Annotated in this window: 211 protein-coding genes, 4 tRNA genes, 3 rRNA genes, 1 other RNA gene and 5 pseudogenes (2 of these 224 only partly in view); 135 read left to right on the top strand and 89 right to left on the bottom strand. The window is 52.4% G+C overall.

Annotated elements, in window-relative coordinates; genetic code table 11:
• The 3 genes from ldcC to tilS form a co-directional block, all read left to right on the top strand.
• Nucleotides 1-41 carry the end of a lysine decarboxylase LdcC gene (gene ldcC / locus IB196_RS18060; protein ID WP_005132090.1) on the top strand. 2,098 nt of this gene lie to the left of the window's left edge, so 41 of the gene's 2,139 nt are visible here — the last part of the coding sequence; its start codon lies off the left edge, out of view; the stop codon is at nt 39-41.
• A 64-nt stretch (nt 42-105) separates the two neighbouring features.
• Complete coding sequence (locus IB196_RS18055; protein ID WP_040230033.1) at nt 106-495, top strand: VOC family protein; 390 nt, start codon at nt 106-108, stop codon at nt 493-495.
• Between the two features lie 61 nt (nt 496-556).
• Nucleotides 557-1,849 (top strand): tRNA lysidine(34) synthetase TilS, encoded by a 1,293-nt coding sequence (tilS, locus tag IB196_RS18050; protein WP_040230034.1) that lies wholly within the window; start codon nt 557-559, stop codon nt 1,847-1,849.
• 64 nt (nt 1,850-1,913) lie between these two features.
• Here the strand turns inward: tilS and rof are convergent, their stop codons facing one another.
• Together rof and IB196_RS18040 are read right to left on the bottom strand one after the other, a co-directional pair.
• Nucleotides 1,914-2,174: a Rho-binding antiterminator gene (gene rof, locus IB196_RS18045; protein WP_040230035.1), complete on the bottom strand. Its 261-nt coding sequence runs from the start codon at nt 2,172-2,174 to the stop codon at nt 1,914-1,916.
• Nucleotides 2,161-2,361 (bottom strand): YaeP family protein, encoded by a 201-nt coding sequence (locus tag IB196_RS18040; protein WP_005132083.1) that lies wholly within the window; start codon nt 2,359-2,361, stop codon nt 2,161-2,163. The genes rof and IB196_RS18040 overlap by 14 nt, the downstream gene beginning before the upstream one ends.
• A 199-nt stretch (nt 2,362-2,560) precedes the next feature.
• Here IB196_RS18040 and IB196_RS18035 point away from each other — a divergent pair, with 199 nt between their 5' ends.
• From IB196_RS18035 to nlpE, 3 genes are read left to right on the top strand one after another with little or no spacing between them, the layout of a single operon-like run.
• Nucleotides 2,561-3,106 carry a YaeQ family protein gene (locus tag IB196_RS18035; protein ID WP_040230036.1) on the top strand — a complete coding sequence of 182 codons (546 nt, stop codon included), beginning with the start codon at nt 2,561-2,563 and terminating at the stop codon, nt 3,104-3,106.
• Nucleotides 3,103-3,525 (top strand): alternative ribosome rescue aminoacyl-tRNA hydrolase ArfB, encoded by a 423-nt coding sequence (gene arfB / locus IB196_RS18030; RefSeq protein WP_182290986.1) that lies wholly within the window; start codon nt 3,103-3,105, stop codon nt 3,523-3,525. The genes IB196_RS18035 and arfB overlap by 4 nt, the downstream gene beginning before the upstream one ends.
• A 30-nt stretch (nt 3,526-3,555) precedes the next feature.
• Entirely contained in the window at nt 3,556-4,254 is a 699-nt protein-coding gene (nlpE, locus tag IB196_RS18025) for an envelope stress response activation lipoprotein NlpE (RefSeq protein WP_137378478.1), read from the top strand.
• 43 nt (nt 4,255-4,297) lie between these two features.
• On the opposite strand, the gene proS is transcribed toward nlpE, so the two are convergent.
• The 6 genes from proS to metN all read right to left on the bottom strand — a co-directional run bounded on the left by proS (nt 4,298) and on the right by metN (nt 9,889).
• Complete coding sequence (gene proS / locus IB196_RS18020) at nt 4,298-6,016, bottom strand: proline--tRNA ligase (RefSeq protein WP_040230039.1); 1,719 nt, start codon at nt 6,014-6,016, stop codon at nt 4,298-4,300.
• A 110-nt stretch (nt 6,017-6,126) separates the two neighbouring features.
• Nucleotides 6,127-6,834: a tRNA (N6-threonylcarbamoyladenosine(37)-N6)-methyltransferase TrmO gene (gene tsaA, locus IB196_RS18015; RefSeq protein ID WP_005132077.1), complete on the bottom strand. Its 708-nt coding sequence runs from the start codon at nt 6,832-6,834 to the stop codon at nt 6,127-6,129.
• Nucleotides 6,831-7,235: an Rcs stress response system protein RcsF gene (gene rcsF, locus IB196_RS18010; RefSeq protein WP_040230040.1), complete on the bottom strand. Its 405-nt coding sequence runs from the start codon at nt 7,233-7,235 to the stop codon at nt 6,831-6,833. The genes tsaA and rcsF overlap by 4 nt, the downstream gene beginning before the upstream one ends.
• A gap of 116 nt (nt 7,236-7,351) precedes the next feature.
• A complete protein-coding gene (metQ, locus tag IB196_RS18005) occupies nt 7,352-8,167 on the bottom strand; it encodes a methionine ABC transporter substrate-binding lipoprotein MetQ (protein ID WP_003829145.1) in 816 nt (271 codons plus the stop codon).
• A gap of 44 nt (nt 8,168-8,211) precedes the next feature.
• Nucleotides 8,212-8,865 carry a methionine ABC transporter permease MetI gene (locus IB196_RS18000; protein WP_005132073.1) on the bottom strand — a complete coding sequence of 218 codons (654 nt, stop codon included), beginning with the start codon at nt 8,863-8,865 and terminating at the stop codon, nt 8,212-8,214.
• Nucleotides 8,858-9,889, bottom strand: coding sequence for a methionine ABC transporter ATP-binding protein MetN (metN, locus tag IB196_RS17995; protein ID WP_005132072.1), 1,032 nt, complete (start codon nt 9,887-9,889; stop codon nt 8,858-8,860). Before metN ends, IB196_RS18000 begins: the two co-directional genes overlap by 8 nt.
• Before the next feature lie 189 nt (nt 9,890-10,078).
• Here metN and gmhB point away from each other — a divergent pair, with 189 nt between their 5' ends.
• The 7 genes from gmhB to dkgB all read left to right on the top strand — a co-directional run bounded on the left by gmhB (nt 10,079) and on the right by dkgB (nt 17,141).
• Nucleotides 10,079-10,645 carry a D-glycero-beta-D-manno-heptose 1,7-bisphosphate 7-phosphatase gene (gene gmhB, locus IB196_RS17990; protein WP_005132069.1) on the top strand — a complete coding sequence of 189 codons (567 nt, stop codon included), beginning with the start codon at nt 10,079-10,081 and terminating at the stop codon, nt 10,643-10,645.
• 365 nt (nt 10,646-11,010) lie between these two features.
• Nucleotides 11,011-12,552 (top strand): 16S ribosomal RNA (locus tag IB196_RS17985).
• 85 nt (nt 12,553-12,637) lie between these two features.
• A tRNA-Glu gene (locus IB196_RS17980) sits at nt 12,638-12,713 on the top strand.
• A gap of 211 nt (nt 12,714-12,924) precedes the next feature.
• A 23S ribosomal RNA gene (locus tag IB196_RS17975) occupies nt 12,925-15,831 on the top strand.
• Between the two features lie 94 nt (nt 15,832-15,925).
• Nucleotides 15,926-16,041: ribosomal RNA gene (rrf, locus tag IB196_RS17970) — 5S ribosomal RNA — on the top strand.
• The 16S, 23S and 5S rRNA genes sit together here with 2 tRNA genes alongside, the layout of an rRNA operon.
• A 55-nt stretch (nt 16,042-16,096) precedes the next feature.
• A tRNA-Asp gene (locus IB196_RS17965) sits at nt 16,097-16,173 on the top strand.
• A 164-nt stretch (nt 16,174-16,337) separates the two neighbouring features.
• On the top strand, nt 16,338-17,141 hold the full coding sequence (gene dkgB, locus IB196_RS17960) for a 2,5-didehydrogluconate reductase DkgB (protein ID WP_005133621.1): 804 nt from the start codon (nt 16,338-16,340) through the stop codon (nt 17,139-17,141).
• A gap of 20 nt (nt 17,142-17,161) precedes the next feature.
• Here the strand turns inward: dkgB and yafC are convergent, their stop codons facing one another.
• Nucleotides 17,162-18,076 carry a DNA-binding transcriptional regulator YafC gene (gene yafC / locus IB196_RS17955; RefSeq protein ID WP_005133620.1) on the bottom strand — a complete coding sequence of 305 codons (915 nt, stop codon included), beginning with the start codon at nt 18,074-18,076 and terminating at the stop codon, nt 17,162-17,164.
• A gap of 104 nt (nt 18,077-18,180) precedes the next feature.
• Here yafC and IB196_RS17950 point away from each other — a divergent pair, with 104 nt between their 5' ends.
• From IB196_RS17950 to IB196_RS17940, 3 genes are all read left to right on the top strand, one after another.
• Nucleotides 18,181-19,356: an MFS transporter gene (locus tag IB196_RS17950; protein ID WP_005133619.1), complete on the top strand. Its 1,176-nt coding sequence runs from the start codon at nt 18,181-18,183 to the stop codon at nt 19,354-19,356.
• 131 nt (nt 19,357-19,487) lie between these two features.
• Nucleotides 19,488-20,288, top strand: a complete 801-nt coding sequence (locus IB196_RS17945; RefSeq protein WP_005133618.1) for an endonuclease/exonuclease/phosphatase family protein — start codon at nt 19,488-19,490, stop codon at nt 20,286-20,288.
• 76 nt (nt 20,289-20,364) lie between these two features.
• A complete protein-coding gene (locus IB196_RS17940) occupies nt 20,365-21,135 on the top strand; it encodes a class I SAM-dependent methyltransferase (protein WP_188232271.1) in 771 nt (256 codons plus the stop codon).
• A gap of 49 nt (nt 21,136-21,184) precedes the next feature.
• On the opposite strand, the gene mltD is transcribed toward IB196_RS17940, so the two are convergent.
• Nucleotides 21,185-22,543 (bottom strand): murein transglycosylase D, encoded by a 1,359-nt coding sequence (gene mltD, locus IB196_RS17935; RefSeq protein WP_040232876.1) that lies wholly within the window; start codon nt 22,541-22,543, stop codon nt 21,185-21,187.
• Nucleotides 22,544-22,614: 71 nt separating this feature from the next.
• Nucleotides 22,615-23,370: a hydroxyacylglutathione hydrolase gene (gene gloB / locus IB196_RS17930; RefSeq protein ID WP_040232875.1), complete on the bottom strand. Its 756-nt coding sequence runs from the start codon at nt 23,368-23,370 to the stop codon at nt 22,615-22,617.
• A gap of 33 nt (nt 23,371-23,403) precedes the next feature.
• Here gloB and IB196_RS17925 point away from each other — a divergent pair, with 33 nt between their 5' ends.
• A complete protein-coding gene (locus tag IB196_RS17925) occupies nt 23,404-24,126 on the top strand; it encodes a class I SAM-dependent methyltransferase (protein WP_182290980.1) in 723 nt (240 codons plus the stop codon).
• On the opposite strand, the pseudogene rnhA reads toward IB196_RS17925, so the two are convergent.
• Nucleotides 24,123-24,701 (bottom strand): annotated as a pseudogene (rnhA, locus tag IB196_RS17920) (ribonuclease HI). The gene IB196_RS17925 and the pseudogene rnhA overlap by 4 nt on opposite strands.
• Here rnhA and dnaQ point away from each other — a divergent pair.
• Nucleotides 24,646-25,383, top strand: a complete 738-nt coding sequence (dnaQ, locus tag IB196_RS17915) for a DNA polymerase III subunit epsilon (protein ID WP_182290976.1) — start codon at nt 24,646-24,648, stop codon at nt 25,381-25,383. The pseudogene rnhA and the gene dnaQ sit on opposite strands and share 56 nt — an antisense overlap.
• Nucleotides 25,384-25,517: 134 nt before the next feature.
• Nucleotides 25,518-25,594, top strand: a tRNA-Asp gene (locus IB196_RS17910).
• Nucleotides 25,595-25,693: 99 nt separating this feature from the next.
• Here IB196_RS17910 and IB196_RS17905 read toward each other — a convergent pair.
• The 3 genes from IB196_RS17905 to fadE form a co-directional block, all read right to left on the bottom strand.
• On the bottom strand, nt 25,694-26,104 hold the full coding sequence (locus tag IB196_RS17905; protein ID WP_040232868.1) for a Spy/CpxP family protein refolding chaperone: 411 nt from the start codon (nt 26,102-26,104) through the stop codon (nt 25,694-25,696).
• A 180-nt stretch (nt 26,105-26,284) separates the two neighbouring features.
• Nucleotides 26,285-27,052, bottom strand: a complete 768-nt coding sequence (locus tag IB196_RS17900; protein WP_040232866.1) for an amidohydrolase — start codon at nt 27,050-27,052, stop codon at nt 26,285-26,287.
• 110 nt (nt 27,053-27,162) lie between these two features.
• Nucleotides 27,163-29,607, bottom strand: coding sequence for an acyl-CoA dehydrogenase FadE (fadE, locus tag IB196_RS17895; RefSeq protein WP_149691242.1), 2,445 nt, complete (start codon nt 29,605-29,607; stop codon nt 27,163-27,165).
• A gap of 239 nt (nt 29,608-29,846) precedes the next feature.
• On the opposite strand from fadE, the gene lpcA reads away from it, so the two are divergent.
• Together lpcA and IB196_RS17885 are read left to right on the top strand one after the other, a co-directional pair.
• Nucleotides 29,847-30,428, top strand: a complete 582-nt coding sequence (gene lpcA, locus IB196_RS17890; protein WP_003031390.1) for a D-sedoheptulose 7-phosphate isomerase — start codon at nt 29,847-29,849, stop codon at nt 30,426-30,428.
• Between the two features lie 111 nt (nt 30,429-30,539).
• Complete coding sequence (locus IB196_RS17885) at nt 30,540-31,307, top strand: class II glutamine amidotransferase (protein WP_003031388.1); 768 nt, start codon at nt 30,540-30,542, stop codon at nt 31,305-31,307.
• On the opposite strand, the gene dpaA is transcribed toward IB196_RS17885, so the two are convergent.
• Entirely contained in the window at nt 31,278-32,018 is a 741-nt protein-coding gene (dpaA, locus tag IB196_RS17880) for a peptidoglycan meso-diaminopimelic acid protein amidase (RefSeq protein WP_003843847.1), read from the bottom strand. The genes IB196_RS17885 and dpaA overlap by 30 nt on opposite strands.
• 349 nt (nt 32,019-32,367) lie before the next feature.
• Between dpaA and IB196_RS17875 the strand changes: the two genes are divergently transcribed.
• A complete protein-coding gene (locus IB196_RS17875; RefSeq protein WP_052463773.1) occupies nt 32,368-33,129 on the top strand; it encodes a C40 family peptidase in 762 nt (253 codons plus the stop codon).
• Nucleotides 33,130-33,167: 38 nt separating this feature from the next.
• On the opposite strand, the pseudogene IB196_RS17870 reads toward IB196_RS17875, so the two are convergent.
• Nucleotides 33,168-34,871, bottom strand: a pseudogene (locus tag IB196_RS17870) (flagellar biosynthesis protein FlhA); the annotation flags it as partial.
• Here IB196_RS17870 and lafU point away from each other — a divergent pair.
• The 3 genes from lafU (at nt 34,798) to dinB (ending at nt 37,538) form a co-directional block, all read left to right on the top strand.
• Nucleotides 34,798-35,712, top strand: a complete 915-nt coding sequence (lafU, locus tag IB196_RS17865) for a putative lateral flagellar export/assembly protein LafU (protein ID WP_223236990.1) — start codon at nt 34,798-34,800, stop codon at nt 35,710-35,712. The pseudogene IB196_RS17870 and the gene lafU overlap by 74 nt on opposite strands.
• A 56-nt stretch (nt 35,713-35,768) precedes the next feature.
• Entirely contained in the window at nt 35,769-36,416 is a 648-nt protein-coding gene (locus IB196_RS17860) for a hypothetical protein (RefSeq protein WP_005133600.1), read from the top strand.
• 66 nt (nt 36,417-36,482) lie between these two features.
• A complete protein-coding gene (gene dinB, locus IB196_RS17855) occupies nt 36,483-37,538 on the top strand; it encodes a DNA polymerase IV (RefSeq protein ID WP_005133599.1) in 1,056 nt (351 codons plus the stop codon).
• Nucleotides 37,539-37,639: 101 nt separating this feature from the next.
• On the opposite strand, the gene pepD is transcribed toward dinB, so the two are convergent.
• Entirely contained in the window at nt 37,640-39,097 is a 1,458-nt protein-coding gene (gene pepD, locus IB196_RS17850; RefSeq protein ID WP_005133598.1) for a cytosol nonspecific dipeptidase, read from the bottom strand.
• Nucleotides 39,098-39,358: 261 nt separating this feature from the next.
• Between pepD and gpt the strand changes: the two genes are divergently transcribed.
• The 3 genes from gpt to crl all read left to right on the top strand — a co-directional run bounded on the left by gpt (nt 39,359) and on the right by crl (nt 41,619).
• Nucleotides 39,359-39,817, top strand: a complete 459-nt coding sequence (gpt, locus tag IB196_RS17845) for a xanthine phosphoribosyltransferase (protein WP_005133597.1) — start codon at nt 39,359-39,361, stop codon at nt 39,815-39,817.
• Nucleotides 39,818-39,915: 98 nt separating this feature from the next.
• Nucleotides 39,916-41,160, top strand: coding sequence for an esterase FrsA (frsA, locus tag IB196_RS17840; protein WP_005133596.1), 1,245 nt, complete (start codon nt 39,916-39,918; stop codon nt 41,158-41,160).
• 57 nt (nt 41,161-41,217) lie between these two features.
• A complete protein-coding gene (gene crl / locus IB196_RS17835; RefSeq protein ID WP_005133595.1) occupies nt 41,218-41,619 on the top strand; it encodes a sigma factor-binding protein Crl in 402 nt (133 codons plus the stop codon).
• A gap of 56 nt (nt 41,620-41,675) precedes the next feature.
• Here crl and phoE read toward each other — a convergent pair whose 3' ends face one another.
• On the bottom strand, nt 41,676-42,731 hold the full coding sequence (gene phoE, locus IB196_RS17830) for a phosphoporin PhoE (protein WP_040232850.1): 1,056 nt from the start codon (nt 42,729-42,731) through the stop codon (nt 41,676-41,678).
• 290 nt (nt 42,732-43,021) lie between these two features.
• Between phoE and proB the strand changes: the two genes are divergently transcribed.
• The 9 genes and pseudogenes from proB to IB196_RS17785 all read left to right on the top strand — a co-directional run.
• Nucleotides 43,022-44,125 (top strand): glutamate 5-kinase, encoded by a 1,104-nt coding sequence (gene proB, locus IB196_RS17825; protein WP_005133587.1) that lies wholly within the window; start codon nt 43,022-43,024, stop codon nt 44,123-44,125.
• Between the two features lie 11 nt (nt 44,126-44,136).
• A complete protein-coding gene (proA, locus tag IB196_RS17820) occupies nt 44,137-45,390 on the top strand; it encodes a glutamate-5-semialdehyde dehydrogenase (protein ID WP_005133586.1) in 1,254 nt (417 codons plus the stop codon).
• A gap of 114 nt (nt 45,391-45,504) precedes the next feature.
• A tRNA-Thr gene (locus tag IB196_RS17815) sits at nt 45,505-45,580 on the top strand.
• A 163-nt stretch (nt 45,581-45,743) separates the two neighbouring features.
• A complete protein-coding gene (locus tag IB196_RS17810) occupies nt 45,744-46,922 on the top strand; it encodes an integrase arm-type DNA-binding domain-containing protein (RefSeq protein WP_188232272.1) in 1,179 nt (392 codons plus the stop codon).
• Nucleotides 46,919-48,250 carry an ATP-binding protein gene (locus IB196_RS17805; protein WP_188232273.1) on the top strand — a complete coding sequence of 444 codons (1,332 nt, stop codon included), beginning with the start codon at nt 46,919-46,921 and terminating at the stop codon, nt 48,248-48,250. Before IB196_RS17810 ends, IB196_RS17805 begins: the two co-directional genes overlap by 4 nt.
• Nucleotides 48,243-48,890, top strand: a complete 648-nt coding sequence (locus IB196_RS17800; RefSeq protein WP_188232274.1) for an HNH endonuclease domain-containing protein — start codon at nt 48,243-48,245, stop codon at nt 48,888-48,890. The genes IB196_RS17805 and IB196_RS17800 overlap by 8 nt, the downstream gene beginning before the upstream one ends.
• 527 nt (nt 48,891-49,417) lie before the next feature.
• A complete protein-coding gene (locus tag IB196_RS17795; RefSeq protein WP_188232307.1) occupies nt 49,418-49,582 on the top strand; it encodes a hypothetical protein in 165 nt (54 codons plus the stop codon).
• Nucleotides 49,579-49,623 (top strand): annotated as a pseudogene (locus IB196_RS17790) (hypothetical protein); the annotation flags it as partial. The gene IB196_RS17795 and the pseudogene IB196_RS17790, both read left to right, overlap by 4 nt.
• Nucleotides 49,624-49,641: 18 nt before the next feature.
• Nucleotides 49,642-50,667, top strand: a pseudogene (locus tag IB196_RS17785) (primase-like DNA-binding domain-containing protein); the annotation flags it as partial.
• A gap of 171 nt (nt 50,668-50,838) precedes the next feature.
• Here IB196_RS17785 and IB196_RS17780 read toward each other — a convergent pair.
• From IB196_RS17780 to IB196_RS17750, 7 genes are all read right to left on the bottom strand, one after another.
• Complete coding sequence (locus IB196_RS17780; protein ID WP_188232276.1) at nt 50,839-51,300, bottom strand: hypothetical protein; 462 nt, start codon at nt 51,298-51,300, stop codon at nt 50,839-50,841.
• 629 nt (nt 51,301-51,929) lie between these two features.
• Complete coding sequence (locus IB196_RS17775; protein WP_005133552.1) at nt 51,930-53,000, bottom strand: ABC transporter ATP-binding protein; 1,071 nt, start codon at nt 52,998-53,000, stop codon at nt 51,930-51,932.
• Nucleotides 52,993-54,762 (bottom strand): iron ABC transporter permease, encoded by a 1,770-nt coding sequence (locus tag IB196_RS17770; RefSeq protein ID WP_040232845.1) that lies wholly within the window; start codon nt 54,760-54,762, stop codon nt 52,993-52,995. Before IB196_RS17770 ends, IB196_RS17775 begins: the two co-directional genes overlap by 8 nt.
• Nucleotides 54,763-54,837: 75 nt before the next feature.
• Complete coding sequence (locus IB196_RS17765) at nt 54,838-55,926, bottom strand: ABC transporter substrate-binding protein (protein ID WP_188232277.1); 1,089 nt, start codon at nt 55,924-55,926, stop codon at nt 54,838-54,840.
• Nucleotides 55,927-56,186: 260 nt separating this feature from the next.
• Entirely contained in the window at nt 56,187-56,882 is a 696-nt protein-coding gene (locus IB196_RS17760) for a response regulator (protein ID WP_005133548.1), read from the bottom strand.
• Nucleotides 56,875-58,527 (bottom strand): sensor histidine kinase, encoded by a 1,653-nt coding sequence (locus tag IB196_RS17755; protein ID WP_188232278.1) that lies wholly within the window; start codon nt 58,525-58,527, stop codon nt 56,875-56,877. Before IB196_RS17755 ends, IB196_RS17760 begins: the two co-directional genes overlap by 8 nt.
• A gap of 208 nt (nt 58,528-58,735) precedes the next feature.
• Nucleotides 58,736-59,272: a tetratricopeptide repeat protein gene (locus IB196_RS17750; protein ID WP_155021634.1), complete on the bottom strand. Its 537-nt coding sequence runs from the start codon at nt 59,270-59,272 to the stop codon at nt 58,736-58,738.
• 708 nt (nt 59,273-59,980) lie between these two features.
• On the opposite strand from IB196_RS17750, the gene IB196_RS17745 reads away from it, so the two are divergent.
• Nucleotides 59,981-60,550, top strand: coding sequence for a DJ-1/PfpI family protein (locus IB196_RS17745; RefSeq protein WP_276683062.1), 570 nt, complete (start codon nt 59,981-59,983; stop codon nt 60,548-60,550).
• Here the strand turns inward: IB196_RS17745 and IB196_RS17740 are convergent.
• Nucleotides 60,539-60,742: pseudogene (locus IB196_RS17740) on the bottom strand (YjhX family toxin); the annotation flags it as partial. The gene IB196_RS17745 and the pseudogene IB196_RS17740 sit on opposite strands and share 12 nt — an antisense overlap.
• A gap of 200 nt (nt 60,743-60,942) precedes the next feature.
• Nucleotides 60,943-61,569 (bottom strand): LysE family translocator, encoded by a 627-nt coding sequence (locus IB196_RS17735; RefSeq protein ID WP_188232279.1) that lies wholly within the window; start codon nt 61,567-61,569, stop codon nt 60,943-60,945.
• 109 nt (nt 61,570-61,678) lie between these two features.
• On the opposite strand from IB196_RS17735, the gene IB196_RS17730 reads away from it, so the two are divergent.
• From IB196_RS17730 to foxA, 3 genes are all read left to right on the top strand, one after another.
• Complete coding sequence (locus IB196_RS17730) at nt 61,679-62,584, top strand: LysR substrate-binding domain-containing protein (protein ID WP_149691364.1); 906 nt, start codon at nt 61,679-61,681, stop codon at nt 62,582-62,584.
• 115 nt (nt 62,585-62,699) lie between these two features.
• Nucleotides 62,700-63,683 carry an AraC family transcriptional regulator gene (locus IB196_RS17725; RefSeq protein WP_005127915.1) on the top strand — a complete coding sequence of 328 codons (984 nt, stop codon included), beginning with the start codon at nt 62,700-62,702 and terminating at the stop codon, nt 63,681-63,683.
• A gap of 121 nt (nt 63,684-63,804) precedes the next feature.
• On the top strand, nt 63,805-65,913 hold the full coding sequence (gene foxA, locus IB196_RS17720; RefSeq protein WP_188232280.1) for a ferrioxamine B receptor FoxA: 2,109 nt from the start codon (nt 63,805-63,807) through the stop codon (nt 65,911-65,913).
• Between the two features lie 99 nt (nt 65,914-66,012).
• On the opposite strand, the gene IB196_RS17715 is transcribed toward foxA, so the two are convergent.
• Nucleotides 66,013-66,522 (bottom strand): hypothetical protein, encoded by a 510-nt coding sequence (locus IB196_RS17715; protein ID WP_040232832.1) that lies wholly within the window; start codon nt 66,520-66,522, stop codon nt 66,013-66,015.
• 181 nt (nt 66,523-66,703) lie between these two features.
• Nucleotides 66,704-68,866, bottom strand: coding sequence for a TonB-dependent siderophore receptor (locus tag IB196_RS17710; RefSeq protein WP_188232281.1), 2,163 nt, complete (start codon nt 68,864-68,866; stop codon nt 66,704-66,706).
• Between the two features lie 446 nt (nt 68,867-69,312).
• On the opposite strand from IB196_RS17710, the gene IB196_RS17705 reads away from it, so the two are divergent.
• Genes IB196_RS17705 through IB196_RS17685 form a run of 5 tightly spaced genes read left to right on the top strand, consistent with a single transcriptional unit; the run spans nt 69,313 to nt 74,058 of the window.
• Nucleotides 69,313-70,140 carry an ABC transporter ATP-binding protein gene (locus IB196_RS17705; RefSeq protein ID WP_040232828.1) on the top strand — a complete coding sequence of 276 codons (828 nt, stop codon included), beginning with the start codon at nt 69,313-69,315 and terminating at the stop codon, nt 70,138-70,140.
• Complete coding sequence (locus tag IB196_RS17700; protein WP_155021627.1) at nt 70,137-71,150, top strand: iron ABC transporter permease; 1,014 nt, start codon at nt 70,137-70,139, stop codon at nt 71,148-71,150. The genes IB196_RS17705 and IB196_RS17700 overlap by 4 nt, the downstream gene beginning before the upstream one ends.
• Nucleotides 71,147-72,199, top strand: coding sequence for an iron ABC transporter permease (locus tag IB196_RS17695; protein WP_149691312.1), 1,053 nt, complete (start codon nt 71,147-71,149; stop codon nt 72,197-72,199). The genes IB196_RS17700 and IB196_RS17695 overlap by 4 nt, the downstream gene beginning before the upstream one ends.
• A gap of 15 nt (nt 72,200-72,214) precedes the next feature.
• On the top strand, nt 72,215-73,162 hold the full coding sequence (locus IB196_RS17690; RefSeq protein ID WP_005127924.1) for an iron-siderophore ABC transporter substrate-binding protein: 948 nt from the start codon (nt 72,215-72,217) through the stop codon (nt 73,160-73,162).
• A 2-nt stretch (nt 73,163-73,164) separates the two neighbouring features.
• Complete coding sequence (locus tag IB196_RS17685; RefSeq protein ID WP_005127925.1) at nt 73,165-74,058, top strand: MurR/RpiR family transcriptional regulator; 894 nt, start codon at nt 73,165-73,167, stop codon at nt 74,056-74,058.
• A gap of 73 nt (nt 74,059-74,131) precedes the next feature.
• Here IB196_RS17685 and IB196_RS17680 read toward each other — a convergent pair whose 3' ends face one another.
• From IB196_RS17680 to IB196_RS17670, 3 genes are all read right to left on the bottom strand, one after another.
• Nucleotides 74,132-75,238 carry a 4Fe-4S binding protein gene (locus tag IB196_RS17680; protein ID WP_188232282.1) on the bottom strand — a complete coding sequence of 369 codons (1,107 nt, stop codon included), beginning with the start codon at nt 75,236-75,238 and terminating at the stop codon, nt 74,132-74,134.
• Between the two features lie 219 nt (nt 75,239-75,457).
• The gene (locus IB196_RS17675) at nt 75,458-76,846 is read right to left on the bottom strand and encodes a diguanylate cyclase (RefSeq protein ID WP_005127928.1); all 1,389 of its coding nucleotides are present in this window, start codon (nt 76,844-76,846) and stop codon (nt 75,458-75,460) included.
• Between the two features lie 88 nt (nt 76,847-76,934).
• On the bottom strand, nt 76,935-77,567 hold the full coding sequence (locus IB196_RS17670; protein ID WP_040232821.1) for a LysE family transporter: 633 nt from the start codon (nt 77,565-77,567) through the stop codon (nt 76,935-76,937).
• A 273-nt stretch (nt 77,568-77,840) separates the two neighbouring features.
• Here IB196_RS17670 and yahO point away from each other — a divergent pair, with 273 nt between their 5' ends.
• Nucleotides 77,841-78,116, top strand: a complete 276-nt coding sequence (gene yahO / locus IB196_RS17665; protein WP_040232817.1) for a DUF1471 family periplasmic protein YahO — start codon at nt 77,841-77,843, stop codon at nt 78,114-78,116.
• A gap of 48 nt (nt 78,117-78,164) precedes the next feature.
• On the opposite strand, the gene prpR is transcribed toward yahO, so the two are convergent.
• Nucleotides 78,165-79,760, bottom strand: a complete 1,596-nt coding sequence (gene prpR / locus IB196_RS17660) for a propionate catabolism operon regulatory protein PrpR (RefSeq protein ID WP_188232283.1) — start codon at nt 79,758-79,760, stop codon at nt 78,165-78,167.
• Between the two features lie 252 nt (nt 79,761-80,012).
• Between prpR and prpB the strand changes: the two genes are divergently transcribed.
• From prpB to prpE, 4 genes are all read left to right on the top strand, one after another.
• Entirely contained in the window at nt 80,013-80,894 is an 882-nt protein-coding gene (prpB, locus tag IB196_RS17655; protein ID WP_005127932.1) for a methylisocitrate lyase, read from the top strand.
• A gap of 108 nt (nt 80,895-81,002) precedes the next feature.
• Nucleotides 81,003-82,172 (top strand): 2-methylcitrate synthase, encoded by a 1,170-nt coding sequence (gene prpC, locus IB196_RS17650; RefSeq protein ID WP_005127933.1) that lies wholly within the window; start codon nt 81,003-81,005, stop codon nt 82,170-82,172.
• A gap of 40 nt (nt 82,173-82,212) precedes the next feature.
• Nucleotides 82,213-83,664 carry a bifunctional 2-methylcitrate dehydratase/aconitate hydratase gene (locus tag IB196_RS17645; protein ID WP_005127934.1) on the top strand — a complete coding sequence of 484 codons (1,452 nt, stop codon included), beginning with the start codon at nt 82,213-82,215 and terminating at the stop codon, nt 83,662-83,664.
• 40 nt (nt 83,665-83,704) lie between these two features.
• Nucleotides 83,705-85,591: a propionate--CoA ligase gene (gene prpE, locus IB196_RS17640; RefSeq protein WP_188232284.1), complete on the top strand. Its 1,887-nt coding sequence runs from the start codon at nt 83,705-83,707 to the stop codon at nt 85,589-85,591.
• 100 nt (nt 85,592-85,691) lie between these two features.
• Here the strand turns inward: prpE and IB196_RS17635 are convergent, their stop codons facing one another.
• Nucleotides 85,692-88,769: a beta-galactosidase gene (locus IB196_RS17635; RefSeq protein ID WP_188232285.1), complete on the bottom strand. Its 3,078-nt coding sequence runs from the start codon at nt 88,767-88,769 to the stop codon at nt 85,692-85,694.
• A 106-nt stretch (nt 88,770-88,875) separates the two neighbouring features.
• Nucleotides 88,876-89,970, bottom strand: a complete 1,095-nt coding sequence (locus IB196_RS17630; protein ID WP_188232306.1) for a LacI family DNA-binding transcriptional regulator — start codon at nt 89,968-89,970, stop codon at nt 88,876-88,878.
• A gap of 154 nt (nt 89,971-90,124) precedes the next feature.
• On the opposite strand from IB196_RS17630, the gene IB196_RS17625 reads away from it, so the two are divergent.
• Nucleotides 90,125-90,733, top strand: a complete 609-nt coding sequence (locus IB196_RS17625; RefSeq protein WP_188232286.1) for a class I SAM-dependent methyltransferase — start codon at nt 90,125-90,127, stop codon at nt 90,731-90,733.
• Here the strand turns inward: IB196_RS17625 and IB196_RS17620 are convergent.
• Together IB196_RS17620 and IB196_RS17615 are read right to left on the bottom strand one after the other, a co-directional pair.
• Nucleotides 90,730-91,680 (bottom strand): helix-turn-helix domain-containing protein, encoded by a 951-nt coding sequence (locus tag IB196_RS17620; protein ID WP_188232287.1) that lies wholly within the window; start codon nt 91,678-91,680, stop codon nt 90,730-90,732. The genes IB196_RS17625 and IB196_RS17620 overlap by 4 nt on opposite strands.
• 18 nt (nt 91,681-91,698) lie before the next feature.
• Entirely contained in the window at nt 91,699-92,475 is a 777-nt protein-coding gene (locus IB196_RS17615) for an MBL fold metallo-hydrolase (protein ID WP_005127953.1), read from the bottom strand.
• 406 nt (nt 92,476-92,881) lie between these two features.
• Here IB196_RS17615 and IB196_RS17610 point away from each other — a divergent pair, with 406 nt between their 5' ends.
• The 4 genes from IB196_RS17610 (at nt 92,882) to IB196_RS17595 (ending at nt 95,528) form a co-directional block, all read left to right on the top strand.
• The gene (locus tag IB196_RS17610; protein ID WP_005127954.1) at nt 92,882-93,127 is read left to right on the top strand and encodes a YmjA family protein; all 246 of its coding nucleotides are present in this window, start codon (nt 92,882-92,884) and stop codon (nt 93,125-93,127) included.
• A gap of 86 nt (nt 93,128-93,213) precedes the next feature.
• Entirely contained in the window at nt 93,214-93,690 is a 477-nt protein-coding gene (locus tag IB196_RS17605; protein ID WP_005127955.1) for a cold shock domain-containing protein, read from the top strand.
• Between the two features lie 431 nt (nt 93,691-94,121).
• A complete protein-coding gene (locus tag IB196_RS17600) occupies nt 94,122-94,838 on the top strand; it encodes a YebC/PmpR family DNA-binding transcriptional regulator (protein WP_005127956.1) in 717 nt (238 codons plus the stop codon).
• A gap of 237 nt (nt 94,839-95,075) precedes the next feature.
• Nucleotides 95,076-95,528, top strand: coding sequence for an acyltransferase (locus tag IB196_RS17595; RefSeq protein WP_149691317.1), 453 nt, complete (start codon nt 95,076-95,078; stop codon nt 95,526-95,528).
• Between the two features lie 125 nt (nt 95,529-95,653).
• Here IB196_RS17595 and catA read toward each other — a convergent pair whose 3' ends face one another.
• The 3 genes from catA to IB196_RS17580 all read right to left on the bottom strand — a co-directional run bounded on the left by catA (nt 95,654) and on the right by IB196_RS17580 (nt 97,741).
• Nucleotides 95,654-96,331: a type A chloramphenicol O-acetyltransferase gene (gene catA, locus IB196_RS17590; RefSeq protein WP_040232806.1), complete on the bottom strand. Its 678-nt coding sequence runs from the start codon at nt 96,329-96,331 to the stop codon at nt 95,654-95,656.
• Nucleotides 96,332-96,481: 150 nt separating this feature from the next.
• Entirely contained in the window at nt 96,482-96,793 is a 312-nt protein-coding gene (locus IB196_RS17585) for a putative quinol monooxygenase (RefSeq protein WP_188232288.1), read from the bottom strand.
• A gap of 135 nt (nt 96,794-96,928) precedes the next feature.
• Nucleotides 96,929-97,741 carry a DNA-binding transcriptional regulator gene (locus IB196_RS17580; protein ID WP_040232802.1) on the bottom strand — a complete coding sequence of 271 codons (813 nt, stop codon included), beginning with the start codon at nt 97,739-97,741 and terminating at the stop codon, nt 96,929-96,931.
• 191 nt (nt 97,742-97,932) lie between these two features.
• Here IB196_RS17580 and IB196_RS17575 point away from each other — a divergent pair, with 191 nt between their 5' ends.
• From IB196_RS17575 to mmuM, 9 genes are all read left to right on the top strand, one after another.
• Nucleotides 97,933-99,597 carry a bifunctional 3-(3-hydroxy-phenyl)propionate/3-hydroxycinnamic acid hydroxylase gene (locus IB196_RS17575; protein ID WP_188232289.1) on the top strand — a complete coding sequence of 555 codons (1,665 nt, stop codon included), beginning with the start codon at nt 97,933-97,935 and terminating at the stop codon, nt 99,595-99,597.
• A 1-nt stretch (nt 99,598) separates the two neighbouring features.
• Nucleotides 99,599-100,543: a 2,3-dihydroxyphenylpropionate/2,3-dihydroxicinnamic acid 1,2-dioxygenase gene (gene mhpB / locus IB196_RS17570; RefSeq protein ID WP_155021621.1), complete on the top strand. Its 945-nt coding sequence runs from the start codon at nt 99,599-99,601 to the stop codon at nt 100,541-100,543.
• Nucleotides 100,544-100,571: 28 nt separating this feature from the next.
• The gene (gene mhpC, locus IB196_RS17565) at nt 100,572-101,438 is read left to right on the top strand and encodes a 2-hydroxy-6-oxonona-2,4-dienedioate hydrolase (protein WP_188232290.1); all 867 of its coding nucleotides are present in this window, start codon (nt 100,572-100,574) and stop codon (nt 101,436-101,438) included.
• A 9-nt stretch (nt 101,439-101,447) separates the two neighbouring features.
• Nucleotides 101,448-102,257, top strand: a complete 810-nt coding sequence (mhpD, locus tag IB196_RS17560) for a 2-keto-4-pentenoate hydratase (RefSeq protein ID WP_155021620.1) — start codon at nt 101,448-101,450, stop codon at nt 102,255-102,257.
• Entirely contained in the window at nt 102,254-103,204 is a 951-nt protein-coding gene (gene mhpF, locus IB196_RS17555; protein ID WP_188232291.1) for an acetaldehyde dehydrogenase, read from the top strand. Before mhpD ends, mhpF begins: the two co-directional genes overlap by 4 nt.
• Nucleotides 103,201-104,214 carry a 4-hydroxy-2-oxovalerate aldolase gene (gene mhpE / locus IB196_RS17550; protein ID WP_188232292.1) on the top strand — a complete coding sequence of 338 codons (1,014 nt, stop codon included), beginning with the start codon at nt 103,201-103,203 and terminating at the stop codon, nt 104,212-104,214. The genes mhpF and mhpE overlap by 4 nt, the downstream gene beginning before the upstream one ends.
• A gap of 68 nt (nt 104,215-104,282) precedes the next feature.
• The gene (gene mhpT, locus IB196_RS17545) at nt 104,283-105,497 is read left to right on the top strand and encodes a 3-(3-hydroxy-phenyl)propionate transporter MhpT (RefSeq protein ID WP_188232293.1); all 1,215 of its coding nucleotides are present in this window, start codon (nt 104,283-104,285) and stop codon (nt 105,495-105,497) included.
• Nucleotides 105,498-105,772: 275 nt separating this feature from the next.
• Entirely contained in the window at nt 105,773-107,176 is a 1,404-nt protein-coding gene (gene mmuP, locus IB196_RS17540; RefSeq protein WP_005125026.1) for an S-methylmethionine permease, read from the top strand.
• Nucleotides 107,163-108,095, top strand: coding sequence for a homocysteine S-methyltransferase (gene mmuM / locus IB196_RS17535; protein ID WP_188232294.1), 933 nt, complete (start codon nt 107,163-107,165; stop codon nt 108,093-108,095). Before mmuP ends, mmuM begins: the two co-directional genes overlap by 14 nt.
• Before the next feature lie 88 nt (nt 108,096-108,183).
• Here mmuM and fbpC read toward each other — a convergent pair whose 3' ends face one another.
• The 6 genes from fbpC to IB196_RS17505 all read right to left on the bottom strand — a co-directional run bounded on the left by fbpC (nt 108,184) and on the right by IB196_RS17505 (nt 115,967).
• The gene (fbpC, locus tag IB196_RS17530; protein ID WP_005125024.1) at nt 108,184-109,230 is read right to left on the bottom strand and encodes a ferric ABC transporter ATP-binding protein; all 1,047 of its coding nucleotides are present in this window, start codon (nt 109,228-109,230) and stop codon (nt 108,184-108,186) included.
• Nucleotides 109,231-109,241: 11 nt separating this feature from the next.
• Nucleotides 109,242-111,320, bottom strand: coding sequence for an iron ABC transporter permease (locus IB196_RS17525; protein WP_040232787.1), 2,079 nt, complete (start codon nt 111,318-111,320; stop codon nt 109,242-109,244).
• A gap of 70 nt (nt 111,321-111,390) precedes the next feature.
• Nucleotides 111,391-112,422, bottom strand: coding sequence for an ABC transporter substrate-binding protein (locus IB196_RS17520; protein WP_005125022.1), 1,032 nt, complete (start codon nt 112,420-112,422; stop codon nt 111,391-111,393).
• A complete protein-coding gene (uhpC, locus tag IB196_RS17515; protein WP_040232785.1) occupies nt 112,419-113,711 on the bottom strand; it encodes an MFS transporter family glucose-6-phosphate receptor UhpC in 1,293 nt (430 codons plus the stop codon). Before uhpC ends, IB196_RS17520 begins: the two co-directional genes overlap by 4 nt.
• A gap of 85 nt (nt 113,712-113,796) precedes the next feature.
• Nucleotides 113,797-115,338, bottom strand: coding sequence for an MASE1 domain-containing protein (locus tag IB196_RS17510; RefSeq protein WP_188232295.1), 1,542 nt, complete (start codon nt 115,336-115,338; stop codon nt 113,797-113,799).
• Nucleotides 115,338-115,967, bottom strand: a complete 630-nt coding sequence (locus tag IB196_RS17505; protein ID WP_005125019.1) for a response regulator transcription factor — start codon at nt 115,965-115,967, stop codon at nt 115,338-115,340. The genes IB196_RS17510 and IB196_RS17505 overlap by 1 nt, the downstream gene beginning before the upstream one ends.
• A 335-nt stretch (nt 115,968-116,302) precedes the next feature.
• On the opposite strand from IB196_RS17505, the gene tauA reads away from it, so the two are divergent.
• Genes tauA through tauD form a run of 4 tightly spaced genes read left to right on the top strand, consistent with a single transcriptional unit; the run spans nt 116,303 to nt 119,717 of the window.
• Nucleotides 116,303-117,265: a taurine ABC transporter substrate-binding protein gene (tauA, locus tag IB196_RS17500; RefSeq protein ID WP_188232296.1), complete on the top strand. Its 963-nt coding sequence runs from the start codon at nt 116,303-116,305 to the stop codon at nt 117,263-117,265.
• Nucleotides 117,266-117,277: 12 nt separating this feature from the next.
• A complete protein-coding gene (gene tauB, locus IB196_RS17495) occupies nt 117,278-118,045 on the top strand; it encodes a taurine ABC transporter ATP-binding subunit (RefSeq protein ID WP_188232297.1) in 768 nt (255 codons plus the stop codon).
• A complete protein-coding gene (gene tauC, locus IB196_RS17490) occupies nt 118,042-118,869 on the top strand; it encodes a taurine ABC transporter permease TauC (protein ID WP_005125015.1) in 828 nt (275 codons plus the stop codon). Before tauB ends, tauC begins: the two co-directional genes overlap by 4 nt.
• Nucleotides 118,866-119,717 carry a taurine dioxygenase gene (gene tauD, locus IB196_RS17485; RefSeq protein ID WP_149691330.1) on the top strand — a complete coding sequence of 284 codons (852 nt, stop codon included), beginning with the start codon at nt 118,866-118,868 and terminating at the stop codon, nt 119,715-119,717. The genes tauC and tauD overlap by 4 nt, the downstream gene beginning before the upstream one ends.
• Before the next feature lie 86 nt (nt 119,718-119,803).
• Here tauD and IB196_RS17480 read toward each other — a convergent pair whose 3' ends face one another.
• Together IB196_RS17480 and hemB are read right to left on the bottom strand one after the other, a co-directional pair.
• Nucleotides 119,804-121,510: a GNAT family N-acyltransferase gene (locus IB196_RS17480; RefSeq protein ID WP_149691331.1), complete on the bottom strand. Its 1,707-nt coding sequence runs from the start codon at nt 121,508-121,510 to the stop codon at nt 119,804-119,806.
• A 112-nt stretch (nt 121,511-121,622) separates the two neighbouring features.
• Complete coding sequence (gene hemB / locus IB196_RS17475; RefSeq protein WP_005125012.1) at nt 121,623-122,597, bottom strand: porphobilinogen synthase; 975 nt, start codon at nt 122,595-122,597, stop codon at nt 121,623-121,625.
• A gap of 505 nt (nt 122,598-123,102) precedes the next feature.
• Between hemB and ehaB the strand changes: the two genes are divergently transcribed.
• The gene (gene ehaB / locus IB196_RS17470; RefSeq protein WP_188232298.1) at nt 123,103-126,021 is read left to right on the top strand and encodes an autotransporter adhesin EhaB; all 2,919 of its coding nucleotides are present in this window, start codon (nt 123,103-123,105) and stop codon (nt 126,019-126,021) included.
• A gap of 86 nt (nt 126,022-126,107) precedes the next feature.
• On the top strand, nt 126,108-126,731 hold the full coding sequence (gene iprA / locus IB196_RS17465) for a hydrogen peroxide resistance inhibitor IprA (RefSeq protein WP_188232299.1): 624 nt from the start codon (nt 126,108-126,110) through the stop codon (nt 126,729-126,731).
• A gap of 1 nt (nt 126,732) precedes the next feature.
• Here the strand turns inward: iprA and ampH are convergent, their stop codons facing one another.
• Nucleotides 126,733-127,890 (bottom strand): D-alanyl-D-alanine-carboxypeptidase/endopeptidase AmpH, encoded by a 1,158-nt coding sequence (gene ampH / locus IB196_RS17460; protein ID WP_040232770.1) that lies wholly within the window; start codon nt 127,888-127,890, stop codon nt 126,733-126,735.
• Nucleotides 127,891-128,271: 381 nt separating this feature from the next.
• Here ampH and sbmA point away from each other — a divergent pair, with 381 nt between their 5' ends.
• A complete protein-coding gene (gene sbmA, locus IB196_RS17455) occupies nt 128,272-129,492 on the top strand; it encodes a peptide antibiotic transporter SbmA (RefSeq protein ID WP_005120954.1) in 1,221 nt (406 codons plus the stop codon).
• 15 nt (nt 129,493-129,507) lie between these two features.
• Nucleotides 129,508-130,611 carry a DUF1615 domain-containing protein gene (locus IB196_RS17450; protein WP_188232300.1) on the top strand — a complete coding sequence of 368 codons (1,104 nt, stop codon included), beginning with the start codon at nt 129,508-129,510 and terminating at the stop codon, nt 130,609-130,611.
• Here the strand turns inward: IB196_RS17450 and IB196_RS17445 are convergent.
• Nucleotides 130,596-130,919 carry a YaiY family protein gene (locus IB196_RS17445; protein ID WP_188232301.1) on the bottom strand — a complete coding sequence of 108 codons (324 nt, stop codon included), beginning with the start codon at nt 130,917-130,919 and terminating at the stop codon, nt 130,596-130,598. The genes IB196_RS17450 and IB196_RS17445 overlap by 16 nt on opposite strands.
• A 264-nt stretch (nt 130,920-131,183) precedes the next feature.
• On the opposite strand from IB196_RS17445, the gene IB196_RS17440 reads away from it, so the two are divergent.
• Nucleotides 131,184-131,405: a DUF2754 domain-containing protein gene (locus tag IB196_RS17440; protein WP_005120949.1), complete on the top strand. Its 222-nt coding sequence runs from the start codon at nt 131,184-131,186 to the stop codon at nt 131,403-131,405.
• A gap of 22 nt (nt 131,406-131,427) precedes the next feature.
• Here the strand turns inward: IB196_RS17440 and ddlA are convergent, their stop codons facing one another.
• On the bottom strand, nt 131,428-132,522 hold the full coding sequence (gene ddlA, locus IB196_RS17435) for a D-alanine--D-alanine ligase (RefSeq protein WP_005120948.1): 1,095 nt from the start codon (nt 132,520-132,522) through the stop codon (nt 131,428-131,430).
• Nucleotides 132,523-132,823: 301 nt separating this feature from the next.
• Between ddlA and IB196_RS17430 the strand changes: the two genes are divergently transcribed.
• The 5 genes from IB196_RS17430 to adrA all read left to right on the top strand — a co-directional run bounded on the left by IB196_RS17430 (nt 132,824) and on the right by adrA (nt 137,706).
• On the top strand, nt 132,824-134,020 hold the full coding sequence (locus IB196_RS17430) for a multidrug efflux MFS transporter (protein ID WP_040232763.1): 1,197 nt from the start codon (nt 132,824-132,826) through the stop codon (nt 134,018-134,020).
• 248 nt (nt 134,021-134,268) lie between these two features.
• Nucleotides 134,269-134,511 (top strand): sigma-S stabilization anti-adapter protein IraP, encoded by a 243-nt coding sequence (locus tag IB196_RS17425; protein ID WP_005120945.1) that lies wholly within the window; start codon nt 134,269-134,271, stop codon nt 134,509-134,511.
• A gap of 104 nt (nt 134,512-134,615) precedes the next feature.
• Entirely contained in the window at nt 134,616-136,031 is a 1,416-nt protein-coding gene (phoA, locus tag IB196_RS17420) for an alkaline phosphatase (RefSeq protein ID WP_040232762.1), read from the top strand.
• Nucleotides 136,032-136,178: 147 nt separating this feature from the next.
• Nucleotides 136,179-136,499 (top strand): phosphate starvation-inducible protein PsiF, encoded by a 321-nt coding sequence (gene psiF, locus IB196_RS17415; RefSeq protein WP_005120942.1) that lies wholly within the window; start codon nt 136,179-136,181, stop codon nt 136,497-136,499.
• Nucleotides 136,500-136,590: 91 nt separating this feature from the next.
• Nucleotides 136,591-137,706 (top strand): diguanylate cyclase AdrA, encoded by a 1,116-nt coding sequence (gene adrA, locus IB196_RS17410; RefSeq protein WP_137378455.1) that lies wholly within the window; start codon nt 136,591-136,593, stop codon nt 137,704-137,706.
• A 14-nt stretch (nt 137,707-137,720) separates the two neighbouring features.
• Here the strand turns inward: adrA and proC are convergent, their stop codons facing one another.
• Nucleotides 137,721-138,530 carry a pyrroline-5-carboxylate reductase gene (proC, locus tag IB196_RS17405; protein ID WP_005120940.1) on the bottom strand — a complete coding sequence of 270 codons (810 nt, stop codon included), beginning with the start codon at nt 138,528-138,530 and terminating at the stop codon, nt 137,721-137,723.
• A 189-nt stretch (nt 138,531-138,719) separates the two neighbouring features.
• Here proC and IB196_RS17400 point away from each other — a divergent pair, with 189 nt between their 5' ends.
• From IB196_RS17400 to ppnP, 4 genes are all read left to right on the top strand, one after another.
• Nucleotides 138,720-139,175 (top strand): YaiI/YqxD family protein, encoded by a 456-nt coding sequence (locus tag IB196_RS17400; RefSeq protein ID WP_005120939.1) that lies wholly within the window; start codon nt 138,720-138,722, stop codon nt 139,173-139,175.
• 184 nt (nt 139,176-139,359) lie between these two features.
• Nucleotides 139,360-139,905, top strand: coding sequence for a shikimate kinase AroL (aroL, locus tag IB196_RS17395; protein ID WP_040232759.1), 546 nt, complete (start codon nt 139,360-139,362; stop codon nt 139,903-139,905).
• A gap of 278 nt (nt 139,906-140,183) precedes the next feature.
• Entirely contained in the window at nt 140,184-140,861 is a 678-nt protein-coding gene (locus tag IB196_RS17390) for an AroM family protein (RefSeq protein ID WP_005120936.1), read from the top strand.
• A gap of 71 nt (nt 140,862-140,932) precedes the next feature.
• Nucleotides 140,933-141,217: a pyrimidine/purine nucleoside phosphorylase gene (gene ppnP / locus IB196_RS17385; protein ID WP_003021477.1), complete on the top strand. Its 285-nt coding sequence runs from the start codon at nt 140,933-140,935 to the stop codon at nt 141,215-141,217.
• Between the two features lie 93 nt (nt 141,218-141,310).
• Here the strand turns inward: ppnP and rdgC are convergent, their stop codons facing one another.
• Entirely contained in the window at nt 141,311-142,222 is a 912-nt protein-coding gene (gene rdgC, locus IB196_RS17380; RefSeq protein ID WP_005120935.1) for a recombination-associated protein RdgC, read from the bottom strand.
• A gap of 91 nt (nt 142,223-142,313) precedes the next feature.
• On the opposite strand from rdgC, the gene mak reads away from it, so the two are divergent.
• Nucleotides 142,314-143,222, top strand: a complete 909-nt coding sequence (gene mak / locus IB196_RS17375; RefSeq protein WP_005120934.1) for a fructokinase — start codon at nt 142,314-142,316, stop codon at nt 143,220-143,222.
• A gap of 4 nt (nt 143,223-143,226) precedes the next feature.
• Here the strand turns inward: mak and araJ are convergent, their stop codons facing one another.
• From araJ to sbcD, 3 genes are all read right to left on the bottom strand, one after another.
• Nucleotides 143,227-144,399 (bottom strand): MFS transporter AraJ, encoded by a 1,173-nt coding sequence (gene araJ, locus IB196_RS17370; protein ID WP_005120933.1) that lies wholly within the window; start codon nt 144,397-144,399, stop codon nt 143,227-143,229.
• A gap of 194 nt (nt 144,400-144,593) precedes the next feature.
• Nucleotides 144,594-147,737 carry an exonuclease subunit SbcC gene (gene sbcC / locus IB196_RS17365; RefSeq protein ID WP_188232302.1) on the bottom strand — a complete coding sequence of 1,048 codons (3,144 nt, stop codon included), beginning with the start codon at nt 147,735-147,737 and terminating at the stop codon, nt 144,594-144,596.
• Complete coding sequence (sbcD, locus tag IB196_RS17360; protein ID WP_188232303.1) at nt 147,734-148,936, bottom strand: exonuclease subunit SbcD; 1,203 nt, start codon at nt 148,934-148,936, stop codon at nt 147,734-147,736. The genes sbcC and sbcD overlap by 4 nt, the downstream gene beginning before the upstream one ends.
• 190 nt (nt 148,937-149,126) lie before the next feature.
• Between sbcD and phoB the strand changes: the two genes are divergently transcribed.
• The 6 genes from phoB (at nt 149,127) to malZ (ending at nt 157,858) form a co-directional block, all read left to right on the top strand.
• On the top strand, nt 149,127-149,816 hold the full coding sequence (phoB, locus tag IB196_RS17355) for a phosphate response regulator transcription factor PhoB (RefSeq protein ID WP_188232304.1): 690 nt from the start codon (nt 149,127-149,129) through the stop codon (nt 149,814-149,816).
• 50 nt (nt 149,817-149,866) lie between these two features.
• Nucleotides 149,867-151,162 (top strand): phosphate regulon sensor histidine kinase PhoR, encoded by a 1,296-nt coding sequence (gene phoR, locus IB196_RS17350; protein ID WP_005120930.1) that lies wholly within the window; start codon nt 149,867-149,869, stop codon nt 151,160-151,162.
• Between the two features lie 407 nt (nt 151,163-151,569).
• Nucleotides 151,570-152,889 (top strand): branched-chain amino acid transporter carrier protein BrnQ, encoded by a 1,320-nt coding sequence (brnQ, locus tag IB196_RS17345; protein WP_040232748.1) that lies wholly within the window; start codon nt 151,570-151,572, stop codon nt 152,887-152,889.
• An 81-nt stretch (nt 152,890-152,970) separates the two neighbouring features.
• Complete coding sequence (gene proY, locus IB196_RS17340; protein ID WP_040232747.1) at nt 152,971-154,344, top strand: proline-specific permease ProY; 1,374 nt, start codon at nt 152,971-152,973, stop codon at nt 154,342-154,344.
• A gap of 285 nt (nt 154,345-154,629) precedes the next feature.
• Nucleotides 154,630-155,889 carry a hypothetical protein gene (locus tag IB196_RS17335; protein WP_348936026.1) on the top strand — a complete coding sequence of 420 codons (1,260 nt, stop codon included), beginning with the start codon at nt 154,630-154,632 and terminating at the stop codon, nt 155,887-155,889.
• Nucleotides 155,890-156,040: 151 nt separating this feature from the next.
• Entirely contained in the window at nt 156,041-157,858 is a 1,818-nt protein-coding gene (gene malZ / locus IB196_RS17330; protein ID WP_188231718.1) for a maltodextrin glucosidase, read from the top strand.
• Here the strand turns inward: malZ and IB196_RS17325 are convergent.
• Nucleotides 157,852-158,754: a LysR family transcriptional regulator gene (locus IB196_RS17325; protein ID WP_040232741.1), complete on the bottom strand. Its 903-nt coding sequence runs from the start codon at nt 158,752-158,754 to the stop codon at nt 157,852-157,854. The genes malZ and IB196_RS17325 overlap by 7 nt on opposite strands.
• Before the next feature lie 273 nt (nt 158,755-159,027).
• Here IB196_RS17325 and IB196_RS17320 point away from each other — a divergent pair, with 273 nt between their 5' ends.
• The 3 genes from IB196_RS17320 (at nt 159,028) to IB196_RS17310 (ending at nt 162,277) form a co-directional block, all read left to right on the top strand.
• Complete coding sequence (locus IB196_RS17320; protein WP_003021513.1) at nt 159,028-159,669, top strand: hydrolase; 642 nt, start codon at nt 159,028-159,030, stop codon at nt 159,667-159,669.
• 172 nt (nt 159,670-159,841) lie between these two features.
• On the top strand, nt 159,842-160,387 hold the full coding sequence (locus IB196_RS17315) for an antibiotic biosynthesis monooxygenase (RefSeq protein ID WP_005125120.1): 546 nt from the start codon (nt 159,842-159,844) through the stop codon (nt 160,385-160,387).
• A 21-nt stretch (nt 160,388-160,408) separates the two neighbouring features.
• Nucleotides 160,409-162,277 (top strand): amidohydrolase, encoded by a 1,869-nt coding sequence (locus IB196_RS17310; RefSeq protein WP_188231719.1) that lies wholly within the window; start codon nt 160,409-160,411, stop codon nt 162,275-162,277.
• Between the two features lie 60 nt (nt 162,278-162,337).
• On the opposite strand, the gene IB196_RS17305 is transcribed toward IB196_RS17310, so the two are convergent.
• Together IB196_RS17305 and acpH are read right to left on the bottom strand one after the other, a co-directional pair.
• Nucleotides 162,338-162,940 (bottom strand): peroxiredoxin, encoded by a 603-nt coding sequence (locus IB196_RS17305; RefSeq protein WP_003021524.1) that lies wholly within the window; start codon nt 162,938-162,940, stop codon nt 162,338-162,340.
• A 169-nt stretch (nt 162,941-163,109) separates the two neighbouring features.
• Nucleotides 163,110-163,691, bottom strand: a complete 582-nt coding sequence (gene acpH / locus IB196_RS17300) for an ACP phosphodiesterase (RefSeq protein WP_005125122.1) — start codon at nt 163,689-163,691, stop codon at nt 163,110-163,112.
• A gap of 90 nt (nt 163,692-163,781) precedes the next feature.
• Here acpH and queA point away from each other — a divergent pair, with 90 nt between their 5' ends.
• From queA to IB196_RS17265, 7 genes are all read left to right on the top strand, one after another.
• Complete coding sequence (queA, locus tag IB196_RS17295; protein ID WP_005125124.1) at nt 163,782-164,846, top strand: tRNA preQ1(34) S-adenosylmethionine ribosyltransferase-isomerase QueA; 1,065 nt, start codon at nt 163,782-163,784, stop codon at nt 164,844-164,846.
• Between the two features lie 208 nt (nt 164,847-165,054).
• A complete protein-coding gene (gene tgt / locus IB196_RS17290) occupies nt 165,055-166,182 on the top strand; it encodes a tRNA guanosine(34) transglycosylase Tgt (protein ID WP_003021535.1) in 1,128 nt (375 codons plus the stop codon).
• Between the two features lie 22 nt (nt 166,183-166,204).
• Nucleotides 166,205-166,537: a preprotein translocase subunit YajC gene (gene yajC / locus IB196_RS17285; RefSeq protein WP_003021544.1), complete on the top strand. Its 333-nt coding sequence runs from the start codon at nt 166,205-166,207 to the stop codon at nt 166,535-166,537.
• Between the two features lie 27 nt (nt 166,538-166,564).
• A complete protein-coding gene (gene secD, locus IB196_RS17280) occupies nt 166,565-168,412 on the top strand; it encodes a protein translocase subunit SecD (protein WP_188231720.1) in 1,848 nt (615 codons plus the stop codon).
• A gap of 10 nt (nt 168,413-168,422) precedes the next feature.
• The gene (gene secF, locus IB196_RS17275) at nt 168,423-169,394 is read left to right on the top strand and encodes a protein translocase subunit SecF (RefSeq protein ID WP_005125128.1); all 972 of its coding nucleotides are present in this window, start codon (nt 168,423-168,425) and stop codon (nt 169,392-169,394) included.
• Between the two features lie 169 nt (nt 169,395-169,563).
• Entirely contained in the window at nt 169,564-169,929 is a 366-nt protein-coding gene (locus IB196_RS17270; protein ID WP_188231721.1) for a VOC family protein, read from the top strand.
• 23 nt (nt 169,930-169,952) lie between these two features.
• Nucleotides 169,953-170,645 carry a YafY family protein gene (locus tag IB196_RS17265; protein WP_040232732.1) on the top strand — a complete coding sequence of 231 codons (693 nt, stop codon included), beginning with the start codon at nt 169,953-169,955 and terminating at the stop codon, nt 170,643-170,645.
• A 45-nt stretch (nt 170,646-170,690) separates the two neighbouring features.
• Here IB196_RS17265 and IB196_RS17260 read toward each other — a convergent pair whose 3' ends face one another.
• A complete protein-coding gene (locus IB196_RS17260; protein WP_040232729.1) occupies nt 170,691-171,554 on the bottom strand; it encodes a nucleoside-specific channel-forming protein Tsx in 864 nt (287 codons plus the stop codon).
• Nucleotides 171,555-171,852: 298 nt separating this feature from the next.
• Nucleotides 171,853-172,392 (bottom strand): DUF3251 domain-containing protein, encoded by a 540-nt coding sequence (locus IB196_RS17255; RefSeq protein WP_040232728.1) that lies wholly within the window; start codon nt 172,390-172,392, stop codon nt 171,853-171,855.
• A gap of 154 nt (nt 172,393-172,546) precedes the next feature.
• Here IB196_RS17255 and nrdR point away from each other — a divergent pair, with 154 nt between their 5' ends.
• The 6 genes from nrdR to pgpA all read left to right on the top strand — a co-directional run bounded on the left by nrdR (nt 172,547) and on the right by pgpA (nt 176,653).
• Complete coding sequence (gene nrdR / locus IB196_RS17250; RefSeq protein WP_016152032.1) at nt 172,547-172,996, top strand: transcriptional regulator NrdR; 450 nt, start codon at nt 172,547-172,549, stop codon at nt 172,994-172,996.
• A gap of 3 nt (nt 172,997-172,999) precedes the next feature.
• On the top strand, nt 173,000-174,103 hold the full coding sequence (ribD, locus tag IB196_RS17245) for a bifunctional diaminohydroxyphosphoribosylaminopyrimidine deaminase/5-amino-6-(5-phosphoribosylamino)uracil reductase RibD (protein WP_005125135.1): 1,104 nt from the start codon (nt 173,000-173,002) through the stop codon (nt 174,101-174,103).
• Nucleotides 174,104-174,193: 90 nt separating this feature from the next.
• Nucleotides 174,194-174,664 (top strand): 6,7-dimethyl-8-ribityllumazine synthase, encoded by a 471-nt coding sequence (ribE, locus tag IB196_RS17240; protein WP_003021575.1) that lies wholly within the window; start codon nt 174,194-174,196, stop codon nt 174,662-174,664.
• 19 nt (nt 174,665-174,683) lie between these two features.
• Entirely contained in the window at nt 174,684-175,103 is a 420-nt protein-coding gene (nusB, locus tag IB196_RS17235) for a transcription antitermination factor NusB (protein WP_000801129.1), read from the top strand.
• Nucleotides 175,104-175,179: 76 nt separating this feature from the next.
• Complete coding sequence (gene thiL, locus IB196_RS17230; protein ID WP_005125140.1) at nt 175,180-176,157, top strand: thiamine-phosphate kinase; 978 nt, start codon at nt 175,180-175,182, stop codon at nt 176,155-176,157.
• Nucleotides 176,135-176,653, top strand: coding sequence for a phosphatidylglycerophosphatase A (gene pgpA, locus IB196_RS17225; RefSeq protein ID WP_003021578.1), 519 nt, complete (start codon nt 176,135-176,137; stop codon nt 176,651-176,653). Before thiL ends, pgpA begins: the two co-directional genes overlap by 23 nt.
• A 128-nt stretch (nt 176,654-176,781) precedes the next feature.
• Here pgpA and yajO read toward each other — a convergent pair whose 3' ends face one another.
• From yajO to xseB, 4 genes are all read right to left on the bottom strand, one after another.
• Nucleotides 176,782-177,756: a 1-deoxyxylulose-5-phosphate synthase YajO gene (yajO, locus tag IB196_RS17220; protein WP_188231722.1), complete on the bottom strand. Its 975-nt coding sequence runs from the start codon at nt 177,754-177,756 to the stop codon at nt 176,782-176,784.
• Nucleotides 177,757-177,817: 61 nt separating this feature from the next.
• Nucleotides 177,818-179,680, bottom strand: a complete 1,863-nt coding sequence (gene dxs / locus IB196_RS17215) for a 1-deoxy-D-xylulose-5-phosphate synthase (protein ID WP_005125143.1) — start codon at nt 179,678-179,680, stop codon at nt 177,818-177,820.
• 24 nt (nt 179,681-179,704) lie between these two features.
• Complete coding sequence (gene ispA / locus IB196_RS17210; RefSeq protein ID WP_188231723.1) at nt 179,705-180,604, bottom strand: (2E,6E)-farnesyl diphosphate synthase; 900 nt, start codon at nt 180,602-180,604, stop codon at nt 179,705-179,707.
• The gene (gene xseB, locus IB196_RS17205; protein WP_096759458.1) at nt 180,605-180,847 is read right to left on the bottom strand and encodes an exodeoxyribonuclease VII small subunit; all 243 of its coding nucleotides are present in this window, start codon (nt 180,845-180,847) and stop codon (nt 180,605-180,607) included.
• A gap of 208 nt (nt 180,848-181,055) precedes the next feature.
• Between xseB and thiI the strand changes: the two genes are divergently transcribed.
• A complete protein-coding gene (gene thiI, locus IB196_RS17200; protein ID WP_005125147.1) occupies nt 181,056-182,504 on the top strand; it encodes a tRNA uracil 4-sulfurtransferase ThiI in 1,449 nt (482 codons plus the stop codon).
• A gap of 36 nt (nt 182,505-182,540) precedes the next feature.
• Here the strand turns inward: thiI and IB196_RS17195 are convergent, their stop codons facing one another.
• Nucleotides 182,541-183,236: a helix-turn-helix domain-containing protein gene (locus IB196_RS17195; RefSeq protein WP_005125148.1), complete on the bottom strand. Its 696-nt coding sequence runs from the start codon at nt 183,234-183,236 to the stop codon at nt 182,541-182,543.
• Nucleotides 183,237-183,407: 171 nt separating this feature from the next.
• Between IB196_RS17195 and IB196_RS17190 the strand changes: the two genes are divergently transcribed.
• The 3 genes from IB196_RS17190 to IB196_RS17180 are packed head-to-tail and all read left to right on the top strand — an operon-like array spanning nt 183,408 to nt 187,091.
• Nucleotides 183,408-185,741, top strand: coding sequence for a molybdopterin-dependent oxidoreductase (locus IB196_RS17190; RefSeq protein ID WP_040232720.1), 2,334 nt, complete (start codon nt 183,408-183,410; stop codon nt 185,739-185,741).
• 2 nt (nt 185,742-185,743) lie between these two features.
• Nucleotides 185,744-186,292: a 4Fe-4S dicluster domain-containing protein gene (locus IB196_RS17185; RefSeq protein WP_005125151.1), complete on the top strand. Its 549-nt coding sequence runs from the start codon at nt 185,744-185,746 to the stop codon at nt 186,290-186,292.
• Nucleotides 186,293-186,302: 10 nt separating this feature from the next.
• Nucleotides 186,303-187,091 (top strand): DmsC/YnfH family molybdoenzyme membrane anchor subunit, encoded by a 789-nt coding sequence (locus tag IB196_RS17180; RefSeq protein ID WP_005125152.1) that lies wholly within the window; start codon nt 186,303-186,305, stop codon nt 187,089-187,091.
• A gap of 39 nt (nt 187,092-187,130) precedes the next feature.
• On the opposite strand, the gene yajL is transcribed toward IB196_RS17180, so the two are convergent.
• On the bottom strand, nt 187,131-187,721 hold the full coding sequence (gene yajL, locus IB196_RS17175) for a protein deglycase YajL (RefSeq protein ID WP_005125153.1): 591 nt from the start codon (nt 187,719-187,721) through the stop codon (nt 187,131-187,133).
• On the bottom strand, nt 187,684-188,595 hold the full coding sequence (panE, locus tag IB196_RS17170; RefSeq protein ID WP_005125154.1) for a 2-dehydropantoate 2-reductase: 912 nt from the start codon (nt 188,593-188,595) through the stop codon (nt 187,684-187,686). The genes yajL and panE overlap by 38 nt, the downstream gene beginning before the upstream one ends.
• Before the next feature lie 174 nt (nt 188,596-188,769).
• Here panE and IB196_RS17165 point away from each other — a divergent pair, with 174 nt between their 5' ends.
• Nucleotides 188,770-189,261 carry a YajQ family cyclic di-GMP-binding protein gene (locus tag IB196_RS17165; protein WP_003831002.1) on the top strand — a complete coding sequence of 164 codons (492 nt, stop codon included), beginning with the start codon at nt 188,770-188,772 and terminating at the stop codon, nt 189,259-189,261.
• 80 nt (nt 189,262-189,341) lie between these two features.
• Here the strand turns inward: IB196_RS17165 and IB196_RS17160 are convergent, their stop codons facing one another.
• A complete protein-coding gene (locus tag IB196_RS17160; protein ID WP_005125155.1) occupies nt 189,342-190,706 on the bottom strand; it encodes an MFS transporter in 1,365 nt (454 codons plus the stop codon).
• A gap of 235 nt (nt 190,707-190,941) precedes the next feature.
• Here IB196_RS17160 and IB196_RS17155 point away from each other — a divergent pair, with 235 nt between their 5' ends.
• Nucleotides 190,942-191,316: a DUF1493 family protein gene (locus IB196_RS17155; protein WP_149691352.1), complete on the top strand. Its 375-nt coding sequence runs from the start codon at nt 190,942-190,944 to the stop codon at nt 191,314-191,316.
• Between the two features lie 63 nt (nt 191,317-191,379).
• Here the strand turns inward: IB196_RS17155 and cyoE are convergent, their stop codons facing one another.
• The 7 genes from cyoE to IB196_RS17120 form a co-directional block, all read right to left on the bottom strand.
• Nucleotides 191,380-192,270, bottom strand: a complete 891-nt coding sequence (gene cyoE, locus IB196_RS17150) for a heme o synthase (protein ID WP_003835956.1) — start codon at nt 192,268-192,270, stop codon at nt 191,380-191,382.
• Nucleotides 192,271-192,281: 11 nt separating this feature from the next.
• The gene (locus tag IB196_RS17145) at nt 192,282-192,611 is read right to left on the bottom strand and encodes a cytochrome o ubiquinol oxidase subunit IV (RefSeq protein WP_003021607.1); all 330 of its coding nucleotides are present in this window, start codon (nt 192,609-192,611) and stop codon (nt 192,282-192,284) included.
• Nucleotides 192,611-193,225 (bottom strand): cytochrome o ubiquinol oxidase subunit III, encoded by a 615-nt coding sequence (locus tag IB196_RS17140; RefSeq protein WP_003021608.1) that lies wholly within the window; start codon nt 193,223-193,225, stop codon nt 192,611-192,613. Before IB196_RS17140 ends, IB196_RS17145 begins: the two co-directional genes overlap by 1 nt.
• Nucleotides 193,215-195,206: a cytochrome o ubiquinol oxidase subunit I gene (cyoB, locus tag IB196_RS17135; protein WP_188231724.1), complete on the bottom strand. Its 1,992-nt coding sequence runs from the start codon at nt 195,204-195,206 to the stop codon at nt 193,215-193,217. Before cyoB ends, IB196_RS17140 begins: the two co-directional genes overlap by 11 nt.
• Nucleotides 195,207-195,225: 19 nt before the next feature.
• The gene (gene cyoA, locus IB196_RS17130; protein ID WP_003021613.1) at nt 195,226-196,173 is read right to left on the bottom strand and encodes a cytochrome o ubiquinol oxidase subunit II; all 948 of its coding nucleotides are present in this window, start codon (nt 196,171-196,173) and stop codon (nt 195,226-195,228) included.
• Between the two features lie 459 nt (nt 196,174-196,632).
• Nucleotides 196,633-198,108 (bottom strand): muropeptide MFS transporter AmpG, encoded by a 1,476-nt coding sequence (ampG, locus tag IB196_RS17125; protein ID WP_040232709.1) that lies wholly within the window; start codon nt 198,106-198,108, stop codon nt 196,633-196,635.
• Between the two features lie 47 nt (nt 198,109-198,155).
• Nucleotides 198,156-198,734 (bottom strand): lipoprotein, encoded by a 579-nt coding sequence (locus tag IB196_RS17120; protein ID WP_005125164.1) that lies wholly within the window; start codon nt 198,732-198,734, stop codon nt 198,156-198,158.
• 306 nt (nt 198,735-199,040) lie between these two features.
• Here IB196_RS17120 and bolA point away from each other — a divergent pair, with 306 nt between their 5' ends.
• The 9 genes from bolA to IB196_RS17075 all read left to right on the top strand — a co-directional run bounded on the left by bolA (nt 199,041) and on the right by IB196_RS17075 (nt 209,461).
• Complete coding sequence (gene bolA, locus IB196_RS17115) at nt 199,041-199,358, top strand: transcriptional regulator BolA (protein WP_040232707.1); 318 nt, start codon at nt 199,041-199,043, stop codon at nt 199,356-199,358.
• 344 nt (nt 199,359-199,702) lie between these two features.
• Nucleotides 199,703-201,001, top strand: coding sequence for a trigger factor (tig, locus tag IB196_RS17110; RefSeq protein ID WP_003021622.1), 1,299 nt, complete (start codon nt 199,703-199,705; stop codon nt 200,999-201,001).
• Between the two features lie 247 nt (nt 201,002-201,248).
• Nucleotides 201,249-201,872, top strand: coding sequence for an ATP-dependent Clp endopeptidase proteolytic subunit ClpP (clpP, locus tag IB196_RS17105; RefSeq protein ID WP_003021624.1), 624 nt, complete (start codon nt 201,249-201,251; stop codon nt 201,870-201,872).
• A gap of 126 nt (nt 201,873-201,998) precedes the next feature.
• On the top strand, nt 201,999-203,273 hold the full coding sequence (clpX, locus tag IB196_RS17100) for an ATP-dependent protease ATP-binding subunit ClpX (protein ID WP_040232704.1): 1,275 nt from the start codon (nt 201,999-202,001) through the stop codon (nt 203,271-203,273).
• 184 nt (nt 203,274-203,457) lie between these two features.
• Entirely contained in the window at nt 203,458-205,812 is a 2,355-nt protein-coding gene (lon, locus tag IB196_RS17095) for an endopeptidase La (protein ID WP_188231725.1), read from the top strand.
• Nucleotides 205,813-206,020: 208 nt separating this feature from the next.
• The gene (gene hupB, locus IB196_RS17090) at nt 206,021-206,293 is read left to right on the top strand and encodes a nucleoid-associated protein HU-beta (protein ID WP_003021629.1); all 273 of its coding nucleotides are present in this window, start codon (nt 206,021-206,023) and stop codon (nt 206,291-206,293) included.
• Between the two features lie 267 nt (nt 206,294-206,560).
• Nucleotides 206,561-208,435 carry a peptidylprolyl isomerase gene (gene ppiD, locus IB196_RS17085; protein ID WP_005125168.1) on the top strand — a complete coding sequence of 625 codons (1,875 nt, stop codon included), beginning with the start codon at nt 206,561-206,563 and terminating at the stop codon, nt 208,433-208,435.
• A gap of 146 nt (nt 208,436-208,581) precedes the next feature.
• Nucleotides 208,582-208,956: a helix-hairpin-helix domain-containing protein gene (locus tag IB196_RS17080; RefSeq protein WP_005125169.1), complete on the top strand. Its 375-nt coding sequence runs from the start codon at nt 208,582-208,584 to the stop codon at nt 208,954-208,956.
• Nucleotides 208,957-209,062: 106 nt separating this feature from the next.
• Complete coding sequence (locus IB196_RS17075) at nt 209,063-209,461, top strand: YbgC/FadM family acyl-CoA thioesterase (protein ID WP_005125170.1); 399 nt, start codon at nt 209,063-209,065, stop codon at nt 209,459-209,461.
• A 117-nt stretch (nt 209,462-209,578) separates the two neighbouring features.
• On the opposite strand, the gene queC is transcribed toward IB196_RS17075, so the two are convergent.
• Together queC and IB196_RS17065 are read right to left on the bottom strand one after the other, a co-directional pair.
• Nucleotides 209,579-210,274, bottom strand: a complete 696-nt coding sequence (gene queC / locus IB196_RS17070) for a 7-cyano-7-deazaguanine synthase QueC (protein WP_005125171.1) — start codon at nt 210,272-210,274, stop codon at nt 209,579-209,581.
• Nucleotides 210,275-210,338: 64 nt separating this feature from the next.
• Entirely contained in the window at nt 210,339-212,039 is a 1,701-nt protein-coding gene (locus IB196_RS17065) for an SgrR family transcriptional regulator (RefSeq protein WP_188231726.1), read from the bottom strand.
• Between the two features lie 144 nt (nt 212,040-212,183).
• Here IB196_RS17065 and cof point away from each other — a divergent pair, with 144 nt between their 5' ends.
• The gene (gene cof, locus IB196_RS17060; protein WP_005125173.1) at nt 212,184-213,002 is read left to right on the top strand and encodes an HMP-PP phosphatase; all 819 of its coding nucleotides are present in this window, start codon (nt 212,184-212,186) and stop codon (nt 213,000-213,002) included.
• 50 nt (nt 213,003-213,052) lie between these two features.
• Here cof and IB196_RS17055 read toward each other — a convergent pair whose 3' ends face one another.
• A complete protein-coding gene (locus IB196_RS17055; protein ID WP_223236836.1) occupies nt 213,053-214,108 on the bottom strand; it encodes a PLP-dependent cysteine synthase family protein in 1,056 nt (351 codons plus the stop codon).
• 116 nt (nt 214,109-214,224) lie between these two features.
• On the opposite strand from IB196_RS17055, the gene decR reads away from it, so the two are divergent.
• The 5 genes from decR to amtB all read left to right on the top strand — a co-directional run bounded on the left by decR (nt 214,225) and on the right by amtB (nt 220,184).
• A complete protein-coding gene (decR, locus tag IB196_RS17050; protein ID WP_005125175.1) occupies nt 214,225-214,683 on the top strand; it encodes a DNA-binding transcriptional regulator DecR in 459 nt (152 codons plus the stop codon).
• Nucleotides 214,684-214,727: 44 nt separating this feature from the next.
• Complete coding sequence (locus IB196_RS17045) at nt 214,728-216,500, top strand: SmdA family multidrug ABC transporter permease/ATP-binding protein (RefSeq protein WP_005125176.1); 1,773 nt, start codon at nt 214,728-214,730, stop codon at nt 216,498-216,500.
• On the top strand, nt 216,493-218,271 hold the full coding sequence (locus tag IB196_RS17040) for a SmdB family multidrug efflux ABC transporter permease/ATP-binding protein (RefSeq protein WP_005125177.1): 1,779 nt from the start codon (nt 216,493-216,495) through the stop codon (nt 218,269-218,271). Before IB196_RS17045 ends, IB196_RS17040 begins: the two co-directional genes overlap by 8 nt.
• A gap of 256 nt (nt 218,272-218,527) precedes the next feature.
• Nucleotides 218,528-218,866 carry a P-II family nitrogen regulator gene (gene glnK, locus IB196_RS17035; protein ID WP_003021657.1) on the top strand — a complete coding sequence of 113 codons (339 nt, stop codon included), beginning with the start codon at nt 218,528-218,530 and terminating at the stop codon, nt 218,864-218,866.
• A gap of 31 nt (nt 218,867-218,897) precedes the next feature.
• On the top strand, nt 218,898-220,184 hold the full coding sequence (gene amtB, locus IB196_RS17030; protein WP_040232699.1) for an ammonium transporter AmtB: 1,287 nt from the start codon (nt 218,898-218,900) through the stop codon (nt 220,182-220,184).
• 73 nt (nt 220,185-220,257) lie between these two features.
• Here the strand turns inward: amtB and tesB are convergent, their stop codons facing one another.
• Nucleotides 220,258-221,118, bottom strand: a complete 861-nt coding sequence (tesB, locus tag IB196_RS17025; RefSeq protein WP_005125179.1) for an acyl-CoA thioesterase II — start codon at nt 221,116-221,118, stop codon at nt 220,258-220,260.
• Nucleotides 221,119-221,330: 212 nt separating this feature from the next.
• Between tesB and IB196_RS17020 the strand changes: the two genes are divergently transcribed.
• Complete coding sequence (locus tag IB196_RS17020; RefSeq protein ID WP_040232697.1) at nt 221,331-221,900, top strand: YbaY family lipoprotein; 570 nt, start codon at nt 221,331-221,333, stop codon at nt 221,898-221,900.
• A 31-nt stretch (nt 221,901-221,931) separates the two neighbouring features.
• Here the strand turns inward: IB196_RS17020 and IB196_RS17015 are convergent, their stop codons facing one another.
• Entirely contained in the window at nt 221,932-222,243 is a 312-nt protein-coding gene (locus IB196_RS17015; RefSeq protein WP_003831028.1) for an MGMT family protein, read from the bottom strand.
• Nucleotides 222,244-222,405: 162 nt separating this feature from the next.
• Here IB196_RS17015 and ffs point away from each other — a divergent pair.
• The 3 genes from ffs (at nt 222,406) to IB196_RS17000 (ending at nt 223,167) form a co-directional block, all read left to right on the top strand.
• Nucleotides 222,406-222,502, top strand: an RNA gene (ffs, locus tag IB196_RS17010) — signal recognition particle sRNA small type.
• A gap of 198 nt (nt 222,503-222,700) precedes the next feature.
• Nucleotides 222,701-222,952 (top strand): hypothetical protein, encoded by a 252-nt coding sequence (locus tag IB196_RS17005; protein ID WP_005125182.1) that lies wholly within the window; start codon nt 222,701-222,703, stop codon nt 222,950-222,952.
• Nucleotides 222,949-223,167, top strand: a complete 219-nt coding sequence (locus IB196_RS17000) for a hypothetical protein (protein WP_005125184.1) — start codon at nt 222,949-222,951, stop codon at nt 223,165-223,167. Before IB196_RS17005 ends, IB196_RS17000 begins: the two co-directional genes overlap by 4 nt.
• Before the next feature lie 59 nt (nt 223,168-223,226).
• Here the strand turns inward: IB196_RS17000 and IB196_RS16995 are convergent, their stop codons facing one another.
• Entirely contained in the window at nt 223,227-224,654 is a 1,428-nt protein-coding gene (locus tag IB196_RS16995; RefSeq protein ID WP_188231727.1) for a PLP-dependent aminotransferase family protein, read from the bottom strand.
• An 87-nt stretch (nt 224,655-224,741) separates the two neighbouring features.
• On the opposite strand from IB196_RS16995, the gene IB196_RS16990 reads away from it, so the two are divergent.
• Complete coding sequence (locus IB196_RS16990) at nt 224,742-225,371, top strand: hypothetical protein (RefSeq protein WP_188231728.1); 630 nt, start codon at nt 224,742-224,744, stop codon at nt 225,369-225,371.
• A gap of 64 nt (nt 225,372-225,435) precedes the next feature.
• The gene (locus tag IB196_RS16985; protein ID WP_005125187.1) at nt 225,436-225,789 is read left to right on the top strand and encodes a DUF1428 family protein; all 354 of its coding nucleotides are present in this window, start codon (nt 225,436-225,438) and stop codon (nt 225,787-225,789) included.
• Nucleotides 225,790-225,843: 54 nt separating this feature from the next.
• Here IB196_RS16985 and IB196_RS16980 read toward each other — a convergent pair whose 3' ends face one another.
• Nucleotides 225,844-227,397: an EAL domain-containing protein gene (locus IB196_RS16980; RefSeq protein ID WP_149691425.1), complete on the bottom strand. Its 1,554-nt coding sequence runs from the start codon at nt 227,395-227,397 to the stop codon at nt 225,844-225,846.
• A 188-nt stretch (nt 227,398-227,585) separates the two neighbouring features.
• Here IB196_RS16980 and IB196_RS16975 point away from each other — a divergent pair, with 188 nt between their 5' ends.
• Complete coding sequence (locus IB196_RS16975; protein WP_005125189.1) at nt 227,586-227,846, top strand: type B 50S ribosomal protein L31; 261 nt, start codon at nt 227,586-227,588, stop codon at nt 227,844-227,846.
• 1 nt (nt 227,847) lies between these two features.
• On the top strand, nt 227,848-227,988 hold the full coding sequence (gene ykgO, locus IB196_RS16970) for a type B 50S ribosomal protein L36 (protein ID WP_005125190.1): 141 nt from the start codon (nt 227,848-227,850) through the stop codon (nt 227,986-227,988).
• A 77-nt stretch (nt 227,989-228,065) separates the two neighbouring features.
• Here ykgO and IB196_RS16965 read toward each other — a convergent pair whose 3' ends face one another.
• The 5 genes from IB196_RS16965 to acrB form a co-directional block, all read right to left on the bottom strand.
• Nucleotides 228,066-228,536, bottom strand: a complete 471-nt coding sequence (locus tag IB196_RS16965) for a YlaC family protein (RefSeq protein ID WP_040232692.1) — start codon at nt 228,534-228,536, stop codon at nt 228,066-228,068.
• Nucleotides 228,537-228,652: 116 nt separating this feature from the next.
• On the bottom strand, nt 228,653-229,204 hold the full coding sequence (gene maa, locus IB196_RS16960; RefSeq protein ID WP_005125192.1) for a maltose O-acetyltransferase: 552 nt from the start codon (nt 229,202-229,204) through the stop codon (nt 228,653-228,655).
• Nucleotides 229,205-229,392: 188 nt separating this feature from the next.
• On the bottom strand, nt 229,393-229,611 hold the full coding sequence (locus tag IB196_RS16955; RefSeq protein ID WP_002892050.1) for an HHA domain-containing protein: 219 nt from the start codon (nt 229,609-229,611) through the stop codon (nt 229,393-229,395).
• A 27-nt stretch (nt 229,612-229,638) separates the two neighbouring features.
• Nucleotides 229,639-230,013: an Hha toxicity modulator TomB gene (gene tomB / locus IB196_RS16950; RefSeq protein WP_003021733.1), complete on the bottom strand. Its 375-nt coding sequence runs from the start codon at nt 230,011-230,013 to the stop codon at nt 229,639-229,641.
• A 487-nt stretch (nt 230,014-230,500) separates the two neighbouring features.
• Nucleotides 230,501-230,686: the end of an efflux RND transporter permease AcrB gene (gene acrB, locus IB196_RS16945; protein WP_048212411.1), read on the bottom strand. The gene runs 2,964 nt beyond the window's last position; 186 of the gene's 3,150 nt are visible here — the last part of the coding sequence; the start codon falls outside the window, past its right edge; the stop codon is at nt 230,501-230,503.

Genomic DNA, 230,686 nt, shown 5'->3' with positions numbered 1-230,686 from the left:
AGGACGGCGTGTATCGTGTGAGAGTCCTAAAAATGGCATAACGACTTGCCGGAACCCGTTGCGCACGAGTAACGTGCTGAGAGTAAAATTAAAGAGGCGAAGAACATGCTGGGGTTAAAACAGGTTCACCATATTGCCATTATTGCGACGGACTACAGGGCCAGTAAGGCATTTTACTGCGATGTATTAGGCTTCACGTTAATGAGTGAAGCCTACCGGGAAGAGCGTGATTCCTGGAAAGGCGACTTGGCATTGAACGGTCAGTATGTGATTGAGCTTTTTTCTTTTCCATTTCCGCCGTGCCGCCCGAGCCGACCGGAAGCCTGTGGTTTACGCCATCTGGCGTTCAGCGTCGAGGATGTGGAGAAGTCGATTGCTTATCTGGAGGCCCATCATGTGAAATGCGAGCCGGTACGCATCGATCCGTTTACCAGCAAACGTTTTACGTTTTTTAACGATCCAGACGGATTACCGCTTGAACTGTACGAGCTGTAAGGCTTGTCATTGTGGCGTTAGCCCGGTAACGTGCCGGGCAATGCCATTGTAAGCAACCATCATGACGACACTCACGCTGAACACTTCACTTCTGAACACTAACGCGATCCTCGTTGCCTTTAGCGGCGGCCTCGACTCTACCGTACTACTGCATCAGTTGGTGCTGTGGCGAGCGCAGCATCCTGATGTCACCCTACGCGCAATCCATATTCATCACGGATTAAGCCCGCACGCAGACAGTTGGGTACAGCACTGTGAGTCGGTATGTGCGCAGTGGCAGGTGCCGCTGGTGGTTGAACGGGTCCATCTTGAGGATGATGGCCTGGGCATCGAAGCGCAGGCGCGACGCGCGCGCTATCAGGCATTTGCGCAGATCTTACTCCCGGGCGAGGTGCTGATGACCGCCCAGCATCTCGATGACCAGTGTGAAACATTCCTGCTGGCGCTTAAGCGCGGCAGTGGTCCCGCCGGACTATCCGCCATGGGAGAAAGCTCACCGTTTGCCGGAACTCAATTGATTCGACCGTTGCTGGCGCAAACGCGAGAAGCGCTTGAAGCATGGGCGCGACAGCATGAATTATGCTGGATAGAAGATGAAAGCAATCAGGATGATACCTACGATCGCAATTTTCTCAGATTGCGCGTTACCCCATTACTCCAACAGCGCTGGCCGCACTTCGCACAAGCCACTGCTCGCAGCGCCGCGCTGTGCGCTGAGCAGGAGAGCTTACTGGATGAATTGCTGGCCAGCGATTTAGCCAGGTGCGTCACATCCCATGACACACTGTTGCTGGCGCCGTTAATGGTGATGAGCAACGTGCGGCGTGCCGCTCTGCTTCGCCGTTGGCTGGCGGGATTAAATGCGCCGATGCCTTCCCGTGATGCGTTAGAACGTATCTGGCAGGAAGTCGCGTTGGCACGTGAAGACGCATCGCCCTGTTTTCGCCTCGGTGAGTATGACGTCCGTCGTTATCAGTCACAGCTGTGGTGGGTGAAGTCGGTTGGCGGTCAAAGTGAAACCGTCATTCCGTGGCAATTCTGGAAAACGCCGTTGGCGCTGCCAGTTGGGTTAGGCTCGGTGCAGCTCATCCCTGCTGGTGAATTGCGTATGCCACAAGCGGATGAAGCCGTCAGCATTCGTTTTAAAGCGCCTGGGTTATTGCATATTGTCGGGCGCAACGGTGGGCGTAAGCTTAAAAAAATCTGGCAGGAGCAGGGGATTCCTCCCTGGCGGCGAGATACGACGCCATTACTGTTTTACGGTGACACGCTGATTGCGGCAGCAGGGGTTTTCGTGACACATGAAGGGCTGGCAAAAGGTGAAGAAGGGGTGAGTCTGGTGTGGCGTGCCTGATGGCGCGGCGCTTATCAGGCCTACGTATCGTATGGAAAGTAGGCCGGATAAGGTGCAAGAAAGGTTAAGATTCGCTGACCACCACGGTACCGATTTGTGGGTGACTGAAACTGGCAATTTTGTCGAGGCGAAGCTCACGGGTTTCACCCGAGACATCGGCGACCAGATATTCCACATTTTTGCGGGAAACCAGGTCATTTGCTTTTGCCTGTAGAACTTCGCCATCTTTGAGCGTCAGCGTCAGTAACAAATGGTGCTGGCAGGCGAGTTCAAGATTGTCGTAATCATCACAGTTGATGGGTTGATACGTTTCATTCATTGACATAATCGCTCACCAGTAAGTTCGCGGCAGCATAGGCCGCCTTTTCCCTGACCGACTCTGAAAGGGCGCTGTCTGCCGCCACTTCATTAAGTACCTTCAATACGCAACCCAGCGCATCCGGGACATACCCTAAGTCTCCGCTGGCGATTTCCGCGTACCGCTTGCGTATTAACTCACAATATTTTTCCACATGCCCTCCTGTCAGCACTCTGACTTAACCGTGGATGCAAGTCTAAGCCTACGAAGATAAACTCTGTTTAGCAAGGTGACTATACCATACTCATTCAAGCAATATCAGCGCCTTGATAGACGGTACACACGTTAGTCGTTAGCAGCCTTTTGCCGCCGTTTTCGCTACAATGTGCGCCTGATTCGAAAGGAGTTCTCTCATGGCGCTTAAAGCGACAATTTATAAAGCCGTTGTCAACGTCGCGGATCTTGACCGCAACCAGTTTCTTGACGCGGCCTTGACGCTGGCGCGTCACCCTTCAGAAACCCAGGAACGCATGATGCTGCGTCTGCTGGCCTGGATTAAATATGCCGATGAACGGCTGCAGTTCACGCGTGGTTTAAGCGCTGAAGACGAACCCGAAGCATGGTTGCGCAACGACCATCTGGGTATCGATCTTTGGATTGAACTGGGCCTACCGGATGAGCGCCGTATTAAGAAAGCCTGCACCCAGTCCGGTGAGGTAGCCCTGTTTGCTTACAACAGTCGAGCTGCCCAGATCTGGTGGCAGCAAAACCAGAGCAAGTGTGCGCAGTTTAAAAATCTTACCGTGTGGTATCTGGATGATGAACAACTGGCACAACTGAGTGACTTTGCCGGTCGTACAATGGCACTACAGGCGACTATTCAGGATGGCGCTATCTGGCTGTCCGATTCTCAGAATAATCTGGAAATTCACCTGACCGCGTGGCAGCCGCGTTCATGATCGTTATCTCCCGAAATGTCTCTATCCCAGATAACGAGCTGGAAATCACGGCGATTCGGGCACAGGGCGCGGGCGGTCAGCACGTTAATAAGACCTCGACGGCTATCCATTTGCGCTTTGACATTCGGGCCTCTGGGCTGCCAGAGTATTATAAGGAACGCCTGTTGGCTGCCAGTCATCATCTGATCAGCGGCGATGGTGTCATTATTATTAAGGCGCAGGAATACCGTAGCCAGGAGTTGAACCGGGAAGCGGCAATCTCCCGACTGGAGGCGGTGATAAAAGAATTAACCGCGGTGCAAAAAAGCCGGCAGGCAACTCGCCCTACGCGCGCCTCGAAAGAGCGCAGGTTGTCATCGAAGGCGCAAAAATCCACAGTGAAGGCACTGCGCGGGAAAGTTCGTCGAACGCAAGACTGACGAGCGGGAATAAAAATTTATAAGGAATTCATAGTGAAAACAGCAATATTGTCCGTAGTCGCTGCATGCACGCTCTTTTCCTTGATCGGCTGTAACAATCGCACTGAGGTCGACGCATTACAGCCAACGCGGGCGGCAGAATTAAAACCGATGCAGCAAAGTTGGCGTGGCATTTTGCCTTGCGCGGACTGCGAAGGGATTGAAACGTCGCTGTTCCTGGAAAAAGACGGCACATGGGTGATGAACGAACGCTACCAGGGCGTACGGGATGAGCCATCCTCCTTTGCGTCTTATGGGAAATGGGCGCGTACTGCCGACAAGCTGGTGCTGACGGATAGTAAAGGTGAAAAATCGTACTACCGGGCAAAAGGCGAGGCGCTGGAAATGCTCGATCGTGAAGGCAATCCGATTGAGTCGCAGTTCAACTACACCCTTCAGCCGGTTTCCGCCAGCTTACCGGTAACGCCAATGCCGATGCGGGGGATGTACTTCTATATGGCTGACGCGGCAATCTTTACCGACTGCGCAACCGGTCAACGGATGCCGGTAGCGAATAACGCTCAGCTTGAACGTGACTATTTAGCCGCGCGCACGGAAAACGGGCAATCTGTATTGCTGACGCTGGAAGCGCATTTCACAATGGAGGCGAACCCGGACACCGGCGAGAAAGTGAAAACGCTGATGGCGGATAAAGAGGCGAAATTTATCCCCGGTAAAGGATGTAATTAATTGATGTAAAAAAGGCCCTGATCGTCAGGGCCTTTTACCGGAATTAGCCTTTAATGGCTTTGACCAGATAGTCGACAATGTCGCCGGTTTTAATCAGCTGTTTCTCGCCGTTACGACGGTATTTGTATTCAATATCATCGTTATCGAGGTTACGGTCGCCGAGCACGATAGTGTGCGGAACACCGATCAGCTCCATATCGGCAAACATCACGCCTGGACGCTCTTTACGATCGTCCATCAGCACTTCGATACCCTGTGCACGCAGTTCTGCGTACAGCTTCTCAGCCAGTTCCTGCACACGGTAGGATTTGTGCATGTTCATTGGCAGAATAGCGACCTGGAACGGTGCGATGGCGTCTGGCCATACAATGCCGCGATCGTCAAAGTTCTGCTCAATAGCGGCAGCAACCACGCGAGTCACCCCGATGCCGTAGCAGCCCATGGTCAGAATCTGATTACGGCCATCTTCACCCTGAACAGCAGCTTTCATCGCTTCAGAATACTTGGTACCCAACTGGAAGATGTGGCCCACTTCGATACCACGTTTAATCAGCAGTGTGCCTTTGCCATCCGGACTTGGGTCGCCTGCGACCACGTTACGGATATCTGCCACTTCCGGAGTTGCAACATCACGATCCCAGTTAATACCGAAATAGTGTTTACCATCGATGTTGGCACCAGCAGCGAAATCGCTCATTACTGCAACGGTACGATCGATAACCACGGGAATCGGCATGTTCACCGGACCAAGAGAACCCGGACCTGCTTTCACGACGGCACGGATTTCTTCTTCAGTAGCAAAAGTCAGCGGGCTGGCAACCTGCGGCAGTTTTTCTGCTTTGACTTCGTTCAGTTCGTGATCGCCGCGAACCAGCAGAGCAACCAGCGGGTAGCTGCTGCCTTCAACCGCTTTCACCAGCAGGGTTTTAACGGTTTTTTCGATCGGCAGATTAAACTGTTCAACCAGTTCCGCGATAGTTTTCGCATTCGGTGTGTCAACCAGCGTCATTTCCTGAGTGGCGGCTGCGCGGGGTTCTTTCGGCGCAACGGCTTCAGCAAATTCGATGTTGGCAGCAAAATCGGAACTGTCGGAGAATACAACGTCATCTTCGCCGCTCTGTGCCAGTACCTGGAATTCATGAGAAGCGCTACCGCCGATAGAGCCGGTATCAGCCTGTACTGCACGGAAATCCAGACCCATACGGCTGAAGATTTTGCTGTATGCGGCATACATGGCGTCGTAGGTTTCCTGCAGAGATTCCTGAGAGGTGTGGAAAGAATAGGCATCTTTCATCAGGAATTCGCGGGAACGCATCACGCCGAAGCGTGGGCGAACTTCGTCACGGAATTTCGTCTGGATCTGATAGAAGTTCAGCGGCAGCTGTTTGTAAGAGCTTAACTCATTACGGATCAGGTCGGTGATGACTTCTTCATGCGTTGGGCCGAGTACGAATGAACGATCGCCACGGTCTGCGATACGCAGCAGTTCCGGGCCGTACTGTTCCCAACGACCGCTCTCTTCCCACAGTTCAGAAGGCTGAACGACCGGCATCAACACCTCGATCGCACCGGCGTTGTTCATTTCTTCACGCACGATGTTTTCGACTTTTTTCAGGACGCGCACGCCGGTCGGCAGCCAGGTGTATAACCCGGAGGCCAGCTTGCGGATCATCCCGGCGCGCAGCATCAGCTGGTGGCTGATGACTTCGGCGTCGGCAGGTGTCTCCTTCAGAGTGGAGAGCAGATATTGGCTAGTACGCATGTTGTTACGGTTCCAGTTGAACGATCGAACAGGCTGGATGCCAGCCTGACACAAAAAAAGTGGTTTAGTTTACCAGCGAGAAAGGGATGTCAAAAGAGAAGGGCACGAAATTAGCGGGGTTCAAGCGCAAAGACTTCAAAACCTTCTTCTGTTACGCGCCAGCGCACGTTGAAATCGTGTAGCCAGACGGCATACGTTTTGCCTGTCTCTTCACCCTTACGATACGCAGGACGTGGGTCCTGCGCCAGTACTTCGCCGATAAATGTTTTCAGCAATGGATAACGTTTTTCCAGCGTCAGAAGCTGTTGTTCAACCTCTGTAGTGAAACTTACCGCCATTTCAGCAACCGGCGCATGCTGCGCGTAGCTGGCAGTGGCGTCAGGCAGTGCTTCTGCAAATGGCAGATAAGGTTTGATGTCGACCACTGGCGTTCCGTCGACCAGGTCCAGGCTACCCAGTTTCAGAATGACGCTCTCTTTGTGGCAGACAATTTCTTTTAACGCAACCAGCGACATGCCGATAGGATTAGGACGGAAGGTCGAGCGCGTGGCAAAGACGCCCATTCTGGCGTTACCGCCAAGACGGGGAGGGCGCACGGTTGGACGCCATCCACCTTCCATTGTCTGGTGAAAAACAAAAATCACCCACAAATGGCTGAATGCTTCCAGGCCGCGAACAGCATCGGCCTGGTTATAGGGCGCGAGCAAATGCAGTTCGCCGTTGGCGCTTTTCACCAGACCCGGCTGGCGTGGCACAGCGAACTTTTCTTTATAAGGAGAGCGGATAACGCCTATTTGCTCGAACTGAAAATGACTCATTTAGACGAAATGTTCAGGGCAGAACCGATGCAAACTGCCTGACGATAGCAGCCCGGTGTCCCGCTGGTAACTTCGCAGCTGTGCAGCAATACCGCATTGGCTTTCATTTTGGATGCGTTTATCTGCATGCGTTTGCGTGCGGTTGGGATACTCGGAGGTGAATCCTGGTTTGATGCCTGGCAGGACTCTCCGCTCACTTCGCCAAGATCGCGGAATGGTTTACCGACCAGATCTTCTGCATTGGTGATAATTCTGACCGGCGTCGCGCGCGGTGCTTTTGGTTTTTCCGGCTCCGCTTTTGGCGGGGTAGCGGTGCTTTGAACGGGTTCAACAGGGGATCTGCTTAACATAGAACAGCCGCTCAGCATGAGTGCTACTAAACAGATCGGTAAAGCACGCATAATATTTCCTCAATGAATGATCTAAACGTCAGATATTGAATCAGGTGCTTGCATAAATGACAAGACGGGCAAGCGCCCGTCCTGATGATATTACAGATTGTGAAAACAGCCTAAAATTACCAGCCTTTAACAGCACCGCCGTTGAAGACTTTGTTTGCCGCTTCGTAAACTTCGTCTGACTGGTATGCTTCAACGAATTTCTTCACGTTCTCAGCGTCTTTATTGTCTTCACGCGTCACGATCAGGTTTACGTATGGGGAATCTTTATCTTCAACAAAGATACCGTCTTTTGCCGGAGTCAGGCCGATCTGGCTGGCATAGGTGGTGTTGATGACTGCCAGCGCGATTTGCGCGTCATCCAGTGAGCGTGGCAACTGCGGCGCTTCCAGTTCAACCAGCTTCAGGTTTTTCGGGTTTTCAATCACGTCCAGCGCGGTCGGCAGCAGGCCAACGCCATCTTTCAGTTTAATCAAACCGACTTTCTGCAGCAGCAGCAGGGAACGGCCGAGGTTAGTCGGGTCGTTTGGAATCGCGACCTGTGAACCGTCCTGCAGTTCATCCAGTGATTTGATTTTTTTGGAATAGCCCGCAATCGGGTAAACAAAGGTATTACCTACGGCAACCAGTTTGTAACCACGATCTTTGATCTGCTGATCCAGGTACGGTTTGTGCTGGAAGGCGTTAGCATCGATATCTCCTTTGCTCAGCGCTTCATTGGGCAGGACATAATCGTTGAACGTTACCAATTCAACATCCAGACCGTATTTTTCTTTAGCCACTTTCTGGGCGACCTCAGCAACCTGCTGCTCTGCGCCAACAATAACGCCCACTTTGATGTGGTTAGGATCTTTTTCATCCTGGCCACAACCCACAAGTGCCAGAGAACCGATCAGGGCTCCAACTGCCGCAAAGGTTTTGAATTTGAACGCCATGCTTATTTCCTTTTCTTAATGAGTTTTTAGTGTTGTGTGTAACGTTATTTGTGCGTGACTGCCCGGACGATGCGATCGCCGGATAACTGAATTAAATAAACCAGAACGACGAGCAATACCAGCACTGTATTCATTACGGTAGCGTTATACCCAATGTAACCATACTGATAGCCAATCTGGCCAAGACCACCGGCACCGACAGCACCGCCCATCGCCGAGTAACCAACCAGCGTGATGAGGGTGATGGTGGCCGCATTGACCAGTCCTGGCAGCGCTTCTGGCAGTAATACCTTACGAACAATCTGCAGCGGCGTAGCGCCCATTGCACGCGAGGCTTCAATCAGCCCGGTCGGGATTTCCAGCAGGGCGTTTTCCACCATACGAGCAATAAATGGCGCGGCGCCGACGGTCAGCGGGACGATAGCGGCCTGCAGCCCGATAGAGGTGCCAACAATCATGCGGGTGAATGGAATCATCCACACCAGCAAAATAATGAACGGGATGGAACGGAAAATGTTAACCAGCGCAGAAAGCGTGCGGTACAACTTTGCGTTCTCAATGATTTGTCCTGGACGCGTCACATACAGCAGTACGCCAACGGGCAGGCCAATCACAAAGCCAAAAAAGCCGGACACAAAGGTCATTGCCAGCGTTTCCCATACGCCGCGAACCAGCAGCCAAATCATCGGCTCAGACATAACCCAGTACCTCTACTTTTACGTGGTGTTCCTGCAACCAGCTAATGGCTGCTTGTGTATCTTCTTGTGTACCGTGCATTTCAGTCAGCATGATGCCGAACTTCACGCCGCCGGCGTAATCCATCTGTGCGCTGATAATGTTGTTATTCACGTTAAAGCGACGGGCCGTCTCAGAGAGTAGCGGTGCATCGACCGAATGACCGGTGAATTCCATACGCAACATCGGCACGCTGTCGGCTTGCGGCTCTGCTTTTAAACGTTCCTGATAATCTTCCGGAATATCCAGGTGCAGCGTGGACTGGATAAACTTCTGCGCCAGTGGGGTTTTGGGGTGTGAGAACACTTCGCTGACGGTGTCCTGCTCAATCAGTTCACCATTACTGATGACCGCCACGCAGTCACAAATGCGTTTTACAACGTCCATCTCATGGGTAATCAGCAGAATGGTGAGTCCCAGGCGACGGTTAATGTCTTTCAACAATTCCAGAATCGAGCGGGTTGTTGCTGGGTCAAGGGCGCTGGTGGCTTCATCGCACAGCAGTACTTTGGGATTGCTTGCCAGAGCACGGGCGATCGCCACACGCTGTTTTTGTCCACCGGAAAGGTTGGCCGGGTAGCTGTCGTGCTTGTCGCCAAGACCGACTAAATCCAGCAGCTCTGTTACACGGCGTTTAATCTCTTCTTTTGGTGTGTTATCCAGTTCCAGCGGCAGCGCAACGTTGCCAAACACGGTGCGGGAAGAGAGCAGGTTAAAGTGTTGGAAAATCATGCCGATTTGACGGCGAGCTTTGGTCAGCTCTGACTCGGAAAGCGTCGTGAGTTCCTGACCGCCGACCTGGACGCTGCCTTCGGTTGGGCGTTCAAGTAAGTTTACGCAGCGGATGAGCGTACTTTTACCTGCACCGGAGGCGCCAATGACGCCATAAATCTGCCCGGCAGGAACGTGCAGGCTGACATTATTAAGCGCCTGAATGGTGCGAGTCCCCTGCTGGAACACTTTGGTGATATTCGAAAGTTTAATCATTGGTTATTTATTATCGTAATTAAGTTAGCCGTGGCATTTTCGTCTGTCTGGGACGGTCGAAGTCGTCAACAAGATGGATGTTAAGGCATCCAGACGTCTAAATCAATCTAGCTTTGCACGATGAGCACTTTCTTGCCCGCCGAAACATGCGATACTAGAGCCACATGCCTTATTCAGGAGCTATAAAAGGTGGCAAAGACTGTACCCGCAATTTTTCTCGACCGTGACGGCACTATTAATGTGGACCACGGTTACGTCCATGAGATCGACGAGTTCGAATTTATCGACGGCGTCATTGATGCTATGCGTGAACTTAAAAAGATGGGTTATGCGCTGATTGTCGTGACGAACCAGTCTGGTATTGCCCGTGGCAAATTTACCGAGGCACAATTCGAAACGTTGACTGAATGGATGGATTGGTCATTGGCCGATCGCGATGTTGATCTGGATGGTATCTATTATTGTCCTCATCATCCGCAGGGCACAGTCGAAGAGTACCGCCAGGTCTGCGACTGCCGTAAACCGCATCCGGGCATGTTGATCTCCGCCCGAGACTTTCTGCACATCGATATGGCTGCTTCTTATATGGTGGGCGACAAAATAGAAGATATGCAGGCGGCGACAGCTGCAAATGTAGGAACGAAGGTATTAGTGCGCACAGGCAAGCCAGTCACTCCGGAAGCAGAAAATGCGGCAGATTTAGTGCTAAATAGTCTGGCGGACCTGCCAATGGCGATAAAAAAGAAGCAAAAGTAAGCGTTATGGATAAAAGGTGAGCGGTTGAAACAAAAATGCATTTTTCCGCTTGTCTTCCTGAGTCGACTCCCTATAATGCGCCTCCATCGACACGGCGGATGTGAATCACTTCACACAAACAGCCGGTCCGGTTGAAGAGAAAAATCCTGAAATTCAGGGTTGACTCTGAAAGAGGAAAGCGTAATATACGCCACCTCGCGACAGAGCGCTAAAGCGCGTCGCAACTGCTCTTTAACAATTTATCAGACAATCTGTGTGGGCACTCGAAGATACGGATTCTTAACGTCGCAAGACGAAAAATGAATACCAAGTCTCTGAGTGAACACGTAATTCATTACGAAGTTTAATTCACGAGCATCAAACTTAAATTGAAGAGTTTGATCATGGCTCAGATTGAACGCTGGCGGCAGGCCTAACACATGCAAGTCGAACGGTAGCACAGAGGAGCTTGCTCCTTGGGTGACGAGTGGCGGACGGGTGAGTAATGTCTGGGAAACTGCCCGATGGAGGGGGATAACTACTGGAAACGGTAGCTAATACCGCATAACGTCGCAAGACCAAAGAGGGGGACCTTCGGGCCTCTTGCCATCGGATGTGCCCAGATGGGATTAGCTAGTAGGTGGGGTAACGGCTCACCTAGGCGACGATCCCTAGCTGGTCTGAGAGGATGACCAGCCACACTGGAACTGAGACACGGTCCAGACTCCTACGGGAGGCAGCAGTGGGGAATATTGCACAATGGGCGCAAGCCTGATGCAGCCATGCCGCGTGTATGAAGAAGGCCTTCGGGTTGTAAAGTACTTTCAGCGAGGAGGAAGGCGTTGTGGTTAATAACCGCAACGATTGACGTTACTCGCAGAAGAAGCACCGGCTAACTCCGTGCCAGCAGCCGCGGTAATACGGAGGGTGCAAGCGTTAATCGGAATTACTGGGCGTAAAGCGCACGCAGGCGGTCTGTCAAGTCGGATGTGAAATCCCCGGGCTCAACCTGGGAACTGCATCCGAAACTGGCAGGCTAGAGTCTTGTAGAGGGGGGTAGAATTCCAGGTGTAGCGGTGAAATGCGTAGAGATCTGGAGGAATACCGGTGGCGAAGGCGGCCCCCTGGACAAAGACTGACGCTCAGGTGCGAAAGCGTGGGGAGCAAACAGGATTAGATACCCTGGTAGTCCACGCCGTAAACGATGTCGACTTGGAGGTTGTGCCCTTGAGGCGTGGCTTCCGGAGCTAACGCGTTAAGTCGACCGCCTGGGGAGTACGGCCGCAAGGTTAAAACTCAAATGAATTGACGGGGGCCCGCACAAGCGGTGGAGCATGTGGTTTAATTCGATGCAACGCGAAGAACCTTACCTACTCTTGACATCCACGGAATTTAGCAGAGATGCTTTAGTGCCTTCGGGAACCGTGAGACAGGTGCTGCATGGCTGTCGTCAGCTCGTGTTGTGAAATGTTGGGTTAAGTCCCGCAACGAGCGCAACCCTTATCCTTTGTTGCCAGCGGTTCGGCCGGGAACTCAAAGGAGACTGCCAGTGATAAACTGGAGGAAGGTGGGGATGACGTCAAGTCATCATGGCCCTTACGAGTAGGGCTACACACGTGCTACAATGGCATATACAAAGAGAAGCGACCTCGCGAGAGCAAGCGGACCTCATAAAGTATGTCGTAGTCCGGATTGGAGTCTGCAACTCGACTCCATGAAGTCGGAATCGCTAGTAATCGTGGATCAGAATGCCACGGTGAATACGTTCCCGGGCCTTGTACACACCGCCCGTCACACCATGGGAGTGGGTTGCAAAAGAAGTAGGTAGCTTAACCTTCGGGAGGGCGCTTACCACTTTGTGATTCATGACTGGGGTGAAGTCGTAACAAGGTAACCGTAGGGGAACCTGCGGTTGGATCACCTCCTTACCTTAAAGAAACGTTCTTTGTAGTGCTCACACAGATTGTCTGATGAAAAGTAAATAGCAAGGCGTCTTGCGATTGAGACTGACACGTCCCCTTCGTCTAGAGGCCCAGGACACCGCCCTTTCACGGCGGTAACAGGGGTTCGAATCCCCTAGGGGACGCCACTTGCTGGTTTGTGTGAGTGAAAGTCGCCGACCCCAATATCTCAAAACTTACCTTCGGGTGACGTTTGAGATATTTGCTCTTTAAAAATCTGGATCAAGCTGAAAATTGAAACGACACACTGTTTCATTTCTCCGTAATAAGAAATGAAAAGCGGTGTGTTCGAGTCTCTCAAATTTTCGCAATCAGAAGTGAAACATCTTCGGGTTGTGAGGTTAAGCGACTAAGCGTACACGGTGGATGCCCTGGCAGTCAGAGGCGATGAAGGACGTGCTAATCTGCGATAAGCGTCGGTAAGGTGATATGAACCGTTATAACCGGCGATTTCCGAATGGGGAAACCCAGTGTGATTCGTCACACTATCATTACGTGAATACATAGCGTAATGAAGCGAACCGGGGGAACTGAAACATCTAAGTACCCCGAGGAAAAGAAATCAACCGAGATTCCCCCAGTAGCGGCGAGCGAACGGGGAGCAGCCCAGAGTCTGAATCAGCTTGTGTGTTAGTGGAACGGTCTGGAAAGTCCGACGGTACAGGGTGATAGTCCCGTACACCAAAATGCACAGGTTGTGAACTCGAAGAGTAGGGCGGGACACGTGGTATCCTGTCTGAATATGGGGGGACCATCCTCCAAGGCTAAATACTCCTGACTGACCGATAGTGAACCAGTACCGTGAGGGAAAGGCGAAAAGAACCCCGGCGAGGGGAGTGAAAAAGAACCTGAAACCGTGTACGTACAAGCAGTGGGAGCCTCTTAATGGGGTGACTGCGTACCTTTTGTATAATGGGTCAGCGACTTATATTCTGTAGCAAGGTTAACCGCATAGGGGAGCCGAAGGGAAACCGAGTCTTAACTGGGCGTTAAGTTGCAGGGTATAGACCCGAAACCCGGTGATCTAGCCATGGGCAGGTTGAAGGTTGGGTAACACTAACTGGAGGACCGAACCGACTAATGTTGAAAAATTAGCGGATGACTTGTGGCTGGGGGTGAAAGGCCAATCAAACCGGGAGATAGCTGGTTCTCCCCGAAAGCTATTTAGGTAGCGCCTCGTGAATTCATCTTCGGGGGTAGAGCACTGTTTCGGCTAGGGGGTCATCCCGACTTACCAACCCGATGCAAACTGCGAATACCGAAGAATGTTATCACGGGAGACACACGGCGGGTGCTAACGTCCGTCGTGAAGAGGGAAACAACCCAGACCGCCAGCTAAGGTCCCAAAGTCACAGTTAAGTGGGAAACGATGTGGGAAGGCACAGACAGCCAGGATGTTGGCTTAGAAGCAGCCATCATTTAAAGAAAGCGTAATAGCTCACTGGTCGAGTCGGCCTGCGCGGAAGATGTAACGGGGCTAAACTGTGCACCGAAGCTGCGGCAGCGACACTATGTGTTGTTGGGTAGGGGAGCGTTCTGTAAGCCGTTGAAGGTGTGTCGTGAGGCATGCTGGAGGTATCAGAAGTGCGAATGCTGACATAAGTAACGATAATGCGGGTGAAAAACCCGCACGCCGGAAGACCAAGGGTTCCTGTCCAACGTTAATCGGGGCAGGGTGAGTCGACCCCTAAGGCGAGGCCGAAAGGCGTAGTCGATGGGAAACAGGTTAATATTCCTGTACTTGGTGTTACTGCGAAGGGGGGACGGAGAAGGCTATGTTAGCCGGGCGACGGTTGTCCCGGTTTAAGCATGTAGGCGGAGGTTCCAGGTAAATCCGGTACCTTTTTAACGCTGAGGTGTGATGACGAGGCACTACGGTGCTGAAGTAACAAATGCCCTGCTTCCAGGAAAAGCCTCTAAGCATCAGGTAACACGAAATCGTACCCCAAACCGACACAGGTGGTCAGGTAGAGAATACCAAGGCGCTTGAGAGAACTCGGGTGAAGGAACTAGGCAAAATGGTGCCGTAACTTCGGGAGAAGGCACGCTGATATGTAGGTGAAGTGATTTACTCATGGAGCTGAAATCAGTCGAAGATACCAGCTGGCTGCAACTGTTTATTAAAAACACAGCACTGTGCAAACACGAAAGTGGACGTATACGGTGTGACGCCTGCCCGGTGCCGGAAGGTTAATTGATGGGGTTATCCGTAAGGAGAAGCTCTTGATCGAAGCCCCGGTAAACGGCGGCCGTAACTATAACGGTCCTAAGGTAGCGAAATTCCTTGTCGGGTAAGTTCCGACCTGCACGAATGGCGTAATGATGGCCAGGCTGTCTCCACCCGAGACTCAGTGAAATTGAACTCGCTGTGAAGATGCAGTGTACCCGCGGCAAGACGGAAAGACCCCGTGAACCTTTACTATAGCTTGACACTGAACACTGGTCCTTGATGTGTAGGATAGGTGGGAGGCTTTGAAGTGTGGACGCCAGTCTGCATGGAGCCAACCTTGAAATACCACCCTTTAATGGCTGGTGTTCTAACGTGGGCCCGTAATCCGGGTTGCGGACAGTGTCTGGTGGGTAGTTTGACTGGGGCGGTCTCCTCCTAAAGAGTAACGGAGGAGCACGAAGGTTAGCTAATCCTGGTCGGACATCAGGAGGTTAGTGCAAAGGCATAAGCTAGCTTGACTGCGAGAGTGACGGCTCGAGCAGGTGCGAAAGCAGGTCTTAGTGATCCGGTGGTTCTGAATGGAAGGGCCATCGCTCAACGGATAAAAGGTACTCCGGGGATAACAGGCTGATACCGCCCAAGAGTTCATATCGACGGCGGTGTTTGGCACCTCGATGTCGGCTCATCACATCCTGGGGCTGAAGTAGGTCCCAAGGGTATGGCTGTTCGCCATTTAAAGTGGTACGCGAGCTGGGTTTAGAACGTCGTGAGACAGTTCGGTCCCTATCTGCCGTGGGCGCTGGAGAATTGAGGGGGGCTGCTCCTAGTACGAGAGGACCGGAGTGGACGCATCACTGGTGTTCGGGTTGTCATGCCAATGGCATTGCCCGGTAGCTAAATGCGGAAGAGATAAGTGCTGAAAGCATCTAAGCACGAAACTTGCCCCGAGATGAGTTCTCCCTGAGACTGTAAGTCTCCTGAAGGAACGTTGAAGACGACGACGTTGATAGGTCGGGTGTGTAAGCGTAGCGATACGTTGAGCTAACCGATACTAATGAACCGTGAGGCTTAACCTTACAACGCCGAAGATGTTTTGGCGGAATTGAGACGATTTTCAGCCTGATTACAGATGACATCGACATGCCAGGGCGTGTTGATAAACAGAATTTGCCTGGTGGCTGTAGCGCGGTGGTCCCACCTGACCCCATGCCGAACTCAGAAGTGAAACGCCGTAGCGCCGATGGTAGTGTGGGGTCTCCCCATGCGAGAGTAGGGAACTGCCAGGCATCAAATTGCAGTAAACCGGGATGAAGAATCCGGGTAGTAACAAAGAAATTCGGTGGAGCGGTAGTTCAGTTGGTTAGAATACCTGCCTGTCACGCAGGGGGTCGCGGGTTCGAGTCCCGTCCGTTCCGCCACTTATTAAGAGCCCTGAGCATTTGCTCAGGGCTTTTTCTTTGCCTGTAACTCTATTATTGCTAAATTCGCAAAAATCCTCTGCATTTTTCGCTCTTTTTCTATAAAGAGCAGAAGGTCATAATCCCCTCAATTAACAAACATAGTGATTAAAAAGAGGAATTCTATGGCTATCCCTGCATTCGGTTTGGGCACTTTCCGCCTGAAAGACGACGTGGTTATCGCTTCTGTTAAAACAGCTCTTGAGCTGGGTTACCGCGCAGTTGACACTGCTCAAATCTATGATAATGAAGCGGCTGTTGGCCTGGCGATTGCCGAAAGCGGCGTACCGCGTAATGAGTTGTACATCACCACCAAGATCTGGATTGAAAATCTTGGCAAAGACAAGCTGATCCCAAGCCTGAAAGATAGCCTGAAAAAACTGCGCACAGATTATGTTGATCTGACGCTGATCCACTGGCCATCACCAAATGATGCCGTCTCTGTTGAAGAGTTTATGCATGCATTGCTCGAAGCTAAAGAGCAAGGGCTGACTCGTGAAATTGGTATCTCTAATTTCACTATCCCATTGATGGAAAAAGCTATTGCTGCTGTGGGGGCAGAGAATATTGCGACTAACCAGATTGAGTTATCTCCGTATCTGCAAAGCCGTAAGGTTGTTGACTGGGCGAAAGAGCACGATATCCACATCACCTCATACATGACGCTGGCTTACGGTAAGGCGCTGAAAGATGAAGTGATTGCTCGCATTGCGACTAAACATAACGCGACGCCGGCCCAGGTGATTCTGGCATGGGCGATGGGGGAAGGTTACTCTGTGATCCCTTCTTCTACCAAACGTGAAAACCTGGCAAGCAACCTGCTGGCACTGGAACTGCACCTTGATGCGGAAGATAAAGCGGCAATCGCTGCTCTGGATTGCAACGACCGCCTGGTTAGCCCGGAAGGTCTGGCGCCTGAGTGGGATTAATCACCTGACCCTCTGTGCCTTTAACCCTCTTTTACAGCTCCTTCGGGAGCTGTTCTTATATATTCGCTTAAAAAATCGATGAATGCCCGAATACGGGTACTGACGGCACGATCGCTATAATACACCGCGCTGAAAGGCATCTCGACTGGCAGCCGTTTATCCGCCATCAATTCGACCAGCTTACCCTGAGCGATCTCCTTATCAATCATATAATCTGAAAGACAAGCAATACCGTTGCCGTTCAGGCAAAGCTGCTTCAGCGTTTCGCCACTGTTCGAAGACAGGCCGCACTCAACCTCATGTAATTGTCCGTCACTACAGGCAATGGGCCATGTATTGAGCGAAATGGGTTCAGAAAACCCCAGACACAGGTGCCGCTTTAACTCTTCAACAATCTCTGGCTTACCGAAGCGGGCAATATAGTCCGGTGAAGCAATAATCTTGCGGTAGCTGGTAAAGAGTGGACGTGCGCGCAGACTTGAGTCAGTCAAAGCACCGGCACGTATCGCAACATCCACTTTTCGTTCAATAAGATTGATAAATGTCTCTGAGGAAACCAGCGACAACGTCATCTCGGGATAGCGTTCACGGAAAGGTTTGATCAATGGCATCAGGAAATGCAACATCACCGGTGTTGCGGCATCGATACGCAGCAAACCGCGCGGCGTATTACGTGACTCCATGATTTCTGTTTCCGCTGCAGCCATATCCTGCAGTATCTGTTGTACACGCCTGAAGTAGCGTTCACCTTCTTCTGTCAGACTGAGCTGCCGGGTCGTGCGATTAAGCAGACTCACGCCCAGTTTCATCTCCAGCTTTTTTACTGCCCGACTGACTGCGGAATTGGCCTGTCCAAGCTGCTCTGCGGCCCGGCTAAAGCTACCGCTTTCCACGACCGCGACAAAAATTGCCAGTTCTTCGGAGGTTGCTTTCATTTTTGCACCTGAAGCAAAATTATATTGAGATTTTGAATATTTTTGTTATTAAAACATCCCGGCATACTGCCTGTCATCCGATTACTGATGATATGGAGCTATTTATGCCTCTCGCTTTATTTGCACTAACAATAAGTGCCTTCGCTATTGGCACGACTGAATTTGTGATTGTCGGCCTGGTGCCGACCATTGCTGAACAGCTGGCGATCTCTTTACCTTCTGCCGGGATGCTGGTTTCAATCTATGCGTTGGGTGTGGCGATTGGCGCACCGGTACTGACCGCTCTGACCGGACGCCTGCCACGTAAGCAACTATTGGTTGCGCTGATGGTGCTGTTTACGGCCGGTAACTTGCTGGCATGGCAGGCACCTGGTTATACGACATTAATTGTCGCCCGCCTGCTGACAGGCCTGGCACACGGTGTCTTCTTCTCAATTGGTTCTACGATTGCGACGAGCCTGGTGCCAAAAGAGAAAGCCGCTTCTGCCATCGCCATCATGTTTGGTGGTTTAACGGTTGCACTGGTAACAGGGGTGCCTCTGGGGACGTTTATCGGTCAGCACTTTGGCTGGCGCGAGACTTTCCTTGCTGTATCTCTGTTGGGTGTGATTGCGCTGATTAGTAGCCAACTGCTGATCCCGGCCAACATTCCCGGTCGAGCGGCCGCCAGCATTCGCGACCAGGTGAAAGTGCTGACTCATCCTCGTCTGTTGCTGATTTACGCGGTTACGGCATTGGGTTACGGCGGCGTGTTCACGGCATTTACCTTCCTGGCGCCGATGATGCAGGATCTGGCTGGCTTCTCGCCGGCAGCGGTAAGCTGGATCTTACTGGGCTATGGCGTATCGGTCGCTATCGGCAATATCTGGGGAGGTAAGCTGGCGGATAAATATGGTGCTGTCCCGGCGCTGAAATTTATCTTCGCGGCGCTGTTTGTCCTGCTGATGGTCTTTCAACTGACGGCCTCCACGCAATACGCTGCGTTAGTGACGATTCTGGTGATGGGGATCTTCGCCTTCGGCAACGTACCGGGGTTGCAGGTCTACGTGGTACAGAAAGCGGAACAATTTACCCCCAATGCGGTGGATGTGGCATCAGGTCTGAATATTGCTGCGTTTAATATTGGCATTGCGCTTGGTTCTGTAATTGGCGGACAAACGGTAGAGCATTATGGTTTAGCACAGACTCCGTGGATTGGCGCGCTGATTGTTCTGGTCGCTTTTTTACTGATGGGTATCAGCGGCCGCCTGGATAAGCCGGCGCAGGTAGTATTGGGATAAATCATTGATGTAAGTACCCACTTACAAAACAAACTGCAATTGTTCGTTGAAAGTGAGTGCTAAAGTCCCTATAACAGAAGAACCAGTCCGGCTGCGGGCTGGTTGACGTTATAGAGGTTTGAAAGTCTAAAGTGCGAAAAAACACCTATGCCATGCGCTATGTTGCCGGACAGCCCGTTGAGCGGATTTTACCGCCTGGGTCATTTGCGCATATCGGCCAGGCATTACCTGCAGGCGTGCCGTTAAGCAGTGAAGATCGCATTCGCGTGCTGGTATGGAATATTTTTAAACAGCAGCGAGCAGAATGGCAGTCGGTGCTGAAGAATTTTGGCAAAGACGCGCATCTGGTGTTATTGCAGGAAGCACAAACCACGCCTGAACTGGTGCAGTTTGCGACCGCTAACTATCTTGCCGCCGATCAGGTTCCCGCTTTTGTGCTGCCTCAGCATCCCTCTGGCGTCATGACGCTTTCTGCTGCGCATCCGGTCTACTGCTGTCCATTGCGCGAGCGTGAGCCGATTTTACGCCTGGCGAAATCGGCGCTGGTGACGGTGTACCCGTTGCCTGACACTCGGCTATTAATGGTGGTGAATATCCACGCGGTTAACTTTAGCCTTGGCGTTGATGTCTATAGTAAGCAGTTACTTCCTATCGGGGATCAAATCGCCCATCACAGCGGCCCGGTGATTATGGCTGGTGATTTCAATGCCTGGAGTCGTCGACGGATGAATGCGCTGTACCGCTTTGCGCGTGAAATGTCGCTGCGCCAGGTGCGCTTTACCGACGATCAACGCCGCCGCGCGTTTGGTCGTCCTCTCGATTTTGTGTTCTATCGTGGTCTGAACGTGAGTGAGGCCTCTGTGCTGGTCACTCGCGCCTCCGATCACAATCCACTACTCGTTGAATTCAGTCCCGGCAAGCCTGAGCAATAACGGTGTGTCAGGTCTGCCGTAGGGCAGGCCTGTGATGGTTGCCCTTCATATTTCACAACAACCGAAGGACAACACAATGACAACACGCTCCCACCATGACAACGTCGAAAAGCAGTTTGGCTCTCAGGCTAATGCCTATTTAACCAGCACCGTACATGCTACGGGTCGTGATTTACAACGACTGGCGGAAAGGCTGTCTGCTTTTCCACAGGCACGGGTATTGGATATGGGATGTGGAGCGGGGCACGCCAGCTTTGTGGCTGCGCAACACGTCAAGCAGGTGGTGGCCTATGATTTATCGTCACAGATGCTTGAAGTGGTCTCTAAAGCGGCAAAAGACAGAGGTCTGGAAAATATCGCCACACGGCAGGGTTATGCTGAGAGCCTGCCATTTGAAGATGACGTCTTTGATGTGGTGATTAGCCGCTATTCTGCGCACCACTGGCATGATGTCGGCCGTGCGCTGCGGGAAGTGAACCGCGTTCTGAAGCCCGGCGGCGTGCTGATTGTGATGGATGTGATGTCGCCAGGGCATCCGGTCCGTGATATCTGGTTGCAAACTGTCGAGGCATTACGTGATACCTCGCACGTTCGCAACTATTCCAGCGGAGAGTGGTTGTCGTTAATCAATGATGCCAATCTGATTGTCGATGCTTTATTAACCGATCGCCTGCCGCTGGAGTTCAGTTCGTGGGTGGCGAGGATGCGCACGCCTGCAGTGTTGAGCGACGCGATTCGTGTTTACCAACAAAGTGCTTCTGTTGAAGTGAAAACCTACTTTGCGTTGCAGGAAGATGGCTCGTTTACCAGCGACACGATCATGGTTGAGGCGCATAAAGCGGGATAAATAAAAAAGGCACTGGGGGGAAACCAGTGCCTTCATTTCTACAATGCTATCAGGAGTCCGGCATGCCGTTGTTTTTCACAAACAACGTTAGCTGATCGCCTGGCTGCAGATTGTCCGTATCGTTGTTCCAGCGCATCACATCCTTGATGTTAACCCCGTGACGCTTGGCAATGCTCGACAGAGAGTCACCTTTACGCACACGATAGGTGATGCTATCGCTGTTGTTAGCCAGTCGCTGTGCACTGGTGCCAGCACCCACCGTCAGGCTTTGGCCCACTTTCAGGGATGATCCACGCAGATTATTCCACTGCTGCAGATCCTTCGTGCTCACGCCAAGACGTGCAGCGACGCCAGAAAGCGTATCGCCAGAGCGAACTTTGTAGCTACGGCTGTTCAGCGGCGTATTATCCGCAACCAGCGTTGACTGTACGGCTGCAATTTCGCCTGAAGCCAGAGACTCACGCAGCTTCTCTGCATGCTTCTTTGGCACCATCACATATTGCGGGCCGCTGGCACCCAACGTGGAGCCTTTCACGCCTGCATTGAAGGTCTTCAGCTTGCTGACGGAAATACCCGCCATATCGGCAACCTGAGCCATTTCAACGGGACTGCTCAAGCGAACACGTGCCAACGCACGGCTTTCGTCTGTGGTTGGCAGACGCACGCCATAGCGTTTGCTGTTTTTGAGTATATCGCTCAATGCCAGCATTTTAGGCACATATAGCTTTGTTTCCTGAGGCAATGGTAACGACCAGAAGTCAGTGGGTTTACCACGGGCTTTGTTCGTTTTAATCGCCTTCATGACACGACCTTCACCGCTATTATAAGCAGCTACGGTCAGCAGCCAGTCGCCATCAAACATCTTGTTCAGACGCTGCATCATGTCCAGTGCGGCGGTGGTGGAAGCCACAACGTCGCGACGTGCATCATAATTGCGGGTCTGTTTTAAACCATAATTGCGCCCCGTGCTCGGAATGATCTGCCAAATACCTGCGGCATTGGCGCCAGACGTTGCGTGAGGATCAAAAGCGCTCTCCACTATGGGTAGTAGTACCAGTTCCATTGGCATGTTACGTTTCTTAACCTGCCCGGCTATCCAGTACATATACGGCTCTGCCCGTAAAGTTACATCGTGGAGATAGCTCTTATTACGTAAATACTTCTGTTTCTGTTCGCGAATCCGGTTGTTTTCCGGAATTCCCATCTTTAGCTCGTCACCAATGAAAGCCCACAAATCTTGATCAGCTGCGATAGATGTTCCATCGTCCATCCATCGCGCCTGACTTGTAAACTTTCCTGCTTCCCCTTGACCAGCTGCAGAAAGGCTCTGTGCGTGTTGTTGGACGTTACCAGTATTCTGGCACCCAACAAGCAGGACAGAGGCGAGTAATATCGCTTTTGCCTTCATGTGTGTGTCAATAGTTGCTTAAAAGACGACCGATCATAACGGCGAAGTTTTCAAAAGGCAACCCGGAATTGTCAGAACGTATCTTTCTTTGACCTTAACCAGGCAAAACGCTCTTCAGGTTGTTGCAATATTGTTTCTTTGTTTATTTCATTAATTAAATCAATATCTTCCGTTCTTAAAAAAAGATTATTTCGTCGTTCATTTTTCAGAATTACGGGTAGTGTTATTTGTTTTTTTGCCCGTAACTCATTAACTTTACGATAATATTCATTAATAAACGAATCGTGCGGCAGAATGCTTAAGGCAAACTTCATGTTTGCTAATGTGTACTCATGGGCGCAGCAGATCAATGTATCATCAGGAAGCGCACTTAATTTATTAAGTGATTGATACATCTGTGAAGCTGTACCTTCAAATAGTCTGCCACAGCCGCCTGAAAAGAGCGTATCGCCACAAAATAGATAAGGTTGGCTAAAGTAACAGAGATGTCCTAAAGTGTGACCCGGCGTAGCAATTACCTTAAATTCATGCCCTAAAACGAGTGCAATATCGCCATCTTTGACTATATGGGTCGTTCCCTTATCTTGCGTTTCAGCCGGTCCGTAAACCACTAATTGTGGGAAATGTTGCAAAAGTTCTTTCACACCGCCTACGTGATCCTGATGGTGATGAGTCAGGAGAATGGCCTCCGGCACCCAGTGATGTTCTGCAATGGCTTTCAAAACGGGAGCGGCTTCGCCCGGGTCCACAATCAGACAATGTTTGTCATTATTCGACAGGACCCAGATGTAATTGTCCTGAAATGCGGGAATACTGTTAAGATTCATAAATTACCTCTCAATGCGTAGCGGAAGGTTGTGATGAAACCGGCAAGGCTCCCTCAAACTGTCATAGCACCCGTTAGCTGGGATGATTTACCCTGGGGCGAATACTATCGTGAGGCGCTGGAACATCAGCTTAATCCGTGGTTCGCAAAAATGTACGGTTTTCATCTGCTTAAGATTGGTAATTTAAGCGCAGAAATCGATTCTGAAGCGTGCGCGGTTTCTCATCAGGTAAATGTTTCTTTGCAAGGTTCGCCCATGCAGGTCACAGCCGATCCTTTACACCTTCCTTTTGCCGATAAATCCGTGGATGTTTGCCTGTTAGCGCATACACTACCGTGGTGCGCCGATCCGCATCGCTTATTGCGTGAAGCCGACCGGGTACTGATTGATGATGGCTGGTTAATACTGAGCGGGTTTAACCCGGTTAGCCTGATGGGGTTGCGTAAACTGGTGCCCGTGTTGCGTAAAGCCTCGCCCTACAACAGCCGGATGTTTACGCTCATGCGGCAATTGGACTGGCTTTCATTGCTGAATTTTGAAGTGCTGCATTACAGTCGTTTTCACGTCCTGCCCTGGAATAAGAAGGGCGGAAAAATGTTAAGCGCCCATATCCCTGCGCTGGGATGTTTGCAGCTGGTGGTTGCGCGTAAGCGAACCATTCCGCTTACGCTCAACCCGATGAAACAAAATAAAAGTAAGGCACGCATCCGCCAGGCTGTTGGGGCCACCCGACAATACCGCAAGCCAGACGCTTAAGACTCTGCCTGATACCCAACATCATCCTGGGTGGGACTCATTGCCGCAGCACGAGCAAGCTCATCGCAGCGTTCGTTTTCCGGATGGCCCGCATGCCCTTTCACCCATTCCCATTTGATTTGGTGCGGTCCCAGCGCGGCATCCAGACGTTTCCACAGATCGACGTTCTTCACCGGCTTTTTATCTGCGGTTTTCCAGCCGCGTTTTTTCCAGTTGTGGATCCACTGTGTAATGCCCTGGCGCACGTACTGGCTGTCGGTGCTGAGTACCACTTCACATGGCTCTTTAAGTGCTTCCAGCGCGACGATTGCCGCCATCAGCTCCATACGGTTATTGGTGGTGAGGTTGTATCCTTCGGCAAAGGTTTTTTCGCGCCCGCGATAGCGTAAAATAGCCCCATAACCGCCAGGACCTGGGTTTCCCAGGCAAGAACCATCGGTGAAAATTTCTACCTGTTTAAGCATCTCTGGTAGACTTCCTGTTTTAGCAAATCGAAATCAAACGATAAGTCTGACATAAATGACCGCTACGAGCACTGGAATTACACGACAGATAGTCCTTGATACCGAAACCACCGGTATGAACCAGATTGGTGCCCACTACGAAGGCCATAAGATTATTGAGATCGGTGCGGTTGAAGTGGTAAACCGCCGTTTGACCGGAAATAACTTCCACGTCTACCTGAAGCCGGATCGGCTGGTGGACCCGGAAGCATTTGGCGTACACGGAATTGCCGATGAATTCCTGCTGGATAAACCCACGTTCGCCGATGTCGCCGATGAGTTTCTCGACTATATCCGTGGTGCGGAGCTGGTCATCCATAACGCATCGTTTGATATCGGCTTTATGGATTATGAGTTCGCTAAGCTCCACCGCGATATCCCGAAAACCAACACCTTTTGTAAAGTGACCGATAGTCTGGCGCTGGCAAGGAAAATGTTTCCTGGCAAGCGTAACAGTCTTGATGCGCTATGTTCGCGTTATGAGATAGACAACAGCAAGCGTACCTTGCACGGCGCATTGCTCGATGCCCAGATTCTGGCCGACGTTTATCTGATGATGACCGGTGGGCAGACCACCATGGCGTTCTCTATGGAAGGTGATAGCCAGCAGCAGAATGATACGGGGATCCAGCGCATTGTGCGTCAGTCCAGTAAATTACGCGTTGTTTTCGCTACTGATGAAGAGCTGGCAGCCCATGAGTCGCGCCTTGACCTGGTACAGAAGAAGGGCGGAAGTTGCCTCTGGCGGGCCTAGTTCTGGTATTTACAGTACAGAAATGGTCATTCGGGTGATTTTTGCAGCAAACGATTAAAAAACGTGAGAAAAAGCGTTGACGAGGCGCGAGGCAATCCGTAATATTCGCTTCGTTCCCAAGCGGAACACAACGCGGAGTGGTAGTTCAGTTGGTTAGAATACCTGCCTGTCACGCAGGGGGTCGCGGGTTCGAGTCCCGTCCATTCCGCCACTATTCAGAAAGCCTGAATCAGAAATGATTCAGGCTTTCGTCGTTTTTACTGCCCAAAAAATAAAAGCCTGCAACCATATGTTATTGCAGGCCTTGCTGTTACTCGCTCAGCGTCTGTGCGATATCTTTTTGCACCTGCTGGCGTTGTTCTGGGGTCAGCACTTTGTTCAGGTCAAAATAGTATTTCACGCGGTAATAACGCGCCTGCTGTTCGATGTTGCTGAACGCCGAAAGCTGTTTTTTGACGGCTGATTCATCCCATTTCCCGGACTTAATGACGTCAATCAACGCGCCGTCTTTAACATCCTTCACCGAAATCTGCCCGACATTGGTTTCAAGCTGCTGGTGTAGTTTTTTAATCTGCGCAACCTGGTCAGTGCTCAGCTTAAGATGTTGTACTATCGGATCCTGGGCAGGAGCCGGAACATTAGATGTGGTTGCTGCAAGCGTGCTAAAAGAAGCGCCAGCCACGGTAACTGCCAGCAAAGTCATGCGTACGAAGTTTTTCATTATTGAAATCCTGATAAGGGAATTATCGACATTGTCTGCCACTCGCGGGTTACGAGTGATTATCCCTTGCAGGATACGTTGCCCGATGCATGTCGCCACGCGAATTTGTTTTGCGGTTGGTTACGGAGTGAAACAATCCCGCCGTGGATACATGGTCCGTAGCGGGAGGGTAGGTGATAGTTATAGCGTGAACGGGTCGGCATCCTGCCAGGCAGGAAATTTCTCGCGATACTCGCGCAGCGCCGAGAGTGACAGTTCTGCGTCAATGCGTGTGGCCTGATGCGGCTCGGCGGTGGCAATAATCTCACCCTGCGGATTAATCACCCGGCTGTCACCGCGATAATGATGTCCGTTACCATCGGTTCCCACACGGTTACATCCTGCTACATACGCCTGATTTTCAATTGCCCGTGCGGTGAGCAGAATCTGCCAGTGCAGCGAGCGCGGCGCTGGCCAGTTGGCAACATACAAGGCGAGGTCGTAGTCGTTACGGTTACGTGACCACACCGGAAAACGCAGGTCATAACAGACCAATGGCAGAATGCGCCAGCCGCGCCATTCAAATATCACCCGCGCGTCACCGGCCTGATAATGCTGATGCTCATCCGCCATACGGAACAGATGGCGTTTGTCATAGAGATGCACGGTACCTTCGGGTTCAACCAGCAAAAAACGATTCACCGGCCCCCGTTCAGACTGTATCGCCGCGCTACCTGCTATCAGGGCATTCGTCTGCCGCGCTTTGCTACGCATCCAGCTTACAATCTCCTCTTGCGGCAACGATTTGTTTGCCGCTTCCATCGCAAATCCGCTGGTAAACATCTCGGGCAACACAATGACATCACGCCCGTTGACGGTTTCCAGTTGGCGGTCAAAATGGCGCAGGTTAGCCGGGCCATCCATCCAGCTCAGCGGTTGTTGCAGCAGCGTAATTTTCAAACCAGGCACGATCGAGGCTCCTCGTTTAACAACATTTTGACACTGTAGCATGAGCTTTAACGAAAATGTGGCAATAAAAAGCCCCGCATTAAGCGGGGCTAAACGTTGTGCGTGTGTCGTTATGCGGCTTCGACTTTACGCACCTTCTCTGGCAGCTTTACCGGCTGAGTCGCCAGCTCCTCGGGTTCAAAGTCATCCACGTTGATGCTGCGCAGACGACTCGCCTCGGCTTTCACCAGAATTGCGGCTTCGTCTTTATCAATCAGCCCTTTAGCCAACGCATTGTGCGCCAGTTCATCCAGACGGGTAAACGGTAGATTTTTACCTAACTCTTTGCAGATCCGCTGGTGGATAGGGTCGGCTGCAATCACATCCAGCAGAGCCTCTTCCAGCAAACCAACCGGGTTATGCTCGCTCGGCGTCAGGTATTGACCGCGACCAAGGCGAGAACGGGTGGCGCTCGGAACCTGTAAAATCTTCGCAACCTTATGATCCAATTTGTCAGACGGTGCATGGTAGTGGCGACCGGTAGGGAAGATAACCACATTCAGCAAGCCCGCGACCAGACGGTTCGGGAAGTTTTTCAGCAGGTCGTCCATCGCCTGTTCTGCTTTGTACAACGCATCCTGAACGCCCCAGTGAACCAACGGCAGGTCTGCTTCATTACGGCCTTCATCGTCATAACGCTTCAGCACCGCAGAGGCCAGATACAGCTGACTTAACACATCGCCCAGACGCGCGGAGATACGTTCACGGCGCTTCAGGCTACCGCCCAGCACGGCCATGGACACATCTGAAAGCAGGGCCAGGTTGGCGCTCAAACGGTTCAGGTGCTGGTAGTAACGTTTGGTCGCATCGCCGGTTGGTGTGCTGCTGGTTAAGCCACGCGTCAGGCCAAGCCAGAAGCTGCGCACCTTGTTACTGCCGACGTGACCGATGTGTTTGAACAGCAGCTTGTCGAACGCATTCACATCGTTACTCTGTGCCGCAGCCATCTCTTCCAGAACATACGGATGGCAGCGAATCGCACCCTGACCGAAGATCATCATGCTACGGGTCAGAATGTTGGCACCTTCAACGGTAATAGCGATTGGCGCACCTTGATAAGCACGGGCAAGGAAGTTGCTTTCGCCAAGCATAATGCCTTTACCGCCAGTGATATCCATTGCATCGATGATTGACTGTTGCCCACGGTGGGTACAGTGGTACTTCACGATGGCCGACAACACTGCTGGTTTTTCACCCAGCATAATACCGTAGGTAATCAGCGACGCCGCAGCGTCCATCACGTAGGCGTTACCCGCAATACGTGCCAGCGGCTCTTCAATACCTTCCATCTTACCGATAGAGATTTTGAACTGGCGACGAATGTGCGCATACGCGCCGGTAGCCATCGCGACCGATTTCACACCGCCCGTCGAGTTAGACGGCAGGGTAATACCGCGTCCCACGGACAGACATTCCACCAGCATACGCCAGCCCTGACCGGCCATTTTGGGGCCACCGATGATGTAATCAATCGGTACGAAGACATCTTTACCCAGCGTTGGACCGTTCTGGAACGGTACGTTCAGCGGGAAGTGACGACGTCCAATTTGTACGCCCGGCGTTGAGGTTGGGATCAGCGCACAGGTAATGCCAAGATCTTCTTCGCCACCCAGCAGTTTTTCCGGGTCGGAGAGTTTAAATGCCAGACCCAGTACAGTAGCGATAGGAGCCAGCGTGATATAGCGTTTGTTCCAGGTCAGGCGCATACCCAGCACCTGCTGCCCCTGCCAGTCGCCCATACAAACCACGCCGGTATCAGGGATCGCGCCCGCGTCGGAACCCGCTTCCGGGCTGGTCAGGGCAAAGCATGGGATCTCCTGACCACGTGCCAGACGTGGCAGGTAATGATTCTTCTGCTCTTCGGTGCCGTAATGCTGCAACAGTTCGCCAGGACCTAATGAGTTAGGTACGCCAACGGTGATCGCCAGGATCCCGGAAACGCCGGAGAGTTTCTGCAGAACGCGAGCCTGAGCATAGGCGGAGAATTCCAGCCCGCCGTACTCTTTCTTAATGATCATCGCGAAGAAGCGGTGTTCTTTCAGATATTCCCACAGCTCCGGCGGGAGATCCGCGAGTTCGTGGGTTATCTGGAAGTCGTTCGCCATGCGGCAGGCTTCTTCCACCGGGCCATCAATAAAGGCTTGTTCTTCAGCAGTCAGATGCGGCTGAGGATAGTTATGCAGTTTTTTCCAGTCTGGCTTGCCCTGGAACAGGTCGCCTTCCCACCAGGTTGTACCGGCATCAATCGCTTCTTTCTCGGTGCGCGACATCGGCGGCATGACCTTACGGAAACCGCGGAATACCGGCGCAGAGATCATGGATTTGCGCATCGGCGTAAAGTTAAACGGTACGAGGATAATGGCCAGAGGAACCAGCAGCCAGACTGACCATAGGCCAGCCACGCCAAGCGCAGCCGTCCAGGCGAGCAAAATTAAGCTGCTGAGGAATAAGCTCACGCGGTGATAAAACAGAACGCTGAGCAGAACAACCGTAGCGATAATACTCAAAATCATCATAACGAAAAGCTCCCTTGCTTGTAGGAGGTCTGACCACTTGTGATGATATGGTTGTAGTGGATGTGAATTCTTTTAGCAATATGTTTACAAAATAATTACAACAAAGTTCACATTGTTGCCGTTTTAACCGGCACAAAAAATCAAAAGCGACAGCCATTCCTGTGGCTTGTACTTCTCGCTGGTAGCGCTATCCGGTACACTGCATCTTGTCATTTACATTCATGCTGAAGGATATCCTCATGTACCAGGATCTTATTCGTAACGAACTGAGCGAAGCGGCGGAAACGCTGGCTAATTTTCTTAAAGATGACGCCAATATTCACGCCATTCAGCGCGCGGCGGTCCTGTTGGCAGACAGCTTTAAAGCCGGCGGTAAGGTACTTTCTTGCGGTAACGGCGGTTCTCATTGCGACGCGATGCACTTCGCCGAAGAGCTGACCGGACGCTATCGCGAAAACCGCCCTGGCTACCCGGCGATCGCTATCTCTGACGTCAGCCATATCTCCTGCGTCAGCAACGATTTCGGTTACGATTATGTGTTCTCCCGTTATGTGGAAGCTGTGGGTCGTGAGGGCGATGTCCTGTTAGGCATCTCCACTTCGGGTAACTCCGGTAACGTGATTAAAGCGATTGCTGCGGCGCGTGAGAAGGGAATGAAAGTCATCACCCTGACCGGCAAAGATGGCGGTAAAATGGCAGGCAGCGCGGATATCGAAATTCGCGTGCCGCACTTTGGCTACGCTGACCGTATTCAGGAAATTCATATCAAAGTTATCCATATCCTGATCCAGTTGATCGAAAAAGAGATGGTTAAACCATAAGAAGACGATTGCCGGATGGTGGCTGAAGCCTTATCCGGCCTACATGAGCGCCACGTAGGCCTGATAAGCGCAGCGCCATCAGGCAGTTCACGGTTTTAAGGTAGGTGATGTATGTGCGAACTGCTCGGGATGAGCGCCAATGTGCCAACCGATATCTGCTTTAGCTTCACCGGGCTGGTTCAGCGCGGCGGAGGCACTGGTCCACACAAAGACGGCTGGGGTATTACGTTTTATGAAGGTAAGGGCTGCCGTACGTTTAAAGATCCGCAACCCAGCTTTAATTCGCCTATCGCTAAACTGGTACAAGACTATCCCATTAAATCCTGTTCTGTGATTGCCCATATTCGTCAGGCGAATCGCGGTGAAGTGGCACTGGAAAATACCCATCCATTTACGCGTGAGCTGTGGGGACGTAACTGGACGTACGCCCATAACGGCCAGCTCAGCGGCTATAAATCGCTGGAAACCGGTAATTTTCGTCCGGTCGGGGAAACCGACAGTGAAAAAGCGTTTTGCTGGCTGCTGCATAAGCTGACCGAGCGTTATCCACGCACGCCTGGCAATATGACGGCAGTATTTAAATATATCGCGATGCTGGCAGGAGAACTGCGGGAGAAGGGCGTCTTCAACATGCTGCTGTCTGACGGGCGTTATGTGATGGCCTTCTGTTCGACCAACCTGTTTTGGATCACGCGGCGTGCGCCATTTGGCGTAGCGACGTTGCTGGATCAGGATGTGGAAATCGATTTTAGCTCAGAGACCACACCCAATGATGTGGTCACCGTGATTGCCACGCAGCCGTTAACCGGCAATGAAACCTGGCAAAAGATTATGCCAGGCGAGTGGGCATTATTTTGTCTCGGGGAGCGCGTAGTTTGATGCCAGCTGCGGCTGAACCACTTCGTGACTCAACGGTTTGCTGATAACGTAACGGCCATCGACGACGGAAACAGTCGGTGGCTTACGCGTTTGTTCGAAGTAATCGTATCCCGGTTTTAGCTGTGACCAGAACTCTTTGTAATACGAGAATTTATGACGCTGCATGTTGGCGTCGGTCATACGGAACGGATAAATGCTGACCTGCACACTGGACTGCCCGAACACCAGCGCGCCGGTGACAAACTGGAAAATCTCATCAATGCCGTTATCGGTCATCGCGTAGCAGCCGACGGAAACGCAGGCACCGTGAATCATCAGGTATTTACCTTCATAACCGTGTGCGCGGTCGTAGGCGTTAGGGAAACCAATGTTAATCGCTTTGTAAAAGCGGCTATCTGGTTTCAGCTGTCCGCGTTGTACGCTGTAAAATCCTTCCGGACTTTTGAAATCACCCTGACGCTGTTTCGGGCCTAAGCCGCCGGAATAATTGCAGATCTTATAGCTGTCGAGCAATTGATACTGTTCGCCCATCTTAACGTACAGATCCAACGTTCGCTCTTCTTTGAAGATCTGGATATAGACAGGGGAGCCCATTAATTGCTGCTTATATTCTTTGCTGACAGGCGTGGTCGGGCTGCTGCTGCTCAGCAAACCGGCAAATGAAACGCACGGCAATAAAAGCATCGCAAGAAAAAATGCGATTTTACGCATACTGCTTATTCCTTGATAAAACGATTACACACGCCAGGACGGCAAAAAGAGTCCCCAAATCGGATAAATCTGGATCTGGAGCGCTCACATTATCACCCAGAAAGTTTTTCGCAAGTCTCTCGTGCTGCGTTTACACTTTAGATTTTCTTTATACGGAAAATTGTGGTTAAAGTCTGTCAGACTCCGGCGTATTTTGCGGGTGAGCGTATTTCATTTAGTCTTATGAGTGCAGAATTCCTAATGTATTGAATTTAAAAAATTAATAATTTAATAATCGAATATTAAAATGGAATACCCGGCAATAGCGATAGACTGCGGCGAACGTGTTTGATTAGGTATTTTTGTTTTCATGTCTTTTGTCTCTGCACCCCGACGCTTTTTTCCGGGTCTGCTGTCTTTGTGTGTTGTGTTGTCATCACCGTCTGTCGCCAAAGTTCAGCCCCTCTTATCTGACGCCCATTTAAGCTATGCGGCGCAAATGCGCATGCGTAATCGTGCCCGGCTGCTGAAGCAATACCACGCGCAGGTAAAAAAGCAGGCAAGTTATGTGGTGGTAGGTAATGCGCAAAGTAAAAGCGCGCTGCGCCAGCAGAACAGGACGCTGATTAAACAGCACCCGGAGTGGTTCCCTGGGCCGCTGAAAGCGAGCAACCATCGCTGGCAGGAGCTGGCTGAGAATGACCATTTTCTCAGCAGCGACCATCTACACAACATGACCGAAGTGGCAATCCACCGTCTTGAGCAGCAGTTAGGTAAACCTTATTTGTGGGGCGGGACCCGTCCGGATCAAGGCTTTGACTGCAGCGGGCTGATTTTTTATGCCTACAACAAAATTCTGGCGGCAAAATTGCCGCGTACGGCGAATGAAATGTATCACTACCGGCGGGCGACGATTGTCGCCAATCGTGACCTTCGTCGTGGTGATTTATTGTTCTTTCATATTCACAGCCGGGATATTGCCGATCATATGGGCGTCTACCTGGGACAGGGTCAATTTATTGAATCACCGCGTACGGGAGAAACGATTCGGGTGAGTAATTTATCCGATGACTTCTGGCAGGATCATTATCTCGGCGCCCGTCGTATTCTGACGGAAAATACCATTCTGTAATCAACAAGGCGGCGCGCATGGCACCGCCTTGCCACGGGTTAACTCAGCGCCCCCATGATTTTTAATTCCAGCTCATCCGGAACTTCGTTATAAGACAGTACCTGCAAACCCGGTGCAAACAGGCGGGCATAACGCGCGAGCAGAGGACGAAGCTGCGGTGCAACCAACAGCACCGGCTCTTTACCCGCCGCTTTCATCTGTTCTTTAATCTGCGGCATAGTGGTCTGGAACTGATTGAGCATATTCGGATCGACCGGTACGCTATCGAGCACCACTTTGCCGCTTTGTTGAGCCTGATTCACCACATTAGCCAGCAGATTCTCCAGCTCATTATTCAGCGTGTATACCGCCAGCTCATCTTTGCGCACAAACGGGTGGGTTATGCTGCGACGAAGCGCCAGACGCACATCGGCCGTTAACAGAATATGATCTTTGGTGACGGCGCTACTGGCGACCAGGACAGTGGCAATGGTGACAATATCGCGCAACGGCACGCCTTCAACCAGCAGTGCCCGGTAAACCTTCAATAGCTGGCTGTAATTCAGCGCCGCGCTCAGATCTTCCGCCAGGCGAGGCGCCATTGAAGAGAGGCGGTTATGTAGCTGCGTAATATCATCGTAGTTAAACAGGTCGGGAATATAGCTGCGAATGACCTTATTCACATGCGTCGCAATAACGCTGGCGCTATCAATAACCTGATATCCCATATTTAACGCTTTGGCTTTTTGCGCCGGGACAATCCACGTGACCGGCATACCGTAGGCCGGATCGTGACCTAAAACACCATCGATCTCGCCGTAAGTTTCACTGGAGGGCAGCGCCATCAGCTTATCTGAGGGAATATCGGCCTCATCAGCCTTGATCCCATTGATAAAAATGGCGTACTGGGTCGGTTTTAGACGGAAGTTTTCACGGATGCGAATTTCCGGCAGCAGTACGCCGTTGGTGTCTGAGATAACCTGCCGCACGCCGCGAATACGTTGGGTAAGCGGATTTCCTTTGGATTTGTCCACCAATGCCACCAGCTTGTAGCCGAGGCTCCGGCTGATCGGCTCAATTAAGGGGATGGTTTCCCAACTGACCTGTTGCTCGGCGGTTTCAACGATAGTTTTGGTCAGCGTCTCAAGATTTTTTTCTTCGGTCTCCGCCACCTTCGGGCGCTTGCTCATACGCCAGGCGGTAAACCCCAGCAGGGCGCTGAATACCAGGAACGGGAAATGCGGCATTCCCGGCACCACCGCCAGGACAAACATGATGCTGGTGGCGGTATAAAGTACGGAGGGGCTTGCCAGCAATTGGCTACGAACGTCGGTGGCGATATCGCCGCTGTCGCTCACGCGAGTAACGATAATCGCAGCTGCCGTCGACAGTAGCAGAGACGGGATCTGAGCGACCAGACCGTCACCGATGGTCATCAGGACGTATTGCTGGAAGGCGGCTTCAGCGCTTAAATCGTATTTAAAGATCCCGATGCAGACCCCGCCGATCAGGTTGATCGCCAGAATCATCATCCCGGCGATGGCATCACCGCGCACGAACTTCGACGCGCCATCCATTGCGCCATAGAAATCCGCTTCGCCCGCCACATCTTTACGTCGGGCCTGCGCCTGGGCCTGATTGATCAGCCCCGCGTTCAGATCGGCGTCGATCGCCATCTGCTTGCCGGGCATGGCGTCCAGCGTAAAGCGGGCCGAAACTTCGGAGATACGCTCGGCACCCTTTGTAACCACGATAAAGTTGATTGTGAACAGCGTCAGTAAGGCCGATCGTGAAAACATCGTCGCGGCGCTGCATGGACAGTCTATTTTTAACGGTGGCGGCATGGCGCCGTTAAACAAGCTCGGCAAACAGCCGATAGCGCCGGGCGCACAGAAGAAAAACGTCACGCGCAACAAGCTGGATAAAACTGTTACCCCGCAAGAGACGGCGAAGATCACAGAAGATACCGCCAAAAAAGCGCTGGATGTGAATGAAAAAGCGGTGCTGCTGAAGCAAAAATCAGCGCGTGAATTGGGCGAGCTGGCGACCGATATTAACGTCATCGCCCGCAATGCGCATATGGAAACCAACCTCGAGATGGAGATTGTTCCTCAGGGGCTGCGCGTACTGATTAAAGATGACCAGAACCGGAATATGTTTGAACGCGGCAGCGCCAAAATTATGCCGTTCTTTAAATCGCTGCTGGTTGCGCTAGCCCCCGTGTTTGACTCGCTGGATAACAAGATCATCATCACCGGACATACGGATGCGATGAGCTATAAGAGCAATATTTACAACAACTGGAACCTCTCCGGCGACCGTGCTTTGTCGGCGCGACGCGTGCTGGAAGATGCTGGCATGCCGCAGGATAAAGTCATGCAGGTGAGCGCCATGGCGGACCAAATGCTGCTGGATGCGAAAAATCCGGAAAGCGCAGGCAACCGGCGTATTGAGATCATGGTATTGACGCAAAGTGCTTCCGATACCCTGTATCAATATTTTGGTCAGCACGGCGAGAAGGTGGTTCAGCCGCTGGTTGATAAGCTGGACAAGCAAAAGCAGGTGACTTCTTTACGTCAACCCTCTGCTCCCGTCACGCATTAATTCTGTTCTCCGTCCCCCACGCAACGTGGGGGCAAATTATCCCTCAGGAAGGCGATATGATAGATGTAACCCATATTATTCCATTGGATATTCATACTGATAACGTCACTGATGTGGCTTGTCAGGGGGCGCATTTCGACCAGGTTTCAGGTATCTGGTACGCCGAACCTCATGAGTTAAATGAGGCGCTGCGCGAGCATGTTTACGCGACAGAAAATTTTAATATTGTGGCCCCTTATTACCTGGTTATTACGTCGAAAATGCAATGCTGGAATTGCCATCAGACTACGCATATTCATGGTGTGATGTTTACCCGGTTTATTAAACAAAATCAGGATGATAAAAGATGGAAGTCCGTGCAGCGCAATACGTTTTTGTTCCACATCAACGCGCTGCCGGAAGAGATAAAAAAGAACATCAAAGCCAGCAATTATTATGTGGATAAAAGTAAAACGACCGGGCTACGTTACTGGATGAATCACTGTGAAATATGTGGTGAACGTCTGGGTGACTACGAGCTATTCTGTGTCGAAGATGATGCGTTTCGTCTGATGACGATTGAAAAACTTTTGCGGGCAAATGTGCGCAAAGTGAATAAGTTGTTTGTCAGTACGGCAGGAAATCCCGCAGACCACGCGCCAAAAGACATTGTGCGTTATTTGTGTGATGCACGCTTTGTGATGAACGGACCTGCAGTGACGTAGCAGAAGTACAGACTTCTCATACTGTAAAAATACTGTATACTTAAACAGTGTTGTGAGAGGTGAGTCATGCGCAAAATCATACATGTCGATATGGACTGCTTTTTCGCGGCGGTGGAGATGCGCGATAATCCCGCCCTGCGTGACATTCCCATTGCTATCGGCGGCAGCCGTGAACGCCGGGGGGTCATCAGCACGGCCAATTACCCGGCGCGTAAATTTGGCGTGCGCAGCGCGATGCCAACGGGAATGGCGTTAAAACTGTGCCCGCATCTCACCTTATTACCCGGTCGTTACGAGGCTTATAAAGAAGCCTCACGCCAGATTCAGGCGATCTTCTCCCGCTATACCTCGCTGATTGAACCGCTTTCGCTGGATGAAGCCTATCTGGATGTCACCGACAGCATTCACTGCCACGGCTCCGCGACGCTGATCGCCCAGGAGATCCGCCAGACGATTTTTAACGAACTACAGTTAACCGCTTCCGCCGGGATTGCGCCGGTTAAATTTCTGGCAAAAATCGCCTCCGATCTTAATAAGCCCAATGGGCAATATGTGATTACGCCCGATGATGTGCCGGAATTTATCAGAACGTTACCGTTGGGGAAAATTCCCGGCGTCGGCAAAGTCTCCGCCGCTAAGCTGGAATCGATGGGATTGCGTACCTGCGAAGATGTTCAAAAATACGATCTGGCTACACTGCTCAAACGTTTTGGTAAGTTTGGCCGCGTGTTGTGGGAGCGCAGTCAGGGGATTGACGATCGGGATGTCAATAACGACAGGCTGCGCAAATCCGTCGGCGTCGAGCGGACGCTGGCGGAAGATATTCATCAGTGGTCAGAGTGTGAAGCGATTATTGAGCGGCTCTATCCCGAACTGGAACGGCGTCTGGCAAAGGTAAAGCCGGATCTGCTGATCGCCCGCCAGGGGATAAAACTCAAGTTTAATGATTTTCAGCAGACCACGCAGGAGCACGTCTGGCCGCGCTTAAATAAAGACGACTTAATTGCGACGGCACACAAAACCTGGGAAGCACGTCGGGGAGGGCGAGGCGTGAGGCTGGTGGGGTTACACGTCACGCTGCTCGATCCACAAATAGAAAGGCAGCTGTTATTGGGGCTTTAACGTTGATGTATTGCCGGATGGTGGCGTTAAACGCTTTGTCCGGCCTACAAATCTGCTTGTAGGCCGGATAAGCACTGCGCCATCCGGCAGTTAGCGCAGACTTACTTCGCCGGAATAGACTTCAGCAGTTCAGTCAGAAGCCGCCAGTAGTGACCGACGCTTTCGATATGAACCTGCTCATCCGGGGAGTGCGGACCAGTGATGGTTGGCCCGATGGAAACCATGTCCATTTCCGGATACGGTTTTTTGAACAGGCCACATTCCAGACCAGCATGAATGATCTGAATGTTCGGCGTTTTATTGAACAGACGCTGATAGGTTTCACGCACCAGGTGCATAACCGGAGAGTTTGCATCCGGCTGCCAGCCTGGATACGCGCCTTTGGCTTCGGTTTTGGCGCCAGCCAGTTTACCCAGTGAATCCAGCATGCTCACCACGTAGTCTTTACCGCTGTCGATCAGCGAACGAACCAGACAGTGGATCTGAACATTATCGTCAGTCATGGTTACCACACCGACGTTCAGCGAGGTTTCTACCACGCCTTTGGCGACGTCGGAGTTGCGGATCACACCGTTAGGGGTGGCGTTCAGCAGACGCACAAAGCTGTCGCGAGACTGCGCGGTTAGCGCGGCTTTGTCGTTAGTTACGGCATCCAGCAGCAGAGCCAGGTTTTTCTCTTTGGCTTCCAGCTCGTTTTTCAGGATCTCCTGGTAGGTGCTGACCAGCGCTTTTAACGCATCAACTTTATCTGCAGCCACGGCGAGGGTGGCAAAGGCTTCACGCGGAATTGCATTGCGCAGCGTACCGCCGTTGAAATCAACCAGACGCAGATCCAGCTCTTCAGCGTGACCTGCCAGGAAGCGTACCAGCAGCTTGTTGGCGTTACCGAGACCCACGTGAATTTCGCCGCCGGAGTGACCACCTTTCAGACCTTTTAACGTCAGCTTAAAGCTCTGGAAGCCAGCCGGGATTGCTTCACGGGACAGCGGCAGGTTAGCGGTAAAGTCGATCCCGCCTGCGCAACCCATATAGATCTCACCTTCTTCTTCTGAGTCGGTGTTGATCAGAATATCCGCCTGCAGCCAGTTCGCCTGCAGACCAAATGCGCCATCCATACCTGCTTCTTCGGTCATGGTCAGCAGAACTTCCAGCGGACCGTGTACCACATTGTCATCAGCCAGAACGGCCAGCGCGGATGCCATACCGATACCGTTATCCGCACCCAGCGTGGTGCCACGGGCTTTTACCCATTCGCCATCAATATAAGGCTGGATAGGATCTTTGGTGAAGTCGTGCACGGTGTCGTTGTTTTTCTGCGGAACCATATCCAGGTGCGCTTGCAGAACGACCGGCTTGCGGTTTTCCATGCCTGCGGTAGCGGGTTTGCGAATCAGGATATTACCGACTTGATCGCGCTCGACGTGGAAACCTTTTTCCTGGGCCCAGCTCAGAATGTGTTCAGCGAGCTGCTCTTCATGGTAGGACGGATGAGGAATAGAACAGATTTTAGCAAAAATATCCCACAGCGGTTGCGGGGATAATTGAGACAGTTCAGACACGTTGAGTCTCCTTGGCGATGTCCTGCAAAACTTGCTTGCAGGCCACAGGGTTAGCAGAATTAAAAACACCACAAGTCAGGCTTGCGCGATGCGATTGAGAATACCACTTTCTCCGCCGACGGCTAGCATAAAGCATGCAAAAAGAGGCGCGGATTCCGCGAAACACTGGTTTTTAGTGCGTCAGATCTCTATAATCTCGCGCAACCTGGTTCACCCTCAATTTATTAATTAGCCGTAGATAAACAGGCTGGGACACTTCACATGAGCGAAAAATACGTCGTCACCTGGGACATGTTGCAAGTCCATGCACGTAAACTGGCAAGCCGCCTGATGCCTTCTGAACAATGGAAAGGCATTATTGCCGTTAGCCGTGGTGGTCTGGTGCCGGGCGCATTGCTGGCGCGTGAATTGGGTATTCGCCATGTCGATACCGTATGCATCTCCAGCTACGATCACGACAACCAGCGCGAACTGAAAGTGCTGAAGCGTGCCGAAGGCGACGGTGAAGGTTTTATCGTCATCGATGACCTGGTTGATACCGGTGGTACCGCCGTTGCGATCCGCGAAATGTATCCTAAAGCGCATTTCGTCACGATCTTCGCTAAACCGGCTGGTCGCCCGCTGGTGAATGATTATATTGTTGATATTCCGCAGGATACCTGGATTGAGCAGCCGTGGGATATGGGCGTGGTATTCGTTCCGCCGATCTCTGGTCGCTAATCTAAAAAGTTTTCAACGCCCGCACTGTCGGGCGTTGTTCTTTTTGTGCGGTGTCAGGTTACACTATGCCTTAGTGAGTACTCATGGAGGCCGTAATCATGTCGCAGGCTAACCTCAGCGAAGTTCTGTTTAAACCCCGCTTCAAACATCCTGAAACGTCAACGCTGGTTCGTCGTTTTAACCACGGCGCGCAGCCGTCTGTGCAGTCCGCTCTGGATGGCAAAACAATCCCGCACTGGTATCGCATGGTGAATCGCCTGATGTGGATCTGGCGTGGGGTCGATCCGCGCGAAATCCTCGAAGTGCAGGCCCGCATCGTGATGAGCGAAGCCGAGCGTACGGATAAAGAACTCTACGACACGGTCATCGGCTATCGCGGCGGGAACTGGATCTACGAGTGGGCGAAGCAGGCGATGGACTGGCAACAGAAAGCATCTATGGAAGAGGATCCACAGGTGAGCGGACGCCACTGGCTGCATGCTTCCACGTTGTACAACATTGCTGCTTACCCCCACTTAAAAGGTGATGAGCTGGCAGAGCAGGCTCAGGCTCTGGCTAATCGCGCTTATGAAGAGGCTGCACAGCGTCTGCCGGGTACGCTGCGTGAGATGGAATTTGCCATTACCGGCGGCGCGCCAATCACTGGCTTCCTGCACATGCCAAAAGGCGACGGCCCGTTCCCGACGGTGCTGATGTGCGGTGGTCTCGACTCCATGCAAACGGATTATTACAGTCTGTATGAGCGCTACTTTGCCCCGCGCGGTATCGCCATGCTGACGCTGGATATGCCGTCGGTCGGGTTCTCGTCAAAATGGAAACTGACCCAGGATTCCAGCCTGCTGCACCAGCACGTATTAAAAGCGCTGCCTAACGTTCCCTGGGTAGATCACACCCGCGTGGCAGCCTTCGGTTTTCGTTTTGGCGCTAACGTCGCAGTACGCCTGGCGTATCTGGAATCATCGCGTCTGAAGGCGGTGGCCTGTCTGGGACCGGTGGTTCATGCGCTGCTTAGCGACCCACAGCGACAGGCAAGCGTTCCGGAAATGTATCTTGACGTTCTGGCCAGTCGTCTGGGGATGCACGACGCCTCCGATGAAGCGCTGCGCGTTGAGCTTAATCGCTATTCATTAAAAGTGCAGGGGCTGCTGGGCAGACGTTGTCCGACGCCAATGTTGTCGGGATACTGGAAAAACGATCCGTTTAGCCCGGAAGAGGAATCACGATTAATCACATCTTCATCTTCTGACGGTAAGCTGCTGGAGATTCCATTCAACCCGGTGTATCGCAATTTTGACAAAGGGCTGCAGGAAATAACCGGTTGGATCAATCAGAGATTGTGTTAAAAGTTTGCTAAATTTTATCGATTTGGTAAAACAGGTGCTTCACCTAAGGAGATCGTAATGACGTTACCGAGTGGGCATCCGAAAAGCAGATTGATCAAAAAATTCACCGCGCTTGGCCCTTACATCCGCGAAGGGCAGTGCGAAGATAATCGATTCTTTTTCGATTGTCTGGCTGTTTGCGTCAACGTGAAACCGGCACCAGAGAAACGTGAATTTTGGGGCTGGTGGATGGAACTGGAGGCGCAGGAAAAACGCTTTACGTACAGCTACCAGTTTGGTTTGTTCGATAAAGACGGCAACTGGACTGCCGTGCCGATTAAAGAGACTGAAGTGGTAGAGCGACTGGAATACACCTTACGTGAGTTTCATGAAAAGTTGCGTGGGTTGTTAACGACGCTGAATCTGGCGCTGGAGCCTGCCGATGATTTTAAGGATGAACCGGTTAAATTAACGGCATAACGAACAGCAAAATGCCGGATGGCGGCGCAACCCCATCCGGCATTTTTTATGTTACATCAGAACTGATAAACCATACCGACGGCCACGATATCATCATCGTTGATGCCCAGTTTATTATCGCTATCCAGTTGGTTGATTTTATAATCAACAAACGCAGACATATTTTTGTTGAAATAGTACGTTGCGCCCACGTCGATATAATTCACCAGATCCTCATTACCAACGCCTTCAATATCTTTACCTTTCGACAGCACATAACCCAGTGACGGACGCAGACCAAAGTCAAATTGGTACTGAACAACCGCTTCGAAGTTCTGCGTTTTATTGGCAAAGCCGCCGGAAACAGGCGTCATATTGCGTGTTTCGGAGTACATGGTCGCAATATAGATATCGTTAGCATCATATTTTAAGCCGGTTGCCCAGGCTTCTGCTTTATCGCCAGTACCCCGGTTTTGCAGGTTCTGCTGATTGGTACGGTCGGAGTTGGTATACGCACCACTGATGGCGAAATCGCTACCGCCAAAGTCATACGTCACGGAGGTACCAAAACCGTCTCCGTTCTGCTTTTTCACATCGCGGTCCTGGTTTTTACCCTGATATTGCAGGGTAAGATCCAGACCATCGACGACGCCGAAGAAGTCGGTATTACGGTAGGTCGCCAGGCCGCTGGCGCGTTTGGTCATAAAGTTATCGGTTTGCGCTGAGGAGTCGCCGCCGAATTCCGGGAACATATCGGTCCACGCTTCCACATCGTACAGCGCACCCAGGTTACGACCATAATCAAATGAGCCAAGATTTTTTAATTTCAGACCAGCAAAAGCCAGACGCGTTTTTTGCTGGTTGGAGTCACTTTCGGCTTTATTACCGGCAAACTCCGCTTCCCAACGGCCATATCCCGTCAGTTCATCGTTAATTTGCGTTTCGCCTTTAAAACCTAAACGGATATAGCTCTGGTCGCCGTCTTTGCTGTCATAATCCGTCATGTAATGCATAGCTTTTACTTTGCCATACAGATCCAGTTTATTGCCGTTCTTGTTATACACTTCCGCTGCCTGTACGGATGCCGACGCAACAATTCCCATCACCGCTAATGCCAGAGTGCTCTTTTTCATTTTCATTCCCGATTAAAAAGTACGCGCTAATATTTACTGGGTGTGATCCCCGTTAAAAGACAGGAAGGTTTTTAACGTCTGGCAATGAACGTTTTATGACAAAGTAAGAGTAATTTTAAAAAAAGATGTTTTTTTGTTTCTGTAATAAAGGCGTCAAAATCTGCCGCTACGCTTGCTGATCCTGCGCAATAAAATTTCATGCTTTGTGCGCTGGTTGTTGGCAACCGGGGCCAGTCCTGCTAAAACGTTCGTTTGATATCATTTTCCCCAATTTTGAATGGCAGAGAATCATGAGTGACAGCCAGACGCTGGTGGTAAAACTTGGCACCAGTGTGTTAACGGGCGGATCGCGCCGCCTGAACCGCGCCCACATCGTAGAACTGGTTCGCCAGTGCGCGCAGCTCCATGCCGCAGGGCATCGTATTGTTATCGTTACTTCGGGTGCGATTGCTGCCGGACGTGAGCATCTTGGTTACCCTGAGCTCCCGGCAACGATAGCCTCGAAACAGCTGTTGGCGGCGGTAGGGCAGAGCCGATTGATTCAACTGTGGGAACAGCTGTTCTCGATATACGGTATTCATATTGGGCAGATGCTGCTCACGCGTGCGGATATGGAAGACAGAGAGCGCTTCCTCAACGCCCGCGATACGCTACGCGCGCTGCTCGATAACAACATCGTTCCGGTCATTAATGAGAATGATGCGGTGGCGACCGCCGAAATTAAAGTCGGTGATAACGACAACCTGTCGGCGCTGGCAGCGATTCTGGCCGGGGCCGATAAGCTGCTGCTGCTGACCGATCAGCAGGGACTGTTCACCGCCGATCCGCGCACCAATCCGCAGGCGGAGCTGATCAAAGATGTGCACGGTATTGATGATGCGCTGCGCGCCATTGCCGGAGACAGTGTCTCTGGCCTGGGTACTGGCGGCATGGGGACTAAACTGCAGGCCGCCGATGTCGCGTGCCGTGCCGGGATCGACACCATTATTGCCGCAGGTAGCAAGCCGGGCGTGATTGGCGACGTGATGGAGGGCGTTTCCGTTGGGACGCGTTTTCATGCTCAGGCTTCTCCGCTGGAGAACCGTAAACGCTGGATCTTTGGCGCGCCGCCTGCCGGGGAAATTACCGTCGATGAGGGCGCAACAGGAGCGATTCTGGAACGCGGCAGCTCATTGCTGCCAAAAGGTATTAAAAGCGTGACAGGCAACTTCTCTCGTGGTGAAGTGATCCGCATCTGCAATCTGGAAGGGCGCGATATTGCCCACGGTGTCACTCGCTATAACAGCGACGCGCTGCGCCGTATTGCCGGACACCACTCACAGCAGATTGATACCATCCTGGGCTATGAATATGGCCCGGTTGCTGTCCATCGCGATGACATGATTACCCGTTAAGGAACAGGCATATGCTGGAAAAAATGGGCATTGCTGCCAAAGCCGCGTCATACAAGTTGGCGCTGCTCTCCAGTCGCGAAAAAAATCGCGTACTGGAAACAATCGCTGATGAGCTGGAAGCTCAAACCGAAAGCATTCTCAGCGCAAACGTACAAGATGTTGAGCAGGCGCGAGTCAATGGCCTGAGCGATGCGATGCTCGATCGCCTGGCCCTGACGCCGGCGCGTCTGAAAGCGATTGCTGACGATGTGCGCCAGGTGTGTCATCTCGCCGACCCGGTCGGGCAGGTGATTGACGGCGGGCTGCTGGACAGCGGTCTGCGTCTGGAGCGTCGTCGCGTCCCACTGGGCGTGATTGGCGTGATTTATGAAGCGCGTCCAAACGTCACCGTTGATGTGGCTTCCCTGTGCCTGAAAACCGGCAATGCGGCGATCCTGCGCGGGGGAAAAGAGACGTGCCGGACGAATGCCGCGACCGTAGCGGTGATCCAAAAGGCGCTGGAAGCCTGCGGTTTACCGGCCGCCGCCGTGCAGTCGATAGACAACCCGGATCGCGCGCTGGTCGCTGAAATGCTGCGGATGGATAAGTACATCGATATGCTGATCCCTCGCGGTGGCGCGGGTCTGCACAAGCTGTGTCGTGAGCAGTCGACCATTCCGGTTATCACCGGTGGTATTGGCGTATGTCATATCTATGTAGATGACACGGCAGAGATCGCCCCGGCACTGAAGATTATCGTCAATGCCAAAACCCAGCGTCCGAGCACGTGTAATACTGTCGAGACACTGTTGGTGAATCAGAGTATAGCTGAGCGCTTCCTGCCTGCTCTAAGCCAGCAAATGGCAGAAAGCGGCGTGACGCTTCATGCAGATGATGCTGCGCTGGCCGCATTGCAGGCCGGACCGGCAAACGTCATGGCGGTAAAAGCGGAACAGTATGACGATGAGTTTTTATCGTTGGATCTGAACGTGAAGATTGTCGCCGATCTGGATGACGCCATTGCCCATATTCGTGAGCATGGTACTCAGCATTCCGATGCGATTCTGACGCGTACGCTGCGCAACGCCGACCGTTTTGTGAATGAAGTCGATTCTTCCGCTGTGTACGTAAACGCCTCTACCCGTTTTACCGATGGCGGTCAGTTTGGACTCGGTGCGGAAGTCGCCGTGAGCACGCAAAAATTACACGCTCGTGGCCCAATGGGGCTGGAAGCACTGACCACTTACAAGTGGATTGGCTTTGGTGACGACACGATTCGTGCGTAATTGAAACCGGGTGATGCAAAAATAGGCGTTTGATTCACAAGGCCATTGACGCATCGCCCGGTTAGTTTTAACCTTCTACCCCGTGTTCGCATTCGTGGACATGTCCTTATCAGGGCCGATATAGCTCAGTTGGTAGAGCAGCGCATTCGTAATGCGAAGGTCGTAGGTTCGACTCCTATTATCGGCACCATCTCAACTTCCCTAAACGTCCGTATTAGTCCGTAAACGATCTGATTTATAACGTTTTTTATTCTTTTAAGTCCATAGTAGTCCGTAATCATCCAGTAGAATCCGGTACTGAATGTGTATAGGATTGTGTATATGTTCCTGTTCGGTCTTGGATTCCTATACACATGCCTTTAAACGATATGCAGATTCGCCGCGCTAAGCCTGAAGCTAAAGCCTATACACTTGGAGATGGGCAAGGGCTTTCATTGCTTATAGAACCTAATGGAAGCAAGAGCTGGCGGTTCCGTTATCGTTTTGCCGGTAAACCCAAAATGATCTCGCTTGGTGTTTATCCAACAATCACACTCGCTGATGCGCGTTCTCGACGTGACGATGCCCGTAAACTGGTCGCGGAAGGAAAGAATCCGAGTGAGGTTAGAAAAGAGCAGAAGATTGCTTTGCAAACGGAATCCGAAAGCGCGTTTGAAAAGATAGCCACAGAGTGGCATCAGATGAAGTCCGCCAAATGGTCGGTAGGATATGCGTCAGATATCATGGAAGCGTTTCAGAACGATATTTTTCCTTACGTGGGTACGAGACCTGTCGGCGAAATCAAACCGCTAGAACTGCTTAATGTGCTGCGTAAAATTGAAAAGCGTGGTGCATTAGAAAAAATGCGCAAAGTTCGGCAGCGATGCTCAGAAGTTTTCCGCTATGCCATTGCTACAGGAAGGGCTGAATTTAATCCTGCAGCGGATCTCTCCAGTGCTCTTGAAGTACATCAATCCAATCATTTCCCGTTCTTAAAGGCTGATGAGATACCTGATTTTCTGTGTGCTTTAGACAGTTACACAGGTAATCGGCTTGTCCAGATTGCTACGAAGTTACTGATGATTACGGGTGTAAGAACCATCGAATTACGGGCTGCATTATGGTCGGAATTTGATCTGGATAACGCTATTTGGGAAATTTCTGCTGAAAGGATGAAAATGCGCAGGCCACATCTTGTGCCATTGTCTACTCAGGCGTTAGATTTACTAAATGAACTCAAGATCATGACAGGGAATTATCGTTATGTTTTTCCGGGACGGAACGATCCGAATAAGCCTATGAGTGAAGCAAGCATAAATCAGCTTATCAAACGTATTGGATACGGTGGGAAGTTAACAGGCCATGGTTTCAGGCATACATTGTCTACAATTTTGCATGAGCGTGGCTATGAAAGTATATGGATTGAAATGCAACTAGCCCATGTGGATAAAAACAATATCAGAGGTACTTACAATCATGCTCAATATATATTAAATAGAAGAACCATGCTTTCATGGTATAGTGAATTTATTTTTAAAAGTGGTGACTTATGAAATTTCAAATTGAACAAGTGACTAGCGATGGTCGTGTGTTTACATTAAGTAAAAGTAATGTAAGTGAAGAAAATACATATACAATTATCACGGGTAAAAACTCAAGTGGTAAGAGTCGTCTACTTAGTAAGGTAGTTAATTCTTTTATTTTTTCTAAAGATGACAGTGCTCTCTTAGCCTCAGGTTCCATTACTAGTCCGAAGAAAGTTATTGCAGTTTCAACTGGGCGGTTTGATAAATTTCCTTTATATGTGCATGCTGCAAAAAATCTCAACTTTAAGAATAATTATTTTTATTATGGTTTAAAAACAACTAGCAATTCGCCACATGCTATTCTGACTAAAGGTATAGCCTCAATTTTTTATGGCATGAGTATTAATCATGGTATATTAAAAAGATTAGGTAGACTATTCTCATATTTAGGGTTCGCTCCGATGATGGATATTAGTTTCTCTTTAAATGTCAATCTCGGTAAGTTAAAAAGCGGCAACTATGTGGAATTCTATAACGATTACGTAGAAAGAAACAGGTTTAAGGATCCTTTGTTTATTGAAAAGCTTAATAATTATAAGGAAAAGAATAATTTAACTCATCTTGAAGATTTTATATCAGATGTTTCTAAATACATCGATTATACCCAATATCACTATCTTGGTAAAAATTTTTATTTTAAGCTCAACTTATATTCAGAAGGAGGTATGTTTGAATCTGAGATTGAAAATTTATTGGTTCTTATTGATTTAAATATTCTGCAAGTTAAAGATATTAGAGTTTATGGGAAAGCAGAAAAAAATAAAATCAGTCTTTTCCAATCTAGTTCTGGTCAGCAATGTATGATTTTGATGATGATGGGAATAGCGAGTTCTATTTCAAATGGCTCTCTGATTTGCATTGATGAGCCAGAAATAAGCCTTCACCCTAAATGGCAATTGGAATTTATAGATTTATTGCAAAATACATTTTCTGACTATGTTGGTTGTCATTTTTTGATTGCGACACACTCTCCGCAAATTGTCTCCGGTTTAAAATCTGATAACGGATACATTCTCTCTCTTGAGAATGATGAGCTCACTTCTTCTGTCGATAATTCATTTAGATCAGCCGATTATCAGTTAGCGGAAGTATTCGATGCTCCAGGGTATAGAAATGAATATATAACGAAGCTAGCAATCAACTTATTTTCAAAAGTTAAAAAGAATAAATCTTTTGACGTAGAAGATACTGTTTTGTTAGAAAGGTTAAAGAGTTTTAAGGAAAATATAGCATCAGAGGATCCTGTCTACGAGTTGATTAAAGTATTGGAGGAGGTTTTCGATTATTATGGCTGATATTGAAAACCTTTATGTTTTTACAAGTGATGACCTTCTGGCTATTGATGAGGTCAAGCGAGGTAATTATACGCATTTGTCTTGGGGGGATGGTTTACTATCTAACCTTAGAGCAAGAATTAGGGATTTTTATCGTGGTGAACAACGTGGTACGTGTGCATTTTGTAAAAATGATATTTCATTACGTTCTGCTTTAAACTGTACTGTTGAACATATAATACCAAAATCTTTAAAGATAGATTTTATGTTCACTCCTAAAAATCTATGTGTAATATGTGCTGATTGTAATGAGATTAAACGAGCTCAGGAAGTGATTAATGAAGTTCCTGATGTAACTAGAAACAGTTCTCGGCGCGTAAGATACCCAACGACTGGCACTGTTTTTAAAATAGTACACCCTCATTTTGATTCATGGGATGAACATATTATTAGGTTTGGTAGGGCATATATTGATAAATCAATGAAAGGTTCAAATACGATAACTATATGTAAGCTGAATAGATTTTTCCATGAGTTTGAAGTTGGTGATGAATATATAACCGAAACTGATTTGACAGGATTAATGGAAGAGTATCTCAGCACTCAAAGTATTATTAGGCGGGCTGAGCTTTTGTTGCAAATAAAAGCAGCTTTGCGATAGTTTATTGTCACGCCTCTCAGTTGAAAAAGGACATGTTTTCTATTTTTTGGTGTGAGGCGTTTATTAATATTTTAAGAGGCTAGTACAGTGCAGAGTGTGCAATGATTCGAGGATCTCGGAATAACTCGGTTAACAGGTTGCCATTGTTTTTGATTCTGGAATTATTTCACGCGTGGACAGGATGTTAGATTATTTTATTTGGTTTTTTAAATTAAATATCCCATTTGTATTCTGTTTTTTTTGCGATGGAATAATAAATAAATCATATTTTATAGTGCTTAGATATAAAAGATGTTGAGTCTAAAGTTAGTAAGATATCACATTCTGTATGCGCAGCTTAATTACTGAATATCATACCGATTATGAACCACGTTCAGATGTTAGTATTTTACTGAAAGTTTACGGTCTATCTCTATGTAAGTGGCTTCTGGAAAGATTCGAACAGCATAAATTAAAAATAATTAATCACTATCTTTGGCACGCAATGCTCTCCCCGCCACGCCTGCCCGCTTCCTGGGGCGCTTTTAATGCAGGTGCGTGACCTGATGCAGGTGCAGGACTGCACCTCTTTGCGTCACAATCCGGCGCAGCCGCTACAGCTCACCTCGGTGATTTACCTCATGACAGCCCGGCTTGACGGCGTGGTCGACCGCTGCAATCAGCGCTGGCTGACCGGGGAGGGCAACGTATGAAAAAGCCATTAACGCCCGTCTTACGCGCCGCGCTCTATCGCCGGGCGGTCGCCTGTGCCTGGCTGACCCTGTGCGACGTGGATTTCACCCCGCCGGTGGAGGGGGAAACGCTGGAGACGCACGCGCCGAATTTCTGGCGCTGGCTCGACCGCGCCGCCGGTTCGCGTGCCGATAAACGTGACGTGATACTCGCCGCGCTGTTTATGGTGCTGGCGAACCGTTACGACTGGCAGCTCTTCCTCGAAGTGACCGGTCCGGGCGGAAGCGGGAAAAGCATTCTGGCCGAAATAGCGACGATGCTCGCCGGGGAAGATAACGCCACGTCGGCCACCATCGAAACGCTGGAATCCCCCCGCGAACGCGCGGCGCTGATTGGCTTCTCGCTGATACGTCTGCCTGACCAGGAGAAATGGAGCGGTGACGGGGCTGGACTCAAGGCCATTACCGGCGGGGATGCGGTCTCCGTTGACCCGAAATACCGCGATGCATACTCCACCCATATTCCGGCGGTGATACTGGCCGTAAACAACAATCCGATGCGCTTCACCGACCGCAGCGGCGGGGTGTCCCGTCGCCGGGTGATAATGCATTTCCCGGAACAGATTGCCCCGGAAGAACGTGACCCGAAGCTGAAAGATAAAATTGCCCGGGAGCTGGCCGTCATCGTGCGCCAGCTTATGCAGACGTTCAGCGACCCGATGACCGCGCGTACACTGCTCCAGTCGCAGCAGAATTCCGATGAGGCGCTCAGCATCAAGCGCGATGCTGACCCGACATTCGATTTTTGTGGCTATCTGGAGGCACTGCCCGAGCCTGACGGTATGTACATGGGGAATGCGAATATCATCCCGCGACAGCCGCGCCTGTACCTGTATCACGCCTATCTGGTCTACATGGAGGCGCACGGCTACAAGAACACACTCAGCCTGACCATGTTCGGCAAAGGGCTGTCATCGATGCTGAAAGAGTACGGGCTGAATTACGCCAGGCGGCGAACAAATCAGGGTATGCAGACGAATCTTGCGCTCAGGGAAGAAAGCAACGCCGACTGGCTTCCCCGGTGCGACGAAACCACAGAGAAATAATCATTACAGACCGGCAATGCCGGTCTGTTTCTACCCGAAAGTCAACGAACTTGAAGAGTAAAATGCCAATTCCCTATACACAACTCAAATTCAAATTTAGCTGAATGATTTTAGTAAGTTATGTGATTTTTATATGAGTGAGTTATTTAATAACATTCTCATATATCGGGATTACGATACTGCTTTTAATAGTTTTCGCGGTTCTGAGACAATTTTATTCTCCGCTTTGCCGTGGAAAGTAGTCATACCGACCATGGTCTTACCATCGTTGTAGACTGTAAAAACATTAGTACCAGTATCAAAACCAACTCCTTGCGCATCTTCAAAAATCATGGTCACCTGATTGCCGCTGATTGAACCATAATAATGGAATTTTCTTTGTGAATGTTGACCATCACGCGTCTTGGTCCTAACACTAGTGCCTCGTAGACGGCAGCCTTGCTGTTTTAATTCGAGCTTGCCTACAGTTTCAATCCCGCCACTGCGTTCTTCGGTTAAATCCCATACTCCTTCAATGCGAATGCCTTTGTAAAGGCATCGATCATTTATGTTTGGCCATAACCATTTTGCTACAAAAGTAATCAGACCTGTTGCGATGAGGCTCCCCACAGCCCCTATAACAATATCCATCATATTGTATTGATATTCCTATTAAAAATGGAAAAAGTGTTTAAGTTTAAAATGTAAACACTATGCAGGATGCACATAATTTTAACATTATCTCATGTTGTAGGATCGACTATTTGAAGTCGTAAGAGTTAAGCCGATAATCTTCCTGATTGAGATGTATCCATAAATTAAATCGATTCAAGCTAGAGTGGGGGAGGTAGGAAATCAGTAACAGTGAACAGTAAAGTGTTCACTGTTCACGGACTGTTCATCATGTATCATATTGAAAATAAACACAAATAATGGCGAGTGAACAGTGTGAACAGTTTTCCGTAAAAAAAGTTTTTTTCGTAGTTTTAAGTTGTGCGAAAAATGAACGCATCCGCCAATGTGTATAGGTGTGTGTATAGTTTTATTCTTCGATATTGGTTTTTTCAATAAAATCAATTGCTTGATTATTCTTGTTGGCTCCTATTATCGCTTTTTCTATGTCTCCGGACTGATTTTTCCCATTTCCTGTACCAGGCTCAGGTCGTTTGATGTCATCAGCACGATGAGCAGCATCATCATCCCATTGTACTCAAATATATCTTCTGTATTACCGCTATCCTCCTTCCAGAAAAAGGAGCAGCGACAGCCGCTCCCTTCTGGCATCAGGATTTTGGGAACACCCAAACATGTTTTTCGGGTAACGCCAGGTGGCAGTGCTGAGGATCGCGAACTTCGTTGCCATAGGCGCGGATGACAAAATCATCAGCCACGGTGCGGAACAGGTACTCCCAGCGGTCACCGAGATACATGCTGGTGAGCAACGGGAGAGCCAACTGGTTTTCGCCTGGCCCGTCGGCCAGCACCACTCGTTCAACGCGGATCACCGCGGTGCCCTCATAGCCAACCTGAACGCCGTCGCCCGCCTGACCCCACAGAACCCAGTCGCGTCCTTCAATACGTGCTTTGCCGTCGCGCACGTCAGTGACTTTGCCATGCAGACGGTTGTTGCTGCCCATAAACTCAGCGGTGAACAGCGTTTTTGGGGAACCATACATCTCTTGCGGCGTACCCTGCTGTTCAATTTTGCCGTTGTTGAGCAACAAAATGCGGTCAGAAATCGACATCGCTTCTCCCTGGTCATGCGTCACCATCAGCGCGGACAACCCGAGATTAATAATCAGCTCACGCAGGAATACGCGCGCTTCTTCCCGCAGTTTTGCATCAAGGTTGGATAATGGCTCATCGAGCAGGATCACGGGTGGGTTATAAACCAGCGCCCGGCCAATCGCTACACGCTGTTGCTGGCCGCCAGAAAGTTGATGCGGATGGCGCTTACCCAGATGTCCCAGGCCCAGTTGATCCAACACACCCTGTACCCGTTGGTTGATCTCTGCGGTGGAGACTTTGCGCAACTTCAGCGGGTAAGCCACATTCTCAAATACGGTTTTATGCGGCCACAAGGCATAGGACTGGAACACCAGCCCCAGATTACGCTCTTCGGCTGGGATTTCGCTGCGCGGGGTGCCGTCGTAGACCTTGTTGTTGCCGATGGTAATTGACCCTTGTGTCGGTTTTTCCAGCCCGGCCACCGCGCGCAGGAGGGTGGTTTTACCGCTACCGGACGGTCCCAGTAACGAAACCACTTCGCCCCGTTTGAGGTCCATGGTCACGCCCTTTAGCACCGGGTTATCACCGTAGGTTAAGTGCAGGTTCTCGACCGATAATTCAATCATGTAATTTCACTCCAAAACGTAGGGCAATACCCAGGCCCACCACCACCAACAAAATATTGATAAACGAGAGTGCGGCGACGATGTCGATAGCACCTGCCGCCCACAGAGATACCAGCATCGAACCGATGGTTTCCGTGCCTGGCGACAGCAGATAGACGCCCGTTGAATACTCACGCTCAAAGATCAGGAACATCAGCAGCCATGAGCCAATCAGCCCATAACGCGAAAGCGGAATGGTAACGTGGCGGGTAATCTGCCCACGCGTCGCACCGGTGCTGCGTGCCGCTTCCTCCAGCTCTGGCCCCACTTGCAGCAACGTTGAGGAGATGAGGCGCAGGCCGTAGGCCATCCATACCACCGTATACGCCAGCCAGACGCTGAAAATGGTGCTACGCAGCGAGCGCAGCCAGACAATCAGCGTGTCTCGCAACCACTGCGACCACGGCATGCCGGATAACCAGCCGGATTTCAGCGCGTTATCGAGCCACATCGGTAAGAACAGAAACACCCACAAAAACGCCAGACCCGCGAGCAGGCCCGGCACCGCACGGGGCACCAGCACGCTGTAGTCTAGAAAACGCGTGGTGTTATCCGGCTTGCGGTGCATCGCGATACCGATAAACAGATAGCAACCTACCGCCAGTGCGCCGCCTATTACGCCAATCGCCATGGAGTTGACGATGGCCCGCAACAGGTTCGGCTGTTCCCAGATGGTACGGAAGGTGCTAAGCGACAGCTCATCCCACAGCGACACACCCACACCCCAGTTGGAGATAAACGCACGCAGCACCACACCCATCAACGGTACGCCAATGGTAATGGTCAGCCAAAACGCGACCACACCACCCGCTATCCAGCGCCATTTACCCAGCGGTAACGCGCGGGCCTGCGAGGCTTTACCCTTCATGGTGACGAAGCGGTTAGCGGTACGCATCAGGCGACGCTGTAGCATGACCAGTGGGATGGTCAGGCAGATCAGCACCACGGCAACGGCCGCCATCAGGTGATACGACGGCGTACCCAGTTTATTGGTCAACTGATAGAGGTAGGTTGCCAGCACCATGTTGCCTTCCGGATCGCCCAGTACCAGCATCAGACCAAAGACTTCCAGACCGAGGAAAAACAGCAGCACCACGGCGTACAGAATAGACGGGCGAACCATCGGCAGGCTGACCGAGGTCATCACCTGCAGCGGGGAAGCGCCGGAGATACGCGCGGCTTCCTCCACGTCTGAGCTCACGCTGCGCAGCGCTGATGAGATATACAGATAAGCGTGCGGTACGTGTGTCAGGCCTGCAATGACCACGATGCTCGACATGTCGTAGATATTCCACGGCACGAAGCCAATCAGCGACTGCGCCCACAGCGACAGGAAGCCCACCGGGCCTGCGGCCACCACATAGCCAAAACCCAGCACCATCGGTGAAACAAAAATAGGCACCAGGATCAGCGGCTCAATCAGACGTCTACCCGGTAAGTCGGTACGTACCATCAGGAAGGCCAGTATGCCGCCCAGAGGAATGGCGATAATGACCAGACCGAATGCGAGAATAAAGCCGCTTTTCAGCGCTTTATAGAAGTCAGGGTCGGTAAAAATAAAGCCAAAGGATTCAAGGCTCCAGTCCTTTGCCGGCGAGAAGAACGGCGCGGACAAAAAGCTCTGTATCACGATGAACGACAATGGCGTGTAGATAACCAGCGCGGTTAACAGCACGACGATGCCGCGCGGCAAGCTTTGCCACTTTCTGCGTAATGCATTCATAAGCGAGATCCGGTAACACGAATTCAGGAAACGAGCACCAGGCGCACCAGTGAACCGTGCACCTGGTTCTGGCTCTTATTTGGCCGCGGCTTCACGCCATTGTTTGATGTAGTCCAGACGTTTCTTCGGTTGCAGGTATTCAAGTAATGACTCATCAACCGGGATCGGCTTCAGCGCGCTACCCAGCATTTTGGTCATACCGTCGATGTCATTTTTACCTTCGATATCGTTACGGATAGAGGGAATATCGGCCTGGTTGGCGAGGATGTTTTGCCCTTTTTCAGACAGCACATAGTCCAGCCACAATTTGGCAGCATTGCCATGTTCTGCCTGCTGGCTGATGAAAGAAACTCGTGACAGCACCAGGGTGTAGTCCTTCGGATAGGAAATACCCAGTGACGGGTCGTTTTTGGCACGCGCTTCGGCGTAAGAGCCGAGGATATTATAACCAATCAGGTTTTCACCCGATGAAACCCTCTCCATCATCGTACCGGTGGACGATTGCACGGCTAACCCGCCTTTCGCCACGTCGGCCAATGTTTTGAAGTAGTTCGGATCGGCCTTGTAATCCAGCACCGATAGCATGAAGCCAACCCCGGATTTTTCGATATCGTAGGTGGTGACTTTGCTTTTGAATTTATCCACCTGGCCTGCAATCAGCTTTGCCAGCGCGGCGTGAGAATCCGGAACCTCGTTCGCCGGGATGAGGCGCTTGTTGTAAATAAACACCACCGGCTCGTAGGTGGTGCCGTACGCTTTGTTGTGCCAGACAGCCCATTTCGGTAGCTGGTTCTGCTCTGCTGAAACATACTCCATGGCATAGTCGGTCGCGAGCTTCATCGCGGTATCCATAGAGGAGCTCCAGATGACGTCACCGCTGCCGCCGCCAGCAGCCTGTTCGCTGATATAACGGTTATACAGCTCGGTGCTGTTCATATCGTTATATTCAACTTTGATGCCCGGATAGGTGGCTTCAAAGCCCTGAATCAGCGGCCCCGCCGCTTTGGTATCCGTTGTGGAGTAAACCACGACTTTGCCTTCTTTGGTGGCGGCATCAACCACCTTTTGGTAGTCAGCCGGATACCCCTGCGGTAGCGCGGACAGGGCAGAAAACGACATGAAAACAGCAGCAGAGATCAGAGAGATGCGGAATGTGTTTGTCATTATTATTAACCTTCTAGTTACACTTTGGGAACTAAAAGTCAACATAGCGGATGAGAGGGGAGAGACAAGAGGGGGAAGAGAGCCGGCTGGTGGAAATGTGATTGCTGGCGTTGTTTCGGTAATTAACACCATAGAAACCGTGAGCGCAGGGATTTGAGAGAACGGAATGCTCACCGCTGTAGGCCGGATAAGCGAAGCGCCATCCGGCACTATACGGAACGCAGCCGGATGGCGCTTCGCTTATCCGGCCTACGGAGTTGTCAATCAGCCCCCTTCCGGTACAACCGCCTTGGATGCCCAATATTCCCATACTGAATCTCAATCACAACAAACCCAATCTCCACGCAATACTCCAGATAGCGGCGACCCGTAGTTTTACTGATCCCTGCGTCTTCCACCACCTGTTCGACTGACCAACTGGTGTCAGGATGTTCGCTGAAAATACGCTTCACCCGCTCAAGCGTTGCAGGTTCAATGCCCTTTGTTGATGGCTGGGTTGATGCCTCACCCGCGGGTAAATTGAACAGTTTATCCAGTGCATGTTGGTCAACAACCTTCACCTGCCGCAGAGTGTGTACCAGCAACATAAAGCGCTCCAGCGAGGCCCGCAGACGGTGGGAAAATACGGGTTTTAGCAGGTAGTCAAACGCGCCGCTGCGCATAGCATGGCTGCAGGTTTGCATATCGCTGGCGGCGGTGATGAATATCACCGAGCATTCAAACTGTTTGAGCAGTGGGCTATCAATAAGCTCAACGCCCTGACCGTCCGGCAAATAGTTGTCCAGCAGCAGCAGACGTGGCTGATGGAGGAGGAGCAGTTCGCGGGCCTGTTCCAGCGATCCCGCGATTCCCACGATGCGCAGATGGAAGTTTTGCTCAATAAACTCCCGATGCAACTGTGCGAGATGCGGCTCATCTTCAACAATAACAACCTCAAGAGGGCGGATATCAGTCATGGGAAGATCCTGTTGAAAGAGAAATCTGGAACGGGATGAAAACCGAAAATACGGTACCCTGTGGGATGTTATTGCTTATTTCGATGCTGCCACCTGCCCGACGAACGTAGCCCACGACCAGGTACAGGCCAATACCATGTTCTGAACCGGTGAGTTCACTGCTGTCAGTGGGTTTACTGGTAAAGCCTTGCTCAAAAATATGCGGCTTCATGGCCTCATCAACGCCACAGCCCCGGTCAGCCACTTCAATCACCAGTTCGTGGTTGCGATCCGATATATACACTTCCACCGGCGCGGTACGTGCTGGCGTTTTCAGCGTGGCATCGACAGCGTTGTCCACCAGATTACCAATGACTGACATCAGCTCCGTTTCGCTCAGTCCTTCCGGCAGGCGCGAGAGCTGGCAGGCGGGATCGAAAACCAGCTCAACGCCTTTCTCGCGGGCACCGACATATTTCCCCAGCAGCAGGCCGCACAGCGCCGGAGAGACAAACTGCCTGGAGAGGAAATCCAGCACCTGCTGGGCCCCCTCTGACTGTACCTGGATATAACGCAGCGCATCGTCATAGCGCTGCATTTGCAGCAGACCGACGAGCGTCGCCGTCCAGTTGAGCTGCTCGTGGCGCATGATGCGCAGGTTATCGGCATAGCGGGTCACCTGGCTGAGTTGGCTGCTGAGCGTATTGATATCGTTCTTATCGCGGAAGCTGAATACCCAACCGCTTTGGGTGCCCGGCTCGACTTCAATAGCCACGCGGTTGACGATGGTTTCCCGTTGATTCAGGACGGTAATATGATCGTGATGGCGGCTGTCATAAGCGGTATTGCCTGGCGCGAAAAACGACGGTGGCAGTTGAATCACCTCATCCAGCGGCTTGCCGAGCAGCGCTTGTTCACTCTGGCGAATATTGAGCATCTCCCTGGCGGCGCGGTTGATGAGTATTAGCCGCTTATCGGCATTCACCGCAAACACACCTTCGTACATGGCCTCCAGTAACGCCTTTTGCTGTAGCACCAACTGGGCGATATCTTTGGGTTCCAGGCCGAACATCTGTTTTTTCAGCGTGCGGGTCAGTAACCAGGAAAAAATAAACAGCAGCAGCAGCAGGGCAAAGCCGTACATTCCGGTGCGCCACAGCAGTCGGGCGTTGATATTGGCGATGTAGGAGGTGAGGTAACCGACGGAGACAATGCCGATTACCTGATGATGGCTATCGAAAATAGGTGCCTTACTGCGTAACGAGACACCGATCCCGCCCTTACGCACTGTGATAATGGTTTTGCCCTTCAGTACATCAGCATTGTCGCCGCCGATCATCGGCAGGTTAAGGCGCTCCGGGGATTCTGAGTGGTAAAGATGCTGTTCACGCGCATCACCAATCACAATATAGCTGGCGTCGCTTTCGGCACGCAGCGGCTGAATCAGTTGTGCGATACCGGGAATATCCCGCTGCTGTACTTTTTCTGCCAGACCGGGAATCAGGGCAATTTCGCTGGCCTGTACGCGCGCGCGTTGGCCCAAATCGTGGTGCAACTGACGGTCGATAAAGTGAAACAGCAATACGCCAAGCAGCGCCAGCAGAAGGCAGGAAAAAGCCACCAGTGAGAGGAACAGCTTTACCTGAAAGGACAATCTGAGTTTCATGTAGTCCGCAGCGGCCAGAGCAGAAAGGGTCATCTGAAAAGCCTATCATGCGAAAATACGAACCGTAATCGAGGGACGACAGAGTTGTGAACTGCCTACATTCTCCGCAAATTTCTGAGGCAATAAACGGTATGTCGACGATGCGATCCAACGACTGTATCCATTGAAAATGCGCATCGTTGACGGTGATTTTTTTGGCGCTTCCGGTCTATGACTCTGGGTGTCCGTCGATCGCGGCCTTCAGATCGCGATACTCTTCGCATTGGGTGCCGCAGATATTCTTAATGGTTGCCAGCTCCGCTTTCGCCAGGTCGGGGCGGCCTTTAACCATCCATGCTTCCCCAAGATATTCGCGCACTCTCGCATAGTGCGGATCAAGGGCAATCGATCGTTGGTAGTAACTTATCCCTTCATCCGTACGCCCTAGCTTGCGTGTCGCGTAGCCTCGATAGTTCCAGGCTTCACGCGTATTGGGCTGCTGTAAGGTATCGAGTAAATTGATGGCATCCTGATAATGGCCGGTTTTCGCCAGGTGATACGCATACTGCGTTTTATCCTGATCGTCGATCATGCTGCTTTTTTCTGGCAAACATTTTTGGGTTTTGTTGTCGTAAACCTGACCCTTCGGGCATGTTGGTGTGGTGGTATCGTCATTTCCCATGGCGCTGGCTGCAGCGGAGTAGAGCAGCCCGCCTGAGATCAGGCAAATCAACGGCAGTATTTTCGTCCTGGCGTGCATCTTCATGGTCCTGTCCTCTCGGTATGAGTGAAGGTTCTTGCATGCTGTAAACCGCGCAGACCATGCTTTATTCATTATCGATGCCTATAAATTGACCTGCCGTTTATTTTTAATACACCGCTTTATTAGCAAAGAAGGAGGGGCCGCTAACGAGGCTGTTGCGGCGCGCCAAATTTTCCGTACCACGGGAAATGGGGGAGCTTCTCTGATCCCCGCACTGGCACTAAATGCCATCCAGGTGGCAGTAAGAGGTGTATCTTCAGGCAGCCCCTGCGTTGGCTGCGCTCACTCACCCCAGTCACCTACTGGTGTACGCTCCTGGGGATTCGTTGCATCGCCGCCTTCCTGTAACTCGAATTATTTAGGGTATAGAAGATAAATAATATGGCTTTTTTTATTTATTCAATAATAAATAAAAAAAGCCACCTGAATTCCAGGTGAAATATAACACAGAGATTATATGTTGCAATTAGCGATATTAAATATGACAGGTAAAACTTGCCGGTATTAGAATTTCGCAACAATATATTTATAGATAATTTATATTTATCAAATGCACTTTGCGTTATCTAACTCATAAAAGACCCTTCTGACGGGTCTCTGTGTAGACTGTGATCCAGCCGATTGTTCTGCGGTATTTATTAATGTCCCGAGTCGTGTGAACTATAGTAAAGATGGCCGTTATTTCTCATTATTAATAACCGTGAGTGGGGGATGTGCATGAAGAAGATTCTGATGCTGGTCGGGGATTATGTCGAAGATTATGAAACGATGGTGCCTTTCCAGGCTCTGCAAATGCTCGGTCATCGGGTTGATGCCGTCTGTCCGGATAAAAAACAAGGTGACTATGTTCAGACCGCCATTCACGATTTTGATGGGGCGCAGACCTACAGTGAGAAACCAGGGCATCGCTTCACCTTGAATGCGAATTTCTCTGATGCGCGCGAGGCGGATTATGACGCCTTGTTGATCCCTGGCGGGCGGGCGCCGGAGTATTTACGTCTGAATCCGGATGTCATTCAACTGGTACAAGACTTTAACTCTGCGGGTAAACCTATCGCCGCTGTGTGTCATGGCCCGCAACTGCTGGCGGCAGCCGGAGTGTTAGAAAACCGGACCTGCAGCGCGTATCCAGCGTGTGCGCCAGAAGTTCGGTTAAGCGGTGGGCATTATGCCGATATCGGGATTGATCAGGCGCACGTCGACGGCAATCTGATTACCGCGCCGGCATGGCCTGCTCATCCTGCCTGGTTGGCTAAATTTGTTGAAGTATTAATGAAGTAACGGGTACTGGCTTTGCAGGTCGGTATAACCTATCCGGCTATACCGACTGCAAAAAATTATCGTTGCAACGGATTTGATCAACTTTTTGGTTCTGAGCTTTTTAAACACCTCAAGCGTGCAGTCGCAGAGCAGCAATCCTTCACGGCTATAACATTCAACGGATGTGACGCGGCCAGCGCTGTCGTGGACGTGATCATCATGTGCAAAACGTGCAAACACACTGCGGTGTCCGCATTCGATTTCAGCGCATTGATAACCAGTCCGGCCTGATAAGGTCGGCAAACTGATTATCTGATGATGACATTCTCCAGCATCAAAGCCTCGGATTGAGTTGAAAGGTATTTACATGGTGAATGATAACCGGCAGTCCCTAGAGGGGAGCCCTTATGACGCTAATTTGTGATCTGTAACCGCAGTGCGGCCACATTATAGATAGTGCCAAACACCGCTACCGCCAGTAGGAACAGGGATGAGATAAAAACGCTGTATCTGACAAACCGCATGGGCATCCAGCGTTTGAAAATCACGATATAAAACGACAGAACGGCAACGTCAAAAATGATCCATACCAGCGTGAGTATCAGCATGCTGGTGGCGAAATTATGTGTAATGGTGATGAACTGTGGAAAGAATGAAACGAAGAACAGAATATCTTTCGGGTTTGACACGCCAATCAGAAAACCGTTGATAAATCCCCCATGAGACGGCTGGCGAGAGTCTTCGCTGGCGGCTTGATTTCTTGCCCACAGGCTGCAAAACGCGCTATAGCCGATATACAGCGATCCGGCGAGACACAGCACACACAGCAGCAGTGGAGAGAGTGATACCACTCCCGCCAGCATCAGCGCAGCAAGCGCAAGTAGTAGCAATGAAGCACCGTTAGTTCCGCATAGCGTCATAAAGGCCTGGCGATAGCCGTACTGTGCCGCCGTCGCGGTAATCAGCGCCACAACAGGGCCTGGTGTTAGTAATAGTGTTAGCACCGAGAGGCTGTATACAGCCAGTAAAGCGAGATTCATATCTGATGATCCTGACGTTATTTTTCATCAGTATTCCGCTTGCGTGTCACATTGAAAAACGAATAAAACTGCGCTCTACTGTGAGTAAAACTCAACATAGAAGCCGATGATGACGCTACCCCCTCTGTATGCCCTGAGAGCTTTTGAAGCTGCTGCCCGTCTGGGATCATTTAGTAAAGCGGCTATTCAACTGAACGTCACGCCTGGTGCGGTAAGCCGTCATATCCGCACACTGGAAGCCTGGTTTGGCTGCGAACTGTTTGTTCGTAGCGGCCCCCGAATTGAGATAACGCCTTCAGGACAGGGGTTAGCGCAACAACTGACGGCCGGGTTTCAGAGTTTAGAACACGCCTGCCATGCTTTTCGTAGCCGCAGTCATGCGCTGCGGTTGAAAGCCCCCTCAACGTTGACCATGCGCTGGCTGCTGGATGTGCTACGTCATTTCCGGGAAGCCCATCCAACGCCGGTGATTGAAATCTCCAGCGTGTGGATGGACACCGATTCCGTCGCATTCAGCCGCGAACCGTATGACTGCGCAATCCTGTTGGGGAATGGTTATTTTGGCGAGGATACGGACAGCCGTTTGCTGTTTCAGGAGTGGCTTATCCCGGTATGCGCACCTGCGTTGCAGGCTCAGGCGCAAGGTGATATCGCCGTCTGTGAATTGATTCATCCTTCTGCCGATCGCCGCGACTGGCGTCGTTGGCTGCAGCGTACCGGGGCATTTCCTGCGTTGAACCTGGCACGTGGCAAAGTGTTCGATACCCTGGAACAGGGGAGTCTTGCGGCAATGAGCGGGCATGGGATCGCGGTCGCCGATCTGCTATTAAGCCTGACGGCTATTCAGACCGGGATGCTGGCGTTACCGTTTAAACAGGCCGTCGCGACAGGAGAAGGCTATTACCTCGTCTGGCCAAAAGCGTCAACCCGGCTTCGAAATATTGAGTTGCTGTATCGCTGGTTAAAAGAAGCTGCACCTGAGGCTGACATGGCAGAACTGCTCTGGCTGGAATAACCCGCCGAATACCATATTGATAACAATTCTCATTATTATTGTTGTGCTGTGCGGGTAATGGTAATGTTGCCACCCATCGTACGTTGCAAATTCCATTTCTTGTGCAGAAGACAGCATGAACAACACCACCGCCCAGAATGCATCCGGACGTTCTACCCGCACCTTCTCCGTCAGTGAGTTTAGGGACTTTGGTGAGCGCTACGGGATCGATTACCGTTTTCCATTGCTGACACAAAAACCGGGTCTTCCGTGTTCCAGTGCCGTTTTGCAAGGGGAAGTAGAGGAGATGATGCTCCCTTGCGGGATGTGCGTCACACACTCTGATGTACAGGTGTTGCAACCGTATGAAACCACCTCCCGGCACAGTAGCCCCTTGTATATGCTGGTGGTGCTGGAAGGTTGCGTGATACTGACGCTCAACGGGCAGGAACATGTGGTACGTTCCGGCATGGCGTTTAGTTCGCGTCTGAGTGAACGCCAGGCGATGAGCGCCCGTCACCCTGCAGACTGCAAGCTACGGACGCTATCACTCGGGTTGTATCCTGACGGGGCATGGCGCACAGGATTACTTGAATCCCTTATGCGTGAGTGGGAAAACTGCCAGACGCCAACGCTTATTTGGCAGGTGCCGGGTTTTTTACTCAGCGGATTACAATATGCGCAGCAGAGCTCGCTTAGCCATGTTTCCCGCCAGTTGATGCTGGAAGGACTGATTCTACAATTATTTGGTCACGGTCTCAGCGTTTGTCAGGTAGAGAGCGGTAAATGTCTCGCTGCCAGTGGCGAGCAGCAACGGCTGGAAAGGGTGCGTCGTCTGTTGGAGCAAACCCCTGAAAATGACTACACGCTTAACGAGCTGGCGCAGCGCGCAGCAATGAGCCCCAGCAGTTTGCGCAGTAAATTTCGCATGGCCTATGGTTGCTCGGTGTTTGACTACCTGCGCGACCGCCGCCTGGAACGCGCGCGTGGCTATTTACTGGAAGGGTATAGCGTACAGCAAGCCGCATGGATGTCTGGCTACCAGCACGCCACAAACTTTTCCACAGCCTTTCGTCGTCGCTATGGCTTCCCGCCTGGTGATGTTCTCAAACTTTGCTAATCCATTTTCCCGTTTTATGCGCGTGGCAGATTAATAATTTGGCGTTGCGCATACGCAACCTGGCATTCGGCATAGCGACTCCTGATACAAAAATGGCAATAATTCTCATTTACAATTAGACATGCCTTGGGAGATGTTCATGTTCGCAAAGACTCGGTTGGCGCTGCTGGTAGGATGGGTGACCGGTAGCGTAGCTTTTCCTCTGCTGGCGCAGGAAACAACAAAAAACGATACGGTGGTTGTCACTTCGCAAATGCAGAGTGGGGCGACCAAGCTTGCCACACCGGATATCGAAACGCCGCAGTCGGTATCGATCGTTACCCGTGAACAGTTTGAAGAGCAGGGCGCAACCAGCGTGCGGCAGGCTGTTAGCTACACACCTGGGGTGTACAGCAATCAGATTGGTGCCTCCAACCGCTTTGACTACATTGTGCTGCGCGGTTTCTCCGATGGTAGTCTGGACAACGTCTATCTCGATGGTCTGAAGATGATGGGCGACACTAACTCACACAGTTCGCTGGTGGTCGATCCGTGGTTCCTTGAAGATATCGAAGTGGTGCGCGGCCCGGCTTCTGTACTGTATGGCCGTTCCTCTCCGGGCGGTATTGTGGCGCTGACATCACGTAAACCGTCGTTTGATGCGGGCGGAGAAGTGAAGCTGTTTGCTGGCAACAACAATCAGCGCGGCGCCGCGTTTGATGTCACCGGGGCGCTGGACGATAACGACCGCGTGGCGGCGCGCCTGAGTGGCATGACGCGCTATGCTGATTCGCAGTTCGGCCCGTTGAAAGAAGAGCGCTACGCGTTGATGCCGAGCCTCACCTGGCGCATCACTGACCAGACGCGTCTGGATCTGATGGCCTATCTGCACCGTGACCCCGAAGGCGGTAGCCACTCCGGTCTGCCATATGACGGTACCGTGGTTCCACATTACGGGCAAAAGATCTCCAACACCTTTTATGAAGGTGAGGATGATTACGATAAGTACGATCGCCGCGAAAATATGGTGGGCTACAACATTGAGCACCTGTTTGATAACGGCTGGTCGGTGCGGCAAAAACTGCGCTACCTGCATACCGATGTGGAGTTGAACCAGGTGTATGCGTCGGGCTGGCTGAATAAAACCGAGCTTAATCGCGGCTACTCCGGCTCTGATGAAAAAATGTCGGCGATTACGCTGGATAACCAGCTCGACGGCAGCTTTGATACCTGGCAGGTTAACCACCGTCTGCTGGTGGGGATCGACTATCAGGATCGCAGTAACAATACCACCGGCTACTACGGGGCGTTCCCGCCGATTGACGCCTTTAACCCAGTGTACGGCACAAAGCCTGACTACATCGACATGTATGCGCGTGAAAAGCACAAGCTGCGCCAGACGGGTTACTATTTGCAGGATCAGATGTCATGGGATCGCTGGCGTATTACGCTCGGTGGTCGCTACGATCAGGTCAGCGTCTCTAACATTGATAAGCAAAACGATACCCGCAGCGATCTGGATAAAAACAACTTCAGCACCCGCGCCGCGCTGCTTTATTTGTTTGATAACGGCTTTGCGCCGTACGTGAGTTATTCCACCGCCTTTACACCAACCAGCTTTGCCGATGAGAACGGTAATTTGCTGGATCCAATGAAAGGCAAGCAGTGGGAAGCCGGCCTGAAATATGAACCTGAAGGGTTGAATAGCCAGTTTAGCGCGTCGCTATTCCGTATTAATCAGACCAACATTGCCACCAAAGAAGAGCCGACCGATCCGTATCGCTCGATTGGGGAAATTGAGTCTGAAGGGGTAGAACTGGAGGCGATTAGCCAACTGACGGATAGTTTCCGTCTGCAGGCGGCGTATACCTATACCGACATTCGCTATAAGAAAAGCAGCCCGGAAGAGCAGGGCAAGCGTGCCGTTTATGCGCCGCGCAATCAGGCCAGTACCTGGTTAAGCTACGATGTAAAAAGCGGCCCGCTGGATGGCCTGACGCTGGGTTCAGGTGTGCGTTACGTCAACGGTATTACCAGCGATCGCCAGAATACTCACACCCTGCCATCGTATACGCTGGTGGATCTGGCGATTGGCTACGACTTAACGAATATTGGTATTAAAGGTTTGAGCACGCAATTGAACGTCAACAATCTGACCGATAAACGCTATGTAGCGGCCTGCAACTCGCTTTCTTATTGTTACTTTGGCGCAGAACGCAGCATTGTTGGTAGCGTGTCGTGGAAATTCTGATGCTTAAGCCGGATGCGGCGCTGGCACCTTATCCGGCATACGGCAGCGTGCAAATTGTAGGCCTGATAAGCGCAGCGCATCAGGCATAGTGGATTGCGGCTATTTAGTAAAACCGTTTTGCATACAAATCTGCGCGCTGGTTCTCAGGGTGAAGGCTAACTTGTCAGGATACTGGCGGTAATAGTTATGTTCTTCTTCCAGCCCTTTTGCCTGCGCCAGACGTACCGTTTCCAACGAACAGGTTCGGTAGATCAAATCTTTATTCATATTGCTCTGCTTCTCGCGCTGTTTATCTGCGGACAGCGCCAGCCAGCTCTCGGACAGCGAGTAATCGTAGACCACCCGATTCCCTTTCGCCTGCACGTTCTCAATGGTAATGAATTCGTCGATCTTCAGTCTTGGCTGACCACGCATTTTTTTCTTATCTTCTGCGGCGGCATATTGCGCCAGCGCATTAATATCCATCCCGGCTATTTTCTGCTTATAGATATCGACCCAGGCGGCGGGTTGCTGATAATGCTGAGCATAAGCATTTCTTAATTCTCCGTCACTCATTGAACAGCCAGCTAAAAATAAAGGTAATAGCAGCGTCAGTTTTGTTTTAGTCATGATGTTATCCCATTCATTATTGTGGTCCCCAGTCGCCCATAACAAAATAAAAGTCATCGAATTACAGGTGATCTTTAGGGTTGTATAAACGGGGCGATGACAGCACAAGTGCAATTATCTTAAAATGGCGGAATAAGCGGGAAACCCTGCCAGAATTGGCAGGGGTAATGGATGAAGAGGATCAGAATTCCATTTTCACCGTGAACTGCACTTCTCGTGGATCGCCAATCTGATTACCCAGATTATTGGTGGCAATGGATGAGGTGTAATAGGTCTTATCAAACAGGTTTTTCACATTGAGCTGCAATGTGACCGGATACTGCAGCTTCATTTTATAAGCGGCAAAGGCATCGGCGACAAAATAGCCCGGCAGATAATAGTCTGCGCCATTGGTTGCGGAACGGCGACTCACCCCATGACCCCCACCGCCAATCGTCAGAGTATTGCCCATAAAAGCATTCTGAATATCGTAGGTGAGGAATAATGAGCCGGTATGCTTCGGTACATTAGGCAGCGGCTTACCTTTGTAATCAGGATCTTCCGTCACTTTCGCGGCGGTATAACCGTAGCTGGCGATGATATTGGTGTTGGTGGTCAACGAACCGGCGACATCCACTTCCACACCTTGTGAACGCACGCGACCCGCCGTTTTCGCCACGGTTTCGCCATTGATCATTTCGTTGTACAGCACATTGCGTTTATCAATATCAAACAGGGCAATATTGGCTGTGATACCGTCAAAGATATCGAATTTTGCCCCCACTTCATAAGCCGTTGAGGTTTCAGGTGGCAATTCGCCAATATAACTGGCGATAGAATATTGCGGCATGAAGGATCGCGACACGTTACCGAACAGCGATACCGACGGCGTCAGTTTGTACACCATACCGAATTTGGGCACCCACTGTTGGTCGGTACTGTCGGTGTTGACGTTGAACGGACGGCCTTTGCCAGCGTATTCGGTGTAGTACTGATAACGCATCCCGGCGACGGCGATCCATTTATCGGTCAGGTACAGCGCGTCCTGCACATACGCAGAATAGCTCTCTTGTTGAATGGTCTGATCGCTATCAGCAGCAGAAACGTTAGTACATTTACCCAACGTACCGTAGACAGGATTATAAATATTGAACCCTTTTACGTTCTTGCAGCGGATCATGTCGGTGCGTAGCAGATCGTAGTTCTCATAAGAGACGCCGGTGAGGATCTCGTTATAAAAGCCAGCGATATCGACGTTGCCCTGTAAATCGGCACGTGTGGCGTGCATGCGCTGGGTGGAGCCTTGAGTGGCATCAACACGGCGGGTCAGATTTCCGCTTGCAGAATCATAAGCCATCACGCGAGCCTGGTTATCGCTGTATTTATCCTGGCTAAAGCTGTAGTCGAATTTCGCTGTCCATTCGCTGTTGAAACGGTATTCGGCATTCAGCTGCGCCAGATCCGATTCGCCATCGGTGATATTAAACGGCTCATCAAAACGGGTTTTGCGATCCACATTCACCGCGTGTTTGGTGTTGAGATCGAAAATGGTGCCGCGATCGAACGGGGCTTTATAGTCGCGATGTGAATAGAGCACGTTGACGGTGGCCTTGTCGCCAAACCAGGTCAGGGACGGAGAGATGAAGCTGCTCTGATTGGTGCCGAAGTTACGCCAGTAATCCTCATGCTGATATTCGCCAATCAGGCGATAGGCTAACTGCGTGCCTTCAATCGGCCCGGTCACGTCAAACTGCCCTGTGCCGCCGCCAAAGCTGCTGGAGGTTGCTGAAATCGACCCGCCAAACTGCGTTTCCGGACGTTTGGTGACGACATTAATCAGGCCGCCGGGATCGAGAATCCCATACAGGGTTGAGGCCGGGCCTTTCAGCACTTCCACGCGTGAGGTGGCGGCGTTAAAGCTGCGCGGCAATACGGTTTTCAGACCATTGGTCATCACCGAGCCGTCACGGTTTGCGCCGAAGCCACGGCGGACAAACGCATCCTGTGTGCCACCTAATGTGTTGGTTTGCACGACGTTACTGACGTTATACAGCGCTTCGTCCAGCGTCGTGACATGCTGATCTTCCAGAACTTTATCGCTGACAGTGTTCACCACCTGCGGGATATCCAACAATGGCATGGATGTCAGCGTCGCGGTGGACGAGCTCAGCGGTTGATAACCCGATGTTACGGCCTGATCGGCAGACGACGCATCTGCCCGAACGGTGATGGTATCTTCCCCTTTAGGCGGAGTCGTCTCTTTCTCCGCTGCAAATACCGTAGGTGTTGTTGTCATGCCCAGAAAGAGAGCAGAGCACAATGCCCGCCCTTTCATCCCCGAAAAGTAAGTCGTTAACTTAGCCATTATTTTATTTATTCCGCAAAAGACCCTGCCAAAAATGGGCAGGGAAACAGGTTGATTCAATTCATTGCCCGGCTTGCCAGCCCTGCATTTATCCATCTGTAAGCCAGCGTTACTGGCGTCAGGTGTGTAATTGAGAATCATTCAATCATGGGTGTTTGTAGTAGTAAACGTAAAAATGAAAAAGAAACTACAAGCGATTCGACGCAATTTAACCGTCGTTTTTTTAAGGGTATTTAATTTTCAATATATTGAAAAAGAATGATTTTCATTGGTTTTTCAGCGTTTTTTATTTGTGCTTTAGTTGTTGGCGACAGGTGATGTAACTACAGGGTGTAATTGCTTGACTACTACAGTGCAAGCCAGCAAGATCACAAAGAGAATGAGTTTTATTTTTATTTAGAGAGTTACGCATGCAGGCTTTGCCATGCGGCGGCGCAGGAGTGAACATGCCACAGCATGTGGAAAATATCGCCCACAGAACGGGCATTGAACTACAACAGCTTTCTGCGGGTTATCGCCATAACACCATTGTCCACGATATCTGTCTCACTATTCCGCAAGGCAAAATGACGGTACTGGTGGGGGCGAACGGCTCGGGTAAATCAACGTTGTTAAGCACTATCGCCCGTATGTTGAAACCGCACGGCGGCAGCGTATTGCTGGATGGCAAAGCCATTCATCAACAGCCCACCAAAGCGGTTTCACGCCAGCTCGGCATCCTGCCGCAATCCCCATTGGTGCCCGAAGGGCTTACCGTTTTTGAACTGGTATCGCGTGGGCGTTTTCCCTGGCAGAACATGCTTTCGCAATGGACGGACGATGACGAACGCGCCGTGGAGCAGGCACTCCAGTTAACCGGAACTGCTGATTTTGCGCATTTGCCGGTAGAGAGCCTTTCCGGTGGGCAACGTCAGCGCTGCTGGATTGCGATGGCGCTGGCACAGCAAACGCCGGTCATCTTGTTGGATGAGCCGACTACGTTTCTCGATCTGCGCTATCAGGTGGAGATCCTCGAACTGTTGCATTCACTGACTCGCCATCATGGCCGTACTGTGGTTGTGGTCCTGCATGACCTGAATTTTGCCGTGAATTACGGGGACATGCTGGTGTTCCTCAAACAGGGGACGTTGCAGGGCGTCGTGCATGATGGCGAAAACTGCACGCCCGAGTTGATTAAGCACGTGTTTGACGTCGACGTGCAGATGTCGGTGAATCCTCTCACCGGCAAACCGTTCTTTATGCCGTTCCGCGCGCCGGGCGGGCAAGAGCAATGACGGTCATGGCAAGCACACTGGCTCGTCGCCGTGGCCGGATTATGCTGGCGTTCCCCGTGTTAACGTTGCTGTTGTGTGTTCTGGCAGTGGTGCATCTGGGTGTGGGCGCACGCACTATCAGCCCGCAGACCGTCGTGCAGGCGCTGTTCCACTTTGACGCGAAAAATTTTGACCACCGGATTATTGTCTCCTTACGTCTGCTGCGCATGACGGCGGCGATGCTGGTCGGCGCGGCATTAGGTGTTGCGGGGGTGCTGTTGCAGGCGTTGATTCGTAATCCGCTGGGAGAGCCGCATATTTTGGGGCTGAATGCCGGTGCGGCGTTTGTCGTTGTGTTGTGCACCGCGCTTGGCGTGACGGGGGTAAGCCAGCCATTGCTGGCGGCAGGCGGTGCTGCGGCACTCTTTTCGTTGGTGATGGCGCTTGCATCTGCCGGGCGCGGTGGCTTAACGCCGCTGAAGGTCACGCTGTGCGGCGTGGCGCTGTCGGCCATGGTGTCATCGCTTACTGCGGCCATCCTGATTCTGGATGAACAAACCCTGTTGGCAATGCGCACCTGGCTGGTAGGTGATCTCGCGGGTCTGCGTTGGGAAAGTGTCAAAAGTGCCGTTCCCCCGTCGCTTGCCGGTATGGTGCTGGCGCTCGCTATCGCGCCGGGCCTGAATATTCTGGCTCTCGGCGACCGTATGGCCTGTGGGTTAGGGGTGAATATTCTGCGCATACGCTTGCTGGCGATGATCGCCATTGCGCTGTTGTGCGGTGCGGCAGTTTCTGTCGTGGGGCCGCTGGGATTTATCGGCCTGTTAGTGCCTAATGTTACCCGCCGTCTGGTAACAGAAGATATTCGTCAGATGCTACCTACGTCGGCATTGCTGGGTGCGGTGCTGCTGCTGCTGGCGGATATTGCCGCCCGCACGGTGCTGGCTCCGCAGGAGCTGGCTACAGGGATTATGACCGCCCTGGTGGGCGCACCGGCGTTTATTTTCATTGCGTCGAGGTTTTTGAAATGAACGATATGCTGCAACGTGCAGGGCTTCGTGCATGGCGGGTGGGTGGATTTTCTCGTGTCATTCGTCCCAAAACCGTGCTGTACAGCCTCAGCCTGACGGTGCTGGCAATCGCATTACTGCTGTTTGGCGTGATGCAGGGGTCGCTCCCGGTTCCGGCTTCCGCTATCGGACGGGCGGTGTTTGACCCTCAGGCGTTGACGGCTCAGCAACAGTATGTCGTTTGGGATGTACGACTGCCGCGACTGCTGATGGCGCTTCTGTGCGGGGCGATGCTCGGATTGGCCGGGGCGGCGATGCAATCTATCACCCGCAACGGGTTGGCCGATCCCGGGCTTATCGGTGTCAAAGAAGGGAGTTGCGTGGTGGTGCTGGCCCTGGTGCTGCTTTTCCCGTCCGCAAGTCTGGTTTGGCGGCCCCTGGCGGGAATGGCCGGCGGCGCACTGGTCGCTGCACTGGTGATGCTGCTGGCCCGTGATTTCTCCCGGCCTCGCTTCGTGTTGATAGGCATTGGCGTGTCGTGGTTCTTTGCCGCGGGAATGGGCGTATTTATGACCACCGCCGATGTCCGTGACGTACAGACTGCTCTGGTCTGGCTGGCGGGGAGCCTTCATGCCGCCACCTGGCCACTGCTGCTGGTGGCACTGGTCTGGACGTTGCCTGCGGCCATCATCTTATTTGCCACGGCGCGCGCTTCGGATGTGGCGTTGCTTGGCAATGCGACGGCAACGGGGCTGGGGGTACGTTTATCCCGACTGGCGTTGTTGCGTTTTCTCGCGCCGGTTGTACTCACCGCTGCCAGTGTTGCCTGCGTGGGCAGCCTTGGTTTTGTCGGGTTGATGGCGCCACACATGGCACGATTCTGGCTGCGTGGCGGACAAACAGCGCTGCTGTGGGGAAGTGCGTTGATCGGTGCATTGCTGGTGCTGGTCACCGATACCGTGGGGCGTCTGGCGTTCGCACCACTGCAAATCCCCGCCGGGATCGTCATTGCCCTGGCCGGTGGACCGTTCTTTTTGCTGTTGCTCTGGCGTCGCCGGGATCGTTTGTAATTGTTAAGAGGGTATATGCGTTTAATCTTTTCATTGCTGCTGCTGGTCGGCTGCACCGTCCAGGCGGCGGTGCCTGTTCAGTCATTTACTGACGATCTCGGGCGAGTGGTGACCGTGCCGCGGCATCCGCAGCGCATTGTGTCATTGCACGATCTCGACATCACTATTCCGCTGATCGAACTGGGCGTGCCTCCGGTGGCCAGTCACGGCCGAACGCGTCCTGACGGTAGCCATTTTTTACGCTCCGGCGTGCTGCTGACCGGCGTGGATTTTGATAATTCGAACATGACGTATATCGGTACGGCAGACATTGATATTGAAGCCATTGTGGCGGCGAAACCGGATTTAATTATCACCGAACCCAGCCGTAACACGCCGATTGAGCAACTGGAAAAAATAGCGCCAACGGTCAGCATCGATCATCTTGATGGCGGTGCGCCGGAAATCTACCGCAAGCTGGCGCAGCTTACCGGTACGCAGAACCGGCTGGCATTGCTGGAACGGCGCTACCGTGAAGAAATAGCCCAGCTCAAGCGGACGGTTGATACGCAGCACATCTCTGTGGCGGTAATACAGGCCAATCAGGGCAAAATCAATGCGTTGCACACCTATCATTCCCTGGGGCGAGTTTTACGCGATGCCGGTTTCACTTTCCCGAAGCTTATCGACAGTATTCCGCCGGGGGGACGCATTGATGTCAGTGCGGAACGTCTGCCTGAACTGGATGCCGATTTTGTCTTCGCGACCTGGCGTGGCGATACCGGCGGTAAACCGCAGGATGAAATCGCGGCGATGGACGCGGTGATGCCTGGCTGGTGTGAGTTCCTGACCGCCTGCCAGCGCGGACATTACGTTTTACTCTCCCGTGAAGAGGCGATATCTAATTCCTATGCCTCGCTCAGTCTGATGGTGGCGCAGGTGCAAACGCACATCGCCGGACGATGGCTACCGGAGGCTAAATAACCATGCTGACGGCGAAAAAAGCCAAAAACCGTATTGATGTCTATGGTGACCGTTTTCGCGCCCGGGCGCATTTGCTCTCGCCACGTATGCAGGCCGTGGCGCGTTATATCAACGAAAACCGCGAAGTGGTGCTGGAGTTTACGGCGATAGAAATCGCTGCCGCCACGCAAACTTCTGACGCGACGGTGGTCAGGGCAATTCAGGCGCTGGGGTTTGCCGGGTTGCGCGATTTAAAGCAGACCATTGAACACTGGTTTGGCCCTGGCGTGACCTCAGAAGAGAAGATGACCACCACGGTCAATACGCTCTCTTGCGATGTTAACTCCAGTATTGATTTTGTCTTGCAGGGGCATCAGCGTACCTGTGAAGCGCTTTCTACACCGCAAAACCGCTATGCAATTGCCCAGGCGGTGGCATTACTGGTAGAAGCCCGTCAGGTGGGAATTTTTGGTATTGGCGCATCCGGCGTATTGGCGGATTATACCGCTCGTCTGCTCAGCCGTATTGGCCTGCCTGCGGTAGCATTTAATCGCACCGGGATTAACCTCGCGGAGCAACTGATCGCATTGCAGCGTGGAGATGTGCTGATCATGATGGCGCAGAAATCTCCGCACCGGGAAGGGCTGACGACCATTCGCGAGGCCAGGCGGTTGGGTGTCCCGGTTATTTTACTGACGAACGCGCTGGACTCCCGTTTTAGTAAAGAAGCAGATGTGGTGATTAACGTGCCGCGCGGCGGCGAGAATGGGAAAATGCCGCTCCACGGTACGGTGCTGGTGTGTCTGGAAATGATTGTGCTGTCTGTCGCTTCTACTGCGCCGCAGCGTTCAATTAAATCCGTGAAGCGGATTAACGAACTGTATCGGGGCATTGGTAAATCCGGGGCGAAGAAATAAACCGGTGATATCCGCTGTGTAGGCCGGGTAGGGTGTCGTCGCCACCCGGCATAAATGCAGACAGATCAAACCATTAATGGCCGATCATTCTGGCCTTCGGGATCAACTGGAAATACATATGATCCGGCACCGGCGTCTGCCAGACGTTGGCGTACACCGCATAACCTATGGCGGCAAACAGAATACCGAGCAGCAGTAGCGTCATTGTCCACCCTGATAACCTACCTTGTCGCCACCATGGTTTAGGCGCTGCGCTGTGCCCTGATTGTGCGCCAGGCGGTGTTTTCAGCGACATGGTCAGCGTCGAGGCTACCGGACATGATTCCACACAGGTCATACATCCTGTGCACTCAACGGTGCGTACCTGAATTAAGCGATCGACCGGAATATTCGACGGGCAGTTCTTTGCGCATTTGCCGCAATCGATGCAACTGTCGGCATTACGGCGGATCTTAAACGGCGAAAGCAAAGAGAACAGGCCAAGCAGTGCGCCATAAGGGCACAGATAACGGCACCACGCATTGCGAATAAACAGGCTCATGATGCTGATAACCGCCACCACGATGAGCGTCGTCGTGCCGATATTACGAAAGAAATCGAGCATCTTAACGTCGATAATCATGCCGTAGGCTGACATCAGAAAATACTGAATCCCCTGTGCTGGCATCGACAGGGCGATATACAGAAAGAAGCTCAGCAGGAGATATTTCAGGCCCAGCAAGGGGAGATCCAGCCAGCGCGGCAGGGTGAAGTTGCGACCCACTATTTTTTTGCCCAGATTACCTATCAGCTCAGACAGCGTACCCACCGGGCACAACCACGAGCAGAACGCTTTTTTTAACAGCAGACTCATCAGGATAAAGGCAACAAGCAGCAGCATGGAAGCAGCGTGAATGGGGGGAAGAAAGCCGGTTTCCAGTGTGTATCTGATATTCATCAGACCGGCAATGGGAAGCCATCCCTCAATACCGCCGGGCCTTGGGATATAAACGCTGGTACCGGCTGTTTCGAAATAGCGAACCCAATACCAGAACGTCACGCCAATATAGATATTGATAGCCAGCAGGAGAAACTGGGTGGCTTTTCTCCAGCTACTGGCATTGCGCCAGTCATTCCACGGCAGTTTCCCTCCGACGGTACCAGGGCGGCGCTGCCAGCGCGTTTTCTTTTTCCCGTTCATGATCTTTTATTATCCCTCATATTTCCCCCTGCATTCAAGAAGACTCATCACCGGGATATGCTACCGCTATAAATATATAGTGTATTTGATTTGCATCTTATTAATCGGCTGCCATTTTTATCACGCTAATGGGCATGTATAAAAATAACAGCACGATATTTATCACAGGTCAGATAAATACCCTGAACGGGGTATTTATTTATCTGTGAGGGACGACAGTCATTCCCGGTACGTTTCTACGCGGTTACGGCCATGGCTTTTTGCCAGATAGAGCGCGCGATCGGCTTTATCAACCAGTTGTTTGTAGTCGGGGTGATAGTCATATTCGGCAACGCCGATACTGACGGTAATAGAGAAGGATTCAGTCATGGAAGCGGCGATACGTAGCTCGGCAATTTTCTTGCGCAGTGTTTCCAGAATAATCGAGGCCTGCGATTCGTCTGATTCGACCAGCAGGATCATAAACTCTTCACCACCATAGCGGAATACGTAATCGCTACTGCGGATGTGCTCATAAATAACGGCCGCGACGTTTTTCAGCGTCATATCGCCAGTATTATGTCCGTAGCTGTCGTTGATCTGCTTAAAATAATCAATGTCCAGCATTGCCAGGGTAAAGGGTTTTCGTGAATGTAACGCCAGCGAGATTTCACGGCGCATAATAGTTGGGATAAAGCGGCGATTAAGCAGCTGGGTCAGCGAATCTTTGCCATTTTCCTGTTTGACCAGCGCTTCAAACATTGAGGCGAGGAGAAAATGGATTTTGGCCGAGAGCTGTCGGACATCCTGCAATAAGCTCATCCGTTCGGTTTCGCCAGGCTGCTGCTGATTCGAGAGTGCCTGTGTCAGACGGTTATCGATTTCAGCGATCACGGATTCCATTTCTGCCAGCAGATTACCGCTGCCAAGAATGTGTTTTCCTTTATGGGAGAACCACATACCAAAATCTGAGTCCGCCAGGAATACCAGATCGCCGGACGGTAATCCGGTCGCAATGTTGTAGATAAACTGATTTTCCCAATCGGTAAACGAACGGATTTGCCGTTCGCGCTCGACGTTGACGTCGTCGTAAATGGTCTGCAGGCGATACTGCTCCTGCGTGTGCAGCGAGTTTTGATAGCTCGGAGAGTAGGAAACGGTCATGGCCTCCAGCGCAGTGTCCATCGCCAGACTGCTGAAACAGATAGCATCGGTCAACAGGCTGACAGAGTAGTCTGCCTTACTTTTCAGCAACTGATACAGCTCTTCTTTTAGCTTACGCGCACCGCGGTTAACCAGATCGATAGGCAGGCCGATACGGGCGTGTACCACACCAATTTCACGCTGTTTTGCCAGCAAGCGCGGGAGGTCTCCATATGCGCTGCCGAGCACGCTGCGCAACCAGTCAAACATACTGCCGCTCAGTCGCGTACTGACCTGCTCCGTATTCAGAAACAACGCGCTCTCCGCATGAGAGAGCATGTAGTCATAAAAAACGGTCACTAAATGGCGGATCTCATCGTCGCTTAACCCTGTGAGGATCGTATGAACGTCAGGGGATGTCTGGCGTATTAGCGCCCGCCATTCTGTAAGGAGTAATGTGTCATTTACGGGATCAACCTGTTCCATCTCACAGCCACTCAAAATGTGATTGAAAAATTCAGGCGGTATTACGGACAATTACGTCACGATGGTCAAGTGAAACTCTCTTTACGCATTAACGATGGCAAATACCTTCATAAATCAGCCTTAAGGCGAAGACGCCGATAATGGCGCCAATTACCCGGCTGGCAATGCGCTGAATGCGACCATATGCACGACGCACCGCAGGAAGAGAAAACGCCTGACTGAGAAAAATACGCCAGATCACAGAAGAAAGCACAATGCCTGCCCATGCCATCAGCCTGGCCCAGGTCGGGGTTTCTGCGCTTAAGGTGACCGAGAAAATACTAATAAAAAACAGTACGGTTTGCGGATTGGATAAATCCGTTAACAGCCCGCGACGAAAGAATACATACCAGGGGGCGGAGATCGGCTGCTGTAACGTGGGCATTTGCGGTGTCGCCTGATGGCGTATGCTATTCCAGGCAAACCACAGTAAGTAGACACCGCCGACGATTTTTATCAGTGAGAATATCTCTTCACATTGGGTGATAAGCGTCGCCATACCAAACAGGCCAAGCCCGGAGTAGAACGCATCGCCCAGTGCCACGCCCAGACCGGTCATCACCCCCGCGCGTCGCCCTGACGCCAGGCTGGTTTGCACCACCACAAACAGGTTCGCGCCGGGGTTAAAAAAGGTTAAAACAAACAGGCTGACGGTGAGCACGACGGCGTGTAGCGGTTCCATAGGCAACCATTCCTCAAATATTCATAAAGTTAACACTATAATTTCAGCGAGCTGGTTGTTCTGAGGATCAACTCACACTGGCTATTGAAACTTTGAACCGGTTGCTGCGCTGATACTCGATGGGCGGTTTTTTCTGTGCCGCAAAATTTCTATATATTTATGCCGAGTGTGGATTTTTTATCCAGGCTGGACTAGTTATTAATCATCCTTGAATCGCGTTATCTCATGTTCAGGGATCGATGATGGCGTCATAACAAAACCTGGAGCTGGTCTATGAAAACTGGAATTAAAGTACTTATTGGTGCATTAGCTTTTGTCGTGACCAACGTATATGCAGCGGAATTTATGACAAAACTTGAGTTTGAAAAGGTTGAGTCGCAGTACACAAAAATCGGTGATATCTCAACGAGTAATGAAGTTTCTGTCGCAGATGCCAAAGAAGAGCTGCTGAAGAAAGCCGAAGAGAAAGGCGCCGATGTTGTGGTATTAACGTCCGGTCAAACGGATAATAAAATCCATGGCACCGCCAATATCTACAAGAAAAAATAATACGCTGCATTGAAAGATAAAGTACCCGCCCGCCTCTGTACTGGCGGGTTATTCTTTTAACCTGCGCCAAAACGTGGTTCGGCTGATACCGAGATATCGTGCCGCCGCTGTTTTATCACCGTTGAATTGTGCCAGTACCTGTTGTGGCGTCAGTGATAATGATATCTGGGGTATTTCGGCGACAATCGCCAGCTCTGGCAATAATTGCTGCAAGAAATGGACGTTAAGTTCTGGTTGTGGCTCGACGCTTAAAAATAATGCCAGACGCTCCATCATATTGCGCAGCTCACGAATATTCCCCGGCCAGTTGTAATTCAGCAGCATATGTTGGCTGAGCCCTAGTCCTTTACGCACAGGCTCAGAAAATGGCACATCCAATTCCGCCAGTGACTGTTTTAAAAAGCCTTCCGCCAGCGGTAAAATATCGGGTAGCCGTTCGCGTAGCGGGGGGAGTTTGAGGCGCAGAATGCTCAGGCGATAAAACAGATCGCGACGAAACTCGCCTTGTTTCATCTCTTGCTCCAGGTTGCAGTGCGTGGCGCTAATCACCCGTACCTCTACCGGAATGGGTTGATGTCCGCCTACCCGGGTGACCTCTTTTTCTTCCAGTACGCGCAGCAACCGGGTTTGTAGCGGCAACGGCATTTCACCTATCTCATCAAGAAACAGTGTCCCGCCGTGGGCGATTTCAAACAGACCCGCGCGTCCACCCCGCCGTGAGCCGGTAAAAGCACCATCCTCATAGCCGAACAACTCCGCTTCCAGTAAGGATTCGGTGATCGCCCCGCAGTTGACGGCAACAAACGGCGGTGAGGGTTTACCGCGTCGATTCTCCTGACGGGTGAAATATTCACGATGAATGGCCTGTGCCGCCAGCTCTTTCCCCGTACCCGTTTCGCCCTGAATCAGCACCGGCGCACGCGAACGGGCGTAGAGCATTATGGTGTGCCGCACCTGTTCCATCTGAGCAGAGTGACCGCGCATATCTCCCAGTGCATAGCGGGTGCGCAGCGTATCGCCAGAAGCGTATTGACCGTTTCGCCGCAGCGTCAGGCGCGTCATATCCAGCGCATCGACAAAGGCCTGGCGCACGGTAGCCGCTGAATAGATAAAGATGCCGGTCATACCCGCTTCTTCTGCCAGGTCGGTAATCAGCCCCGCGCCGACTACCGCTTGTGTACCGCTGGCCTTCAGTTCGTTGATTTGCCCACGAGCATCTTCTTCAGTGATATAGCTGCGCTGTTCAAGCTGCAAATTGAAGGTCTTTTGAAAGGCGAGAAGCGCAGGGATAGTTTCCTGGTAGGTAATGACGCCAATCGACGAGGTGAGCTTTCCTGCTTTTGCCAGCGCCTGGAGCACGTCAAATCCGCTGGGTTTAATCAGGATCACCGGGATCGATAAACGGCTTTTCAGATACGCCCCGTTAGAACCCGCCGCAATGATCGCATCGCAACGCTCGGTAGCCAGTTTCTTGCGGATATAGGTGACCGCTTTTTCAAAACCCAACTGAATAGGGGTGATGGTCGCCAGATGGTCGAACTCCAGGCTGATGTCGCGAAACAGTTCGAACAGGCGGGTGACCGAAACCGTCCAGATAACCGGTTTGTCGTCGTTCACCCGCGGCGGAAGATGCGTATCAGCCATAACCAACCCAAAAAGTAAGGAACCGAGTATTAGGGTTTAGTTGTGTTTCATAAATGTTGCAATGAAACGTTAAGGCCAGTTTCATGAAACGATAGCTGACACGCTTTTGTACAATAAAGATACAGCAATTGATTTTAATGTATTGTTTTTGAAGGTGAATGTATAAAATGATTAAAAATTAAGGTCTTTGGCATACCCCTTGCTTTAAGTAAATCAACTAATGATAACAAGTTGATAACAAGAGGACGGGATATGTCTCTACACTCCCCAGGGCTGGCGTTTCGCGCCGCGCTCAGCAAAGAAAATCCATTACAAATCGTTGGCGCCATCAACGCCAATCACGCTCTGCTGGCCCAACGCGCCGGGTATCAGGCGATTTACCTCTCCGGCGGCGGCGTCGCTGCGGGGTCTCTGGGTCTGCCGGATCTTGGTATTTCTACCCTTGATGATGTGCTGACCGATATTCGTCGCATTACTGATGTTTGCCCGCTGCCGCTGCTGGTGGATGCAGATATCGGGTTTGGATCGTCAGCGTTCAACGTGGCGCGTACCGTGAAGTCGATTTCCAAAGCTGGGGCTGCCGCGCTGCATATTGAAGATCAGATCGGCGCCAAGCGCTGCGGTCATCGTCCGAACAAAGCGATCGTCTCTAAAGAAGAGATGGTCGACAGGATCCGCGCCGCGGTGGATGCACGTCCCGATCCTAATTTCGTCATCATGGCGCGAACCGACGCGTTGGCGGTGGAAGGGTTAGAGGCTGCCATCGATCGCGCCCAGGCGTATGTCGAAGCAGGCGCGGACATGCTGTTTCCGGAAGCCATCACCGAGCTTGCGATGTACCGCCAGTTTGCCGACGCGGTGCAGGTGCCGATCCTCGCCAACATTACCGAATTTGGCGCTACGCCGCTGTTCACCACCGATGAATTGCGCAGTGCGAACGTCGCGATGGCGCTGTATCCGTTGTCGGCCTTTCGCGCCATGAACCGTGCTGCGGAAAAAGTTTACAACGTGCTGCGCCAGGAAGGCACGCAAAAGAGTGTGATCGACATTATGCAGACGCGCAACGAACTGTACGAAAGCATCAATTACTACCAGTTCGAAGAGAAACTCGACGCGCTGTACACCAAAAAGTAGGCCGGATAAACGTAGTGCCATCCAGCATTGCCTGATGGCGGCTGCGCCTTATCAGGCCTACTCGCACACCCTCAGCACCCTACACATTACAATAATGACGAGGACAACATGAGCGACACAACGATCCTGCAAAATAGTACCCATGTCATTAAACCTAAAAAATCGGTTGCGCTGTCCGGCGTTGCCGCCGGAAATACCGCGCTGTGTACCGTCGGTAAAAGCGGTAACGATTTACACTATCGTGGCTACGATATTCTCGACCTGGCGCAGCAGTGCGAATTTGAAGAAGTCGCGCATCTGCTGATCCACGGGAAATTACCTACCCGCGATGAACTCACCGCCTATAAAAGCAAACTCAAAGCGCTGCGCGGACTGCCCGCTAACGTGCGCACTGTGCTGGAAGCGCTGCCTGCCGCCTCGCATCCGATGGACGTGATGCGCACCGGCGTCTCCGCGCTGGGCTGTACGCTGCCGGAAAAAGAAGGTCATACCGTCTCTGGTGCGCGCGATATTGCCGACAAGCTACTGGCGTCGCTCAGTTCGATCCTTCTGTACTGGTATCACTACAGCCATAACGGCGAGCGTATTCAGCCGGAAACTGACGATGATTCCATTGGCGGTCACTTCCTGCATCTGCTGCATGGCGACAAGCCGTCGCGAAGCTGGGAAAAAGCGATGCATATTTCGCTGGTGTTGTACGCCGAACACGAATTTAACGCCTCCACCTTTACCAGCCGCGTGATTGCCGGGACCGGCTCCGATATGTATTCCGCGATTATCGGCGCGATTGGCGCACTGCGTGGACCGAAACACGGCGGGGCGAATGAAGTGTCGCTGGAGATCCAACAGCGCTACGAAACGCCGGACGAAGCCGAAGCGGATATTCGTAAACGCGTGGAAAACAAAGAAGTGGTGATTGGTTTTGGTCATCCGGTTTACACCATCGCCGACCCGCGCCATCAGGTGATCAAGCGCGTGGCGAAACAGCTTTCTCAGGAAGGTGGTTCGCTGAAAATGTACAACATCGCCGACCGTCTGGAAGACGTAATGTGGGAAACGAAAAAGATGTTCCCCAACCTCGACTGGTTCTCGGCGGTCTCTTACAACATGATGGGCGTTCCGACCGAAATGTTCACCCCGCTGTTTGTCATCGCCCGCGTTACCGGCTGGGCGGCGCATATCATCGAACAGCGTCAGGACAACAAAATTATCCGTCCTTCCGCCAACTATACCGGCCCGGAAGATCGCGAATTTGTCCCGATTGAAAAACGTTGCTAATTCAAAAACCTCTAAAGATAAAAAACAGGAAATGTACCCTATGTCCGCACATATTTCGAACGTCCGCCCGGAATTTGACCGTGAAATCGTTGATATTGTTGATTACGTCATGAACTACGAGATCACCTCGAAGGTGGCGTATGACACCGCGCATTATTGCCTGCTTGATACCTTAGGCTGCGGCCTGGAAGCGCTGGAATATCCGGCCTGTAAAAAACTGCTGGGGCCGGTCGTCCCAGGTACAGTGGTACCGAACGGCGTGCGCGTACCTGGCACCCAGTTCCAGCTTGACCCGGTGCAGGCGGCGTTTAACATCGGTGCGATGATCCGCTGGCTGGACTTTAACGATACCTGGCTTGCCGCTGAGTGGGGTCATCCTTCCGATAACCTCGGCGGTATTCTGGCGACAGCTGACTGGTTGTCACGCAATGCGGTGGCGGCGGGAAAAGCACCGTTAACCATGAAAAAAGTGCTGACCGGCATGATTAAAGCCCACGAAATTCAGGGCTGTATCGCGCTGGAAAACTCCTTTAACCGCGTTGGACTCGATCACGTCCTGCTGGTGAAAGTCGCCTCGACCGCCGTTGTTGCCGAAATGCTCGGATTGACCCGCGATGAGATCCTCAATGCGGTGTCGCTGGCGTGGGTCGACGGACAGTCGCTGCGCACCTATCGCCATGCCCCGAATACCGGCACGCGTAAATCCTGGGCAGCAGGCGATGCGACCTCGCGCGCGGTACGTCTGGCATTGATGGCGAAAACCGGTGAGATGGGGTATCCATCCGCGTTGACGGCGAAAACCTGGGGCTTTTACGACGTCTCCTTCAAAGGCGAATCGTTCCGCTTCCAGCGCCCGTACGGCTCATACGTGATGGAAAACGTGCTGTTTAAAATCTCCTTCCCGGCAGAGTTCCACTCACAAACAGCGGTTGAAGCGGCGATGACGCTGTATGAACAACTGCAGGCGGCGGGTAAAACGGCGGCGGATATCGAAAAAGTCACCATTCGTACGCACGAAGCCTGTATCCGCATCATCGATAAAAAAGGCCCGCTGAATAACCCAGCGGACAGGGATCACTGCATTCAGTACATGGTGGCTATCCCACTGCTGTTCGGACGCTTAACTGCGGCTGATTACGAAGACGGCGTGGCGCAGGACAAGCGCATCGATGCCCTGCGCGAGAAGATCAACTGCTTCGAAGATCCGGCCTTTACCGCCGATTACCACGATCCGGAAAAACGCGCCATCGCCAACGCCATCACCCTGGAGTTCACCGACGGTTCACGCTTTGAAGAAGTGGTGGTGGAATATCCTATCGGCCACGCGCGTCGTCGTACTGACGGCATGCCGAAACTGGTCGAAAAATTCAAAATCAACCTGGCGCGTCAGTTCCCGACCCGTCAGCAGCAGCGCATCCTGGATATCTCCCTGGACAGAACTCGCCTGGAGCAGATGCCGGTCAATGAGTATATGGATCTCTTCATTATTTAAACCAGCGTGCAGCAAGGCGTAAGTTCAACAGGAGAGCATTATGTCTTATAGCGATTTTTATCAGCGTTCGATTACGCAACCGGAGTCGTTCTGGGCCGAGCAGGCCCAGCGTATTGACTGGCAGCAGTCGTTTGCTCAGGTACTGGATCATCGTCATCCGCCGTTTGCTCGTTGGTTTTGTGGCGGGACGACTAATCTGTGCCATAACGCCATCGACCGTTGGCTGGAGAAACAGCCCGAGGCGCTGGCGCTGATTGCGGTGTCATCCGAAACCGAAGAAGAACGCACGTTTACCTTTCGTCAGTTGTATGACGAGGTAAACGTCGCGGCGGCAATGCTGTTGTCGCTGGGCGTACAGCGCGGCGATCGGGTGCTGGTGTATATGCCGATGATCGCCGAGGCGCACATTACGCTGCTGGCCTGCGCGCGCATTGGGGCGATCCATTCGGTGGTGTTCGGCGGCTTCGCATCGCACAGCGTGGCGGCGCGCATCGACGACGCCAGACCGGTGGTTATCGTCTCGGCGGATGCCGGGGCGCGCGGGGGCAAGATCGTGGCGTATAAAAAGCTGCTCGATGATGCGATCGAGCAGGCGCAGCACCAGCCGCGTCATGTGGTGCTGGTCGATCGTGGTCTGGCGAAAATGGCGCGGGTCGAGGGGCGTGACCTCGACTTTGCCGCCCTGCGCCAACAGCATCTCGGCGCGCGGGTGCCGGTGGTCTGGCTGGAATCGAATGAAACCTCCTGCATTCTCTATACCTCCGGAACAACCGGTAAACCGAAAGGCGTGCAGCGTGATGTGGGCGGCTATGCGGTAGCGCTGGCAACCTCAATGGACACCATTTTTGGTGGTAAAGCGGGCGGCGTGTTCTTCTGCGCGTCGGATATTGGCTGGGTGGTGGGACATTCCTATATCGTGTATGCCCCGCTGCTGGCGGGGATGGCGACGGTGGTGTACGAAGGGTTGCCAACGTATCCGGACTGCGGCGTATGGTGGAAAATTGTTGAGAAGTATCAGGTCAGCCGGATGTTCTCGGCCCCGACCGCCATCCGCGTGCTGAAGAAATTTCCGACCGCGCAAATCCGCAATCACGATCTCTCCTCGCTGGAGGTGCTGTATCTGGCCGGCGAGCCGCTGGATGAACCGACCGCCAGTTGGGTAACCCAAACGCTGGGTGTTCCGGTTATCGACAACTACTGGCAGACCGAATCTGGCTGGCCGATTATGGCGATTGCCCGCGGGCTGGACGACCGACCGTCGCGCCTGGGCAGTCCTGGCGTGCCGATGTACGGCTACAACGTGCAACTCCTCAATGAAGTGACTGGCGCACCTTGTGCGGCAAATGAGAAGGGCATGCTGGTGATTGAAGGGCCGCTGCCGCCGGGCTGTATTCAGACCATCTGGGGCGATGACGAACGCTTTGTGAATACCTACTGGTCGCTGTTCTCCCGTCAGGTGTACGCCACTTTTGACTGGGGCATTCGTGACGACGACGGTTACTACTTCATTCTGGGGCGTACAGATGACGTGATCAATGTCGCCGGACACCGGCTGGGCACGCGCGAGATAGAAGAGAGTATCTCCAGCTATCCGAACGTTGCTGAGGTAGCGGTAGTGGGGGTGAAAGATGCGCTAAAAGGGCAGGTGGCCGTCGCGTTTGTCATTCCAAAGCAGAGTGACAGTCTGGAAGACCGCGACATTGCGCATTCTGAAGAGAAGGCGATTATGGCGCTGGTGGACAGCCAGATTGGTAACTTTGGCCGTCCGGCACATGTCTGGTTTGTGTCACAACTGCCGAAAACACGCTCCGGAAAAATGCTCAGGCGTACGATCCAGGCGATCTGCGAAGGCCGCGATCCTGGCGATCTGACCACCATTGACGATCCGACATCGTTACAGCAAATCCGCCAGGCGATCGAGGAGTAGGGCGTTGCCGGATGGCGGCTTCGCCTTATCCGGCCTACGAAACCGCGCACCGTAGGCTGGATAAGCCGCGAAGCGGCGCTATCCGGCAAAAGCAACGTGGTTAGCGCCAACTCAACTGATAATGATAGCGCCCTGCGCTCAACTGAAATTCCGGCGACACTGAAGGGCTCCACGAATCATCCCCGCCGACGCCCATATGGAAACCGTCAATGTTGAGCCATGTTCCGGCTTCAGGCTGCAGCAGATGGCGATGGCTGGTTTCCATCAGTTGCTTCTGGCTGTAACGGCTGATGTTGAACTGGAAGTCACCACGCCACAGATGCTCCCCGTAGCGTAATTCGCGTGTCCCGCAGCGCAGGCCGTTTTCACTCGGGAAGACGTACGGCGTATACATCTCATCCAGCGTCAGATCCCAACGATCAAAACAGGCAGCGCTCAGGCGATCCGGGTAGTTCTCATGCGGCCCAAGGCCTAACCAGTTCACCCGTTCAGCCACCTGTGCCAACTGGCAGCTCAGACCGATACGCGCCGGGTGCGGCGTTCCACTGGCCACATCGATATCCACTGTAATCTGCATCTCGCCGTGGCCGTCGAGATGGTACGACTTACGGCTGACAAACAGTGTTTCGCCCTGATACTGCCAGGCATGCGCGGTGGTGATAAGGATGCTGTCTGACAGCGCTTCGGCCTCGCATTGCAATAGCCATGGCTCAGCATGGTAATGGCCTGCGGCCTTCCAGCGTTCGACCCAGGCATTAGGATCGATGCGGGTTACTTCGCTGATGCCGATGTCGTTATCCAGCGGCGCGCGGGTAAATTGATCGATTAACGGTGCTAACAGCTGTGCTTTTTCGGCCAGCCAGTATTGCGTCAGTAAGCCTGTACGGCGGCAGAATTCCCAGCGTTTATCACTGACGATTACCGTAAACGTGTCATCGCGGGTCGTCAGCTGTGGCGCTGTGCTGGCGCGAGGTTTAAGCGCCAGACTGAGTTTCTCTTCCAGCTTCCACTGCTGCCAGGCACTGATATGCCCGGCGTCTGACCACGCAGTAGCCTGGGGTTGTTCCACGCGAACCGTCAGCCACAGCTGACCTGCGGTTTCTGGCATCGGGACATCTGGCAGGGTAATCACCTGGCGACCCTGTGGAGCGATATCCAGAACGATTTCTCCGGCGGCCAGCGGGTTGCCGTCCTGGGCAATAGACCAGTGCAGAACTTCGTTATCGCTGCGGCGGAACAGATATTCGCTGGTCACTTCAATCTGGCGTTCAGCGCCCGGCAGTAACGTGAACTGGAAAAACTGCTGTTCATGTTTGGCCTCGTATAACGCCGGGTGTGGGGTACGATCGGCGAACACCAGTCCGTTCATGCAAAACTGACGATCGTTAGGCGTGTCGCCAAAATCCCCGCCGTAGGCGGACCACGGATTACCGTTGTCGTCATATTTAATGAGCGACTGATCGACCCAGTCCCAGACGAATCCTCCTTGCAGACGCGGATACTGGCGGAATGCCTGCCAGTATTTGGCATAGCCGCCGAGGCTGTTACCCATCGCGTGAGCATATTCGCAGAGGATCAACGGGCGCTGCTCGCCGGGCATCGACAGCCACTTTTTAATCGACCATTTGGGGACGGCGGGGAAGGGCTGATCCTGATCGACGCGGGCGTACATCGGGCAAATAATGTCGGTGGCTACGGTATCCGCACCGCCGCCTTCGTACTGCACCGGGCGAGAGGGATCTTCCGATTTCAGCCAACGATACAGCGCGTCGTGGTTCGCGCCGTGACCGGATTCATTGCCCAACGACCAGATGATGATACTTGGGTGATTGCGGTCACGCTGTACCATGCGCGTGACGCGCTGGCTCATGGCGGGAAGCCATGTTGGGTCATCGCTCAGGCGATTCATGGGCACCATACCGTGGGTTTCGATATTGGCCTCATCCACCACATACAGGCCGTAACGATCGCACAGGGTGTACCATCGCGGGTGGTTTGGGTAATGCGAACAACGTACGGCGTTGAAGTTATTCTGCTTCATCAGGATGATGTCTTGCACCATCGTCGCCTCATCCATCACCTGACCGTTGAGCGGATGGTGCTCATGGCGGTTGGTACCGCGAATCAACAGCGGCTTACCATTGAGTAACAGCAGTCCGTTTTCAATGCAAACCTGACGAAAGCCGACGTCACAGGCCTCGGCTTCAATCAGCGTACCGTCAGCGGTATGTAGCTGCACAACGGCGCGGTACAGATTAGGCGTTTCGGCACTCCACAACGCCGGGTGTTCAACGTTGAGGCGCAGCGTAGTGCGTTCGTGATAAGCGCCGCGTTCATCAACAATCTCGCTGCCGAGTGGGGAAGTCGTTTCGGCTGTGAGCGTTTCTCCCTCCCACAATTGCAGGGCTACGCGTAAATCTTCGCTCGCGTTGCCCCCCACTCTGACTTCCACTGCCAGCGTGGCGTGGCTGAAGTCGCTGTTAAAACGGGTATTAATGCGCAGGTCGCGAATTTGCGTTGTGGGTTTATGCAGCAAAGAAACGTCGCGAAAGATGCCGCTCATGCGCCACATATCCTGATCTTCCAGATAGCTGCCATCGCTCCAGCGCAGCACCATGACGGCCAGGCGGTTTACGCCGTGCAGCAGATAATCGCTAAGATCGAATTCAGACGGCAGGCGGCTGTCCTGACCGTAGCCGACCCAACGACCGTTGCACCACAGATGAAACGCGGAGTTCACGCCGTCAAAAATAATGCGCGTCTGACCCTCATCTAACCATGCATCTTCGACACTAAATGTGAGCGAGTAACATCCTGTGGGGTTCTGCGTCGGAACAGAGGGCGGATTGACCGGGAACGGATAGGTGATATTGGAGTAGATTGGCGCATCATAACCGCTCATCTGCCAGTTAGACGGCACGCAGAGGGCAACGGCCTGCGGTAAATCATGCTCAAGCCAGCTTTCTGGCACTGCCTCTGGTGCGACAAACCAGGCGAACTGCCACTCGCCGTTTAACGAAATTCGTTGGGGTGAGGGTCGGTTGTTACGGGCATCATCCACGCAGCGCCAGCTACAAAACGGCGGATGTGCCTCCAGACGGTTTATCTGTGTGACGCCGGGGTTTTCCCAGTCACGGAGCGTCAGTACGGCGGCGAGTGAGTCCGAGCTCAGAGTCATAGCGGTATCTCATGTTTGTTATTCGCTCACAATTTAATAAACATAAGGCGTGCGGTGAGACGCTGTAAAGCCGGGCGGGTTTAATGGGTGAACTGACTCACAGTAATTAGCGTTTACCGGATGGCAGCAGAGATACCTGACGTGCCAGTTGCATCAACGACTCCGCCAGCACCTGAGGCGTGACGGTTTGTGTGGCAGGCGGCAGTACGGTTTTCCGTTCGACCAGCGTGACCGGCAGCAGCAGATTGCCGGGGGCGGACATACCCTGCGTAAGCTGCAACAGCCAGTCAACGCTGGTCTGTCCGAGAGCGGGGAAATCCTGCCTGATGGTGGTCAGCGGCGGGATGTAGCAGGCGCTGTCTTCGGTGTCGTCGTAGCCGATCACGGAGATGTCCGCTGCAACTCGCAGCCCAGACTCGCTGATTGCCCGCATTGCGCCCAGCGCCATTTGATCGTTGGCGACCAGCATAGCGCTTGGAATGATTCCGTCGTTAAGCATGTGCATGGTTTGATGAAAGCCGGACATGGCGCTCCAGTCACCTTCACGTTCTGCAATGGGACGTAGCTGGTAGTGAGCCAGATATTTATGCCACCCCGCATGGCGAAGCCTTGCCGAAACCGAAGTGTGCGGCCCGCTCAGCAGGGCGATCCGCTGATGTCCATGCTGTACAAGATGTTCAACGCCGAGGCGTGCGCCGTCATCATGGGAGAAAACGACGCTATTAATTGGCGCCTGGTCAGAGACATCGAGAAAAATTACCGGCACCGTACCGCAGGCGGCGGCCACGGCAATGGCATCTTCTTCATCCAGCGGATAGTTGATGATAAGCCCGGTTACGCGTTGAGAAAGCAGGTTGTGTACCGCGGCTTTACACGCCTCAACGCCACTGCGCTCAACCATGGCGATCACCACGCTGGCGCCTGACTGGTCGGCGCGGGATTTTATGGCGGCAACGATTTGCGAGGGGGCGTGCAGGGCAAGGTTTGCCGTCACGACGCCAATCAGCGGCGTCTGTTTGCCTGCCAGTTGCTGCGCGACGCGGTTAGGAATGTAATTGAGCTCCGCCATCGCGGCCTCAACTTTTTGTCGGGTTTTTGTGGAAACGTGGCTGGCCTGATTTACGACGCGTGAGACGGTCTGGTAAGAGACGCCTGCATGGTCTGCGACATCGTATAGCGTTACCGGTTTCACGTTTATCACCCCTGTCATGACGTTATCTGCGCGCTATGATGCCACAGCGGGACGGTTTTGGGGGATTTACGCATAGGTTCTGCGAGGCGCATTCCAGGGTTGCGGATCGTGTGCTGGAGGATTTATCGTCGTTAAGCTTAACGGAATAAAAAGTGAGGACATCGTGAGCGACTCTGCGGCAAATAATATTCTGTCCATCTACCGACGCCATGCTGAGGCTTTTTCCCGCCAGCGTTCGCGCGCGCTGTTTGAAAAAAACTGGCTGGATAAGTTCATCGCGGTGATGGGCGGGCAGGGCCATATTGTGGATATTGGCTGCGGAAACGGTCAGCCGATTGCGGGTTATTTTATCCAGCAAGGTTTTCAACTGACGGGGGTTGATGGTTCCCCGGAAATGCTGGCGCGGGCGCGGCACTCTTTTCCCGCACAGCGCTGGCTGGAGCAGGATATGCGCGAGCTGGCCCTTAACGAGACATTCGACGGTCTGATCGCCTGGGACAGTTTTTTCCATTTAACCCAGTTGGACCAGCAAAAGATGTTCCCCATTTTTGACCGGCTCAGTCATCCCGGCAGCGCGCTGATGTTTACCAGCGGCACGGACAACGGCATCGCTATGGGACAATTTGAGGGCGAGCCGCTGTTTCATGCCAGCCTCGCGCCTGATGAGTACCACGCATTGCTGTCGGCGCACGACTTTACGGTGATTGAGAGGGTGATGGAAGATCCGCACTGTACCGGGCACACCATCTGGCTGGCGCAAAAAAGAGGTTAATCGCCGCGAAAAGTTTTACGCCATTCAGCCGGGCTGACGCCGAAGCGGGATTTAAAATGCTGCCGCCAGGTGACGGGCGACTGAAAACCAACTTGTTCGGCGATGCGTTCAACGGGTAACTGACTGGACTCCAGCATGATCTGGCTGCGGCGCAGGCGCTCGGTAATCAGCCATTCGGCCACGCTCGACCCGGTGGCCTTCATAAAATGACGGGTGAGAGTGCGACGACTCATCATCACCCACTGCGCCAGAACGTCGAGATTATGCGGTTCGTGGAGATGTTGGCGCAAATAGTCGAGCAGGGCGTTGATGCGTTGATCCTGGGTATTTTTCGCTACAGGTTGTTCGATAAACTGCGCCTGACCGCCCTCACGATGCGGTGGCACAATCATCCGTCGGGCAATCTGATTCGCCACCGTGCTGCCAAAACGCTGACGGATGACATACAGACAGCAATCCAGCGCGGCGGCGGTACCTGCTGAGGTAATAATGCCGTCGTCATCCACGTACAGTGCGTTGATATCCAACTGGGCCGCCGGAAAGCGCGCCTGAAAATCCTGCTCGAACTCCCAGTGCGTAGCCGCCCGTTTACCATCCAGTAACCCCGCATAGCCGAGGACAAACGCGCCCAGACACAGCCCGACAATCTGCGCGCCGTTTTGTCGCGCGCGGTTGAGCGCATCAAGCAGGCTTTGTGGCGGACGATGCGCGGTGGTGCCCCAGTAAGGGATCACCACGATGTCGGCAGCCTCCAGAGCGTCATAGCCGTGGGTTGCGGTAACGGAGAAACCATCCTGCGAAGAGATGATGCCCGGTTTTTCCCCGCACATCTGCACCTCAAAGCGCTTTTTCGCCGCCATTTTGTCACTGAAAATGATGCACGGCACCGAGAAGTGAAACGGGCTGAAATCTTCCACGGCAACAATGGCGACGTTAAGCGGCTGCATACTATTCCTTTGTAGAAATTAAAATGTCAGGGTTTCACCATCTTCCGGCACGTTGACATATTGCACAATCTGGTTGTCGCGGGCGTACTCTTTCAGTGTCGCGCGGGTCAACAGACAATGGTTAATCGCCTCCATATGGGTCGCCACAATTTGTGCTTCGGGTAAGGTGAAGTGGGTTTTCAGCACATCTTCCGCGCCCATGATAATTGGGCCAAAACCGATGACGTGGGCAAAACCCGCGTTCAGAACCACCACGCCTGGCTGGAAGGTATGCATGTTGGCTTCCACCTCGTCGCGCCAGACGGTGTCCCCGACCAGATACAGCGTTTTTTCCGCCGGATGCATAAAGATAACGCCACAGGCATCACCCAGGCGCTCTGCCATTTGTGGAATGGCATAGGCGCGATCTGAGCCGTGCTGGCCGCCGGTTTTACGTAGAGTGATAGCGCCGACCACGGTATTTTGCGTCAGCACGGTGAGTTGTGTGAAACCCTGCTCCCGCAGTACGTGTGCATCATGGTCATTTTGCACATAGATTGGTTTGTCTTTCGGCACGATGCGCGCCGCAGCTTCATCCCAGTGGTCTTCATGCAGATGGGTGACGATCAGCGCATCGACATTAAGCAGGGTATCAATGTCGATGGGCAGATCGACGGTTGGGTTGCGAATTTCGGCACGTGCTGTTCCGGCAAAACCCGGATATGCGCCTTTCGCGGCCAGCATAGGATCGACCAGAAAAGTCATTCCACCAAAGGTGATGTGCTGCGTAGCGTTACGGATTTGCGTGATGTTCATGGTGTGCGCTCTGCGTGTTGGGTCAGTGGTGTCATCGTAGAGTGTTATCCAGAAGATGAATGTGGGCAAATGGGCGACTAACGATGGGATTGGGCCAATCGCATCCAGCCTGCAGAGAACGTTATTTATTGCGTTTAATCACTGTCTCATTATCTAAATTAATAAACGTCTACTTTCCTTTTTTCTGCATTATTTAATCTGCAGCTATTATACCGAACTGAATAAAGAAACAGTCATTTTAATTCAGGAGGATTAATTAAATGCGAAGTGGCTCCAGACAATATTGTTGATATATGCAACACATTACAGCCAGGAAACAGATCGCGAACCATGAAATAACAATGCTATCATTCGCCCCAGACGCGGCAGGCAACTGCTGGCACAGGCATTTACCCCGGAGCACCTGATGAACAACGACATTCCGCTAAAATATTATGATATCGCTGATGAGTACGCGACCGAGGCTGCAAAGCCGGTGAGCGATGCCGAACGCGATGCGCTGGCGCACTACTTCCAGCAGTTGATCACCCGTTTGATGAACAACGAAGAGATCAGCGAAGACGCGCAGCAGGAGATGGCAACTGTGGCCGGCGTCGACGCACAGCGTATTGATGATATCGCGGAGTTCCTCAATCGCTGGGGTAACGAGTAGCCAAAGACGGGGCCTGTGTTTTACACTGCGCGCAAATTGAGTAGGTATACTCTACGAGTATTCGGTTTAATCAGGCGGAAACAGCAATGAACGGAACAATCACAACGTGGTTTAAAGATAAAGGCTTTGGATTTATCAAAGATGAAAACGGCGACAACCGCTATTTTCATGTGATTAAGGTTGCTAATCCTGAGCTGATCAAGAAAGACGCGGCGGTGACTTTTGAACCCACCACCAACAACAAAGGCCTGTCTGCCTATGCGGTGAAAGTCATACCCGACAGCAAGTACATCTATATCGCAGGCGAGCGCCTGAAGCTCACGGCAATCAAGTCTTACCTGGTGTACAGCGAAGACGTGCCGGTTGAAACCCGTATCGACAAAGAGAACGCGGTACTGTCTGTCGGCGTGCTGATGAACAGCATCCGACCGAAATCAGACGTGAAGCCTGGCGAAATGCGCACACTGAAAAAGCTGGCGATCACTACCTTCCAGGGCACGACGCTGATCTTCTCGGAAGATGAAATCGACATCGACGAGACGGTGAAGCTGCTGAAAGTCTGACGTCCTTCAGAGTGAATGAATGCCGAAACGCTGCTCTTTTCAAAAGCAGGGTTTCGGTTTTTTTTGCATTCAGTCAGATCGGGTAGGTATGTGGGCACATAAGCTGCTTTGTGTCAGAAGCAGATGTGAACGTTTTATATAAAAAGTGAAAGTGGTACTTTGCCGGGATTATTACTTTTGATTCTCTTGTCTTATCTATTATTGCTGCAGCGCCAGTGTTAAAAATAAAAATAGAAAAATCAGCAGAAAGTTATGTAGTAACTTATCCATAATGTTAATTATTGATGAAATTAAAGTAACACTCCGTAAAGTTTGGATTTTTTTATTTTTCATAGACGAGAATTTACATATGGTGATATAATATGGCGGGGAAAACAGGCAACTTATTAACCTGCCCGTTATGTAAATAAATTTTCGAGGAGACTATTCCAGTGGGACGTAAATGGGCCAATATTGTTGGTAAAAAAACGGCTAAAGACGGTGCAACGTCTAAAGTTTATTCCAAATTCGGTGTGGAAATTTATGCTGCGGCTAAACAAGGTGAACCAGACCCGGAATTAAACACAGCTTTAAAATTCGTTATTGAACGTGCGAAACAAGCCCAGGTTCCAAAGCACGTTATTGATAAAGCTATTGATAAAGCCAAAGGTGGCAGCGACGAAACGTTCATGCAAGGGCGTTATGAAGGCTTTGGTCCAAGTGGTTCCATGATTATCGCTGAAACCCTGACTTCAAACGTTAACCGCACGATTGCTAATATTCGCTCAATCTTCAATAAAAAAGGCGGGAATATCGGGGCGGCAGGTTCTGTCAGCTACATGTTTGACAATACTGGTGTGATCGTATTTAAAGGCACTGACCCTGACCATATTTTTGAAATTTTGCTTGAAGCTGAAGTTGATGTTCGTGATGTCACCGAAGAAGAAGGCAATATCATTATTTATACTGAGTCTACAGACCTTCATAAAGGAATTGCAGCCCTCAAAGCCGCTGGGATTACTGAATTCTCAACCACAGAATTAGAAATGATAGCTCAATCAGAAGTTGAACTTTCACCAGAAGATTTAGAAATCTTTGAAGGACTTGTTGATGCCCTTGAAGATGATGATGATGTTCAAAAAGTATATCATAACGTTGCAAATCTCTAATTATAAAATAAATAAATCTGTCATTATGGCAGATTTTATAAATTGTAAGCTTGTTATAATCAACATGTCTGATAAGATGTGTTGATTATAACAAATAGATAAAAACACTATTGCTAAAAGAAACGCATCAATTGAAATTTCTGGCCTAAACTATCTGATAATAAATGGCAAAGGAGCTCCTGTAAGTTCAGGTCTTCAATACTGAAGCGTATTATCTTGAGTAAGGACAGTGCTGATATGAATATTATTGAAAGTGGTATTCGTGACGTAAAACAAGGTAAGAATGTCACAATAGTCATGCCTGTGAATCTTTATGAATGCGACCTGGGCCATGATGTGTTTGTCGGACCATTTGTTGAGATACAAAAGGGATGCGTCATAGGCGATAGAACTAAAGTGCAGTCCCATACTTTCATCTGTGAGAACGTTACCTTAGGCGAGGACTGCTTTATAGGGCATGGCGTGACCTTTGCTAACGATCTTTTCAAGAGCGGAAGTCCTGACGCTTCTGCAAAAAGCTGGATTAATATTGTATTAGGTAACGCAGTATCGGTGGGCAGTGGCGCCACAATTTTAACAACGGAAATTTGCAGTGGTGCGGTGATTGGTGCCGGTAGTGTGGTAATAAAACCCGTACTGATAAAAGGCGTGTATGCTGGCAATCCGGCCAGACTTTTGCGAAAGTTTTAAGTATTACCCTTGCCATTGCGAACCCAAATTTATGTTCTTCCCAGACCGTTCATGTCGACTCCTCTTGTTTGCAGGCATGGCGACTATTCTTGCTGCTCACGCCATATAAAGAAACGTCTGCTGCATCAGACGTTGCGTTCCTCCGAATGGTGCCGTAGGTCATGACTCATTTCCTGTAGTTCATTAATTAGTCGTGCTAAATGGAATCCATCGCACACGGAGTGATGTACCTGAACGGCGAGAGGTAACACCACTTTCCCATCTTGTTCATAGTATTTCCCAAGAGTGAACATGGGGGCAAAAAAGTTCTGCATGTTCGCAATGTTGATATTAAAACTGGTAAAACTGACCCAAGGGATAGCCGATACGAAAAATATATTTTCCGGAGACTCCCCCTTCGGCCAATAAGAAAGATTATGACAATAGCGTGCAACGTCTTCTGAATAAGTGTTTTGGAAGTGATGAATATTGCCATCGTAGCGGCTCCATAATGATGAAAAAGTCTCAGTTTCATTATGGAAAATGGTATAGCTTGGATGAATTTCATTCCATATGACAAGCTCATTGTTCTTTATGGCCATACGGAATTCAGTATGCTTGTTGACAACTTTAGCAAGGAGGAAAATCATAGTAGGGTAAAATTTCCAGCCAATCTCTTTTATATGTTTTAGTACTGCGGTAATGTCTAACAGAACAGTTTGGTTAATTGTACTTTGAGCAAAAGACTGAAATACCTCAAAATGCTCTCTCCTTGGCCAACGAGACAAGTCAACAGTCGTATATTCTGGAGTCGTTTTTTTCACTTTTTATCCTTTGATTTGCAATCAAATATCATATTTTGGCCTAAGTCTTTCTATGACGTAATCAAGTTGCATGTCCCGAAGCATGTTACCAGCGAACGCATTTTTTAGAGAGTAGCGTATCCTTATACAGGAGGAAAGATTAAAGCCTCTTCACAAGAGACTTTGAGCCCCTGGATTTACGATGTCATTCATCAATATGTAACGTGCTTCTTTGCGCGTGTATTGATCGATTAACGGCACAAGTCGTCTGAAATGCTCACTCGCACAATGTTCATCGAGCGCCGCGTGGTTTGGCCATTCTTCGATGAAAATAAAATGGCCCGGATCTTTTTCATCAATATAGAGGTCATAAGCAATGCAGCGCGGTTCTTTCCTGGTGGCCGATATTAGCTCACGATACAACGGGAGAACGGTTTCAATATACTCAGGTTTGATGAAATCCTCGGCAATGACCTTTAACATGCAGCCTCCTGGCAAAAAATGAATGCACACTCTGCGATGAAGATATCATTAAAGCAAGATGACACCGCGTGATATCGGCTGATGAGTGAGTCATCCCAACTATCAATCAGATGATGCGCATAACTGTGATCCACCTCACCTCCCGGCAACCAAAATCTCCTGTGACTCGACGCCGTCCTCTATCTGTTTTGCCACCTTTTGTAAGGCTGGAAGATGTTTTTCCGCAGCCTGTTCGATGGTCATCGCGCTGGCCATATACACCAGGTTCAGGCAGCCGATCACCCGCTGTTCACTGCGAATGGGGACGGCGATGGAGGCGATTTTTTCCTCCTGATCCCAGCCGCGATAGTTCTGGCCAAAGCCGTCTTTCCGCGCGCGGGTCAGGATGGCATTGAGCTTCAGTGGCTCGCGCGCCAACTGGAATTCTTCTCCGGGTCGTGAGGCCAGCATTTCAATCAGTTCCTGACGTTCATTCTCCGGGCTAAATGCCAGCCAGGTCAGGCCGGAGGCGGTTTTCAGCAGCGGCAATCGACGCCCGACCATCGCCCGGTGAAACGATAAGCGGCTGAAGCGGTGGGTGGTTTCACGCACCACCATGGCGTCCACATCCAGCGTGGAAACGTCGGTCGGCCAGATCACCTCGCGCAGCAAATCTCCCAGCAGCGGGGCAGCCAGCGCAGAAATCCACTGCTCGTCACGAAATCCCTCACTGAGCTGGCGGACTTTAATGGTTAAACGAAAGCTGTCATCGGACAGGCTGCGTCGGACGTAACCTTCATCCTGCAACGTTTCCAGCAGTCGCCTGACCGTAGTGCGGTGCAGGCCGCTCAGTTCAGCCAGCAGGCCAACGCTGGCTCCGCCATCGAGCCGGTTTAACATATTTAATAACATTAATCCGCGCGTTAATCCGCGTACGGTTTTGTATTCGGTACCGTCGTCATTTTTCATATTTATTGACAAATCTACAGGTAAAACAACGTTGTGCACTTAGTGCACATCCAGGCATGTTTTGATTGTAGCGCAAAAACTCATTCCTATACTGACCGCACAATAAAAAATTATTTACATCTTTTTAACAAAACGAATTGCGCCTCGCCAGGGTCTGCAATTGCGTTTTGTCCGAGTAGTGAGGTTCTGAAATGACAACGATAAACCCGGATATCCAACCCGCTGTACAGCACACTGTACAGGTAGCGATTGCCGGAGCCGGTCCGGTTGGGCTGATGATGGCCAACTATCTGGGCCAGATGGGCATTGAGGTACTGGTGGTGGAGAAACTCGACAAACTGATCGACTATCCCCGTGCCATCGGCATTGACGATGAAGCGCTGCGCACCATGCAGTCCGTCGGTCTGGTCGAAAACGTGCTACCGCATACCACGCCATGGCACGCGATGCGCTTTCTTACGCCGAAAGGCCGCTGCTTTGCCGATATCCAGCCGATGACCGACGAATTTGGCTGGTCGCGGCGCAACGCGTTTATTCAGCCACAGGTGGACGCGGTGATGCTGGAAGGGCTGTCGCGTTTTCCCAACGTGCGCTGCCTGTTTTCCCGCGAACTGGAAGCCTTCAGCCAACAGAACGGTGAAGTAACGCTGAATCTGAAAGCCCCGGACGGCCCACGCGAAACGGTGAAAGCCCAGTGGCTGGTGGCCTGCGACGGCGGCGGTAGCAACGTCAGACGGTCGCTGAATGTGCCATTTGAAGGAAAAACCGCGCCAAATCAGTGGATTGTGGTGGATATCGCCAACGATCCGCTCAGCACGCCGCATGTGTATCTGTGCTGCGATCCGGTGCGTCCGTATGTCTCCGCCGCGCTGCCGCACGCGGTGCGCCGCTTTGAATTTATGGTGATGCCGGGAGAAACCGAAGCGCAGCTCAGCGAGCCGCAAAATATGCGCCAGCTGTTGAGCAAAGTATTGCCGAACCCGGATAACGTTGAGCTGATCCGCCAGCGTGTGTATACCCATAACGCCCGCCTGGCCGAACGTTTTCGCATTGACCGTGTGCTGCTGGCCGGCGACGCGGCGCACATTATGCCGGTCTGGCAGGGGCAGGGGTACAACAGCGGCATGCGCGATGCTTTCAATCTGGCGTGGAAACTGGCGCTGGTAATTAACGGCAAAGCCGGAGATGCGCTGCTGGATACCTACCAGCAGGAACGCCGCGACCACGCCAAAGCGATGATCGATCTCTCCGTGACCGCAGGCAACGTACTGGCACCGCCGAAACGCTGGCACGGCGCGGTGCGCGACGGAGTCTCCTGGTTGTTGAACTACCTTCCACCGGTCAAACGCTACTTCCTTGAAATGCGTTTTAAACCGATGCCGCAATACCACTCCGGGGCGCTGGTGCGTGAGGGCGACGCGAAAACTTCTCCGGTCGGCAAGATGTTTATCCAGCCGAAGGTGACGCTGGAAACCGGCGACGTGACGCTGCTCGATAACGTTATTGGGCCGAATTTCGCGGTGATTAGCTGGGGTTGTAACCCGCGGTGGGGCATGAGCGAGGCGCAGATCCAACAGTGGCAGGCGTTGGGCACGCGGTTTATCCAGGTGGTACCGGATACGCAGATTGCCACTGCTCAGGATAACCATGACGGCGTTATCCGCATTGGCGATACGCAAAACCGCCTGCGCACGTGGTTTGCCCGGCACAACGCTTCGCTGGTGGTGATGCGCCCGGACCGCTTCGTAGCCGCCATCGCTATTCCGCAAACTCTGGGCAGCACCCTGAATAAACTGGCATCGGTGATGACCCTCACCCGCGCCAATGCCGCTGTTCCCATTGAAAAGGTCGCCTGATATGCACGCTTATCTTCACTGTCTCTCCCACTCGCCGCTGGTGGGTTACGTCGACCCGGCGCAGACCGTGCTCGACGAGGTTAACGGTGTGATCGCCAGCGCCCGGGCGCGCATTGCGGCGTTTGACCCTGAACTGGTGGTGCTGTTTGCCCCCGATCACTACAACGGTTTTTTCTACGACGTGATGCCGCCGTTCTGTTTAGGCGTGGGAGCCACGGCGATCGGTGATTTCGGCAGTGCGGCGGGGGAACTGCCGGTGCCGACGGATCTCGCTGAAGCCTGCGCCCACGCGGTGATGAAAAGCGGTATCGATCTCGCCGTGTCCTACAACATGCAGGTCGATCATGGTTTCGCCCAGCCGCTGGAGTTTTTACTCGGCGGTCTGGATAAGGTTCCGGTGCTGCCGGTGTTTATTAACGGTGTCGCCACGCCGCTGCCGGGCTTTCAGCGTACCCGCATGCTCGGTGAAGCGATTGGCCGTTTCGCCAGCTCGCTGAATAAGCGCGTACTGTTTTTAGGCTCCGGCGGACTGTCGCATCAGCCGCCGGTACCAGAGCTGGCAAAGGCTGACGCGCATATGCGTGACCGTCTGCTCGGCAGCGGTAAACAGCTGCCCGAAAACGAGCGCGAGCTGCGCCAGCAGCGGGTGATCAGCGCCGCCGAGAAGTTCGTGGCCGATCAAAACACGCTGCACCCGCTGAACCCTGTCTGGGATAACCGCTTTATGACCCTGCTTGAGCAGGGGCGCTTGCAGGAGCTGGACGCGATCAGTAACGAAGAGTTGTCTGCGATGGCGGGCAAATCAACGCACGAAGTGAAAACCTGGGTTGCCGCCTTTGCCGCCATTTCTGCCTTTGGCAACTGGCGCAGCGAAGGCCGTTATTACCGCCCGATCCCAGAGTGGATCGCCGGATTCGGCTCCCTGAGCGCTACCACACAGAACTGAAACAGAACTGAACATGCAGGAGAAAACCATGACTTACCAACCGCAAACCGAAGCCGCGACCAGTCGTTTCCTGGAGGTACAAGAAGCTGGTGAAACGCTACGCGTGCATATCAATGACTGTGGGCAGGGCGAAGAAACCGTTGTGCTGCTGCATGGCTCCGGTCCAGGCGCGACCGGCTGGGCGAACTTCAGCCGCAATATTGATCCGCTGGTGCAGGCCGGATACCGGGTGATCCTGCTGGATTGTCCTGGCTGGGGAAAAAGCGATGGGATCGTTAACCGCAGTTCACGATCGGATCTCAACGCCCGCATCCTGAAAAGCGTGGTCGATCAGTTGGATATTCAGAAAGTCCACCTGCTGGGCAACTCGATGGGCGGCCACAGTTCCGTGGCATTCACCCTGAGCTGGCCGGAGCGCGTGGGCAAGCTGGTGCTGATGGGCGGCGGGACGGGCGGTATGAGCCTGTTTACGCCGATGCCGACCGAAGGAATCAAGCGCCTGAATCAGCTGTACCGCGAGCCAACCATCGAGAACCTGAAGCTGATGATGGAGATCTTTGTCTTTGATACTAGCGATCTCACCGAGGCGCTGTTTGAAGCGCGTCTGAACAATATGCTGTCGCGTCGCGATCACCTGGAAAACTTTGTGAAAAGCCTCGAAGCCAACCCGAAACAGTTCCCGGATTTCAGCCCGCGCCTGGGGGAAATTAAAGCCCAAACTCTGATTGTCTGGGGACGCAATGACCGCTTCGTGCCGATGGATGCTGGTCTGCGCCTGCTCTCCGGAATTGCCGGTTCTGAGCTGCATATCTACCGCGACTGCGGGCACTGGGCGCAGTGGGAGCATGCGGATGCCTTTAACCAGCTGGTGCTGAACTTCCTCGCACGCCCTTAAGGAACGGACATGACGAATCATAATCTTGAGCAGCTGGCCGCCGATTTACGTCAGGCTGAAGAAAAAGGGGAAGCTATCGCCCCACTGCGTGAATTGATTGGTGTGGATAACGCCGAAGCGGCCTACGCCATTCAACGCATCAACGTGCAGTATGAAGTGGCGCGCGGGCGTCGCGTGGTCGGGCGCAAAGTAGGGCTGACACACCCGAAAGTGCAGCAGCAGCTTGGCGTCGATCAGCCGGACTTCGGTACGCTGTTTGCCGACATGTGCTACGGCGATAACGACACCATTGCGTTTGAGCGCGTGCTGCAACCGCGTATTGAAGCGGAAATCGCGCTGGTGCTGAACCGCGATCTGCCCAATGCCGACACTACTTTTGACGAGCTGTATAACGCCATCGAGTGGGTGCTGCCCGCGCTGGAAGTGGTCGGCAGCCGTATCCGTGACTGGTCAATCAAGTTTGTTGATACCGTGGCGGATAACGCCTCCTGCGGGGTGTATGTGGTCGGCGGCCCGGCACAGCGTCCGGCAGGATTAGATCTGAAAAGCTGCGCGATGAAAATGACGCGCAACAACGAAGAGGTTTCCAGCGGACGCGGCAGCGAATGCCTGGGACATCCGATCAACGCCGCCGTCTGGCTGGCGCGCAAAATGGCCAGCCTCGGCGAGCCGCTGCGTGCCGGAGATATCATTCTCACCGGCGCGTTAGGCCCGATGGTGGCGGTGAATGCGGGCGATCGTTTCGAGGCCCATATCGACGGTATTGGTTCAGTTGCCGCCACTTTTTCAGCGGCGGTTACAAAAGGAAGTCAGTCATGAGTAAGCGTAAAGTCGCCATTATCGGCTCCGGCAACATCGGTACCGATTTGATGATAAAAATTCTGCGTCACGGGAAGCATCTGGAAATGGCGGTGATGGTCGGTATCGATCCAGAATCTGATGGTCTGGCGCGTGCCCGACGCATGGGCGTTGCCACCACCCATGAAGGGGTGACAGGGCTTATCGCCATGCCGGAATTCGCCGACATCGACATTGTTTTTGATGCCACCAGCGCAGGCGCACATGTGAAGAACGACGCCGCGCTGCGCGCCGTTAAACCAGCGATCCGCCTGATCGACCTGACGCCCGCGGCAATCGGCCCGTACTGCGTGCCTGTGGTGAATCTGGAGGCCAACGTTGATCAGCAGAACGTTAATATGGTGACCTGCGGCGGGCAGGCGACTATCCCAATGGTGGCGGCAGTTTCTCGCGTGGCAAAAGTGCATTACGCCGAAATTATCGCCTCGATAGCCAGTAAATCTGCGGGTCCAGGCACGCGCGCTAATATCGATGAGTTTACCGAAACCACCTCGAAGGCGATTGAAGTGGTTGGCGGCGCGGCAAAAGGTAAAGCGATTATCGTCCTTAATCCAGCCGAGCCGCCGCTGATGATGCGCGACACGGTGTATGTGCTGAGCGAAGCGGCCTCTGAGGTTGAAGTTGAAGCATCGATTAATGAGATGGTGGCGGCGGTGCAGGCGTACGTGCCGGGCTATCGTCTGAAACAGCGTGTCCAGTTTGAAGTTATCCCGCAGGATAAACCGGTCAATCTGCCGGGCATCGGCCAGTTCTCCGGGCTGAAAACCGCGGTGTATCTGGAAGTGGAAGGCGCGGCGCACTATCTGCCAGCCTACGCGGGCAATCTCGATATTATGACCTCCAGTGCGCTGGCGACCGCTGAGAAGATGGCGCAGTCACTCACTCGTCAGGCAGGAGAAGCAGCATGAACGGTAAAAAACTCTATATCTCTGACGTGACCCTGCGCGACGGTATGCACGCCATTCGTCATCAATATTCGCTGGAAAACGTGCGCCAGATTGCCAAAGCGCTGGACGACGCACGGGTCGATTCCATTGAGGTGGCGCACGGCGACGGTCTGCAGGGTTCCAGTTTTAACTACGGCTTTGGCGCGCACAGCGACCTGGAGTGGATTGAAGCGGCGGCGGACGTGGTCAAGCACGCTAAGATCGCCACGCTGCTGTTGCCGGGCATCGGCACGATTCACGACCTGAAAAATGCATATCAGGCTGGGGCGCGCGTCGTACGCGTGGCGACCCACTGCACCGAAGCGGACGTGTCGGCCCAGCATATTCAGTATGCGCGTGAACTGGGCATGGACACCGTCGGCTTTCTGATGATGAGTCATATGACCACGCCGGAAAACCTCGCACAGCAGGCGAAACTGATGGAAAACTACGGTGCGACCTGTATCTATGTGGTCGATTCAGGCGGGGCGATGAACATGTCTGATATCCGTGACCGCTTCCGCGCCCTGAAAGCGGTGCTGAAACCGGAAACAGAAACCGGGATGCACGCCCACCACAACCTGAGCCTTGGCGTGGCGAACTCGATTGCTGCGGTAGAAGAGGGTTGTGATCGTATCGATGCCAGCCTGGCCGGTATGGGCGCAGGCGCAGGCAACGCGCCGCTGGAGGTGTTTATCGCCGCGGCGGATAAGCTTGGCTGGCAGCACGGCACCGATCTGTATGCGCTGATGGACGCTGCCGACGATCTGGTGCGTCCGCTGCAGGACCGCCCGGTGCGGGTGGACCGCGAAACGCTGGCGCTGGGCTATGCCGGGGTGTACTCGAGCTTCCTGCGCCACTGCGAAGTGGCAGCGGCGCGTTATGGCCTGAGCGCGGTAGATATTCTGGTTGAACTGGGCAAACGCCGAATGGTCGGCGGCCAGGAAGATATGATCGTCGACGTGGCGCTGGATCTGCGCAACAGCAAATAAAAATGATTACGCGGCTGGCAACGTATCAGCCGCGATTCACCTGCATCGTGACCTCTGAGGTACATCTTATGACTACCCGTACCCCCGCATCCTCATCCCGCCTGACGTTGACCGTCGGGCTGTGTTTTTTAGTCGCCCTGATGGAAGGGCTGGATTTACAGGCCGCCGGGATCGCTGCCGTCGGTATCGCCCACGCGTTTACATTGGATAAAATGCAGATGGGCTGGATCTTCAGCGCGGGCATTCTTGGGCTGCTGCCCGGCGCGCTGGTGGGCGGCATGCTGGCCGATCGCTATGGCCGCAAACGCATTCTGATTGCCTCCGTGGCGCTGTTCGGTCTGTTCTCGCTGGCAACAGCGGTTTCCTGGGATTTCTCGTCGCTGGTGTTTGCCCGTCTGATGACCGGCGTCGGGCTGGGCGCGGCATTGCCGAACCTGATCGCGCTGACCTCCGAGGCGGCGGGCCTACGTTTTCGCGGTACGGCGGTGAGCCTGATGTACTGCGGCGTACCGATTGGCGCGGCGTTAGCGGCGGCGCTCGGGTTTAGCGGTCTGGCCTCCGCCTGGCAAACGGTGTTCTGGGTTGGCGGGGTGATCCCGCTGCTGCTGGTACCGCTGTTGATGCGCTGGTTGCCGGAATCGCAGGTTTACGCCCAACAAACGCAGGTGGCTGCCGCGCCGCTGCGCGCTCTGTTTGCGCCAACCACCGCGACAGCCACGCTGCTGCTATGGCTGTGCTATTTCTTCACTCTGCTGGTGGTGTATATGCTGATCAACTGGCTGCCGATGCTACTGGTCGGGCAGGGCTTTCAGCCCTCGCAGGCGGCGGGGGTGATGTTTGCCCTGCAAATTGGCGCGGCCAGCGGGACATTAATCCTCGGGGCGTTGATGGACAAACTGCGTCCGGTAGTCATGTCGCTGCTGATCTACACCGGGATGCTGGCATCATTGCTGGCGCTGGGCGCGGTATCGTCATTGAGCGGCATGTTGATGGCCGGATTTGTGGCGGGGATGTTCGCCACCGGCGGGCAAAGCGTGCTGTATGCGCTGGCGCCGCTGTTTTACAGCACACAGATCCGCGCCACCGGCGTGGGCACCGCCGTCGCGGTTGGGCGTCTGGGCGCGATGAGCGGTCCCTTGTTGGCAGGGAAAATGTTAGCGCTTGGCACCGGAACAGTGGGGGTGATGGCAGCTTCAGCGCCGGGTATTTTAGTGGCGGGCCTGGCGGTATTTATTCTGATGAACCGCAAATCGCAGATGCCGATCCCGGCCAGCGGTGCTTAAGCGCTCATTCGCTAGTATGAGTGGGGAAGATACGGTTCCCACTTCCGGGTGAACGCCAGTCGGTGAGGACGTTGCCAGAGTTTAGATAAAGCCTGGCAACGGAGGCGTTATGAGCTGGCGGCCCTTTTTGTATTTGATTATTAATCCCCACCCGGTATTAAGTGCCCGGCGCGGACATCTGCGCCTGGTGCAGGGTTGACTTTGCATTCTGTTAACAAACGCGGTATAACAAACCTTCTTTGGATGTTTAGATGTCCATACGTTCAGAAGGTTATATGCAAACAACACAACAAAATGCGCCACTGAAGCGCACAATGAAAACACGTCATCTGATTATGCTCTCCTTGGGCGGCGTGATTGGCACAGGGTTATTCTTCAATACCGGGTACATCATCTCCACCACCGGGGCGGCGGGAACGCTGCTGGCCTATCTGATTGGCGCGCTGGTAGTCTGGCTGGTCATGCAGTGTCTGGGCGAGCTTTCGGTAGCGATGCCGGAGACCGGGGCGTTTCACGTCTATGCTGCGCGTTATCTCGGCCCCGCAACGGGATATACCGTGGCCTGGCTCTACTGGCTGACCTGGACTGTGGCGCTGGGGTCGAGTTTTACCGCCGCCGGATTCTGTATGCAGTACTGGTTTCCCCAGGTGCCGGTATGGGTCTGGTGCGTGGTGTTCTGCGCGATTATTTTTGGCCTGAATGTTATCTCCACACGCTTTTTTGCCGAAGGGGAGTTCTGGTTCTCGCTGGTAAAAGTGGTCACTATCATCGCTTTTATTATCCTCGGCGGAGCGGCTATTTTTGGTTTCATCCCGATGCAGGATGGTTCGCCCGCGCCGGGGCTGAGTAATATCACGGCGGAAGGCTGGTTCCCACACGGTGGTTTACCGATCCTGATGACGATGGTGGCGGTGAATTTTGCTTTTTCGGGAACCGAGCTTATCGGTATTGCCGCCGGAGAAACAGAAAACCCGCGCAAGGTCATTCCGGTAGCGATTCGTACCACCATCGCGCGACTGATTATTTTCTTTATCGGCACAGTGTTTGTGCTGGCGGCGCTGATCCCGATGCAGCAGGCGGGCGTGGAGAAAAGCCCGTTTGTGCTGGTGTTTGAGAAGGTGGGGATTCCGTATGCCGCCGATATTTTTAACTTCGTGATCCTGACGGCTATTCTTTCCGCGGCGAACTCCGGGCTGTATGCCTCCGGGCGCATGCTGTGGTCGCTGTCGAATGAACGCACGCTGCCAGCCTGTTTTTCCCGAGTGACGAAAAACGGCGTGCCGCTGACGGCGCTGTCGGTCAGTATGCTCGGCGGTGTGCTGGCACTGTTTTCCAGCGTGGTGGCCCCGGACACGGTATTTGTCGCGCTGTCGGCAATCTCCGGGTTCGCGGTGGTGGCGGTGTGGCTGAGCATTTGCGCTTCGCACTTCGTCTTTCGCCGCCGTCATCTGCAGCAGGGTAAGGCATTGAGTGAATTGCATTATCGCGCGCCGTGGTATCCGTTGGTGCCGGTACTGGGATTTGTGCTGTGCCTGGTGGCTTGCGTCGGGCTGGCATTCGATCCAGCGCAGAGAATTGCGCTGTGGTGCGGGGTACCGTTTGTGGCAGTGTGTTATGGTGCTTATTTCCTTACTCAATCGCGTAAAGCCAAACAGGAGCCCGAACATGTCGCAGAATAATCCGTTAAGCGCCATCCTCGAAAAACAGGATTTCCTGCTGCTCGATGGTGCGATGGCGACGGAGCTGGAAGCGCGTGGCTGTAACTTAGCCGATAGCCTGTGGTCAGCCAAAGTGCTGGTCGAAAATCCGGAGCTCATCCGCGAAGTCCATCTCGATTACTACCGGGCGGGGGCGCAGTGTGCGATCACCGCCAGCTATCAGGCGACACCGGCGGGGTTTGCCGCCCGTGGCCTGGATGAAGCGCAGTCGAAAGCGCTGATTGGTAAAAGCGTGGAGCTGGCGCGTAAAGCCCGTGAAGCGTATCTGGCAGAGAACCCCCAGGCGGGCACGCTGCTGGTAGCAGGATCGGTCGGGCCTTACGGCGCGTATCTGGCGGATGGTTCTGAATACCGTGGTGATTACCAACGTAGCGCTGAAGAGTTTCAGGCGTTTCACCGCCCGCGCGTGGAAGCCTTGCTGGATGCCGGGGCCGATCTTCTGGCCTGTGAAACCCTGCCAAATTTTGCCGAAATTAGCGCGCTGGCTGAGTTATTGACCGCATATCCGCGTGCGCGGGCGTGGTTCTCATTTACTCTGCGCGACAGCGAGCACCTGAGCGACGGTACGCCGCTGCGTGACGTGGTTGCGTTGCTGGCGGATTATCCGCAGGTGGTGGCGTTAGGCATTAACTGCATTGCGCTGGAAAACACCACCGCCGCGTTGCAGCATTTACACAGCTTAACGGCGCTGCCGCTGGTGGTGTATCCGAACTCGGGTGAGCACTATGACTCAGTGACCAAGACCTGGCACCATCACGGCAAAGCATGCGCCACGCTGGCGGGATATTTACCCCAGTGGCTGGCGGCGGGCGCGAAGCTGATTGGCGGCTGCTGTCGGACGACGCCGCAGGATATTGCCGAACTGAACGCGCAGCGCTGAGAATCATGCCGGGTGGCGGCTCCGCCTTACCCGGCCTACAAATTGCACAAACAGTAGGCCGGGTAAGCGCAGCGCCACCCGGCACAACTTATGCAACATCCGCCAGCACAAACATCCCGTACGGGTGGATTTCGAGGTAATACTGCTCGCCGACGTCCGGCTGTAAACGCGTAGCGTTGACCTGCAATAAGATCTCCTGCCCGTGCCATTCCACCGTGACTTCATACTGGGGGCCCATATAGGCCACGTGGCGGATCACGCAGCGCTGACTCTCTTCGCCGCGATCGCTGAGCGTGATCGCTTCCGGGCGCACGCCGACCATGCCTTCGCCTTGCGTATCAAAGTGCAGCGGGCGCGGCAGGTGGTAGCCGTAGATATCAACGTATTGGTCACTGAAGGTGGCCGGGAACAGGTTGGCGTCACCCATAAAACTTGCCATAAAGCGCGAGGCGGGCTGGCGGTAAAGATCCTGCGGTGAACCGATCTGCATGATGTGTCCCTTGTTCATCACCAGCACGGTATCGGAAACCGCAAAGGCTTCGCTCTGATCGTGGGTGACGTACAGCGAGGTGATATCAAACTGCTTTTGCAGTTCGCGGATCTTGTCGCGCATGCTGCGACGCAGGTTGGCGTCGAGGTTACTCAACGGCTCATCAAACAGCAGCACTTTCGGCTTGAGGATCAACGCGCGGGCCAGAGCTACGCGCTGCTGCTGACCGCCGGAGATCTGATCAACATAGCGCTCTTCGAATCCTTCCAGATCGACCATCGCCAGTGCCTCTTTGACACGGGCTTTCACCTCAGCGCGGGACACGCCGAGCATCTTCAGGCCATAACCAACGTTCTCTCCCAGCGACATATGCGGGAACAGGGCATAGGACTGAAACACCATACAGATATCACGCTGCTGAATTGAGCGATGGGTGACGTCTTCGCCATCAATGAAAATCTGCCCTTCGCTCGGTTTTTCCAGCCCGGCGACCAGGCGCAAAATGGTGGTTTTACCACAACCGGACGGGCCGAGCAGCGTGACCATTTGTCCCTGTGGAATGGTGAGATTGATATTGTCGATTACCGTATTGCTGCCGAATCGTTTGGTGACGTTGCGCAGTTCAACGAAATTTTTCTGAGTCATAGTGCGCTCCATTACGCCTGGTTTTTGGCTTTTGAACGGGAGGTTCGTGATTCACCGATCAGCCAGTCAAAGATGAAAATAATCGCCAGCATCACCACGATCAGAATAGAACCGTAGGCAATCGCCACGCCATATTCGCCGTCTTCCACGCGGTTAAGGATGTAGGCCGTGGCTACGCGGGTATCCGGCGTGACGAGGAACACAATGGCGCTGACGGTGGTAATGGCACGGACAAAGCTGTAGATCAGCGCTGAGAGGATTGCCGGGCGCAGCAGCGGTAGCAGGATGTGCGTAATGGTGCGCAGCGAACCGGCGCGCAGGCTGAGTGAGGCTTCATCCAGTGATTTATCGATCTGGCCGAGTCCCGCAATACCCGCGCGAATGCCGACCGGGACGTTACGCATTACCATCGAGATAATGACAATCGCCGCCGTGCCAGTGAGGTACACCGGGGCGCTGTTAAAGGCCAGAATATATGACACACCCGCGACGGTGCCCGGAACGGCAAAGCACAGCATAGTGGTGAACTCGATGGTCTTCTTACCTTTGAACTGCTGACGCACCACAATCCAGGCGATCAGCAGGCCGAAGATGGCGGTGATCGGCGCGGCAATCCCGGCGTAGAGCAGGGTGTCGAGCAGTGAAGGCCACGCGCCGTCGCTCATCCCCTGGCCGAACAGTTTGGTAAAGTTCGCCAGCGTCAGGGTGTAGTCCACGCCCCAGTTAACGGTGAAACTGCCGTAGAAAATGCTGCCGTACAACAGGGCGTTAAAGGCAATCCACACCGCCAGCAGCGCGACCACGCTCCATACCAGCGTCACAGGTAACGGCTGCACGTCGCCCCGGTAGGATTTACCGGAAACGGTGACGTATGAGCGTTTACCAATCCACATATATTGCACGCAGAACACCAGCAGCGAGAACAGCAGCAGGAAGGCACCCAGCGTACTGGCGGCCTGGTAGTCGAGCTGCGAACCGGTGATGTAGAAGTAGATTTGCGTTGCCAGCACGTCGAAGTTACCGCCGAGCACCAGCGGGTTACTGAAGTCGGCCAGCGATTGCACCACCACAATCAAAAAGGCGTTCGCCAGCGCGGGTTTCAGCAGCGGGACAAACACGCCGTTAAAGGTCTGCCAGCGGCTGGCACGCAGGGTGTACGACGCTTCTTCCAGCGACGGATGAATGGTTTTGATTGCTCCGTCGAGGATCATAAACGCCATCGGAGTGAAGGCCAGCACCTGTGCCAGCCAGATGCCGGTAAAACCGTACAGCCAGTTGGTGTTGGTTAAGCCAAACCATTCGACCATAAATTCGGTGATGTAGCCGGAGCGTCCCATCATCAGCGTGACGCCTAAACCCACGACAAACGGCGGGGTGACGATCGGCAGAATCGAGAAAATTCGTCCAATAATAGCGCTGCGTCTGGCGATACGGGTGGTATAGATAGCCAGTACCAGACCAAAGAAGGTACAGCCGACGCCGACGGCAATCGACAGCATAATCGAGTTGAGGATCACCTGAATGATATGTGCCTGCGACAGCACATTCATAAACGCCAGCGGGGCAAATTCCCCGGCGTCGTTGGTGAACATCGGAATAAAAATAGCGATACTCGGCCAGACGATAAAAATACCGATCAAGGCGACAATCGCGGTGAGCGAGCCGATGACGAAACGGTCGCCGCCCAGCCATTCCAGACGGGTGAGCGCCAGGGTCATGATCGCGCCAAGTGCCACAAACAACACTATGGTGGCATAGCCTAAGCCGCGCCCCTCAAGAGTCGCGCTGGCGACGATAAACGCCATACAGAAAAAAGCCCAGCCCGCATCAAGATAATGGCGGCCGCGCTGTTCGCGCCTGGCCTCATGGAACGGACGCACCAGCAGCAGGCTCGGCAGCAGATACCATAACCAACTGATATTGAACTGTGACCAGCCGTAGGCGGCGAGTATTTCCTCGCCAGTCGACTCCAGCAGACCGTAGTCCAGGCTCCAGCTTGGCAACAGGGCAAACGCCAGCCAGCCAAGCAAAACCCAAAGGAATATCGCATCCCGTTTTTTCACAGGATGGAGTGCAAGTGTGTGTGACATTAGTTTTCCGGTGTTGTGTGTAGGCCCGGTAAGCGTGAGCGCCACCGGGCATTAACCGCAAAATGTGGGCTTATTTACCCATCTTCACTTCGCTAACCCACTTATTGATAAGCTGCTTACGGACTTCGGTCGAACCGTATTTATCCATGTCGTAGTTGATAAGCTTCAGGTCGTCGAGCTTCAGCGAGTTTGGTGAGGTTTCGGCGGTGGTGTTGGTCAGGATCTGATAAGACTTGCCTTTTTTCCACGCCAGCTCCTGAGCATCTTTTGACAGCACCCAGTCAACGAACAGTTTGGCGTTATCGAGGTTGCGCGCGCCTTTCAGAATGCTAACGCCGCCGATCTCATAGCCAGTACCTTCGCACGGTGAAATTAGCTCCAGCGGGGCGCCCTGTTCTTTTTCCAGCGAGTAGTCGTGCAGGAAGCCAATGCCAATCGCCGTTTCGCCACGGGCGGCGTTACGCGCTGGGGCAATGCCTGATTTAGTGTATTGAGAGACGTTGGCATTGAGCTGTTTCAGGTAATCAAAGGCCTGATCTTCACCCCACAGTTGAGCAAAAGTCGCCAGCGCGGTATAGGCGGTACCGGAGCTTTGCGGGTCAGCAATCTGGATTTCACCTTTGTATTCCGGTTTGGTCAGATCCTTCCAGCATTTTGGCACCGACAGGTTTTTCTCTTTCAGACGCTGAGTATTGACGCCAAAGCCCAGGATACCGACATAAACCGCGGAGGATAGGTTGCCTTTTACTTTTGCCGGATCGCGGAATTTCTCCATGATCTGCTCGAGATTCGGTGATTTATACGGTTGCAGCAGACCCATTTCGCCCGCCTGAGATTGCGGGTCCAGCGTACCGCCGTACCACACATCCGCCTGTGGGTTTTTCTTCTCGGCATCTACTTTCGCCAGCGTACTGCCCGAGCCGTTGCGAATGAATGAGGTTTTCACATCATATTTGTCGCCGAAGGCTTTGGTTTCGGTTTCACACATCTCGTTCGTGGCGCTGCAATAGACCACCAGACGACCTTGTGCTTGTGCCGTACTGCTGAAGGCCGCCAGCGCCAGAGTAGAGGCAATCAGGGTAGAGGTAAGCGTCAGTTTCATTGTTTTATCCTTTGACTGAGAGAAGGGGTAATGCCCGCAATGAGCAACGGCATCAGCAATAAACCCATAAAGACAGCGGCAACCGAGAGCAAACTGAACATTCCCGACCAGCCGTAATGTTCTATGACCAGCGACAGCGGCCAACCCGCCAGCGCGGCCCCCAGATAGGCGAACAGCCCGAGAAAACCGGTAATTGAACCTGCTGCCGCTTTGTGTCCGCACTCCACTGCCGCGAGGCCAATCAGCATCTGTGGGCCAAACACAAAAAAGCCCACCGTAAAGAAACAGACAGCCAGTAGCGCGTAGTGGTGCACCGGCGCCAGCCACAGCGCGGCGACGGAGACCATCAACCCCAGCGTGAACAGCAAAATCATCGGCGCACGCTGACCGCTGAACAGCAGATCCGATCCCCAGCCGGCAAACAGCGCCCCCAGCAAACCGCCAACTTCAAACAGCATCACCGTGGCATTGGCGCTGAGCAGATTCACGCCGTGGCTTTCCGTCAGCCAGATGTTGCCCCAGTCGTTGAGGGCGATGCGGATCAAATAGACCAATACATACGACACGCCGAGCAGCCAGATCATCGGGTTTTTCAGCATGGTGGTACGTAACATTTGCCACAGCCCCATCGGCGGGCTTTGCTGCTCCTGGCGCAGCTCCAGCGGGTCATGCCGCCATTCCCCGACCGTAGGTAATCCCTCTTCCCGGGGCGTGCCTTTCAGTTGCAGGGTGAGCCAGATACCTAACGCCATGCTGATAATCCCTGGTGCCAGCATCGCCGCCTGCCAGCCCCACCAGTGGGCGGCAAAGGCGCTAATCAGCGGGATAATTGCCCCACCGATGTTGATCGACATATTCCAGCAGCCCCACCAGAATCCGCGTTCGTTACGCGAATACCAGTGGGTCAGCAGGCGGGCGCAGGGCGGCCAGCCCCAGCCCTGAAAAAATCCGTTGAGCGTCCAGACCGCCAGCAGTAGCGTCAGCGATTCACCAAACGCGAACAGCACATTTAAAATGCCGGTGGCGAACAGGCCAATGCCCATAAACGCGCGCTGTCCGTGGCTGTCGTGCCATAGCCCGGCGGTGAATTTCGACAAACCATAGGTCAGGTAAAACAGCGATCCCAACAGACCTATATCACTTTTATCCAGTCCCAGATCCATTTGCAGTGCCGGGAGCACGTAGTTAACGCTTTTGCGCGTCAGGTAAAACGCCGCGTACCCGATGACCATGTACATCAGCAGCTGTGGACGCAGCGTCCGGTATTGTTGGTTGATGTCGGTACGCATAGCCGTCTCCGTTTGTGCTGACTATAGGAAAGTGAAATCGAAAGGGGATGAGAGAAAGTCCAGAGTGGCTAAGACTTTTTCCTGGTTAGCGGCTGATTTGTTGCAAATTTGTGGGCAGGTTAACAATTACCCGCGTGCCGCCGTTTGATTCGAGCGTCAGCTCGCCGCCGAGCGCGCTGACCCGCTCACGCATCCCCTGGATACCAAAACCGGGAATTTTTTCAGGAAGAATGCCGACACCGTTGTCCGTGACTTCCAGCAACAGGCAGTGATCCCGTTGGCGCAGCGCAATCGACACCTCGCTGGCATTGGCATGTTTACAGATGTTATTGAGCAATTCCTGCAACAGACGGTACAGCGTAAAGCGCACCGTTTCATTTTCTGGCGTATTTGCCAGTCGGTAATCAAACTGGCAGTGAATATCCCGTTCGGCAAAGGCAAATTCATTGACCAGATGGTGCAGCGCATCTTTAAAAGACAACTCGTCAAGCGCGGGCGGGCGTAGCTGGCGCAGTAACTGACGGGTCGAGTGGTGGATACGCCGGGCAAGATCGTTGATCTGGTTTGCCGCGTCGAGCGTTTGCTCAGAACCCTGCGAACGTTTAACCAGTTGAGACTGAATTTGAATGGCGGTAATGTTCTGGCCAATTTCATCATGCAGTTCCCGCGCCAGGCTTTTGCGCGTGTTTTCTTCCGTGCGGATCAACTGTTCGGTCAGCGCGCGTCGCGCCGCCAGTTCAGTTTCCAGACGCTGGCGATAATGATGCAGATTTTGCGCCAGATGCTGCTGGCGGCTGATGGCGATCCCCAGCCCGATGCCGAGCAGCGCCTGGGTGGCGAGGAAAATCTCCAGCTCCACTAAGTTGCTGAACCCGACGCCGATTTGCCGGGCGATGGTGATCATCATACTGCCGAGCAATCCGGACAACACGCCGCCCTGCCAGCCAAATTTCCACGCCATCACCACGTTCGGTAAGAACACGACAATCAGCAACAGGCGCTCAATCTCCGGCGACAGCACCATCTGGGTGCCGATGCCAATAATAAAAAACAGACTGCACCAGATGATAAGTGAAGTGCGCAGCGGGGGATTGGTGGTATCCAGCCCGAGCAGATGATAGCGGTGCTGCTGGCGCAAAAATTCATAGATCAGATAGACAAACGGCGTCAGCAGCACGCCGCCGGTAAACGATGCCAGCCCAATCAACATCGCCGGGCTTTGGATAAACGGTGAAAGCAGGGCGGTATTGAGCAATGAAGTGATCGTCACCGCGGCCAGCAGCAAGGTGAGCCGCTGCCAGTAGAGCGGGAAGCGATGCCAGTATGACTGACCGATACTGGCCGGTATCAGGCTTATCAGCGGTGCGGCCAGCAGAAGATAACCGTTGAGTAACTGTTCGTTGTGCAGCCAGAACAACATCAACACCGGCGGCAATACCAGCGCGGGCCAGTAGCGGCGAGACAGCAGGATCAATAGCGCGAGATACACGCCATGCGGCAGAAATAATGCCGCCTGCTGACCATTGTGGGTCAGGTAAAAACCTAACGTCCACAGCATTAGCCAGCCCGATCCCCAGGCCAGCAGAATAAACAGAGAAATAACCCAATGACGAAGGTTACGCGACATTAATGCCCCGTCAGCAACTGGTGGTCGAGGGCAAAATGCACCAGATCGATGGTGCTGTGGCATTGCAGTTTGCCCAATACGTTCGCGCGATGAACGTGCACCGTTTTATGACTGAGGTCGAGCTTGAAGGCGATCTCTTTCACGCTGTCGCCTTTGACCAACAGCTCAAACACTTCGCGCTCGCGTGGGGTCAGTACTTCCAGTACCTGCGCGGGCTGTTCGCCGCCGCGTAACGCCCGCAGCGCATCGGCACACAGGTAATGCCCGCCCATACCGACCGATCGTACTGCCTGCACCAACTCTTCCGGTCCACAGCGTTTGGTCAGGTAGCCACTGGCCCCGGCATCCAGCGCGCTTTGTACAAACGTCGGCGCGTCATAAATACTGAGAATAATGGCGCGAAAGCCGGGTTTTTGCGCCCGCAGCCGTTTTAGCAGACTCAGACCATTTTCATCCGGCATGGCGATATCCATGACGGCGACATTGACGTCCTCGCGCAGTAATGCCGGCCAGGCCTCTGCCGCACTGCTGTACTGGCCGATAACGGCGAGATCCTCTTCGAGACCGAGTAATTGCGCAAAACCGGAACGCACCACCACATGGTCGTCCACCAGCACAACATGAATCATGATATTGCTCTCTTGCCTGACAAGAATATCTATGATGCCTGCCAGCGCCACGCTGGCAATCATCCAGACGCAGTTATGTTACGGATGTAACAAAATTGTAATAATTTTCCGGGTGTGGTAGGCCGGATAAGGCGCTTGCGCCGCCATCCGGCAACAGTGCCTGATGGCGCTGCGCTTATCAGGCCTACGAATGTCATCTGTAATGAGCGAAATCGCTAACTATTGCCGCTTTTTTTCTAAAAACGCTTTGTTCTTAGCCAGAATTTTTAATTCCTTTATCAAATTGTGCCGCAACGAAATACTGCCTCCATAACAAGACAGGGGAGCAAACAATCATGGTTATTTCATCGCGTAACGCACTTCTCGGTGCACTGGCATTCATCGCATTTCAGGCGCAGGCGGTGAACGTCACCGTCGCTTATCAGACCTCCGCCGAACCCGCCAAAGTGGCGCAGGCGGATAACACTTTTGCAAAGGAGAGCGGTGCTAACGTTGACTGGCGCAAATTCGACAGCGGGGCGAGCATCGTGCGTGCGCTGGCTTCCGGCGACGTGCAGATTGGCAATCTCGGCTCCAGCCCGCTGGCGGTCGCTGCCAGTCAGCAGGTACCGATTGAGGTTTTCCTGCTGGCGTCAAAACTGGGTAGCTCTGAAGCGCTGGTCGTGAAGAAAAATATCAGTAAGCCGCAAGATTTAGTGGGTAAACGCATTGCGGTGCCGTTTATTTCCACCACCCATTACAGCCTGCTGGCGGCGTTAAAACACTGGGGGATTAAACCCGGTCAGGTGGAGATTGTGAACCTGCAACCGCCGGCGATCATTGCCGCATGGCAGCGCGGGGATATTGACGGCGCGTACGTCTGGGCTCCTGCGGTCAATGCACTGGAAAAAGACGGCAAGGTGTTAACCGACTCATCGCAGGTTGGCGAGTGGGGCGCACCGACGCTGGACGTGTGGGTGGTACGCAAAGATTTTGCCGAGAAGCATCCTGATGTGGTGAAAGCCTTTGCCAAAAGCGCTATCGATGCGCAGCAACCTTATATCGCTAATCCCGATGAGTGGCTGAAGCAGCCGGAGAATATCAGCAAATTGTCGCGTTTAAGCGGCGTGCCGGAAGCGGATGTGCCGGGACTGGTGAAAGGTAACACTTACCTGACGCCGCAACAGCAGACTGCCGAACTGACCGGATCGGTGAACAAAGCCATTATCGACACCGCGCAGTTCCTCAAAGAGCAGGGCAAAGTCCCCGCTGTCGCGACGGATTACAGCCAGTACGTTACCGATCGCTTCGTGCAATAAAAGGAGGCGCTGATGCTGCAAATCTCTCACCTCGCAGCCAGCTACGGTGGAAAACCGGTGCTGGATGATATCAACCTGACGCTCGATAGCGGTGAGCTGCTGGTGGTTCTCGGACCTTCCGGTTGCGGGAAAACCACATTGTTAAATCTGATTGCCGGATTTGTGCCGTATCAGCATGGCAGCATCACGCTGGCGGGTAAAAGGGTTGACGGTCCGGGGGCAGATCGCGGGGTCGTGTTCCAGAACGAAGGTCTGCTGCCCTGGCGTAACGTGCAGGATAATGTGGCCTTTGGTCTGCAACTGGCAGGGGTAGAGAAAGTGCAGCGTCAGCGTATCGCCCAGGAGATGTTGCAGAAAGTCGGGCTGGAGGACGCGGGCAAACGCTTTATCTGGCAGCTTTCCGGTGGACAGCGGCAGCGCGTCGGCATTGCGCGGGCGCTGGCGGCCAATCCACAGTTGTTGTTGTTGGATGAACCTTTTGGCGCGCTCGACGCCTTTACTCGTGAGCAGATGCAAACCCTGCTGCTGAAGCTGTGGCATGAGACCGGCAAACAGGTGCTGTTGATTACGCACGATATTGAAGAAGCGGTGTTTATGGCGACAGAGCTGGTATTGCTGTCGCCAGGCCCTGGTCGGGTGATGGAGCGTCTGCCGCTTAATTTTGCCCGGCGCTTTGTGGCCGGGGAAGCGAGCCGCAGCATTAAGTCCGATCCGCAGTTTATTGCCATGCGCGAATACGTGCTAAGTCGTGTCTTTGCGCAACGGGAGGCGTTTTCATGAGCGTAGTTATTAATGATAAACCGCGACAGCGCACGCTGAACTGGCGCTGGCCGTTTTCACGTCAGATAACGTTAAGCCTTGGTACGCTGGTCGTCATTCTGGCGGTGTGGTGGACGGTGGCAGCGCTGCAATTAATCAGCCCGCTGTTTTTGCCAGCGCCCGGTCAGGTACTGCAAAAGTTGATCACCATCGCTGGGCCACAAGGATTTATGGATGCCACGTTATGGCAGCATCTGGCAGCGAGCCTGGCGCGAATTGTCATCGCCCTGCTGGCGGCGGTGCTGCTGGGCGTTCCGGTTGGGATCGCGATGGGGCTGAGTCCGACGATGCGCGGCATTCTCGATCCGATCATTGAATTGTACCGTCCGGTTCCGCCGCTGGCCTATTTACCGCTGATGGTGATCTGGTTTGGTATTGGTGAAACCTCCAAGATCTTATTGATCTACCTGGCGATTTTCGCGCCTGTTGCGATGTCGGCGCTGGCCGGTGTCCGCAGTGCGCAGCAGGTGAGAGTACGCGCCGCACAATCACTCGGGGCCAGCCGTGCGCAGGTGTTGTGGTTTGTTATTTTACCCGGTGCATTGCCTGAAATTCTGACCGGGCTGCGCATCGGGCTGGGTGTCGGCTGGTCAACGCTGGTGGCCGCGGAGTTGATTGCCGCCACGCGAGGCTTAGGATTTATGGTCCAGTCCGCCGGTGAATTTCTGGCAACGGATGTGGTGCTGGCGGGGATCGCGGTGATTGCCGTTATCGCCTTTATTTTAGAACTGGGTCTGCGCGCGCTTCAGCGTCGTCTGACGCCCTGGCATGGAGAAGTACAATGAGTGAACGTCTGAGCATTACCCCGCTGGGGCCGTATATTGGCGCACAAATTTCCGGTGCGGACCTGACGCGTCCGCTAAGCGATAACCAGTTTGAGCAGCTTTATCATGCGGTGCTGCGCCATCAGGTGGTGTTCCTGCGTGAGCAGGTGATTACGCCGCAGCAGCAGAGAGCGCTGGCGCTACGTTTTGGCGATCTTCATATTCATCCGGTCTACCCGCACGCCGAGGACGTGGAGGAGATTATCGTGCTGGATACTCACAACGATAATCCGCCGGATAACGATAACTGGCACACCGATGTGACCTTTATCGACACGCCGCCAGCCGGGGCAATTCTGGCAGCAAAAACGCTGCCTTCGACCGGTGGCGATACGCTGTGGACCAGTGGAATTGCCGCTTATGAGGCGCTCTCTGAGCCGTTTCGTCAGTTGCTGAGCGGCCTGCGGGCAGAGCATGATTTCCGCAAATCGTTCCAGGAGTACAAATACCGTAAGACGGAAGAAGATCACCAACGCTGGCTGGACGCGGTGGCCAAACATCCCCCGTTACTGCATCCGGTGGTGCGCACGCATCCGGTAAGCGGTAAACAGGCGCTGTTTGTGAACGAGGGATTTACCACGCGGATTGTGGATGTCACGGAGAAAGAGAGCGAAGCGCTACTCGGGTTCCTGTTTGCGCATGTCACTAAACCAGAGTTTCAGGTGCGCTGGCGCTGGCAGCCTGACGATGTGGCGATTTGGGATAACCGCGTGACGCAGCATTACGCCAATGCGGATTATCTGCCGCAGCGGCGCATTATGCATCGGGCCACGATTTTAGGGGATAAGCCGTTCTATCGTGCGTCGTGAGTTCCTGACAGGTGCCGATTGTAGGCCGGATAAGCGTAGCGCCATCCGGCATCGTGCCGGATGGCAGCGTAAACGCCTTATCCGGCCTACAAACCTAAATGCGGTCCGATATACCGCTGGTAGCGATTTGCCTTCAGATACGTTAAATCTACCAGTACCAGGCCATCCACGCAGTTGTTAAAGTCCGGGTCGCTGCCAAAGTCGATAAACTGTACGCCACCTGGCTCACACACTTCGGAATATTGCTTGTAGAGTGGTGGAATCCCACAACCAAGGTTGCCGAGCAGCGACTTCAGCCGCGTCAGGTCTTCACTGTAATTTTCCCCGCCAAACTGCGCCAGTGCGTCGGGTAATGAGGCCGGGTACGGTCGGCGTGACTCCGCCAGCGGATGCGTTGCCGGAAACCACAGGCGATAAAAGGCAACCAGCAAATCGCGGGCCGAAGGCGGTAGCCCACCAGAAATAGAGACCGGGCCAAACAGGTAGCGATAGTGTGGATGGCGCGCCAGATACGCGCCGATACCGGACCACAGATAGTCCAGTCCGCGGCGTCCCCAGTAGCGTGGCTGAATAAAGCTGCGCCCCAACTCAATGCCGTGCTGGAGGATATCGTCCATCCGTTCGTCGTAATGAAACAGGCTATAGCTGTAAATGCCGTCCAGCCCGCGCTTTTCCATCTGTAGGGCGGTTGGCATAAAGCGGTAGGCACCGACGATCTCCAAATCGTCTTCATCCCACAGGATCAGATGCAGGTAGTCATCGTCGTAACTGTCGATGTCGCGGCGTTTGCCGCTACCTTCACCTACCGCGCGGAAGGCGATTTCCCGCAGGCGGCCCAGCTCACGTAGCAACGGAACCTCTTCCTGGCCATTACGCTGCCATAGATAGATAACCTTACCGTCTGCTGTACGCCCCAGGCACTCGGCCTGGTGTAGCTCGCGCTTGAGCAGGGCCCGGGGTTCCGGGCGAGCGATCGCGCTTTCGGTTTTAAAGACGCCCGGCCGTCCTTTTCCCAGTAGCTGAACGTGTCGGTAGCACTTGTCTGTCATTTCTCGCGGCGTAGTTTGTGGGTTACACCATGTCGTCCACGCAATTTGCTCGCCAATGGTCACCGGCAGGTTGCTGTTCCGGCGGCGAAACATTTGCTGCATTAACAACAGCATCGGCAGGTTTTGCGATACCAGTGCGCTGGCATAAAACAGCGTACTGTTGCGTGCCTCAATCCACGCAGGTAAGAGCGGTGCGCGGTATTTGGCGGCGAGCTTAATAAAGCCGGAGTGCCATTTTTTATCGTGAATGCCGCGCCGGGTTATGCGCGAAACTTCACCGGCCGGGAAGAAGATCAGCACACCGCCGTTTTGCAACTGTCGCTCCATCAGCTGTAGCGCTGCTTTAGCGGTGCGGCCATTGATATTATCCACCGGAATAAACAGCGAACTGAGCGGTTCGAGATGAGTGAGCATGCGGTTGGTGACGACTTTAACATCGCGGCGAACGCGAGAAACGGCGTACAGCAGGGCCAGGCCGTCGAGTGTGCCGGTAGGGTGGTTGGCGATGATAACCAGCGGCCCTTGTTCGGGAATTTGTTCCAGACTACGGACCGGAATTTGACAGTGAATGTTGAGATGCTCCAGCACCTGTTCAACGGTATCTAACCCTTTCAGATGGCGGTGACGAGCGGCAAACTGTTGGAATTCCTCTTCATGTAACAGTTTTCTCAGCACTTTTTTTTGCCACGGGGCGGGCCTCGCCTCTGGCCACAGGTCGTCGATGACATTGTCGAGACTAAACATAGCGGCTCCTCCTCTGTCCTTTTGTGACAGTAGAAGGGCGATGTGTCGGTTAGATGGCGGTTTGGTGACGTTTTATGATAAAACGCCCCGCAGTGCGGGGCGTTGAAAGGAATTAACGCAGGATTTTTTTCTCAGCCAGATCGAGTGCGAAGTAGCTGAAAATCAGATCCGCGCCAGCGCGCTTGATCGAGCCTAAGCTTTCCAGCACCACTTTCTCTTCATCTATAGCACCCGCCATCGCCGCGAATTTGATCATCGCGTATTCACCGCTGACTTGATAAGCGCCAATCGGCAGCTCGGTGCGCTCGCGGATATCGCGCAGAATATCGAGGTATGCGCCAGCCGGTTTGACCATCAGGCAGTCTGCGCCCTGGGCTTCATCCAGCAGCGATTCGCGGATCGCTTCCCGACGGTTCATCGGGTTCATCTGATAGGTTTTACGATCGCCTTTCAGCGCAGTGCCTGCGGCTTCACGGAACGGGCCGTAGAAAGAAGAGGCAAATTTCGTGGAGTAGGACATGATCGCCGTATCGGTGAAGCCCGCAGCGTCCAGCGCCTGGCGAATCGCCTGCACCTGGCCGTCCATCGCGGCGGAAGGCGCGATGAAGTCAGCACCCGCAGCGGCGGCAACCACCGCCTGCTTGCCAAGATTGGCCAGGGTTAAATCGTTATCAACGCCGTGCTCGCATAATACGCCGCAGTGACCGTGCGAAGTGTATTCACAGAAGCAGGTGTCGGACATGACGATCATTTCAGGTACGGTCTGCTTACAGATACGCGACATGCGCGCCACCAGACCGTCTTCTCTCCATGCATCGCTGCCGGTGTCATCGGTGTGGTGGGAAATACCGAAGGTCATGACTGAGCGGATGCCTGCATTAGCAATGCGTTCAATTTCGCGTGCCAGATGCTTCTCCGGAATGCGCATCACGCCTGGCATGGCCTCGATAGCTTTGTAATCGTCGAGTTCTTCTTCAACAAAGATCGGCAACACCAGGTCATTTAAGCTCAGTGTTGTCTCTTCAAACATAGCGCGCAGCGCAGGTGATTTGCGCAGGCGGCGAGGGCGTTGGATTAGGTCTGTCATGGTATGCCTGATGTTTGTGAAATCGAAGGCCGTAGTATACCCGAACCTGAGGGCGGGTGGTTTACGAAAGTTGGCTTTATATTTGGATTTCCCGTGGCGAAAGGCTGAATCATTAGAGCAATTTATTCACATGCATGACAATTTATTTATATTCATTATTTTGTTTATTTTTGTTTTTATTATTTTAAATGTTGATGTGTTTATTTGGCACGTAACGTAACTCTCGCCTATTTATTTTTTATTTGTTTAAGTATTGGGTGGATCATTTGATAATTATATGTGTTAGATATCATATGTTCTATATATTACTGAAAGTGTTTGTATTTTTGTTTTCTCGTTAAGGCTGGGGTAATTCATGATTTTGTCCGGTTTCGGACGGTGCGCAAAGAATAATTGAACCTTTTAGTTGTGAAACTGCATAATCGACCCTGCGAAACATAAAATGTTTTCTTTGCATTGATAATTGATGGATCAACTATATTACGTCCCTGAGGAGGGATGACAAATGCACATCTGGAAAAAGAAACTTGTAGTCTCACAATTAGCATTAGCCTGCACTTTGGCAATCACTTCTCAGGCGAATGCTTCAACCGATATTTCTGGAACCACGTACAACACGTTCTCCCACTATAATGATGATAGTCATACTGATAATTGGTATTACGGTGGTTATGTAGGCTGGTACAATGATGACACCGATAGTATTTATAACGGTGATATTTATCCGGTAATCAATAACGCCACTGTCAACGGTGTTATGTCTATTTCTAAATATTATCTGGATGATGAACTATCTAATAACAACAGCCTGACGATTAAAAATAGTACTATTCACGGTATGGTGATATCCGAGTGTTTGGCCACGGATTGTACTAACTATAGGAGTACCGACTACGACTACGATCGCCTGTCGATGAGCGTCATCAACTCAACGATTGATGACAACTACGAACATTATACCTACAACGGTACCTATAACGATGCGGCTGATACGCACGTTGTCGACGTTTATAACCTGGGTACGGCTATCACGCTGGATCAAGAAGTTGATCTGTCTATCTCCAACAACTCTCACGTTGCGGGTATTACGCTGACTCAGGGTTATGAGTGGGAAGACATTGACGATAACACCGTCAGCACCGGCGTAAACAGCGGCGAAGTGTTTAACAACACCCTTTCTGTCAGCGATTCTACTGTAACCTCTGGTTCATGGTCTGATGAAGGAACCTCCGGCTGGTTTGGCAATACCAGCAATGCAAGCGACTACAGCGGCTCTTATACCGCTGACGATATTGCATTAGCGGTTATTGCACATCTAGGTGCTGACAACGCGATGCAGACGACTGCCACGTTGAGCAACTCCACGCTGATGGGCGACGTGGTGTTCTCCAGCAACTTCGATGAGAACTTCTTCCCGAACGGCGCTGATACTTACCGCGATACCGATGCCGACCTGGATACCAACGGTTGGGATGGTACTGACCGTCTGGATCTTACCCTCAACAACGGTAGTAAGTGGGTGGGCGCGGCGATGTCCGTCCATCAGGTGGACGTTGATGGCGACGGTGTTTATGACAGCTACGATGCGGGCACTGAATACACCTCTACGTTGATCGACATCGCGGCTAACAACCTGTGGCCAGTTTCAACCTATGGTATCGATAGCGACACAACTTCTTATGACGAAAATGGCCATGTGGTGGGCAACGCCGTCTACCAGAGCGGTCTGTTCAACGTTACGCTGAATGGCGCTTCACAGTGGGATACCACCAAAACGTCTCTGATCGACACTCTGGGCATCAACAGCGGTTCGGTTGTCAACGTAGGTGATTCTACCCTGATTTCTGACACCATCTCTCTGACCGGTGCTTCTGCCCTGAACATCAACGAAGATGGTCATGTTGCGACCGATACGCTGTCTATCGACAACAGTTCTGTAACGATTGCTGACGACGTATCTGCTGGCTGGAGCGTGGGTAGTGCTGCACTGTATGCCAACACCATCAACGTTACCAACAACGGTGTTCTGGATGTGGGTAACAGCACAGGTGATGCACTGCAGGTTGATACGCTGAACCTGACCAGCTATACCGACGCTTACAACCATGTTAATGCGGGTGTTTTCGACATCAACAGCACCAACTATGTGTTGAATGCTGACTTGACCAACGATCGTACTAACGACAAAACTCAGGCTAACTACGGTTACGGCGTGATCGCAATGAACTCTGATGGTCACTTGACTATCAATGGTAACGGCGATTCTGACACCTCCTACGATCAGTCTGAAGTTGATAACTATGGTGACCACGTAGCGGCAGCAACCGGTAACTATAAAGTGCGTATCGATAACGCGACCGGCGCTGGTTCTGTTGCTGATTACAAAGGTAACGAGCTGATCTACGTTAACGACACCAACAGCACCGCAACCTTCTCAGCAGCGAACAAAGCTGACCTCGGCGCTTACACCTATCAGGCGCAGCAGCAGGGTAACACCGTTGTTCTGCAGCAGATGGAGCTGACCGACTACGCAAATATGGCTCTGAGCATCCCGTCTGCTAACACCAATATCTGGAACCTGGAACAAGACACCGTCGGTACTCGTCTGACTAACGCGCGTCATGGTCTGGTTGATAACGGTGGCGCATGGGTTAGCTACTTCGGTGGTAGCTTCGATGCGGATAACGGCACCATCAACTACGATCAGGATGTTAACGGCATCATGGTCGGTGTTGATTCCAAAATTGATGGTAACAACGCCAAGTGGATTGTCGGTGCAGCAGCAGGCTTCGCGAAAGGTGATATGAGCGACCGTACCGGTCAGGTGGATCAGGACAGCCAGACTGCCTATATCTACTCTTCTGCTCGCTTTGACAACAACATCTTTGTTGACGGTAACTTAAGCTACTCCCACTTCAACAACGATCTTTCTGCCAACATGAGCAACGGTCAATATGTTGATGGCAGCACTTCTGCTGATGCCTGGGGCTTTGGTCTGAAACTGGGTTACGACCTGAAACTGGGTGATGCTGGTTACGTGGCGCCTTATGGTAGCGTATCCGGTCTGTTCCAGTCTGGTGATGACTATAAACTGAGCAACGACATGAAAGTTGACGGTCAGTCTTATGACAGCATGCGTTATGAACTCGGTGTAGATGCAGGTTATACCTTCGCCTACAGCGAAGATCAGGCGCTGACCCCGTACTTCAAACTGGCCTACGTTTACGATGACTCTAACAATGATTCTAACGTAAACGGTGACTCCATCGACAACGGCGTAGAAGGTTCTGCGGTACGTGTTGGACTGGGGACTCAGTTCAGCTTTACCAAAAACTTCAGTGCCTACACCGATGCTAACTACCTCGGTGGTGGCGATGTAGATCAAGACTGGTCTGCGAATGCTGGTGTTAAATATACCTGGTAATAAATTTCTCATTGAGAAAAAGATAATTTAATCCAGAAAAATGCCCGTCACGGATTTGACGGGCATTTATTGCAAGGAGTGCGCACATGCTATCTACAAATAAACCTCTTTTGGAATTTTGTAAGCTTGATAAATGTTTGTCAAAATATGGTAAACATTTTAAATATGATAACAAAAAACAAATTATATATTCCAGTGATATAAATGGCGACGATACCTTTATTATTTTAAGCGGTGTTGTTTCCCTGCGTAGAGGGGAAAGCGTGCTGGTCGGGATTGTACAGGCACCTTTTATTATGGGCCTTTCGGATGGCGTAATGAAAACAGATGTACCATACAGATTAATAACCGAAAGTAATTGTACGGGATATCATCTTCCTGCCTCACAAACGATTAATATCATTGAACAATGCCAGCTTTGGCGCGAAGCTTTTTGCTGGTTAGCATGGCAAAACTGCATGCTTGAAATGCGCGACTTGCAGTTGATTGGCAATAACTCCTACGATCAGAACCGTGCGACGCTGATATCCATGACGGAATGGGACGACGTTCTGCGTTCGCGTATCGGCGTCATGAACTATATTCACCAACGCACGCGAATTTCACGCTCAGTTGTTGCTGAGGTTCTCGCGGCTTTGCGTAAAGGTGGTTACATTGAAATGAATAAAGGCAAACTGGTGAACATTAACCGTTTGCCTTTTGAGTATTGAATCAGGAGGCGGGAATAACCTGCGGTTTGTTGCCGCTCAGTTCGCTCACCAGATTGTTGATCCCGTCGCTCATATTGGTAAAGCGGGTCAGCGGGGAGCGGGTCACCACGACAAAGGCCCCGACGTTTTGCTGTGGGATCATCGCCATATAAGTAATGAAGCCACCGCCGCCACCGGTTTTTTGAATAATTCCTGGACGCCCATTCTTCGGCGCCATATAGACCCAGCCCAAACCAAGCGCATCGGCCTTGCCCGGCACATCCATCCCTATCACTTTGGTTAACTGCGTACGCTGATAAATCAGCGTCTGCATCCGGTCGGCCTGCTGGCTACGATGGTAAAAATCAGAAGAGAGATACTGCTGCATCCAGCGCATCATATCGCCTGGCGTTGAATAGACGCCGCCGCTGCCCATCGCCGCCAGCGTATTGTTACACGGGCTGGCGCCTTTTTCCGCGACCATCAGACGTCGGCATTGATCGGGGGATGGGGTAAAGGTGGTGTCTTTCATCCCCAACGGACGGGTAATTTTTTCTTCAAACAGCTGTGGATAAGGCTTACCAGAGGCAGTTCCCAGCGCATCGGCCAGCAGGTCAAACGCCAGGTTCGAATAGGAAGCCTGCGAGCCCGGTGCGGCTTTTAGCGTGGCGGTAGAGAGATAGCTCCAGCGCTGTTCGCGAGTCGGCCAGACAAAGACCGGGCGTTTTGCCGCGCCGCCAGGCTGCTCGCGTGGCAGCGCGCTGGTATGCGTCGCCAGATTCACCAGCGTAATCGGCGTGCCCTGATAAGTCGGCACGCGTGCGCCTGGTGGTGCATATTTACTCAATGGATCGTTGAGTTTAACTGTGCCCTGATCGAGCAATTTCACTAACATTTCGCTGGTCATTAATTTGGTCAACGACGCGATGCGAATGACGGAATCCAACTGCGGGTGAACATTATTGCCGGGGCGCGTTTCACCAAAGCTACGAAACACGCGCTGATTACCATCAATCACCACAAGCGCCATCCCCGTAGCACCACTGCCGTAGAAAATATGATCGGCATACCGGTCGACGATGTCAGAGGCAAAGACGGGATCGGTTATAGGCTGTGCCGCCTGGACTGATGTCAATGACGCCGCACACAGCGCGGCAGAAAAAAGCAGACTACGTTTCAACGGTGGTGTCCATGAGTTAGAGGAAATAAAAGATGACGTGCGTATGCGTATTTATACTACTCGTTGGCATATTGCAAAGCGCTTATCAGCCAATGATAGTGGGAAAAACGTAACGATGAGTAAACGTGGGCTTTTCCCGGAGAGTGGATGTTCGCTTTTGTGATCTCACGCTGTAATAATCTGAACATGCCGGAACGCTGTCGGTGTGAAAACCGCAGAAACAATTCTACAAAACCAGATAGCGAACTAAGTGCGTCGGTTCTGGTCACAATTGTCGGTTTCAGCTTGTGTTTATTGGGCGTAAGCCGTCTTGCCGCGGTAAACCACCGTGGCAAATGCACAGCAGTCGTCATAACGATAAGAAGTTAGCAGGAGAGCACTATGTTTAAGTCTTTTTTCCCAAAGCCGGGACCGTTCTTTATTTCGGCATTTATTTGGGCACTGGTCGCTGTTGTATTTTGGCAGGCTGGTGGGGGAGCCTGGGTTGCACAGATTACCGGCGCATCGGGGGATGTACCGATTAGCGCGGCGCGATTCTGGTCACTGGATTATCTGATTTTTTATGCGTACTACATTCTGTGCGTTGGCGTGTTTGCGCTGTTCTGGTTTATCTACAGTCCGCACCGCTGGCAGTACTGGTCGATACTCGGTACCTCGCTGATTATCTTCGTTACCTGGTTTCTGGTTGAAGTCGGCGTCGCTGTCAACGCCTGGTATGCCCCGTTCTACGACCTGATTCAAACCGCACTCAGCACGCCGCATAAGGTGAAGATTGAGCAGTTCTATCAGGAAGTGGGGATCTTTCTCGGGATTGCGCTGATAGCCGTCGTCATTGGCGTGATGAACAACTTCTTTGTCAGCCATTACGTCTTCCGTTGGCGTACCGCGATGAACGAACATTATATGGCGCACTGGCAGCATCTGCGTCATATCGAAGGTGCGGCGCAACGTGTGCAGGAAGACACTATGCGTTTCGCTTCCACGCTGGAAGACATGGGCGTAAGTTTTATTAACGCGATTATGACGCTGATTGCCTTCCTGCCGGTACTGGTTACGCTTTCTGCGCATGTCCCGGATCTGCCGATTGTTGGACATATTCCTTACGGTCTGGTGATTGCCGCGATTGTCTGGTCGTTGATGGGGACCGGGCTGCTGGCCGTGGTGGGGATCAAACTGCCTGGGCTGGAGTTCAAAAATCAGCGGGTGGAAGCGGCGTACCGTAAAGAGCTGGTGTACGGTGAAGATGATGGTAATCGCGCGACGCCGCCCACGGTTCGCGAGCTGTTCCACGCGGTACGTCAAAACTACTTTCGCCTCTATTTTCACTATATGTACTTCAATATCGCCCGTATTCTTTACCTACAGGTTGATAACGTTTTCGGCTTGTTCCTGCTGTTTCCATCGATTGTTGCCGGTACGATTACGCTCGGTCTGATGACGCAAATCACCAACGTGTTTGGTCAGGTACGTGGCTCGTTCCAGTATCTGATTAACTCCTGGACAACGTTAGTGGAACTGATGTCTATTTATAAGCGTCTGCGCAGCTTTGAACGAGAGCTTGATGGTCAGGATATTCAGGAAGTTACCCATACGCTGAGTTAATAATAAGGAGATGTTATGTCGACGGTTTCCCGTCTTTACCCCTTGTCTGGTCTTGCTGCACTGGTGCTGGTGGGATGTAGTAGCCAACCCGCGCAGCCGCTAAAAAAGGGGGAGAAAGCCGTCGATGTGGCGAGCGTGGTGCGGCAAAAAATGCCCGCCAGCGTGAAAGACCGGGACGCGTGGGCGCAGGATTTGGCGAAAACGTTTGCCAGCCAGAAGCTGGTGCCGACGGTTGAAAACATCTGTTCGGTGCTGGCGGTCGCGCAGCAGGAGTCCAACTATCAGGCCGATCCGGTTGTCCCGAATTTAAGCAAAATAGCCTGGAAAGAGATTGACCGCCGCGCCGAGCGTATGCATATCCCAGTATTTTTGGTGCATACCGCGCTGAAGATTAACTCGCCAACGGGGAAAAGCTACAGCGAGCGTCTGGATTCTGTGAAGACGGAAAAGCAGCTTAGCGCCATTTTTGATGATTTTATCAACATGGTACCGATGGGGCAGACGTTATTTAGTTCGCTTAATCCGGTGCATACCGGGGGGCCGATGCAGGTCAGCATCGCCTTTGCCGAGCAGCATACTTCCGGGTATCCGTGGCAAATGGAAGGAACCGTGCGCCAGGAAGTCTTTACCCTGCGCGGCGGACTGTGGTTCGGCACGTATCACTTGCTGAATTACCCGGCGAACTATAGCGCGCCCATCTTCCGTTTCGCGGATTTTAATGCGGGATGGTACGCCAGCCGTAATGCGGCGTTTCAGAATGCCGTCAGCAAAGCCAGTGGTGTGAAGCTGGCGCTGGATGGGGATTTGATTCTCTATAACAGCAAAGAACCGGGTAAAACGGAGCTGGCGGTACGCAAGCTTGCCGGGAAGCTGGGGATGAGTGAGAGCGATATCCATCGTCAGTTGCAAAAAGGCGACAGCCTGGCCTTCGAGGAGACTGCGCTGTACGAGAAGATGTATAAGCTGGCGGAAGCGAAGGCAGGAAAAGCGTTACCACGGGAAGTGCTGCCAGGTATTCAACTGGAAAGCCCGAAGATTACGCGTAATTTGACCACGGCATGGTTTGCCAAACGCGTGGACGATCGTCGGGCGAAGTGTATGGGTCAGTCATCGTTGTGATGACGATGGTGCCAGCGCACCGCCGCCGCGATGACGCCAAGGATAAGGCAGCCAGTGAGGAAGGGAATCAGTCCAAACAGGGTGCCGACGCCTAAGCCAATTTCAACGCGTGGGCGCCCGGTCTCGTGCATCTGTAGCTGCATCAGTTCTTCATAGATACCGGGCGCATGGGCTAACAGATTTAAAATCTGAGCCCCGGCCCAGAAGCAAAACAGCACAAAAACGGCATACGCAATGTTGCCGGGCAGAGAGGAGGTATCTCGATGCTTGCCCTTAAACAGGGATTTTGAGAGCGTAAAATCAGCCATAGGGACCTCCAAGAAATATCCTGCGTTGTCGATGCCATACCAGTAACTGACAGTGAGTCTGACAGGTGATCGGGATTGTCAATATCAGAATGATGGTAATTTCAGGTAGAGATTATTCCTGGATTTTGATTTTTTGTTGAGCGTCACAAATGTGTAACCTTAAGTTAAATTGATTCACATTTCAGAATTTCCGCACAGGACACAGACGCCCGCAGTGAAATGTGCGAGGATGCTGTTCAACGATGTACTTCCACCGGAGCTGTTATGAACCTGCCTGTAAAAATTCGTCGCGACTGGCACTATTACGCGTTTGCCATTGGGCTGATCTTTATTCTGAATGGCGTGGTGGGATTATTGGGTTTTGAAGCGAAAGGATGGCAAACCTATGCGGTGGGGCTGGTTACGTGGGTGATTAGCTTTTGGCTCGCGGGACTTATTATTCGCCGCCGTGCCGATGAGGATGAAGATGTCAAGGATGCCCAATAGTTATCGGGCATCCTGTCTGCTTTTACATGCTGGTTTTCAGCGCGCTATCGGCAGCGTGGCGCTCCAGCGCCAGCTCGATCAGACGTGTGATCAGATCGGTATAGCCTAAGCCGCTGGCCTGCCACAGTTTGGGATACATACTGATGTTGGTAAAGCCCGGTAGCGTGTTGATCTCGTTGATCACCACGTCATTCTCTGCGGTCAGGAACACATCCACTCGCGCCATCCCGGCGCAACCCAGGGTCTGGTAAGCCTGAATAGCGATTTCACGGATCTTGTCGTTAATTTCTGAGGCGATCGCCGCCGGAACCACGACTTTGGCACCGTTATCGTCAATATATTTGGTATCGTACGCGTAGAAATCGCTGTTCAGGACGATCTCGCCACAGGTGCTGGCCTGCGGGTGATCGTTACCCAGTACCGCACATTCGATCTCGCGGCCTTTGATCCCTTGTTCCACCACCACTTTATGATCGAACTCAAACGCCAGTGCAACAGCCTGGTTGTATTGCGCTTCGCTGGTGACTTTGCTGACGCCAACGGATGATCCCTGGTTGGCTGGCTTCACAAACAGCGGCAGACCCAGACGCGATTCGACCTCAGCAAAGCTGATGGCATTGCGATTGGCGCGGGTGAGCGTAATAAATGGCGCGATGTTTAATCCGGCATCGCGCAGCAGACGTTTGGTGATATCTTTATCCATGCAGGCCGCAGAGCCCAGTACATCAGAACCGACGAACGGTAAATTTGCCACGCGCAGCATGCCTTGCAGTGAACCATCTTCACCCAGCGTGCCGTGCACGATAGGGAAAATAACATCGACCGTTGGCAGCGGCTGACCGTTTTGTGCATCGATCAGCTGCTGTTCTTGTTTACCCGGTACCTGCGCCAGGCTGGTGGCGGAAGGGCGCAACGCAATGCGTGCCGGATCGTCAGAGTTGAGCAGATAGTTGCTGGCATCGCTCACGTGCCACTGCCCTTGTTTATCAATACCTAACAGCACAACGTCAAAGCGAGTCTTGTCGATGGCATCGACAATATTTTTTGCCGATTGCAATGACACTTCATGTTCCGCTGATTTACCACCAAATACGATTCCTACTCGCAACTTTGCCATCTTAAAAACCCATTCCTTGAATGCAAAGCACATACATTACCACGACAAAACGCAGGATTCCTCGGCTTCTGGCAGATTGTTTTGGTGGATTCCCCGGGAATGAATACGCACAAACCCATAGGGCATGTTAGCAGCATAATTCCCTGTATCTAATAGGGGGTTGATGTGATGGATATCACAAATATGATGAGCGGGGAGATAAAATACTAAACTGTGAAACATCGCACCTCTGAACCCTCGTTTGAAGGCGTAATTTGTTAAGCTGCTCGCAGTTTTCAGCTATTTACCGTTATGAGTCCTTATGGAATCCTGGAGAGTTAACCTTATTTCCGTGTGGTTCGGTTGCTTTTTCACCGGACTTGCAATCAGCCAAATCCTGCCTTTTCTGCCGCTCTATATCTCCCAACTGGGAGTCACCTCGCACGAAGCGCTCTCAATGTGGTCCGGGTTAACGTTTAGCGTCACGTTTCTTATTTCTGCCATTGTTTCACCGATGTGGGGCAGTTTAGCTGACCGTAAAGGGCGTAAGCTGATGCTGTTACGGGCCTCGCTGGGGATGGCAATTGCCATTTTGCTGCAGGCATTTGCCACTAACGTCTGGCAGCTTTTTCTGCTGCGCGGGGTGATGGGGTTAACGTCGGGATACATTCCCAATGCGATGGCGTTGGTGGCGTCGCAAGTCCCGCGAGAACGCAGTGGTTGGGCGTTGAGCACGCTCTCAACGGCGCAAATTAGTGGGGTGATTGGCGGGCCGCTGATGGGCGGTTTTATTGCCGACCATGTTGGCTTACGTGCGGTATTTTGTATTACCGCCGCACTGTTGGTAGTGAGTTTTATGGTCACACTGTTCTTAATTAAAGAGGGTGTCCGACCGACGATTAAAAAAAGCGAGCGTTTAAGCGGGAAAGCTGTTTTTGCTTCGTTACCGTATCCCGCGCTGGTCATTAGTCTGTTTTTTACCACCATGGTGATTCAACTGTGTAACGGCTCAATTGGCCCCATTCTGGCGCTGTTTATCAAATCGATGGTGCCAGATAGCGCAAATATTGCCTTTCTCAGCGGCCTGATTGCCTCGGTTCCCGGCATATCCGCTTTGATTTCAGCGCCACGTCTTGGAAAGTTGGGCGACAGAATTGGTACTGAACGGATCCTGATGGCAACGCTCATCTTCGCCGTGGTGCTGTTTTTCGCTATGTCATGGGTTACCACTCCGCTGCAGTTAGGGATACTACGTTTTCTGCTCGGCTTTGCCGATGGTGCAATGCTGCCTGCGGTGCAAACGCTATTAGTGAAATACTCCAGCGAGCAAATTACCGGGCGCATCTTTGGGTATAACCAGTCGTTTATGTATCTTGGAAACGTCGCTGGACCCTTGATGGGGGCAACCGTATCGGCCATGGCGGGTTTCCGCTGGGTCTTTATCGCTACCGCGAGCATTGTGCTTATTAATATCTGGCAACTGGCTATCGCGTTGCGACGCCGGCGTCTCGCTCGCTGAATGGCGGATTAACAACGCGGGTTGCCAGCGTTGTTAATCCATAATTGAAGATTATATATCTGGGTGACTATTAATCTCCTTACCCTTTTATATTGAATTATTCTGCAGAAAGCGTCATTCCCCCTTATTTTGTGTTGTGATTGTTTTCGCAAAATGTTTTATTTCTGCAATAAATACAACTTTCATCCTCTAGGAAGTTGTGAGTCTTAGTGATAACGTGGCCTTTATTTAGTTAAGGGAATACGAAAATGAAAAATCTCATCACTGAGTTGTTACTTAAGCTCGCCCAAAAAGAAGAAGAGTCGCAAGACCTGGCCGCGCAAGTCGCAACGTTAGAGCGGGTCATCATGGAAATGCTGCGCAACATGGCAACAAATGAGCAGCAAACACTGATTCGTCAAATAGAAGACGCGCTGGCAGGGGTAAGTCAAATGCCCGCATTTCTGACGACCATGCACAGTGCTGGCGAGAACGTATCTAAAACGTGTTGAGATATCTGCAGATACTTATCGACGAATTATCATAAAAGTGTCACATCAAATACTTATAGTCGCTTTGTTTTAATTTTACCGTATTTGTACATGGAGAAAATAAAGTGAAACAAAGCGCACTCGCTATTGCCCTGTTACCCTTGCTGTTTACCCCGGTTATTCATGCAGAAACATCTACCGTAGCGGCTATGGATAATCGTGCCGCACAGGGAGATATCACCACACCGGGTGGCGCGCGTCGATTAACGACTGATCAAACGGCAGCACTACGAGATTCTTTGAACGATAAACCGGCCAAGAATATTATTTTATTGATCGGTGATGGTATGGGGGACTCGGAAATTACCGCTGCGCGAAATTATGCAGAAGGCGCGGGTGGTTTTTTTAAAGGTATTGATGCGTTACCCCTGACCGGACAATACACGCACTACGCGTTGGATAAAAAAACGGGTAAACCTGACTATGTGACCGATTCCGCAGCCTCTGCGACGGCATGGACGACCGGTGTTAAAACATATAACGGTGCGCTGGGCGTTGATATTCACGAAAAAGATCACGCCACTATTCTGGAAATGGCCAAAGCTGCCGGTCTGGCGACAGGCAACGTATCCACTGCTGAATTGCAGGATGCCACCCCCGCGGCGCTGGTTGCGCATGTGACGTCGCGTAAATGTTACGGTCCGAGCGTCACCACTGAGAAATGCCCGACGAATGCGCTGGAAAAAGGCGGTAAAGGGTCAATCACCGAACAATTATTGAATGCCCGTGCTGACGTTACGCTGGGCGGCGGGGCAAAAACCTTTGCTGAGACCGCTGCTGCGGGCGAGTGGCAGGGTAAAACGCTGCGTGAACAGGCTCAGGCCCGTGGTTATCAGATGGTCAGTGATACCGCGACGCTGGCAGCCATTACCGAAGCGAATCAGGATAAACCGCTGTTAGGTTTGTTCTCTGATGGCAACATGCCGGTACGCTGGGAAGGGCCAAAAGCGTCTTACCACGGTAACCTTGATAAGCCAGTCGTGACCTGTACGCCCAATCCAAAACGTAACGACACGGTGCCAACGCTTGCACAGATGACGGATAAAGCGATTGAGCTATTAAGTAAGAATGAAAAAGGCTTTTTCCTGCAGGTAGAAGGCGCGTCTATCGATAAGCAGGATCACGCCGCAAACCCGTGCGGTCAGATTGGTGAAACGGTCGATCTGGATGAAGCTGTACAGCGCGCGCTGGCCTTCGCGAAGAAAGACGGCAACACGCTGGTCGTCGTGACCGCTGACCACGCGCATGCCAGCCAGATTGTTGCACCAGACACCAAAGCCCCTGGCCTGACTCAGGCGCTGAATACCAAAGATGGCGCGGTGATGGTTATCAGCTATGGTAACTCGGAAGAGGAATCACAGGAGCATACCGGCAGCCAGCTGCGTATTGCCGCCTATGGCCCGCATGCGGCGAATGTGGTAGGCCTGACCGATCAGACCGACCTGTTTTACACCATGAAAGCGGCGTTAGGGCTGAAGTAACCTGCTATTTGGTCACTTAATTTTAATAATGAGGTGGCTATTTCTGCGTCAGCAACCAGACTTACTACACGTCATCCTTCAAGCAGCCAACATCGAGGTCGCTTGAAAGGTGACGTGTAGAGTGAATACTCACAACAGGATGGTGCTATGAAAATAACATTACTCGTTACCCTATTATTTGGCCTGGTTTTCTTAACTACCGTCGGCGCTGCCGAGAAGACGTTAACCCCGCAACAACAACGTATGACCACCTGCAACCAGCAGGCGACGGCGCAGACCTTAAAAGGGGATGCCCGGAAGACATATATGAGTGATTGCTTGAAAAACAGTCAGTCTGCGCCTGATGAAAAGAGTCTGACGCCGCAGCAGCAGAAAATGCGCGAATGTAACGTTCAGGCAACAGAGCAGTCGCTGAAAGGCGACGATCGTAAAAAATTTATGAGCGCTTGCCTGAAAAAAGCTGCGTAATACATACGGGTGAGCGGATAAAATCGCTCACCCGAAATATCATACTTCCGCCGCCAGACCCCTTTCTATAATTTGGGAAATTTGTTTCAGAATATTCCCAAATACGATGAATGATGAAAACTTTTATCAAAAGAAGGCCGTACCGAATGAAGCATTTTTATCGCTTCATCAAAACGACCACCAACGTTCCGGTCTGCGATTTGCCCGACGGATAAGACTGCCTCGCGCAGTCGGGCTGGGGGGAATGTTTTTCCCCATCGCGTCGGTATTAGTCTCGCAACCCATAACCGGAGGTTGGTGGCTATTACTGGTGGGATGGGCGTTTGTCTGGCCGCACCTTGCGTGGCAGTTGGCGAGTAAAGCGGAAGATCCGCTATACAGTGAATTTACGAATATTAAAGCCGATGCGATCCTCGCTGGCATGTGGGTGGGGATCATGGGGGCAAACCTGCTGCCATCCACGGCGCTGCTGATGATTATCTGCATCAACCTGATGGGCGCAGGTGGGGTGCGATTATTCATCGCTGGCGTTGTGTTGATGGTGGTTTCATGTCTGGTGACGCTACAGTTAACGGATATTCCGGTCGTGTTTAGCAGTACGCAACTGAGCGTGCTGTTGTCGCTGCCGGTACTGGTGATTTATCCGCTGCTGTTTGCCTGGGTTAGCTACCAGACGGTGATCAAATTGGCGGAGCATAAACGCCGCCTGCAGGTCATGAGTACGCGGGATGGAATGACCGGGGTTTATAATCGGCGCCATTGGGAGCTATTGCTGCGCAATGAATTTGATAATTGCCGTCGCCAGCAACGTGATGCCACGTTGCTTATTATCGATATCGACCATTTTAAGAGCATCAATGATACCTGGGGTCATGACGTAGGGGATCAGGCGATTGTTGCGCTGACGCGTCAGTTGCAAATGACGCTGCGCGGCAGTGATGTGATTGGGCGTTTTGGTGGCGATGAGTTTGCGGTAATTATGTGCGGTACACCTGCAGCCAGTGCAATCGCAGCGATGTCGCGCGTCCATGAACGACTTAGCCAGTTACGCTTGTCCTGCGCTCCGCAAGTTGCCCTGCGGATTAGCGTCGGTGTTGCTCCGCTGACTTCTGAAACAGAGCACTATCGGGAGTGGTTGAAGTCAGCGGATATGGCGCTTTACAAAGCAAAGAATGCCGGACGTAACCGTACTGAAGCGGCGGCCTGACGTCCGACCTGCACTCAGGATTTGCTGAGTTTCTCTGATTGTTCCATGCACTTAACCATCGCTTCGATAACTGACGAACGGAAGCCGCGCTCTTCGAGGACGCGCACTGCCTCAATGGTGGTTCCGCCAGGCGAGCACACCATATCTTTCAGTTCTCCAGGATGTTTACCCGTTTCCAGTACCATCTTCGCCGATCCCATGACCGCCTGTGCCGCGAATTTATATGCTTGCGCGCGTGGCATGCCGCCCTTAACGGCGGCATCGGCCATGGCTTCGATAAACATAAACACATAGGCCGGGGCTGAACCGCTGACGCCAACGACCGGGTGAATCATCGATTCTGCGATGACTTCGGCTTCGCCAAAGCAGCGGAAAATATTCAACACATCAGCAGTATCTTCCGGTGTTACCAGCGCATTTGGGGTGACGGACGTCATTCCTGCATTGACCAGTGACGGCGTGTTAGGCATTGCGCGGATAATTTTACGGTCATGACCCAGTGCGCGGGCGAGTTGATCGAGGGTGACGCCCGCCGCAATGGATACCACCAGGGAATCTTTGTTCAGACTGGAGGTGATTTCACTCAGCACCTTAATCATGATGCCTGGCTTCACGGCGCCAAAGACAATATCTGCGATCTGCGCGACTTCTTGCGCAGACTGCGCCGCATTTATGCCGTACTGATCGTGCAGCGCTGCGACTTTATCGGGAGAGGGGGTATAGACCCAGATTTGTCCGGGGAGTACCTGGCCGCTGGCGATCAGGCCGCCAAGAATCGCTTTACCCATATTTCCGCAGCCGATAAAACCAATTTTCTTGTCCATCTTGTCACTCCCTATGCGTGATATTCATTGTTTTATACCCATCATCCTTCAAGTCACTTGAATTATTTAGGGTAAATCTGGGAAAGCTAAGCTTAGCGCGGAATGAAGGCGTTCAGAAGGAGAAACAGCGCTTTGCCTGAAAGTAAAAGCACGAGACAATGTGCAATTGCACATGTGTCTGGAGGTGTTATGACGATTTGGGTGGATGCGGATGCGTGTCCGAATGTGATTAAAGAAATTTTATATCGGGCCTCCGAGCGGATGCAGATGCCGCTCATTTTGGTCGCCAATCAGAGTTTGCGCGTTCCGCCTTCTCGTTTTATCCGCACTTTACGTGTTCCGGCCGGGTTTGATGTCGCCGATAACGAAATTGTGCGCCAGTGCAGCGCTGGAGACCTGGTTGTCACGGCGGATATCCCGCTGGCCTCTGAAGTCATTGAAAAAGGCGCTGCGGCACTCAACCCGCGCGGTGAGCGCTATACCGAGGCGACGATCCGTGAACGTCTGACGATGCGTGATTTTATGGATACGCTGCGTGCCAGCGGGATCCAGACCGGGGGGCCTGACAGCCTTTCGCCGCGTGACAGGCAACATTTTGCGGCTGAACTGGACAAGTGGTGGCTGGAAGTTCAACGTGGAAAATAATAATTGTAATTTATTTTTTACACTTTCTTCGTTGTGAATTCTTGTTATAGTAGGGTTTAATCGATTTTATCGCCTTATTGGAATATATTCTTTACACTTTGGCGATGTACTAGTTTGATGGTATGATTATAACTTTAACAGCATCAGATCCCGCTTACCTGCGGTTCTCTGGGGAACTTCTGTGATGACACAACCGCTTTATCTTGTTGGCCCCCGGGGGTGTGGTAAGACGACAACCGGTATGGCGCTGGCGAAAGCCATCGACTTTCAGTTCGTTGATACCGATCGTTGGTTGCAATCACACCTGCAGATGACGGTGGCTGAAATTGTTGAAAGAGAAGGATGGGAAGGTTTTCGCGCCCAGGAAACGACCGCCTTGCAGGCCGTTACGGCCCCCTCAACAGTCGTGGCGACCGGCGGCGGTATTATTCTTACTGAATATAATCGTCACTACATGCGTAGTCACGGCATGGTCATCTATTTAAACGCACCAGTATCGGTACTGGTAAACCGCCTGGAAGTGGCGCCTGAAGAAGGATTGCGCCCGACGTTGACCGGCAAGCCATTAACCGAAGAAGTGCAGGAAGTTCTTGAACAGCGCGATACGCTGTATCGTGAAGCGGCGCATTATATTGTTGATGCGACGAATGAACCTTCGCAGGTTGTGGCTGATATTCTTGTGATACTGTCGCAAGCCCGGTCACGGCTACAGGGCGGAGCTTATTGTTAAGGGTTTCCCGATATAGACCGATCTTTCCACTCAATCCTGGGCGCGCAGACATATTATCTGTCCTCTGCCGGAGCGTGCCTGTATCACAATTTTTGCACCTCCTGCTATAGCGCGGAAAGTGAAAATTAAACGATAACAATATAGTACTGGAATGATTTGGAATCTTTACACTATGCATCGCCGATCTGCTGCTACGCTTTTGAGCATTTGTAGCGCAGGTCAGTACCCGGCATTTGTCCGGGGATTCACGGCAAAGTAAGAAGACGGTGGAACAACAAATGAGTACGTCGTTGGCTATCCTCACGATTGGTGTTGTGCCGATGTGTGAGGTGTTACCGCTCCTGACGGAATATATCGATGAACAACACATAACTCACCACAGCCTGCTGGGACAGATGCGGCGAGAAGAGGTGATGGCCGAGTATGCGGTCTCGCCCGGTGACGAGTCGTTATTGACGCTGCTGAGCGACCATCAACTGGCTCATGTCTCGCGCCAGAAAGTCGAACGCGATTTGCAAAGTATTGTTGAAGTGCTGGATAACCAGGGTTTTGACGTTATTTTGCTGATGAGTACGGCCTCAATTACCCGCCTGACGGCCCGCAATAGTATCCTGCTGGAGCCTTTACGCATTATTCCTCCCCTGGTGGCCTCAATTGTGGAAGGGCATCAGGTTGGGGTGATTGTGCCGGTCGCCGAATTGCTCCTGACCCAGGAACAAAAATGGCAGGTGCTACAGACGCCCCCCGTCTATGCCGTGGCAAACCCGATTCACGGTTCTGAACAACAGCTGATTGATGCCGGAAAAGATCTGCTTGAGCAGGGCGCTGATGTTCTCATGCTGGATTGTTTGGGTTTTAACCAACGCCATCGTGATTTACTGCAAAAGTCGCTGGATGTCCCGGTTCTTCTGTCTAACGTACTGATTGCCCGACTGGCATCCGAGTTGCTCGCTTAATTTTGCGTGACAGGTACAACGTCAGGCCCCTATATTGGTTATCAACTTAATCACGAGATAGGGCCAGTTGTATGCTTCAAAGTAATGAATACTTTTCCGGCAAAGTAAAATCGATTGGTTTTACCAGCAGCAGTACTGGCCGCGCCAGCGTTGGCGTTATGGCGGAAGGTGAATACACCTTTGGTACAGCGGCACCTGAAGAGATGACGGTGGTAAGCGGTGCGTTAAATGTGTTACTGCCGGGGGAAACTGAGTGGAAAGTATATGCCGCAGGAGACGTGTTTAACGTACCGGGCAACAGTGAGTTTCATCTGCAGGTAGCAGAGCCAACATCCTATCTTTGCCGCTATCTGTAATTGTTTATTGCCTGATAGTACTCACTTATCTGGCCTACAATATGCGTAGGCCAGATAAGTCGCAAGGGGTGACATCTGGCAATACGAAGTCACTCAGCGTTGTGCTTCGCCGCCTAATCCTTCCACCAGGCTTTTAATCAACGCGGCCAGTTCACCCGTCATCAGGATGAAATCGGCATCAAAACGTTGAGCGTAGTCTTCACGGTCGATGTCTTCATTTTGATCGCGCAGTTCATCGCTGAACTTCAGACGCTTAATGGAACCGTCGTCACACATAACGAACTGAATACGCTGCTGCCAGTCGAGCGCCAGCTTGGTGACCAGTTTGCCTGCTTCGATGTGTACGGCAATTTCATCGCAAACCAGATCCTGTTTCTTCGCGCGGATCACGCCGCCGTCTTCCAGCATCGCTTTCAGTTCGGCTTCATCCAGTAACTGGAAACCTTGCGCCGTTGTGCCGGAGCGAACCCATTCGGTCAGCGTTAGCTCAATAGGGTTTTCCATCGTCAGCGGAACGACCGGCAGTGAACCGAGGCTCTTACGCAGCAGCGCCAGCGTATCTTCCGCTTTCTTCGCGCTTGCACAGTCGACCATGATCAGGTCATTGACGGTGTCGATCCACATCATTGTCTGGCTGAAGCGGCTAAAAGCGCGCGGCAGCAATGAGTGCAACACTTCATCTTTCAGCGAGTCTTTTTCGGTCTTCTTGAGTTTGCGACCTTGCTCAGCTTCCAGTTTGATTATTTTGGCTTCCAGCGCCTGTTTGATAACCGGCGACGGCAGAATTTTTTCTTCTTTGCGGGCGCAGATAATAATTTGGCCATTGGCGGTATGCGTTAATGCATCGCTGTGCGATCCCATCGGCGGAACCCAGCCCATTTTTGCCATATCCTGGCTACCGCAAGGGGTGAACGTCATTGATGCCAGCTGTTTTTCCATCTCTTCGGCACGCAAAGAAACATCGCGGCTAAGACGGTAAACCATTAAATTTTTGAACCACAGCATGATAATTTCCACGGCCTTGTCGTTAAATCCAGCGGGCATGATAGCGAATTGTCGCTATGCTTGCATTGTTAATCGGGAAGAGGAGTAAACCGTGCGTATAGGTATCGATTTAGGCGGTACGAAAACGGAAGTTATCGCGCTTGGCGATGCGGGTGAACAGCTTTTTCGCCATCGCCTGCCGACGCCGCGTGATGATTATCGACAAACCATAGAAACCATCGCCGCGCTGGTGGAGATGGCGGAAAAAGCCACCGGGCAGACGGGAACCGTAGGGATGGGCATTCCCGGTTCAATTTCGCCCTACACCGGAGTGGTGAAGAATGCCAACTCGACCTGGCTTAACGGGCAGCCTTTTGACAAAGACTTAAGTGCGCGTCTGAACCGCGAAGTCCGCCTGGCAAACGATGCTAACTGCCTGGCTGTGTCTGAAGCGGTCGATGGCGCAGCGGCGGGGGCGCAGACCGTGTTTGCGGTAATTATTGGTACCGGCTGTGGTTCCGGCGTGGCGCTAAATGGCCGGGTGCATACCGGTGGGAATGGCACGGCGGGCGAGTGGGGGCATAATCCGCTGCCGTGGATGGATGATGATGAGCTGCGTTATCGGCAGGAAGTACCCTGTTATTGCGGTAAACAAGGCTGTATTGAAACCTTTATCTCAGGGACCGGTTTTGCCACTGATTATCATCGCCTGAGCGGGAACCCGCTAAAAGGCAGTGAAATTATCCGTCTGGTAAACGAACAGGATGCGCTGGCGGAACAGGCGCTGAGCCGATATGAATTACGCCTGGCGAAATCATTAGCGCATGTGGTGAATATTCTCGACCCGGATGTCATTGTGCTGGGCGGCGGAATGAGCAATGTCGACAGGCTGTACCAAAACGTTCCGTCACTGATTAAGCAGTTTGTTTTTGGCGGTGAGTGTGAAACGCCTCTGCGCAAGGCGTTACACGGTGACTCCAGTGGCGTGCGCGGCGCAGCCTGGCTGTGGCCGCAGGTATAAACGTTTACGTCGCGGGTGCAACCTGTTGTTGCACGCCGCGCTTCAGGCGACCATAGATCAGCAGTGATGACATCGCGGAAAAAGACAGTAGAGCCGCAGGGATCGTGACGTAGTTGTAGGCAAAGCCCAGCGTCAACATTAAGCCGCCGAAGTAAGCGCCAATTGCGCTACCCAGATTAAAGGCCATTTGCCCACCGGCCGCTCCCAGCAGTTCACCGCCCTTCGCGTTTTGTAGCAGTAAAATTTGCAGCGGTGCTGATAGCGCAAATAGACCCGCACAGCAAATAAAGGCGAACGTCAGCGAGGCGGCTTTGATGCCGCCGAATGCAAACAGCAGCAGCAGAGCCAGTACAATCACAAAATCGGTTACTACCGCAATGCGTAGCGGTGTGTAGCGACCAGACAGTCGACCGCTCAGCAGGTTGCCTAACACCATTCCCAGCCCAACCAGCATCATGATGAAAGTCATTAGCGTTGCGGAGAAACCAGAGATGTACATCATGTAGGGTTTTACGTAGCTGAACCAGGCAAAAACACCGGCGTTCCCAAACATGGTGGCGGAGAAAATGAGCCACGGTGCGGGACTTTTCAGAAAGTGAAATTGCTCGCGTAGCCTGCCTTTTGCTTCATCACGGAGGTTGGGTACCCAAAAGATAACCGACAGAATAACGGCGATGTTAAACACGGCAATCAGCAGAAACGTGTAGCGCCAGCTAAATGTCTGACTCAGCCAGGTGCCAACAGGAATGCCAATCAGATTGGCGACGGTCATGCCGGAAATCATGCCTGCTACCGCGGCGGTAACTTTACCAGGGCGCGCCAGCTTTGACAGGATAATCGCGCCGACGCCAAAAAATGCCCCGTGTGGAAATCCGGAGACTAGCCGGCCTACCGCCAGCATAAAATAGCTGGAAGAGAGGGTGAAGATGGCGTTACCGACGACACAGAGTGCGACCAGAAACAGCAGAATATGCTTGAGCGAAAAACGATTGGAAAACACGGCAATAATGGGTGCGCCGATGACAACGCCAAAGGCGTAAAACGAAATCATATGGCCAGCATCGGGGATGGAAATGCCCACGTCACGCGCCAGTTCGGTTAATACGCCCATAATGCCAAACTCGGCCATGCCCAGCCCAAACGTCCCGAGGGCTAAAGAGAAAATGACTTTTTTCATACTACCTGCCAACAATAAAGACGCAGGATGTGCGCCACTGCGTCGAATGCTCGCCGCCAATAAAGGGATAGCTTGCGGATAAGAAAAAGAGATTGCCATTTCATATCCGTCCTTGTGTATTCACGATCGTGCTATGTATTATGCCGGATGGTGCTTACGCTTATCCGGCCTGTGAAACCGCACCCATGGGGCGATTACTCCACCGCAAATATCTTGTCGAGTTTGCTGTAGCCTAATCCATTGATTTTTTTAACCTTGATCTGCACCGGAATACGTTCTTTCATCGCTTCGACGTGGCTTATCACGCCAATGGTCTTGCCTGTGGCGTTCAGGGCATCCAGCGCGTCGAGGGCGGTATCCAGCGTTTCGCTATCCAGCGTGCCGAAGCCTTCATCGAGGAACAGGGAGTCAATGCGTGTTTTGTGACTGACCAGGTCGGACAACGCCAGCGCCAGCGCCAGGCTCACGAGGAAGCTCTCGCCGCCGGATAGCGTGCGGGTATCACGCACGGCATCGGCCTGCCAGGTATCCACCACTTCGAGTTCCAGCGCCTCACTGGCCTTGCGTTGCAACAGATAGCGGCCATGCAGACGGGTTAGCTGGTTGTTGGCAAGCCAGACCAGATTATCCAGCGTTAGCCCTTGGGCAAACTTGCGGAATTTATCCCCCTCTTTTGAGCCGATCAGGGCATTCAGATAGCCCCAGTCTTCGACCTGCTGTGCGACTTTTTCAATCTCCAGCATCAGTGTCTGCTGCTGCTGGCGGTTGTCTGCATCCTGTTTGAGCTGCTGGCGAATTTCGCCCTGGCGCGTGGTGTTATCCCGCAGTTGTTGCGTGAGATGTGCCAGTGCATCGCGAAGATATTCCACGGTGAGTGTGAGATCCGCGCCGGCAGGCGGTTGCTGCTGATGCGTTGCCAGCGCCTGCTGAGCCTGGTTAAGTAGCGTTTGCACCTGTTGTAGCTGGCCTTCCAGCGACTGCTTAAGCTGCTCAAGATGGTTAAATGCCTCTTCATCCAGCAGGGCGGCAAGGAAGGCGTCGCGATCGTCAAAAACACTGGCCTGCAATGCGGCATCAAACTGCGCCTGAATCTCTGCTGCGCGTTGTGCTTCCTGGGCTTCCTGCTGTTGCAACGATTGCCACTGGCCCTGTAATGAGAGGCAGTCATCGTGCACCTGCCGCCAGTTTTCCAGCACCAGATCCTCAGCGCTTTCAGAAAGCGCATCGGTTTCTGGCAGCGTTTCCAGCAGCGGCGCAAGCTGGGCAATCCGGGCCTGTAATGCGGTCAGTTCGTTCTGGCGCTGTTGCCACATTTGCGTTTCGTTCGCCCGTTCGCTCAGCCATGAGGCGACGTCACCCTCAGCCGGAAGGGCCAGACCATGGCGGGCCAGTTCGGCGGTTAGCGTCGCCTGACGCTGGGCAATATGCTGCTGGAGCTGAGTAATCTGTTCCGTATGCGCGGTGATTTGCGCCTGCAAGGTATGACGCAGGCTCAAGTGGTGAAGCTGTTGCTCGTGCTCTTCCTGAGCTGCAAGCCACGGGGCGATATCATCCTGCGGTTGCAACGTTATGTTCAGGCTGGCAGTCAGCGTCTGCCACTCTTGAGTAAGTGCTTGCTCCTCCTGAGAAAGCGTCTGTACCTCGCGTTCATCACGCAGTAGCTGTTGGGTTATCGCGTCGAGCTGTCCGCGTAGCGTTGACCCCTCATCGGCCAGCGTTTTGACCTCTTTTTCTAATGCTTCACGCCGCGCCTGATTGACGCTGAGTTCGAGTGTTTGATAGTGCTCAATGGCCGGGTGCGTCGTGGAGCCACAAAGCGGACAAGGCTGTCCGGATTGCAATAAAGCACGCTGGCTTTCCAGATCTTTAATCCGTGCTTCCTGCTCGCAGAGCGTTTTTACATCGGTCAGATGCTGATTTTTATCTTTATAACGCTGACGTTTTTCTGCCAGGGCCGCGTTGCGTTGCGCTTGCTCCTGCTGCCGCTGCTGTATTGTGGCGCGTAGCTGTACCAGCTGTTTTTGTTTCGGCGCAATTTGTCCATGCAGATTGCTCAGTTGCTGGCGGAATAGACGCAACTGTGAGTGCTGCGCCAGCGCTACCGTGACTTCTTGCGCGCTAAATGACAGCGAGGGAAGCGGCAGTGCATCCAGCTTGCGTACGTCGCTGTCGCGGAGTTTTTGCCACTGACGTAGCTGGTCGTTAGCGTCAGATTGCTGTGCCAATAGCGCTTTCCATCCCGCCAGTTCGCTGCTCCATAAGCGGAAACGGTCATGTTCGTTCAGCCAGTCGGTTAGCGTCTGCTGTTCGGTGAGCAGAGTCGCCGACTGTATTTGTGCCCGCTGACGGATGCGCCCACGCAGCGCTAAGCTGCTTTGTAAGCGAACATTTACTTCCTGAATATTCTGTCGTGTTCGGCTGAGCGTGGCGGATTGTTCCTGAATTCGCTCCCAGTACGGACGCAATGCTCTGGCGGGATGTGCCAGGCTGAGTGTCGCCAGCTGCGGTTGTGCTTTATCTTGCGCCTCTTTTGCGGTCTGTAATGCTTGCTGGTGGCGGCTTACTTCTGCCTGCAGCTCATTTTGTCGGATGAGCCAATTAAGATGCTGTTGCTGGATTTGCTGACGGGTAAGATGCTGTTTTTCTTCGTCAGTAAGTACCTGCAAACTTTCTGTCAGGGACTGTACCTGCTCTGGTGCTAACAGCGCCACGCCGCTGGCCTGGGCCTGCAGTTTTTCCAGCTCCGTGCGCGCTGCTTTGTGCTTTTCAAACACCATGGCGGAGATTTGGCCGTAAATCTCTGTGCCGGTCAGCTCTTCCAGCAGTTCGGCGCGCTCTTTCGGTTTGGCATTGAGAAATGCGGCAAACTGCCCCTGAGACAGCAGCATCGAGCGGGTAAAACGGCCGTAATCCAGCCCGGTAAGCTCGGCGGTCATTTCCAGCTTGTCTTTAACTTTATCGGCGAGAATTTTGCCATCGGCGCAACGAGCCAGTTCGACACGCGGAACCTGCAGATTGCCCTCAGGCTGATTGCGCGCGCGGTTCTGGCTCCAGAATGCGCGATAGGCTTCGCCTCTGACTTCGAATTCAACTTCGGCCAGACATTCCGCCGTATCGCGGGTCATCAGGTCGTTTTGCGACTGCGATACGGTATTGAGTCGTGGTGTTTCGTGGTACAACGCGAGGCAAATGGCGTCCAGCAGGGTGGTTTTCCCGGCACCGGTTGGACCGGTGATGGCGAACAGCCCGTTGCTGGCAAAAGGCTCTGCCGTGAAATCAACTTTCCATTCCCCTTTCAGGGAGTTGAGGTTTTTCAGGCGCAGACTGAGAATTTTCATGCTTCAGCCTCCCCGGCAAGCGTCTGTACGGTTGCGCTAAACAGCTGATTAAGCCGCTCACGCTGTGGTTCTTCAAGTTCTTCCAGCGCCAGGCGGCGGTCAAAAACCTCCGCCACGCTCAGTTCGCTTAATGTTTCACGACGTTCATTGACCATGATGCGCTCGCGCTGTTCCCGACTGCGGCGCACCAGTAACACCTCTACCGGTAAATCTTCGGTCAAGGCCTGGATTTTACGCTGCATATCATGCAGATAGTCATCGGTGGTAATTTCAATATCCAGCCACACCGGCGGATCTTGCTGTACGTTGCGCCACTGCTCAAGCTGGGCGGTAATGGCGGCGAGATCGCCTTTCAGTACCGCAAGCGGCTGGGTGACCGGTACGGTGAGATTCTCAACGGCGCTCAGCTTACCGTTTTCAAAGCTCACCAGGTGGACGCATTTGCTTTTGCCGCACTCGTCAAAACTAAGCGCAATCGGCGAGCCGCAATAGCGAATATGTTCTGTACCGCCGATGATCTGCGCCCGGTGAATATGTCCCAGCGCAATGTAATCCGCCGGTGGGAAATTTTGTGCCGGAAAAGCATCCAGCGTCCCAATATAAATATCACGTACGGCGTCACTTTTACTGGCACCGACGGTGGTCAGATGCCCTGTCGCAATAATCGGCAGATTCTGGTCGCCACGCAGCGCGCTGGCGTCCTGATATTGCTGTTGGTAATAGTCGGTGATTGCACCTAATAAATGCTGCTGCTTTTCGTGACCGGTTAGCCCCGCCTGACTGGTAATGATGTCACGTGGACGTAAAAAAGGAACCGGACAAAGGATCGCGCCCGGCGTGCCGTCGCGTTGAGGTAGCACTTGCGGCGCGTGGCCCGCGCTGGCCACGACCGTGGTGTTGAGAAACGCCAGAATATCGCGGGACTCATTGAGCGTGGCGACGGAGTCGTGGTTGCCTGCCAGCACCACCAGATGACAGCCGGTTTGCTGCAGATTAACGACAAAACGGTTATACAGCTCACGGGCATAGCTTGGCGGTGAGCCGGTATCAAAAATATCGCCTGCCACAATAATGGCATCCACCTGATGGGATTGTGCCGTTTCCAGCAGCCAGTCGAGAAAGGCCTGGTGTTCAGCGGCGCGGCTCTTGCTGTAGAAATTTTGGCCCAGATGCCAGTCAGACGTGTGGAGGATGCGCATAAGAGTTCCATGACAAAAAAACGATGGCGGAGATTATAACCTTGCAAGGGCGGTAATATCTTGTTTCCGGGCTGTCATAATTCGCCTGGCTGCGTTAAACCTGGACTATCTTTTCATAAATCTGTCATAAAAGTGACGCATAATGCCACGGTATTGATGGCAAACGATTTAATTATAAACAGGGCAAATCATGGCGAGACGTATTCTGGTCGTAGAAGATGAAGCTCCAATTCGTGAAATGGTCTGCTTCGTGCTCGAGCAAAACGGTTTTCAACCCGTAGAAGCCGAAGACTATGACAGTGCTGTGAACCAACTTAATGAACCCTGGCCGGATCTCGTCCTGCTTGACTGGATGCTTCCCGGCGGCTCGGGTCTACAGTTTATTAAACACCTCAAGCGGGAAGCGATGACGCGGGATATCCCCGTGATGATGCTGACGGCGAGAGGTGAAGAGGAAGACCGCGTCCGGGGTCTGGAAACCGGTGCGGATGATTATATTACCAAGCCGTTTTCTCCCAAGGAGCTGGTGGCGCGTATTAAAGCGGTTCTGCGTCGTATTTCACCGATGGCGGTGGAAGAGGTTATTGAGATGCAGGGGCTAAGCCTTGATCCGACCTCGCATCGCGTGATGACCGGAGAGGATCCGCTGGATATGGGGCCGACCGAATTCAAACTGTTGCACTTCTTTATGGCCCACCCTGAGCGCGTCTACAGCCGTGAACAACTCCTCAATCATGTCTGGGGAACCAATGTCTACGTGGAAGACCGGACAGTGGATGTGCATATTCGCCGGTTGCGTAAAGCGCTGGAGCATAGCGGACACGATCGTATGGTGCAGACGGTACGCGGGACGGGATATCGCTTTTCGACCCGCTTCTGACTGCAAGTAATAAGAGCCTGAGGGATTAGGCTGTAAATGGAGTAAGACGTTTGCTTGAACGATTGTCATGGAAAAGGCTGGTACTGGAGCTGATCCTCTGCTGCATACCGGCTTTTATCCTTAGCGCTTTTTTTGGTTATCTACCCTGGTTTTTACTGGCGTCGGTAACGGGCCTGCTTATCTGGCATTTCTGGAACTTATTGCGTTTGTCCTGGTGGCTGTGGGTCGACAGGAGTATGACGCCTCCACCGGGTCGTGGTAGTTGGGAGCCACTGCTCTACGGCCTGCATCAAATGCAGTTGCGTAACAAAAAGCGCCGTCGCGAATTGGGTAACCTCATTAAACGCTTTCGCAGCGGGGCGGAATCGCTACCCGACGCAGTGGTGCTAACCACCGAAGAAGGCGGTATTTTCTGGTGTAACGGACTGGCACAGCAGGTTTTAGGGTTACGCTGGCCGGATGATAGCGGGCAAAATATTCTTAACTTGCTGCGTTACCCGGAGTTCACACAATATCTGAAAACACGCGACTTTAGTCGGCCAATTAATCTGGTACTCAACACCGGACGGCATCTGGAAATTCGCGTAATGCCCTACACCGATAAGCAACTGCTAATGGTGGCGCGCGACGTTACCCAGATGCACCAACTGGAAGGTTCACGACGTAACTTTTTCGCCAACGCCAGCCATGAGCTACGTACCCCGCTGACGGTGTTGCAGGGCTACCTGGAAATGATGCAGGAACATCCGCTGGAAGGGACGACGCGCGAAAAAGCGCTGCATACCATGCGTGAACAAACGTACCGTATGGAAGGGTTAGTGAAGCAGTTGCTGACACTGTCGAAAATTGAAGCCGCACCGGCGATGATGCTCAATGAAAAGGTGGATGTGCCGATGATGCTGCGCGTGGTCGAGCACGAAGCGCAAACGCTGAGCCAGCACAAACATACGTTTACTTTTGATGTTGATAACAGCCTGAACGTGCGGGGGAACGAGGAGCAGTTGCGTAGCGCTATCTCGAATCTCGTCTATAACGCGGTGAATCATACGCCTGCGGGAACACACATTACCGTACGCTGGCGACATGTGGCCTCGGGGGCGGAATTTTGTGTGGAAGACAACGGTCCAGGCATTGCCGCCGAGCATATTCCACGCCTGACCGAGCGTTTTTATCGTGTAGATAAAGCACGATCCCGACAAACGGGGGGGAGCGGATTAGGTCTGGCGATTGTGAAGCATGCTCTGCATCATCACGACAGCCGTTTGAATATCGACAGCGAACCAGGCAAAGGGACTCGTTTTAGTTTTGTGCTCGCGGAACGTTTAATTGCCAAAAACAGCGGTTAAAACGTATTCGTAAGCTTATCTTTCCAAAAGCCAGCGTAAGTTGGCTTTTTTTGTTGCAGTCAATAAAGAGTTCCTGAATTTTACGACGTTTGATTGTTTTTTGTTCGCATGATTACCCATGTCTTTTTCCAGGGAATGGTGTTTTGTGCTAGCTCAATTTTTCATATCGCTATATTGTTCTGGTTTTTAGATCCCACCTTGCTTTAAAACGTTATAAGCGTTTAAATTGCGCTCCAGGTGCTGTCATACCGACTGCATTTACGCGGTAAATCGAAAAACTATTCTTCGCCGCGCCAGGCAGGGAGAATTTCCCGCTGGAATTGCTTAAAAATGCCGCTGTATCATCCCGCAGGGAAAGGCAGAAAATTAAACGTTTTCAACACCACATCCACAGGCAGTAAGACTTTATGACCCATCAGTTAAAATCGCGCGATATTATCGCTCTGGGATTTATGACATTTGCACTGTTCGTTGGTGCAGGTAACATTATTTTCCCCCCAATGGTTGGTTTGCAGGCAGGCGAGCACGTCTGGACTGCAGCCTTTGGCTTCCTGATTACCGCCGTGGGCCTGCCGGTACTTACCGTGGTCGCACTGGCGAAAGTGGGCGGCGGCGTGGACAGCCTGAGCACGCCTATCGGTAAAGTTGCCGGTCTGCTGCTGGCTACCGTCTGCTATCTGGCCGTTGGGCCGTTATTTGCTACCCCGCGTACCGCGACGGTCTCTTTCGAAGTCGGGATTGCACCGCTGACCGGTGATTCTGCGCTGCCGCTGTTCATCTACAGCGTGGTGTACTTCGCGATTGTGATTCTGGTGTCACTGTATCCCGGCAAACTGCTGGATACTGTGGGCAACTTCCTTGCTCCATTGAAAATTCTGGCGCTGGTTGTGCTTTCCGTGGCGGCGATTGTTTGGCCAGCGGGCCCGATCAGCAATGCAATGGAAGCCTATCAAAATGCGGCATTCTCGAATGGCTTTGTGAACGGCTATCTGACGATGGATACGCTGGGCGCGATGGTATTTGGTATTGTTATTGTTAACGCCGCCCGCTCGCGTGGTGTTACTGAAGCGCGTCTGCTGACCCGTTACACCGTCTGGGCTGGCCTGATGGCGGGCGTGGGGTTAACGCTGCTGTACCTTGCGCTGTTCCGCCTGGGTTCAGACAGTGCGACGCTGGTCGATCAATCTGCTAACGGTGCGGCAATTCTGCATGCGTATGTTCAGCACACCTTCGGTGGTGCAGGCAGCTTCCTGCTGGCGGCGTTGATTTTCATCGCCTGTCTGGTGACTGCGGTTGGCCTGACCTGTGCGTGCGCTGAATTCTTCGCGCAGTATGTTCCGCTGTCTTATCGTACGCTGGTGTTTATCCTTGGCGGTTTCTCGATGGTGGTCTCTAACCTGGGCCTGAGCCATCTGATTCAGATCTCTATTCCGGTGCTGACGGCTATCTATCCGCCATGTATCGCACTGGTTGTATTAAGCTTTACCCGCTCATGGTGGCATAATTCTTCCCGCGTCATTGCACCTGCGATGTTTATCAGCCTGATTTTTGGTATCCTTGATGGCATTAAAGCTTCTGCAATTGGTGATGTCTTACCAGCCTGGACCCAGCGTTTACCGCTGGCAGAACAAGGGCTGGCGTGGTTGATGCCAACAGTCGTGATGGTGGTCCTGGCCGTTATCTGGGATCGCGCAGCGGGTCGACAAGTGACCTCCAGCGCACACTAATATCACTGACAATAAGTTTTAACCACGGGGCTATTAATATGGCCCCGTGGTTTTTTTATTGTGTTAACAGGTTAGGAATCGATGGAAAGTAATAACAAGCTAAAGCGTGGGCTGAGCACCCGGCACATCCGCTTTATGGCATTAGGTTCAGCAATTGGTACCGGGCTGTTCTACGGTTCAGCCGATGCCATCAAAATGGCGGGGCCGAGCGTGTTGCTGGCCTATATTATCGGTGGCGTCGCGGCGTACATTATTATGCGTGCGTTGGGCGAAATGTCAGTCCATAACCCCGCAGCCAGCTCTTTCTCGCGCTATGCGCAGGAAAACCTCGGACCATTGGCTGGTTACATTACCGGCTGGACCTACTGTTTTGAAATCCTGATTGTCGCCATTGCCGACGTGACAGCCTTCGGTATTTACATGGGCGTCTGGTTCCCGGCCGTACCGCACTGGATTTGGGTACTCAGCGTAGTGCTGATTATCTGCGCTATCAACCTGATGAGCGTGAAGGTGTTTGGCGAGCTGGAGTTCTGGTTCTCATTCTTCAAAGTCGCCACCATTATCATCATGATTGTCGCCGGTTTTGGCATCATTATTTGGGGGATTGGCAACGGCGGGCAGCCTACCGGGATCCATAACCTGTGGAGCAACGGCGGTTTCTTCAGCAACGGCTGGCTCGGCATGGTGATGTCGCTACAAATGGTGATGTTCGCCTACGGCGGGATTGAGATCATCGGTATTACCGCAGGTGAAGCCAAAGATCCGGAAAAATCTATTCCGCGCGCCATCAATTCCGTACCGATGCGCATCCTCGTGTTTTACGTGGGGACGCTGTTCGTCATTATGTCGATTTACCCGTGGAATCAGGTCGGTACCGACGGTAGCCCGTTTGTCCTGACGTTCCAGCATATGGGCATTACCTTTGCAGCAGGTATCCTCAACTTTGTCGTCCTGACTGCGTCGCTGTCGGCCATCAACTCTGACGTCTTCGGCGTGGGGCGTATGCTGCACGGTATGGCGGAGCAGGGCAGCGCCCCGAAAATGTTCGCCAAAACGTCACGTCGTGGCGTGCCGTGGGTAACAGTGATGGTGATGACCATCGCGCTGCTGTTTGCGGTGTATCTTAACTACATCATGCCGGAAAATGTCTTCCTGGTGATTGCCTCTCTGGCAACCTTCGCCACGGTTTGGGTGTGGATAATGATCCTGCTGTCGCAGATTGCCTTCCGTCGTCGCCTGCCGCCGGAAGAGGTCAAAGCGCTGAAATTTAAAGTGCCGGGTGGGGTGGCGACAACAGTTATTGGCCTGATTTTCCTGGTCTTTATCATCGCGCTCATCGGCTACCATCCGGATACCCGCATTTCGCTGTACGTCGGCTTTGCGTGGATTGTTCTGCTGCTGGTTGGCTGGGTTTTCAAGTGCCGCCGTGAGCGCCAACTGGCTGAAGTGCAGTAATATTTTTGCCGGGTAGTCATGTTGGTTCGTAGTTGAATTTGGCAATTGTTCTTTATTTTTAAAAACGAAGTTGATTACTCAGCTTCGTTTTTTTATTTGTATAAAAACGGTGAATGCTTTTTGTTTAAAAATAAAGAATAATAATTATTTTCTTTGTTTGTTATCAAATTATTATGAGCGCTTTTTGAAAGTTTGATGAAGCCTTTTATGTTATTCTTTCTATGGTTTTTTATATGCTTTCTTGTAAGGCATAACTATTATTAATGAGATTAAATGAGGCTCTTTATGGGTGGAATAACTAATGCAGCAGACCGTTCTACAACGAGTAAAACTTGTAATAACCCTGGGGTTAAGGTTGATAATACATGTAAGGTTTCTGTCCTTAACTCTGCAACTAACAAATTAGTTGGGGTGGCAAATATTGGTAAAATACCCACAAATGTTAGTAGTTCAATATCGCAAGGATCACAACCATTACTACAGTCTGGTATAAAGAAGGCCAGTATAGAGATTTTTGTGCAGAATCCTCCACAGCTGCCACCCCGTAACTCTGTGCTCAAGCAGGCTTCGGTGCAGAATCCTCCACAGCTGCCACCCCGTAACTCTGTGCTCAAGCAGGCTTCGGTGCAGAATCCTCCACAGCTGCCACCCCGTAACTCTGTGCTCAAGCAGGCTTCGGTGCAGAATCCTCCACAGCTGCCACCCCGTAACTCTGTGCTCAAGCAGGCTTCGGTGCAGAATCCTCCACAGCTGCCACCCCGTAACTCTGTGCACACGCAGGCTTCGGTGCAGAATACCCCACAGCCTGCATCCCCTGGAGCAGAAGACACGTGGAAGCCGGAGTTAAAACGTGAAGTTCTTCTACAGCCAGAAACAAAGGTAACGAGTAATCCAAAGAGTCATGTATCGAAAAATGCAACTATTCAAGCGGAGAATGTTGCTAAGGTAAAAAACGACGTTGTAAAGAAAAAAAATGATGTTCCAGAAAAAAAACCACTTAAGAATAAAATTCTTCATTTTTTTCATATTCACCGCAGCAAGAATGCCCTGCTAAATGTGGAACAGAGAAAAGCGTTAGCTTATGAAAATAGAGACTCAATTAATAATGGTGTTAGGAATATTCTTGCTCTCGATAAGCCTAAAGATAATGGCTCAACACGTCTTGAAGAATTTGGGGTTTTTAGGGAGGCGCATAGCGGAGCCAATAACACTAAAAGATATTTTCAACAAACCATAAAAAAAATGGATGATAAAGGTAATAAAGATCTGCTTGGTAATCGTGACGATGTAGTTGCTTTCTTTAATATATTCAAATATGCCATCAATCAGGCATACAGTGAAATGAAAAGTGGTCAAAACAAGGAGGCTGCCGAGGGGGCTTTCAAAGAAATGCTGTCATTGCTCGATTCAATGAAACAGCATTTTGCTCATGTTGGTAAAAGTGGCTATAACTTTGATAATGTAGCTCGAGTTATGTTCATGGATATACCTGATGTGCTTACCCATCTAAATTTGTCAATGCCTACTGTCACTTTGCCTGAATAGGCAATAAGTATTCATTTTTTACCGGGTAGCTTTGCGTTACCCGGTAATTTTCTCCTCCCCCGCGCTCCTCCCCCAATAAACGTTAAGATGATGAGTGATCCTGCTCGTCGCTATGGCAAGGTGACGTCATTATCATCAAAGGGGATACGTGATGTTGAACGCCTGGCACCTTCCGGTTGCCCCATTTGTGAAGCAAAACAAAGATCAACTGACGATTACGTTATGGCTGGCAGGGGAAAATCCTCCTCAGCGCGTGACGCTACGCGCGGAAAACGATAACGAAGAAATTTCTCTGTGCATGCACAAACAGCGTAGCCAACCGCACCCTGGTGTCACCGCGTGGCGCGCGGCGATCGATCTTACCAGCGGGCAGCCCCGCCGACGCTATAGCTTTAAATTACTGTGGCTCGATCGCCAGTTGTGGTTCACCCCGCAGGGATTCAACCGCTTTCCGCCTGCGCGTCTGGAGCAGTTTGCTGTTGATGTACCGGATAACGGTCCGCAGTGGGTTGCCGATCAGATTTTTTATCAGATTTTCCCGGATCGCTTTGCCCGCAGCCAGTCGCGTGAAGCGGCTCAGGATAACGTCTATTACCACCACGCGGCCGGACACGACATCGTGCGGCGCGAGTGGGACGAGCCGCTTACGGCTCAGGCCGGTGGTTCGACGTTTTATGGCGGAGATTTGGACGGCATCAGCGAGAAACTGCCGTATCTGAAGGCGTTAGGGGTAACGGCGCTGTACCTGAATCCGGTGTTTACCGCGCCGAGCGTACATAAATACGATACTGAAGATTATCGCCATGTTGATCCGCAGTTTGGCGGCGACAGGGCGCTGCTACGCCTGCGTCACAACACGAAACAGCAGGGGATGCGGCTGATTCTCGACGGTGTCTTTAACCATAGCGGCGATTCGCACGCCTGGTTTGACCGACATAATCGCGGGACGGACGGAGCATGCCATAATCCGGATTCCCCCTGGCGCGACTGGTACCATTTCTCTGATGATGGGGTTGCGCTGGACTGGTTGGGGTACTCAAGCCTACCCAAACTGGACTTTTCCTCTGAAAGCCTGGTGAATGAAATTTATCGTGGCGAAGACAGTATTGTTCGCCACTGGCTAAAAGCGCCATGGAGTATGGACGGCTGGCGTCTGGATGTGGTGCATATGCTGGGCGAGGCCGGTGGTGCACGTAATAACTTGCAGCATGTCGCCGGAATTACACAGGCGGCGAAAGAAACCCAGCCAGAGGCGTATGTGGTGGGCGAGCATTTTGGCGACGCACGCCAGTGGTTGCAGGCCGACGCGGAAGATGCCGCCATGAACTATCGCGGTTTTACTTTCCCCCTCTGGGGATTCCTCGCCAATACCGATATTTCATACGACCCACAATATATTGACGCTCAGACCTGTATGGCGTGGATGGATAACTACCGCGCGGGGTTGTCGCATCAGCAGCAGTTGCGCATGTTTAATCAGCTCGACAGCCACGATACTGCTCGCTTTAAGTCTCTGCTTGGCAAAGACGTTGCACGGTTACCGCTGGCGGTGGTGTGGCTGTTTACCTGGCCTGGCGTACCCTGTATTTACTACGGTGACGAAGTGGGGCTGGACGGGAATAACGATCCGTTTTGCCGCAAGACGTTCCCGTGGCAAAAGGAAAAGCAGGATAGCGCGCTGCTGGCGTTATACCAACGACTGGCAAAATTACGTCACCAGAGCCCGGCGCTCCGCCACGGTGGATGTCAGGTGATTTACGCCGAGGATAACGTGGTGGTGTTTGTACGCGTGCTAAACCGCCAGCGCGTGTTGGTGGCGATTAACCGCGGTCACGCTTGTGAAGTCGTGCTGCCAGCCTCACCATTGCTCAATGTCAGTCAATGGCGGCACAAAGAGGGCAAAGGCCAACTCGTCGATGATATCCTGGCGCTGCCCGTAATATCGGCTTCAGTCTGGATGAGTCATTGATACAAGCGCGAAATTGCCTCACTGGCCAGCAGCGCGTCTCGCCACCAGCGCTGCGCCAGTCCTTCGCTACTATTGCGCCATGCCATATAGGCGACGTCTTTTTGACGAAATGAGATAACCGTCTTTTCCACCAGTTCACCGCTGGCAATCCATGGGCTGGCAATGTGGCGGGGGAGAAATCCGCAGCCCATTCCCGCCCGCAGCAGCACCACCTTACTGTGGAAATCATCGACGCGAATTTGAGCCTGTTCATCCATCAGGTTGGTCTGTAATGGGTGGCAAAAGCGAGCGCTGTCGCTGATAACAATCGCCCGGTGCAGGCACAATTGCTCGTTCGTCAGACCATCGGGTGCCGCAGCCAGCGGATGCTCAGGTGCCACGACAAAGACATTGTCCAGCGTGCCGAGCATTTTGTAGGACCAGGCGGCGGATGTGGGCGGTTCATTAATTGCGCCGAGGATAATATCCGCTCCATTATGGGTCAGTTCTTCCCATGAACCTGCCAGCGTATGGTGGGTGAAGTTGAGACGGGTTTGTTTATTAAGTGCATGAAATTCATCAATAATGGGTAGCAGTGCGGCAAAGGGAAAAGAATCATCGAGCGCTATTGCCAGCTCCTTTTCCCAGCCGGAACTTAGCTGTATTGCCTGCTTTTCGAGATCTTTTGCCGCACTCAGCAGTAGACGCCCCTTTTCCAGCATCATCCGTCCGGTGTCGGTGAATTTTGCCCGGTGTCCGGAACGGTCAAGCAATTCGATGTTCAGATCGCTTTCCAGCTTCTGAATCATATAGCTGAGTGCCGCAGGGGTTTTAAACAGCGATTCGGCCGCCGCAGCAAATGACCCCTGTTTGTCGAGTGCATCGAGGATCAGCAGAACATCCAGATTGAGGCGCATAAGCAGAAAATATCCTGAAAATTAAACCTCTCTGTTTTACCGAATGGAGAAAAACAATGCCAGTGAATAAATTAGATGAGTCATGCGCATTTTTTTGATGTTGTTTAGGATATATCGCGACACAGAACTAATAGTTTCACAGGACGGTAAGTTTTCTTTAATAACTCGTTAGAAATTTCCCGCTATACTCAACAAGCTTTCTGATTCAGGATCCTGTTGCTGACGGCAGATACAGACCGTTGCCTTTTAACTTATTGATTAAGAAGGTGTGCTATGTCTATTCGGGAACTGATTGACCCTCAAAACTCCACGCTAATTTTTATTGACCATCAGCCGCAAATGTCATTTGGTGTGGCGAATATTGATCGCCAGACATTGAAAAATAATACCGTTGCATTAGCCAAAGCCGGGAAAATATTCAATGTTCCAGTAATTTATACTTCAGTGGAAACGAAAAGTTTTAGCGGATATATCTGGCCGGAATTGTTAGCTGTTCACCCTGATGTGAAACCGATTGAACGTACGTCTATGAACTCCTGGGAAGATGCAGCCTTTGTTAAGGCGGTAGAAGCGACCGGGCGTAAAAAACTGATTATTTCCGCGTTGTGGACTGAAGTCTGCCTGACCTTCCCGGCGCTGATGGCGCTGGAAGCGGGCTACGAAGTGTATGTGGTAACAGACACTTCAGGCGGCACGTCGGTGGATGCCCATGAACGTTCCATCGATCGCATGGTGCAGGCGGGTGCCGTACCTGTGACCTGGCAACAGGTTCTTCTTGAGTACCAGCGCGACTGGTCCCGCAAAGAAACCTACGACGCCGTCATGGATTTGGTGCGTGAACACAGCGGTGCTTACGGTATGGGTGTGGATTACGCGTATACCATGGTGCATGGCGCGCCGGAACGTAAAGCCTGAATACACGCCATCTTTCATGTTGCCTCTTTGTTGGCTTAGTTTGCGTACCCTGGTCACTGACTTATGTAAGTGACCGGGGCTACACAATCTTGCCGCCTCGATGTTTCATGAATAATTGTGTATTGCTTTCATGGCTTAAGCAGGTCAATTTCCCTTTAGCAAGGAACCTTTCATGGCGCAGAACAAACATGTGACGTTGGTAATTACTCACACCCTGCGGCCTGACCAGGCGCAGCGTTATGAGCAGTGGTTGGGGAAAATCATGCCGCTGGCCGCCGAGTTTCCCGGGCATCTTGGGGCGAATGTCATTCGACCCACAGATGGACAAAACCTGTGGAACATCATCATTCGCTTCGACACCCTTGAGCATCTGTATAACTGGACTCAATCCGATACGCGCCGGGAGCTGGTTGAGGAAATTGCGCCGCTGCTGGCCGAAGGCGATAAAACAGAAGTGCGCACCGAAGCGGCCTTCTGGTTTACGCCGCCAGCCCCCCATGTACGTCAGCCCAAACGTTGGAAGCAGTTTTTGATAACGCTGCTGGTGATTTTCCCCAGTACCAACCTGGTACCGTGGCTGACCGGTATTCTGCTGCCTTCAATGAAAGGCTCGTTACTCCTGCATCTGATTAATGATGCCTGTGTGGTTGCGTTGGTGGTCTGGTTGTGGATGCCCATCGTAACCCGTCTGTTTGCCGGATGGCTGAAAAAAGCCTGACCGGTTTCTCAGGAGATTGTTATGTCTCAAACTGCCACACTGATTCTGACTCACGGAAAAATTCATACTCTCGAAAAGCAAAGCCCACAGGTAGAGGCGGTGGCGATCGCCAACGGGAAGATTCTGGCGACCGGTAGCCATGATCGGATCATGAGCTTTGCCACCGAAGGGACGCAGGTTGTCGATCTGCAGGGGCATACGGTGATCCCCGGTCTGAACGATTCACACCTGCACCTGATTCGCGGCGGCCTGAATTACAATCTGGAATTACGTTGGGAAGGCGTACCGTCACTGGCGGACGCGCTACGTATGCTCAAAGAGCAGGCGGACAGAACGCCGTCGCCGCAATGGGTACGCGTAGTGGGCGGTTGGAGCGAATTCCAGTTTGCCGAACGGCGCATGCCAACCCTCGAAGAACTCAATGAAGCCGCCCCGGATACTCCGGTTTTTGTTCTGCATCTCTATGACAGAGCGCTGCTGAACCGCGCCGCGCTGAAAGCCGTTGGCTACACCAAAGCCACACCGGATCCGGCGGGGGGAGAGATTGTGCGTGACGGCAATGGTAATCCAACCGGAATGTTGATAGCCAAACCGAATGCCATGATCCTCTATTCGACGCTGGCGAAAGGGCCAAAACTGCCGTTAGAGATGCAGGTTAACTCGACCCGCCAGTTTATGCGTGAGCTGAACCGCCTCGGGCTGACCAGTGCCATCGATGCCGGCGGCGGCTTCCAGAACTATCCGGAAGATTACGAGATCATCGAGCAACTGCACGCGAACCAGCAGATGACGGTGCGTATTGCCTACAATCTGTTTACCCAGCGTCCGAAGCAGGAAGTGGAAGATTTTGAGCGCTGGACGGATGTGCTCAAACCCGGGCAGGGAACCGATTTCTATCGTGCTAATGGGGCAGGGGAAATGCTGGTCTTCTCGGCGGCTGACTTCGAAGATTTCCTGCAGCCACGTCCGGATTTACCGGAAGGGATGGAAGAGGAACTGGAGCGTGTGGTTCGTCACCTCGTGGAGCACCGCTGGCCGTTCCGCCTGCATGCCACCTACGATGAATCCATCAGCCGTATGCTGGACGTGTTTGAGAAGGTGAACCGTGACATCCCGTTCAATGGCCTGCACTGGTTCTTCGATCACGCCGAAACGATTACTGAACGCAACATCGAGCGGGTAAAAGCGCTGGGCGGTGGCATTGCGGTTCAGCACCGAATGGCGTTCCAGGGCGAATATTTTGTCGATCGCTATGGCAAAGAGGCGGTTAAACATACGCCGCCGGTGGCGAAAATGCTGGCGGCTGATGTGCCGGTTGGTCTGGGTACCGATGCTACGCGCGTGGCCAGCTACAACCCGTGGACCGCGCTCTACTGGCTGGTTTCGGGCCGTACCGTTGGCGGAATGGCGATGTATGATGATAACAACCGCTTGCCGCGCGACGTGGCGCTGGAACTGTGGACGGCTGGCAGTGCCTGGTTCTCCAGCGAGCAGGGTAAGAAAGGGCGTATTGAAAAGGATCAACTGGCAGATCTGGTGGTGCTGTCAAAAGACTATTTCAGCGTGGCGGAAGAAGAGATCAAAGGCATTGAGTCAGTGATGACCATTGTCGATGGCAAAGTGGTTTATGCGGCCGGACATTTCTCCCCGCTGGCCCCTCCAGCGATTCCGGTTGTCCCTGACTGGTCGCCGGTGGTGAAGGTACCGGGACATTATCGCTCAGCGCCGCCGGTTGCGGCGAAGGCTGGAGCAATGGTGCAGATGCATCAGTGCTGCGGAAGCTGTGGTGTACATGGCCATCAGCATGATATTGCGCGTAAATCAGGGATACCGGTATCAGATGATCGGGCCTTCTGGGGGGCGCTCGGTTGTTCCTGCTTCGCGTTTTAAGGGACGGGTCAGCGCCAATGAAAAAGGCCGCTTTTGCGGCCTTTTTTCGATTCATGCCAATTACAGGCTGGAAACGTTTTCGGTCAGGTATTTTGCCACGCCGTCCGGAGACGCGTTCATACCTTCTTTACCTTTTTCCCACTGTGCCGGGCAAACGTCGCCGTGCTCTTCGTGGAACTGCAGCGCGTCAACCATGCGCAGCATTTCGTCGATGTTACGACCCAGCGGCAGATCGTTAACCACCTGGTGGCGAACAACGCCGTTAGCGTCGATCAGGAAAGAACCGCGCAGAGCAACGCCGGCTTCCGGGTGCTCGATGCCGTAGGCTTTCTGGATTTCGCGTTTGATGTCAGCAACCATTGCGTATTTCACTGCACCGATGCCGCCTTTGTCGACAGGGGTGTTACGCCATGCGTTGTGGACAAATTCAGAGTCGAAGGAAACGCCAACAACTTCAACGCCGCGTTTCTGGAATTCTTCATAACGTTTGTCGAATGCGATCAGTTCAGACGGGCAAACGAAGGTGAAGTCCATCGGCCAGAAGAACAAAACGGTAGTTTTACCGTTGGTATGCTGTTTGAAGTTGAAGTTTTCAACGATCTCACCGCTACCCAGTACCGCAGCTGCTGTGAAGTCCGGAGCCTGACGAGTTACCAGTACCATATAAATTCTCCTGCAAAGTTAAGGGGTTTTTGGAACGCAACGCGGGCCAGTATAGAGAGTGTTCGGGAATAAGACAAAGAGGCGCTGGCAATCAATGAGACAGGTTTTGTCTATCAATCTTTTGCCGGATGACGGCTACTGCTTATCCGGCGCGTCATGCGGGCGACAATCAAAGGGTCTTACGCCGTGCCAGATCCATCATCTGTGGGTAAAACTGCCAGAAGCGTTCTTCTAAGGCATCGTAATGGGTGTCCAGGTCGTACCATGAATCGCGCAGGGCATCGAGCCGCGGGCGACGGCTGGCCATGCCATTGAGCACATCCTGGATAAAATCCATGTCGCGATAGCGCTCGAGCCATTTCTCTGACCACATATAATTGTTCAGATTGATAAAGCGCGGCGGTGATTCTGGCAGAATAGTGGCAACCTGGGTGTGCGCATAGCGCACAAAGTCCGTCAGCGGGAAATCGGGAGAGATTTCTGACCAGTGGCGCGACAAAAAATGATCCCACATGACGTCCAGCGTAATTGGCGCGACGCGACGCGTTTCGCTACGAAACCACTCCTTGGCTTCACGCACCTGTGGCAGGTTATCGGTCATCACGTCAATTCGACGATGCATGAAAATGCCTTCCACCACGTCAGGCGAGTAGTGCGTTTGGGGATTACCCCGGACAAAATCGGCCAGCAGATTGCCGGAAAGCGAGCTGTCGGCAAGGTGAGCGAGATGCAAATGTGCAAGAAAATTCATAGTTAAACGTTTATCCAGAGGGGTAAAGGTTGCAGGGAGAACGCCCCGGCACTAGACTACCCGCCTCTTATTTTAGTCTGAGTCAGTGTCATGCGCGTTACCGATTTCACCTTTGAATTACCCGAATCCCTGATTGCTCACTATCCGCAAGCTGAGCGCAGCAGTTGCCGCTTGCTGTCACTGGATGGGCCGACGGGCGCGCTGACGCATGGTACTTTCACTGATTTGCTCGATAAGCTCAACCCTGGAGATCTGCTGGTCTTTAATAACACCCGCGTGATCCCGGCTCGTCTGTTTGGCCGTAAAGCCAGCGGCGGCAAGATTGAAGTGCTGGTCGAGCGTATGCTGGATGACAAGCGTATTCTGGCGCATATTCGTGCGTCGAAAGCGCCGAAGCCGGGCGCCGAGCTGCTGCTGGGCGACGACGAAAGTATTAAAGCAACGATGGTCGCCCGCCATGACGCGCTGTTTGAAGTTGAGTTTAACGACGAACGCAGTGTGCTGGATATCCTCAACGCCATCGGCCATATGCCGCTGCCGCCGTATATCGACCGTCCGGATGAAGACGCTGACCGCGAACTGTACCAGACGGTGTATAGCGAAAAACCGGGCGCCGTCGCCGCGCCAACCGCGGGTCTGCACTTTGACGATCCGCTGCTGGCTAAACTGCGCGATAAAGGCATTGAGATGGCGTTCGTCACGCTACACGTCGGCGCGGGTACTTTCCAGCCGGTGCGCGTAGACACCATCGAAGATCACATCATGCACTCCGAGTATGCGGAAGTGCCGCAGGATGTGGTTGATGCTGTGCTGGCGGCAAAAGCGCGCGGTAACCGCGTTATTGCCGTGGGCACCACCTCCGTGCGTTCACTGGAAAGCGCAGCGCAGGCTGCCAAAAACGACCTTATTGAACCGTTCTTCGGCGATACGCAGATCTTCATCTATCCAGGCTATCAATACAAAGTGATAGACGCGTTGGTGACCAACTTCCATCTGCCGGAATCGACGCTGATTATGCTGGTTTCCGCCTTTGCTGGTTATAAAAACACCATGCACGCCTATCATGAAGCGGTAAAAGCGGAATATCGCTTTTTTAGTTACGGTGATGCCATGTTTATCACGTACAATCCGCAAGCTATTTCTGAGCGACCGTGAGAAGGCTATCTCACTTGCCATTTTGATGTCGGGCAGTGCTCGCCATCCTCACGTACTGCGTGTACGCTCCGGTGGCTGTGCGCTGGCCGCCCCCAAACTGGCTGCGCCGATTGCGCCTTCGCCAGTAGGTTAATATATTTTTACTCCGTGGAGTGATTCCGTGGGGAAAGTTTAATCATCAGACTGTCTCTCTGATGCAGGAGAAAAAATGAAATTTGAACTGGATACCACAGACGGTCGCGCCCGCCGCGGCCGCCTGGTTTTTGATCGTGGCGTAGTGGAAACGCCTGCCTTTATGCCGGTCGGTACTTACGGCACTGTTAAGGGTATGACGCCGGAAGAAGTTGAAGCGACCGGCGCACAGATCATCCTCGGCAACACTTTCCACCTGTGGCTGCGCCCGGGTCAGGAAATCATGAAGCTGCACGGCGATCTGCACGATTTCATGCAGTGGAAAGGGCCGATCCTCACCGATTCCGGCGGCTTCCAGGTGTTCAGCCTGGGCGACATCCGTAAGATCACCGAGCAGGGCGTGCATTTCCGTAACCCGATCAACGGCGATCCGATTTTCCTCGATCCTGAGAAGTCGATGGAGATTCAATATGATCTCGGTTCCGATATCGTGATGATCTTCGACGAATGTACACCGTATCCGGCTGACTGGGACTATGCTAAACGCTCGATGGAGATGTCTTTGCGTTGGGCGAAGCGCAGTCGCGACCGTTTTGATAGCCTCGGCAACAAAAATGCGCTTTTTGGCATCATTCAGGGCAGCGTTTACGAAGATTTACGTGATATCTCCGTCAAAGGTCTGGTAGATATCGGCTTTGATGGCTACGCTGTCGGCGGTTTGGCTGTTGGTGAGCCGAAGGAAGATATGCACCGCATTCTGGAGCATGTTTGCCCGCAGATCCCGGCAGATAAACCGCGTTACCTGATGGGCGTCGGCAAACCAGAAGATCTGGTTGAAGGCGTGCGTCGTGGTATCGATATGTTTGACTGCGTGATGCCAACGCGAAATGCCCGTAATGGTCATTTGTTTGTGACTGACGGCGTGGTAAAAATTCGTAACGCGAAACATAAAAGCGACACCAGTCCGCTCGATGCTGAGTGTGATTGCTACACCTGTCGCAATTATTCGCGCGCTTACTTGCATCATCTTGACCGTTGCAACGAAATATTGGGTGCGCGACTCAACACGATTCATAACCTTCGTTACTACCAACGTTTGATGGCGGGTTTACGCAAGGCTATTGAAGAGGGTAAATTAGAGAGCTTCGTGACCGATTTTTACCAACGTCAGGGTAGACCAGTTCCACCTGTGAACGTTGATTAATTTTAATAATGAGGGAATTTGAATGAGCTTTTTTATTTCTGATGCGGTAGCGGCAACAGGTGCTCCGGCGCAGGGCAGCCCGATGTCTCTGATTCTGATGCTGGTGGTGTTTGGTCTGATTTTCTACTTCATGATCCTGCGTCCGCAGCAAAAGCGTACCAAAGAACACAAAAACCTGATGAACTCCATTGCGAAAGGCGATGAAGTGCTGACCAATGGCGGTCTGGTGGGTCGCGTGACCAAAGTAGCTGAATCCGGCTACATCGCTATCGCGCTGAACGACACCACTGAAGTGGTTATTAAACGTGATTTCGTAGCTGCCGTTCTGCCGAAAGGCACCATGAAGGCGCTGTAATTTATTGTTTTCCCAAAGGGAACTGCCGTGTTAAACCGTTATCCTTTGTGGAAGTACATTATGCTGGTCGTCGTTATTGTCGTCGGCCTGCTTTACGCACTTCCCAACCTGTATGGTGAGGATCCGGCTGTTCAAATCACTGGCGTGCGCGGTGCCGCCGCCAGTGAGCAAACGCTGATCCAGGTCCAGAAAACGTTACAAGAAGATAAAATCACACCTAAGTCTGTGGCTCTGGAAGAGGGTGCTATTCTCGCGCGATTCGACTCCACTGATACCCAACTGCGCGCACGTGAAGTGTTAATGGGCGTATTGGGCGATCAATATGTCGTGGCGCTTAACCTTGCTCCGGCAACCCCGCGCTGGCTGGCAGCCATTCACGCAGAACCGATGAAACTCGGTCTTGACCTGCGTGGCGGCGTTCACTTCCTGATGGAAGTGGATATGGACACCGCGTTGAGTAAGTTGCAGGAACAAAATATTGATAGCCTGCGCAGCGATCTGCGTGAAAAAGGCATTCCTTATACTACCGTTCGCAAAGAAGATAACTACGGTCTGAGCATCACCTTCCGTGATAGCAGCGCCCGTGATGAAGCTATCTCTTACTTGAGCAAACGTCACCAGGATCTGGTTATTTCCAGCCAGGGCAGCAATGCACTGCGTGCGGTGATGACCGATGCGCGCCTGAGCGAAGCCCGTGAGTACGCGGTACAGCAGAACATCAACATTCTGCGTAACCGTGTTAACCAACTGGGGGTTGCTGAGCCGGTTGTACAACGTCAGGGTGCTGACCGCATTGTGGTCGAACTGCCGGGTATTCAGGATACCGCGCGGGCGAAAGAAATTCTGGGCGCGACCGCGACGCTGGAATTCCGTCTGGTAAATACCAACGTTGACCAGTCTGCTGCGGCATCCGGACGTGTTCCGGGTGATTCGGAAGTGAAACAATCCCGTGAAGGCCAGCCGGTTGTGCTGTACAAACGCGTGATCCTGACCGGTGACCATATCACCGATTCCACTTCCAGCCAGGACGAATACAATCAGCCGCAGGTTAACATCTCGCTGGATAGTGCGGGTGGTAACATCATGTCCAACTTCACCAAGGACAACATCGGTAAGCCGATGGCGACCCTGTTCGTGGAGTACAAAGACAGCGGTAAGAAAGATGCCAACGGTCGCGCCGTGCTGGTGAAACAGGAAGAGGTGATTAACATCGCCAACATCCAGTCTCGTCTGGGCAACAGCTTCCGTATTACCGGTATCAACAACCCGAATGAAGCGCGTCAGCTTTCTCTGCTATTACGTGCCGGTGCGTTGATTGCGCCGATTCAGATTGTGGAAGAACGTACCATCGGCCCAACCCTGGGTATGCAGAACATTAAACAGGGTCTGGAAGCGTGTCTGGCCGGTCTGCTGGTGTCTATCCTGTTCATGATCTTCTTCTATAAGAAGTTCGGTCTGATCGCGACCAGTGCGCTGATTGCTAACCTGGTACTGATTGTCGGTATTATGTCGCTGCTGCCAGGCGCTACGCTGAGTATGCCGGGGATTGCGGGGATCGTCTTAACCCTTGCCGTCGCGGTCGATGCGAACGTACTGATCAACGAACGTATCAAAGAAGAGTTGAGTAACGGGCGTTCGGTGCAGCAGGCCATCAATGAAGGTTATGCGGGCGCATTTAGCTCCATCTTTGATGCGAACATTACGACGCTGATCAAGGTCATTATCCTGTACGCAGTTGGCACTGGGGCAATTAAAGGGTTCGCGATTACTACCGGTATTGGTGTGGCGACGTCGATGTTTACCGCGATTGTCGGTACACGTGCCATCGTAAACCTGTTGTATGGCGGCAAGCGCGTCAAAAAGCTGTCAATCTGAGGAGTGCGAAGTGGCACAGGAATATACTGTTGAACAATTGAACCACGGCCGTAAAGTCTGGGACTTTATGCGCTGGGACTACTGGGCTTTCGGCATTTCAGGTTTCCTGCTGATTGCGGCCATCGTGGTGATGGGCGTACGCGGGTTTAACTGGGGGCTCGATTTCACCGGTGGTACGGTTATTGAAATCACGCTGGAAAAACCGGCCGATATGGACGTGATGCGCGATGCGCTGGAGAAAGCGGGCTTTGTTGATCCGCTTCTGCAGAACTTCGGCAGCAGCCACGACATTATGGTGCGTATGCCGCCAACTGAAGGCGCAGACGGCGGTCAGGTGCTGGGCAGCAAAGTGTTGAGTGTGATTAACGAATCCACCAACCAAAATGCGGCGGTGAAGCGAATTGAATTCGTGGGGCCGAGCGTGGGTGCAGATCTGGCGCAAACCGGTGCGATGGCGCTGATGGCGGCGCTGATCTCCATCCTGGTGTACGTTGGTTTCCGCTTTGAGTGGCGACTGGCGGCAGGGGTGGTTATTGCTCTGGCGCACGACGTGGTCATTACGCTTGGGATCCTGTCGTTGTTCCATATCGAGATTGACCTGACTATCGTCGCATCACTGATGTCGGTAATCGGTTACTCGCTGAACGACAGTATCGTTGTATCTGACCGTATTCGTGAAAACTTCCGCAAAATTCGTCGCGGTACGCCTTACGAAATCTTTAACGTGTCATTGACTCAGACGCTGCACCGTACGTTGATTACGTCCGGTACGACGTTGATGGTTATTCTGATGCTGTTCCTGTTCGGTGGTCCGGTACTGGAAGGCTTCTCGCTGACGATGCTGATCGGTGTTTCCATCGGTACCGCATCCTCTATCTACGTGGCATCGGCGCTGGCGCTGAAGCTGGGTATGAAGCGTGAGCACATGCTGCAGCAGAAGGTTGAGAAAGAAGGGGCGGATCAACCGTCGATTCTGCCTTAACCCATCAAGAGTGGAAATACTGGAATCCCGATCGCAAGGTCGGGATTTTTTTTGCCTGTGAATTAGCGACAGGCAATTATCTTTTCCTGTCGCCATACTACTGACAGTATGCTGTCAGTAGCCCTGTCTTATAGTCCTTCTGAGATTACCCACACAGGCAGGAGGAAGTATGAATAACGTAATTAACTGGTTTGAAATCCCCGTGGCACAAATGGATCGCGCCATCGCTTTTTATGAGCCAGTGATGCAGGTTTCGTTGCGTCGGGAGAATATGGACTGCGCCGAGCTTGCCGTATTCCCGTATCAGGATCCCGCCCCCGGCGGGGCGCTGGCTAAATTTGACGGTATTACGCCTTCAGCGCAGGGCGCTATTATTTACCTGCATACGGACGATTTGGCTGCAACGCTTGAACGTGTCGCCACCGCTGGCGGCCAGTGCGTGTTTGGCCCGCTTGAACTGGGGCAAGATATTGGCACGATTGCGCTGTTTACTGACAGCGAAGGCAATCGCGTTGGTTTACATCAACCCGCGTAATTTTTTCAGGACTGAGGATTAATATGACCAGACGCGCCGACCGCTTGTTTCAGATTGTACAAATCCTGCGTGGCAGGCGAGTGACAACGGCGGCGCTGCTGGCAGAACGTCTGGAGGTTTCTGAACGGACGATTTATCGCGATATCCGCGATCTCTCTTTATCCGGCGTGCCCATTGAAGGCGAAGTGGGTAGTGGATACCGCCTAATGGCAGGGTTTGATCTGCCGCCGTTAATGTTAACGCAACACGAATCAGAAGCGTTGATGGTGGCTATTCGGCTGCTGAAAACATGGGGCGGGGATTCACTCTCACAGGCGCTGGAGTCCGCGCAGGAAAAAGTGCTGGCGATATTGCCGTCAGAGAGTCGGCGCAGAGCCGAGCAAACGCGGATTTTCGCACCTGATTTTGGTAATCAGCCGCATTCACGCAGTGCGTTCGATCTCATTCATCGCGCGGTTTCGGCGCAGCAGGCTCTGGAGCTGCATTATCGCGATGAGGCCGGGAACCTCTCGTGGCGCGACGTTCAGCCGCTGGGATTATTTTTCTGGGGGGAGCACTGGCTGCTCGTTGCCTGGTGTGAAAAACGTGATGATTATCGCTGCTTTCGCGTTGATCGTTGTCTGAAGATCACTCTGCTCAACAGGCATTTTCGCGAATCAGCGGATCGATCGCTAAGTGACTTTTTACGTAAAGTTCGCTGTGAAGACCAGCCATAAAAAAGCCAGCGGTTAAGCTGGCTTGTCTGCGGTAGATTGGCTGGATTAGAAGTTGTAACCCACAACCAGGTAACCACCCCAACCGGTAGATTTCGCGCTGAAATCGCCTTCGCCCCAGTTCAGAGTGTCGCCACCTTTCCATTGACCGCCGTTGTGGAAGTAACGCGCCACGACGGAGTAGTGCCAGTGATCGTAGTTCAGCGCCAGAACGTGGCTGGATGCAATAGAGTTGCTGGTACGGTTCGGATCGTCACCCAAATCTGAGCCCCAGTCGAAGTTGGTGAAGCCGATGTAGGTCAACTGGCCGCCCCATACCTGGGTGATCGGCACAAAGTATTTCACTTTGAAACGGTAGCCATCCCACTCGTTTTCGTTGGATGCGCCATAGTTCTGCCACTGGTATTTAGCATACACGTTCAGAGACAGCCCCATTGGCAGACCGGTATCGATATCGGTACCCAGACCCATATACCAGGTGCTCTGGCGGTTGGCTTTGTTATCACCCATATCGTAGATGTAGTTGTTGGCGAAATACCACTCTTTGAACGGACCAAAGCTCAGGTCAGCGCCGGTCAGCTTGTCGATGGAGAAACGCGGTTCGATTTCCATAAACAGCGGAGAACCGTCAGACCAGATGCCTTTATCGTTGCCGTTACCCCAGTCGAAGGTTTTAGGAATATCGATGTAGCCATAGAAGTCAAACCAGTCTTTTTTGGCAAACGCTTCATATTCCAGATACACGTCGTTGTTCAGTTTCGGAGAGAAACGGGTGTGATAGCTACCCACCACGTTAACGCTCTGGTGCCACCAGTCGGACAGATATTGCGGTTTGTCATTTTCTGCTGCGTTGGCAGTAAAAGACGAGGAGAGCGCCAGAACTGCACCGGCTGCAAGTAATGTTTTTTTCATATGTATGCCACTGTTTGAAATCCCTTTCGGGAGTGAAAAATGCGCAATTTGCGTTTCTAAATATTTCGTAATTCTTCGGAGCCTATTATAAAAATCATTGTTCACAAAAATATGTCTTGTTTCACAGTTCTATCATTTACGTAATCGATTGCGTTCACGTTTGCGTACTTTAGGCGGCGAATTGTACTGGCTCTCATGAATGTTGCCAAGTTTTACCGGAAATATCGCTTATGTCAGGGGAGTAACAAAATGGGGCGGGTTGGTGTTGCAGAACGCACAAAAACGTTCCGCAAAAAGTTTATTGACTAACAGGCTGGATGTCGTGGATGCGAACAAAACCTAACTGGTCAGGAGACAGCCCGTTTAACTGCAACGGAATGTCTACATCGCTGGGGGCAAGGATACTCGCCGGGGCGTTTATCAACTGATTCTGTACATTCACTTCCTGATAGTTGTCCGTGGTGCCCTGAATTTGTCCGTACTCTACAGTACCGCTAAAGGCAGGAAGCGGGGTATTCGATTCCCCCTGAATACGCAGTGTCAGGCGTGTTCCTGTCGCATTTGGCGCAATATTCACCAGAGACATACGCAACGTGCCGATCTGACTATCCAGCCGGGCAGGCGTTTTTGAACCGGGTAGCAGATAGACGCCGCTGGTTGATTTTGCGTTCAACATATTTTGTTGGGTAATTTTTACCGTTTCCTGATTGAGCTGCGTCATCTCTTTATTCAACGTGCTAACGCTTTGATGCATTTGGCGTACTTCGCTTTGCTGTGCGCAGGCGCTAAGGCTAAAGAGACTTCCCACCAGGAGAATTCTTAGGTAACGTCTTGTCATTGTGATTACTTCCTTTATTGTCGCGATAGCATAATGGTAGTGCGCACTGAGCGCGAAGGCATCGATCCTTTGTCTCAAAAGCGTTGCGCCTTTGTTGTCACGCCAGTTCAGGGTAAAATAGATTCCGCTCAACCACTGAGGTACAGGACGCCGTATGCATTGCCCATTCTGTTTCGCCGTAGACACTAAGGTAATTGACTCTCGTCTTGTCGGCGAGGGCTCTTCAGTACGCCGCCGTCGGCAGTGTCTGGTCTGTAACGAACGTTTCACCACTTTTGAAGTGGCTGAACTTGTCATGCCGCGCGTTGTGAAAAGCAACGATGTGCGTGAACCTTTTAATGAAGATAAGCTGCGCAGCGGCATGCTCAGAGCGCTTGAGAAACGCCCGGTTAGCTCTGATGACGTCGAAATGGCGTTGAACCATATCAAATCACAACTGCGTGCGACTGGCGAGCGTGAGGTGCCGAGCAAGATGATTGGCAACCTGGTTATGGAGCAGTTGAAAAAACTCGATAAAGTCGCCTACATCCGCTTTGCCTCGGTGTACCGGAGTTTCGAAGATATCAAAGAATTTGGCGAAGAGATTGCTCGCCTACAGGACTAAGCCATGCAGGATGAATTGTACATGGCGCGCGCGCTGAAGCTTGCTGCGCGCGGACGTTTTACCACTCACCCCAATCCCAACGTGGGCTGCGTGATTGTTAAAGATGGGGAGATCGTCGGTGAAGGGTATCATCACCGCGCGGGCGAGCCACATGCCGAAGTCCATGCCCTGCGGATGGCGGGAGAAAAAGCGCAAGGGGCAACCGCCTATGTCACGCTTGAACCTTGTAGCCACCATGGCCGTACGCCGCCGTGCTGCGATGCGCTGATTGCTGCAGGCGTGTCACGTGTGGTTGCCGCGATGCAGGATCCTAATCCGCAGGTAGCAGGCCGTGGGCTCTATCGTTTGCAGCAGGCGGGCATTGACGTCAGCCACGGGCTGATGATGAGCGAGGTTGAACAGCTTAATAAAGGCTTCCTTAAGCGTATGCGTACGGGATTCCCCTACGTGCAGCTTAAGCTTGGCGCGTCGCTTGATGGCCGTACGGCGATGGCCAGCGGTGAAAGCCAGTGGATTACCTCACCACAGGCGCGCTGCGATGTGCAACGCTTGCGCGCGCAAAGCCATGCCATTTTAACCAGCAGTGCTACGGTTTTAGCCGACGACCCTCAGCTTACCGTGCGTTGGTCGGAGCTTGGAGAGTCTACCCAGGCCAGTTACCCGCAGGAAAATCTGCGTCAGCCGATCCGCATTGTTCTTGATAGCCAGAATCAGGTCACGCCGGAGCACCGTATTGTGCAACAGCCAGGAGAAACCTGGATTGTCCGGACTAAAGACGACCCTCGCAGCTGGCCGGAAACGGTGCGTAGCCTGAAGGTGCCGGAACATAACGGGCATCTGGATCTGGTGGTGCTGATGATGCAACTGGGCAAGCAGCAAATTAACAGTATTTGGGTTGAGGCTGGTCCAACGCTTGCTGGCGCGTTATTGCAGGCCGGCGTGGTGGATGAGCTAATCGTCTATGTTGCACCTAAACTGTTAGGCAGCGATGCGCGAGGATTATGTGTGCTTCCAGGCCTTGAGAAACTGGTTGACGCCCCCCATTTCAAATTCAATGAGATACGCCAGGTGGGCCCGGACGTTTGCCTGCATTTAACGACTGCGTGAGGCTTTCTGATTTAGAGGAAGCAGCGCACAGAATATTATGATAAAATCCGCCCCCCTTACGGGGCTATAAATCGAACCCGAAGGAAGAATATGAACATTATTGAAGCTAACGTTGCTACCCCGGACGCTCGCGTCGCCATCACCATTGCGCGTTTCAACAACTTTATCAATGACAGCCTGCTGGAAGGTGCGATCGACGCCCTGAAACGTATTGGTCAGGTTAAAGATGAAAACATTACCGTTGTTTGGGTTCCAGGTGCCTATGAGCTGCCGCTGGCGGCTGACGCTCTGGCGAAAACCGGTAAATACGACGCGGTGATTGCGCTCGGTACGGTGATCCGTGGCGGTACCGCGCACTTCGAATATGTGGCTGGCGGTGCAAGCAATGGCCTGGCGCATGTCGCTCAGGACAGCGGCATTCCGGTAGCCTTCGGTGTTCTGACCACCGAAAGTATTGAACAAGCCATCGAACGTGCTGGCACTAAAGCCGGCAACAAAGGCGCAGAAGCTGCACTGACTGCGCTTGAAATGATTAATGTATTGAAAGCCATCAAGGCCTGATTTTTGTAAGGGGAAATCCGTGAAACCTGCTGCTCGTCGCCGCGCCCGTGAGTGTGCCGTCCAGGCGCTCTACTCCTGGCAGTTGTCCCAGAACGACATCGCTGATGTTGAATACCAGTTCCTGGCGGAACAGGACGTAAAAGATGTCGACGTTCTGTATTTCCGTGAACTGCTGTCCGGGGTGGCGACTAACAGCGCGTACCTGGATGGACTGATGAAGCCTTACCTGTCTCGCCTGTTGGAAGAGCTGGGTCAGGTAGAAAAAGCCGTGCTGCGTATTGCGCTGTTTGAACTGTCTAAACGTAGCGATGTGCCGTACAAAGTGGCCATTAACGAAGCGATTGAACTGGCGAAAACCTTCGGCGCTGAAGATAGCCACAAATTCGTCAACGGCGTATTGGATAAAGCAGCACCTGTGATTCGCCCCAACAAAAAGTGATCCCGAGGCCGGCTGGAGGGTGGAACCTGTTTCCACTGTCCCCGGCTTTTTCTTTTTTCCTGCTGAGGCATAACGTATGGCATGTGGCGAGTTTTCCCTGATTGCCCGTTATTTTGACCGCGTAAGAAGCTCTCGTCTTGATGTCGAAACCGGTATTGGCGACGATTGCGCACTTCTGAACATCCCTGAAAAACAGACGCTGGCGATCAGCACCGATACGCTGGTGGCTGGCAACCACTTCCTCCCCGATATCGATCCCACTGACCTTGCCTGGAAAGCGCTGGCGGTGAACTTGAGCGATCTGGCGGCGATGGGGGCCGATCCGGCATGGCTGACGCTGGCAATCACATTGCCTGACGTCGATGAAGCCTGGCTTGAAGCTTTCAGTGATGGCCTGTTTGAACTGCTGAATTACTATGATATGCAGCTGATTGGCGGTGACACCACGCGTGGGCCGCTGTCGATGACGTTGGGTATTCATGGCTACGTCCCGGTTGGACGGGCTTTAAAACGCTCTGGGGCGAAACCGGGAGACTGGATTTACGTTACCGGCACGCCTGGTGACAGTGCGGCGGGGCTGGCGATTTTACAGAATCGGTTGCAGGTTGGAGATGCACAAGACGCCGACTATCTGCTCAAGCGACACCTGCGTCCCACGCCGCGAATATTACAAGGGCAAGCTCTGCGCGACCTGGCCAGTGCGGCTATCGATATTTCCGACGGCCTGATCTCCGATCTCGGGCACATTATTAATGCCAGCGGCTGCGGCGCGCGGGTTAACGTTGATGCGCTGCCTTACTCTTCGGCATTTGCCCAACACGTGGAATCGGAACAGGCGCTGCGCTGGGCGCTCTCGGGTGGTGAAGATTATGAGTTATGCTTTACCGTACCGGAAATTAACCGTGGCGCGCTGGACGTCGCGCTGGGGAATCTCGGCGCATCGTTTACCTGTATCGGGCAGATGAGCGCGGATGTGGAAGGCATTCATTTTACGCGTGATGGAAAGCCCGTTACGTTTGACTGGAAAGGATATGACCATTTTGCCGCGCCTTAAAAAAGATGTCGCAAAAAGCCGTTTGAGCATGCGCAATCCGTGGCATCTGCTGGCTACCGGGTTTGGCAGTGGATTGAGCCCGATTGTACCGGGCACCATGGGATCGCTGGCGGCGATCCCATTTTGGTATTTAATGACGTTTCTGCCGTGGCAGCTGTATTCGCTGGTGGTCATGTTGTCTATCTGTATTGGCGTTTATCTGTGCCATCAAACGGCGAAAGATATGGGCGTGCACGATCACGGCAGCATTGTCTGGGACGAGTTTGTCGGGATGTGGATAACCCTGATGGCGCTACCAACCAACGACTGGCAGTGGGTTGCCGCGGGTTTTGTGATTTTCCGTATTCTGGATATGTGGAAGCCGTGGCCGATCCGCTGGTTTGATCGCAACGTGCATGGCGGTACGGGGATCATGATCGATGATATTGTGGCCGGGATACTCTCGGCCGGAATTTTGTATTTTATCGGTCATCACTGGCCGGTAGGGATCATTTAACGGGTTTGCCGGATGGCGGCGTAAATGCCTTATCCGGCCTACAAACGGCCCGATAAGCGTCGCGCCATCGGGCAATCAGTGCCGGATGCGCTATGCTTATCGGGCCTGCAATTAGCCATCGCCAATACTTATTTAAATCCCACCACCGGATGCTGTTTGTACGGCGTTTCCAGCTCGGCAATGTGCTCTGGTTTCAGCGTTAAATCAACCGCATTAAGCAACTCATCCAGTTGTTCCTCACGCGACGTACCGATAATCGGCGCGGCGACGCCTGGTTTGCTTAACAGCCAGGCCAGCGCGACCTGTGCACGCGTTACGCCTAGTTCCTCACTGATACCGGTCAGCCGTGCGGCAATTTGCGCGTCGTTTTCATCACTTTCTTTGTACAAGTTTTTGCCGACTTCATCGGAAACCAGACGTGCAGTGGTTTCTCCCCACGGGCGCGTCAGGCGACCACGTGCCAGCGGACTCCATGGGATCACCGCGACGCCTTCCTGATAGCAAAGCGGCAGCATTTCGCGTTCTTCTTCGCGGTAGATCAGATTGTAGTGATCCTGCATGCTAACGAACTGCGCCCAGCCGTGTTGTTTCTGTAAGGCCAGTGCCTGAGCAAATTGCGAAGCGTGCATGGATGAGGCGCCGATATAGCGCGCTTTACCGGCTTTAACGACGTCATTCAGCGCTTCCAGCGTTTCTTCGATCGGCGTGTTGTAATCCCAGCGGTGAATTTGCAGGATGTCGACATAGTCCATACCCAGACGTTTAAGGCTGTCGTCGATCGAGCGCAGGATTTGTGCGCGGGATAATCCTTCCGCTAAGTCATCAACCTGATGAAAAACCTTGGTAGCGACCACGACATCTTCACGGCGGGCGAAATCACGCAGCGCGCGGCCGACAATCTCTTCGCTGCTGCCAGCGGAGTAGCTGTTGGCGGTATCAAAAAAGTTAATACCGCCCTCAAGGGCATGTTTGATTATCGGACGGCTGCTTTCTTCAGGTAGCGTCCAGGCGTGATTGCCGCGATGGGGTTCGCCAAACGTCATGCAACCCAGGCAAAGACGGGAGACCCGAAGGTCTGTTTTTCCTAAGGTATTGTATTTCATCAATCCACTCCTGCTATGTTTAGCTCGTGATGAGTTAAGCATAGCAGGAGCGGAGAGGGGATTATGCCAGCCAGGCCTTGATTTTGGCCTCAATGCCGGCTGCATTCAGGCCCAGTTCGGCGCGCGCTTCGTCCTGGGTTCCCTGGGGAATGAAGAAGTCAGGCAGACCGATGTTCAGTACCGGAACCGGCTTACGATGCGCCATCAGCACTTCGTTTACACCGCTACCTGCGCCGCCCATAATGGCGTTTTCTTCAATCGTCACCAGCACGTCGTGCTGTGCTGCCATTTCCAGGATTAGTGCCTCATCCAGCGGTTTCACGAAGCGCATATCGACCAGCGTGGCGTTCAGCGATTCCGCGACCTGAGCCGCTTCCGGCATCAGGGTGCCAAAGTTAAGAATCGCCAGTTTCTCACCGTGACGCTTGACGATACCTTTACCGATAGGCAATTGCTCCAGCGGCGTCAGCTCAACACCTACGGCAGTACCGCGTGGATAACGTACCACCGTTGGGCCGTTGTTATAGTGATAGCCGGTAAACAACATTTGGCGACATTCGTTCTCATCGCTCGGGGTCATAATGACCATTTCCGGGATGCAGCGCAGGAAGGAGAGATCGAACGCACCCTGGTGGGTTTGCCCATCGGCACCCACGATTCCTGCTCTGTCAACGGCGAACAGTACCGGCAGTTTCTGAATGGCGACATCGTGCAGCACCTGATCGTAGGCGCGTTGCAGGAACGTGGAATAGATAGCGACGATGGGTTTATAACCACCAATCGCCAGGCCTGCAGCAAAGGTCACTGCATGCTGCTCGGCAATAGCCACGTCGAAGTAGCGATCCGGGAATTTACGGGAAAACTCCACCATACCGGAGCCTTCGCGCATCGCCGGGGTGATTGCCATCAGCTTATTGTCTTTCGCCGCGGTTTCACACAGCCAGTCACCGAAGATTTTTGAATAGCTCGGCAGGCCGCCGCTGCTTTTCGGCAGACATCCGCTGGATGGATCGAATTTTGGTACCGCGTGGAAGGTAATCGGATCTTTTTCCGCCGGCTCGTAACCACGACCTTTTTTGGTCATGATGTGCAGGAACTGTGGACCTTTCAGATCGCGCATGTTCTTCAGCGTGGTGATAAGACCCAGCACGTCGTGACCGTCTACCGGGCCGATATAGTTAAAGCCCAGCTCTTCAAACAGCGTACCCGGCACAACCATGCCTTTGATGTGTTCTTCGGTACGTTTGAGCAGCTCTTTAATCGGCGGCACGCCGGAGAAGACTTTCTTCCCGCCTTCGCGCAGCGAGGAGTAGAGTTTGCCAGAGAGCAGCTGTGCCAGATGATTGTTCAGCGCGCCGACGTTCTCTGAAATCGACATTTCGTTGTCGTTGAGGATAACCAGCATGTCGGGCCTAATATCGCCCGCGTGGTTCATCGCTTCAAACGCCATCCCTGCGGTGATGGCACCATCACCAATCACACATACGGTACGGCGCTCTTTGCCTTCTTTCTCGGCGGCCACCGCAATACCAATACCCGCGCTGATGGAGGTTGAAGAGTGCCCAACGCTCAGGACGTCATACTCGCTCTCACCGCGCCACGGGAACGGATGCAAACCGCCTTTCTGACGAATGGTGCCGATTTTATCGCGGCGGCCGGTCAGGATTTTGTGCGGATAAGCCTGATGTCCCACATCCCAGATTAACTGGTCGAACGGGGTATTGTAGACATAGTGCAGCGCGACGGTGAGTTCCACCGTGCCCAGACCAGAGGCGAAGTGCCCGCTGGAACGGCTCACGCTGTCGAGTAAATAGCGGCGCAGTTCGTCGCAAAGCTTAGGCAGGCTCTCTTTTGGCAGCAGGCGTAACTCCTGGGTGGAGTCGACCAACGCCAGGGTCGGGTATTTGGCTATATCAAAACTCATCGCAAGCTCATTGGATATGTTGGTTTATTTATCACGCTGGATTATGTAGTCCGCTAGCGCTTCCAGTGCCGAGGTATCGAGAGATTGTGCGACCAGCAAACTTAACGACCGGCGGGCATCCTCAATTAAATCCCGGGCTTTATTCCGGGCTTGCTCAAGACCCAGAAGTGCAGGATAGGTACTTTTGCCAAGCTGCTGGTCGGCACCCTGACGTTTACCCAATGTTGCAGTATCGCCTACCACATCCAGTATGTCATCCTGAACCTGGAAGGCCAGACCGATACTTTCGGCGTATTTGTCGAGTATTGCCAGGCATTCTCGCCCTTTATCACCTGCGCTTAACGCACCCAGACGAACGGCGGCGCGAATCAATGCCCCGGTTTTGTGGCGGTGAATACGCTCCAGCGCATCCAGCTCAACCTGATGCCCTTCAGCTGCCAGATCCAACGCCTGGCCGCCGCACATACCGGCGATACCGCTGGCCTGAGCCAGTTCAGAGATCATCGCGATGCGGTCACGGTCGGTGACTTCCGGCATCGGGGCGTCGCTGATGATAGAGAATGCCAGCGTTTGCAGCGCATCACCTGCCAGAATCGCATTCGCCTCGCCAAACTTGACGTGGCAGGTCGGCAGACCGCGACGCAGATCATCGTCGTCCATCGCGGGTAAATCGTCGTGCATCAGTGAATAGGCATGGATGCACTCAACCGCGGCGGCGGGGGCATCAAGCGTACTCAGGCTCACGCCAAACATCTGACCGGTCGCATACACCAAAAACGGGCGCAGACGTTTGCCGCCTAATAATGCGCCATATTGCATGGTTTCGACCACGGGAGTGTTCTGAAAGGGCAATGGCGCGATAAAACGGCTCAGTGCCTGGTTAGCCTGCTCAACGCAAGCCTGTAGCTGCTGCGTAAAATCCATTTACTCATTATCCGGTGTAAAAGGCGTGAGGGCGGCGTCTTCAGTTTCTGACAGCAGGATTTGCACGCGCTGTTCAGCCTGTTGCAATTTGACTTGTCCCTGACGTGCCAGCTGTACGCCACGTTCGAATTCGTTCAGCGCCTCTTCCAGCGGCAAATCGCCGCTTTCCAGACGGGTGACAATCTGTTCCAGCTCGCTCAGCGCTGTTTCAAAACTGGCGGGCGCTTCATTTTTCTTCGGCATAATGAATGTCTGACTCTCTGTATTGACAGCACAAGACTATGGTAACGGACTCGCACTGATAAGCAAATAACGCGCAATGGTAAGGCGATGTGCACAGGATGACCATGATGGTGGTATACTTGCGCGCCTGGATGCAGCCGCAGGGTGTGGGCTGCTGTATTTTTTCCCATTACAAGTCATTCAGACTTGCCAAAGAACCATTGCCGCCATGAAGTTTATCATTAAATTGTTCCCAGAAATCACCATCAAAAGCCAATCTGTGCGTTTGCGCTTTATAAAAATTCTGACAGGGAACATTCGTAACGTTTTAAAGCACTATGATGAAGACCTTGCCGTTGTCCGTCACTGGGATCACGTTGAGGTTCGCGCCAAAGATGAAAGCCAGCGCCTGGACATTCGCGACGCGCTGACCCGAATCCCGGGTATTCACCATATTCTCGAAGTAGAAGACGTGCCGTTTACCGATATGCACGATATTTTCGAGAAAGCGCTGGTGCAATACCGCGATCAACTGGAAGGAAAAACCTTCTGTGTGCGCGTCAAGCGCCGTGGCAAGCATGAGTTTAGCTCCATTGAGGTGGAACGTTATGTGGGCGGTGGACTGAACCAGCATATTGAATCCGCGCGCGTGAAGCTGACGAAGCCGGACGTGACGGTTAATCTTGAAATCGAAAACGACCGCCTGCTGCTGGTTAAAGGCCGCTATGAAGGTATCGGCGGTTTCCCAATTGGGACGCAGGAAGACGTACTGTCGCTGATCTCCGGTGGTTTCGACTCCGGCGTGTCCAGCTACATGCTGATGCGTCGTGGCTGCCGCGTGCACTATTGCTTCTTCAACCTTGGCGGCGCTGCGCATGAAATCGGCGTTCGCCAGGTGGCGCATTATCTGTGGAACCGCTTTGGTAGCTCACATCGCGTACGCTTTGTTGCTATCAACTTTGAGCCGGTAGTCGGTGAGATCCTGGAGAAAGTCGACGACGGCCAGATGGGCGTGGTCCTCAAACGCATGATGGTACGCGCGGCGTCGAAAGTGGCTGAGCGCTACGGCGTTCAGGCGCTGGTAACCGGTGAAGCGCTGGGCCAGGTCTCCAGCCAGACGCTGACCAACCTGCGCCTGATCGATAACGTTTCAGACACCCTGATCCTGCGCCCGCTGATCTCCCATGATAAAGAGCACATTATCAATCTGGCGCGTGAAATTGGTACCGAGGACTTTGCTCGTACCATGCCGGAATACTGCGGCGTGATTTCAAAAAGCCCGACGGTGAAAGCAATTAAGGCGAAGATTGAGGCCGAAGAAGAAAACTTCGATTTCTCGATCCTCGATAAAGTGGTTGAAGAAGCGAACAATATCGATATTCGTGATATCGCCCAGCAGACGCAGCAGACTGTGGTGGAAGTGGAAACCGTGAGCGGCTTCGGCCCGAACGATGTGATTCTGGATATCCGCTCTGTGGATGAACAGGATGACAAACCGCTGAAGGTTGACGGTGTGGACGTCGTTTCTCTGCCGTTCTACAAGTTGAGCACCAAATTCGGCGATTTGGACCAGAGCAAAACCTGGCTGCTGTGGTGTGAACGCGGGGTGATGAGCCGTCTGCAGGCGCTTTATCTGCGCGAGCAGGGCTTTGAAAACGTGAAGGTGTATCGCCCGTAATCGTAGTTTGCCCCGGCTTTCTGTGCCGGGGCAGCACTAATTTTGTGGCTGGAGCGTGGCGACGCTGTTAATCAGTTGATTGGCAATCTGCGGGATGGCTTCGGCGCTGAAAAATCCCATTGTAACCGCAATAGCAATGAGCTCGCCTTTATTGTTCTGAAGCGGACAAGCTATAGATTGCGCCCCTGGGATCCCCTGTGTGGGGTTGTACCGCACGGCATAGCCCTGAGCTATTACCTGTTCAATCAATTTTGTCTGAGCGTTATTCTGCGCCTGGTAACTGGAATAACTCATAAAGATCTGGCCTGCAGCGCTGGCATGCAGCGGGACTGGTGTATTGGGCAGAAAATCAATATCGACGTTACGGAAACTACGGTTGTAGTGTTTGAGTACTAACCCTTTGTCAGAGGCAGCAACAACGCCGGTCGAATGATTAAAGGTATCGCGAAACGTAATCAATACCGCATTGAGTTCACTTATTGTGTCGCGTCTCGTCGCGTGACTTCCTGCCAGTTGTAGCGCGGTTGTCCCCATGCAATAAAGACCCTTTTCGTTTTGGCATAGCATGCCGGTTCGGCATAGTGAGACCAGATACTTGTGTAAACGGCTTTTCGACAGATCACATCCTGCGGCGATATCAATTGCTCTTGCCTGACCATTCTGGCTGGCGACAAACGTCAAAATGCTAACGGCGATATCAACCGAATTTACCCCTTGCGATGTTTCAGCCATATTCGTTCTCTTTTTTAGATATCTCGTGATTATACCATTGAGTCAGAAACCATTACTGCCTTCGCGATTCAAAAAGATGGCTACCTCTAAGTGATTAGATCTTGATATGCCTCAAGTTGATTATTGGTGAACGATGATTCACTAATGGTGAACTCTTGTGGAGGCAAGATCATGGATGCTTTGAGCAATATACGTTTAAAAAGAAGAACTCTGTTAAAAGGGTTCGGTGTAGTGGGGCTAGCGGCATTAGGGCCAACTTTTCTGGGGTTACGTCAGGCCAATGGTGATCCTTTGCCCCGGTTTCGTCTTAAGCAATCGGATTACCAGACATTTCGTTCGACTTGTGCAATGGAATGTTTGCACTGCAACCTGACGGCCTATGTCTGGAAAAATCGCTTAATGAAAATTGAAGCGACGAAAGGCTTTAACGTGAAGTGTTGTTTACGGGGAATTAGCCGCACGAAATGGGTCTACCACCCGTTACGTTTGACGCAACCCTTGCTGCGTACAGGGGAAAAAGGTGAGGGAAAATTTAAGCCGATATCCTGGAATGCTGCGCTGGATCTTATTGAAAAGAAAATCAGGGAAACAATCGCGACTGATGGCAATAAAGGCCTATTACTCACCGCCGCTTCAGGGAATATGGACTCTATCAAAAATGATATGGGTAAAGCTTTTTTTGATTATCTTGGCGGGTCGACAAAGCATGTCGGCTCGTTATGTTGCGCTGCCGTCACTGCTGCGATGATGCCCATGGTGGGGTTACGGTATGCTGATACTCGCGACACCATACAGGAAAGTCGTTATATCCTTTGCTGGGGTAATAACCCGGCCGTCACGATGCATGCTTACTTCAAGGAATATTCATGCGCGCAACGTAACGGGGCGCGAATGGTGGTCATCGATCCGCGATTTAACGAAACTGCAGCAAAAGCGGATGAGTGGGTGCCTATCGTGCCGGGGACGGATATCGCACTGGCGTTGGGGATGATCAACATTATTATGCAAGAAAAACGCTATGACGCGGATTTTCTGCGGGCACGTACCGGTGCGGTTTATCTGGTTGATGGACACCAGAAATTGATGCGAGCCGATCCGCAGGATACAGACAGCTATCTGGTGTTTGATACCCTGACACAAAGCGTGAAGCGACATGATGCGCCAGGCGTCGTGCCTGCGTTGCTGAATGATGAACTGCCCGACGGGAGCGATTTCTCTACCGTACTGGATAACGTTTGGGCGCAGGCGAAGCCCTGGACAGCGCAGAAAGTAGAGGAAGAAACAGATGTGCCAGCGCAAACTGTGTTACGACTGGCGCGAGACTATGCTTCTACGCAACCTGCGATGATTGTTCAGAATATGTCTGGTGCGCAGAGAACCGAGTTTGGTACTTACGTAGCAGCCAGCCAATTTTATCTGGCGTTGATAACCGGCAATATCGGCAAGCCTGGTGCCGGGGTCTGTGATGCGGGTGGGGTCAGGCAAATGGCGAATTTTTCACCCATCATCCCCCCGGCCCCCAATGCAGCCAAAATTCCATCAATCCCCATTTCCAAAATTGGGGACTGGATTGTTCACGAAAAACCACACTCGATTAAATTCTGGTGGAATATGACGCTGGGCGCGATGACACAGTTGCCGAATACAAACCAGGTCAGAGAAGCCTTTAAAAAAGTACCGTTTGTGGTGGTTGCGGACAACCTGATGAGTTCGTCTGCACTGTATGCCGATCTGGTACTTCCCGTGACAACTATTTTTGAAGATGTCAGTTTAATGGCGGGGGTACGCAGCCATTATGTACAACTCATGGAGAAAGCGGTAGAGCCTCCGGGAGAAGCTAAACCGGATTACTGGATTTTTGCACGTCTGGCCGAGCGTTTTGGGTTTGGCGAAGTCTTTAACCAGCCCATTGAGCATTACATCGATACTTGTCTCAAAGGTTCAGGTATCAACCGTGAGATGCTGAAGAAAGGGCCGGTATGTCCCGTTGAAGAGGATTGGATCCCCTTTAAGGATGGGAAGTTTCGTACCTCAACCGGAAAGGCACATTTTTATATTGAGGAATGGGCCAAAAAGGACTTCTTGCCGGTGGTGACCTGGAAACAGGTGAAAGAGTCGGTGAAAGGTTCGCCTGAACTGGCAAGCAAGTATCCGTTAATGGCGGTACAGCGCAAACTGGCACGTAGCGTACATTCGAGCCACGGTATGAATGAATGGATCCTAGAAATTCAACGCAATCGTCCGAATGTGATGATTCATCCCGAAGATGCCCGTAATCGTCAGATCCAAGCCGGAGAGTGGGTTGTTGTTTTCAATCATCGTGGAGAGCACAGGGCAATTGCTGATGTTACGACGCATATAAAACGGGGGGTTGTGAGCCTGGATAACGGTTGGTGGGAGCAACAGGGTGGGAGTAGCAGCCATGTCACCAACGATCAGGTCGAGCTGCTGGGTAATGGACACTGTTGTAACAGCACGCTGGTTGACGTTAGAAGGGAGGCATAACCATGGCTAAACAGTATGGATTTCTTATCGATATGCAGAACTGCTATGGCTGTAAGACCTGCAGTATGGCCTGTAAATCGGAAAATATGACGCCGCTTGGCGTGCTATGGCGCCGGGTACGTGAGCGTTGTACCGATGAGCCCAATACTCAAGCATTTATCAGTATGTCATGCAATCACTGCGACGATCCTCAGTGTATGAAAGTGTGCCCTGCCGGAACCTATACCAAACGGGCTGACGGTATTGTTGTCCAGGACCATGACCGTTGTATTGGTTGCCGAATGTGTATTATGGCCTGCCCCTGGAGTGCGCCAGTTTATGATGCGCAAGAGGGGAAAACCAGTAAATGTAATCTGTGTGCAGAACGACTGGATGAAGGGTTGCAACCACGCTGTGTGGAATCTTGTCCTGCGAGTGTATTACGGTTTGGTGATATAGACGAACTTCGCAAAGAACATACAACACAGTGGACGGTACTGGAGAAGCGTTACAATCTGCCAGATCACAATATTAGTAAGCCCAATATTGTGATTATTGCGCCACGGGACTGAGGAGAGAGAAATGGAACACTATGAATTGCCATTGGTCTTTTTTACGGTCTTCGCTCAATGGGGGATTGGCGGTGTTCTGGCACTAACATTGTGTCAGAATTTTGGCACGCTGAAATTCAATGCTGAACAATATCGTCGGCTGGCGTTGTTATTTTGGGTCATCACTGTGCTGGGTTCTTTGGCATCCCTTGTACACTTGGGAACACCTACTGGCGCATACCGTTCAATAGCTGGGTTGGGAATATCCTGGTTGAGCCGGGAAGTGGTGGCATTTATCGTATTGAATGCCGTAATATTTTGTTGGCTAGTGCTATGCTGGCTCAAGCCTGGGCACCCGGGAGTGAATCTTCTGGGGGGCGTAACGGCGCTTGTTGGCCTGGTGTCAATTTTTGTGACGTCTCAGGTCTATTACCAAATGGCACTACACCCGCTTTGGCATACTCTAGCCACGCCGCTTGGCTTTCTGGCAACGGCGGTGTTGCTTGGTTTTATGAGCGTGGCGGTGGCGTGCGGTTATTGGTATAAATCCTCTTCAAAGGTATGCAATGCGGGGATTATAATTGGAATCGTGTTGTCCACGAGTGGGTTGTGGTTCCGCTATCATATCCCTGGCGCTGATGCGTCAAGCCCTCTGCTTTGGTGGCAGTTATTTGCCAGTATTTGCGTTGCTATATGGGGAATATCGCGCCTGAACTATGGTACACAGAGCTGGGCGTGGGTGGCGTTAATTGCGACGGGAGAGTTGGCGGGAAGAATGCTGTTTTACAGTAATGTCATGAGCGGGGCGCCCTGGTTCTAAATCTTTTGCCGGATGGCAGCAACCATCCGGCAAGCTCACTTACTCGTAGTAGTTATAAATTCCCGCAGCCATCACCAGTTGTGACGCCACCTCGTGGGCTTTTTCGCGACTCACCAGCAGATCAATAATCTTTAAACCGAAATCGATTGAGGTTCCCGGTCCCTGGCTGGTTAACAGGTTAACGCGCGGATCCCACACGACGCGTTTGTCCTGCCACTGGTCAGCGGGGATCTTGTCTTTCAGCGCCGGGAAGCCCGTCATATTTCCGATGGGGAAAATATCGTGTGGGACGAGGACGGTGGCGGCAGCGGCGCAAATTGCTGCGACAATGCGCCCGGAGCGATGAAACTGTTTCACGGTTTCGACCAGCAGAGGGCTGTCGCGAAAACACTCGGCGCCTTTAATGCCACCAGGCAGTACGATAATGTCAAAATCGCCGTCGGCAACGTCGACTAATGGCGCATCCGCCAGTAGTTTTACTCCCCGTGAGCACACTATAGTCAGGTCGCCATCGCTGGCGACGCTGGCGGTTGTGACCTTAATTCCGCCGCGAGCCAGCAGATCGATAGTAGTCACCGCTTCGGTTTCTTCACTACCAGGGGCGAGACATACCAGTGCTTGAGCGCTCATACTCACTTTCCTTTCTTTTAACCATTTCAAACAGGCGGGCGTTTTCCGGGACGGCGATGCCGTGCGCGCGTGCGCGTTTTAACAAATAACCGGTAATGTAGTCGATCTCGGTATGACGCATGGCGCGAATGTCCTGCAGCATAGATGAGATATTTTCCGCCGTACTGTCAATCACTTGCTCGACATAATAGCGTAAATCATCCGCTGATGTGTGGTGGCCTTCGCGTTCGATGACCGCTGCCACTTCCTCGCAGATGAGCGCTATTTTTTCAGGATGATGGCGTAACTCACCGTTTGGGCAATCCCATAATGCGGTCAGCGGGTTAATGACGCAGTTGACGGCCAGCTTGCGCCATAGCTCGGTGCGAATAGTGTTGTGCCAGGCGACGTCCGGCAGCACCTCTTGCAGGGTTTCAGCCAGATAGCTGAAATCGCCGTCTTGCTCACGCGCCGGCCCAATACGCGTTGTTCCCTGAGCGACATGAATGATGACGTTCCCGTCACGGCGTGCTGCGTGGGTGGTGGTTCCCATCAGCAAGGGTTGCTTAATGTTATGTAACTCTTCAATCGTCCCCATGCCGTTGTGAATTAACAGAATGGGCGTGGTTTCGGGCAGAATTGCGGCCAGGCCTTTTACCGCATCAGAAACCTGCCAGGCTTTCAGGGTGACCAGCAGCAGGTCGCTTTTTGCCAAAAAGTCGGGGTCGTTTGCCGTCAGGGATTCATTAAAAACTGACCCATCCGTGTCGATCAGGTTTACGCTGCAGTAGGGTTGCGGTACGCGCAGCCACCCTTGCACCTCATGTCCATGTTTGCACAGCGCTGTAAGCCATAGCTGTCCTAACGCTCCACATCCCAGTACGGTAATTTTCATTCTTCCTCCTCACCTGCAACAGCACCAGGTGTTAATCCATATCGACCGCACCCCATTATTGTTCGCAGATGTCACTACCACGTACAATGAAAGGATACAGCCTAGTATAGCGCTGTCTGTTGAGTAACTTTGCAGGTATTATGCTTCGCATCAAAAATGAAGGGAGAGGAAAAGATGCCATCTTTCGATATTGTCTCTGAAGTTGATCTTCAGGAAGCCCGTAACGCGGTGGATAACGCCAGCCGTGAAGTCGAGTCACGCTTTGATTTTCGTGGCGTTGAAGCCACTTTTGAGCTGAATGAGTCAAATAAGACGATTAAGGTGCTGAGCGAGTCTGATTTTCAGGTTAATCAGCTGCTGGATATTTTGCGTGCCAAGCTGCTGAAACGCGGTATTGAAGGCACCTCGCTGGACGTACCAGAAACTTTCGTGCACAGCGGTAAAACCTGGTTTGTTGAAGCTAAGCTGAAGCAGGGCATTGAAAGTGCGGTGCAAAAGAAAATCGTTAAGCTGATCAAAGACAGCAAGCTGAAGGTGCAGGCGCAGATTCAGGGTGAAGAAATTCGTGTGACCGGTAAGGCGCGTGACGATCTGCAATCCGTCATGGCGTTGGTTCGCGGTGGTGATCTCGGCCAGCCGTTCCAGTTTAAAAACTTCCGCGATTAAGTCGTAATGCCTGAGCCGGCCTACAGGTCGCACACGCTATTTGTAGGCCGGATAAGACGATAGTCGCCATCCGGCAATCTTCACGCCTGGCTTATGGCCTGCTCAACCTCAAATCGATTGGTGACTTTGCTGTCGATTTTCACGTAGGCCGAATGCTCCTTCGCCACAATTAACACTTCGCTTATCCCTTCTTTCGCCAGCAGACGCTGCTTCAACGTGTCATCCGCGGCAATCTCTGGTGGGATTTCCACGCGCAGGCTGCTGACGTACGGCGGTTCTTTCATTGTGCTTGCCACCAGTAACCAAATGGCTGCCAGCAGCGCGCCAGCCAGGAATACGGCCTGACCATCAAACATTTCGACCACCCAACCACCGAGTGAACCGCCAATCGCCACGCCAAGAAACTGGCTGGTGGAGTAAACGCCCATCGCCGTGCCTTTATAACCTGCAGGTGATTCTTTGCTGATAAGCGAGGGGAGAAGGGCTTCCATCAGGTTAAAGGCGAGGAAGAAAATCTGCACGCCCGCAATCAGACCCCAGAAACGAATGTTAGCGCTCCACAATACAATCTCTGCAATAAGGATCAGTAACACGCAGGCGAGGAATACGCGTTTCATCTTGCGCTTCACTTCGGCGTAAATGATGAACGGCACCACGGAAACAAAGGACAGCAGCATCGTCACCAGATAAATTTTCCAGTGTTCTGCGGCGGGGAAACCGGCTTTCGCCAGTTGTCCTGGTAACGCGACGAAAGTGGACATCAGCAAAATGTGCAGGCACATGATGCCAAAATTAAGCTTCAGCAGTTTGGGCTCCGCCAGCACTTTGCTGAAACTATCTTTTACCATCCCCGACTCGCGATTCAGCACATGGCTGGTGCTATTGGGAACGACCCAAATGGTCAGCACGATACCGGTGGTGGCAAGGGCGGCAATCATCCAGAACAGCGCGTGGAGCCCCAGCGCATGGGTAACGATTGGCCCCAGCACCATCGCAATGGCAAAGGTGATACCAAAGCTGACGCCGATAAACGCCATCGCTTTGGTGCGGTTTTGCTCGCGGGTTAAGTCGGAAAGCAGCGCCATCACGGCGGCGGCAATCGCGCCAGAGCCTTGTAGGGCGCGGCCAAGAATTATTCCCCAGATTGAATCGGAGAGCGCGGCAATCACGCTGCCGAGAACGAATACCGCCAGTCCGCCGACAATAAGCGGCTTACGGCCAATGCGGTCAGAAAGCAGACCAAAGGGGATCTGGAAGACGGCCTGTGCCAGGCCGTAAATGCCGATGGCAAGGCCTATCAGCGCTTCACTGGCGCCCTGTAGCGCCATACCGTACGTGGTCAGAACCGGCAGAACCATAAACATGCCAAGCATGCGCAACGAGAATACGGTCCCTAAACCCCAGGTGGCGCGCAACTCACCGGGCGTCATTTTGTAATCGTTCATTCCCACCTCTGTATTAATTTCGCGCCTAGTGTAAAGCGGGGAAGGAGTGCGGTAAACCTCTACGATATGTGGAATTGTGTTGTGGGAAAATTGCAATAATTACACATGTAACTAATTTACTTGCGATAATTTCAGGTGTAGTCTTTTTGTGGTTATTTCTAATGGAAAGAGGGAAAAGGAAAATGGTATTTCGCGATAAATATAACCAATTGCTTCCTATTGATGACTGTTTCCGATGGATATCATTCTAATGAGTATTCAAGACGATGTGTTAACGCTTTTCAGGGAAGAAATACCTGGGTATTTGGATGAAAACTGGAAAGAGGTTCCTTTAGAACTCGATTCAGATTTGTTTGAGGCCCCCGGTGATGACTTATACGACGCATTACGAAAGTACAGGAAGATGTTTAATATTGATTTATCGGAGGTAAATTGGGCTTGTTATTATCCTTGGGAAAACACGCCTCTTCTGACTCGGTGGTTCAAGGCTAACCGAGAAGAAGTGGAAGCAACGCGCATACCGTTAACCGTAAGGATGTTTGCTGAGTCGGCTGAAGCGGGGAAATGGCTGTTTGAGGTCTGGGATGATAAACAAAAAGACGAGACCTAATGCTCTCCAAACTGCATAGTAATAAAAAAGGGTGCCGAAGCACCCTTTTCGTATCAGCAGATTTTACCAGACGTAAGTCAGCAGGTTCTGCGAGTTTGGCACCATAAAGTCGACGGACATCATCACGGAAAGCGCGGTAATGGCGATGATGGAGAAACCGAACAGCTTGCGCGCCCAGACTTTGTCATCTTCCACTTTATAACCGCGCAGCGCCATGCCCAACCACCAGACGCTCACCGCCGCAGCAACAATCAGGTATTTATAACCTGCATAGCCGCCCAGGGTTAGCATCAGCGTGGCGATAGCAAATGCGATGATGTACAGCGTGATATGGTTTTTCGCGACTGAAATGCCTTTCACCACCGGCAGTACTGGGATGTTGGCAGCCTGATAATCCTTAAAGCGGAAAATCGCTATCGCGTAAGAGTGCGGCATCTGCCACAGGCTGAAAATAGCCAGCAGAATCAGCGCACCGCTATCGAACTCACCGGTTACGGCGCAGTAGCCAATCACCGGTGGTGCTGCGCCGGAGAGTGAGCCAATCAGCGTGCCATAAACGGAATGGCGCTTCATGTACAGGCTATAGACGCCCACATAGACCACGAAGCCCATTACCCCCAGCCAGCAGGCCAGAGGGTTCGCGCCAAACCACAGCAGCATAAAGCCAGCAATACCCAGCAGGGTGGCGTATACCAGTGAGACCGCAGGGGAAATCAGACCTTTAACCAGCACGCGGTTTTTGGTCCTCTCCATCTTCCTGTCGATATCCCTGTCGATGTAGTTGTTAAATACACAACCCGACGCCACAACCAGTGACACCCCAACCAGCGTGTAGATAAACAGGGGATAATCAATGCTGCCTTTCGAGGCCAGCAGGAACCCCCCAATCACCGAGATCAGGTTGCCAAAGATGATGCCTGGTTTCGTTACTTGCAGGTATTGCTTAAACATCATAATCGCCGCTCTTAGTGCATCATCATGTTGTAGTTAAGGTTCCACATAATCCAGATGGAGCCCACAACCAGGATGGCGATGATTAGCACAGTAAAGACAAAGGCCGTCATGTTCCAACCTTCATCAGATTTGCTATTCATGTGCAGGAAGCACACCAGGTGCACCAGAATCTGTACCACTGCCATTGCCAGAATAGTTCCCAGAATGACGGCCGGAGAGGCAGAACCTGTCATCACCATCCAGAACGGAATGACCGTCAGGATGATCGACAGGATAAAACCTGTCATGTAGGTTTTTACGCTGCCATGGGATGCGCCGCCGCTCTCGTTAGCATGACTCATTACATCGCCCCCATCAGATAAACAACAGTGAACACACAGATCCATACCACATCCAGGAAGTGCCAGAACAGGCTCAGGCACATGATGCGGGTACGGTTAGTACTGGTCAGGCCGCGACGAGCCACCTGCACCATCAGCACCGCCATCCAGATAAGACCGGAGGTGACGTGCAGACCGTGCGTGCCGACCAGCGCGAAGAACGCAGACAGGAAGCCGCTGCGATCCGGGCCCATACCGTTAACAATCAGGTGATGGAATTCATAGAGTTCCATCCCGATGAATCCGGCACCGAACAAGAAGGTCAACGCCAGCCAGGAAATAACCTGGCTCTTGTTGTTCTTGTACATAGCGATAGCCGCCATGCCGTAAGTAATGGAGCTGAATAACAGCAGGAATGTTTCAACCAGAACGAACGGCAGTTCAAAAATGTCCTTACCTGTTGGGCCACCTGCGGTGCCGTTCACCAGAACGGCATAGGTTGCAAACAGAATAGAGAACAGAATGCAGTCGCTCATCAGGTAGATCCAAAATCCGAAGATCTTGGTCTGGCCTGCATCGTGGTGCCCGTGTTCGTGCGCGTGGGCAGTCGCGTGCGTTAAAGTATCAGTTGCCATTTTTCAGCCCTGCCTTAGTAATCTCATCGAAATGCTGGTTTTCCAGTTTTTCGACTTCCGGGACCGGCACGTAGTAATCCACGTCTTCATCAAAGCTTTTCACAATCCAGCTGATGATCATGCCTGCGAAGCTTGCAATCGCCAGCCACCAGATATGCCAGATCATGGCGAAACCAAACAGTGTCGCGAAGGCGGTAATGACGATACCGGCACCGCTGTTCTTCGGCATATGAATTTCTTCATAGTGCGCAGGCTGCTTGTACGCTTCACCTTTTTCTTTCATTTCCCAGAAGGCATCACGCTCGTGAACGTGCGGCACAACGGCAAAGTTATAGAACGGAGGCGGGGAAGAGGTTGCCCACTCCAGCGTACGGCCACCCCATGGGTCACCGGTCAGGTCACGGTTCTGCTCGCGCTCGCGAATAGAAACGTAAATCTGAATCAGCTGGCACAGGATACCCAGTGCAATCAGTGCAGCACCGCAGGCGGCAACGACCAGCATTGGATGGAACTGAGGGTCAATCTGCTGGCTGAGACGACGGGTCATCCCCATGAAGCCCAGCACGTACAGCGGCATAAATGCCACGAAGAAGCCGATGATCCAGAACCAGAATGCGCGTTTACCCCAGGTTTCGTTCAGCGTGAAGCCAAACGCCTTTGGCCACCAGTAGGTCATACCTGCGAAGCAGCCAAATACGACGCCGCCGATGATAACGTTATGGAAGTGCGCAATCAGGAACAGACTATTGTGCAGTACGAAGTCCGCACCCGGCACCGCCAGCAGTACGCCGGTCATACCGCCGACTGAGAAGGTCACGATAAAGCCAATCGTCCACAGCATCGCTGAGTGGAATACGATACGGCCCTGATACATGGTGAACAGCCAGTTGAAGATCTTCACCCCGGTCGGGATGGCGATAATCATGGTGGTAATACCGAAGAAGGCGTTTACGTTAGCGCCTGCACCCATGGTGAAGAAGTGGTGCAGCCAAACAACGAACGACAGAACGGTGATACACACGGTTGCCCACACCAGCGAGGTGTAACCAAACAGGCGTTTACGCGAGAAGGTTGCAGCGATTTCGGAGAATACCCCGAAGACCGGCAGAACCAGAATGTACACTTCCGGATGGCCCCAGGCCCAAATCAGGTTGATGTACATCATCATGTTGCCGCCCATATCGTTGGTAAAGAAATGGGTGCCCAGATAGCGATCCAGGGTCAGCAACGCGACGGTGACAGTCAGGATTGGGAAAGAAGCGATAATCAGGATGTTCGCACACAGAGACGCCCAACTGAATACCGGCATCTTGAACATGGTCATACCTGGCGCACGCATCTTAATGATGGTCACAAAGAAGTTGATACCGGTCAGCGTTGTACCAATACCGGACAACTGGACTGCCCATATCCAATAATCGACCCCGACGCTTGGACTGTACTCTATTCCCGAGAGCGGCGGATACGCCAGCCAACCGGTCTGAGCAAATTCACCTACGCCCAGAGACAGGTTAACCAGGATTACGCCGACAACGGTGAACCAGAAGCTCAGGTTGTTCAGGAATGGGAACGCAACGTCACGTGCGCCGATCTGCAGCGGAACCACCAGGTTCATCAGACCGATAACAAATGGCATTGCCACGAAGAAGATCATGATCACGCCGTGAGCCGTGAAGATCTGGTCGTAGTGGTGAGGAGGCAGGAAGCCCGCTTCACCTGCAGAAGCCAGCGCTTGCTGACTACGCATCATGATGGCGTCGGCAAAGCCACGAATCAACATGACGATTGCGACGATGACATACATGATGCCAAGGCGTTTGTGGTCAACCGAAGTCAGCCACTCTTTCCACAGGTAGGTCCACTTACCGAAGTAAGTGATTAGGCCCAGTAAGGCCGCACCACCGATGATAATGGCAGCGATCGTAACCATGACAATGGGTTCATGGAACGGCACTGCATCCAGCGTCAATTTTCCGAACATCGTATTCTTCCTCGGCCCCTTAGTGAGCGGATTCCGCGTGGCTCATGTCCATGCCTTCCATGCCTTCGTGTGCGTTGTGCTCACCTTCGGGTTGGGTCATGTCCATGCTCTTACCGTGAGCCATAAATTTGTTAATAACGTCTTTAAACAAATCGGGTTTCACGTTGGAGAAGTATTCCACCTGGTTGTATTCGCTTGGCACAGCCACTTTCTCGAACGCAGCCATGTCGCTCATGGTGTTCGTGGACTGTTTAGCTTTAGCAACCCATTGGTCGAATTCGGCGCGGTCCTTTGTTGCGATAGCCTTGAACTTCATGCCGGAGAAGCCTGGTCCGCTATAGCTTGCGGAGATACCATCATAAGTACCGACTTCGTTGGCGATCAGATGCAGTCGAGTCTGCATACCGGCCATGGCATAAATCTGGCTACCCAGACGCGGGATAAAGAAGGAGTTCATCACGGAGTTGGATGTCACTTTGAACTCAACCGGAGTATTCGCCGGGAAGGCGATTTCATTCACGGTAGCGATACCCTGTTCCGGATAGATGAAGAACCATTTCCAGTCCATGGAAACCACTTCGATGGTAATGGGCTTCTCGTCATGCGCCAGCGGTTTGCTTGGCTCAAGAGCGTGAGTGGTTTTCCAGGTCAGTACGGCAAGGAAAATGATGATTAAGATCGGCACCGTCCAGACCACAGCTTCCACTTTATTGGAGTGTGACCAGTTCGGGCTGTACTTCGCATCTTTATTGCTTGCACGATACTTCCAGGCAAAACCAACAGCCATCAAGATGGCAGGAATAACGACAATCAACATCAGGCCAAATGCCGTCAGTATCAGTGAACGTTGTTCCAGTCCAATCTGTCCTTTAGGGTCAAGCAGCGCAGAATTACAGCCACTGAGTAACGCAGTGCCTGCAATTAATGACAACCATCCCAAACTTTTATTGTATTTCCTGAGTCTCATTTAACGACCTCAATTCCACGGGACCGGGTGGCGTTTAAAGTGTGAGGGCATTTTACGGGAAGGTTACATTACTGTAAACATCCTTGGATCTGTGTTACTGGGTTCTGCCGTGCATGTCACATATGTTGCAATATATGTCGCTTTGGCTTTAAGAACCTGTTGCGACATCACGTTATAACGAAAGCAGGCAGACGGGGGACAGGCTGAGGGCAATTGGTATAACCAATACTAAAATAAAACAATTGTTTAACAATTGATTATCAATAAAAAGACAAATGATGAACAAAAAATAAATCTGATTCGGCTGAATCGAGTAAGGAAAATAGAATTTATAAAAGGAGTCAATAATTTCCAAATTCTATGGCGCACAAAACAACAAATATTATTTTCATTAACTGCTGTTTATTTGGCCGTTATAATTACGCAAGGTGATTACAACGGCCAAATTAATGTGAAAAATTACATCAGACGTGTTTTTCGTAGTGCAAGATAGTCCAGTAACCCACCAAATACGACGCCACAGATGACGACCGCGACTGAGACTTCAAGCAGCCCCGCCAGGAAAGAGAAGTTGGTGTAATCCAGCGCGTTCATGGTGAGCAGCAACAGCCAAACAGCCAGCAAACAGCAGCCCGCTACTAGCGTCATCAAAGCCAGATTGTATGCCCCACGGAACTCTGTGCGTGGAATAAAACTCTCATTTTGCCAGCTATGTTCCAGCGTCTGGCGGCAAACCAGCAGCAGCAGGAGTCCAGGGATCGCGGCAAACACGGAAAACAGATAAAACGTTGGCCATCCGTGCGCTTCGACGAACCAACCTGCCACTGGGCCCACATAGACGCGACCAACAGCCGAAAGGGCAGAGAGCAGGGCAAACTGGGTTGCGGAGAACGATTTATTACACAGCGTCATTAATAAGGCGACAAACGCCGCCGTGCCCATCCCGCCACACAGGTTTTCAAAGAAGACGGCGGCCGCCATACTGAACATGTGTTTGTCAGTGATGGACAGTAGCCAGTAACCTGCATTTGACGCCCCCTGTAGGATGCCGAATATCAGCAATGCGCGGAACAGCGAAAGGCGCTGCATTAGGATCCCGCCATAGAGTGCGCCAACGATGGTTGCCAGCAGCCCCAGCGTTTTATTCACCACGCCGACTTCACCCGCATCAAATCCGACGCCGCGGATCAAAAAGGTGGTGGTCAGGCTCATAGCGAAGGCATCACCGAGCTTATACAGCACAATGAGCAGCAAAATCAGCCAGGCGTTGTTACGACCAAAAAAGTCACGCAGCGGCGCAGCAACCGCTTGTTCCAATGTTTTAGGCACTGGAATGGTGTCAGTGGGTTCGGGCGCTAACAGGGTGGCGATAATGCAGGGAATCAGTAGCGCGGCCATCAGCCAGTACATACCTTGCCAGCCGAGCCAGCGGTCGGCCATCCACAGTGCCAGCCCGCCGGAAACCAGCATCCCTAAACGATAGCCCAGCACGCTGATTGCTGCACCGGTACCGCGTTCTTCTGCCGGTAAAACGTCTGTTTTCCAGGCGTCAAAAACAATATCCTGCGACGCCGAACAAAATGCGATCACCACTGCGAGTGCCGCCATCCAGCGTAACTGCGTTCCAGGTTCCAGAAAACCCATCGCGGCGATGGATATAAGAAGCAATACCTGGGTAGTCAACAGCCAACCGCGACGACGACCTAAAAACGGTGGGGTATAGCGGTCCATTACCGGGGACCAGAGAAACTTAAATACGTAGGCCTGGCCGACCAGAGAAAAGAAACCGATAGTTTTCAGATCGATATTTTCGACCGTCATCCACGCCTGAAGCGTACCGGAGGTCAGGGCGAGCGGTAAACCGGAAGCAAAACCTAACATCAGCAGAATCGCTGATTTTGGTTGCTGAAAAATACGTAAATAGTGATTGGACATGGGCATTAAAAGCTGACCCGGCGAAATGCCGGGTCAGGGGGCTTAAATTAGCGAGCGTTCTGTTTGATGAAATCGTGAACGCTGGTGTCCTGGGACATATCAGCGATGGTGTCGGTCAAGACGCTGTTAACGGCATCAGCAATATTTTTGTTAGAGGCCTGGAATGCGCCTTCAACAGAGTAGCTTGCACGGTAGTTTTTGGTCATCTTGTTACCGTTGGCAGCCGTTGCAATAATGGCGATGTCTGCTTTGGTGGCGATGTTATAGCGCACGCTACCCTGAGACACGTCAGCGTAAAGCTGGCTTACGATGATTTGCAGGTTAACTGCACCGTTTGGACCCACCATATAACCGCGTGCAGTCATCTGTTTTTCCAGCACTTCTTGCAGCAGGAAGCGCAGATCGCGGGACGCGGTCAGAGTAACCAGTTGATTGTCGCGGGTGACTTTTGCCAGTGCCTGATCCTGACGCTGGTCGGCACCGTTGATGCTGACAGTCACGCCCATCAGACTCGGATCCTGCTGTGGCAGGGTAATTTTCGGCGATACGTTGATGGTAGTGGGCGGAGTTGCGCAGCCAGCCAACATAAACAGAGCGACTAAAGGAAAGAGGATTTTTTTAAACATGCCAGGGCTCTCAGCGAATCTAAATTGTATGGTTAGAGAAAATTCCCGCCATCATAACATCGCCAACGATGAGGGGAAGTGGGTAACGCATGTAAATTCATCATGTTGTTCGTTTTATGATTTTGTAGAGACCATAAACGGACTTTTTGCAATAAATCGAAGTGAGGATTCAGTAAACTTCATTCGTTTGGGTGAGAAAATCAGACAAGCGCTAATTATTTGTTGCTAAGGTGTAATGAAAACGGTAAAAGCGGCTAGTATTTAAAGGGATGGGTGACATCTCAGCGTTGTCGGAGGAAAAATTTCATGATGATTCGTGAGCAAATAGAAGAAAAATTAAGGGCAGCGTTCCAACCCGTGTTCCTCGAAGTTGTGGATGAAAGCTATCGTCACAATGTCCCGGCAGGTTCTGAAAGCCACTTTAAGGTTGTGCTGGTCAGCGATCGCTTTACAGGTGAACGTTTTCTTAATCGTCATCGGATGATTTACAGCACGTTAACGGCGGAGCTTTCCACAACCGTTCATGCCCTTGCCCTGCATACCTACACTATTAAGGAGTGGGAAGCATTGCAGGATACGATTTTTGCATCGCCTCCGTGTCGTGGGGCGGGAAGCATCGCGTAAAAACGGATTTGCAACAACCGACGCTTTTCCAGTATGTTGCTACAGAATATGTGAAAACGGCCTACGGGCCGTTTTGTTTTGTCTGAATTCTGGGTGTGTCGTACAGTATTCAGACAAAAATTAGCCGGGAATTGTGAAAAAAGCCGCAGCAACGCGCGATAACCGTTCTCGACTCATAAAAGTGATGCCGCTATAATGCGCGTCTTATTTTTCGGAATGTCTTCGGGATGATTCTGACGACAGGGAATGTGATTGATTATGAGAACATCCCAGTTCCGCGAAGCCAACAACCTGTGCTTGCGGAGAAGAGTTGACCGAGCACTGTGATTTTTTGAGGTAACAAGATGCAAGTTTCAGTTGAAACCACTCAAGGCCTTGGCCGCCGTGTAACGATTACTATCGCTGCTGACAGCATCGAGACCGCTGTGAAAAGCGAGCTGGTCAACGTAGCGAAGAAAGTGCGTATTGACGGTTTCCGCAAAGGAAAAGTACCGATGAATGTTGTTGCTCAGCGTTATGGCGCGTCTGTTCGCCAGGACGTTCTGGGCGACCTGATGAGCCGCAACTTCGTTGACGCGATCATCAAAGAAAAAATCAATCCGGCTGGCGCACCGAACTACGTTCCGGGCGAATACAAACTGGGTGAAGATTTTACTTACGCGGTAGAGTTCGAAGTTTACCCGGAAGTTGAGCTGACTGGCCTGGAAGCAATCGAAGTTGAAAAACCGGTTGTTGAAGTTACTGACGCTGACGTTGACGTGATGCTGGACACCCTGCGTAAGCAGCAGGCGACCTGGAAAGACAAAGACGGCGCTGCTGATGCAGAAGACCGTGTAACCATCGACTTCACCGGCTCTGTAGACGGCGAAGAGTTCGAAGGCGGCAAAGCGTCTGACTTCGTACTGGCGATGGGCCAGGGTCGTATGATCCCGGGCTTTGAAGAAGGCGTTAAAGGCCACAAAGCTGGCGAAGAGTTCACCATCGACGTGACCTTCCCGGAAGAGTACCACGCTGAAAACCTGAAAGGTAAAGCCGCTAAATTCGTTATCAACCTGAAGAAAGTTGAAGAACGTGAACTGCCGGAACTGACCGAAGAATTCATCAAACGTTTCGGCGTTGAAGATGGTTCCGTAGCAGGCCTGCGCGCTGAAGTGCGTAAAAACATGGAGCGTGAGCTGAAAGGTGCTGTACGTAACCGTGTTAAGTCTCAGGCGATCGAAGGTCTGGTTAAAGCCAACGACATCGACGTTCCTGCTGCACTGATCGACAGCGAAATCGACGTTCTGCGTCGTCAGGCTGCACAGCGTTTCGGTGGCAACGAGAAGCAAGCTCTGGAACTGCCGCGTGAACTGTTCGAAGAACAGGCTAAGCGTCGCGTAGTTGTGGGTCTGCTGCTGGGCGAAGTGATTCGTACCAACGAACTGAAAGCTGACGAAGATCGCGTAAAAGGCCTGATCGAAGAAATGGCTTCTGCTTACGAAGATCCGAAAGAAGTTGTTGAGTTCTACAGCAAAAACAAAGAGCTGATGGACAACATGCGTAACGTCGCTCTGGAAGAGCAGGCTGTTGAAGCCGTTCTGGCGAAAGCGAAAGTGACTGAAAAAGCCACTTCCTTCAACGAACTGATGAACCAGCAGGCGTAATTCGTCGCTTTTTTAGCACGAATTTCATACGCAAGCCCGTCACCTTTTGGTGGCGGGTTTTTTTTTGTCACGCATTTTGCATGGGAAGGGTGCGAAAACAGCGTTTCAGTGTTAGCGTTACAACAAAAGATTGTTATGCTTGAATTATGGCGATGTCGTACCCATTACTGAGGGACTAGCTGATAATCCGTCCATAAGGTTACAATCAGCACAGCAGGTTTTTTCAAATTTTATCCAGGAGACGGAAATGTCATACAGCGGCGAACGAGATAACTTTGCACCCCATATGGCGCTGGTGCCGATGGTCATTGAACAGACCTCACGTGGTGAGCGCTCTTTTGATATCTATTCTCGTCTACTTAAGGAACGCGTCATTTTTCTGACCGGCCAGGTCGAAGACCATATGGCTAACCTGATCGTGGCGCAGATGCTGTTCCTGGAAGCAGAAAACCCGGAAAAAGATATCTACCTGTATATTAACTCCCCTGGTGGTGTGATTACTGCAGGGATGTCTATCTATGACACCATGCAGTTTATTAAGCCGGACGTCAGCACCATTTGTATGGGCCAGGCGGCCTCAATGGGCGCGTTCCTGCTGACTGCCGGGGCGAAAGGTAAACGTTTTTGCCTGCCTAACTCTCGCGTCATGATCCACCAGCCTCTGGGCGGCTACCAGGGTCAGGCAACGGATATTGAAATTCATGCCCGTGAAATCCTGAAGGTAAAAGGGCGCATGAACGAACTTATGGCGCATCATACGGGTCAATCTCTTGAGCAGATTGAACGTGATACCGAGCGCGATCGCTTCCTCTCCGCTTCTGAAGCGGTGGAGTACGGTCTGGTCGACTCGATTTTGACCCATCGTAATTAATGCCCAGGGCGCAGGTGTGCCGCTATAATTACCTGGAGCGGCACAACGCTGACTAGCGTCTTGCGCCTGAGAATGGCATTTGCGTCGTCGTGTGCGGCACAAAGAACAAAGAAGAGGTTTTGACCCATGACAGATAAACGCAAAGATGGCTCGGGCAAATTGTTGTACTGCTCTTTTTGCGGCAAAAGCCAGCATGAAGTGCGTAAGCTGATTGCCGGACCATCCGTGTATATCTGCGACGAATGTGTTGATTTATGTAACGACATCATTCGCGAAGAGATTAAGGAAGTAGCACCGCACCGTGAACGCAGTGCGCTGCCGACGCCACATGAAATTCGCAACCACCTGGACGATTACGTTATTGGCCAGGAACAGGCGAAGAAAGTGCTGGCGGTCGCGGTATACAACCATTACAAACGTCTGCGCAACGGCGACACCAGCAATGGCGTCGAGTTGGGTAAAAGTAACATCCTGCTGATTGGCCCGACGGGTTCTGGTAAAACGCTGTTGGCTGAAACGCTGGCGCGTCTGCTGGACGTTCCGTTCACCATGGCCGATGCCACCACCCTGACCGAAGCCGGTTATGTGGGTGAAGATGTTGAAAATATTATTCAGAAGCTGCTGCAGAAGTGCGATTACGACGTGCAGAAAGCGCAGCGCGGTATTGTCTATATCGATGAGATCGACAAGATTTCGCGTAAATCAGACAATCCGTCTATTACGCGTGACGTTTCCGGTGAAGGCGTACAGCAGGCGCTGTTGAAACTGATCGAAGGTACGGTTGCCGCCGTTCCGCCGCAGGGGGGTCGTAAACATCCTCAGCAGGAATTCCTGCAGGTTGATACCTCCAAGATCCTGTTTATCTGCGGTGGGGCATTTGCCGGTCTGGATAAAGTCATTGCTAACCGTGTTGAAACCGGCTCCGGCATTGGTTTTGGCGCAACGGTAAAAGCGCAGTCTGACAAAGCCAGCGAAGGTGAACTGCTGTCGCAGGTAGAACCGGAAGATCTGATTAAATTTGGTCTGATCCCTGAGTTCATCGGTCGTCTGCCGGTTGTGGCAACCCTGAGCGAACTGAGCGAAGAAGCGCTGATTCAGATCCTGAAAGAGCCGAAAAATGCCCTGACCAAGCAGTATCAGGCGCTGTTCAATCTTGAAGGTGTGGATCTGGAATTCCGCGAGGAAGCGCTGGATGCTATCGCCAGGAAAGCGATGATTCGTAAAACCGGTGCGCGTGGTTTGCGTTCTATCGTCGAAGCCGCGCTGCTCGACACCATGTACGATCTTCCTTCTATGGAAGACGTTGAAAAAGTGGTGATCGACGAGTCGGTGATTGGCGGTCAGAGCAAGCCGTTGCTGATTTACGGTAAGCCGGAAGCACAGCAGGCATCTGGCGAATAATTCATCAATTCATACAGACGTTTAACCAAAAAGGGGGGATTTTATCTCCCCTTTTATTTTTCCGTAAACATGGCGTTGAATGTGTGGGAAACATCCCCATATACTGACATACATGTTAAAGGTGGTGTGGAGCACAGTCGTACCACCTGATTACCTGGCGGAAACTAAACTAAGAGAGAGCTCTATGAATCCTGAGCGTTCTGAACGCATTGAAATCCCCGTATTGCCGTTGCGCGATGTGGTGGTTTATCCGCACATGGTCATACCCTTATTTGTAGGGCGGGAAAAATCTATCCGTTGTCTGGAAGCGGCTATGGACCATGATAAAAAAATCATGCTGGTCGCGCAGAAAGAAGCGTCAACGGATGAGCCGGGTGTAAACGATCTTTTCACCGTCGGGACCGTGGCCTCTATTTTGCAGATGCTGAAACTGCCTGACGGCACCGTAAAAGTGCTGGTCGAGGGGTTACAGCGCGCGCGTATTTCAGCGCTGTCTGACAACGGCGAGCATTTCTCTGCGAAAGCGGAGTACCTTGATTCGCCTGCTATTGATGAGCGCGAACAGGAAGTGCTGGTGCGTACCGCTATCAGCCAGTTCGAAGGCTATATCAAGCTGAATAAGAAAATCCCACCAGAAGTGCTGACGTCGCTGAACAGCATTGACGATCCTGCACGTCTGGCGGACACCATCGCAGCGCACATGCCGCTGAAGCTGGCTGACAAACAGTCCGTGCTGGAGATGCCCGACGTTAACGAACGTCTGGAATATCTGATGGCAATGATGGAATCTGAAATCGATCTGCTGCAGGTTGAGAAACGCATTCGCAACCGCGTGAAAAAGCAGATGGAGAAGTCCCAGCGTGAGTACTATCTGAACGAGCAGATGAAAGCGATTCAGAAAGAGCTCGGCGAGATGGACGATGCACCGGATGAAAACGAAGCGCTGAAGCGTAAGATCGACGCGGCGAAGATGCCGAAAGAGGCAAAAGAGAAAGCGGAAGCAGAGCTGCAGAAGCTGAAAATGATGTCTCCGATGTCGGCGGAAGCGACGGTGGTGCGTGGCTACATCGACTGGATGGTACAGGTTCCGTGGAATGCGCGTAGCAAGGTCAAAAAAGACCTGCGTCAGGCGCAGGAAATCCTCGATACCGACCATTATGGTCTGGAGCGCGTGAAAGACCGTATTCTTGAGTATCTTGCGGTCCAGAGCCGTGTGAACAAAATCAAGGGACCGATCCTGTGTCTGGTTGGACCGCCGGGGGTGGGTAAAACCTCTCTGGGTCAGTCCATCGCGAAAGCGACAGGGCGTAAATACATCCGTATGGCGCTTGGCGGCGTGCGTGATGAGGCTGAAATTCGTGGTCACCGCCGGACCTATATCGGTTCGATGCCGGGCAAACTGATCCAGAAAATGGCTAAAGTGGGCGTTAAAAACCCGCTGTTCCTGCTTGATGAGATCGACAAAATGTCTTCTGACATGCGTGGCGATCCGGCATCAGCACTGCTTGAGGTATTGGATCCAGAGCAGAACGTGGCGTTCAGCGATCACTACCTGGAAGTGGACTACGACCTCAGCGACGTCATGTTCGTTGCGACGTCGAACTCCATGAACATTCCGGCACCGTTGCTGGATCGTATGGAAGTGATTCGTCTGTCTGGCTATACCGAAGACGAGAAGCTGAACATTGCGAAACGTCATCTGTTGCCAAAACAGATTGAGCGTAATGCGCTGAAAAAAGGCGAACTGACGGTTGATGATAGCGCCATTGTGGGCATCATTCGTTACTACACCCGTGAAGCGGGCGTGCGTAGTCTGGAGCGCGAAATCTCCAAACTGTGCCGCAAAGCAGTTAAGCAATTGTTGCTCGATAAATCACTGAAACACATCGAGATCAATGGCGATAACCTGCACGACTACCTGGGCGTACAGCGCTTTGACTATGGCCGTGCGGATAACGAAAACCGCGTGGGTCAGGTGACCGGTCTGGCGTGGACGGAAGTGGGCGGCGATCTGCTGACCATTGAAACCGCCTGTGTGCCAGGTAAAGGCAAGCTGACTTACACCGGATCGCTCGGCGAAGTGATGCAGGAATCCATTCAGGCAGCACTGACCGTGGTGCGTGCGCGTGCGGAAAAACTGGGTATTAATCCGGACTTTTACGAAAAACGCGACATCCACGTTCACGTACCTGAAGGGGCAACGCCGAAAGATGGTCCAAGTGCGGGTATAGCGATGTGTACCGCGCTGGTTTCTTGTCTGACCGGTAACCCGGTTCGTGCCGATGTGGCGATGACTGGCGAGATCACCCTGCGTGGTCAGGTTCTGCCTATTGGTGGTTTGAAAGAGAAACTGCTGGCGGCGCACCGCGGCGGCATTAAAACGGTCTTAATTCCAGACGAAAACAAACGTGACCTGGAAGAGATTCCGGACAACGTCATTGCCGATCTTAATATTCACCCGGTGAAACGTATTGAGGAAGTTCTGACTCTTGCGTTACAAAATGAACCCTCTGGAATGCAGGTTGTGACGGCAAAATAGTGACCTCGCGCAAAGAGCATTAATAAAAACAGGGCTGGCAGGCCATTTCGGGCTTGCCAGCCTTTTTTTGTATAGCTAATTTAGATAACGGATTAGGCTTGCCATCATTATCGGGTGTTGTAAGGGCATGGCAGGCCTGATATAACTGCTGCGCGGTCGCACTTTGAAGGATTCTGGTGCGATATATATTATAAAGAGGAAGAGAAGAGTGAATAAATCTCAACTGATCGACAAAATTGCTGCAGGGGCTGATATCTCTAAAGCTGCGGCTGGACGTGCGTTAGATGCAATTATTGCTTCTGTTACCGAATCCCTGAAAGAAGGTGATGACGTAGCACTGGTAGGTTTTGGTACTTTTGCCGTTAAAGAGCGTGCTGCCCGTACTGGTCGCAACCCGCAAACAGGTAAAGAGATCACCATCGCCGCGGCTAAAGTACCGGGCTTCCGTGCAGGTAAAGCACTGAAAGACGCGGTAAACTAAGTGATTTCCCCTTTGGGGATGTGACTAAGTACAAGGGCGCATCAACCGATGTGCCTTTTTTATTTCCGATTCCGGTACTTTCTATGCGTTGTGGGCTGACAATTGCCCCTGTTTCTTGTCACAATAGGCCTTTGTGCGCAGCGTTCAGGAAACGCTATGCTGCGTGAAGCATATATACTCAAAATCCTTGCCGCCGTTGTTGTGTCAACGCGCAGGCGGCCTGAAGGGTAACGCGTATAGTCATCTACAGCGGAGTGTGGTTACACCATGATGGACAGCTTACGCACGGCTGCTAACAGTCTCGTGCTCAAGATTATTTTCGGTATCATTATCGTGTCGTTCATTTTGACCGGCGTGAGTGGTTACCTGATTGGCGGGGGCAATAACTACGCCGCCAAAGTGAATGGCCAGGAGATCAGCCGCGGGCAGTTCGAGAATGCGTTCAACAGCGAACGTAACCGCATGCAGCAACAGCTGGGCGATCAATATTCTGAGCTGGCGGCGAACGAAGGTTATATGAAAACGCTGCGTCAGCAGGTGCTGAATCGTCTTGTGGACGAAGCGCTGCTGGATCAGTACTCCCGTGAGCTTAAGCTCAACATTAGCGACGATCAGATTAAGCAGGCTATTTTCGCCACGCCGGCTTTCCAGGTTGACGGTAAATTTGATAACAACCGCTATAACGCGATTGTTAATCAGATGGGCATGACTGCCGATCAGTACGCGCAGGCATTGCGTAACCAGCTCACCACGCAACAGTTGATCAACGGCGTTGCCGGGACCGACTTCATGCTGAAGGGTGAAACGGACGAACTGGCTGCACTGGTTGCACAGCAACGTATCGTGCGTGAAGCGACGATTGATGTTAATGCTCTTGCCGCGAAGCAGTCGGTTACCGACGAAGAAGTGGCTAGTTACTACGAGCAGAATAAAAATCGCTTTATGACGCCGGAACAGTTCCGTGTGAGCTATATCAAGCTGGACGCTGCAGCAATGCAGGAAACCGCCAGCGATGCTGATATTCAGTCTTATTATGACCAGCATCAGGATCAGTTCACTCAGCCGCAGCGTAATCGCTACAGCATCATCCAGACCAAAACGGAAGATGAAGCAAAAGCGGTGCTTGATGCGCTGAACAAAGGCGGTGATTTTGCGACTCTGGCGAAAGAAAAATCTGCTGATATCATCTCTGCCCGTAACGGCGGTGATATGGGTTGGCTGGAAGACTCCACCACCCCAGATGAACTGAAAAATGCCGGTCTGAAAGAAAAAGGCCAGCTGTCAGGTGTGATTAAGTCTTCCGTTGGTTTCCTCGTGGCGCGTCTTGACGACGTACAGCCTGCGCAGGTTAAACCGCTGAGCGAAGCTCGTGACGACATTGCGGCGAAAGTGAAGCAGGAAAAAGCGCTGGATGCCTACTATGCGTTGCAGCAGAAAGTCAGCGATGCCGCCAGCAACGATAACGAATCTCTGGCGGGTGCGGAGCAGGCAGCAGGGATGAAAGCGGTTGAAACGGGCTGGTTTAGCCGTGACAGCCTGCCGGAAGAACTGAATTTCAAACCAGTCGCTGACATCATTTTCAATGGTGGTCTGGTTGGCGAAAACGGTACGCCGGGCAGTAACTCCGATATCATCACCGTGGATGGCGATCGCGCGTTTGTGCTGCGTATTAGCGAACACAAAGCCGAAGCCGTGAAGCCACTGGCTGAAGTGAAAGAGCAGGTAACTGCGCTCGTTAAGCACAATAAAGCAGAGCAGCAGGCGAAGCTTGATGCCGATAAACTGCTGGCGGATCTGAAAGCCGGTAAAGGCGATGAAGCGCTGAAAGCTGCGGGGCTGCGCTTTGGCGAGGCAAAAACGCTGAGCCGCACGGGCCAGGATCCGTTGAGTCAGGCGGCCTTTGGCCTGAGCCTGCCTGCGAAAGACAAACCGAGCTACGGTGTTGCGAACGATATGCAGGGTAACGTTGTACTGCTGGCGCTGGACGAAGTAAAAGCAGGCTCTATGCCAGAAGCACAGAAAAAAGCGATGGTTCAGGGGATTACTCAGAACAACGCGCAGATTGTCTTCGAAGCGCTGATGAGCAACCTGCGTAAAGCCGCAAAAATTAAAATCGGTGATGCGCTGGAACAGCAGCAATAACCGAGGCAGTTCGCAAAAAATTGCAAAAAGTTGTATCTACCAAAGGCCGCTTTCGCGGCCTTTTCCATTTCTGATATTTGCCATTTGTCTGCCGTTCATCCCCCCGCTATCGTGATTCCACTGTTAACAAACAAGGAGAAAACAGTATGAAACATGGAATCAAAGCCCTGCTTATCACTCTTTCATTGACCTGCGCCGGCATGGCCCAAACTGCGTTGGCGGCTGAGCCTGTCGCCAAAAGCCAGGCGACACAAACCAAAGCGGAAAACTCAGGGGCGGCACAAAGCAAAGCCACACTGCCCGCTAAAGCAAGCGACGATGAAGGCACCAGGGTAAGCATCAACAGCGCTTCTGCGGAGGATTTAGCGCGAGTCATGAATGGCGTAGGTCTGAAGAAAGCGCAGGCGATTGTCAGCTATCGTGAGGAGTACGGGCCATTTAAAACAGTCGATGATTTAAAGCAGGTGCCGGGGATGGGCAGCTCGCTGGTGGAACGTAACCTGGCAGTTTTAACACTTTAATAACTTGCACAGCGCTGAAAATTTGCCAGACTAGAGAGGTCATACCAGTTATGACCTCTCTACCCTAAAGTATGTTCTTATAAAAACAACGTAAGGTTTCTGCGCTATGCAAACACAAATCAAAGTTCGTGGTTTTCATCTTGATGTCTATCAGCACGTTAACAATGCCCGCTATCTTGAGTTTCTGGAAGAAGCCCGCTGGGATGGTCTGGAAAACAGTGACAGTTTTCAATGGATGACTGCACACCATATCGCGTTTGTGGTTGTTAACATCAATATCAACTACCGCCGTCCTGCCGTGCTGAGCGACCTGCTGACCATTACCAGCCAGGTGCAACAGCTAAATGGCAAAAGCGGGGTGTTAAACCAGACAATTACCCTGGAGCCGGAAGGGCAGGTAGTGGCCGACGCGTTGATTACCTTCGTCTGTATTGATTTGAAAACGCAAAAAGCGCTGCCGCTGGAAGGGGAGTTACGCGAAAAACTGGAGCAGATGGTGCAGTAGCTCAACGTTGCCTGATGGCGCTTCGCTTATCAGGACTACGGGCGATATTGTGTACGATGAATGCTGTCGGTAGGCCGGATAAGGCGTTTACGCCGCCATCCGGCACTATTCGCACTATTATTTCAGGTCGGTTTTCTGCTTCATTGCCGCCATCACTGCCGGTTTATCCGCCAGATAATGGTTCAGGCCGTTGGCACGCAGATTACACGCCGCACAGTGACCGCAACCGTCACCTTTGATGCCGTTATAGCAAGTTAGTGTTTCTTCGCGTACAAGGTCAAGCTTACCCCAGTAGTCGGCCAGCGCCCAGGTTTCGGCTTTATCGATCCACATCAGCGGGGTTTCAAAGCGGATATCTTTCGCCATCCCCAGGCTCACAGCATGGTTCAGCGCTTTGACGAACTCATCGCGACAGTCCGGGTATCCAGAGAAATCCGTTTCGCACACGCCGGTAATGACCGCTTCTGCCTGCACCTGATATGCGTAAATCGCCGCCAGCGTTAAAAACAGAATATTGCGTCCTGGCACAAAGGTATTGGGTATGCCGTTCGCATCCGGTTCGTAATCAGGTACCGGAATGTTATCGCGGGTCAGGCTGCTGACGGCCAGTTCGCTGAGCACTGTGACATCAAGTACCTTGTGCGCGCGTGCGCCGAGTTTTAAGGCCAGGTCACGTGCGACATCAATCTCAGCGCGATGGCGCTGACCATAATCGAAGGTTACGCAGTGTACTTCATCATATTGATGCAGTGCTTGCGCCAGACAAGTCGTGGAGTCCTGTCCCCCACTGAATACAACAACGGCACGTTTCATGGCTTTTCCTGACAAATAACGAAACCCTTATGGTAGCGCCTGGGCGTGTCGCCGACCAGCTTCTTCACGCCAACGGGGGCGGTAGCCAGGCTTCGGTGAACTCAAACCAGCCGCGAGGGTTCAGGCGTACGCCGTTCACGCCCGGCGGCGCGCTGATGCGATAGTGATAATTGAACAGCGGCGTCAGGGTTGCGTCATGCATCAGCGTGGCGAAAACTTGTTGTAAAGCCGCATGACGATCGTCTTCATCGGCCTGGATTTGCAGGGCATCCAGGGTGGTTTGCAGATGAGTAAATGCTGGTGCGCTCAATACGTGTGACCAGAGTTGATCGCAGCGCAGCCACTGTTCGAGGGTATATTCAGGTGCTTCGCCAATTAATCTGTCGCCCATCATCAGGTCGGCTTGAGCTAAAGGATGATTGCCATCCCAGTTTTTAGCATTATGAAAAATAAGGGTTAATTCACAGCCAAGTAGCGCCAGAGCCTGGCGAAGCTGATCAGCCATAGCGTGCAGTTCTACCGGCAGGTGATAAGCCAGCGTCAGTTTTTTCGGTAGCGCTACTTCGTCCAGTTCATCCCATTGTGGGATCGTCCATCCTGGCAGCAGCGCATTGCTTGGCGTGATCAGATTTTCATCCACCTCAAGCGTTTGTAGCAGGGAAGAACGGTGAATGATATTGACCAGCCGACGGGCTTGCTGCGTATTCAGGCGTGCGCTTTTTCTGAGCGTGAGATAACAAAAACCGAGGCTAATCCCGCTGCTCACCTGGCTTAGCATGGGAAGTTCCTCTGGTTTACCTATCGCAATTTGTACCGGATGGCGACAGCTGGTGCCCAAATCCTGGGAGAAAAGCTGCGGGGTTATCCAGTATTCAATGGCTTTCAATAGCGGGTGACTCAGGTGGTAGTGATCGTGACTCTCGATGCGCACCAGCTCAGGGGTAAACAGCGTCAACCGGAACGGGCCAGTACCCACAAACGGGTGTTCAGGATGCGCCAGGTGACTGCTGTAGCTTGCCAGACGATGCGCCAGCCAGAAGTCGGGGCGATGCAGAATAAAGGTCAGGCACTGGGGATGCGTCACTTCAATGCGCTTTACGCTGATAAACAGCTTATTTAATGCGGGTAGCGCTAACAGCTTCAGCAACTGTTGATGTAGCTGCGTGCTGCTGACCGCATCGCCGTTATGCCAGTACAGGGTGGAACGAATATAGAAATCCCAGCGCAGACCGTCGGTGGAGATATTCCAGTGGTGGGCCAAATCACCGCAAGGGTGTTGCGTGTGACTGTCAAAACGTGTCAGACCAGAGAAAATTTGTCCGGCGAGGTGTTGTTCCGCGCGACCGGGCAGGAATCCAGGATGCAAAGGGTCAAGCTGGCGATAATAGGGGATACGCAGGGTTGGCGTGTCGTTTTGCCATTGACCGCCCATAAACGGCTGTAGCAGGGTTCTTAATTCTCCCGGTGCCAGCTGAGCCAGCTCCAGCACGCTGAGCTGTTCACCCTTTTGTAGCGCCTGTTCCATCATGGTGTTGCGCAGGGAATCCGGCGTCACCAAAAAGCGTAACAGCCCGCGTTTCCCGCGCCCCGACCGGGCATGCCATTCCAGCCAGCCAGCATCCTGCGCTTGCTTTAGCAGGGTGCGCACGTGGCGCTCGCTGCAAAAGCAGCGTTCAGCCAGTTCCCCGACGGTCACCGACTGCGGTTCGCCGTGCGAGGGTTGCCACAGGCGTTGGTACTGGTTCAGACGATTAAGCAGACGCATTGATACTTTATCCTTCTGGATGCCCGTTAACGGTTTTTGCGCAGATAAACCCGGAACAATTCATTTTATCTATTCACTATTACTTCCGTATATCTCAGGTGATACTGAATCACAAGTTAACCGCGTCACAGTGTGGAGAAAGAAATGGCCCGTCTGGCTGCATTTGATATGGATGGCACCCTTTTGATGCCGAATCACCATTTAGGTGACGAAACGCTTTCAACGCTGGCGCGCCTGCGTGAACGCGATATCACCCTGACATTTGCCACCGGCCGCCATGTGCTGGAAATGCGCCACATTTTGGGCTCTATCTCGCTGGACGCCTTTTTGATCACCGGTAACGGGACGCGAATTCACTCGCTGGAAGGCGATGTATTGCATCGTCAGGATCTGGATCCCTCAGTCGCCGATATCGTATTGCACCAGCGGTGGGAAACGCAGGCCAGCATGCATGTCTTTAATGACAACGGCTGGTTCACCGGGCAAGAGATTCCGTCACTGTTGCAGGCGCATGTGTACAGCGGATTTCGTTACCAGATTGTGGATGTGAAGCGTATTCCTGCCCATCAGGTCACGAAAATCTGCTTCTGTGGCGATCATGACGATTTGGTTCGCCTGCGCATTCAGTTGAATGACGCGCTGGGCGAACAGGCGAATCTCTGTTTTTCTGCGATTGATTGCCTCGAAGTACTGCCGCTGGGCTGTAATAAAGGCTCTGCGCTGGCGGTACTGAGCGAGCACTTGGGTTATTCCATGGCTGACTGCATGGCGTTTGGCGATGCCATGAACGATCGCGAAATGTTAGGCAGCGTTGGGCGCGGCCTGATTATGGGTAACGCAATGCCGCAACTGATGGCTGAACTGCCGCATTTATCGGTGATTGGGCATTGCCGTAATCAGGCGGTGTCACACTTTTTGACGCATTGGCTGGACAATCCACATCTACCTTATTCCCCCGAATGAGAGATCCCTTCCAGCAAGCCAGACTTCACGTCTGGCTTTTTTTTGTCTGATCAGTGTGTATTCAGCAACAGGGATAGTTCCGCTTTCCACGGCGTTAAATCACCGATGTGCGCGTCAACCCACTGCGGGTTGTAGTAGGTTTCCAGGTAGCGTTCGCCGCTGTCGCACAGCAGCGTCACCAGCGACCCCGTTTCTCCGGCGTCGCGCATACGGGCGGCAAGTTGTAACGCTCCCCACATGTTGGTTCCGGTTGAGGCGCCCACTTTACGGCCTAGCTGCGTCTCCAGCCAGTGTGCGGTGGCAACGCTTGCGGCATCCGGAACGCGCAACATTTCATCGACCACATCAGGAATGAAAGAAGGCTCTACGCGTGGACGGCCAATGCCTTCAATTTTGCTGCCGACCGGACTGCGTAACGACGCATCGCGATCCTGCCAGTAAGGCAGAAAGACCGAGTTCTCTGGGTCTACCACCATCAGACGACTGTCGTAGCCCTGACAGCGAATATAGCGACCAATGGTTGCGGAGGTACCACCGGTTCCTGCGCTCATCACGATATGGCGAGGCACGGGATTGGGCTCGCACTGCATCTGGCGGAAGATACTGTCGGCAATATTGTTGTTACCACGCCAGTCAGTAGCGCGTTCAGCATAGGTGAACTGGTCCATATAATGCCCGTTCAGTTCACGTGCCAGCTGTTCAGAAGCCGCATAGATTTCGCAGGCGCTTTCCACGAAGTGGCAGCGACCGCCATAAAATTCAATCTGTTCAACTTTACGTTTCGCCGTACAGGAAGGCATGACGGCAATAAACGGCAGTCCAAGCAGGCGGGCGAAATAGGCTTCAGAAACCGCCGTTGAACCCGATGACGATTCAATAATCGTGGTGCCTTCTTTGATCCAGCCATTACACAGTCCGTACAGAAACAATGAACGTGCCAGGCGATGTTTCAGGCTACCGGTTGGATGCGTGCTCTCATCTTTCAAATAGAGCTGAATACCCGGAAACGCCGGAAGCGACAGGCGAATAAGATGCGTATCGGCAGAACGCTGGTAATCCGCATTAATTTCATTGATGGCGTTTTTAACCCAGGAGCTATTCATCATTAATAGATATCCGTTTGTCATTTTGTGCCCAGAATAGCGAAAAGCACGGAAAAAATTGTTGCCATTTAGCCTTTAAAATAGAATGTAAGGAGAAAATTCTTCTCTGTGGAGTGGATATGTTAGACAAAATTGACCGTAAGCTGCTTGGCCTACTGCAACAAGACTGCACCCTTTCTTTGCAGGCGTTAGCCGATGCCGTTAATCTGACGACCACCCCCTGCTGGAAACGGCTCAAGCGGCTTGAGGATGACGGCATTCTGCTGGGCAAGGTTGCTCTGCTGGATCCGGAAAAATTGGGGCTGGGTTTAACCGCGTTTGTGCTGATTAAAACCCAGCATCACAGCAGCGAGTGGTACTGCCGCTTTGTCACCGAAGTGACAGGGATGCCGGAGGTGTTGGGTTTCTGGCGAATGGCTGGGGAGTACGACTACCTGATGCGGGTACAGGTTGCTGATATGAAACGCTATGATGATTTCTATAAGCGTCTGGTGAATAGCGTACCGGGCCTGTCTGATGTTACCTCCAGTTTTGCGATGGAACAGATTAAATACACGACTGCTCTACCTATTGAATAACTCTCCCGGTGGTTATTGCCGGAAATCTTGTCAGGACATAACGCGTGCGATTATTTGCTCAATTAAGCTGGTACTTCCGCCGGGAGTGGCGTCGCTACCTCGGGGCGGTGGCCTTGCTTATCATCATCGCTATTCTTCAGCTTATCCCGCCAAAAGTGGTCGGTATCATCGTGGACGGTGTGACGACACAGCGTTTCACCACCGAGCGGCTGCTGATGTGGGTCGGCACGATTGCCCTGATTGCGGTGGTGGTCTATTTGTTGCGCTATGTCTGGCGCGTACTGTTGTTTGGCGCATCCTACCAACTGGCAGTTGAACTACGCGAAGACTATTACCGCCAGTTGAGCCGTCAGCATCCCGAATTTTATCTGCGTCATCGCACAGGTGATCTGATGGCGCGTGCAACTAACGATGTTGATCGGGTGGTGTTTGCGGCTGGCGAAGGTGTATTGACGCTGGTGGATTCACTGGTCATGGGATGCGCGGTGTTGATCGTGATGTCTACGCAAATCAGTTGGGAGCTGACGCTGATCGCGCTACTGCCGATGCCGGTGATGGCGATAATGATCAAACGTTACGGCGATCGACTTCATAACCGCTTTAAGGTTGCGCAAGCAGCGTTCTCCAGCCTTAACGATCGTACTCAGGAAAGCCTGACCAGTATCCGTATGATTAAGGCTTTTGGTCTGGAAGACCGACAGTCGGCGCTATTTGCCGCAGATGCTAAAGATACCGGCAAGAAAAACTTGCGGGTCGCCCGCATTGACGCCCGTTTTGATCCCACGATTTATATCGCCATTGGTATGGCTAACCTGCTGGCTATCGCCGGGGGAAGCTGGATGGTGGTTCATGGTTCTCTGACCCTTGGTCAGTTAACCAGCTTTATGATGTATCTCGGGCTGATGATTTGGCCGATGCTGGCGCTGGCATGGATGTTTAACATCGTCGAGCGCGGCAGCGCCGCCTACAGCCGTATTCGCGCGATGCTGGCTGAAGCTCCCGTAGTGGATGATGGGACAGAACCCGTACCAGAAGGACGTGGTGAGTTAGCGGTGGCCATTCGCGAATTTCGCTACCCGCAAACGGCTCATCCGGTGCTGGAGAATGTGAATTTCCAGCTCAAACCCGGGCAAATGCTGGGCATTTGTGGCCCTACTGGGGCAGGGAAAAGTACCGTACTATCGCTGCTCCAGCGCCACTTCGATATCACTCATGGGGATGTGCGTTTTCATGATATTCCGTTAACGCGCTTGCAGCTGGATAGCTGGCGTAGCCGCCTGGCAGTGGTCAGCCAGACACCTTTCTTGTTTTCGGATACCGTCGCCAACAACATAGCGCTTGGACGCCCACAGGCCACACAGGAAGAGATCGAACATGTGGCGCGCCTCGCCAGCGTGCATGAGGATATTTTACGTCTTCCTCAGGGCTATGACACCGAAGTGGGTGAACGCGGCGTGATGCTGTCCGGTGGACAAAAACAGCGTATTTCTATCGCTCGTGCGCTGCTGCTGAATGCTGAAATCCTGATTCTTGACGATGCGCTGTCGGCGGTAGATGGTCGTACCGAGCATCAGATCCTGCATAACCTGCGTCAGTGGGGCGAAGGCAGAACCGTGATTATCAGCGCCCACCGTTTATCGGCTTTGACGGAAGCCAATGAAATTATCGTGATGCAGCACGGACATATTGCTCAGCGTGGCGAACACGATGCGCTGGTGCAGCAACCTGGCTGGTATCGTGATATGTACCGCTATCAGCAACTGGAAGCGGCATTGTCTGATGCGCCAGAAATAAACGAGGAGGCGGCTAATGCGTAGTTTTGGGCAACTATGGCCGACCCTGAAAAGGCTGCTGGCGTACGGCTCGCCGTGGCGAAAACAGCTGTCTATTGCTGTTGTCATGCTGTGGGTGGCGGCAGCGGCGGAAGTCAGCGGTCCGCTGCTGATTAGCTATTTTATCGATAACATGGTGGCGAAGAACAATCTGCCGCTGGCAATGGTCGCCGGGCTGGTGGCGGCATATGTCGGTCTGCAACTGTTGGCGGCGGGCCTGCATTACGCGCAGTCATTACTCTTTAACCAGGCTGCGGTTGGCGTAGTACAACAGTTACGCACCGACGTAATGGATGCCGCGCTGCGTCAGCCGCTCAGTGCTTTTGATACGCAACCTGTCGGGCAGCTTATTTCCCGGGTGACCAATGACACTGAAGTGATCCGCGATCTGTACGTGACGGTGGTTGCGACGGTACTGCGCAGTGCAGCCTTAATCGGCGCCATGCTGGTGGCGATGTTCAGCCTTGAGTGGCGGATGGCGCTGGTGGCGATGGCCATTTTCCCGGCGGTGCTGGTGGTGATGGTCATTTATCAGCGCTACAGCACCCCGATTGTGCGCCGGGTTCGCGCCTATCTGGCGGATATTAATGATGGCTTTAACGAAGTTATCAACGGCATGAGCGTTATCCAACAGTTCCGCCAGCAGGCGCGCTTTGGTGAGCGAATGGGCGAAGCCAGCCGTTCTCACTATATGGCGCGTATGCAGACTCTGCGCCTGGATGGATTTCTGCTGCGTCCGCTGCTGAGCCTGTTCTCGGCGCTGATCCTCTGCGGTTTGCTGATGTTGTTTAGCTTTACTTCTGGCAGCGCCATCGAGGTTGGCGTGCTGTACGCGTTTATCAGCTATCTTGGCCGTTTGAACGAGCCGTTGATTGAGTTGACGACTCAGCAATCGATGTTGCAGCAGGCAGTTGTCGCCGGTGAGCGAGTGTTCGAGCTGATGGACGGACCACGTCAGCGCTATGGTGACGATGATCGACCGCTGAAGAGCGGGGACATTGAGGTAGATTACGTTTCATTTGCCTATCGTGACGACAATCTGGTGCTGCAAAATATCAGCCTGTCCGTGCCATCGCGCAGTTTTGTGGCTTTGGTCGGACACACCGGTAGCGGCAAGAGTACGCTCGCCAGCCTGCTGATGGGGTACTACCCGCTGACGCAGGGTGAAATCCGTCTTGATGGACGGCCGTTGTCTTCACTGAGCCACGGTGCGTTGCGTCAGGGCATCGCGATGGTGCAGCAGGATCCGGTGGTGATGGCGGATACCTTCCTGGCAAACGTGACACTGGGTCGTGATATCTCCGAAGAACGGGTGTGGCGGGCGCTGGAGACGGTGCAACTGGCGGAACTGGCGCGCGGGCTGAGTGACGGTATTCATACCCGACTGGGCGAGCAGGGCAATAATTTATCCGTCGGGCAGAAACAGCTGCTGGCGCTGGCGCGTGTGCTGGTTGAAACGCCGCAGGTGCTGATTTTGGACGAAGCGACGGCCAGCATTGACTCCGGTACTGAACAAGCTATTCAGCAGGCGTTGGCAGCGGTGCGTGAGCACACCACGCTGGTGGTGATTGCGCATCGGTTATCCACTATTGTCGATGCTGACACCATTCTGGTACTGCACCGGGGGCAGGCTGTTGAACGCGGCACGCACCAGCAACTGCTTGCCGCACAGGGCCGCTACTGGCAAATGTATCAACTGCAACTGGCAGGCGAAGAGCTGGCGGCCAGCGCACATGAGGATTCAATTATCGCCTGATGGCGCTGTGCTTATCAGGCCTACGGTCAACGAGGTTTCGTAGGCCAGAGAAAGCGGTTTTGCCGCCATCCTGCAATCAACAATCTGGTGCAAAAATGTAACGCACTATGCACCGTTATAGTGCGTTTTTTCTTTTTCTATCCTCGCCGTACCCCGTGCGGCTAAATCATCCCGCGTTTTCCATTCCTGGCACACCCCTTGCATAGTTCAGCATGTGTATCTGCAGCCACTACTGAATTCTGACTGGAGGGGATCTATGAAGCTGGTTACCGTGGTAATCAAACCGTTCAAACTGGAAGACGTCCGTGAAGCATTGTCGTCTATTGGTATTCAGGGGCTGACCGTCACCGAAGTGAAGGGGTTTGGCCGACAAAAAGGTCATGCCGAGTTGTACCGGGGAGCTGAATACAGCGTCAACTTCCTACCCAAAGTGAAGATTGATGTGGCAATTGCTGATGACCAACTGGATGGCGTAATTGATGTCATCAGTAAGGCTGCCTACACCGGAAAAATTGGCGACGGCAAAATCTTCGTCGCCGAGCTACAACGCGTGATTCGTATTCGTACCGGCGAAGCCGACGAAGCCGCACTGTAACGTCTGGCACACAGTGATAGGAAACCAAAAAATGAAGATAGCAACGATGAAAACGGGTATTGCATCATTGGCGCTGCTGCCGGGACTGGCGATGGCGGCACCAGCGGTCGCGGATAAAGCCGATAACGCTTTTATGATGATCTGTACCGCGCTGGTGCTGTTTATGACCATCCCTGGCATTGCGCTGTTCTACGGCGGTTTAATTCGCGGTAAGAACGTGTTGTCGATGCTGACCCAGGTTACGGTGACATTTGCCCTGGTTTGTATTTTATGGGTGGTTTATGGCTACTCACTTGCCTTTGGCGAGGGGAATAATTTCTTCGGCAACTTCAACTGGGTATTGCTGAAGAATATCGCGCTGACGGCGGTCACGGGGAGCTTCTACCAGTACATTCACGTTGCTTTTCAGGGCTCGTTCGCCTGCATCACCGTGGGACTCATCGTCGGGGCACTGGCTGAACGTATTCGCTTCTCTGCGGTGCTGATTTTTGTGGTGGTGTGGTTAACGCTATCCTATATCCCTATTGCCCATATGGTCTGGGGCGGCGGCTTGCTGGCTTCCCATGGCGCACTGGATTTTGCAGGCGGCACGGTAGTACATATCAACGCCGCGATTGCCGGCCTGGTGGGTGCGTATCTGATTGGCAAACGCGTCGGTTTTGGTAAAGAAGCCTTTAAACCGCACAATCTGCCGATGGTCTTCACCGGTACCGCTATCCTTTACATTGGTTGGTTTGGCTTTAACGCTGGTTCTGCGGGTATGGCGAATGAAATCGCTGCACTGGCCTTCGTCAATACCGTGGTTGCTACTGCGGCCGCTATTCTCGGCTGGATCTTCGGCGAATGGGCGCTGCGTGGCAAACCGTCTCTGCTGGGCGCGTGTTCTGGCGCCATTGCCGGTCTGGTAGGCGTGACACCTGCCTGTGGCTATATCGGTGTCGGCGGTGCGCTGATTATCGGTGTCGTTGCGGGACTGGCTGGCCTGTGGGGCGTAACCATGCTGAAACGTTTTCTGCGCGTGGACGATCCGTGTGACGTGTTTGGCGTTCACGGCGTGTGCGGTATTGTCGGCTGTATCCTGACCGGCGTTTTCGCTGCCAGCTCTCTGGGTGGCGTGGGCTTTGCCGAGGGTGTGACCATGGGGCATCAGTTGCTGGTGCAACTGGAAAGCGTGGCGATCACCATTGTCTGGTCCGGTGTCGTGGCATTTATCGGCTATAAGCTGGCGGACATGACGGTAGGCCTGCGCGTACCGGAAGAGCAGGAGCGCGAAGGGTTGGATGTGAACAGCCACGGCGAGAACGCTTACAACGCCTGATGTTTCAATCCGCCGGATGGCGCTAAACGCTTATCCGGCCTACGACGATGTAGTCTGTAGGCCGGATAAGACATCAATTGCGATTACGCATGACTCCTTCCTGCACGGTAGAGGCGACCAGCACGCCGTCCTGGGTATAAAACTCCCCGCGAACAAAGCCCCGGGCACCGGAGGCCGAAGTACTCTCGACGTTATACAGCAGCCACTCATTGATATTGAACGGACGGTGGAACCACATGGAATGGTCAATGGTGGCGATCTGAATCCCTTTTTCCAGAAAACCAATGCCATACGGTTGTAAAGCAACAGGCAGGAAGTTCAGATCAGAGGCGTAACCAAGCAGATACTGATGAACACGCAGATCGTCCTGCAGCGTGCCGTTAGCACGGATCCACACCTGGCGAGTCGGGTTGGCAACGTGACCTTTTAACGGATTATGAAATTCCACTGGACGGACTTCCAGCGGGCGGTCGTTGATAAATTTTTCTTTCAACAGCGGCGGCAGCAGGTGAGCGACCGAACGGGCAATTTCCGTTTCTGATTTTAGCTCTTCAGGACCAGGTGCTGCCGGCATCTCTTTTTGATGCTCAAACCCATCTTCTGGTGCCTGGAAAGAGGCGGTCATATAAAAAATGGGTTTGCCATTCTGGATCGCGGCAACGCGGCGGGCGCTGAAGCTGTTACCATCGCGCAGCACCTCGACATCATAGATGATGGGCTTTTGGCTATCGCCCGGACGTAAAAAATAGCTGTGGAAGGAGTGCACCAGACGCTCTTCCGGCACGGTCTCTTTCGCGGCGTACAGCGCCTGACCGACAACCTGACCCCCAAAAACCTGACGTAACCCTAAGTCTTCACTTTGGCCCCGAAAGAGTCCTTCTTCAATTTTTTCCAGATTTAACAATGCCAGCAAATTTTTCAGTGCCAGACTCATACGTGCTCTCCAGGTAATAGCCTTCTCGCAGCGAGGTAGGCAGAGTATAACGCAATTTTGAAAGTGGTCCGATGGGTGCAATTGTCTGAATTACAGGCCTATTACAAGCAGAAATTGCTAATTTGTGCCACACTTAGTCATGTTATGTTTTTGTTAACCACTCTTCTGGCGAGGAAAGTTCTCGCTGGTGCATAGATGAGAAGGAGAATTTAATGAAACTCGTGCACATGGTAAGTGGTTTAGCGGTTGCGGTTGCTCTGGCGGCCTGTGCTGGTAAAAGTGCGGATATTCAAACACCTGCACCAAGTCCTAATACGTCAATTGCTGACACACAGTCAAAAATTCAACAGCCGAATGTGTCTGGTACGGTGTGGATCCGCCAGAAAGTTGCCTTACCGCCGGATGCCGTGCTGACCGTCACACTGTCAGATGCATCGCTTGCCGATGCACCGTCAAAAGTGCTGTCGCAAAAAGTTGTGCGTACCGAGGGTAAACAAGCGCCATTCAGCTTCGTGCTCCCGTTTAACCCGGCAGATATTCAGCCGAACGCCCGTATTCTGCTGAGTGCGGCGATTACGGTGAATGATAAACTGGTCTTTATTACTGATACCGTGCAGACGGTCATTAATCAGGGGGGGACAAAAGCTGACCTGACGCTGGTCCCTGTACAGCAAACGGCCGTTCCAGTACAGGCGAACGGTGGTGCCGCGACAACGGTACCGTCAACGTCACCCACGCAGGTGAATCCGTCTTCCGCAGTTCCTGCCCCGACACAGTACTAAGGGCATTCTAACCCTCTCCATCCGGAGGGGGTTAGTACACCCAGCGATAGCGCTGTAAATCGATTTGTCCACTCCCTGAAACCACAATACCTTCCGCCAGCAACGCCTGACGCTGTCGTTGCAGGTCTGGCCCCGTCAGCGAAATGGTACCATGGCGATTGACCACTCGATGCCAGGGTAGAGTGCTGCCTTCGGGTAGTCGCTTGAGTACACCGCCCACCTGACGTGCAGCGCGCGGTGAGCCAGCAAGCCTGGCGACATCGCCATAGGTGGTGACGAATCCTTCGGGGATTGAGGCAACGATTTGCCAGACGCGTTGAGGGAAAGAGTCTTGTATATCCATCGTTTATTCCTGCGCTAATCCTCCAGCATAATCCCGAATGACGAGGTAGTGAAGCTTCATTGCACAAGAAAACAGCATCCGATGCGTGATGGGTTGCAATTACAGGGTGCAGAAGTGATAATGCGCCTGCGCGTTGGTTAACAACGCTCTCAATGGGGGCTCTGTTGGTTCTCCCGCAACGCTACTCTGTTCACCAGGTCAGGTCCGGAAGGAAGCAGCCAGGGCAGATGACGTGTGTGCCGGGATGTAGCTGGCAGGGCCCCCACCCAATTCTGCCGTCCGGCAATCTCAGTTCTTCTCATCTTCTTTTCTTTGTCATCGTATTGTCATTTTATTGTCATCAAATGCTGTCAATGTGTTTCAGGGATGTTATTTGATGCTTTTGCCGCTGCCATCGCGCTGTAACGACATGGTCTTACATCCGGTGTGTTTTGGCTGACCACAAGGATTTTCTACGATGTCGACCGCAGTATTGAATGTCAAAATTGATGAGGCGCTAAAAGAAAAGCTGCGTCATTACGCTGAAGTGAATAATGAGAACCTAAGTATCTCGACGGAAAAATTGCTGCTTATCGCGTTTTCCGCCATTGAAGAGGCGGGAGTCTCCGCTGAGGATATTGATAGCCAGCATACGGAAGAATCCGTGGTTGAAGCACTGACTCCTAAAGAAATCAAAGCGCTGCGCAGATTACTGAAGAAGAAAAAATGAAACAACAACCGCTCTCAACCGCCTGTAATTATGGCGAAGCCTGTGAATTGCTACGTTCCGGTTATGTTAAACATGTTCGTTTGAGCTGGAATGTCGGCAGCGATGAGTTCTTTCGTATCGCTTCTGACTGGTGCGATGCCGGGGCGAAAATTAAGAAAGACGGCGAGAATTTTGTGATTTCCCTGAAGGGGTTCCCGGTTCCTCCTCAGCGGTAATATTGCCGGGACATCCTCGTCCATCACGCTATTCAAGGACGAGTCCTTTGACTCGTCGCTTAGATTATTTTGCGCATTTTCCCGTGACTTGCCTGTAAACGTAGGTTGTCCCAAATGGGTTGCAACGTCCGGAAAGCCGAGCGCATTGTGTCATCGGGCAGTGCGAAGGGCATACGCAAAAAGCGATCGAATGCGCCATCCAGGCCAAAACGCGTCCCGGTACCCATCTGAATACCTGCACTTTCGGCGCGGGTGGCAAACAACGTCGCCAGCGTATCGGGTAATTCAACCCAGAAAGAGAGCCCCCCCTGCGGTTGAGTAAACTGCCAATCCGGGAAATGTGTCTTCATCAGGTCATGGCACAGATCGCGCCGGGTGGTGAGCAATTGCCGTCTGTTGGGAAGAAAATCGGCCGCATTGTCCAGCAACCAACCCGTGGCAAGCTGTTCAAGTACTGGTGATCCTAAATCAAATGTGTCGCGAGTCTGTACCAGCGCAGCGATGGTACGCGACGAGGCCCGAATCCAGCCCAGACGTAACCCGCCCCAAAAACTTTTCCCCGCCGATCCCAGTAGGATTACCGGCGCATCGCGATTGAATGCAGCAAGTGGAGGCGGAGGCGGGGCGTCATACCACAGGTTTACCATGGTCTCATCGACCACCAGCGTGGTACGGGTTCTTTCCGCAATGTCCGCCACGACCTGGCGAGTTGCGGCGTCCATACAGCGCCCGGTCGGGTTGTGAAAGTCCGGCATCAGATAGGCCATTCTCGGGGCTGTTTGCGCGAGGGTGGCAACCAGACCCGCTGTATCCCAACCGTGCTCAGGCAGCGAAACGCCGACGGGGCGACATGACGCCCCTTGTATTGCTGCAATCGCCAGCGGATACGTGGGGTGATCGACCACTACGCGATCGCCGGGGCCGGTGAGTAAGCGCAGGATCAGCGCCAGGCCACTGACTGCGCCGTTCACCACCATAATCTCATCGGGCTGCGTTGGGAGCCCGCGCTCGCAATAATGCCGGGCGATGGATTCACGCAAAACCGCCAGTCCCTGCGGCAGATACCCGGAGCTTAGCAAATGCTGCGGCATCGCAAACAGCGCTTGTTGGTAAGCCTGGTGAATTTCGGGACCGGCACTCAGCGCCGCCGTGGACAAATCCAGCGCTGTGCCGGTACTGGTTCGCGTCGGCACATGACGAATGTGTTCCGGCAGGATCACCCGTGAGCCGCTCCCATGACGGCTTTCCAGATATCCCTCCTCACGCAGTTGCGCCATGGCGCTGGCGACGGTGGTTCGGCTCACTTGCAGAACGGCAGCGAGCTCGCGTTCACCGGGTAAGCGACTATCCAACGCCAGTCGACCATCCAGGATCAGCAGGCGCAGTGCCTCTGCCAACTGTCGCCAGATAGGTGTACGCGAGGGGGTCTCCTGCCAGTGCCCAAGCAGGCGCTGCAAAGATTGACTTCCGTAACGGCGAGATGACATAGCAGTCCACTTTTTGAAAACTGGACATTAATCATAGTGCCAATTGCGGTGAAGATGAAAGCCATCTGAAAGCAGGAGGGAAAGAACATGCTGTGTCGTTTACTTCAGCTGTTTATTGGGCTGACGCTGTACGGTGTGTCGACGGCGATGTTTGTACGTGCAGATTTAGGGGCTGACCCATGGAACGTATTTCACCTGGGCGTGGCAAATCTATTATCGATGAATATCGGCCTGGTGATCATCGCCGTGGGGGGACTGGTTCTGCTGGCATGGATACCACTGCGCCAGCGCCCCGGATTTGGCACTCTCAGCAATGTCATTATGATTGGTTTGGCGGCAGATGCCGCGCTGGCGGTGATCCCTGGATTTGAATCGCTACTGACGCGCAGTGGACTGCTGGTTGCGGCGGTGATCCTGAACGCGTTAGCCACCAGTCTGTACATTGGCGCCGGTTTTGGTGCGGGCCCACGTGACGGCTTGATGACCGGCATTCATGCGCGTACCGGCTGGCCAGTACGACGAATTCGCACCGCAATTGAAGTGTCAGTGCTGCTGATCGGCTGGCTGCTGGGGGGAACCGTCGGGGTTGGGACGGTGCTGTATGCGCTGGCTATCGGGCCGCTCATTCAGATTTGCCTGCCGTGGTTTCGCCATCAGCCGCAGTCGCGTATCCGCCCCAGGAATGCGCCTGGGGCACAATCGTCTGCTGGCGACTAAACCTAACCTCGACTGACGCGGCCGGAATCGGCTTGCCGCGCAGTACACTTCGGAGGTTTATCTGATGAAGTATGTTGATGGTTTTGTTGTTGCCGTTCCTGCCGAAAACAAGGAGGCATATATCGCGATGGCGGCAAAGGCTGCGCCGCTTTTCAAGGAATTCGGTGCACTGCGCGTTGTGGAGTGTTGGGCTGATGATGTTCCCGACGGTAAGTTGACCGATTTTCGTCTGGCGGTAAAAGCGCAGGATCATGAAGAAGTGGTATTCAGCTGGATTGAATACCCTTCCAAAGAAGTCCGCGATGCGGCGAACCAGAAGATGATGTCCGATCCCCGTATGAAGGAGTTTGGTGAATCTATGCCATTTGATGGCAAGCGAATGATCTACGGTGGATTCTCGCCCATTATGGAAGAGTGACGTGACTGGCTGTGCGGCGTGCCGCCAGCCATCTCAATACACGCCGGCGTCAGGCTAAAGTCGTTTTTCCGCCCACAGAATAAATTCCGCCTTTGGCAGTGCTTTGCTGTACAGCCAGCCCTGACCATACTGTACGCCATGTTGACGTAGCCAGCTTTCCTGATTCTCGGTCTCGATGCCTTCTGCCACCATTTCCAGCTTCAGCGTTTTGGCTATCTCGATAATATGTGGCGTGACGTTATTGTATTCCAGCGCATCAACAAACGATTTGTCTATCTTCAGGACGTCGACATCCAGATCCTGCAAATAGCTCAGGCTGGAATAGCCTGTACCAAAATCATCAATATAAATAGGGTGGCCAGCCTGGCGGTATTTGGCGATAAACGGTGCACTGTTTTTCGGGTCAGCAAATTCACGCTCAGTCAGTTCCAGGGCAATTTGTGCGGGTTTTAGTTGCCAGTGGTTAACCATGCGACTTAGCAGCGCCGGAAGCGTTTCGGACTTCAAATCGGCCGACTCAAGGTTGAGTGATATATGCTGTTGAGGGTGTTGATGTAGCCATTTCCCTAGATCCTCGAAGACGTTTTCAATAATCAAACGTGTGAGTGGTTCTGTCAGGCCAGTTTCTTCGGCCAGGGGGATAAAAATATCGGGTGAGAGATAGCTACCGTCAGCTTGTCGCCAGCGGGCCAGTGCTTCTGCACCCACAACCTTTCCTGTTTTGAGCGAAATAATGGGCTGGTAATGGACCTTGATAGCCCGGTTTTGAATGGCGTCTTGCAATTGGTGATGGGGGGACTGCAAGCGGCGCAAAATACGCAGAATAAAGAGGGCGGTGAGCAGGCCAATAATGAGCCCTGCCGGGAGCCAGATCAACGCCTGTCGGTGCCAGAATTTTTGCAAAGGTAATGCCGACGCCCAGCTTACGATAGTGATGCCCAGCTCGGGGAAAGGGCGAGAATTATAAATACTGCCCTCTTTTTGAAAATGGCTGATAGAACGGTCTTTTTGCAGATGATGTAACACGTCTAAAGGGAGATCTGCACTACTGGCCACCACGACGTTGCTTACTGTACCCACAATGGCGACTTCGATTGGCCATGAACCAAATGGGATGACATCAATGAACGATCCCGGATCGATCATCACGACATAATGTTCGCTGCCGAGCGCCGCCATAAAACGCTGTATTCCGAGGTCGTTTTGCGAAGTTAGCCAGGCGCGATAGCCATCGGGCGTGACTTTCATTGCCGGAGGAAATGCGACTGCCTGGCTTCTTTTTTCTAGGGATGAGCATTGCGGAACGTTATCTTTAAGGTACAGCACTTCCTGAATATTACGGTAACTGTATGACAAACGGCGCATTTCCAGCAAATGTTCGTCGCTGCATGGCACGCCCTGAAAGGTCTCGATACTGCGTAAGGCTTTTTTAGCTTGTTCGCCAACGCGTTCTGTACGCAATGCGACGCGTGTGGAGAACATATCGAGTTCATCGATAAATTTCGTTTCAACCTGACGATGCGCCAGCCACAGGCTTAAACCTACGGGGGCGAGGATGGAAAGAAACAGTACCCCTGTCACCAGGCTTATCAGATGTCGTGTTGTCACAGTGATATCCTTATTTACACAGCATAGGGAAAGTATATCTGAAAGCCGAAAAAGCTATTCGATTGGCATCATATATTTACGGCCACTAATCATCCCGTTTAATAACCCACAACGTAAATCGGGTTGTGATTCGTACAAGAGTGGTGTATTTTGTTGGGTATGTTATAACGTAACAAATTGAGGTTGCCATGAAACCGGATATCCACCCTTTTTATCGCCCGGTAGTGTTTCACGATACTAGCGCCAATGAATACTTTAAGGTCGGTTCGACGATCAAAACCGAACGCGAGATTGAGTTCGAGGGGCAAATGTACCCGTACGTAACGCTTGATATCTCGTCTAAGTCACATCCGTACTACACCGGTAAACAGAAAACCTTCGATAACGAAGGCAGCGCGGCTCGTTTCCAGAAACGTTTCGGCCACTTCATTGGCACTAAGCGAGGTTAAGATGCAGGTACTCAATTCACTTCGCAGCGCAAAGCAGCGGCACCCTGACTGCCAGATAGTCAAACGCAAAGGGCGTTTGTACGTTATCTGCAAAACGAATCCGCGTTTTAAAGCGGTACAGGGTCGTAAAAAAAGACGTTAGTCACTTTGCCAGCATTACAGGGACTGAAGTGCGTTCCCCTCGGGGGACGCACTTTTTTTGTGTGTGACAGGGCGTGATTACTGACTGGCCTGCGCGCGGGTTAGTGTGAAGACATCATAAAATGACAGTTCGCCTTTCCGCGTTATCATTTTTTGCAGTTGGGCCTTATGCTCACTGTCGACTTGGGGAGAGTGCAGGATAGTGTCGATGAGCGAAGGTGGCACAAAGCGCGTGTTGTACCATTCACCGTTATAGCAGACTCTGAAATCCAGTACGTCAATGTCTTCAAAGCGGTAACGTGGCGCAACGTCAAAAAAGAAAAAGGCGTTGAGTAAGGCGAACAGTACAACCAACAGCCATACCGAATCGACCAGCGTTTCTGATTGCAGCATAACCGCCAGCGTGGCAAAAAACGCAACATACATGCCGATAAATAGCCCAGGATGTTTACGAATAAAGCTGATGCTAAAGCGCGGTTTGTTGTCGCGCTTTTCACGAATATTTAGGTCGTCGATGGTTTCGGTAAGCAGGCGTTGTATTTCTGTCATCTCTTGCCTTCGTGAAGTCTGCAATAGTCAGGAGGGATCAGCCTATTTTAAAAGGGGATACCGTCTGAGAAAAGTAACAGATTAACCACAATTTAGCATAACAGTTACATATCAGATCACAGTGTTTTGATGATCCGTGCCGGATTGCCTCCGACGACGGTGTTTGCCGGAACGCTTTTAGTCACCACCGCCCCTGACGCCACAACCACGTTGTCGCCCAGTGTTACACCCGGATTTATTACTGCGCGACCACCGATCCAGACATTATTCCCGATGGTTACAGGTTTCCCTAGTTCAACCCCGCTGTTGCGTTCGTTAGCGTCCAGTGGATGAGTTGCCGTATAGATATGGACTCCCGGTGCCAACATACAGTTATCACCGATGTGGATTGGGCAGACATCAAGCATGACGCAGTCGAAGTTGGCGTAAAACGCTTTGCCGAGATAAATGTTATACCCGTAGTCGCAACGAAAAGAGGGCTCAATGTAAGCGCCTTCGCTTTGCCCCAACAGATCGCGCAAGATAGCCTGACGTTCACTCTGCGCATCGGGTGCGGTGGCATTGTATCGGTGGATGAGTTGGCGTGCGCGGAGACGGTCGTTGCGCAACGTTTCATCTGCCGGGCGATACAATTCGCCGGCGATCATCTTTTTCTTATCTTCACTCATTACGAACTTTCCCGTTTGCTGATAGGCCGTCACAGTACAGTAAAACGCAATGCAGGAAAGGGGAACGTTCCCGTTTTCTCACTGTGATCGTAATCACGTGATTTGAATTAAATAATGGTTGTTGGTACGGGAAATGGTCAGTCAGACAAACAAATGTTTCGCGATACCTGACTTAACCTCATGAGCAATTAACGAATAAATTTCCAAACAGATGTTGGGATCTTGTCGTAGAGCTTATTCATTGTCAATTCAGCAAGACGATGATCGGCGGCTGAGTAAAATACAGCCAGTTCATTGTCAGACAATTCATATTTATTTTTCTCAATAACACGTTCAAGCGTGTCAATTGTTTGACAGCGTCGCAGGCGCATCAAATAATCTGTTTTAGTTAATGGTTTATCGGACATAACTCTTACCTATGATTGTAATAATTTTTAACAAGACAAACTGACAGGATTAGCCCTGGTGGCATTGACAAAACAGCGAAACAGTCGATTACCTGACTTCCGCCATTTCTGCAGATCCTGCGTATTAATACCATAACTACTGAACAACATAAAAGTGTCATCCAGGTATTCATCAATCTGCGCGATCAGCTTATTGTCCTCATTGTACTTAATTTTATAATTAAGTGCGAAGGTTGCAATATGCTCTATCAGTTCATTGAGCTGCAAGCTGGTTGCGGAGGTAGGGTCATTTACCCAACCATGGTTGCTTTGTTCAAGGTTTGCAAGACAGTCATGATACAGGGTTTCGCAGAGAAATTTAAGCTGCGCGATATCATGTCTTTTCGGTGAGTATTCATCCATAACGCATCCCCTTCTTAGTGGTTTAGACTAACCGAACACCTTTCGGGATGGATACAACAAACGACCTGGAACTTGCCCGCGACTCCTGATGATTTAACTATAATCTACTCTAAAAAAGATTTCATCGTCATATCACGAAAAATTACAATTATGTAAAATTATGATGCAGTCCATTTTTACATTTTAACAGATAAATGCCGGTATTCGAAATGGAACAACTTCTTTATTCCCGGCCAATCATCACGTTATCTTGTTTAGGTTTAGCAACGAAAGGCGACAACCGACTCCGTGAACGAAAACTAGGAATAGTCTTAATATTTATTTAAGTAAATAATGGTTAGTGACGTTTTTTAAGAATGGCCTTTAAACTCACAAGGATTATATCGCTTATTTAAACAAGAGAAAATAAACGAAATCGCAATAAGCGTTTTTTATGATTTTTTTCCAGAAAAAAGGCCGCTTGCGCGGCCTTATCTTTAGGAATGTATCAATGATGCTCAACTGAGTGGCTATGTTCAACATCTTCGTTCTTGCGGCTAAAGCGGCGGCGGACCACCACAAAGAACACCGGAACAAAGAAGATAGCCAATACGGTTGCGGTGACCATCCCGCCCATTACGCCAGTACCGACGGCGTTCTGTGCGCCACTACCTGCGCCGGAGCTGATAACCAG

Origin of the sequence: Citrobacter sp. C6_1, from assembly GCF_014596835.2 — a bacterium.
In the GTDB taxonomy this organism is placed as follows: Bacteria; Pseudomonadota; Gammaproteobacteria; order Enterobacterales; family Enterobacteriaceae; genus Citrobacter; species Citrobacter pasteurii.
The sequence above is the reverse complement of the archived record's forward strand: the minus strand, read 5'-3'. Positions and strand labels throughout refer to the sequence as shown.

Coding starts and splice junctions, on each gene's coding strand:
- IB196_RS17430 (WP_040232763.1), top strand. CDS start 132,824: ATGGAATCCTGGAGAGTTAACCTTATTTCCGTGTGGTTCGGTTGCTTT.
- IB196_RS17950 (WP_005133619.1), top strand. CDS start 18,181: ATGCCTCTCGCTTTATTTGCACTAACAATAAGTGCCTTCGCTATTGGC.
- IB196_RS17575 (WP_188232289.1), top strand. CDS start 97,933: ATGACAACGATAAACCCGGATATCCAACCCGCTGTACAGCACACTGTA.
- clpP (WP_003021624.1), top strand. CDS start 201,249: ATGTCATACAGCGGCGAACGAGATAACTTTGCACCCCATATGGCGCTG.
- ehaB (WP_188232298.1), top strand. CDS start 123,103: ATGCACATCTGGAAAAAGAAACTTGTAGTCTCACAATTAGCATTAGCC.
- IB196_RS17165 (WP_003831002.1), top strand. CDS start 188,770: ATGCCATCTTTCGATATTGTCTCTGAAGTTGATCTTCAGGAAGCCCGT.
- proC (WP_005120940.1), bottom strand. CDS start 138,530: ATGGACAAGAAAATTGGTTTTATCGGCTGCGGAAATATGGGTAAAGCG.
- lon (WP_188231725.1), top strand. CDS start 203,458: ATGAATCCTGAGCGTTCTGAACGCATTGAAATCCCCGTATTGCCGTTG.
- IB196_RS17765 (WP_188232277.1), bottom strand. CDS start 55,926: ATGACAAACACATTCCGCATCTCTCTGATCTCTGCTGCTGTTTTCATG.
- decR (WP_005125175.1), top strand. CDS start 214,225: ATGTTAGACAAAATTGACCGTAAGCTGCTTGGCCTACTGCAACAAGAC.
- IB196_RS17735 (WP_188232279.1), bottom strand. CDS start 61,569: ATGAATCTCGCTTTACTGGCTGTATACAGCCTCTCGGTGCTAACACTA.
- yajC (WP_003021544.1), top strand. CDS start 166,205: ATGAGCTTTTTTATTTCTGATGCGGTAGCGGCAACAGGTGCTCCGGCG.
- sbcD (WP_188232303.1), bottom strand. CDS start 148,936: ATGCGCATCCTCCACACGTCTGACTGGCATCTGGGCCAAAATTTCTAC.
- acpH (WP_005125122.1), bottom strand. CDS start 163,691: ATGAATTTTCTTGCACATTTGCATCTCGCTCACCTTGCCGACAGCTCG.
- crl (WP_005133595.1), top strand. CDS start 41,218: ATGACGTTACCGAGTGGGCATCCGAAAAGCAGATTGATCAAAAAATTC.
- IB196_RS17605 (WP_005127955.1), top strand. CDS start 93,214: ATGAACGGAACAATCACAACGTGGTTTAAAGATAAAGGCTTTGGATTT.
- IB196_RS17645 (WP_005127934.1), top strand. CDS start 82,213: ATGTCCGCACATATTTCGAACGTCCGCCCGGAATTTGACCGTGAAATC.
- fadE (WP_149691242.1), bottom strand. CDS start 29,607: ATGATGATTTTGAGTATTATCGCTACGGTTGTTCTGCTCAGCGTTCTG.
- ppnP (WP_003021477.1), top strand. CDS start 140,933: ATGCTTCAAAGTAATGAATACTTTTCCGGCAAAGTAAAATCGATTGGT.
- tig (WP_003021622.1), top strand. CDS start 199,703: ATGCAAGTTTCAGTTGAAACCACTCAAGGCCTTGGCCGCCGTGTAACG.
- ribE (WP_003021575.1), top strand. CDS start 174,194: ATGAACATTATTGAAGCTAACGTTGCTACCCCGGACGCTCGCGTCGCC.
- tilS (WP_040230034.1), top strand. CDS start 557: ATGACGACACTCACGCTGAACACTTCACTTCTGAACACTAACGCGATC.
- thiI (WP_005125147.1), top strand. CDS start 181,056: ATGAAGTTTATCATTAAATTGTTCCCAGAAATCACCATCAAAAGCCAA.
- IB196_RS17795 (WP_188232307.1), top strand. CDS start 49,418: ATGCAGGTGCGTGACCTGATGCAGGTGCAGGACTGCACCTCTTTGCGT.
- tauD (WP_149691330.1), top strand. CDS start 118,866: ATGAGTGAACGTCTGAGCATTACCCCGCTGGGGCCGTATATTGGCGCA.
- nrdR (WP_016152032.1), top strand. CDS start 172,547: ATGCATTGCCCATTCTGTTTCGCCGTAGACACTAAGGTAATTGACTCT.
- IB196_RS17670 (WP_040232821.1), bottom strand. CDS start 77,567: ATGGAACCGCTACACGCCGTCGTGCTCACCGTCAGCCTGTTTGTTTTA.
- IB196_RS17750 (WP_155021634.1), bottom strand. CDS start 59,272: ATGAAGATGCACGCCAGGACGAAAATACTGCCGTTGATTTGCCTGATC.
- IB196_RS17695 (WP_149691312.1), top strand. CDS start 71,147: ATGAACGATATGCTGCAACGTGCAGGGCTTCGTGCATGGCGGGTGGGT.
- ispA (WP_188231723.1), bottom strand. CDS start 180,604: ATGGATTTTACGCAGCAGCTACAGGCTTGCGTTGAGCAGGCTAACCAG.
- IB196_RS17400 (WP_005120939.1), top strand. CDS start 138,720: ATGACGATTTGGGTGGATGCGGATGCGTGTCCGAATGTGATTAAAGAA.
- ampG (WP_040232709.1), bottom strand. CDS start 198,108: ATGTCCAATCACTATTTACGTATTTTTCAGCAACCAAAATCAGCGATT.
- IB196_RS16990 (WP_188231728.1), top strand. CDS start 224,742: ATGCTGTGTCGTTTACTTCAGCTGTTTATTGGGCTGACGCTGTACGGT.
- IB196_RS17190 (WP_040232720.1), top strand. CDS start 183,408: ATGGATGCTTTGAGCAATATACGTTTAAAAAGAAGAACTCTGTTAAAA.
- IB196_RS17705 (WP_040232828.1), top strand. CDS start 69,313: ATGCCACAGCATGTGGAAAATATCGCCCACAGAACGGGCATTGAACTA.
- gpt (WP_005133597.1), top strand. CDS start 39,359: ATGAGCGAAAAATACGTCGTCACCTGGGACATGTTGCAAGTCCATGCA.
- IB196_RS17145 (WP_003021607.1), bottom strand. CDS start 192,611: ATGAGTCATGCTAACGAGAGCGGCGGCGCATCCCATGGCAGCGTAAAA.
- IB196_RS17040 (WP_005125177.1), top strand. CDS start 216,493: ATGCGTAGTTTTGGGCAACTATGGCCGACCCTGAAAAGGCTGCTGGCG.
- IB196_RS16995 (WP_188231727.1), bottom strand. CDS start 224,654: ATGTCATCTCGCCGTTACGGAAGTCAATCTTTGCAGCGCCTGCTTGGG.
- IB196_RS17610 (WP_005127954.1), top strand. CDS start 92,882: ATGAACAACGACATTCCGCTAAAATATTATGATATCGCTGATGAGTAC.
- cyoE (WP_003835956.1), bottom strand. CDS start 192,270: ATGATGTTTAAGCAATACCTGCAAGTAACGAAACCAGGCATCATCTTT.
- mhpT (WP_188232293.1), top strand. CDS start 104,283: ATGACTACCCGTACCCCCGCATCCTCATCCCGCCTGACGTTGACCGTC.
- tauC (WP_005125015.1), top strand. CDS start 118,042: ATGAGCGTAGTTATTAATGATAAACCGCGACAGCGCACGCTGAACTGG.
- IB196_RS17510 (WP_188232295.1), bottom strand. CDS start 115,338: ATGTCGCGTAACCTTCGTCATTGGGTTATTTCTCTGTTTATTCTGCTG.
- IB196_RS17810 (WP_188232272.1), top strand. CDS start 45,744: ATGCCTTTAAACGATATGCAGATTCGCCGCGCTAAGCCTGAAGCTAAA.
- IB196_RS17885 (WP_003031388.1), top strand. CDS start 30,540: ATGTGCGAACTGCTCGGGATGAGCGCCAATGTGCCAACCGATATCTGC.
- yahO (WP_040232817.1), top strand. CDS start 77,841: ATGAAAACTGGAATTAAAGTACTTATTGGTGCATTAGCTTTTGTCGTG.
- queA (WP_005125124.1), top strand. CDS start 163,782: ATGCGCGTTACCGATTTCACCTTTGAATTACCCGAATCCCTGATTGCT.
- IB196_RS17875 (WP_052463773.1), top strand. CDS start 32,368: ATGTCTTTTGTCTCTGCACCCCGACGCTTTTTTCCGGGTCTGCTGTCT.
- dpaA (WP_003843847.1), bottom strand. CDS start 32,018: ATGCGTAAAATCGCATTTTTTCTTGCGATGCTTTTATTGCCGTGCGTT.
- malZ (WP_188231718.1), top strand. CDS start 156,041: ATGTTGAACGCCTGGCACCTTCCGGTTGCCCCATTTGTGAAGCAAAAC.
- rdgC (WP_005120935.1), bottom strand. CDS start 142,222: ATGCTGTGGTTCAAAAATTTAATGGTTTACCGTCTTAGCCGCGATGTT.
- arfB (WP_182290986.1), top strand. CDS start 3,103: ATGATCGTTATCTCCCGAAATGTCTCTATCCCAGATAACGAGCTGGAA.
- cyoB (WP_188231724.1), bottom strand. CDS start 195,206: ATGTTCGGAAAATTGACGCTGGATGCAGTGCCGTTCCATGAACCCATT.
- IB196_RS17770 (WP_040232845.1), bottom strand. CDS start 54,762: ATGAATGCATTACGCAGAAAGTGGCAAAGCTTGCCGCGCGGCATCGTC.
- IB196_RS17160 (WP_005125155.1), bottom strand. CDS start 190,706: ATGAACGATTACAAAATGACGCCCGGTGAGTTGCGCGCCACCTGGGGT.
- amtB (WP_040232699.1), top strand. CDS start 218,898: ATGAAGATAGCAACGATGAAAACGGGTATTGCATCATTGGCGCTGCTG.
- tauB (WP_188232297.1), top strand. CDS start 117,278: ATGCTGCAAATCTCTCACCTCGCAGCCAGCTACGGTGGAAAACCGGTG.
- prpE (WP_188232284.1), top strand. CDS start 83,705: ATGTCTTATAGCGATTTTTATCAGCGTTCGATTACGCAACCGGAGTCG.
- dkgB (WP_005133621.1), top strand. CDS start 16,338: ATGGCTATCCCTGCATTCGGTTTGGGCACTTTCCGCCTGAAAGACGAC.
- araJ (WP_005120933.1), bottom strand. CDS start 144,399: ATGAAAAAAGTCATTTTCTCTTTAGCCCTCGGGACGTTTGGGCTGGGC.
- ddlA (WP_005120948.1), bottom strand. CDS start 132,522: ATGGCAAAGTTGCGAGTAGGAATCGTATTTGGTGGTAAATCAGCGGAA.
- mhpF (WP_188232291.1), top strand. CDS start 102,254: ATGAGTAAGCGTAAAGTCGCCATTATCGGCTCCGGCAACATCGGTACC.
- IB196_RS18000 (WP_005132073.1), bottom strand. CDS start 8,865: ATGTCTGAGCCGATGATTTGGCTGCTGGTTCGCGGCGTATGGGAAACG.
- IB196_RS16975 (WP_005125189.1), top strand. CDS start 227,586: ATGAAACCGGATATCCACCCTTTTTATCGCCCGGTAGTGTTTCACGAT.
- frsA (WP_005133596.1), top strand. CDS start 39,916: ATGTCGCAGGCTAACCTCAGCGAAGTTCTGTTTAAACCCCGCTTCAAA.
- IB196_RS17310 (WP_188231719.1), top strand. CDS start 160,409: ATGTCTCAAACTGCCACACTGATTCTGACTCACGGAAAAATTCATACT.
- proY (WP_040232747.1), top strand. CDS start 152,971: ATGGAAAGTAATAACAAGCTAAAGCGTGGGCTGAGCACCCGGCACATC.
- IB196_RS17775 (WP_005133552.1), bottom strand. CDS start 53,000: ATGATTGAATTATCGGTCGAGAACCTGCACTTAACCTACGGTGATAAC.
- IB196_RS17730 (WP_149691364.1), top strand. CDS start 61,679: ATGACGCTACCCCCTCTGTATGCCCTGAGAGCTTTTGAAGCTGCTGCC.
- cyoA (WP_003021613.1), bottom strand. CDS start 196,173: ATGAGACTCAGGAAATACAATAAAAGTTTGGGATGGTTGTCATTAATT.
- IB196_RS17015 (WP_003831028.1), bottom strand. CDS start 222,243: ATGGATATACAAGACTCTTTCCCTCAACGCGTCTGGCAAATCGTTGCC.
- IB196_RS17440 (WP_005120949.1), top strand. CDS start 131,184: ATGAACCTGCCTGTAAAAATTCGTCGCGACTGGCACTATTACGCGTTT.
- IB196_RS17620 (WP_188232287.1), bottom strand. CDS start 91,680: ATGCAGCCGCTTAACGTCGCCATTGTTGCCGTGGAAGATTTCAGCCCG.
- IB196_RS16965 (WP_040232692.1), bottom strand. CDS start 228,536: ATGACAGAAATACAACGCCTGCTTACCGAAACCATCGACGACCTAAAT.
- IB196_RS17315 (WP_005125120.1), top strand. CDS start 159,842: ATGGCGCAGAACAAACATGTGACGTTGGTAATTACTCACACCCTGCGG.
- IB196_RS17780 (WP_188232276.1), bottom strand. CDS start 51,300: ATGATGGATATTGTTATAGGGGCTGTGGGGAGCCTCATCGCAACAGGT.
- metQ (WP_003829145.1), bottom strand. CDS start 8,167: ATGGCGTTCAAATTCAAAACCTTTGCGGCAGTTGGAGCCCTGATCGGT.
- pgpA (WP_003021578.1), top strand. CDS start 176,135: ATGACCATTTTGCCGCGCCTTAAAAAAGATGTCGCAAAAAGCCGTTTG.
- IB196_RS17685 (WP_005127925.1), top strand. CDS start 73,165: ATGCTGACGGCGAAAAAAGCCAAAAACCGTATTGATGTCTATGGTGAC.
- mmuP (WP_005125026.1), top strand. CDS start 105,773: ATGCAAACAACACAACAAAATGCGCCACTGAAGCGCACAATGAAAACA.
- IB196_RS17325 (WP_040232741.1), bottom strand. CDS start 158,754: ATGCGCCTCAATCTGGATGTTCTGCTGATCCTCGATGCACTCGACAAA.
- IB196_RS17445 (WP_188232301.1), bottom strand. CDS start 130,919: ATGGCTGATTTTACGCTCTCAAAATCCCTGTTTAAGGGCAAGCATCGA.
- IB196_RS17185 (WP_005125151.1), top strand. CDS start 185,744: ATGGCTAAACAGTATGGATTTCTTATCGATATGCAGAACTGCTATGGC.
- prpR (WP_188232283.1), bottom strand. CDS start 79,760: ATGGCTGATACGCATCTTCCGCCGCGGGTGAACGACGACAAACCGGTT.
- mhpB (WP_155021621.1), top strand. CDS start 99,599: ATGCACGCTTATCTTCACTGTCTCTCCCACTCGCCGCTGGTGGGTTAC.
- IB196_RS18055 (WP_040230033.1), top strand. CDS start 106: ATGCTGGGGTTAAAACAGGTTCACCATATTGCCATTATTGCGACGGAC.
- tgt (WP_003021535.1), top strand. CDS start 165,055: ATGAAATTTGAACTGGATACCACAGACGGTCGCGCCCGCCGCGGCCGC.
- hemB (WP_005125012.1), bottom strand. CDS start 122,597: ATGACAGACCTAATCCAACGCCCTCGCCGCCTGCGCAAATCACCTGCG.
- metN (WP_005132072.1), bottom strand. CDS start 9,889: ATGATTAAACTTTCGAATATCACCAAAGTGTTCCAGCAGGGGACTCGC.
- phoE (WP_040232850.1), bottom strand. CDS start 42,731: ATGAAAAAGAGCACTCTGGCATTAGCGGTGATGGGAATTGTTGCGTCG.
- iprA (WP_188232299.1), top strand. CDS start 126,108: ATGCTATCTACAAATAAACCTCTTTTGGAATTTTGTAAGCTTGATAAA.
- cof (WP_005125173.1), top strand. CDS start 212,184: ATGGCCCGTCTGGCTGCATTTGATATGGATGGCACCCTTTTGATGCCG.
- gloB (WP_040232875.1), bottom strand. CDS start 23,370: ATGAATCTTAACAGTATTCCCGCATTTCAGGACAATTACATCTGGGTC.
- proS (WP_040230039.1), bottom strand. CDS start 6,016: ATGCGTACTAGCCAATATCTGCTCTCCACTCTGAAGGAGACACCTGCC.
- IB196_RS17520 (WP_005125022.1), bottom strand. CDS start 112,422: ATGAAACTGACGCTTACCTCTACCCTGATTGCCTCTACTCTGGCGCTG.
- IB196_RS17760 (WP_005133548.1), bottom strand. CDS start 56,882: ATGACTGATATCCGCCCTCTTGAGGTTGTTATTGTTGAAGATGAGCCG.
- maa (WP_005125192.1), bottom strand. CDS start 229,204: ATGAGTGAAGATAAGAAAAAGATGATCGCCGGCGAATTGTATCGCCCG.
- IB196_RS17905 (WP_040232868.1), bottom strand. CDS start 26,104: ATGAAAAACTTCGTACGCATGACTTTGCTGGCAGTTACCGTGGCTGGC.
- bolA (WP_040232707.1), top strand. CDS start 199,041: ATGATGATTCGTGAGCAAATAGAAGAAAAATTAAGGGCAGCGTTCCAA.
- IB196_RS16985 (WP_005125187.1), top strand. CDS start 225,436: ATGAAGTATGTTGATGGTTTTGTTGTTGCCGTTCCTGCCGAAAACAAG.
- mhpC (WP_188232290.1), top strand. CDS start 100,572: ATGACTTACCAACCGCAAACCGAAGCCGCGACCAGTCGTTTCCTGGAG.
- IB196_RS17680 (WP_188232282.1), bottom strand. CDS start 75,238: ATGAACGGGAAAAAGAAAACGCGCTGGCAGCGCCGCCCTGGTACCGTC.
- IB196_RS17255 (WP_040232728.1), bottom strand. CDS start 172,392: ATGACAAGACGTTACCTAAGAATTCTCCTGGTGGGAAGTCTCTTTAGC.
- IB196_RS17505 (WP_005125019.1), bottom strand. CDS start 115,967: ATGATTCATGTTGTGCTGGTGGACGACCATGTGGTGGTGCGTTCCGGT.
- yajO (WP_188231722.1), bottom strand. CDS start 177,756: ATGAAATACAATACCTTAGGAAAAACAGACCTTCGGGTCTCCCGTCTT.
- IB196_RS17525 (WP_040232787.1), bottom strand. CDS start 111,320: ATGTCACACACACTTGCACTCCATCCTGTGAAAAAACGGGATGCGATA.
- dnaQ (WP_182290976.1), top strand. CDS start 24,646: ATGACCGCTACGAGCACTGGAATTACACGACAGATAGTCCTTGATACC.
- IB196_RS17065 (WP_188231726.1), bottom strand. CDS start 212,039: ATGCGTCTGCTTAATCGTCTGAACCAGTACCAACGCCTGTGGCAACCC.
- thiL (WP_005125140.1), top strand. CDS start 175,180: ATGGCATGTGGCGAGTTTTCCCTGATTGCCCGTTATTTTGACCGCGTA.
- yafC (WP_005133620.1), bottom strand. CDS start 18,076: ATGAAAGCAACCTCCGAAGAACTGGCAATTTTTGTCGCGGTCGTGGAA.
- dxs (WP_005125143.1), bottom strand. CDS start 179,680: ATGAGTTTTGATATAGCCAAATACCCGACCCTGGCGTTGGTCGACTCC.
- IB196_RS17390 (WP_005120936.1), top strand. CDS start 140,184: ATGAGTACGTCGTTGGCTATCCTCACGATTGGTGTTGTGCCGATGTGT.
- sbmA (WP_005120954.1), top strand. CDS start 128,272: ATGTTTAAGTCTTTTTTCCCAAAGCCGGGACCGTTCTTTATTTCGGCA.
- IB196_RS17480 (WP_149691331.1), bottom strand. CDS start 121,510: ATGTTTAGTCTCGACAATGTCATCGACGACCTGTGGCCAGAGGCGAGG.
- IB196_RS17080 (WP_005125169.1), top strand. CDS start 208,582: ATGAAACATGGAATCAAAGCCCTGCTTATCACTCTTTCATTGACCTGC.
- aroL (WP_040232759.1), top strand. CDS start 139,360: ATGACACAACCGCTTTATCTTGTTGGCCCCCGGGGGTGTGGTAAGACG.
- tsaA (WP_005132077.1), bottom strand. CDS start 6,834: ATGAGTCATTTTCAGTTCGAGCAAATAGGCGTTATCCGCTCTCCTTAT.
- IB196_RS17635 (WP_188232285.1), bottom strand. CDS start 88,769: ATGACTCTGAGCTCGGACTCACTCGCCGCCGTACTGACGCTCCGTGAC.
- lpcA (WP_003031390.1), top strand. CDS start 29,847: ATGTACCAGGATCTTATTCGTAACGAACTGAGCGAAGCGGCGGAAACG.
- IB196_RS17000 (WP_005125184.1), top strand. CDS start 222,949: ATGAAACAACAACCGCTCTCAACCGCCTGTAATTATGGCGAAGCCTGT.
- IB196_RS17180 (WP_005125152.1), top strand. CDS start 186,303: ATGGAACACTATGAATTGCCATTGGTCTTTTTTACGGTCTTCGCTCAA.
- prpC (WP_005127933.1), top strand. CDS start 81,003: ATGAGCGACACAACGATCCTGCAAAATAGTACCCATGTCATTAAACCT.
- IB196_RS17745 (WP_276683062.1), top strand. CDS start 59,981: ATGTGCATGAAGAAGATTCTGATGCTGGTCGGGGATTATGTCGAAGAT.
- lafU (WP_223236990.1), top strand. CDS start 34,798: ATGGCGTCCAGCGTAAAGCGGGCCGAAACTTCGGAGATACGCTCGGCA.
- psiF (WP_005120942.1), top strand. CDS start 136,179: ATGAAAATAACATTACTCGTTACCCTATTATTTGGCCTGGTTTTCTTA.
- IB196_RS17715 (WP_040232832.1), bottom strand. CDS start 66,522: ATGACTAAAACAAAACTGACGCTGCTATTACCTTTATTTTTAGCTGGC.
- dinB (WP_005133599.1), top strand. CDS start 36,483: ATGCGCAAAATCATACATGTCGATATGGACTGCTTTTTCGCGGCGGTG.
- foxA (WP_188232280.1), top strand. CDS start 63,805: ATGCCTTGGGAGATGTTCATGTTCGCAAAGACTCGGTTGGCGCTGCTG.
- IB196_RS17335 (WP_348936026.1), top strand. CDS start 154,630: ATGGGTGGAATAACTAATGCAGCAGACCGTTCTACAACGAGTAAAACT.
- IB196_RS17725 (WP_005127915.1), top strand. CDS start 62,700: ATGAACAACACCACCGCCCAGAATGCATCCGGACGTTCTACCCGCACC.
- IB196_RS17075 (WP_005125170.1), top strand. CDS start 209,063: ATGCAAACACAAATCAAAGTTCGTGGTTTTCATCTTGATGTCTATCAG.
- rof (WP_040230035.1), bottom strand. CDS start 2,174: ATGTCAATGAATGAAACGTATCAACCCATCAACTGTGATGATTACGAC.
- IB196_RS17925 (WP_182290980.1), top strand. CDS start 23,404: ATGAAACCGGCAAGGCTCCCTCAAACTGTCATAGCACCCGTTAGCTGG.
- queC (WP_005125171.1), bottom strand. CDS start 210,274: ATGAAACGTGCCGTTGTTGTATTCAGTGGGGGACAGGACTCCACGACT.
- IB196_RS17585 (WP_188232288.1), bottom strand. CDS start 96,793: ATGTTAAAGGTCATTGCCGAGGATTTCATCAAACCTGAGTATATTGAA.
- rcsF (WP_040230040.1), bottom strand. CDS start 7,235: ATGCGTGCTTTACCGATCTGTTTAGTAGCACTCATGCTGAGCGGCTGT.
- IB196_RS17675 (WP_005127928.1), bottom strand. CDS start 76,846: ATGGAACAGGTTGATCCCGTAAATGACACATTACTCCTTACAGAATGG.
- panE (WP_005125154.1), bottom strand. CDS start 188,595: ATGAAAATTACCGTACTGGGATGTGGAGCGTTAGGACAGCTATGGCTT.
- IB196_RS17320 (WP_003021513.1), top strand. CDS start 159,028: ATGTCTATTCGGGAACTGATTGACCCTCAAAACTCCACGCTAATTTTT.
- proB (WP_005133587.1), top strand. CDS start 43,022: ATGAGTGACAGCCAGACGCTGGTGGTAAAACTTGGCACCAGTGTGTTA.
- IB196_RS17800 (WP_188232274.1), top strand. CDS start 48,243: ATGGCTGATATTGAAAACCTTTATGTTTTTACAAGTGATGACCTTCTG.
- IB196_RS17580 (WP_040232802.1), bottom strand. CDS start 97,741: ATGAAAAATGACGACGGTACCGAATACAAAACCGTACGCGGATTAACG.
- uhpC (WP_040232785.1), bottom strand. CDS start 113,711: ATGCGTACCGACATCAACCAACAATACCGGACGCTGCGTCCACAGCTG.
- mhpD (WP_155021620.1), top strand. CDS start 101,448: ATGACGAATCATAATCTTGAGCAGCTGGCCGCCGATTTACGTCAGGCT.
- IB196_RS17940 (WP_188232271.1), top strand. CDS start 20,365: ATGACAACACGCTCCCACCATGACAACGTCGAAAAGCAGTTTGGCTCT.
- brnQ (WP_040232748.1), top strand. CDS start 151,570: ATGACCCATCAGTTAAAATCGCGCGATATTATCGCTCTGGGATTTATG.
- IB196_RS17805 (WP_188232273.1), top strand. CDS start 46,919: ATGAAATTTCAAATTGAACAAGTGACTAGCGATGGTCGTGTGTTTACA.
- tesB (WP_005125179.1), bottom strand. CDS start 221,118: ATGAGTCTGGCACTGAAAAATTTGCTGGCATTGTTAAATCTGGAAAAA.
- IB196_RS17305 (WP_003021524.1), bottom strand. CDS start 162,940: ATGGTACTGGTAACTCGTCAGGCTCCGGACTTCACAGCAGCTGCGGTA.
- IB196_RS17755 (WP_188232278.1), bottom strand. CDS start 58,527: ATGAAACTCAGATTGTCCTTTCAGGTAAAGCTGTTCCTCTCACTGGTG.
- IB196_RS17425 (WP_005120945.1), top strand. CDS start 134,269: ATGAAAAATCTCATCACTGAGTTGTTACTTAAGCTCGCCCAAAAAGAA.
- IB196_RS17260 (WP_040232729.1), bottom strand. CDS start 171,554: ATGAAAAAAACATTACTTGCAGCCGGTGCAGTTCTGGCGCTCTCCTCG.
- IB196_RS17005 (WP_005125182.1), top strand. CDS start 222,701: ATGTCGACCGCAGTATTGAATGTCAAAATTGATGAGGCGCTAAAAGAA.
- IB196_RS17710 (WP_188232281.1), bottom strand. CDS start 68,866: ATGGCTAAGTTAACGACTTACTTTTCGGGGATGAAAGGGCGGGCATTG.
- IB196_RS18035 (WP_040230036.1), top strand. CDS start 2,561: ATGGCGCTTAAAGCGACAATTTATAAAGCCGTTGTCAACGTCGCGGAT.
- ppiD (WP_005125168.1), top strand. CDS start 206,561: ATGATGGACAGCTTACGCACGGCTGCTAACAGTCTCGTGCTCAAGATT.
- sbcC (WP_188232302.1), bottom strand. CDS start 147,737: ATGAAAATTCTCAGTCTGCGCCTGAAAAACCTCAACTCCCTGAAAGGG.
- xseB (WP_096759458.1), bottom strand. CDS start 180,847: ATGCCGAAGAAAAATGAAGCGCCCGCCAGTTTTGAAACAGCGCTGAGC.
- IB196_RS17265 (WP_040232732.1), top strand. CDS start 169,953: ATGACCAGACGCGCCGACCGCTTGTTTCAGATTGTACAAATCCTGCGT.
- IB196_RS17860 (WP_005133600.1), top strand. CDS start 35,769: ATGATAGATGTAACCCATATTATTCCATTGGATATTCATACTGATAAC.
- IB196_RS17055 (WP_223236836.1), bottom strand. CDS start 214,108: ATGATGAATAGCTCCTGGGTTAAAAACGCCATCAATGAAATTAATGCG.
- IB196_RS17195 (WP_005125148.1), bottom strand. CDS start 183,236: ATGGCTGAAACATCGCAAGGGGTAAATTCGGTTGATATCGCCGTTAGC.
- IB196_RS17120 (WP_005125164.1), bottom strand. CDS start 198,734: ATGTTTAAAAAAATCCTCTTTCCTTTAGTCGCTCTGTTTATGTTGGCT.
- IB196_RS17450 (WP_188232300.1), top strand. CDS start 129,508: ATGTCGACGGTTTCCCGTCTTTACCCCTTGTCTGGTCTTGCTGCACTG.
- IB196_RS17700 (WP_155021627.1), top strand. CDS start 70,137: ATGACGGTCATGGCAAGCACACTGGCTCGTCGCCGTGGCCGGATTATG.
- IB196_RS17270 (WP_188231721.1), top strand. CDS start 169,564: ATGAATAACGTAATTAACTGGTTTGAAATCCCCGTGGCACAAATGGAT.
- IB196_RS16955 (WP_002892050.1), bottom strand. CDS start 229,611: ATGTCCGATAAACCATTAACTAAAACAGATTATTTGATGCGCCTGCGA.
- yajL (WP_005125153.1), bottom strand. CDS start 187,721: ATGAGCGCTCAAGCACTGGTATGTCTCGCCCCTGGTAGTGAAGAAACC.
- mmuM (WP_188232294.1), top strand. CDS start 107,163: ATGTCGCAGAATAATCCGTTAAGCGCCATCCTCGAAAAACAGGATTTC.
- prpB (WP_005127932.1), top strand. CDS start 80,013: ATGTCTCTACACTCCCCAGGGCTGGCGTTTCGCGCCGCGCTCAGCAAA.
- tauA (WP_188232296.1), top strand. CDS start 116,303: ATGGTTATTTCATCGCGTAACGCACTTCTCGGTGCACTGGCATTCATC.
- IB196_RS17020 (WP_040232697.1), top strand. CDS start 221,331: ATGAAACTCGTGCACATGGTAAGTGGTTTAGCGGTTGCGGTTGCTCTG.
- IB196_RS17690 (WP_005127924.1), top strand. CDS start 72,215: ATGCGTTTAATCTTTTCATTGCTGCTGCTGGTCGGCTGCACCGTCCAG.
- fbpC (WP_005125024.1), bottom strand. CDS start 109,230: ATGACTCAGAAAAATTTCGTTGAACTGCGCAACGTCACCAAACGATTC.
- ribD (WP_005125135.1), top strand. CDS start 173,000: ATGCAGGATGAATTGTACATGGCGCGCGCGCTGAAGCTTGCTGCGCGC.
- IB196_RS17140 (WP_003021608.1), bottom strand. CDS start 193,225: ATGGCAACTGATACTTTAACGCACGCGACTGCCCACGCGCACGAACAC.
- clpX (WP_040232704.1), top strand. CDS start 201,999: ATGACAGATAAACGCAAAGATGGCTCGGGCAAATTGTTGTACTGCTCT.
- IB196_RS17615 (WP_005127953.1), bottom strand. CDS start 92,475: ATGAACATCACGCAAATCCGTAACGCTACGCAGCACATCACCTTTGGT.
- phoB (WP_188232304.1), top strand. CDS start 149,127: ATGGCGAGACGTATTCTGGTCGTAGAAGATGAAGCTCCAATTCGTGAA.
- ykgO (WP_005125190.1), top strand. CDS start 227,848: ATGCAGGTACTCAATTCACTTCGCAGCGCAAAGCAGCGGCACCCTGAC.
- IB196_RS17155 (WP_149691352.1), top strand. CDS start 190,942: ATGGATATCATTCTAATGAGTATTCAAGACGATGTGTTAACGCTTTTC.
- IB196_RS17595 (WP_149691317.1), top strand. CDS start 95,076: ATGAATATTATTGAAAGTGGTATTCGTGACGTAAAACAAGGTAAGAAT.
- tomB (WP_003021733.1), bottom strand. CDS start 230,013: ATGGATGAATACTCACCGAAAAGACATGATATCGCGCAGCTTAAATTT.
- mhpE (WP_188232292.1), top strand. CDS start 103,201: ATGAACGGTAAAAAACTCTATATCTCTGACGTGACCCTGCGCGACGGT.
- proA (WP_005133586.1), top strand. CDS start 44,137: ATGCTGGAAAAAATGGGCATTGCTGCCAAAGCCGCGTCATACAAGTTG.
- glnK (WP_003021657.1), top strand. CDS start 218,528: ATGAAGCTGGTTACCGTGGTAATCAAACCGTTCAAACTGGAAGACGTC.
- mltD (WP_040232876.1), bottom strand. CDS start 22,543: ATGAAGGCAAAAGCGATATTACTCGCCTCTGTCCTGCTTGTTGGGTGC.